The sequence below is a fragment of the Rhizobium sp. BK529 genome (assembly GCF_014194105.1).
Classification (GTDB): Bacteria; Pseudomonadota; Alphaproteobacteria; order Rhizobiales; family Rhizobiaceae; genus Rhizobium.
On record NZ_JACIAU010000003.1, the window covers coordinates 113,645 to 341,298 of the forward strand.

General features: G+C 59.6%; 211 protein-coding genes and 3 pseudogenes (2 of these 214 running past the window's edge). 108 read left to right on the forward strand and 106 right to left on the reverse strand.

The features are described 5' to 3' along the window. From FHX08_RS20505 to FHX08_RS20525, 5 genes are all read right to left on the reverse strand, one after another. Positions 1 to 918 carry the 5' portion of a Coenzyme F420 hydrogenase/dehydrogenase, beta subunit C-terminal domain gene (locus FHX08_RS20505; RefSeq protein ID WP_132656322.1) on the reverse strand. The gene continues 453 nt to the left of window position 1, outside the view, so the window shows 918 of its 1,371 coding nt (coding positions 1-918); the start codon lies at positions 916 to 918; its stop codon lies off the left edge, out of view. Position 919: 1 nt separating this feature from the next. After that, complete coding sequence (locus FHX08_RS20510; RefSeq protein ID WP_165911941.1) at positions 920 to 2,170, reverse strand: polysaccharide pyruvyl transferase family protein; 1,251 nt, start codon at positions 2,168 to 2,170, stop codon at positions 920 to 922. Continuing rightward, positions 2,143 to 2,739: a class I SAM-dependent methyltransferase gene (locus FHX08_RS20515; protein ID WP_132656326.1), complete on the reverse strand. Its 597-nt coding sequence runs from the start codon at positions 2,737 to 2,739 to the stop codon at positions 2,143 to 2,145. Before FHX08_RS20515 ends, FHX08_RS20510 begins: the two co-directional genes overlap by 28 nt. 260 nt (positions 2,740 to 2,999) lie before the next feature. Next, positions 3,000 to 3,998 carry a glycosyltransferase family 2 protein gene (locus tag FHX08_RS20520; RefSeq protein ID WP_165911942.1) on the reverse strand — a complete coding sequence of 333 codons (999 nt, stop codon included), beginning with the start codon at positions 3,996 to 3,998 and terminating at the stop codon, positions 3,000 to 3,002. Between the two features lie 279 nt (positions 3,999 to 4,277). After that, positions 4,278 to 4,658, reverse strand: coding sequence for a hypothetical protein (locus tag FHX08_RS20525; protein WP_245508336.1), 381 nt, complete (start codon positions 4,656 to 4,658; stop codon positions 4,278 to 4,280). A gap of 447 nt (positions 4,659 to 5,105) precedes the next feature. Here FHX08_RS20525 and FHX08_RS20530 point away from each other — a divergent pair, with 447 nt between their 5' ends. After that, the gene (locus FHX08_RS20530; RefSeq protein ID WP_132656329.1) at positions 5,106 to 6,446 is read left to right on the forward strand and encodes an O-antigen ligase family protein; all 1,341 of its coding nucleotides are present in this window, start codon (positions 5,106 to 5,108) and stop codon (positions 6,444 to 6,446) included. 253 nt (positions 6,447 to 6,699) lie between these two features. Here FHX08_RS20530 and FHX08_RS20535 read toward each other — a convergent pair. Beyond that, a pseudogene (locus tag FHX08_RS20535) lies at positions 6,700 to 7,278 on the reverse strand (NAD-dependent epimerase/dehydratase family protein); the annotation flags it as partial. Continuing rightward, entirely contained in the window at positions 7,217 to 7,723 is a 507-nt protein-coding gene (locus FHX08_RS32085; RefSeq protein ID WP_132656830.1) for an NAD-dependent epimerase/dehydratase family protein, read from the reverse strand. The gene FHX08_RS32085 and the pseudogene FHX08_RS20535, both read right to left, overlap by 62 nt. Between FHX08_RS32085 and FHX08_RS20545 the strand changes: the two genes are divergently transcribed. Then, positions 7,722 to 7,943, forward strand: a complete 222-nt coding sequence (locus FHX08_RS20545; protein ID WP_184327610.1) for a hypothetical protein — start codon at positions 7,722 to 7,724, stop codon at positions 7,941 to 7,943. The two genes, FHX08_RS32085 and FHX08_RS20545, sit on opposite strands and share 2 nt — an antisense overlap. Before the next feature lie 210 nt (positions 7,944 to 8,153). Here FHX08_RS20545 and FHX08_RS20550 read toward each other — a convergent pair whose 3' ends face one another. The 9 genes from FHX08_RS20550 to wecB are packed head-to-tail and all read right to left on the reverse strand — an operon-like array spanning position 8,154 to position 18,030. Next, positions 8,154 to 9,437, reverse strand: a complete 1,284-nt coding sequence (locus FHX08_RS20550) for a glycosyltransferase family 4 protein (RefSeq protein WP_132656335.1) — start codon at positions 9,435 to 9,437, stop codon at positions 8,154 to 8,156. Continuing rightward, positions 9,430 to 10,566: a glycosyltransferase gene (locus tag FHX08_RS20555; RefSeq protein ID WP_132656337.1), complete on the reverse strand. Its 1,137-nt coding sequence runs from the start codon at positions 10,564 to 10,566 to the stop codon at positions 9,430 to 9,432. Before FHX08_RS20555 ends, FHX08_RS20550 begins: the two co-directional genes overlap by 8 nt. Next, positions 10,566 to 11,708: an N-acetyl sugar amidotransferase gene (locus tag FHX08_RS20560; RefSeq protein ID WP_246698355.1), complete on the reverse strand. Its 1,143-nt coding sequence runs from the start codon at positions 11,706 to 11,708 to the stop codon at positions 10,566 to 10,568. Before FHX08_RS20560 ends, FHX08_RS20555 begins: the two co-directional genes overlap by 1 nt. Beyond that, complete coding sequence (locus FHX08_RS20565) at positions 11,705 to 12,946, reverse strand: hypothetical protein (RefSeq protein WP_132656339.1); 1,242 nt, start codon at positions 12,944 to 12,946, stop codon at positions 11,705 to 11,707. Before FHX08_RS20565 ends, FHX08_RS20560 begins: the two co-directional genes overlap by 4 nt. A gap of 8 nt (positions 12,947 to 12,954) precedes the next feature. Beyond that, the gene (locus tag FHX08_RS20570) at positions 12,955 to 14,142 is read right to left on the reverse strand and encodes an N-acetyl sugar amidotransferase (RefSeq protein ID WP_245508338.1); all 1,188 of its coding nucleotides are present in this window, start codon (positions 14,140 to 14,142) and stop codon (positions 12,955 to 12,957) included. Next, on the reverse strand, positions 14,133 to 14,888 hold the full coding sequence (locus tag FHX08_RS20575) for an AglZ/HisF2 family acetamidino modification protein (protein WP_132656341.1): 756 nt from the start codon (positions 14,886 to 14,888) through the stop codon (positions 14,133 to 14,135). Before FHX08_RS20575 ends, FHX08_RS20570 begins: the two co-directional genes overlap by 10 nt. After that, complete coding sequence (gene hisH / locus FHX08_RS20580) at positions 14,882 to 15,511, reverse strand: imidazole glycerol phosphate synthase subunit HisH (RefSeq protein ID WP_132656343.1); 630 nt, start codon at positions 15,509 to 15,511, stop codon at positions 14,882 to 14,884. The genes FHX08_RS20575 and hisH overlap by 7 nt, the downstream gene beginning before the upstream one ends. A gap of 15 nt (positions 15,512 to 15,526) precedes the next feature. Then, positions 15,527 to 16,927: a lipopolysaccharide biosynthesis protein gene (locus FHX08_RS20585; RefSeq protein WP_165911943.1), complete on the reverse strand. Its 1,401-nt coding sequence runs from the start codon at positions 16,925 to 16,927 to the stop codon at positions 15,527 to 15,529. A gap of 26 nt (positions 16,928 to 16,953) precedes the next feature. After that, the gene (gene wecB, locus FHX08_RS20590) at positions 16,954 to 18,030 is read right to left on the reverse strand and encodes a non-hydrolyzing UDP-N-acetylglucosamine 2-epimerase (RefSeq protein WP_132656347.1); all 1,077 of its coding nucleotides are present in this window, start codon (positions 18,028 to 18,030) and stop codon (positions 16,954 to 16,956) included. Between the two features lie 194 nt (positions 18,031 to 18,224). On the opposite strand from wecB, the gene FHX08_RS20595 reads away from it, so the two are divergent. Genes FHX08_RS20595 through FHX08_RS20610 form a run of 4 tightly spaced genes read left to right on the forward strand, consistent with a single transcriptional unit; the run spans position 18,225 to position 22,252 of the window. Continuing rightward, positions 18,225 to 19,529 (forward strand): nucleotide sugar dehydrogenase, encoded by a 1,305-nt coding sequence (locus tag FHX08_RS20595; RefSeq protein ID WP_132656349.1) that lies wholly within the window; start codon positions 18,225 to 18,227, stop codon positions 19,527 to 19,529. Position 19,530: 1 nt separating this feature from the next. Beyond that, positions 19,531 to 20,592 (forward strand): Gfo/Idh/MocA family protein, encoded by a 1,062-nt coding sequence (locus tag FHX08_RS20600; RefSeq protein WP_132656351.1) that lies wholly within the window; start codon positions 19,531 to 19,533, stop codon positions 20,590 to 20,592. A gap of 2 nt (positions 20,593 to 20,594) precedes the next feature. Continuing rightward, complete coding sequence (locus tag FHX08_RS20605; protein ID WP_132656353.1) at positions 20,595 to 21,155, forward strand: acyltransferase; 561 nt, start codon at positions 20,595 to 20,597, stop codon at positions 21,153 to 21,155. Next, positions 21,155 to 22,252 carry a DegT/DnrJ/EryC1/StrS aminotransferase family protein gene (locus tag FHX08_RS20610; RefSeq protein ID WP_132656355.1) on the forward strand — a complete coding sequence of 366 codons (1,098 nt, stop codon included), beginning with the start codon at positions 21,155 to 21,157 and terminating at the stop codon, positions 22,250 to 22,252. Before FHX08_RS20605 ends, FHX08_RS20610 begins: the two co-directional genes overlap by 1 nt. 178 nt (positions 22,253 to 22,430) lie before the next feature. Here the strand turns inward: FHX08_RS20610 and FHX08_RS31575 are convergent, their stop codons facing one another. The 4 genes and pseudogenes from FHX08_RS31575 to msrA all read right to left on the reverse strand — a co-directional run bounded on the left by FHX08_RS31575 (position 22,431) and on the right by msrA (position 23,807). Next, positions 22,431 to 22,583: a hypothetical protein gene (locus FHX08_RS31575; RefSeq protein WP_245508339.1), complete on the reverse strand. Its 153-nt coding sequence runs from the start codon at positions 22,581 to 22,583 to the stop codon at positions 22,431 to 22,433. A 69-nt stretch (positions 22,584 to 22,652) separates the two neighbouring features. Further along, positions 22,653 to 22,754: pseudogene (locus FHX08_RS32090) on the reverse strand (transposase); the annotation flags it as partial. Positions 22,755 to 22,791: 37 nt separating this feature from the next. Then, positions 22,792 to 22,995: pseudogene (locus FHX08_RS20625) on the reverse strand (IS5/IS1182 family transposase); the annotation flags it as partial. Positions 22,996 to 23,096: 101 nt separating this feature from the next. Then, positions 23,097 to 23,807 (reverse strand): peptide-methionine (S)-S-oxide reductase MsrA, encoded by a 711-nt coding sequence (gene msrA, locus FHX08_RS20630; protein ID WP_132656357.1) that lies wholly within the window; start codon positions 23,805 to 23,807, stop codon positions 23,097 to 23,099. Between the two features lie 200 nt (positions 23,808 to 24,007). Here msrA and FHX08_RS20635 point away from each other — a divergent pair, with 200 nt between their 5' ends. The 5 genes from FHX08_RS20635 to cueR all read left to right on the forward strand — a co-directional run bounded on the left by FHX08_RS20635 (position 24,008) and on the right by cueR (position 37,279). Then, positions 24,008 to 29,488 (forward strand): alpha-2-macroglobulin family protein, encoded by a 5,481-nt coding sequence (locus tag FHX08_RS20635; protein WP_132656359.1) that lies wholly within the window; start codon positions 24,008 to 24,010, stop codon positions 29,486 to 29,488. Then, complete coding sequence (pbpC, locus tag FHX08_RS20640) at positions 29,485 to 31,566, forward strand: penicillin-binding protein 1C (RefSeq protein ID WP_132656361.1); 2,082 nt, start codon at positions 29,485 to 29,487, stop codon at positions 31,564 to 31,566. The genes FHX08_RS20635 and pbpC overlap by 4 nt, the downstream gene beginning before the upstream one ends. 59 nt (positions 31,567 to 31,625) lie before the next feature. Beyond that, positions 31,626 to 34,235: a malto-oligosyltrehalose synthase gene (treY, locus tag FHX08_RS20645; protein ID WP_132656363.1), complete on the forward strand. Its 2,610-nt coding sequence runs from the start codon at positions 31,626 to 31,628 to the stop codon at positions 34,233 to 34,235. Positions 34,236 to 34,342: 107 nt separating this feature from the next. After that, positions 34,343 to 36,874 carry a heavy metal translocating P-type ATPase gene (locus FHX08_RS20650; protein ID WP_132656365.1) on the forward strand — a complete coding sequence of 844 codons (2,532 nt, stop codon included), beginning with the start codon at positions 34,343 to 34,345 and terminating at the stop codon, positions 36,872 to 36,874. A gap of 12 nt (positions 36,875 to 36,886) precedes the next feature. Next, on the forward strand, positions 36,887 to 37,279 hold the full coding sequence (cueR, locus tag FHX08_RS20655) for a Cu(I)-responsive transcriptional regulator (RefSeq protein ID WP_132656367.1): 393 nt from the start codon (positions 36,887 to 36,889) through the stop codon (positions 37,277 to 37,279). A 61-nt stretch (positions 37,280 to 37,340) separates the two neighbouring features. Here cueR and FHX08_RS20660 read toward each other — a convergent pair whose 3' ends face one another. Beyond that, positions 37,341 to 37,631 (reverse strand): hypothetical protein, encoded by a 291-nt coding sequence (locus tag FHX08_RS20660; RefSeq protein WP_132656369.1) that lies wholly within the window; start codon positions 37,629 to 37,631, stop codon positions 37,341 to 37,343. 478 nt (positions 37,632 to 38,109) lie between these two features. Between FHX08_RS20660 and FHX08_RS20665 the strand changes: the two genes are divergently transcribed. After that, positions 38,110 to 39,000 carry a LysR family transcriptional regulator gene (locus tag FHX08_RS20665; RefSeq protein WP_132656373.1) on the forward strand — a complete coding sequence of 297 codons (891 nt, stop codon included), beginning with the start codon at positions 38,110 to 38,112 and terminating at the stop codon, positions 38,998 to 39,000. A 16-nt stretch (positions 39,001 to 39,016) separates the two neighbouring features. Here FHX08_RS20665 and traA read toward each other — a convergent pair whose 3' ends face one another. Continuing rightward, positions 39,017 to 42,325, reverse strand: coding sequence for a Ti-type conjugative transfer relaxase TraA (gene traA / locus FHX08_RS20670; protein ID WP_132656375.1), 3,309 nt, complete (start codon positions 42,323 to 42,325; stop codon positions 39,017 to 39,019). Between the two features lie 324 nt (positions 42,326 to 42,649). Next, on the reverse strand, positions 42,650 to 43,345 hold the full coding sequence (locus FHX08_RS20675; protein WP_132656377.1) for a dimethylsulfonioproprionate lyase family protein: 696 nt from the start codon (positions 43,343 to 43,345) through the stop codon (positions 42,650 to 42,652). 123 nt (positions 43,346 to 43,468) lie between these two features. Between FHX08_RS20675 and FHX08_RS20680 the strand changes: the two genes are divergently transcribed. The 3 genes from FHX08_RS20680 to FHX08_RS20690 are packed head-to-tail and all read left to right on the forward strand — an operon-like array spanning position 43,469 to position 45,498. Then, positions 43,469 to 44,008: a sigma-70 family RNA polymerase sigma factor gene (locus FHX08_RS20680; protein ID WP_132656379.1), complete on the forward strand. Its 540-nt coding sequence runs from the start codon at positions 43,469 to 43,471 to the stop codon at positions 44,006 to 44,008. Beyond that, on the forward strand, positions 43,995 to 44,762 hold the full coding sequence (locus tag FHX08_RS20685; protein WP_132656381.1) for an anti-sigma factor: 768 nt from the start codon (positions 43,995 to 43,997) through the stop codon (positions 44,760 to 44,762). The genes FHX08_RS20680 and FHX08_RS20685 overlap by 14 nt, the downstream gene beginning before the upstream one ends. A 19-nt stretch (positions 44,763 to 44,781) precedes the next feature. After that, positions 44,782 to 45,498, forward strand: coding sequence for a Bax inhibitor-1/YccA family protein (locus tag FHX08_RS20690; RefSeq protein WP_132656383.1), 717 nt, complete (start codon positions 44,782 to 44,784; stop codon positions 45,496 to 45,498). A gap of 306 nt (positions 45,499 to 45,804) precedes the next feature. Here FHX08_RS20690 and FHX08_RS20695 read toward each other — a convergent pair whose 3' ends face one another. The 7 genes from FHX08_RS20695 to FHX08_RS20725 form a co-directional block, all read right to left on the reverse strand. Then, complete coding sequence (locus FHX08_RS20695; RefSeq protein ID WP_132656385.1) at positions 45,805 to 46,944, reverse strand: CapA family protein; 1,140 nt, start codon at positions 46,942 to 46,944, stop codon at positions 45,805 to 45,807. Between the two features lie 12 nt (positions 46,945 to 46,956). Beyond that, positions 46,957 to 48,852 (reverse strand): CocE/NonD family hydrolase, encoded by a 1,896-nt coding sequence (locus FHX08_RS20700; RefSeq protein WP_245508340.1) that lies wholly within the window; start codon positions 48,850 to 48,852, stop codon positions 46,957 to 46,959. A gap of 132 nt (positions 48,853 to 48,984) precedes the next feature. Next, positions 48,985 to 50,559, reverse strand: coding sequence for an ABC transporter substrate-binding protein (locus FHX08_RS20705; RefSeq protein WP_132656387.1), 1,575 nt, complete (start codon positions 50,557 to 50,559; stop codon positions 48,985 to 48,987). A 16-nt stretch (positions 50,560 to 50,575) separates the two neighbouring features. Continuing rightward, the gene (locus FHX08_RS20710) at positions 50,576 to 51,613 is read right to left on the reverse strand and encodes an ABC transporter ATP-binding protein (RefSeq protein WP_132656389.1); all 1,038 of its coding nucleotides are present in this window, start codon (positions 51,611 to 51,613) and stop codon (positions 50,576 to 50,578) included. Next, on the reverse strand, positions 51,610 to 52,581 hold the full coding sequence (locus tag FHX08_RS20715) for an ABC transporter ATP-binding protein (protein WP_132656391.1): 972 nt from the start codon (positions 52,579 to 52,581) through the stop codon (positions 51,610 to 51,612). The genes FHX08_RS20710 and FHX08_RS20715 overlap by 4 nt, the downstream gene beginning before the upstream one ends. Positions 52,582 to 52,586: 5 nt before the next feature. Further along, positions 52,587 to 53,486: an ABC transporter permease gene (locus FHX08_RS20720; protein WP_132656393.1), complete on the reverse strand. Its 900-nt coding sequence runs from the start codon at positions 53,484 to 53,486 to the stop codon at positions 52,587 to 52,589. Continuing rightward, positions 53,483 to 54,457, reverse strand: a complete 975-nt coding sequence (locus tag FHX08_RS20725) for an ABC transporter permease (protein WP_132656395.1) — start codon at positions 54,455 to 54,457, stop codon at positions 53,483 to 53,485. Before FHX08_RS20725 ends, FHX08_RS20720 begins: the two co-directional genes overlap by 4 nt. A 216-nt stretch (positions 54,458 to 54,673) precedes the next feature. Between FHX08_RS20725 and FHX08_RS20730 the strand changes: the two genes are divergently transcribed. After that, positions 54,674 to 55,594, forward strand: coding sequence for a LysR family transcriptional regulator (locus FHX08_RS20730; RefSeq protein ID WP_132656397.1), 921 nt, complete (start codon positions 54,674 to 54,676; stop codon positions 55,592 to 55,594). Here FHX08_RS20730 and FHX08_RS20735 read toward each other — a convergent pair. The 3 genes from FHX08_RS20735 to repA (FHX08_RS20745) form a co-directional block, all read right to left on the reverse strand. Continuing rightward, positions 55,570 to 56,700 carry an RHE_PE00001 family protein gene (locus FHX08_RS20735; protein ID WP_132656399.1) on the reverse strand — a complete coding sequence of 377 codons (1,131 nt, stop codon included), beginning with the start codon at positions 56,698 to 56,700 and terminating at the stop codon, positions 55,570 to 55,572. The two genes, FHX08_RS20730 and FHX08_RS20735, sit on opposite strands and share 25 nt — an antisense overlap. A 246-nt stretch (positions 56,701 to 56,946) precedes the next feature. After that, a complete protein-coding gene (gene repB / locus FHX08_RS20740; RefSeq protein WP_132656401.1) occupies positions 56,947 to 57,945 on the reverse strand; it encodes a plasmid partitioning protein RepB in 999 nt (332 codons plus the stop codon). Continuing rightward, positions 57,942 to 59,138, reverse strand: a complete 1,197-nt coding sequence (repA, locus tag FHX08_RS20745; RefSeq protein ID WP_132656403.1) for a plasmid partitioning protein RepA — start codon at positions 59,136 to 59,138, stop codon at positions 57,942 to 57,944. The genes repB (FHX08_RS20740) and repA (FHX08_RS20745) overlap by 4 nt, the downstream gene beginning before the upstream one ends. Positions 59,139 to 59,336: 198 nt before the next feature. Between repA (FHX08_RS20745) and cobF the strand changes: the two genes are divergently transcribed. The 5 genes from cobF to FHX08_RS20770 all read left to right on the forward strand — a co-directional run bounded on the left by cobF (position 59,337) and on the right by FHX08_RS20770 (position 63,658). Next, positions 59,337 to 60,101, forward strand: a complete 765-nt coding sequence (gene cobF, locus FHX08_RS20750) for a precorrin-6A synthase (deacetylating) (protein WP_132656405.1) — start codon at positions 59,337 to 59,339, stop codon at positions 60,099 to 60,101. A 77-nt stretch (positions 60,102 to 60,178) separates the two neighbouring features. After that, positions 60,179 to 61,540 carry a precorrin-3B synthase gene (cobG, locus tag FHX08_RS20755; RefSeq protein ID WP_132656407.1) on the forward strand — a complete coding sequence of 454 codons (1,362 nt, stop codon included), beginning with the start codon at positions 60,179 to 60,181 and terminating at the stop codon, positions 61,538 to 61,540. Between the two features lie 2 nt (positions 61,541 to 61,542). Beyond that, on the forward strand, positions 61,543 to 62,175 hold the full coding sequence (locus FHX08_RS20760) for a precorrin-8X methylmutase (RefSeq protein WP_132656409.1): 633 nt from the start codon (positions 61,543 to 61,545) through the stop codon (positions 62,173 to 62,175). Next, on the forward strand, positions 62,172 to 62,897 hold the full coding sequence (locus FHX08_RS20765) for a precorrin-2 C(20)-methyltransferase (RefSeq protein WP_132656411.1): 726 nt from the start codon (positions 62,172 to 62,174) through the stop codon (positions 62,895 to 62,897). The genes FHX08_RS20760 and FHX08_RS20765 overlap by 4 nt, the downstream gene beginning before the upstream one ends. Continuing rightward, positions 62,894 to 63,658 (forward strand): precorrin-3B C(17)-methyltransferase, encoded by a 765-nt coding sequence (locus FHX08_RS20770; RefSeq protein WP_132656413.1) that lies wholly within the window; start codon positions 62,894 to 62,896, stop codon positions 63,656 to 63,658. Before FHX08_RS20765 ends, FHX08_RS20770 begins: the two co-directional genes overlap by 4 nt. Here FHX08_RS20770 and FHX08_RS20775 read toward each other — a convergent pair. After that, a complete protein-coding gene (locus tag FHX08_RS20775; RefSeq protein WP_132656415.1) occupies positions 63,622 to 64,392 on the reverse strand; it encodes a cobalt-precorrin-6A reductase in 771 nt (256 codons plus the stop codon). The genes FHX08_RS20770 and FHX08_RS20775 overlap by 37 nt on opposite strands. Here FHX08_RS20775 and cbiE point away from each other — a divergent pair. Then, on the forward strand, positions 64,391 to 65,620 hold the full coding sequence (gene cbiE / locus FHX08_RS20780) for a precorrin-6y C5,15-methyltransferase (decarboxylating) subunit CbiE (protein ID WP_132656417.1): 1,230 nt from the start codon (positions 64,391 to 64,393) through the stop codon (positions 65,618 to 65,620). The two genes, FHX08_RS20775 and cbiE, sit on opposite strands and share 2 nt — an antisense overlap. Before the next feature lie 3 nt (positions 65,621 to 65,623). Continuing rightward, positions 65,624 to 66,382 carry a precorrin-4 C(11)-methyltransferase gene (gene cobM / locus FHX08_RS20785; protein ID WP_132656419.1) on the forward strand — a complete coding sequence of 253 codons (759 nt, stop codon included), beginning with the start codon at positions 65,624 to 65,626 and terminating at the stop codon, positions 66,380 to 66,382. A 7-nt stretch (positions 66,383 to 66,389) separates the two neighbouring features. On the opposite strand, the gene FHX08_RS20790 is transcribed toward cobM, so the two are convergent. Further along, the gene (locus FHX08_RS20790) at positions 66,390 to 67,202 is read right to left on the reverse strand and encodes a TIM barrel protein (RefSeq protein WP_132656421.1); all 813 of its coding nucleotides are present in this window, start codon (positions 67,200 to 67,202) and stop codon (positions 66,390 to 66,392) included. Between the two features lie 156 nt (positions 67,203 to 67,358). Further along, positions 67,359 to 68,387, reverse strand: a complete 1,029-nt coding sequence (locus FHX08_RS20795) for a LacI family DNA-binding transcriptional regulator (protein ID WP_132656423.1) — start codon at positions 68,385 to 68,387, stop codon at positions 67,359 to 67,361. A gap of 134 nt (positions 68,388 to 68,521) precedes the next feature. Between FHX08_RS20795 and FHX08_RS20800 the strand changes: the two genes are divergently transcribed. The 4 genes from FHX08_RS20800 to FHX08_RS20815 are packed head-to-tail and all read left to right on the forward strand — an operon-like array spanning position 68,522 to position 72,031. Further along, positions 68,522 to 69,610 (forward strand): fatty acid desaturase family protein, encoded by a 1,089-nt coding sequence (locus FHX08_RS20800; protein ID WP_132656425.1) that lies wholly within the window; start codon positions 68,522 to 68,524, stop codon positions 69,608 to 69,610. Between the two features lie 34 nt (positions 69,611 to 69,644). Then, positions 69,645 to 69,959, forward strand: coding sequence for a MocE family 2Fe-2S type ferredoxin (locus tag FHX08_RS20805; protein WP_132656427.1), 315 nt, complete (start codon positions 69,645 to 69,647; stop codon positions 69,957 to 69,959). Between the two features lie 8 nt (positions 69,960 to 69,967). Then, positions 69,968 to 71,194, forward strand: coding sequence for an NAD(P)/FAD-dependent oxidoreductase (locus tag FHX08_RS20810; RefSeq protein ID WP_132656429.1), 1,227 nt, complete (start codon positions 69,968 to 69,970; stop codon positions 71,192 to 71,194). Positions 71,195 to 71,227: 33 nt separating this feature from the next. Then, positions 71,228 to 72,031: a 3-methyl-2-oxobutanoate hydroxymethyltransferase gene (locus tag FHX08_RS20815; RefSeq protein ID WP_132656431.1), complete on the forward strand. Its 804-nt coding sequence runs from the start codon at positions 71,228 to 71,230 to the stop codon at positions 72,029 to 72,031. 170 nt (positions 72,032 to 72,201) lie between these two features. Here the strand turns inward: FHX08_RS20815 and FHX08_RS20820 are convergent, their stop codons facing one another. Both FHX08_RS20820 and FHX08_RS20825 read right to left on the reverse strand, forming a co-directional pair. Beyond that, the gene (locus FHX08_RS20820; RefSeq protein WP_132656433.1) at positions 72,202 to 72,375 is read right to left on the reverse strand and encodes a type II toxin-antitoxin system RelE/ParE family toxin; all 174 of its coding nucleotides are present in this window, start codon (positions 72,373 to 72,375) and stop codon (positions 72,202 to 72,204) included. Then, the gene (locus FHX08_RS20825; protein ID WP_132656435.1) at positions 72,372 to 72,617 is read right to left on the reverse strand and encodes a type II toxin-antitoxin system ParD family antitoxin; all 246 of its coding nucleotides are present in this window, start codon (positions 72,615 to 72,617) and stop codon (positions 72,372 to 72,374) included. Before FHX08_RS20825 ends, FHX08_RS20820 begins: the two co-directional genes overlap by 4 nt. A gap of 157 nt (positions 72,618 to 72,774) precedes the next feature. Here FHX08_RS20825 and FHX08_RS20830 point away from each other — a divergent pair, with 157 nt between their 5' ends. The 4 genes from FHX08_RS20830 to nadC all read left to right on the forward strand — a co-directional run bounded on the left by FHX08_RS20830 (position 72,775) and on the right by nadC (position 77,156). Beyond that, positions 72,775 to 73,671, forward strand: a complete 897-nt coding sequence (locus tag FHX08_RS20830; protein WP_132656437.1) for an NrtR DNA-binding winged helix domain-containing protein — start codon at positions 72,775 to 72,777, stop codon at positions 73,669 to 73,671. A gap of 71 nt (positions 73,672 to 73,742) precedes the next feature. Further along, positions 73,743 to 74,714: a quinolinate synthase NadA gene (nadA, locus tag FHX08_RS20835; RefSeq protein WP_132656439.1), complete on the forward strand. Its 972-nt coding sequence runs from the start codon at positions 73,743 to 73,745 to the stop codon at positions 74,712 to 74,714. Further along, a complete protein-coding gene (locus tag FHX08_RS20840; RefSeq protein WP_132656441.1) occupies positions 74,711 to 76,255 on the forward strand; it encodes an L-aspartate oxidase in 1,545 nt (514 codons plus the stop codon). The genes nadA and FHX08_RS20840 overlap by 4 nt, the downstream gene beginning before the upstream one ends. A gap of 1 nt (position 76,256) precedes the next feature. Then, the gene (nadC, locus tag FHX08_RS20845; RefSeq protein WP_132656443.1) at positions 76,257 to 77,156 is read left to right on the forward strand and encodes a carboxylating nicotinate-nucleotide diphosphorylase; all 900 of its coding nucleotides are present in this window, start codon (positions 76,257 to 76,259) and stop codon (positions 77,154 to 77,156) included. A gap of 20 nt (positions 77,157 to 77,176) precedes the next feature. On the opposite strand, the gene FHX08_RS20850 is transcribed toward nadC, so the two are convergent. The 5 genes from FHX08_RS20850 to FHX08_RS20870 all read right to left on the reverse strand — a co-directional run bounded on the left by FHX08_RS20850 (position 77,177) and on the right by FHX08_RS20870 (position 81,955). Then, on the reverse strand, positions 77,177 to 77,671 hold the full coding sequence (locus FHX08_RS20850; RefSeq protein WP_132656445.1) for a VOC family protein: 495 nt from the start codon (positions 77,669 to 77,671) through the stop codon (positions 77,177 to 77,179). Positions 77,672 to 77,745: 74 nt separating this feature from the next. Further along, on the reverse strand, positions 77,746 to 78,993 hold the full coding sequence (locus tag FHX08_RS20855) for an ABC transporter substrate-binding protein (protein ID WP_132656447.1): 1,248 nt from the start codon (positions 78,991 to 78,993) through the stop codon (positions 77,746 to 77,748). Positions 78,994 to 79,019: 26 nt separating this feature from the next. Next, a complete protein-coding gene (locus FHX08_RS20860) occupies positions 79,020 to 80,120 on the reverse strand; it encodes an ABC transporter ATP-binding protein (RefSeq protein ID WP_132656449.1) in 1,101 nt (366 codons plus the stop codon). A gap of 3 nt (positions 80,121 to 80,123) precedes the next feature. Further along, entirely contained in the window at positions 80,124 to 81,062 is a 939-nt protein-coding gene (locus FHX08_RS20865; protein ID WP_132656451.1) for a carbohydrate ABC transporter permease, read from the reverse strand. Beyond that, positions 81,059 to 81,955 carry a carbohydrate ABC transporter permease gene (locus FHX08_RS20870; RefSeq protein ID WP_132656453.1) on the reverse strand — a complete coding sequence of 299 codons (897 nt, stop codon included), beginning with the start codon at positions 81,953 to 81,955 and terminating at the stop codon, positions 81,059 to 81,061. Before FHX08_RS20870 ends, FHX08_RS20865 begins: the two co-directional genes overlap by 4 nt. 180 nt (positions 81,956 to 82,135) lie before the next feature. Here FHX08_RS20870 and FHX08_RS20875 point away from each other — a divergent pair, with 180 nt between their 5' ends. From FHX08_RS20875 to FHX08_RS20915, 9 genes are all read left to right on the forward strand, one after another. Continuing rightward, complete coding sequence (locus FHX08_RS20875; RefSeq protein WP_132656455.1) at positions 82,136 to 82,948, forward strand: aldo/keto reductase; 813 nt, start codon at positions 82,136 to 82,138, stop codon at positions 82,946 to 82,948. Between the two features lie 132 nt (positions 82,949 to 83,080). Next, entirely contained in the window at positions 83,081 to 83,521 is a 441-nt protein-coding gene (locus FHX08_RS20880) for a VOC family protein (protein WP_132656457.1), read from the forward strand. A gap of 104 nt (positions 83,522 to 83,625) precedes the next feature. Next, positions 83,626 to 84,645, forward strand: coding sequence for a LacI family DNA-binding transcriptional regulator (locus FHX08_RS20885; RefSeq protein WP_132656459.1), 1,020 nt, complete (start codon positions 83,626 to 83,628; stop codon positions 84,643 to 84,645). A 44-nt stretch (positions 84,646 to 84,689) separates the two neighbouring features. Then, on the forward strand, positions 84,690 to 85,448 hold the full coding sequence (locus tag FHX08_RS20890; protein WP_132656461.1) for a sugar phosphate isomerase/epimerase family protein: 759 nt from the start codon (positions 84,690 to 84,692) through the stop codon (positions 85,446 to 85,448). A 319-nt stretch (positions 85,449 to 85,767) separates the two neighbouring features. Continuing rightward, a complete protein-coding gene (locus tag FHX08_RS20895; RefSeq protein WP_132656835.1) occupies positions 85,768 to 87,720 on the forward strand; it encodes a BTAD domain-containing putative transcriptional regulator in 1,953 nt (650 codons plus the stop codon). Positions 87,721 to 87,822: 102 nt separating this feature from the next. Continuing rightward, entirely contained in the window at positions 87,823 to 87,966 is a 144-nt protein-coding gene (locus tag FHX08_RS20900) for a hypothetical protein (RefSeq protein WP_165911944.1), read from the forward strand. 13 nt (positions 87,967 to 87,979) lie between these two features. Then, positions 87,980 to 89,242, forward strand: coding sequence for a YcaO-like family protein (locus FHX08_RS20905; protein WP_132656463.1), 1,263 nt, complete (start codon positions 87,980 to 87,982; stop codon positions 89,240 to 89,242). Next, positions 89,239 to 89,985, forward strand: a complete 747-nt coding sequence (locus FHX08_RS20910; protein ID WP_132656465.1) for a TfuA-like protein — start codon at positions 89,239 to 89,241, stop codon at positions 89,983 to 89,985. The genes FHX08_RS20905 and FHX08_RS20910 overlap by 4 nt, the downstream gene beginning before the upstream one ends. Positions 89,986 to 90,045: 60 nt before the next feature. Then, complete coding sequence (locus FHX08_RS20915; protein WP_132656467.1) at positions 90,046 to 90,312, forward strand: hypothetical protein; 267 nt, start codon at positions 90,046 to 90,048, stop codon at positions 90,310 to 90,312. Positions 90,313 to 90,358: 46 nt separating this feature from the next. Here FHX08_RS20915 and FHX08_RS20920 read toward each other — a convergent pair whose 3' ends face one another. From FHX08_RS20920 to FHX08_RS20930, 3 genes are all read right to left on the reverse strand, one after another. Further along, complete coding sequence (locus FHX08_RS20920) at positions 90,359 to 90,766, reverse strand: helix-turn-helix domain-containing protein (RefSeq protein WP_132656469.1); 408 nt, start codon at positions 90,764 to 90,766, stop codon at positions 90,359 to 90,361. Between the two features lie 230 nt (positions 90,767 to 90,996). Beyond that, on the reverse strand, positions 90,997 to 91,821 hold the full coding sequence (locus FHX08_RS20925; protein ID WP_132656471.1) for an amidohydrolase: 825 nt from the start codon (positions 91,819 to 91,821) through the stop codon (positions 90,997 to 90,999). Positions 91,822 to 91,984: 163 nt separating this feature from the next. Beyond that, the gene (locus FHX08_RS20930) at positions 91,985 to 92,770 is read right to left on the reverse strand and encodes an IclR family transcriptional regulator (protein ID WP_132656473.1); all 786 of its coding nucleotides are present in this window, start codon (positions 92,768 to 92,770) and stop codon (positions 91,985 to 91,987) included. A 365-nt stretch (positions 92,771 to 93,135) separates the two neighbouring features. On the opposite strand from FHX08_RS20930, the gene FHX08_RS20935 reads away from it, so the two are divergent. From FHX08_RS20935 to FHX08_RS20965, 7 genes are all read left to right on the forward strand, one after another. Beyond that, positions 93,136 to 93,870 carry an SDR family oxidoreductase gene (locus tag FHX08_RS20935; RefSeq protein WP_132656475.1) on the forward strand — a complete coding sequence of 245 codons (735 nt, stop codon included), beginning with the start codon at positions 93,136 to 93,138 and terminating at the stop codon, positions 93,868 to 93,870. Positions 93,871 to 93,930: 60 nt separating this feature from the next. Then, a complete protein-coding gene (locus FHX08_RS20940) occupies positions 93,931 to 95,208 on the forward strand; it encodes an L-fuconate dehydratase (RefSeq protein ID WP_184327611.1) in 1,278 nt (425 codons plus the stop codon). A gap of 765 nt (positions 95,209 to 95,973) precedes the next feature. Next, positions 95,974 to 97,194 (forward strand): plasmid partitioning protein RepA, encoded by a 1,221-nt coding sequence (gene repA, locus FHX08_RS20945; RefSeq protein WP_132656479.1) that lies wholly within the window; start codon positions 95,974 to 95,976, stop codon positions 97,192 to 97,194. 190 nt (positions 97,195 to 97,384) lie between these two features. After that, positions 97,385 to 98,377: a plasmid partitioning protein RepB gene (gene repB / locus FHX08_RS20950; RefSeq protein WP_132656481.1), complete on the forward strand. Its 993-nt coding sequence runs from the start codon at positions 97,385 to 97,387 to the stop codon at positions 98,375 to 98,377. A gap of 206 nt (positions 98,378 to 98,583) precedes the next feature. Beyond that, positions 98,584 to 99,789 carry a plasmid replication protein RepC gene (gene repC, locus FHX08_RS20955; RefSeq protein ID WP_132656483.1) on the forward strand — a complete coding sequence of 402 codons (1,206 nt, stop codon included), beginning with the start codon at positions 98,584 to 98,586 and terminating at the stop codon, positions 99,787 to 99,789. Between the two features lie 371 nt (positions 99,790 to 100,160). Then, a complete protein-coding gene (locus FHX08_RS20960) occupies positions 100,161 to 100,721 on the forward strand; it encodes a sugar transferase (protein ID WP_132656485.1) in 561 nt (186 codons plus the stop codon). 172 nt (positions 100,722 to 100,893) lie between these two features. Then, complete coding sequence (locus tag FHX08_RS20965) at positions 100,894 to 102,834, forward strand: nucleoside-diphosphate sugar epimerase/dehydratase (RefSeq protein ID WP_132656836.1); 1,941 nt, start codon at positions 100,894 to 100,896, stop codon at positions 102,832 to 102,834. Between the two features lie 55 nt (positions 102,835 to 102,889). On the opposite strand, the gene FHX08_RS20970 is transcribed toward FHX08_RS20965, so the two are convergent. Further along, on the reverse strand, positions 102,890 to 103,633 hold the full coding sequence (locus FHX08_RS20970; RefSeq protein ID WP_132656487.1) for an SDR family NAD(P)-dependent oxidoreductase: 744 nt from the start codon (positions 103,631 to 103,633) through the stop codon (positions 102,890 to 102,892). 118 nt (positions 103,634 to 103,751) lie between these two features. On the opposite strand from FHX08_RS20970, the gene FHX08_RS20975 reads away from it, so the two are divergent. Further along, the gene (locus tag FHX08_RS20975) at positions 103,752 to 104,369 is read left to right on the forward strand and encodes a TetR/AcrR family transcriptional regulator (protein WP_132656489.1); all 618 of its coding nucleotides are present in this window, start codon (positions 103,752 to 103,754) and stop codon (positions 104,367 to 104,369) included. A gap of 13 nt (positions 104,370 to 104,382) precedes the next feature. Here FHX08_RS20975 and FHX08_RS20980 read toward each other — a convergent pair whose 3' ends face one another. Together FHX08_RS20980 and FHX08_RS20985 are read right to left on the reverse strand one after the other, a co-directional pair. Beyond that, complete coding sequence (locus FHX08_RS20980; protein ID WP_132656491.1) at positions 104,383 to 105,360, reverse strand: L,D-transpeptidase; 978 nt, start codon at positions 105,358 to 105,360, stop codon at positions 104,383 to 104,385. 246 nt (positions 105,361 to 105,606) lie between these two features. Continuing rightward, complete coding sequence (locus tag FHX08_RS20985; protein WP_132656493.1) at positions 105,607 to 106,686, reverse strand: LacI family DNA-binding transcriptional regulator; 1,080 nt, start codon at positions 106,684 to 106,686, stop codon at positions 105,607 to 105,609. Positions 106,687 to 106,882: 196 nt separating this feature from the next. Here FHX08_RS20985 and FHX08_RS20990 point away from each other — a divergent pair, with 196 nt between their 5' ends. The 8 genes from FHX08_RS20990 (at position 106,883) to FHX08_RS21025 (ending at position 115,171) form a co-directional block, all read left to right on the forward strand. After that, entirely contained in the window at positions 106,883 to 107,908 is a 1,026-nt protein-coding gene (locus tag FHX08_RS20990) for an ABC transporter permease (protein ID WP_132656495.1), read from the forward strand. A 31-nt stretch (positions 107,909 to 107,939) separates the two neighbouring features. Then, complete coding sequence (locus FHX08_RS20995; RefSeq protein ID WP_132656497.1) at positions 107,940 to 108,950, forward strand: substrate-binding domain-containing protein; 1,011 nt, start codon at positions 107,940 to 107,942, stop codon at positions 108,948 to 108,950. A 99-nt stretch (positions 108,951 to 109,049) separates the two neighbouring features. Beyond that, complete coding sequence (locus tag FHX08_RS21000) at positions 109,050 to 110,603, forward strand: sugar ABC transporter ATP-binding protein (protein ID WP_132656499.1); 1,554 nt, start codon at positions 109,050 to 109,052, stop codon at positions 110,601 to 110,603. Next, positions 110,600 to 111,634, forward strand: coding sequence for an ABC transporter permease (locus FHX08_RS21005; protein WP_132656501.1), 1,035 nt, complete (start codon positions 110,600 to 110,602; stop codon positions 111,632 to 111,634). Before FHX08_RS21000 ends, FHX08_RS21005 begins: the two co-directional genes overlap by 4 nt. 22 nt (positions 111,635 to 111,656) lie before the next feature. Next, the gene (locus tag FHX08_RS21010; RefSeq protein WP_132656503.1) at positions 111,657 to 112,658 is read left to right on the forward strand and encodes a dihydroxyacetone kinase subunit DhaK; all 1,002 of its coding nucleotides are present in this window, start codon (positions 111,657 to 111,659) and stop codon (positions 112,656 to 112,658) included. Positions 112,659 to 112,666: 8 nt separating this feature from the next. Further along, entirely contained in the window at positions 112,667 to 113,305 is a 639-nt protein-coding gene (locus FHX08_RS21015; protein WP_132656505.1) for a dihydroxyacetone kinase subunit L, read from the forward strand. Between the two features lie 95 nt (positions 113,306 to 113,400). Beyond that, positions 113,401 to 114,063, forward strand: coding sequence for an aspartate/glutamate racemase family protein (locus FHX08_RS21020; protein WP_132656507.1), 663 nt, complete (start codon positions 113,401 to 113,403; stop codon positions 114,061 to 114,063). Between the two features lie 46 nt (positions 114,064 to 114,109). Beyond that, positions 114,110 to 115,171 (forward strand): aldo/keto reductase, encoded by a 1,062-nt coding sequence (locus FHX08_RS21025; RefSeq protein WP_184327612.1) that lies wholly within the window; start codon positions 114,110 to 114,112, stop codon positions 115,169 to 115,171. A 79-nt stretch (positions 115,172 to 115,250) separates the two neighbouring features. On the opposite strand, the gene FHX08_RS21030 is transcribed toward FHX08_RS21025, so the two are convergent. After that, the gene (locus tag FHX08_RS21030) at positions 115,251 to 115,556 is read right to left on the reverse strand and encodes a hypothetical protein (RefSeq protein WP_132656511.1); all 306 of its coding nucleotides are present in this window, start codon (positions 115,554 to 115,556) and stop codon (positions 115,251 to 115,253) included. 334 nt (positions 115,557 to 115,890) lie between these two features. Here FHX08_RS21030 and FHX08_RS21035 point away from each other — a divergent pair, with 334 nt between their 5' ends. Beyond that, positions 115,891 to 116,808, forward strand: a complete 918-nt coding sequence (locus tag FHX08_RS21035) for a sterol desaturase family protein (protein ID WP_132656837.1) — start codon at positions 115,891 to 115,893, stop codon at positions 116,806 to 116,808. 87 nt (positions 116,809 to 116,895) lie between these two features. After that, positions 116,896 to 117,936: a substrate-binding domain-containing protein gene (locus FHX08_RS21040; protein ID WP_132656513.1), complete on the forward strand. Its 1,041-nt coding sequence runs from the start codon at positions 116,896 to 116,898 to the stop codon at positions 117,934 to 117,936. 22 nt (positions 117,937 to 117,958) lie between these two features. Here the strand turns inward: FHX08_RS21040 and FHX08_RS21045 are convergent, their stop codons facing one another. The 5 genes from FHX08_RS21045 to FHX08_RS21065 are packed head-to-tail and all read right to left on the reverse strand — an operon-like array spanning position 117,959 to position 123,001. Continuing rightward, positions 117,959 to 119,224: an ABC transporter substrate-binding protein gene (locus FHX08_RS21045; RefSeq protein ID WP_132656515.1), complete on the reverse strand. Its 1,266-nt coding sequence runs from the start codon at positions 119,222 to 119,224 to the stop codon at positions 117,959 to 117,961. Between the two features lie 25 nt (positions 119,225 to 119,249). Next, positions 119,250 to 120,089: a carbohydrate ABC transporter permease gene (locus tag FHX08_RS21050; protein WP_132656517.1), complete on the reverse strand. Its 840-nt coding sequence runs from the start codon at positions 120,087 to 120,089 to the stop codon at positions 119,250 to 119,252. Continuing rightward, entirely contained in the window at positions 120,086 to 121,012 is a 927-nt protein-coding gene (locus FHX08_RS21055; RefSeq protein WP_132656519.1) for a carbohydrate ABC transporter permease, read from the reverse strand. Before FHX08_RS21055 ends, FHX08_RS21050 begins: the two co-directional genes overlap by 4 nt. Further along, complete coding sequence (locus FHX08_RS21060; protein WP_132656521.1) at positions 121,005 to 122,168, reverse strand: ABC transporter ATP-binding protein; 1,164 nt, start codon at positions 122,166 to 122,168, stop codon at positions 121,005 to 121,007. The genes FHX08_RS21055 and FHX08_RS21060 overlap by 8 nt, the downstream gene beginning before the upstream one ends. Continuing rightward, positions 122,165 to 123,001, reverse strand: coding sequence for a metallophosphoesterase family protein (locus tag FHX08_RS21065; RefSeq protein WP_132656523.1), 837 nt, complete (start codon positions 122,999 to 123,001; stop codon positions 122,165 to 122,167). The genes FHX08_RS21060 and FHX08_RS21065 overlap by 4 nt, the downstream gene beginning before the upstream one ends. Positions 123,002 to 123,490: 489 nt before the next feature. Between FHX08_RS21065 and FHX08_RS21070 the strand changes: the two genes are divergently transcribed. Beyond that, entirely contained in the window at positions 123,491 to 124,828 is a 1,338-nt protein-coding gene (locus FHX08_RS21070; protein ID WP_132656525.1) for an epoxide hydrolase family protein, read from the forward strand. A gap of 142 nt (positions 124,829 to 124,970) precedes the next feature. Here FHX08_RS21070 and FHX08_RS21075 read toward each other — a convergent pair whose 3' ends face one another. Continuing rightward, positions 124,971 to 125,402 (reverse strand): PIN domain-containing protein, encoded by a 432-nt coding sequence (locus FHX08_RS21075; RefSeq protein ID WP_132656527.1) that lies wholly within the window; start codon positions 125,400 to 125,402, stop codon positions 124,971 to 124,973. After that, positions 125,399 to 125,701: a hypothetical protein gene (locus FHX08_RS21080; protein ID WP_132656529.1), complete on the reverse strand. Its 303-nt coding sequence runs from the start codon at positions 125,699 to 125,701 to the stop codon at positions 125,399 to 125,401. Before FHX08_RS21080 ends, FHX08_RS21075 begins: the two co-directional genes overlap by 4 nt. Before the next feature lie 239 nt (positions 125,702 to 125,940). On the opposite strand from FHX08_RS21080, the gene FHX08_RS21085 reads away from it, so the two are divergent. After that, positions 125,941 to 126,675 (forward strand): hypothetical protein, encoded by a 735-nt coding sequence (locus FHX08_RS21085; protein WP_132656530.1) that lies wholly within the window; start codon positions 125,941 to 125,943, stop codon positions 126,673 to 126,675. A gap of 199 nt (positions 126,676 to 126,874) precedes the next feature. On the opposite strand, the gene FHX08_RS21090 is transcribed toward FHX08_RS21085, so the two are convergent. Continuing rightward, positions 126,875 to 129,181 carry a bifunctional diguanylate cyclase/phosphodiesterase gene (locus FHX08_RS21090; protein WP_132656531.1) on the reverse strand — a complete coding sequence of 769 codons (2,307 nt, stop codon included), beginning with the start codon at positions 129,179 to 129,181 and terminating at the stop codon, positions 126,875 to 126,877. A gap of 179 nt (positions 129,182 to 129,360) precedes the next feature. Here FHX08_RS21090 and FHX08_RS21095 point away from each other — a divergent pair, with 179 nt between their 5' ends. Further along, positions 129,361 to 130,167, forward strand: a complete 807-nt coding sequence (locus FHX08_RS21095; RefSeq protein WP_132656532.1) for a transporter substrate-binding domain-containing protein — start codon at positions 129,361 to 129,363, stop codon at positions 130,165 to 130,167. 11 nt (positions 130,168 to 130,178) lie between these two features. Here FHX08_RS21095 and FHX08_RS21100 read toward each other — a convergent pair whose 3' ends face one another. Beyond that, positions 130,179 to 131,720 (reverse strand): cation:proton antiporter, encoded by a 1,542-nt coding sequence (locus FHX08_RS21100; protein ID WP_132656533.1) that lies wholly within the window; start codon positions 131,718 to 131,720, stop codon positions 130,179 to 130,181. 81 nt (positions 131,721 to 131,801) lie between these two features. On the opposite strand from FHX08_RS21100, the gene FHX08_RS21105 reads away from it, so the two are divergent. After that, complete coding sequence (locus FHX08_RS21105) at positions 131,802 to 133,046, forward strand: NAD(P)/FAD-dependent oxidoreductase (RefSeq protein ID WP_132656534.1); 1,245 nt, start codon at positions 131,802 to 131,804, stop codon at positions 133,044 to 133,046. A gap of 53 nt (positions 133,047 to 133,099) precedes the next feature. On the opposite strand, the gene ftsZ is transcribed toward FHX08_RS21105, so the two are convergent. After that, positions 133,100 to 134,122, reverse strand: a complete 1,023-nt coding sequence (gene ftsZ, locus FHX08_RS21110; RefSeq protein WP_132656535.1) for a cell division protein FtsZ — start codon at positions 134,120 to 134,122, stop codon at positions 133,100 to 133,102. 246 nt (positions 134,123 to 134,368) lie between these two features. Between ftsZ and FHX08_RS21115 the strand changes: the two genes are divergently transcribed. The 9 genes from FHX08_RS21115 to glpK all read left to right on the forward strand — a co-directional run bounded on the left by FHX08_RS21115 (position 134,369) and on the right by glpK (position 144,402). Then, positions 134,369 to 135,142 (forward strand): DeoR/GlpR family DNA-binding transcription regulator, encoded by a 774-nt coding sequence (locus FHX08_RS21115; protein ID WP_132656536.1) that lies wholly within the window; start codon positions 134,369 to 134,371, stop codon positions 135,140 to 135,142. A gap of 110 nt (positions 135,143 to 135,252) precedes the next feature. After that, positions 135,253 to 136,782 carry a glycerol-3-phosphate dehydrogenase gene (glpD, locus tag FHX08_RS21120; protein ID WP_132656537.1) on the forward strand — a complete coding sequence of 510 codons (1,530 nt, stop codon included), beginning with the start codon at positions 135,253 to 135,255 and terminating at the stop codon, positions 136,780 to 136,782. Between the two features lie 42 nt (positions 136,783 to 136,824). Continuing rightward, positions 136,825 to 137,901: an ABC transporter ATP-binding protein gene (locus tag FHX08_RS21125; protein ID WP_132656538.1), complete on the forward strand. Its 1,077-nt coding sequence runs from the start codon at positions 136,825 to 136,827 to the stop codon at positions 137,899 to 137,901. A 9-nt stretch (positions 137,902 to 137,910) separates the two neighbouring features. Next, the gene (locus FHX08_RS21130; protein ID WP_132656539.1) at positions 137,911 to 138,981 is read left to right on the forward strand and encodes an ABC transporter ATP-binding protein; all 1,071 of its coding nucleotides are present in this window, start codon (positions 137,911 to 137,913) and stop codon (positions 138,979 to 138,981) included. A gap of 2 nt (positions 138,982 to 138,983) precedes the next feature. Continuing rightward, entirely contained in the window at positions 138,984 to 139,850 is an 867-nt protein-coding gene (locus FHX08_RS21135; protein ID WP_132656540.1) for a carbohydrate ABC transporter permease, read from the forward strand. Between the two features lie 14 nt (positions 139,851 to 139,864). Next, the gene (locus tag FHX08_RS21140; RefSeq protein ID WP_132656541.1) at positions 139,865 to 140,686 is read left to right on the forward strand and encodes a carbohydrate ABC transporter permease; all 822 of its coding nucleotides are present in this window, start codon (positions 139,865 to 139,867) and stop codon (positions 140,684 to 140,686) included. Positions 140,687 to 140,698: 12 nt separating this feature from the next. Next, the gene (locus FHX08_RS21145; protein WP_132656542.1) at positions 140,699 to 140,980 is read left to right on the forward strand and encodes a DUF2160 domain-containing protein; all 282 of its coding nucleotides are present in this window, start codon (positions 140,699 to 140,701) and stop codon (positions 140,978 to 140,980) included. 79 nt (positions 140,981 to 141,059) lie between these two features. After that, complete coding sequence (locus FHX08_RS21150) at positions 141,060 to 142,790, forward strand: ABC transporter substrate-binding protein (protein ID WP_132656543.1); 1,731 nt, start codon at positions 141,060 to 141,062, stop codon at positions 142,788 to 142,790. Between the two features lie 115 nt (positions 142,791 to 142,905). Further along, on the forward strand, positions 142,906 to 144,402 hold the full coding sequence (glpK, locus tag FHX08_RS21155) for a glycerol kinase GlpK (RefSeq protein WP_132656544.1): 1,497 nt from the start codon (positions 142,906 to 142,908) through the stop codon (positions 144,400 to 144,402). 101 nt (positions 144,403 to 144,503) lie between these two features. On the opposite strand, the gene FHX08_RS21160 is transcribed toward glpK, so the two are convergent. From FHX08_RS21160 to FHX08_RS21170, 3 genes are all read right to left on the reverse strand, one after another. Then, complete coding sequence (locus FHX08_RS21160; protein WP_132656545.1) at positions 144,504 to 145,244, reverse strand: SDR family NAD(P)-dependent oxidoreductase; 741 nt, start codon at positions 145,242 to 145,244, stop codon at positions 144,504 to 144,506. A gap of 236 nt (positions 145,245 to 145,480) precedes the next feature. Continuing rightward, a complete protein-coding gene (locus FHX08_RS21165; protein ID WP_312862169.1) occupies positions 145,481 to 145,969 on the reverse strand; it encodes a hypothetical protein in 489 nt (162 codons plus the stop codon). Between the two features lie 423 nt (positions 145,970 to 146,392). Then, positions 146,393 to 146,902, reverse strand: coding sequence for an Hsp20/alpha crystallin family protein (locus FHX08_RS21170; protein WP_132656548.1), 510 nt, complete (start codon positions 146,900 to 146,902; stop codon positions 146,393 to 146,395). Positions 146,903 to 147,120: 218 nt separating this feature from the next. Between FHX08_RS21170 and FHX08_RS21175 the strand changes: the two genes are divergently transcribed. Further along, a complete protein-coding gene (locus FHX08_RS21175; RefSeq protein ID WP_132656549.1) occupies positions 147,121 to 147,342 on the forward strand; it encodes a hypothetical protein in 222 nt (73 codons plus the stop codon). Between the two features lie 39 nt (positions 147,343 to 147,381). Here FHX08_RS21175 and FHX08_RS21180 read toward each other — a convergent pair whose 3' ends face one another. From FHX08_RS21180 to FHX08_RS21205, 6 genes are all read right to left on the reverse strand, one after another. Next, positions 147,382 to 149,586 carry an amylo-alpha-1,6-glucosidase gene (locus tag FHX08_RS21180; RefSeq protein ID WP_245508341.1) on the reverse strand — a complete coding sequence of 735 codons (2,205 nt, stop codon included), beginning with the start codon at positions 149,584 to 149,586 and terminating at the stop codon, positions 147,382 to 147,384. Between the two features lie 19 nt (positions 149,587 to 149,605). Next, complete coding sequence (locus tag FHX08_RS21185) at positions 149,606 to 150,697, reverse strand: glycosyltransferase family 4 protein (protein WP_132656551.1); 1,092 nt, start codon at positions 150,695 to 150,697, stop codon at positions 149,606 to 149,608. An 84-nt stretch (positions 150,698 to 150,781) separates the two neighbouring features. Next, the gene (locus FHX08_RS21190) at positions 150,782 to 151,207 is read right to left on the reverse strand and encodes a hypothetical protein (protein ID WP_132656552.1); all 426 of its coding nucleotides are present in this window, start codon (positions 151,205 to 151,207) and stop codon (positions 150,782 to 150,784) included. Between the two features lie 98 nt (positions 151,208 to 151,305). Beyond that, on the reverse strand, positions 151,306 to 152,934 hold the full coding sequence (gene groL / locus FHX08_RS21195) for a chaperonin GroEL (protein WP_132656553.1): 1,629 nt from the start codon (positions 152,932 to 152,934) through the stop codon (positions 151,306 to 151,308). Between the two features lie 52 nt (positions 152,935 to 152,986). After that, positions 152,987 to 153,301 carry a co-chaperone GroES gene (gene groES / locus FHX08_RS21200; protein WP_132656554.1) on the reverse strand — a complete coding sequence of 105 codons (315 nt, stop codon included), beginning with the start codon at positions 153,299 to 153,301 and terminating at the stop codon, positions 152,987 to 152,989. A 381-nt stretch (positions 153,302 to 153,682) separates the two neighbouring features. Then, positions 153,683 to 154,315, reverse strand: a complete 633-nt coding sequence (locus tag FHX08_RS21205) for a pyridoxamine 5'-phosphate oxidase family protein (protein WP_132656555.1) — start codon at positions 154,313 to 154,315, stop codon at positions 153,683 to 153,685. Positions 154,316 to 154,516: 201 nt separating this feature from the next. Between FHX08_RS21205 and FHX08_RS21210 the strand changes: the two genes are divergently transcribed. The 7 genes from FHX08_RS21210 (at position 154,517) to FHX08_RS21240 (ending at position 161,413) form a co-directional block, all read left to right on the forward strand. After that, on the forward strand, positions 154,517 to 155,443 hold the full coding sequence (locus FHX08_RS21210) for a LysR substrate-binding domain-containing protein (RefSeq protein WP_132656556.1): 927 nt from the start codon (positions 154,517 to 154,519) through the stop codon (positions 155,441 to 155,443). 113 nt (positions 155,444 to 155,556) lie between these two features. After that, positions 155,557 to 156,033 (forward strand): MarR family winged helix-turn-helix transcriptional regulator, encoded by a 477-nt coding sequence (locus tag FHX08_RS21215; RefSeq protein ID WP_132656557.1) that lies wholly within the window; start codon positions 155,557 to 155,559, stop codon positions 156,031 to 156,033. Further along, positions 156,030 to 158,099, forward strand: coding sequence for an FUSC family protein (locus FHX08_RS21220; RefSeq protein WP_132656558.1), 2,070 nt, complete (start codon positions 156,030 to 156,032; stop codon positions 158,097 to 158,099). Before FHX08_RS21215 ends, FHX08_RS21220 begins: the two co-directional genes overlap by 4 nt. 5 nt (positions 158,100 to 158,104) lie before the next feature. Further along, positions 158,105 to 158,314 carry a DUF1656 domain-containing protein gene (locus tag FHX08_RS21225; protein WP_132656559.1) on the forward strand — a complete coding sequence of 70 codons (210 nt, stop codon included), beginning with the start codon at positions 158,105 to 158,107 and terminating at the stop codon, positions 158,312 to 158,314. Continuing rightward, positions 158,311 to 159,174, forward strand: a complete 864-nt coding sequence (locus tag FHX08_RS21230; RefSeq protein WP_132656560.1) for an HlyD family secretion protein — start codon at positions 158,311 to 158,313, stop codon at positions 159,172 to 159,174. The genes FHX08_RS21225 and FHX08_RS21230 overlap by 4 nt, the downstream gene beginning before the upstream one ends. A gap of 432 nt (positions 159,175 to 159,606) precedes the next feature. Then, on the forward strand, positions 159,607 to 160,311 hold the full coding sequence (locus tag FHX08_RS21235) for a GntR family transcriptional regulator (RefSeq protein WP_132656561.1): 705 nt from the start codon (positions 159,607 to 159,609) through the stop codon (positions 160,309 to 160,311). Positions 160,312 to 160,471: 160 nt separating this feature from the next. Beyond that, positions 160,472 to 161,413: a dihydrodipicolinate synthase family protein gene (locus FHX08_RS21240; protein ID WP_132656562.1), complete on the forward strand. Its 942-nt coding sequence runs from the start codon at positions 160,472 to 160,474 to the stop codon at positions 161,411 to 161,413. Between the two features lie 107 nt (positions 161,414 to 161,520). On the opposite strand, the gene FHX08_RS21245 is transcribed toward FHX08_RS21240, so the two are convergent. Further along, positions 161,521 to 161,874 carry a helix-turn-helix domain-containing protein gene (locus tag FHX08_RS21245; RefSeq protein WP_132656563.1) on the reverse strand — a complete coding sequence of 118 codons (354 nt, stop codon included), beginning with the start codon at positions 161,872 to 161,874 and terminating at the stop codon, positions 161,521 to 161,523. A 50-nt stretch (positions 161,875 to 161,924) separates the two neighbouring features. Further along, positions 161,925 to 162,125, reverse strand: a complete 201-nt coding sequence (locus FHX08_RS21250; RefSeq protein ID WP_132656564.1) for a hypothetical protein — start codon at positions 162,123 to 162,125, stop codon at positions 161,925 to 161,927. Positions 162,126 to 162,211: 86 nt separating this feature from the next. Between FHX08_RS21250 and FHX08_RS21255 the strand changes: the two genes are divergently transcribed. Together FHX08_RS21255 and FHX08_RS21260 are read left to right on the forward strand one after the other, a co-directional pair. Next, positions 162,212 to 162,763, forward strand: coding sequence for a hypothetical protein (locus tag FHX08_RS21255; RefSeq protein ID WP_246698356.1), 552 nt, complete (start codon positions 162,212 to 162,214; stop codon positions 162,761 to 162,763). Positions 162,764 to 162,765: 2 nt separating this feature from the next. After that, positions 162,766 to 162,987 (forward strand): hypothetical protein, encoded by a 222-nt coding sequence (locus tag FHX08_RS21260; protein ID WP_245508343.1) that lies wholly within the window; start codon positions 162,766 to 162,768, stop codon positions 162,985 to 162,987. A gap of 218 nt (positions 162,988 to 163,205) precedes the next feature. Here FHX08_RS21260 and solA read toward each other — a convergent pair whose 3' ends face one another. From solA to FHX08_RS21290, 6 genes are all read right to left on the reverse strand, one after another. Continuing rightward, positions 163,206 to 164,336: an N-methyl-L-tryptophan oxidase gene (gene solA, locus FHX08_RS21265; RefSeq protein WP_132656566.1), complete on the reverse strand. Its 1,131-nt coding sequence runs from the start codon at positions 164,334 to 164,336 to the stop codon at positions 163,206 to 163,208. Positions 164,337 to 164,346: 10 nt separating this feature from the next. Beyond that, positions 164,347 to 165,840 carry a histidine ammonia-lyase gene (gene hutH / locus FHX08_RS21270; RefSeq protein WP_132656567.1) on the reverse strand — a complete coding sequence of 498 codons (1,494 nt, stop codon included), beginning with the start codon at positions 165,838 to 165,840 and terminating at the stop codon, positions 164,347 to 164,349. Then, positions 165,837 to 166,613 (reverse strand): ABC transporter ATP-binding protein, encoded by a 777-nt coding sequence (locus FHX08_RS21275; RefSeq protein WP_132656568.1) that lies wholly within the window; start codon positions 166,611 to 166,613, stop codon positions 165,837 to 165,839. The genes hutH (FHX08_RS21270) and FHX08_RS21275 overlap by 4 nt, the downstream gene beginning before the upstream one ends. A 27-nt stretch (positions 166,614 to 166,640) precedes the next feature. Further along, positions 166,641 to 167,345, reverse strand: a complete 705-nt coding sequence (locus FHX08_RS21280) for an ABC transporter permease (protein WP_132656569.1) — start codon at positions 167,343 to 167,345, stop codon at positions 166,641 to 166,643. An 11-nt stretch (positions 167,346 to 167,356) separates the two neighbouring features. Beyond that, a complete protein-coding gene (locus tag FHX08_RS21285; protein ID WP_132656570.1) occupies positions 167,357 to 168,082 on the reverse strand; it encodes an ABC transporter permease in 726 nt (241 codons plus the stop codon). A gap of 104 nt (positions 168,083 to 168,186) precedes the next feature. Continuing rightward, positions 168,187 to 169,029: a transporter substrate-binding domain-containing protein gene (locus tag FHX08_RS21290; protein WP_132656571.1), complete on the reverse strand. Its 843-nt coding sequence runs from the start codon at positions 169,027 to 169,029 to the stop codon at positions 168,187 to 168,189. 190 nt (positions 169,030 to 169,219) lie between these two features. On the opposite strand from FHX08_RS21290, the gene hutC (FHX08_RS21295) reads away from it, so the two are divergent. Continuing rightward, positions 169,220 to 169,975 (forward strand): histidine utilization repressor, encoded by a 756-nt coding sequence (gene hutC / locus FHX08_RS21295; RefSeq protein WP_132656572.1) that lies wholly within the window; start codon positions 169,220 to 169,222, stop codon positions 169,973 to 169,975. A gap of 25 nt (positions 169,976 to 170,000) precedes the next feature. Here the strand turns inward: hutC (FHX08_RS21295) and FHX08_RS21300 are convergent, their stop codons facing one another. The 8 genes from FHX08_RS21300 to hutI form a co-directional block, all read right to left on the reverse strand. Next, positions 170,001 to 170,786 carry an ABC transporter ATP-binding protein gene (locus tag FHX08_RS21300; RefSeq protein WP_132656573.1) on the reverse strand — a complete coding sequence of 262 codons (786 nt, stop codon included), beginning with the start codon at positions 170,784 to 170,786 and terminating at the stop codon, positions 170,001 to 170,003. Beyond that, on the reverse strand, positions 170,783 to 171,556 hold the full coding sequence (locus tag FHX08_RS21305) for an ABC transporter permease (RefSeq protein ID WP_132656574.1): 774 nt from the start codon (positions 171,554 to 171,556) through the stop codon (positions 170,783 to 170,785). Before FHX08_RS21305 ends, FHX08_RS21300 begins: the two co-directional genes overlap by 4 nt. 59 nt (positions 171,557 to 171,615) lie before the next feature. Continuing rightward, the gene (locus FHX08_RS21310) at positions 171,616 to 172,563 is read right to left on the reverse strand and encodes an ABC transporter substrate-binding protein (protein WP_132656575.1); all 948 of its coding nucleotides are present in this window, start codon (positions 172,561 to 172,563) and stop codon (positions 171,616 to 171,618) included. Positions 172,564 to 172,684: 121 nt separating this feature from the next. Next, the gene (locus FHX08_RS21315; RefSeq protein ID WP_132656576.1) at positions 172,685 to 173,260 is read right to left on the reverse strand and encodes a HutD family protein; all 576 of its coding nucleotides are present in this window, start codon (positions 173,258 to 173,260) and stop codon (positions 172,685 to 172,687) included. Between the two features lie 3 nt (positions 173,261 to 173,263). Then, complete coding sequence (gene hutU, locus FHX08_RS21320; protein WP_132656577.1) at positions 173,264 to 174,952, reverse strand: urocanate hydratase; 1,689 nt, start codon at positions 174,950 to 174,952, stop codon at positions 173,264 to 173,266. A 16-nt stretch (positions 174,953 to 174,968) separates the two neighbouring features. Beyond that, complete coding sequence (gene hutG, locus FHX08_RS21325) at positions 174,969 to 175,769, reverse strand: N-formylglutamate deformylase (RefSeq protein WP_132656578.1); 801 nt, start codon at positions 175,767 to 175,769, stop codon at positions 174,969 to 174,971. 1 nt (position 175,770) lies between these two features. After that, a complete protein-coding gene (gene hutH / locus FHX08_RS21330; RefSeq protein ID WP_132656579.1) occupies positions 175,771 to 177,306 on the reverse strand; it encodes a histidine ammonia-lyase in 1,536 nt (511 codons plus the stop codon). Further along, on the reverse strand, positions 177,303 to 178,562 hold the full coding sequence (gene hutI, locus FHX08_RS21335; RefSeq protein ID WP_132656580.1) for an imidazolonepropionase: 1,260 nt from the start codon (positions 178,560 to 178,562) through the stop codon (positions 177,303 to 177,305). Before hutI ends, hutH (FHX08_RS21330) begins: the two co-directional genes overlap by 4 nt. 124 nt (positions 178,563 to 178,686) lie before the next feature. On the opposite strand from hutI, the gene FHX08_RS21340 reads away from it, so the two are divergent. Further along, positions 178,687 to 180,033, forward strand: coding sequence for a formimidoylglutamate deiminase (locus FHX08_RS21340; RefSeq protein WP_132656581.1), 1,347 nt, complete (start codon positions 178,687 to 178,689; stop codon positions 180,031 to 180,033). Positions 180,034 to 180,090: 57 nt separating this feature from the next. After that, positions 180,091 to 180,816 carry a histidine utilization repressor gene (gene hutC / locus FHX08_RS21345; RefSeq protein WP_132656582.1) on the forward strand — a complete coding sequence of 242 codons (726 nt, stop codon included), beginning with the start codon at positions 180,091 to 180,093 and terminating at the stop codon, positions 180,814 to 180,816. Positions 180,817 to 180,983: 167 nt separating this feature from the next. On the opposite strand, the gene FHX08_RS21350 is transcribed toward hutC (FHX08_RS21345), so the two are convergent. Then, positions 180,984 to 181,694: an NAD(P)-dependent oxidoreductase gene (locus tag FHX08_RS21350; RefSeq protein WP_132656583.1), complete on the reverse strand. Its 711-nt coding sequence runs from the start codon at positions 181,692 to 181,694 to the stop codon at positions 180,984 to 180,986. Between the two features lie 102 nt (positions 181,695 to 181,796). Further along, positions 181,797 to 182,822, reverse strand: coding sequence for a substrate-binding domain-containing protein (locus FHX08_RS21355; protein ID WP_132656584.1), 1,026 nt, complete (start codon positions 182,820 to 182,822; stop codon positions 181,797 to 181,799). Between the two features lie 274 nt (positions 182,823 to 183,096). Between FHX08_RS21355 and FHX08_RS21360 the strand changes: the two genes are divergently transcribed. The 5 genes from FHX08_RS21360 to FHX08_RS21380 all read left to right on the forward strand — a co-directional run bounded on the left by FHX08_RS21360 (position 183,097) and on the right by FHX08_RS21380 (position 188,841). Further along, on the forward strand, positions 183,097 to 184,143 hold the full coding sequence (locus tag FHX08_RS21360) for a sugar ABC transporter substrate-binding protein (protein ID WP_132656585.1): 1,047 nt from the start codon (positions 183,097 to 183,099) through the stop codon (positions 184,141 to 184,143). A 68-nt stretch (positions 184,144 to 184,211) separates the two neighbouring features. After that, on the forward strand, positions 184,212 to 185,033 hold the full coding sequence (locus tag FHX08_RS21365; protein WP_207896886.1) for an ATP-binding cassette domain-containing protein: 822 nt from the start codon (positions 184,212 to 184,214) through the stop codon (positions 185,031 to 185,033). After that, positions 185,030 to 186,289: a sugar ABC transporter permease gene (locus FHX08_RS21370; RefSeq protein WP_132656586.1), complete on the forward strand. Its 1,260-nt coding sequence runs from the start codon at positions 185,030 to 185,032 to the stop codon at positions 186,287 to 186,289. The genes FHX08_RS21365 and FHX08_RS21370 overlap by 4 nt, the downstream gene beginning before the upstream one ends. A 25-nt stretch (positions 186,290 to 186,314) precedes the next feature. Next, positions 186,315 to 187,043 (forward strand): SDR family oxidoreductase, encoded by a 729-nt coding sequence (locus FHX08_RS21375; protein WP_132656587.1) that lies wholly within the window; start codon positions 186,315 to 186,317, stop codon positions 187,041 to 187,043. 163 nt (positions 187,044 to 187,206) lie between these two features. After that, positions 187,207 to 188,841 carry an FGGY-family carbohydrate kinase gene (locus FHX08_RS21380; protein ID WP_132656588.1) on the forward strand — a complete coding sequence of 545 codons (1,635 nt, stop codon included), beginning with the start codon at positions 187,207 to 187,209 and terminating at the stop codon, positions 188,839 to 188,841. A gap of 21 nt (positions 188,842 to 188,862) precedes the next feature. On the opposite strand, the gene FHX08_RS21385 is transcribed toward FHX08_RS21380, so the two are convergent. Further along, positions 188,863 to 189,759 (reverse strand): helix-turn-helix domain-containing protein, encoded by an 897-nt coding sequence (locus FHX08_RS21385; protein WP_132656589.1) that lies wholly within the window; start codon positions 189,757 to 189,759, stop codon positions 188,863 to 188,865. Positions 189,760 to 190,052: 293 nt separating this feature from the next. Between FHX08_RS21385 and FHX08_RS21390 the strand changes: the two genes are divergently transcribed. After that, complete coding sequence (locus FHX08_RS21390) at positions 190,053 to 191,504, forward strand: aldehyde dehydrogenase (protein WP_184327613.1); 1,452 nt, start codon at positions 190,053 to 190,055, stop codon at positions 191,502 to 191,504. Between the two features lie 48 nt (positions 191,505 to 191,552). Here FHX08_RS21390 and FHX08_RS21395 read toward each other — a convergent pair whose 3' ends face one another. The 5 genes from FHX08_RS21395 to FHX08_RS21415 form a co-directional block, all read right to left on the reverse strand. Further along, complete coding sequence (locus FHX08_RS21395; RefSeq protein ID WP_132656591.1) at positions 191,553 to 191,789, reverse strand: hypothetical protein; 237 nt, start codon at positions 191,787 to 191,789, stop codon at positions 191,553 to 191,555. A gap of 66 nt (positions 191,790 to 191,855) precedes the next feature. Beyond that, on the reverse strand, positions 191,856 to 192,098 hold the full coding sequence (locus FHX08_RS21400) for a DUF982 domain-containing protein (protein ID WP_132656840.1): 243 nt from the start codon (positions 192,096 to 192,098) through the stop codon (positions 191,856 to 191,858). Between the two features lie 231 nt (positions 192,099 to 192,329). After that, positions 192,330 to 193,151 (reverse strand): 3-methyl-2-oxobutanoate hydroxymethyltransferase, encoded by an 822-nt coding sequence (gene panB / locus FHX08_RS21405; RefSeq protein WP_132656592.1) that lies wholly within the window; start codon positions 193,149 to 193,151, stop codon positions 192,330 to 192,332. Continuing rightward, positions 193,148 to 194,023 (reverse strand): pantoate--beta-alanine ligase, encoded by an 876-nt coding sequence (gene panC / locus FHX08_RS21410; RefSeq protein ID WP_132656593.1) that lies wholly within the window; start codon positions 194,021 to 194,023, stop codon positions 193,148 to 193,150. The genes panB and panC overlap by 4 nt, the downstream gene beginning before the upstream one ends. A gap of 112 nt (positions 194,024 to 194,135) precedes the next feature. Then, entirely contained in the window at positions 194,136 to 195,164 is a 1,029-nt protein-coding gene (locus FHX08_RS21415; protein ID WP_132656594.1) for a zinc transporter ZntB, read from the reverse strand. 453 nt (positions 195,165 to 195,617) lie between these two features. On the opposite strand from FHX08_RS21415, the gene FHX08_RS21420 reads away from it, so the two are divergent. From FHX08_RS21420 to FHX08_RS21450, 7 genes are all read left to right on the forward strand, one after another. Continuing rightward, complete coding sequence (locus FHX08_RS21420; RefSeq protein WP_245508344.1) at positions 195,618 to 196,007, forward strand: cytochrome c family protein; 390 nt, start codon at positions 195,618 to 195,620, stop codon at positions 196,005 to 196,007. A 140-nt stretch (positions 196,008 to 196,147) separates the two neighbouring features. Further along, on the forward strand, positions 196,148 to 196,966 hold the full coding sequence (locus FHX08_RS21425) for a cytochrome c oxidase subunit II (RefSeq protein WP_132656596.1): 819 nt from the start codon (positions 196,148 to 196,150) through the stop codon (positions 196,964 to 196,966). A gap of 40 nt (positions 196,967 to 197,006) precedes the next feature. After that, complete coding sequence (gene ctaD, locus FHX08_RS21430; protein WP_132656597.1) at positions 197,007 to 198,785, forward strand: cytochrome c oxidase subunit I; 1,779 nt, start codon at positions 197,007 to 197,009, stop codon at positions 198,783 to 198,785. Next, positions 198,782 to 199,495: a cytochrome c oxidase subunit 3 gene (locus FHX08_RS21435; RefSeq protein ID WP_132656598.1), complete on the forward strand. Its 714-nt coding sequence runs from the start codon at positions 198,782 to 198,784 to the stop codon at positions 199,493 to 199,495. The genes ctaD and FHX08_RS21435 overlap by 4 nt, the downstream gene beginning before the upstream one ends. 35 nt (positions 199,496 to 199,530) lie before the next feature. Beyond that, entirely contained in the window at positions 199,531 to 200,247 is a 717-nt protein-coding gene (locus FHX08_RS21440) for a heme-copper oxidase subunit III family protein (RefSeq protein WP_184327614.1), read from the forward strand. A 7-nt stretch (positions 200,248 to 200,254) separates the two neighbouring features. Continuing rightward, entirely contained in the window at positions 200,255 to 200,620 is a 366-nt protein-coding gene (locus FHX08_RS21445; RefSeq protein ID WP_132656600.1) for a cytochrome C oxidase subunit IV family protein, read from the forward strand. A 27-nt stretch (positions 200,621 to 200,647) separates the two neighbouring features. Then, positions 200,648 to 201,238, forward strand: coding sequence for a dienelactone hydrolase family protein (locus tag FHX08_RS21450; RefSeq protein ID WP_132656601.1), 591 nt, complete (start codon positions 200,648 to 200,650; stop codon positions 201,236 to 201,238). Between the two features lie 22 nt (positions 201,239 to 201,260). Here the strand turns inward: FHX08_RS21450 and FHX08_RS21455 are convergent, their stop codons facing one another. Then, entirely contained in the window at positions 201,261 to 202,079 is an 819-nt protein-coding gene (locus tag FHX08_RS21455) for a DUF2189 domain-containing protein (protein ID WP_132656841.1), read from the reverse strand. A 569-nt stretch (positions 202,080 to 202,648) separates the two neighbouring features. Between FHX08_RS21455 and FHX08_RS21460 the strand changes: the two genes are divergently transcribed. From FHX08_RS21460 to FHX08_RS21500, 9 genes are all read left to right on the forward strand, one after another. Continuing rightward, entirely contained in the window at positions 202,649 to 204,169 is a 1,521-nt protein-coding gene (locus tag FHX08_RS21460) for an alpha-N-arabinofuranosidase (RefSeq protein ID WP_132656602.1), read from the forward strand. A 62-nt stretch (positions 204,170 to 204,231) separates the two neighbouring features. Further along, on the forward strand, positions 204,232 to 205,317 hold the full coding sequence (locus FHX08_RS21465) for an ABC transporter ATP-binding protein (protein WP_132656603.1): 1,086 nt from the start codon (positions 204,232 to 204,234) through the stop codon (positions 205,315 to 205,317). Between the two features lie 138 nt (positions 205,318 to 205,455). Beyond that, positions 205,456 to 206,724, forward strand: a complete 1,269-nt coding sequence (locus FHX08_RS21470; protein WP_132656604.1) for an ABC transporter substrate-binding protein — start codon at positions 205,456 to 205,458, stop codon at positions 206,722 to 206,724. A 100-nt stretch (positions 206,725 to 206,824) separates the two neighbouring features. Continuing rightward, positions 206,825 to 207,658: a carbohydrate ABC transporter permease gene (locus FHX08_RS21475; protein WP_132656842.1), complete on the forward strand. Its 834-nt coding sequence runs from the start codon at positions 206,825 to 206,827 to the stop codon at positions 207,656 to 207,658. Between the two features lies 1 nt (position 207,659). Further along, positions 207,660 to 208,484, forward strand: a complete 825-nt coding sequence (locus tag FHX08_RS21480) for a carbohydrate ABC transporter permease (RefSeq protein WP_132656605.1) — start codon at positions 207,660 to 207,662, stop codon at positions 208,482 to 208,484. Between the two features lie 165 nt (positions 208,485 to 208,649). Beyond that, positions 208,650 to 209,573, forward strand: coding sequence for a transcriptional regulator (locus tag FHX08_RS21485; protein WP_132656606.1), 924 nt, complete (start codon positions 208,650 to 208,652; stop codon positions 209,571 to 209,573). Positions 209,574 to 209,793: 220 nt separating this feature from the next. Next, entirely contained in the window at positions 209,794 to 210,261 is a 468-nt protein-coding gene (locus FHX08_RS21490) for an MEKHLA domain-containing protein (RefSeq protein WP_132656607.1), read from the forward strand. A gap of 234 nt (positions 210,262 to 210,495) precedes the next feature. After that, a complete protein-coding gene (locus FHX08_RS21495; RefSeq protein WP_132656608.1) occupies positions 210,496 to 212,457 on the forward strand; it encodes an elongation factor G in 1,962 nt (653 codons plus the stop codon). A gap of 176 nt (positions 212,458 to 212,633) precedes the next feature. After that, entirely contained in the window at positions 212,634 to 212,726 is a 93-nt protein-coding gene (locus FHX08_RS21500) for a nuclear transport factor 2 family protein (RefSeq protein ID WP_245508351.1), read from the forward strand. Between the two features lie 30 nt (positions 212,727 to 212,756). Here FHX08_RS21500 and FHX08_RS21505 read toward each other — a convergent pair whose 3' ends face one another. The 5 genes from FHX08_RS21505 to FHX08_RS21525 all read right to left on the reverse strand — a co-directional run bounded on the left by FHX08_RS21505 (position 212,757) and on the right by FHX08_RS21525 (position 216,332). Then, a complete protein-coding gene (locus FHX08_RS21505; RefSeq protein ID WP_132656609.1) occupies positions 212,757 to 213,461 on the reverse strand; it encodes a DUF899 family protein in 705 nt (234 codons plus the stop codon). A gap of 252 nt (positions 213,462 to 213,713) precedes the next feature. Then, entirely contained in the window at positions 213,714 to 214,355 is a 642-nt protein-coding gene (locus FHX08_RS21510; RefSeq protein ID WP_132656610.1) for a CDP-alcohol phosphatidyltransferase family protein, read from the reverse strand. Further along, positions 214,352 to 214,744 (reverse strand): hypothetical protein, encoded by a 393-nt coding sequence (locus tag FHX08_RS21515; protein WP_184327615.1) that lies wholly within the window; start codon positions 214,742 to 214,744, stop codon positions 214,352 to 214,354. The genes FHX08_RS21510 and FHX08_RS21515 overlap by 4 nt, the downstream gene beginning before the upstream one ends. After that, positions 214,744 to 215,691 (reverse strand): phosphatidate cytidylyltransferase, encoded by a 948-nt coding sequence (locus FHX08_RS21520; protein WP_132656612.1) that lies wholly within the window; start codon positions 215,689 to 215,691, stop codon positions 214,744 to 214,746. The genes FHX08_RS21515 and FHX08_RS21520 overlap by 1 nt, the downstream gene beginning before the upstream one ends. Next, the gene (locus tag FHX08_RS21525; RefSeq protein ID WP_132656613.1) at positions 215,688 to 216,332 is read right to left on the reverse strand and encodes a lysophospholipid acyltransferase family protein; all 645 of its coding nucleotides are present in this window, start codon (positions 216,330 to 216,332) and stop codon (positions 215,688 to 215,690) included. Before FHX08_RS21525 ends, FHX08_RS21520 begins: the two co-directional genes overlap by 4 nt. A gap of 521 nt (positions 216,333 to 216,853) precedes the next feature. Between FHX08_RS21525 and FHX08_RS21530 the strand changes: the two genes are divergently transcribed. Beyond that, a complete protein-coding gene (locus tag FHX08_RS21530; RefSeq protein WP_132656614.1) occupies positions 216,854 to 217,357 on the forward strand; it encodes a cupin domain-containing protein in 504 nt (167 codons plus the stop codon). A gap of 69 nt (positions 217,358 to 217,426) precedes the next feature. After that, a complete protein-coding gene (locus tag FHX08_RS21535; protein WP_184327616.1) occupies positions 217,427 to 217,612 on the forward strand; it encodes a hypothetical protein in 186 nt (61 codons plus the stop codon). 517 nt (positions 217,613 to 218,129) lie between these two features. On the opposite strand, the gene FHX08_RS21540 is transcribed toward FHX08_RS21535, so the two are convergent. The 7 genes from FHX08_RS21540 to FHX08_RS21570 form a co-directional block, all read right to left on the reverse strand. Beyond that, a complete protein-coding gene (locus tag FHX08_RS21540) occupies positions 218,130 to 220,394 on the reverse strand; it encodes a glycosyl hydrolase family 95 catalytic domain-containing protein (protein WP_184327617.1) in 2,265 nt (754 codons plus the stop codon). Positions 220,395 to 220,396: 2 nt separating this feature from the next. Beyond that, positions 220,397 to 221,494 carry an ABC transporter ATP-binding protein gene (locus FHX08_RS21545; RefSeq protein WP_184327618.1) on the reverse strand — a complete coding sequence of 366 codons (1,098 nt, stop codon included), beginning with the start codon at positions 221,492 to 221,494 and terminating at the stop codon, positions 220,397 to 220,399. Between the two features lie 37 nt (positions 221,495 to 221,531). Further along, positions 221,532 to 222,566, reverse strand: coding sequence for a LacI family DNA-binding transcriptional regulator (locus FHX08_RS21550; RefSeq protein ID WP_184327619.1), 1,035 nt, complete (start codon positions 222,564 to 222,566; stop codon positions 221,532 to 221,534). A gap of 140 nt (positions 222,567 to 222,706) precedes the next feature. Then, positions 222,707 to 224,758 carry an alpha-amylase family protein gene (locus FHX08_RS21555; protein ID WP_132656620.1) on the reverse strand — a complete coding sequence of 684 codons (2,052 nt, stop codon included), beginning with the start codon at positions 224,756 to 224,758 and terminating at the stop codon, positions 222,707 to 222,709. A 4-nt stretch (positions 224,759 to 224,762) separates the two neighbouring features. Then, on the reverse strand, positions 224,763 to 225,584 hold the full coding sequence (locus FHX08_RS21560) for a carbohydrate ABC transporter permease (RefSeq protein ID WP_184327620.1): 822 nt from the start codon (positions 225,582 to 225,584) through the stop codon (positions 224,763 to 224,765). Continuing rightward, the gene (locus tag FHX08_RS21565) at positions 225,581 to 226,540 is read right to left on the reverse strand and encodes a carbohydrate ABC transporter permease (protein WP_184327621.1); all 960 of its coding nucleotides are present in this window, start codon (positions 226,538 to 226,540) and stop codon (positions 225,581 to 225,583) included. The genes FHX08_RS21560 and FHX08_RS21565 overlap by 4 nt, the downstream gene beginning before the upstream one ends. Further along, on the reverse strand, positions 226,540 to 227,654 hold the 3' portion of the coding sequence (locus FHX08_RS21570; protein WP_184327622.1) for an ABC transporter substrate-binding protein. 193 nt of this gene lie beyond the right edge of the window; 1,115 of the gene's 1,308 nt are visible here — the last part of the coding sequence; the start codon falls outside the window, past its right edge; its stop codon occupies positions 226,540 to 226,542. Before FHX08_RS21570 ends, FHX08_RS21565 begins: the two co-directional genes overlap by 1 nt.

A 227,654-nucleotide genomic window follows, 5' to 3' on the forward strand; every position in this document is an offset into this window, starting at 1 on the left:
CGCAAAATCCGCAATTTGATCAGGACATATCCTGCAGCGAGGCAACATCCAATAGCCCTGGAATGAAATGACGTAGCGAAGGATATTCCACCGTGAGTTATTCATGATCCGCGGAATGATCTTGGGGGCCGCCCCATCCGTAGTCGTTAAACGGATCTGGCCTGGCCAAGCACCGTCGCGGTAATCGATGTCATCCACAGCCTTCGGATCGGTCCCAAAGTTCTCGATATACTTCCCGATTCCAGAAAACCTGTTGATGCCTCCACAGAAGAGCCCGATCAACGCAACACAACGGTCGCGTACGTCCGGCCTCGCCATCATCACTTCGCGCATCGCTGCGATTTCACAAGGCAGACCGACAAATGCAAACCGATCCGAAGAGTCTACCAGTGCCGGAAGCTGTGACCCGTAATTGATGGGGTGATAATGGGAGCCCATGGCTTGTCGAATCTCATCGCTAGATCGCGCCAAGACCGCCTTTCCATGCTTAGGATCTCTGCCTGCGCTGCAATAGGCAACGTCGATCTCCCCGCGGGCGAATAGGTGATCGAGCAATGCTGTCGTGACACCTCCCGAGGCAGCTGCCTGCCGTACCGAAGGGTCGTGGGCATAGCCGGCGGCGATAAGCAAGCTTTCGCCGACAAGTGCGTCGTCGGGCTGCCTGTTGAACACCGCTTGAGCTACTCCTTGCATGTCCATTTTCGCGCCAGGGCAGACACGTAATCCCGCCGCAGCCTCATTGATCAGGCCATTTAACGACGGAGTCCAAATCTCTTCTTCTGTCGAGAAGGTCATATCGATCCGCGCGGTGGTTTCGCTACGAGCGACATCGATTTGACAGAAACCGCACCCAATGCACTGCCCGTTTTTGACAACGGAAGGAATTTGATCGGTCGAGATCGTTCCCAGTGCACTCATATTAAGCGCCCCCGACTACGAGTTTGATCCCGTCGGTTGCCTTGGCGCTCACGTCGGCTGACACGAGTTTCATCTGATCATGCAATTTGTCGCGCCGGATTAGCATTTCAGAAAGCATCGATATCAACCGCTCGGATGTCAGCTGAGAGTAATCCATTGTGAATTCGCTCATTCCGAACGGCTCGGCGGCTTCAGCATATTTGTGGCTCCAACCAACGGTTACGACCGGAATTGATTGGCTAAGAGCAGCAATCATTGAATGGAACCGTGAAGCTATAAAAACAGCCGACTGGCCGACAAGAGCTCGGGCAAGACGCGGATTGCCTGAAGGGTCAAGGATTGGCACCGAGTACCCGCGTTCGCGTAGGCTTTGCTGTATGCGTCTTGCTACCGAATGGTCATCGTTCTTACGGATCCCGCTGTCGATGGAGTGCGGCAGCATAGCAACGCGGTTGCCACTGGCGATCAGTGACGCGAAGGTATCGGTAAGGACCGACACCATATCGACGCCCGCGTCCTTGCAGTGAGCCAAGACAACCGCACTGGGCGAGCAAACGATGAGTGGACCGTCATTCGTGAAGCCGCTCTGTGACTTTATGTGATCCTGGGCCGCTCGCTTGACACTTTCGTCGATTTGCAACGCAAAGCTTGTATCGGGGCAGAACTGAGCGTTGGCAATGCCGAGTTGCTTCAGGTGCATGAGTGACATGTTTCCGCGAGCTGCGACCGTGGCACAACGCCGCAATGTCCACTTCGCCGCGAAAGCATTCAAGCGGCCACGAAACGGTCCCATCGCCTGAGAAAGTTTGTAGACCGGGGTTCCGAAGAAGAATGCCGGGAGAGCGACAGCGACGTTGTAATACAGTAGTGGGATACCCCGCCCATCGACGAACGCGATGCCGGACAGGTCGGCAACTGCGTCGGCTGCGGCAATATCTTTCAGCAGCGGCAGTTGGGCCAACGTGTTGCGTACCGGCCGGATCTTTCTCAATGGCCAGAACAAAATGCATAGTGGTACGGCTAGCAAAAGCAGATACCGGTAACCGGACGACACTAGTCGGGTCGTATCCGGCCCAACTTGCTTCCGATCCTTTTCGGGCAGGATGCTGGCAAGTGCGATATCGTCAAAGTAGGGACGAAGGACGTCTTCAACGGCGCAAAGCATTGCTGTCCCGCCAAGGTTTCCTGTGCGCGTTACGCCGGTAATTACAAGTCTCATTGCACTCAAACCGTTCTTCTGAAGGTTACGCACGCTATATCCCTGGTGTTCAGGGAAACTGGAAAGGCAGGAACCGCCTTCCCCAAGAACTCGGCAAACGAAAACAGTCCGACGCTGCGGAATGCCTTTGAGCAAAGGAAATTGGCCGCAACTTTTTTGCTGGGAAGCTCGAAGCCTACCAGCTCGAACCCCTCCTTGCGTCCCAGCACCTCAAGCGACCTTCTGCTAAAATATTGAAGATTTACGGGTGGTATCATAAGGGGCCAGAAGCGCTTCAAAGCCTGGGCGACAAAGCTATCCACCATTGGGACCGTCACAATGAGAGTTCCATCGGCCTTGAGCATGTCGCGGCACTTCGCCAGGACTCGCCGCGGATCCCTAAAGCCAGCGAGTACGTCCCACAACGTGATGACGTCGAAGGTGGTTTGATCATCCTCTTTGGCAAGAAAGTCACCACTTTGGATGGGAATGCCCCTCGAACGCGCTTCTGCCGCAGCTTCCTCAGACAACTCGACGCCTTCGGCCGAAAACGCGGCCTGAGCTGCCTCAACGAAAGCCCCTTTGCCGGCGCCAATATCCAACAAACGACCAGACAGGCCCATGGAGGTTAGCCACTGTACCCTCTGCCGGGCATTGACGTAAATGGGGGCGCTCAAGTCATTCGTGTCTTGTTGAGTCGAGTGATGGAAGCCGTCGGAATATATTTCGGCCAAATACTGATCGTCTTGCCTCCCTACAGCCACACCATGACCGCAATTCGAACAGGTGTAGATCCGGTAATTTTCATCTCTCGCTAAGTAAGGGGTGTTCAGAGAGGTGAAAAAACGAGTACTTGATGACCCGCAAATGGGGCAGTTCGTCACTATTTCGCCCCCTTATGCACGAATAGCCATTCGTTATCGCGGTAGTCCATCTCGAATGATTGAAGCAAAAGCTGGATAGAGACCATGCCGCTCATGCCCCATAAAATCGTCGCAGTCTGCGGAATGATGCCAGTGAATGCCGTTTTAAGCAGTATATAAATCAACAGTGCCACGTTACAGATAAAGCCAACGAAACACACTGCATAAAAGATGATGATGGGGTGGCCGTTCGCCACCATATACTTTTGAAACATCCGGCTTAAAAACAGACGTAGCAAAAGCCGCAACAGTGGCCACGCGATCAGATGCGGGCGCATATGCGAACTCCATTCCGGGCCGTATACGGCTCTGATAGGCACATCCGCAACACGCATGTTGGCGATGTTCAGCCTAACCAGATAGTCGTTCGGACAGCCGTATCTGGGATAACACTTCGACCAATCAACCGCCAAAAGCGCACGTCGATTGATTGCTGTGTACCCGCTCTGACTGTCGCTTATGTGCCAATAACCAGAGGCGATCTTCGTGAAGACCGAGAGCATAAGATTTCCGAACAAACGGTGCTTCGGGATCTCGGATATTTGACCCCGGTGACCAATAAATCGGTTCCCTTTCGCGTAATCACAGATATCGCTCGCAACTGGCTCAACAACATTATCGAAATCCGCAGGGTCCATTTGGCCGTCGCCTGCCATTACTACGGCAATATCTTCTCCACTGGCGATGACCCGCTCGTAGCCCGCGACTATCGCACCTCCTACGCCCACGTTCTTCTTCAAGTCGACGAGGACAACGCGGTGATCGCGCTGAGCGTATTCTTGGACAACTGTGGCCGTTCCGTCCGTGCTCGCATCGTTAACGACATAAATCCTTGTCGCTCGCTCCGGGACAGCCGCGATTGTGCGACCAATCTTCTTCTCTTCGTTGTAAGCGGGGATCACTACCGCGATGGATGGACTTTTGACCAACGAAGGCCCCAATATTTGATCTGCCTGCAATTGTTCCCCCATAAGCCCACGCGAAATAGCTTGAACAACATACTTCGTTAGGGGCGATACCGAGTCGCGTTCAAGCTGTCCATGAAGTTTTTGAATGTGACCCGGTTTTTAACATCCTTCATTCGATCGACCGATGCCGCGCGGAAGAAAGGGATTCGAGATACAAACACCCCATCTGATGCGGGAAATTCCGCAGGAGCTTGGTGTGGATTGCGATTTATGGCGCTATTGCTTCTATATTAAACATCCCTTACCATCCACCGAACGAGCATGCCGTCCTTACCCGCCGTTTTGGACCGAGGACAGCCTCTCCCGCTCCGTGCGATCTCTGAGGTCGAGTAGGATATCTCTTATGCCATAGACCGAGCCCTGCGCGGTCTTCATTTCATCGATCTGCCGCTGCTGGTCTACAAAGCGCTTGTCGTAGCTACCGAACACGCTATTCAGCTCCTCCCGCGGCACCTGGGCATTGCGAAGTTCCTTCACGCTCGCATCTGTTCGTGCTCGGTCTTCGGCTCCTCGCGCCGTTCGCCACTTCATCTCTTTCTGCGTCACCATCTTGTCGGCAAGGATGCCCACAGACTGCTTCAAGTCGCTGGCTGCTTCGCGGATCGGGAGATAGGCCAAGCCGCCGAGCATAGCGGCGAAAGTGAGCGCCACGCCAGCGCCTACCATTGTGGCTTATTGCACTCAGCCAGATTCGTCGACAGTGCGACGATCGAGGCTCGCGGTTTCGTTCGCAAGCGAAGTGACGGCAGTGTCGATGTTCTTGAAGCCAGATCGCACCTCGGTTCCAAGATCCGTCTGCCGGCGGCCGAGGTTAGTAACCCGCTCGCGGAGCATGGTTTGTCATGATTAGGCGCACGGCTGTTGGACATTCACCGTCATCCCCTGCGCTAAGTCCAAGGCAAACATTAGTCCGGAAGCTGTTGCCCGCGCCAAGAGCCTTTACGGTTAGGAACAATCTGATAGAGCTAGGGCCGAACAGTCACGAACGGCGATCGCGACGAAGCTCGACTACCGGCGGCAGAAATTCAAGGGACTGCGCCGCTCCGTCACGCATCTGCTTCGCGCCGCTGATTATGCTAGAAGGGTACAGTATTCTCTATGGTAGCGAGCGAAGAGCCGATTGCCACGCCCCCGCGCCTCAAGCCCGTCCTTGTCATCCTGTGGCTGCTGTTGATATCGGCTCCCATTGTGGAAAGCGATACCTATCGCTATGCCGCATTGCTGCTGATCGGCACGACTTTCGCGTTTTTCAAGCCGAATTATCAGCTGCTGAAGCGTAACTGGCTGGCGAACGCCTGCGTTGCATGGGGCACTTATGCGCTGCTGCGCTTCCTTTTTGGCCTGATCGTCTACGGCGAGAAGGGCGCATCCGACTGGCTCTACGCCTTTCCGCTGTTCTTCCCAGCTGTCGGCATCGCGCTTTATTGCAGCCGGAAGCATGTCGAAACTGTCTTTGCGATCTATTTCCCTGTGGCACTTGCCGCCTTGCTGATCTCCACCGACTACCGGCTGATCCTTGCAGGCAACGACCGTATTTCGCCGCTTTACCACAACAACCTGATCCATGGCGCGATTGGTTGCGGCTTCCTGACGATCGGTGCCTTTTACTGGCTGCTGCACGCTTGGGAGACTGGCAAGCTCGCGCGCCGTTCCGGCAGCTGGATCTTTGTCGTTGCGACGCTCGTCATCGCGCTCTGCCTTTTCAACATATATGGCTCCAAGGCGAAAGGCGTCTGGCTGAGCCTCGTCCTCGTCGGGCCTCTCATGCTCGCCTCGCTGCTGCTTTATGCAGACAGACGCCGGGCTGCTATTGCGGGTCTGGTCATTTTGATCCTTGTCTCCCTTGGGATCTGGGGCGGCTGGAACAGTATCTGGACATTTGCTGGTCCGACCTTTGAGGCTGCTGCAAGGATCCCTGCTGAGATTTCAGCACGCGGCGGACTGTGGAACGCTGTTGCAGCAGCTATTGCTTCGAGCGATACGCCGAACGCAATGAGTGAGCGGCTGCAGCTCTGGGCGAATGCTTCGGAAGTGATTGCCCAGGCACCTCTCTTTGGGGCCGGCAATCACTGGCTTACGATCTGGGGCTCGACCACCTATGCCAGCGTGCCCTATACGCTGCTTCACAACGGCTACTTCGAAATGCTTGTCCGCCACGGGCTCTTTGGCATCATCGTTTTCACCGTTCTGGCGGTCGCCATGTATAGACGGGTGCTGGCCGCCAGGAGGGAAAAGCTGATCAGCCTCAGCGCATTGCTGGCCTACACCATGGTCACGCTGTTTTTCCTCGGAACGATCCTGTCCAACTCTAACAACCGGTTGGCGATCGGCGAATCGTTCTTCTTCGTGTTCTCCGCTGTCGCATTTGCCTGCGGGATCATGTTGAAGAAGAATCTCCCGAAAGAACAGCATCCAGAAAACCACCATCATGAAGCGTAATTCGTCGGCCGTATCGTATGCAGATCGTACCACCTTCGTGGTCAGCGGGGGCCGTCCACCACATTAGGTCAACAGCTGGCCTAAGATCGGAAGCAAGGAATAGGAGTATCGATGGACGAACGGGGAAGCATAAGAGCGGTTTTGATCGCAATCTTTCTGGTCGCTGCTTTCATCATGGCTATCTACATCGCGCAGAACACGGGTCTCCTGGCAATAGAATAGAGCGCTATGAAACTCACTCGAAGTTCTGCCGTTAAGCCACAACGTTTTCTTTGATCGCCTTTCTGGTCGAGAGCACATCGACACCGAGCCGCGTTCGCATCATCGAGCTGTCGATTTGAAAAGAGCCGTAGAGCTTTTCGATTTCCCTTCGTTTACCAAAAACTGATGCCACAAAAAACAAGAGCACTTTCGGAACGTAAAACAAGCGTACACGCACGCCCGCAGCTTCAGCAAGCGCCATTGCTATCTCGGATATCGTCAGGTCTTCGCCGTCAGACACCAAGAAAGTAAGTCCGGCGACGTCAGGGGCAACGGAAGCAAGATGAATTATCTTTGCAAGGTGAGAAACATGAAGAAGGCTTCGTTTGTTGCGAATGCCAGCGAACGGAAGCGGCAAATGACTCTGAACAAGCTTGTCCAGCCGCTCGAGATTTCCAGGATTGCCTGGTCCATAGACCAGAGTGGGTCGCAAAATGACAAGTTCCATTCCATGAGCGGCGCAAATGGAGGCTAATTCTAACTCAGCCTTATATTTGCTTTTGGCATATTCACTCGAGGGCCGCGGAGCATCGATTTCGGTGAACGGCGCCGACGACGTCTCGCCCATTACACCGGCAGAACTTTATAAAGACGAAACGCTTGATTCCCATCGCCGCTGCGTTCTTCGCCAGCTTAACACTCGCGTGAACATTGATCTCTTCAAACTCAGATACTGAATCGCTGGATCCCTCTTTGGTCTTGTGCGCCCTCGCTGCAAGGTGAACAATGACCTCGCAGCCGTCCAGGTAAGAACTCCAGTCGGAAATCTGAACAATGTCGCCGACGACCTTATACTCAACCCGCTCGCGCTTCGAGAACCTTGCGTCAGGCGCTACACGCACCGCTGCCCGTACACAGAACCGCTGTTTCAAAAAATAGTTAACCGCCGAGCGACCGACAAATCCCTGCGCGCCAGTGATAAAGACCCGGTTTGCCCCCCACAGAACCCTCCTTCTTAAAACGCGGCAAGAAAATCGGCTTTGGCTAGTGAGCCTTTTTCTACGAGATGGAGGAATGGCTGATTGTCAGACGAAATCGCATCGCTTTCTCGTCAGTCATAACTCATCTTTCATCCCGCGCAGCAGCCATAAGCAGATAAAAGAAGCAGAAGAAGCTGAGAATATAATCGAAGCTGATAGCAACCAATATGACGAGTGCCGGGATGACAACCCCAACACTCGTGTCACTGATAAAACAAAAAACGCCATAGAGAATTGCGAGCAAACAAGCGGCTAAAAACCTTCGAAAAACCTTAATCAGGCAAGTCCTCCACCTGGTAATCAAATCTTCAATGGCATGATAACTGACGCTTCCGCAGTTACCCACAGCACCCGCGAACGATCCTTAGACTTTTCGCTTCTGCGCAATCATCCTGGAAATGGGCAGCCGCTTCTGTGCACTTAACCGTTTTCAACCATATCTGCATCAACGAATTAGGAAATCTGATCAACTGCCGCACGACGCCCGCGGAGGATCCGGTGACGGCCCGTGCGGATTCAGAAGTTCCCTGTAAGCTGCCGCCAATTGATCATAGCCATGCCTACGCTCGACATAAGCCTTACCATTCTGCCCCAATGCGGCCAGATCGATGTCTTGAAGGGATGAGAGTTCTCGCAGCGCAGCCGCTATGGCCGGAACGTCGCCAGGATCTACTGATATTCCGCATCCAGCCTCAGCAACAGGATCATTTCCGGCACGAACAGCGAAGATTACCGGAAGCGCCGCGAGCATGTAATCAAACAGCTTATTTGGGCTGACCCCAAATCGGAGAATCGGTTCGGGACGCAGTGATATGTACCCAATGCTTGCATCCGCGAGTAGCGATTGTACGTCGACCTTGGGGACCTGCCCAAACAGCGCAACAGTTTCTTCCAGAGCATTGGAAGTGATCAACGACTTCAGCTCGTCTTTCTCTTCACCTCGACCGACGATTATTGCTCGAACTTTGTCGTAACCTTTTGAACGTAGCTCGATGATAGCTCTAATGAGTGTTGTCACGTGATTCGGTCGGCCTAGGGCGCCAGCATAAACAACAACGCAATAGCCTTGCGTGCGCCAGAATCTCGCCAGAGTCACGCACTCCGGTTCCTCCGTCCAGCTACGCGGCATATTGCTCAGATCAACGCCGTTTGGAATGTAACGAAATCGCTCGGGTTCTAGACCCCGAGCAATCATATGTGGCGCGGCCGCCGGCAAAAGCGAAACGACTGCGTCTGACCGACGATACGCAAAACGCTCAAGCCGGCCTGTGAGCAAAACCATTGGATGCCATGCGCTGACACCCCCAAGCTCCACCATGCTCAGTGGCCAAATATCACGAACCTCGAAAACGCACTTTGCCTTGTACTTTCGTGCGAGCCACCAGGCCGAAAGGAAAGTGTAAGGATGCGGGGAGGACGCAATGATCACTGATGGCCGCCCATGCCGATGAGCGATCTGGTGGTGACGGGTCAAGATTTTCCACCCCAGCGCAAACATGTTGAGAATCCGATGAAGACCATTCCCCCGATACGCTGGCGTATCCATGAACTCGTAGATGGCTCCATCGACCTCCTTCGTTCCTGCGGCTTGAGGCTGGTCAAGGAGATGATGGTTACAGGCTGCGATTACGACACTGCTCACGCCAATCTTGCGCCATTCACGTGACAAATGATAGGGACGATCGTAGCGGCCAATGCCAGGGCCGCCGGCATAGGGGTGGATATACCAGATGCAGGGATTTTCAGGCACGGGACGTCGCTTTGTAGGCCTCAACTAGTTTTTTCTTTTCGCTCTCCCATGAAAGGGACCGATTGGCCTGCGCAACTCCGCGCCCGCAACGTTCAATCGCCTGGCGGTCGATGGACGCAATCAGATCAATAAACTCAGCCTCAGCCTTTGGTGCAACCCAGCCGCAAGAATTTTCCTCGACGAGACGGCGTTGCTCTTTCAGAGGGTTGACGATGATTGGCAACCCAGCATGTAGATATTCAAAGATCTTATTTGGCAACGAATAATAATGTGACAGGCAGGAATTGTCCGTAAGACAGATCCCGACATCGGCGGCCTTCGTATAATTAAGGACCTCGGATGGTTTGACCGAGGGTATGAGGTAAATGTTTCGGTATCGTGAAGCGGCATCAGCGACCAAATCCTTCAGAGGCCCACTCCCCATGCACACAAGATTGGCTTCAGGCAGTTTCGCAAATACTGCGAGTAACCTCTCAATACCGCGACCTGCGATGAAGCCTCCCTGGTAGATAAATAGGACCTTGTTCTTATCCAGGTTCAGGCGCTCAATCGAGACTGGTCTCTCTGCCGAGTCGTCGACCTTAAACTGCGGTATATTGCGGACTATGGTAGGACGAGTGAGATTATATTCCAACGCATACCAATCGGCAATCGAGTCACTGACGACGAAGATCATATCGCAGCGGCGAATGAAAATTCGCTCAATCAGCTTCCCAAATTTTTGGCGGAAACCCTTGTAGCCCGATGTTTCCGTTTCTAGCTCGTGTGTGTCGTAGATGAGTTTGGCACCGGTGATGGCACTTACCACGGCACAGAGAGGAAGTACCGCCAAGCTGTGCGCATTCACTGCGGCGACCTCCCTCCCTTTCACATATGAAAGTACCCTTAAAGACCACTCGATATTTTTGCTCAACTTGGCAACAAAGCCGTCGCGATTTGAAAGGAGCTTTCTGGACAAACGGACTAGCGAACGCTTCGCGTCCACCTCCTCGCGAGCCGGCAGTCCCTCTGCCGCGACACCAAGCACTTCAATACTATCGAATATACCAGCCTCCGCGAGCGCGTCTGTAATGCGTAATATCCGGCTCTCATGCGTAAGTGGCGATGGGTATATATGGATATTGAGCATCAGACGGATTTAGCCCGGTTCCTCAGGTAGCTACGCAGCCCAGACAGTCCCTCAATGAAATTATTCCTGTTCGAGTAATCCGTGTGCTTCTTGTTCGGCTTGTCGATTAGGTGCTGAAGCTGGCCCCGATCAAGGCCAAATTTTTTCACTACAAAATCCATGTCTTGATCGAGATCGTTGTCGGCATAAGGGTTTTTCACCAATTCAACGATGCCCTGCTCGCGGCTGAGCTGTCCAGCACAGACGAGCGCGGATAGATGCGCACGCCGCTTGTCAAAACCGAATTTCGTGGGCAGATAGTAACCCTGATACCAGCGCGTATAGATAGACTCGTAGTGTTTTCCGCCGTAGTACTGCCAATTAAGCTCTCGTTTCATAGTCTGGACAGCTTTGGCCTTATCGTACTCAACGTAGTTGAGCAGATTTACCATTTTATAGCTTCCCGAAAGAATCCTGGCAGAGAACGATGCCAGTGATACCTGAGGGAATGTTTTCAAAGGAACACGACCAAACTGCCGGTGGATCGCGCGAATATGATGCAAGTCGTGGCTGTAGTAAACCCATGAGATGGGCAGTATCCCTTCCGTTACCACATTGCTACCGTTGACAACATAGCGAACGCGGTTGCGGCGCGCTGTCTTCACTAATGTAGCAGTAATGGCGTGATCGGTTGGGATTTCGCAGTTGGGCACGGATGCTTTCAAGAACGAAAGTTGAAGATCACGGAATTCCTCCCAGTCGACAACATCAGTATGGAGATCGATTTGCAACCGATCAAGCGCATTTTTGATATTCGCGACGGCTAACTCCGAATTCCAGCCGTTGTCAAAATGCACTGCCAACGGACGAAGGCCCAATTGTTTGAGCTTATAAATCACAAAGGTGCTGTCCACTCCGCCGCTTACGCCGGCAATACAGTCATAGTCCTTTCCTTTGCCCTCTTTGACAATGCGTTCAACCAATGCCTCGAGAGCGAGCTCCGCTTCCGGGCCACGCCGAACCTCTTCGTCGACGCGAACGAAGTAACGATTGCAGTGATTGCAGTTCCCGTGCTCATCAAAGGCGATCTCGGGATCGGAGGTGTCCATCAGGCACCTGTTGCAGATCTGGTAGCGGCGGCTGCTGGAAAACTGGAGCATCATACCCTTAGAAGCCTAAAGAAGAGGATAAAGACGGTCGTGAAAACGATCCATCCTGATCCGGAGTTTATCGCGGTGAAGAAATTGGTCTCCATCATCGCGATGATGGCGGAGAGATTAAAGGGCACCGCCAACGGATGGCCGCGATAGATCAGAGAGACAATGGCATAGAATATGCCGCTCAAGATACCCGCGAGCACAAAGCCGGCGGCGCCAAAGTTTGCATATTCGGTCATGAACGACGCCGCGTTAAGGCTACCCTTCATACCTTGAGCGACGTTCTCAGGGTAGTACCTTCCATATAACTTTTCGGGAATATGGACATAATCGCACCCCAGGATCTTGGCACCCGGCCGATAGCCACAGCCCTTCTCCCGGCTCGAGACATCTCGATAGGCAGAAAACCATTGATCCATAACGCGAGCTGGGACAATCGCGACACGATCAAATAACGCATAACTCGCGGATGTGGATCTCCAGCCAGTCAACTCGGGCTGTAGCAGACTTTTATCGAGATCTAATGCACCTTCCTCAGCTGGAAATATATCGCCGAGGAATGCAAGATTTTGGCGAATAGACGGCGCTGAGACCGCGGTCAGAAGCCCCATTAGTAGAACTAAAATGCCTGTGTTAACAGCGACGGAACGCCACGCTTTCAAGTATATTGCCAGAAAGATCACAGGAAAAAGAAAGTATATGGGCAAGACTCGAACAAAGAGGGCGACGCAATAAAACGAGCCGACCGCGAGAATGGCCCAAAATATTTTTGAGCGATAGTAAAATGCAATTGCCAGGAGTGCGGGGCCGAGCGCCTTAACACTGTAGTCGCTAGCGTAGCGCATCCAGGGCGGCAGTGAAAAATATGCAGATTGGCGTATGATCGAAATCTTGATGTCGTCTTGCTGCCTGAACGCCTCAAGCACGGGAACGTATCCGAGTGTCCAAATATGGCCCACCACCTCGGCAGCGTATGCCAAAGTCAATATAATCAACAGCCAGAAACCCGCTTTAGTGTATTTAGCCGGATTGGCTTCCGCCGAATAAACTGGCAGTCTTACACGAAACAACCATCGCAGAGCCAGATATACAATCGCCGCGGTGAACCAAACCGCGAGTATTCCGAGAGGAAGACTTTTGCTGCCACCTTCGGACAGTTGGAATGCGGCGCTTATCGCCGCAAGCCAGAACATGGAAACGCTATAGAGTACGAAAACCGGGTTGCGTGAACGAACCGAAACCATGCCCTGTCCTACAGACGAGTGAACATGCGCTTCACCTTCAAGCCCATGTCAAACAAAGCTGCGTTCGATGCGTAATCAGAATATAGTCTGCTGGGCTGCGCGAAGATTGCATCAAGTTCCAGTTCTGAAACGCCTAACTTTTTGGCAACGAATGCTTTGTCTTGCTGCTGCAGATCACTGTCGTACGTTGGCCGGCCGAGTTCTTCCAATGCAGCCTCCCGTGACGCTTGACCTGAATTAATCAGAGACGATAGGTGCGCTCGCCGCTTGTCATAACCGAATTTTACAGGAAGATAGTACCCCTGAAAAAAGCGCGTGAATACTGACTCGTAGTGCTTGCCACCATAGTCGCGCCAATCCAATTCTTTGATAATAGTCTTTTTCGCGCTGAATTTGTTATATGGGAGATAGTTTAGAATCTTAACGGTCTTGATCCGCCGAACGTAGGGATACCAGATATATTGGCTAAAAAAGCCCATTGTCGGGTAGTCCCGAAGTGGAGCCCTACCGAACTTGCGGTGGATATCTTTCAGGTGCCTTAGGTCGCCTGACTGATGTCCCCATGCCGATGGCAATATGAATTCGGTTGCGTAGTTACTACCGGACAGGATGTACTTGATCTTATGCCGAGCAGCCTCACGATAGAGAATCGCTGGAAATGCATGGTCGGTGGGAATATCGCAGTTCGCGACCGATGCTTTGAAAAAGGCGAGCTGCAAATCGCGCATCTCGTCCCAGTTTACGACATGGGTAAAAAGGTCGATGTTGAGCTTCTTGACGATATTTTCAATGTTGTTTACTGCAAGCTCTGAGTTCCAGCCGCTGTCAAAATGAACAGCCAGCGGACGCAATCCGTGCTTCTTGGCCATGAAGGCGACGTAGGAACTATCGACCCCTCCGCTAAGCCCCATAATGCAGTCATACTCTTGATTGCGGCCATCATGCTTGATACGGTCCAGAATGACACCAAGCTCGCCTTCGCGCTCACCGCGATCGGCCTTATCGATGATGTTTCTGACCATGCGATCATAGCGCAAGCAGTGGCTGCAGAGCCCCTGGTCGTCGAAAGAAATTTCCGGATCGGATGTATCCATGACGCAACGGATACAAATCTTATAGGCTCGGTCACTGCCAGTGAGTGCATTTTCTGAAGTAGGCAAAGCAGCAGCATCGGCATTTTTCATTTCTAAAGCCATTCCAGCTCCGACTGGTCGGGGTAATTGATCAACACAGCTTTGTGTTTGCCGTGGAATACAAACATGCTGCCCGCAGCCGCAGCGGAAACATGAGCCTCCCCAATCGCCCGTTGCATGTGTTCCAGGCTACCAGCTCCGCCGCAAGCGATGACAGGGGTGTTAACGGAGCCTGTAATCTTTTTCAACAGGTCAATGTCGTAACCAGACATGGTCCCATCGCGGTCTATTGAATTGACGAGGATTTCTCCAACACCGAGATCGGCTAGGGCCGCCGCATAGCGGACCGGATCTTCTTTGGTGTTAGTCTTGCCGCAATTAATCCAGACCTCATAGCGACCCAGCAGCGTTCTTTTTACGTCAATGGCCGCAATGATGCTCGAACTTCCAAACGTGTCGCAGCTTTGTTTCACGAGCGTCCGATCGATAAAAGCCGCAGTATTTAAGCAAATTTTCTCAATCCCAATCCGATGCAGGCGGCGAACCTGCTCGATCGACGTGACAGCGCCTCCATAGGAGAGAGGCATGAAGCATTCGCTGGCAATATCCCCGATCAATTCGTAGTTCGGCTCTCGTTTTTCGGGCGTCGCGGTGATATCAAGCAGGATCAGCTCATCAACTTCCTTTTCATTAAATATCTTGACCGCATTAATGGGATCACCAACGTACTTAGGGTTCGCGAACCTGACGGTCTTGTAAAGTCCGCCGCCCCGGAGGAGGAGGCTCGGGATTATTCGTGCCTTCAGCATGTCGTAAATCTCTCTACAAAATTGCGGTAGACCTGAAGACCATACTTGTGACTTTTCTCAGGATGGAACTGAAGAGATACGACATTCTTTGACGCCAATGCGCTTGCAAACCTGTAGCCGTGCACGGTGGATCCGATCTCTATTCCGGGCTCCTCCGCAATCATGTGATAGGAATGGACGAAGTAGAACCGCATCGGCTGCGCAACGCCGTCAAAAATACCGCCGCCTTCGCCTTCTGGCGTCACCGAATTCCATCCCATATGTGGAACACGAATTTTCCGACCTTCTTCGGTATGTTTGAATCGGACTAGGTGAGCGTTGAGCCATCCGAAGCCGGGAAGCACGCCCTCTTCACTTCTTTTCGTCATCAACTGCGCACCAAGACATACGCCCAGGATGGGCTTGCGCTTTTCAATAACTTCTTCGTTGAGGACGTCATAAAGACCATAATCATGAAGGGTGCGCATGGCTTCGTCGAACGCACCAACCCCTGGCAGCACCAGCTTATCTGCCTTGCGCAGCGCTTCCGGGTCCCGTGAAACATCACACTTCGCGCCGACTTTTTTCAGCATATTGAGGACCGAGCCGACTGTCCCCGTGTTGTAATCCACAACAATGATCACGCCAATTTTCCTAGATTAGGTAAATGCTATCACGTCTTTTCGGCAGTTCCACGCAATCGCGAGAGCAGCTACCGCTGCTATAACAATCGCTGAGATTCCTGATACCAATGATGCTCCGCTTACCGCCTTCAGAGCCATGAACACAAGGTAAAACAGCGCAAATGCAAGCATACTTCCAATAATTGTGCTTTTAAGCTTTCCGAGGGGAAACTTCGCTATCCGAAAAATAGAGATGAGGTATGCGAATTGATAGATCGTATTGCTAACCGCGTAAGCGACGACGCCCCAAAATGGTGACGATGTGGAAGTTAGGACAGCAGCCAAAGCTACGATCATCGACGTATCTGCAATGATTTGGACCGCGAAGGATACGCCCTGGCGACCGTGTACTTCAAACAGGCGCTCAGGCCAACCTGTTTGTGTGGACACCCATGCCGCGGGCGCGAGCACCATCGCAAAAGCGCCGGCTTCACGCCAAGTGGAGCCAAAGACAACGCCGAAAAAATCATCTCCCCACGCGGCACAGAAAGCAAAGGGAGCCGCTGTCACAAGAAGTCCGGTTCTGATCAGCGTGACTGTCATATCGTGGAGCCGCACGGTTCCCTTCAGCGCCACAGCTTCACGATAGAACACCTGGCTCAGTGCATTCGAAATCAGTAATGTCGGCGCGAGCACGATCGTCCGCGCCATGCCATAAAGGCCGGCCGCAGACACCGCAGCCGTCGCGGAGAAGATCAATATCGGAGCTTCTCGCGAGAGGCTTCCTATGAGGCTATATGGTGTGTTGAAGACCAAGAACTGCCAATACCTCCTCACTGCACCGAGCATTTTGGAAGGCTCAAAGTGACGAAGGACTGAAAAAAAATCGCGCCCATGCTCTCGCAGCAGTCCAATCGTACCCGCCGCTTGACCAATCAACTTTGATATTGATAGTCCCAGCGTCCAGCCTGAGGCAATAGCGCCGAGAGCTAGCGCCGATAGAATGTAACTCACTTGATTTATAACGTTGCCGGTTGCGACAGTACGAAAACGTTTCGCCCGCGACGCGAACGCAGAGAGGATTTGGAATCCAACAACGCTGATCGTCAACAGCGGGAGGATCCATATCCACAACGCATCTCCAGGGTGACCGAAGGCTGAGGCAATACCCTCACCCCAGCCCAGAGCAACGAGACAGAATATGGCGGCCATGAGCGTCGTTAGGGCAAGGATGACGGCCGCAATGTCCTTAGCCTCGTCGTCATCCGGTGAAAGCACCATTGCCAGATCGAGCCGCAACGTGGCGGGCACGACGCATATAGTTGTTATTCCCATCACCAGTGTCTGCAGCCCGAATGCGTCGGGCGAGTAGAGCCTTGCCAAGGCAGGAGACAGAATAAGCGGTATCGCCTGAGCAAAGACAGTGCCTGTCAGCATAGCCAACGCGTTTGATCGGAAGCTCATCAGGAGCCTACAATTTCCGCAACAATCCTCTTGCTTGCTGCGCCATCACCATATGGTGCTGCGGATTGACGGCGTATCGGCGCGTTATCCCAAACGGCGTTTACGATCCTGTCGCGGGATGCGCCCGTGATCGTATTCCACCCAAGCTCCACGGTTTCAACCCATTCAGTTTCGTCCCGCATCGTGATGCAAGGCACATTATAGAAAAACGCCTCCTTCTGCACACCACCGGAATCGGTAAGAATGACTTTCGCCGACCGTTCCAAAGCGACCATGTCCAAGAAGGGCAATGGATCAGTAACCAGAACATCTTTCATATACTCTGACAGACCATACTGGTCCAAGAGCTTCCGCGTGCGAGGATGCAATGGAAATACGACCTTGATTTGCTGTGCGAGCTCTTCAAGGGCACGGATAATTTCGGTCAGACGCGCGCTGTCGTCGGTATTTTCAGCCCTATGACAGGTCACGAGGATAAAGTTCCCCGGCGACAAGTGATATGCGTCCAGCACCCTGGAATGCTGCGCCTTTTCTCCAAAAAACAGCGCTTGGTCGTACATAACGTCACCCACATTAAAGACGTTATCTGTCATCCCCTCTGTTTTGAGATTTTCAACAGCAGTATCAGTCGGGCAGAAAAGCAGTTTCGAGATCCGGTCTGTAACGACACGGTTTACTTCCTCCGGCATCCTCATGTTGAAGGATCTTAGCCCTGCTTCCACGTGCGCAACAGGAACGTGAATTTTTGCCGCAGCAAGAGCTCCTGCTATCGTCGAATTGGTGTCACCATAAACGAGAAGCCAGTCTGGCTTCTCGTCGAGAAGGACCTTCTCGATACCTGCCAGCATTCGGCCAGTCATCTCGCCATGCGTGCCGCCAGCCACGCCCAGATTATATCTTGGTTCTGGGATTTCGAGTTCATCGAAAAAAACCCGGGACATCTTCTCGTCGTAGTGCTGACCAGTGTGAATCATGACTTCCCTGACACCTTGATCAGCAAGATCCTGGATAACGCGTGATATTGCTGCTGCTTTGATAAACTGCGGACGCGCGCCCACTACCGTCAAAATTTTCATATAGAATTGCCTCGGGGATCTGGGTTGGCGTCTCTATACAGGCAAGGAAATTTGTTGACAACTCTGCCCTACAGGGGATCGCATCCGCTTTCGAAAGACGGCGAATGCGCCAACTGCTTAAACTTGCAATTTCGTCTGAACCATGATTGTTGACTGCTCCCAGAATACAGTAGTGACGGGTAAGGATTTTAACGTTGAACGTTGAGCTTGTTCAAAAGCTGAAGGCCAAAAAGGCAACGATTGGCATTGTTGGGCTAGGTTATGTCGGTCTACCACTGATGCTTCGATACTCCGAAGTTGGCTATAAGGTCGTCGGGTTTGACATCGATCCGGTAAAAGTGAACACCCTGCATGCGGGCCACAGCTATATCGAACACATTGCAGAATCCTCTATCGCCGGCGCGCTTGCGAAGGGGTTTCAGGCCACAACTGATTTCTCGCGTGCAGGCGAAGTTGATGCCCTCATCATCTGCGTGCCAACACCGCTTAATAAATATCGAGAGCCAGATCTCAGCTTCGTCATTGGTACGGTGGACACCCTCGTGCCACATCTGCGTCGGGGTCAGATCGTCTCCTTGGAAAGCACGACGTATCCCGGAACGACTGACGAAGAATTGCGACCAAGGATCGAGAAGGCTGGCCTAAAGGTCGGTGAGGACATTTTCCTCGTATTTTCGCCCGAGCGTGAGGATCCCGGAAACGCCAGCTTCACGACAAAGACCATTCCGAAGATCTGCGGGGGCGATACGGCGGCGTGCCTTGAGACGGGCCTGGCACTCTACGGGCACGTTATTGACCGCGTCGTGCCTGTGAGTTCAACGCGTTCTGCCGAGCTCACGAAGCTCTTGGAGAACATCCACCGCGCTGTAAACATCGGCCTTGTCAACGAGATGAAAGTCGTAGCCGACAAAATGGGTATCGACATACACGAAGTGATTCGTGCCGCAGCAACAAAGCCATTTGGCTTTGTTCCCTATTACCCAGGACCAGGACTTGGGGGACACTGCATTCCGATCGACCCTTTCTATCTGACGTGGAAGGCGCGCGAATTTGGCGTTCATACTCGCTTTATCGAGCTGGCGGGCGAAATAAACTCCTCCATGCCGGACTACGTGATTGCAAAGATTAATGCCGCCCTCAACAAGGTCGGTCGATCCGTGAGCGGTAGCCGTGTCCTAGTACTGGGCATAGCTTACAAGAAAAACGTCGATGACATGCGGGAATCTCCGTCGGTGACCATCATGGAGAAGCTTCGTGATCTTGGAGCAGAAATCTCTTACAGCGACCCTCATATTCCGACTTTTCCGAAGATGCGCGAGCATCATTTCGATCTTTCAAGCGTGCAGCTGACGCGCGAAAATGTTGCCGCGTTCGACTGCGTCGTGCTGGCAACTGACCATGATCGGTTCGATTATGCGCTGATTGCAGAGAGTGCAAAACTAATCGTTGATTCTCGCGGCCGCTATCTTGAACCGAGCCAGAAAATTACAAAGGCCTAACATGCGACGTTATTCTCCTGGGATACTTGACCGGAAAGTCCGTTTCGCTCTCGTGGGATGCGGTCGCATTGCGGCCAATCATTTCGGCGCGCTGGAGAAACACGCCGATCGCGCCGAACTCGTCGCTATTTGCGATATCGATCCGGCGGCACTTGAAGCTGCCGCCAAGCGCACGGGTGCACGCCCCTATTCCAGCCTTGATGATATGCTGGACCACACCAACGCGGATATCGTCATACTGACGACGCCAAGTGGTTTGCATGCTGAACAGACAATCAAGATTGCAGCAAGCGGCAAGCACGTCATGACAGAAAAGCCGATGGCTACCCGCTGGAAAGATGGCCTTAGTATGATTAAGGTTTGTGATGATGCAAACGTGCGTCTCTTTGTCGTCAAGCAAAATCGCCGGAATGCCACGCTCCAGCTGGTGAAGCAGGCCATCGAGCAAAATCGTTTTGGCCGCATTTATATGGTCAACATCAACGTATTCTGGACCCGTCCACAGGAATATTACGATAGTGCGGCGTGGCGAGGCACGTGGGAGTTTGACGGCGGCGCCTTGATGAACCAGGCAAGCCACTACGTCGATCTTCTTGACTGGCTCATTGGCCCGATCGAAAGCTTGCAGGCCTACACCGGTACATTGGCGAGAAATATTGAAGTTGAGGATTCAGCCGTCGTCAGCGTCAGATGGCGTTCCGGCGCATTGGGTTCTATGAACGTCACAATGCTGACCTTTCCCCGAAATCTAGAAGGCAGTATCACAATCCTCGGGGAGAAGGGGACCGTTCGATTGGGTGGCGTGGCCGTAAACGAAATTCAGCATTGGGAATTTGATACCCCCCACGAGAGTGATGCCAAGGTTCAGGAAGCAAGTTACGAGACGACCTCGGTTTACGGTTTTGGTCACCCTCTGTACTACGACAATGTCATCAATGTCTTGAGGGGCGAGGCAGAACCTGAAACAGATGGGAGAGAAGGCCTTAAGTCGCTGGAAGTTCTGATCGCAGCTTATCTTTCGTCACGCGACGGAAAGCGTGTCGCGCTTCCTCTGGATTACTGATAATGGCGCCGCAAATACATCCAACAGCGATTGTCGATGAGGGAGCACGTATCGGTGACGAAACGCGTGTTTGGCATTGGGTTCACGTGTGCGGAGGTGCCCGGATCGGGGAAAAGTGCTCTTTAGGGCAAAATGTCTTCGTTGGAAACGACGTTGTCATTGGCAATAACGTCAAGATACAGAATAACGTATCGGTTTACGACGCTGTAAGTTTGGAGGACGATGTATTCTGCGGCCCGAGCATGGTCTTCACAAATGTCTACAATCCACGTGCCTCGGTCAGTCGCAAGAACGAATATCGAAAGACGACAGTTCGCAAAGGAGCCACACTCGGCGCCAATTCGACGATCATCTGCGGAACAACGATCGGCGAACACGCCTTTGTCGCTGCCGGTGCCGTCATCAATCGCGACGTCCCAGCCTACGCCCTGATGATGGGCGTCCCAGCTCGCCGTCGAGGCTGGATGTGCAGTTGCGGGCTGACCTTACAAGGAACGGAGGATGTGAGCTGCGAATGTGGCTTGCGCTATCGTATAAATGAAACAACGTGTAGGCCACTCTGATGTCCAAAATCGAATTCATTGACCTCAAAGCGCAATACCGCGACCTCAAAGGCATCGTTGACCGCCGTATTCAAGCTGTTTTGGATCATGGCCAGTTCATCATGGGTCCAGAAGTGCGAGAGCTCGAACAGCGACTGGAAAGCTTCACCGGCTCGAAACATTGTATTACTGTTTCATCTGGCACTGAAGCCTTGCTAATTTCTCTTATGGCATTGGATGTAAAGCCCGGAGACGAAGTCATTACATCGCCGTTCACTTTTATTGCTACAGCCGAAGTTATTGCTTTGCTCGGCGCGGTACCAGTGCTTGTTGATGTCGATCCGGATACCCTCAACCTGAATGCCGGGGAAGTTGAAGCAGCCATAACTGCCCGAACGAAGGCGATCATGCCGGTCTCCCTTTACGGCCAAGTGGCCGATATGGATGAGATCAACGAGATTGCCGGACGAAACGGCAATATCCCGGTTATCGAGGACGCAGCTCAAAGTTTTGGCGCCACATATAAGGGCCGAAAGTCTTGCAACGTGTCGACAATCGGATGCACAAGCTTTTTTCCAAGTAAACCTCTCGGGTGCTATGGTGACGGTGGCGCCATTTTCACCAACGATGACCGCCTTGCTAAAGTGATGCGCGAGATTCGCGTTCACGGTCAGGAGCGCAGATATTACCACACGCGTATCGGCGTTGGTGGACGCATGGATACTCTGCAATGTGCTGTCGTGCTGGCGAAGCTTGAGCGATTCGATTGGGAGATCGAACAGCGTATACTGGCCGGAGAGCGATACCTCTCGCTTCTTGCCCGACGCAGCAATGCCAAAGCACCGACTGTTGGAGCAGATAGATCATGTGTGTGGGCACAGTTCACCGTCCAGGTCGAGAATCGTAGCGAAGTTATTGCAAAGCTCTCGGCAGCTGGCATACCGACAGCTGTCCACTATCCTATTCCGCTCCATAAGCAGCCGGCGTACGAAAGCATATGCCGCGTTCATGGAAGCGTCGCGCGTTCGGAATACGCAGGTGCGACTGTTCTTAGCCTGCCTATGCATCCCTATATCGAAATCGAGACACAGCGCGTGATCATCGAGGCTTTAGGATAGGGCCGTGCACGTCTTTACTATATCGTTCGCGATTCACTTTCGCGCTAGCAGCCGACGACATCCTCGTCGGCTGAAGTTCCTCGCATAAACACCATCATCTGCGGCGGCACTGTTGCCAACGGGCCTGCGCGCCTAGGCTGTAACATATTTCAAAAGCTGTTCCACCACGCCGAGATAATCATTTTTTGCATAGCGCCAAGCGCCCTCGCACACCATCGGCGATAAACTCGGGATTGGCCGTCATGAAGACGACGGAAATGCCATGGTCTTCGGCGAGCTGCAGGGCGCAGCCCGAGGGCGGCTTCGCAACCTGACGCAAGGTCTGGGACATGCACCCCCATATTCTCGATTGTCATTTCGAGATCGAGGGCGATCAATAGATCGTCTTCGACGATCAGGTGAGGCCTCGGAAGCGAGCGTAGCGATGGCCGTGAAGCTGCTTGGCGTCGGCGAAGGAGCGCTCGACCGTCTCCTTGCGCCGCTTATAGATCGCCTTGCCCCAAGGGTGAGCCGGTTGGTGTCGGTGCGCTCGCGGGCGTACCGATGAACAGAGCCTTGAACATCAGCGTCGGATCGAGCGCCGGCCGGCCGTTGTCGGCACAGTAAAGCCCCGCCACACGCTCATGGATGAAGGTGAAGTCGATCACCGCGTCGACCTTGCGAAGCAGGTGATCCTTCGGCACCAGGCCGTCGAGCGTCACCATCTCGAGCGCCGTCTGTTCGGGAGCGGGTTTCTTCAACATATCCCAATGAATCACAAACCCCTCGACGAGGCCAGGGGTTTGTCAGCAGTCTGAAGGGCCGGTTTTCCGGCCGCCTTCAGAGTCCAGGTTCCGGAGAGTTCTCAGCCCTTAGCCTTCAACACCAAAACCGGATCCTTGCTGTAATCGGTCGGGAAGATTTCTCTCAAATTCTCGATCTTCGGCAGATCGTTGTAAGCGATATAGGGATAGGTCGGGTTCAGCGTCAGGAAATCCTGGTGATACTGCTCGGCCGGGTAGAAGCCGGTATAGTCGGTGACCTTGGTGACGATCGGCTGTTTGAAGACGTGCGCCTTGTCGAGCTGGGCGATATAGGCTTCGGCGACCTTGCGCTGCTCGGGATCCGCGATGAAGAGTGCCGAGCGATATTGTGTACCCTCGTCCGGTCCCTGGAAATTGAGCTGCGTCGGATTGTGGGCGACCGAGAAGAAAATCTGCAGGAGCTTGCCGTAGCTCACCTGTTTCGGATCGAAGGTAACCTGCACAGATTCGGCATGACCGGTCGTGCCCGTGCTGACGGTCTCGTACTGGGCAGTCGACGCTTCGCCGCCGGCATAACCGGAAACGGCACTCCTGACACCTTTCACATGCTGGAAGATGCCCTGGACACCCCAGAAGCAGCCACCGGCGAAAACGGCGGTTTCCATGCCGGACTTGCCGGCCTCGTCAACGACCGGCGCCGGTATGACGACGGCATCTTCGGCTGCGCGGCTGGCGATCGTACCAAATCCGAGCGACAGAGCCGCGGTTGCGACGAGCGCGGCAAAGATCTTTCCTGGCGTGCGAATGGACATGGGACTACCTCCGGAGACAGTGTGGGAAAATCCTTGCCGATCGGCAAGAAAGCCGCAAATCACAAGCCGTTCACTCACGCCGATGTGACGATTGCACGAAAGCGAATGTGCGGAACTGAGACAGACCGCGAGGTGAGTTGACAATTTCTCGAGGAGTGAGGAGAGTGCCGCCGGTTCAGAGCCAGCATCCGGGGGGACCAATGTCTGTGCGCTCGTTCTTCGCTTTTTCCGCCATCGCCGTATCTATGATTTTTTCAGGCCCGCCGGCTTTTGCCGCCGAGGCCAAGCGCGATATCGTGACCGTCAAGGATGCCGATTATTTCGGCTTCGACCTGCGCACCGAGCAAAACCTCTCGCTCGATCAGTGCAAGGCCGCCTGCATCGGCGACAAGAGCTGCAAGGCCTTCACCTATAATCCCAAGGTGAAGTGGTGCTTCCTCAAATCCGACTTCAAGACGATGAATGCCTTCCCCGGTGCGATCGCAGGCCGAATCGTCGAAACGACTGCTGCCGCCACGCCGCAAGAGCCGGACATCGGTGCTGCCCCCCGCCTGTCCTTCCTCTCCAACGATCTCGTCCAGCAGGCGCGCGATTTTCGCAACGACCTGGCACTGACCGACGACCAGCAGGGCCAGGGCGTCGATAGCCTGACGGCGAGTGCGCGGCTTGATCTGACCGGCGGCAATCTTGCCGATGCGCTGAAGGCCTTCCACGGTGCTCTGTCGATCACCCCTGACGACAGCGATCTCTGGGTCGAGACGGCGCGCGCCGCCACCTCGCTCGGCGCGCCTGATAGCGGCATTTTCGGCCAGGCGGTCATCGATGCGCTGAACGGTTACCAGCTGACGCGCACCACCAATAAGCGGGCCGATGCGCTGGCTGTGCTTGCCAAGGCGCTCGAAAAGAATGCCAATTATCGCGATGCGCTCAATGCCTACAAGGCGAGCCTAGCTCTTGTCGGTGCAAAGGACGTGCAAGCGGACTACCTGCAGCTCAAGGAGACACAAGGTTTCCGCATCACCGAACATACCGTCGATGCCGATAGCGCCACACCGCGTGCCTGCGTCACCTTCTCGGAGGCGCTCGTCAAGACGGTCGATTACACGCCATTCGTGACGCTGAACGGCGAGGCGCCGAAAGCACTCGAAGCCAAGGACAAGCAAATCTGCGTCGAAGGCCTCACGCACGGCGAGACCTATAAGATAGGCTTCCGTACCGGCCTGCCCTCCTCGGTCGACGAGGTTTTGGAAGCCCCTGTTACGATCGATGTCTATATTAAGGACCGCAGCCAGATGGTCCGCTTTACCGGCGACAGCTTCGTGCTGCCGTCGACGGCGCGCCGCGGCATCCCGATCGTCACTGTCAATATGGCGTCCGCCAACCTGAAGCTCTACCGCATCGGCGATCGCGGCATCGCGCCCCTCCTGACCGGTTCGCAGTTCCTGACGCAGCTTGACGGTTACAGCGCCCAAAACATCCAGGACCAGAGTGGCGAACTCGTCTGGCAGGGTTCGATCGAGGTCGCCAACGAGCTCAACAAAGACGTCGTCACTAGTTTTCCGGTCGACGAGGCGCTGCCCGAGCGCAAGCCCGGCATCTATGTGATGGTCGCAACCCCGCCGACCGGCCCGGTGCAGGAGTGGGATTCGCAGGCCACACAATGGTTCCTCGTTTCCGATATCGGTATTTCCACCTATGCCGGCACCGACGGGCTGAACGTCTTTGCCCGGTCGCTCGCTTCCGCCAAGCCCATGGCGGGCGTCGAGCTGCAGCTCCTCGCAAAGAACAATGAAGTCCTTGGCACGGCAACAACCGATCAGAACGGCCGCGCCACGTTTACGGCCGGGCTGATCCGCGGCACGGCAGCACTCACCCCCGCCGTCATCACCGCCAAGAACGGCACGTCGGATTATGTCTTCCTCGACATGACGCGCGCCGGTTTCGATCTTTCCGACCGCGGCGTCACCGGCCGCGCCGCGCCCGGTGCCATCGATGTCCTGCCCTGGACCGAGCGCGGCATCTACCGCGCCGGCGAGACCGTGCATGCCGCCGCCCTTGCCCGCGATACCGATGGCAAGGCGATCGAGAACCTGCCGCTCACCTTCATCTTCTCGCGCCCTGATGGCGTCGAAGACCGGCGGATCGTCAGCCAGACGAGCAATCTCGGCGGCTATCAGGTGGAGCTGCAGACGCAGGAAGCCGCCATGCGCGGCACCTGGACGATGAACGTCTATACCGATCCGAAAGGCTCGCCGATCGCCACCAAGACTTTCCTCATCGACGATTTCGTGCCCGATCGCACCGACATGGAGATCAAGACCGATTCCAAGGAAATCGGCACGGATACGGCCGCCACGATCACCATCTCGGGCAAGTATCTTTATGGCGCGCCGGCGGCCGGTCTCACCATAGAAGGTGATGTCGTCGTCAAGCCGACGCGGACCAACGCATCCTACCCCGGCTATCAGTTTGGCCTTGCCGACGAGGAGGCGAGCGAGGATTCGCGCCAGCCAATCGACGGATTGCCGGAGCTCGACGAGAACGGCGAGGCTTCGACCGATCTGACGATCGGCGAACTGCCGGCAACGACCCAGCTTTTGAATGCGACCGTCTATCTGCGCATGCAGGAGCCGGGCGGGCGCGCCATCGAACGCTCGCTGGAGATTCCGGTCAAGACGGATGAGGCCGCGATCGGCATCAAGCTGGAATTCGATGGCGATCTGCCGGAGAATGCGCTCGCGAATTTCACGGTCATCGGTCTCGACACCCAGGGTCGAAAGCAGGAGATGAAGGGCCTGCGCTGGAAGTTCTACAAGCTGCGCCGTGACTATCAGTGGTATCGCGAGGGAACGGCCTGGAAATACGAGCCGACCTATACGCCCGTAGAGGTCGCTTCCGGCTCGGTGGATGCGACGGCTGCCAATGGCGGCAAGATCCAGGCACCGGTCGAGTGGGGCCGCTACAGGCTCGAGGTGGAAAGTCCTGATGCCGATGGCCCGACCTCCAGCGTCGAATTTGATGCCGGCTGGTTCGTCGCCTCGACTTCGACCGAGACACCCGATGGTCTCGAAATCGCGCTCGACAAGGACAGCTATAAGGTCGGCGAGACGGCCAAGCTCAAGGTCACGTCTCGCTATGGCGGCGAGCTGATGATCACGGCAGGCACGGAAAACCTGATTGCCGTGCAAAACGCCACGATGGGCGAGACCGGCGGCGAAGTGAATATTCCCATCACCGCCGACTGGGGTGCTGGCGCTTATGTGACTGCCACCCTCTTCCGCCCGGGCGATTCACTTGACACACATATGCCGGCGCGCTCGATCGGCATCAAATGGCTGAAGGTCGATCCGGCCGAGCGGGCGCTGCAGGTCAAGATCGATACGCCGGAAAAGATGCTCCCGCGCGGCCCCCTCGATATCGGCGTGCAGGTGGCCGGAGCCGGTGTGAATGAGGAGGCCTATGTCACGGTTGCCGCCGTCGATGTCGGCATTCTCAACTTAACGCGCTACGAACCGCCGAACCCGGAGGACTGGTATTTCGGCCAGCGCCAGCTCGGTCTTGAAATCCGTGACCTTTACGGCCGGCTGATCGACGGGTCGCTGGGGGCGACCGGCAAGCTGCGCACCGGCGGTGACGGCGGCGCAATCGCGCTGCAGGCAAGTCCGCCAACACAAAAACTCGTCGCCTTCTTCTCCGGTCCGGTCAGGCTCGATGCCGAAGGGAAGGCAAAGGTCAGCTTCGATGTCCCACAGTTCAACGGTACGGCTCGCGTGATGGCGCTCGCCTGGACGAAGACCGGCGTCGGTCACAGCGCCAGGGACGTCATTATCCGCGATCCTGTCGTCGTCACCGCGAGCCTGCCGAAATTCCTAGCCCCTGGGGACAAAGCCAATCTCAGGCTCGACATCGCCAATACCGATGCACCGGCAGGCGACTACAAGCTGACGCTGAAGGGCAACAGCGCGCTTACCATCGATGGGCCTGCCGAACAGACGCTGAAGCTTGAAGCCGGCGCCAAATCCGACCTGACGCTGACGCTCGTCGGCGGCGAGCCGGGCGATGGCAGCGTGGCGATCAACCTGTCCAATGCTTCCGGCCTGTCGCTGGATCAGGTGGTAGATGTGCCGGTTCGGCCGTCGTCGCTGCCGGTGACCGAACGCCGCGTCATTGCGCTCGCACCGGGCAAGAGCCTGACCGTCGACAAGAACCTGCTTGCCGACAGCGTGCTTCCCGGGGCTTCGATTGCCGTCAACGTCACACGCTCCGCCGCCTTTGATATTCCGGCTCTGCTGATGACGCTTGATCGCTACCCCTTCGGTTGCGCCGAGCAGACGACGAGCCGTGCGCTGCCACTGCTCTACCTTGCCGAAGTCGCCAAGCAGGCCGGCATGGATGAGACCGATGACGATGTCCACAAGCGCGTGCAGGATGCGATCTATCGCGTCCTGTCCTACCAGGCCTATGCTGGAAGCTTCGGTCTTTGGGGGCCGGATTCCGGCGATCTCTGGCTCGATTCTTACGTCACCGACTTCCTGACGCGGGCGCGCGAGCAGAAATATGACGTGCCGGACCGTGCGCTGGTGCAGGCGCTGGAAAACCTCCAGAATTCGCTCTCCTACACGACGGACGTGAAGGGCAAGGGCGATGAGATCGCCTATGCCCTCTACGTGCTTGCCCGCAACAAGAAGGCTGCCGTCAGCGACCTGCGCTATTATGCCGATACGATGATCAACGACTTTCCGACGCCGCTCGCCAAGGCCCATATCGCCGCGGCACTGGCGCTCTATGGTGACGCGATCCGTTCGAAGAACATCTTCGTGGATGCCCTGCAGATGTCGAAACAGGCGATGGTTACCCGCGTCAACTTCTCGCGCACCGACTATGGCTCGGTGTTGCGCGATGGCGCGGCGATTCTGGCGCTTGCCGCCGAAAGCCGGCCTGTTCCGCCTGTCATTCCAGACCTGGCCAAGGCGGTGGCACGCGAATGGAACCGCAGCAAATATACGAGCACCCAGGAACAGGCCTGGATGCTGCTGGCGGCGCGTGCACTGCAGAGTGGTGACGACGACCTAAAGATCAACGTCAACGGCGCTCAGCGGACCGGTGCCTATATGGCGAAGATGACCGGCGACGCTCTGATCGACCATCCGCTGACGCTGACGAGCGCCACGAGCGACACGGTCTCCGCCGTCGTCACCACGGTCGCCGCTCCCGTCAAGCCGCTGCCGGCTGGCGGCAACGGCTTTGCCATCGAGCGGACTTACTACACGCTCGACGGCGAGGAGGCGAATGTCAGCGAAGCGCAGCAAAATGAACGTTATGTCGTCGTGCTGCATGTGACCGAGCAGAATGACTGGGCGTCACGCATCGTCATCACCGACCTGCTACCCGCAGGCTTCGAGATCGACAATCCGAGCCTGGTCGACAGCGCCCAGATGACGAATTTCGACTGGATCGGCGAAATGTCGGCGGCCCATACCGAATTCCGCTACGACCGCTTCGTCGCCGCCTTCAATCGCGATGAAAATTCGGCGCGTGATTTTAACGTCGCCTATGTGGTGCGTGCCGTCACTCCCGGCGTCTACGATCATCCGGCAGCGACGGTCGAAGACATGTATCGTCCCGACCTCTCCGCCCGGACAGCAACCGGCAAGATGGAGGTCGTTGCGGCTCAACAATGAGGCGGTGGCAGAAGTTCGCGATCGGGGCTGCGGCCGGCATCGTCCTTGCCGGCGCTGGCCTGCTTGCGCTCGATGCCGCCGACCGGGCATTTCCGCCGCCGCTTCAGCACGCAGAATCCGTTTCGCCCGAAGTGCTCGATGCAGACGGGCAATTACTGCGCGCCTTTGCAACGCCTGAAGGGCGCTGGCGGCTGAAGACCGGCGTTTCCGATGTCGACCCGCAATTCATTCGCATGCTGGTCGCCTATGAGGATCAGCGTTTTTATGATCATCACGGCATCGATGTTTGGGCCCTCGGGCGCGCGGCACTGCAATTCTTGACCAACGGCCGAATCGTTTCCGGCGCCTCCACGCTGTCCATGCAGGTGGCAAGGCTGATCGAGCCGCGCGAGAGCCGGTCCTTTTCGGCGAAGCTCCTGCAAATCGCCCGCGCCATGCAGATCGAGCGACGGCTCTCGAAAGAGGAGGTCCTCGATCTTTATCTCACCCATGCACCCTATGGCGGTAATCTCGAGGGGGTGCGGGCCGCAAGCCTTGCCTATTTCGGCAAGGAGCCGAAGCGGCTGACGGTGGCCGAAGCCGCCCTCCTGGTCGCGTTGCCGCAATTGCCCGAAAAGCGCCGGCCGGACCGGAATGTGAAAGCCGCCGAAGCGGCGCGCAAGCGCGTGCTCGACCGTATCGCGGTGGCCGAGGTCGTCGGCGATGGGGAGGCCGAACGCGCCGAGGGTGTCGCCATTCCCGCCCGCCGTCTGCAGCTTCCGGCCCTTGCCGCCCATGTTGCGGAAGCTGCACTGCGCAAGGACCCGAAGGCCATCCGGCACCAGACGACGCTGAAGAGGCAGGTCCAGACCGGCCTTGAGTCGGTCGCGCGAGCCGCAACGATGAAGCTCGGGCCGAAGCTTTCGCTCGCTATGGTGATGGCGGACGCTCAGACCGGCGAGATCGTCGGCGAAGTCGGATCGGCCGATTATTTCGATGCCAGCCGCTCCGGCTGGATCGACATGACCCGCATGAGTCGATCGCCCGGCTCTACCTTGAAACCCTTTATCTATGGGCTGGCCTTCGAGCAGGGGCTTGTCAGCCAGGAAACGATCATCGAGGACCGACCGGCCGACTTCTTCGGCTATCGGCCGCGCAATTTCGATATGAGCTACCAGGGCGATGTCACCGTGCGCGAGGCCTTACAGCTTTCCCTCAACGTGCCGGCCGTCAAATTGCTAGACGCGGTTGGCCCCTCACGGCTCATGGTTCGTTTCCGTCGCGCCGATGTTCGACCCACCTTGCCTGCAAATGAGACACCGGGCCTGGCGATCGGGCTTGGCGGCGTCGGTATTACCCTGAAGGATCTCGTTCAGCTCTATACCGCACTTGCCAATCGCGGGCAGCCAGTCCGGATTGGCGATGGTGTCACGGGTGAGCCGGGCAAGATCGATGGCGAACCTCTGCTTGAGCCGGTCGCGGTCTGGAATGTCGCCGACATCCTCTCGGGCGTCATACCGCCAGCCGGCGCCCCTCAGCGCGGCATCGCCTACAAGACCGGCACCAGTTACGGCTATCGTGACGCCTGGTCGGTCGGTTATGACGGACGTTATGTGCTTGGTGTGTGGATTGGACGGCCTGACAATAGCGCCGTACCAGGATTGACTGGCTATGTGACGGCTGCCCCAATCCTTTTCGAGGCCTTGGCAAAATCCGGCATTGCCACGACACCCCTGCCCCGTCCGCCGGCGGGCGCTGTGCGCATTGCCCAGACGGAACTGCCGATCAGCCAGCGGCGTTTTGCGCTAACTGCCAGCGGGTTGCTTGCCACTTCCGGCCGAGAGGCGGCACCGCAGATCGTCTATCCGCCCGAGGGCGCTCATGTCGATCTCGGTGCCAAAGAGGGCGATCTTTCGCCGCTGATGCTGAAGCTACAGGGCGGCCGCGCCCCCTTCCGCTGGCTTGCCAATGGCAAGCCATTGCCCGACCTTTCACGCCGACGCACGCAAACCTGGATGCCCGACGGTGGCGGGTATTCCAAGCTGACGGTGATCGATTCGATGGGGCGTGCTGCAAGCGTGGGCGTCTTCATCGACTGAAGGAACAAAAGTCTTTTGCAACCGTTTGAAGGTGACCCTCCAAACGGCAAAACGACCCGATGACGCTGCCCTCCGCGACCTACCGGATTCAGTTCCGCAACGGCATGACCTTCGACAGTGCCTGCGAGCTCGTTCCCTATCTGAAATCGCTCGGCATCAGCCATCTCTACGCCTCGCCGATCTTTTCGGCGACCACCGGCTCGACGCACGGTTACGACATGACCGATGCCAATGAGATCGATCCGGTGCTTGGCGGCAGGGCAGGCTTCGATCGTCTGACGGCGGCACTTTCGAAAGTCGGAATGGAAGTGATCCTCGACATCGTACCGAACCACATGGCGGCGTCGCTGGAAAATGCCTGGTGGCGAAGTGTTCTCGAATTCGGAAGGCAAAGCCCTTTCGCAGACCATTTCGATATCGACTGGAGTGAACGGCTGACCCTGCCGCAGCTCGGTAAAAGCTTCGATGAGTGCCTTACCGAGGACGAACTGACGATTGTCGTCGATGAGGCGCGGGGCAATCTCGCCATCGCCTACTACGACACGCTTCTGCCGTTGAGCAGGCGAAGCTACGCCATGTTGGTGCAAAAGCTGGATGATCCGATCCTGACCGGGATGACGGAACTTGCGGGTTCTTCAGACGGTGACGCTTTGCATCGCGGCTTGCGCGATCTGATCTTCGAGGCTGGTGATTTCGCTCGCCTGAAGGAGGGACTGGCGGTACTTTCGCAGGACCAGCAGTTCATGCGAGAACTGCACAAAGCGCAGCATTGGCAGTTGCAGCCCTGGCAGGAGGCCTCCCGACATCTGAGCTACCGCCGTTTCTTCGAGGTGACGGGGCTGGTCGGCCTCAGGGTCGAGGATCCCAAGGTTTTCGAGGCAAGCCACCGGCTCGTGCTCGAACTGGTGCGGCAGGGCCAGGTGCAAGGCCTGCGCCTCGATCATATCGACGGGCTCGCGGAACCGACAGCCTATCTGCAGCGGCTGCGGCAAGCCGTCGGTACCGACACCTATATCGTCGTCGAAAAAATCCTTGGTGCGGGTGAGGAATTGCCCACTAGCTGGCCGGTGGAGGGAACGACGGGATACGAATTCATTGCTACCCTGAGCGAGCTTTTCGTCGAAAGCGGCGGCTTGCAGACACTGAATACGGCCTACCGTCGTCTGGCCGCCGGAAACGGAGATTTCGAGGAAGGGCGGCGCGCGGCGAAGACATTGATGGTCGAGCGCAATTTTGCCGGCGAGACGGGGCGCCTAACGCAGATTGCGCACGGCATCTTCCCCGAACTTGCCGAGGAGACGATCGCGCAAGCGATCCGAGAATTGCTGATCGCTTTTCCGGTCTACCGCACCTACGGGGCGGACGGGCCGCTTGATGCACGGGATGCTGCATTTCTGCAAACGGCAGTCGCATCAGCCGGCGGACATGTGCATGACTCCGAGACGCTCGAACGCATCGCGGCCATTCTGGAAGGCCCGGTTGACGATAACTCGGCGCGCGAATTCCGGATGCGCTTTCAGCAACTCTCCGGCCCGATCATGGCAAAGGCAATGGAGGACACTCTCTTCTACCGCTACAACCGGCTCCTGGCGATGAACGAGGTTGGTGGGGAGCCGGACCATGCGCCGGGTGGGGTCGACGCGTTTCATCTGATGATGAAAGACCGTCAACAATCCCAGCCGTTCGGTGTTTCGACAACATCGACCCACGATACGAAGCGCGGAGAAGATGCGCGTGCAAGGCTTTATATCTTGAGCGAGGGCGCCGATGTCTTTGCCAACGCAATCGAGCATTGGTGCAGGCTGAATGCGAGCCACCGCAAGGAATTGCCGGACGGGGCGGCACCTGAACCCAATATTGAGTGGATGCTCTATCAGGCGCTCGCCGGTGCCTGGCCGAAGGATTTCGATCGCCGCCATGCAGACGGCTTGCGCGAGCGTTTTAGCGACTACGTGGAAAAGGCTATCCGTGAGGCGAAACTGCGCACCGATTGGACAGCATCCAATAGCGATTATGAAGAGGCCGTCCGCTCCTATGCCGCCGCGCTCCTATCGCCAGAAAACGACGCCTTCTTGGAAGATTTCGCCCGAGTGATGCAGCCCTTTATCGAAGCCGGCTATATCAACAGCCTCTCGCAGACACTGATCAAGCTGACGGCGCCCGGCATCCCCGACATCTATCAGGGGGCGGAAGGCTTCGATTTCAGTTTCGTCGATCCTGATAATCGCCGCCCGCCGGATTTCGACAGGCTGGCCAACTGGCTTGCCGAGGGCGCTCCGATCGCAAGGCTGCAAGCCGAGGCGCTGAAGCAACGTGTCATCCAAATCGGCCTGAAGCTTCGGCTGCAGCACGAGGCACTGTTCACGCGCGGGGAATATCTGCCGCTTCTCGTCAACGGGACGAGGCGTGACCATGTTGTCGCCTTTGCCCGTCTGCTTGACGATGATTTTGCGATCACCGTCGTGCCACGGCTGATGTTCGGCTGGCTCGATCCCGGCGTGCTCTTTGCCGGTCCGGAATTCTGGGAGGATACGGCGATATCAGTGCCCTCGCCTCTCCATCGTCTCAAGGCCGATCTCCTGACCGGCAAGATGCTGGAGCCGGGAAGTGAGATATCACTCGCCGCCCTTCTCGGGGACCAGCCAGCGGCACTGATCGGGCCAGCCTGACATCAAAAACCTAGAAACTAAGCCAGTAAAAATCTTGTTGACCTTCCAGTTGCTGGAAGGTTCATAAAGCTGTCCGGATGCCAGAAAGGCATGAAAGGCACAGTATTATGGATAACAAGCACGACCATCATCACGGCCACGGCCACCACCACCGCGCAGACGGCGGACAATGCGGATGCAGCCACGATGAAAAACACCCAGATATGGTCGCGCGCGATCCCGTCTGCGGCATGGTGGTCGATCCCGATGCCGGCAAGCCTGCTATCGACTATGAAGGTCGCAGCTATCATTTCTGCAGCGATGGCTGCCGGAAGAAATTCGAGGCGGCACCGCAGGATTACCTGACTGCCAAGGACCCGGTCTGCGGCATGAATGTCGAGCGCGCCAGCGCCAAACATTTCCTGAAACACGACGGCGAGAAGTTCTACTTCTGCTCAGCTGGTTGCAAGGCGAAGTTTGAAGCCAACCCCGAGACCTATCTTCATGGAAAGAAGCATGCAGCAGCAGCCATGCCGAAAGGCACGCTCTATACCTGCCCCATGCATCCCGAGGTCATCAGCGACCACCCCGGCGACTGCCCGAAATGCGGCATGGCGCTGGAGCCGATGGGCATCCCACCCGAGGATGAAGGTCCGAACCCGGAGCTCGTCGATTTCACGCGCCGCCTGTGGATCAGCGCCATCCTGGCCGTCCCGCTCCTCGTCCTCACCATGGGACCGATGATCGGACTTGCCTTCCCGCGCGAGGCGCTTGGCGAACCCGTGGCGAGTTATGTCGAATTGCTGCTCGCAACGCCGGTGGTCCTCTGGGCAGCCCTTCCCTTCTTCCGCCGGGCTTGGGCATCGCTCGTCAACCGCAGCCCAAACATGTGGACGCTGATCGGTCTCGGCGTCGGCACGGCGTATCTCTATAGTGTCGTGGCGACCCTGGCGCCCGCTCTCTTCCCGCACAGTTTCCGCGGCCATGGCGGCTCCGTCCCTGTTTATTTCGAGGCGGCGGCCGTTATCGTGGCGCTCGTCTTCGTGGGGCAAGTGCTGGAATTGAAGGCGCGCGAGCGCACTGGCTCAGCGATCCGCGCACTACTCGATCTTGCGCCGAAAACCGCACGCCGCATTAATGCCGACGGCAGCGAGAACGACGTACCTATCGATGACGTTGAGGCCGGCGACCGCTTGCGCGTGCGCCCCGGCGAACGTGTGCCCGTTGACGGCTCAGTCATCGAGGGGCAATCCACGATAGACGAATCGATGATCACGGGTGAACCTTTGCCGGTCGAGAAGGTCAAGGGCGACGCACTGACCGGCGGCACGATGAACAAGAATGGTGCGCTGGTCATGACCGCCGAAAAGGTCGGCGCCGAGACAACGCTCTCACGTATCGTCGACATGGTAGCAAAGGCGCAGCGTTCGCGCGCGCCGATCCAGGGTGCCGTCGATCGCGTCTCGGCGGTCTTCGTACCGGCCGTTGTCGCAGCCGCCATTGCCGCCTTCCTCATCTGGTCCTTCGTCGGGCCGGAGCCGCGGCTTGCCAATGCACTGCTTGCCGCTGTCGCCGTGCTGATCATCGCCTGCCCCTGCGCGCTCGGCCTCGCGACACCGATGTCGATCATGATCGCCACGGGGCGTGGCGCACAGGAAGGTGTCCTGATCAAGGATGCCGAAGCGCTGGAGCGTTTTTCCAAGGTCGACACGTTGATTGTCGACAAGACCGGCACGCTGACTGAAGGCAAACCCAAGCTGACGGATGTGGCTGTATCATCGGGTGTTGACGAGGCGGATCTGCTGGCGCTTGCCGCAAGCCTCGAGCGTGGCTCCGAACACCCTCTGGCAGAGGCAATCGTCTCGGGTGCGGAAGAACACGGCCTCACTTTCAACGATGTCACTGGCTTCGAGGCAAAGACCGGTAAGGGCGTGTTGGGCAGGGTCGGTGGTATGTCCGTCGCGCTCGGCAATGCCGCGATGCTCGCCGAACTCGGCATCGATCCCTCGCCGCTATCCGAAAAGACCGAGGCGCTGCGCGGGGAAGGCAAGACCGTCATGTTCGTCGTGCTCGATGGCGGGCTCGCCGGTCTCCTCGCCGTTGCCGACCGCATCAAGCCGACGACGGCAGCGGCCATCAAGGCGCTGCATGACAGCGGACTGAAGATCATCATGGCGACCGGCGATAACGAACGCACGGCGCGCGCGGTGGCAAAAAGTCTCGGCATCGATGAAGTCCGTGCCGACGTCCTGCCCGAAGAGAAGAAATCGCTTGTCGATGAACTTCGCGCAAAGGGCGCCGTCATTGCCATGGCGGGTGACGGGGTCAATGATGCGCCGGCACTCGCGGCAGCCGATGTCGGCATCGCCATGGGCACGGGTGCCGATGTTGCGATGGAAAGCGCCGGCATTACATTGGTGAAGGGTGATCTTAACGGAATCGTGCGCGCAAGGCGGCTGGCTGAGGCGACGATGCGCAACATCCGCGAGAACCTCGGCTTTGCTTTCGGCTACAATGCCCTCGGCGTTCCCGTGGCAGCCGGTGTGCTCTATCCGATCTTCGGCCTCTTACTCTCGCCGATGATTGCCGCTGCCGCCATGAGCCTCTCCTCGGTTTCGGTCATCGGCAATGCGCTGAGGCTCAGGGTGGAAAAACTCTAAAGGAACCAGGTGATGAATATCGGCGAAGCTTCAGAACGGTCCGGCCTGCCTTCAAAGACTATCCGTTATTACGAGGATATCGGCCTCATCCGCCCCGATCGGGGCGGAAACGGCTACCGCGATTACGCGGCCTCCGATGTGCACAAGCTACGCTTCCTGCAGCGCTCGCGCGGCCTTGGCTTTTCGGTGGAGGAGTGTCGCCAGCTTCTGGCGCTCTACGAAGACAAGAGCCGGGCGAGCGCCGACGTCAAGGGAATCGCCGAGGCGAAGCTCTCGGAAATCGATCGCAAGATCCGCGAACTGACGGAGTTGCGGCATACGCTCGAACATCTCGTTCATGCCTGCCACGGCAATGATCGTCCCGACTGCCCGATCCTCGAAGAACTTTCGGACAGCGCAGGCTGACGGTGCGGCCTCCTCTTGAAAGCGCGGGGCATCCTGTCGCTATATATCCGCAAAATGGCGGCTAGCCCTGGCTGGCGGCCTCGGAAGGCTTCTCATCTTCGGCCTCCTCGTTCTGTTCGTCCTCGACCATGGCTCCGTCAAGTCGATGCTTGATCGCTAGCGCATAGATGACATCGAGAATATTGCGGTCTCTCAGGTGGGGATCGGTCAACGCCAGCAGCGAAGCGCGAACGATCTTCTTGCTGGACGCCTTCGGACAACGCTTGCGGACGAAATCATAAAGCGCATCACCCACAAGTCCTTCCATGGCGCCGTCCACGAGAGCCTCGTAGACCCGCTTCTTCTCTTTCATTTTCTATGTTCCCCACACATTAGCGGGGCATACTCTGTCATGTAACTGTCACAAACAACAGCAGACCGTGATATGTCGACAATTGCTCAGCGGTGCAATCTAGGAAAGCGTCTCATTTTGCTTCCGAATTCGTCTTCAACCTTACACCCATGCCACCTGGAACCATCTCTCCCTCCCCTTGAAAAATGATTCCCGCAGACTCGAACGTTAACTTGATAAGCCGGAGATTGCTTTCCCGCATCTCGCCGCCTTTTTCGAAGGCTCGAATAGAGACCGAGCTGATGGCTGTGCGCTCGGCAAGATCATTCTGGGTCCAGTTAAGTAGCGCTCTTGCAGCGCGACACTGAGGAGGCTTGATCATAAAAACTTTCTTTTTCCGAAAGTTGAGTATTGAAAACAAAAGTCTTCCGTGCTATGAGCCTCCAACTTATCTTTTGCGAGGCGCGGTTGCAATCAATGCACGCGTCAGGGGCAATCTATGGAACTACGCCAGCTATCCTACTTCGTTGCGGTGGCCGAGGAGCTGCATTTCGGCAGAGCCGCAGCCAAGGTGCATATCGCCCAGCCGGCTCTGTCGAACCAGGTCATGGCATTGGAGAAGGAACTCGGCGTACAGCTCTTCATCCGCTCGACCCGGCGGGTGGAGCTGACGCGGGCAGGGGCGGCGTTCTACGAGCGGTCAGTGCGGATCCTGAGTGAGATCGACCTGTCGAGGGAGATTGCCCGGTCAGTTGCCGGCAAGACGGCGAGGAGGATTGCCATTGGTACCGTCTATCCCGCTACCATCGGCGTGCTGCCATCCTTCCTGTCGCGCATCGGCCGCAAATATCCCGATATCCGCATGCATATCGAAAGCGGCACCACCGATGACATCATCCGCCATATCGAGGCAGGCCGCATCAACCTCGGCTTCATCCGGCCGGTGGAGAATATCGGCTCGTTGCGTTTCTTCTCGATCGCCCATGAGCGCTACCTGCTGGCCGTGGCCAAAGAGAGCCCGCTGTCATTGAAGAGCGAGATCGATCTTGAGGATCTGCGCTCCGAAAAGATCATCTCGTTTTCCCGTCAGAACCTCTCCTACAGCGAGCGCTATTTTGCCGAAAAGTTCGAGGAGCACGATCTGACCGACAATGTCGCTTACACCTGTGACGACACCTTCTCGCTGGTGTCGCTGGTCTCGGCCGGTCTTGGCATCGGCTTCGTGCCGGAATGGACGCAGGATCTGCCGAACCGCGGCTTTGAGCTGAAGAAGGTGAGGGGGATCGATTTCAAGATAGGGCTCGGTGTCGCCTGGAACCGGGAAGACCCGACTGCCGGCCGTGACGACATCATCGATATTGCGCGGTCATTGGCGCGGCCGGGACGATAAATTTTGATCATATATGCTATTTCAGGGCTAGTCCCTGAGTCTTCGTTGTTTGCATTATCTCCGCTTGCTTAAGTGCTATGACAGAACGCTCAAACGCAGAAATTTGCTGGACAGTCCGCATCGAGGTCCAGGCGGCCTCGATCTCAAGCCTTTGCGCGGAGGTCATGCCGGCGGTAAGAACACTGAACGCTTCTCCCGTAGCGTCCTTTGCCGTTATTCCTAGAAAAGCGCGCTCCCCGAACCGTTGAGAAACGGCGCGCGCAAATCCTTCGAGCTCGGCCTTTACCTTTGCGTCGGCGAGCACAAGTTCCAGGCCAGCCGAGCGATCGTTTCGATTGATCGCTTCGCGAACACGCTCGAGAACAGCTTTGGCGCCCTGTGACAGATCTGGGATTTCTACCGATAATTTCTCGCGTCGAGTCACTTCTTCTATTTCAGCCCTGCGGGCGATCTGAACTCGCATCTTCAAGAAACGCTCCAGAGAGCGAGCCAGGGCTGGAACATTTACGGACGCAATTTCCCGCTCGCGCGTGTCGCTCTTTCCGGCCAAGAAGCCTGTCTTTCCTTTGAGAGCGCCATATAATTCCGGCGTGTTCGCGATCTTCGAAATTGTATCCTCAGCCACCTTTGCATCGTTGATCATCGCGTCGACGTTGACCGCTTTGAATGCGGCCTCTGGGTGAGCATAGACAAGACGAAACCGAAGCGAGAGATCCTCCCACCCTTTCTTTAGGCTTGGATCCGCGCCGAGCCGGACCTCTATGGCCTGTGCCATCGACTGAGGGAAGGTCGTGATACCGGATACCATCGGCTTCGCTGTCTTGCCTCCACTCACAAGGTCCGCCGTCGAGCCGATCCTCGCGAAACCGAGCCTTTTGCCGACGGCGGCCAGACGGGTAGCGAGACGGAAAAGCATCCCTTTTTGCATGACTACCCAATCGAGCCGATCTTGAAGGATCGATCGTGCAACCCGAACGATGTGCATACCGCGGCGTTCGGCATAAAGCAGAGCCTCCCGATAAAAGCGTTCGCCTCCGTAGTCGAGAGTCGTCTCCTTGGCGTTCCTTCGTGACAGCGTGGCCGCGAGCCCTCCTGCCTTTTCGAACGACCGGCGGCCGTAATAGATGGCAAGATCTTCGCGATGCCGCGTCATCGCCACATATGTCAGGTGCCGCTCCAAGGAGAGCGAGGCGAGCAGCTTGACCTGATCGACGGTGGCGCCTTGGCTCTTGTGAATCGTCGTTGCATAACCGTGATCGACATGGTGATAGAAACGCTGCTCCACGACGACCTGCCGGAGATCGGCGCCCGTACCAACCTCGGCTACGATACGATTAGACGAAGCATCGATCACCCTGCCGAGCAGGCCATTCTTGACGCCGAGCGCACTATCGTTCTTCAGAAAGACGATTTGGTCTCCGCGGGCGAAATTTCGTTTGCCGTCTGCCGTCTCGAAGGTGAAGCCATCGGCGACGATGTTGCGCTCGATTAACATGGCGCGTGCCTTCTCGTTCAGGGCGCGCACGTCGCGGCGCAGATGCGCCAGGATGAGTGATGTCTTGTTCGGATCGTAGTCTCGCGACCAATCCGATATCAGAGCGGCGACGGCTTGCGCCTTCAACTCCGAACCCATTATCCTATCGTTGGCGCGATAGGCATCAATTGCCCTATCGATATTGCCGCGGGCAAGTTCAAGCGACGCCTCGCGCATCCACTCGGCTTCCTGGCGGTAGATCGTATCGAGTTCGGCATAGCCGATGCGATCGGCAATCGCCCGAAAGGCGGCACCGGCCTCGATCGGCTGCAGTTGTTCCGGATCGCCGACGAGGACGAGCTTGGCACCGGTTCTGGTTACTGCCTCAACAAAATACGCCATCTGCCTTGACGACACCATGCCGGCCTCGTCGAGCACAAAGACAGTCTTACCATCGATATGATCGCGGCCTTGGCTCCAACGCAGTTCCCAGGATGAGAGTGTGCGCGAGGCGATGCCGGCCTCCTTCTCCAGGCCCTCCGCTGCCTTGCCGGCAAGTGCACCGCCAATGACACGGTAACCCGCCGACTCCCAGGCCTCGCGGGCAGCGTTCATCATCGTGGTCTTGCCGGCACCGGCACGTCCGACGACTGCGACCATCCGCCCGTCGCCAGTAACATGTTCGAGGGCTGCCTTCTGCTCATCGGACAGCAGCGCGTGCCGCAAAAACATTGCCTGCAGGACGTTGCCCTTGATGCCATGCGACGAACGCTGTGATAGCCAGTTTGCTCGTTTTGCCATTTCGGATTCCAAGAGGATCATTTCGCGCGTGGTATATCGTGCTGGCGAGCGTTGACCGGTCGCAAGATCGATGCGCTCGCCTTCGAGCCTGACAGCGCGTGGACTCTTCAGGATCCGTGCCATCAGGATCCGGAATCGCTCTTCCCCGTCGATATACCGATGCAAGACTCTAGCCACATCGCGTTCGTCGAAGACGCTTTTTTCCCGCGTGATCAGGTCGAGCACCAGGTTGGGATTGCGCGAGATACGCGTCGCGTTCTCAGTGCGCCGTTCTTCTTGCAACTCGAGCCGATCAAGCGAGACGGGCTGACCTGATCTGGCGGCTTTTCGCTCAATCGCTTTAGTGCGAACGCCGAGATGGACGGTTGGCACCAACTCGATCCCCTGCTTTTCGTAGGAGCGGCCATCAACCCTTATATCGTGACCGGCAAGAGCTAAGTGGCGATTTAGTTCGGCAAACCAACCGTCGCGGAGCGTATTAAACTCCTCGATACTACCTAACCAGCGCTTGTAGACGATTTTGCCCGCACCAGTGCGGATCGGGCGGCCTTGATCTCCCAGCAGCGGAACGATACTTGGACCAAAGCCAGTTTCAGTCAGCGGGCGAACTGTGATCATCAGATGCACATGTGGATTGCCGGGCGCGTTATGATACACCCAATCGGCCACCATGCCCTTGGATGTGACGTAAACCTCCACAAAGTCGCGCATCAACGCGATGTTCTGCTTCGATGACAGCTCGATTGGCAAACCCAATATGATCTCCTTGGCGAGCTGAGCATTTAAACGCTTTGAAGTAGTTTCAACCTTGTTCCAGAGGGCTTCGGACGCACCCGAGACCGACCGTGCGGCGGTCATCGACCGCAGCCATTCAGGCGCATCAGAGGGGATAGCCAGTTCCTCATGGAGAAGACCCCTCTTGCGGGAATAGTCGACAGTCTGCGCTTCTCGCTCAATTTTCATCCGCGCACAATGGCTGTAGGCGGCAAGTTGCACTGCGCTCCGGCCCGAACCTCGTGCCACGATTCTAACCGAGAAATGCGATGCCACAGCGTAAGCTCCTTGCAGGCGAAACGTGGTTTCGTCGAAGGCGGAAGCACTACGGCAGCTTAGGAAGGGGGTTCTTATAGCCGGATGCGCCGCCCGTTAAGACGACCCGGATCATGCGCAGAGGCATTGACTGCGCCAACTCGCATTTGTGTTAGTAGACCGGTGGCTAATGCGTGCCTAATCGATGCAATCGGAGAAACACTTTAGCACCGCCGAGCCGGACCAGTTATAGCATCGCCAACTGGCCGACAGGCGCGAGCAAGCGATCCTCACACCGGCGAGCATCAAGCCGCTCGCCTCCGCGAATTGCGGGGCTTGCGAGGACTATCTTCTCGATTTCCCGATCTCTTCGACGTGACACCAGACCGTAAGTAGTGAAGTCGCGGTGCAACGCATGGCAAAGGACTGTCCCGCTTCGGCAGCGAAGACGCCGCCTGTTCCGCTCGAAAACCAACTCTCTCCGGCAATCGACAGTTCGCACGGAGAGAGCAACAGGAACGCCCGAGAAAATCGCTGAACATGATCGGGGAAACGGCTGTAAGGCTCCATGTAGGTGAGGCCAATGCGAATATCCGTCCGGTCTTCAAGTCCGCCGGGCCCGACGATTACGCTATGGGCATGAGCTGTCTCGAAGTTCAGGCTGGCAAATGGCCCGCTTCTGCCTCGGATCCACACAAGCGAGTGAGCTAGCCGCCGAACGCAGTGCGCTATCTCCGCGCAAACCTTTCCAGTCGCGATTGCATTCTTGAGAGTAGACTCAAGGCCCGAAGGGATTCCGGTGTCCTGGAGCTGCCTCTGATTCAGCGTCCCCGTGCGTTCAAGTTTTTGGAAAACCTTGCCTGCAACAAAACTCGCCATCGTCGAGGCCGACGGGTCCAGCATCGCGCGGGCCAGCGAGTTCAAGAAGTTTTCGAGCTCTGCCGGACGCTCCGCGGCGCCCCGCTCGCGAAGCCTGCGTTTTACCGGTTCTTTCTCGTCGGTGATGAGGAGATCTGCTTCTCGTTTGGTGGTCCTGCTCATTACCTTCTCCGTGCGGCCCCTTCCCTACAGTGCCTGGTCCGGTTTCGGCAAGGTTTCCGATCGATGCGAAAAAAATCTGCATCGCTGCGGAATAAAATCTCAAATGCATTCGTATACTCAATCATGGAACGGAAAGAACGCCCCTTCGATGTCATCGGTCAGCTCGCAGCGCTTCGCCGCTATGCGCGCTCCCTGGTGCGCAATTCGGACGAGGCGGAGGATCTGGTGCACGACGCGCTGGTCCGGGCCTTCGAGAAGCGCAAGAGCTTCCGCAGCAGCGGAAACCTGCGCACTTGGCTGCTTTCCATCCTGCACAATGCGCATATCGACCGCGTTCGCCAAAACCGTTCGCTGACGCGCCGCCATGACGAGGCGGCAGTCGATGCGGAACAGGCGCTGCCGGCCGGACAGGAACATGCGGTGCGCCTGCAGCAGGTGCGCAACGCCTTCTTCAGCCTGCCGGAGGAACAGCGTGAGGCGCTGCATCTCGTGGCGATCGAAGACCTGTCCTACCAGGAAGCCGCCAATGCGCTCGGCATTCCCGTCGGAACGCTGATGTCGCGCATTTCCCGCGCCCGCGCCCAGTTGCGCGAGTTCGAGGAAAAGACGCCGCGCATCGCGCATCTGAGATTAATTGGAGGGAACGGCAATGAAAGCGATTGATCCGATCATCGATGCCGATCTCGACGCCTATGTGGACGGCGAGCTCGATGTCGCGCGGCGCATTCAGGTAGAATCCTATCTTTCCGAGAATCCGGCGACCGCCGCAAAGGTCATGGCCGATCTCAGCATGAAGGGCGAATTGCGCCTGGCTCTGGCAGGCGCAAGCGCCTTCGGTCGTCCTGAGACGCGCGATGCCGCCCGCAGGCTGGAACGCGGCCTGTCCTACGGTCGTATCCTGCATTCGATGCAGCGCATCGCCGCAGTCGGCGTTCTACTGGCCGCAGGCTGGGTGGCCCATAATTCCTTCGGTGCCTTTACGGCAACGGAAGTCGCCGCCTCGGTTCCGGCCCCTGCCTATGTCGAGGATGCAGTGCGCGCCTATCGTACGGCAGCCCTTCGCGAAACCATTCCGTCGCAGAAAACCCAGGTCTATAGCGCCGAGGATATCCGTGCTGCGACCGCAATCGTAATGCCGGAATTGCCCAATGACTGGAAGGTTGCCGATGTGCAGATCTTCCCGTCGGAATTTGGACCGAGTGTCGAAATGGCAATCGAGGAGACCGACGGCAAACGCCTGTCGCTCTTTGCGGTGCGCCCGGGCGCTTTCGAGGTGAAACCGGTCAGCCATATCGCTCTTGAAAAAACAGAAGCCGCCTACTGGCAGATCGGCGACGTCGCTTACGCGCTGATCGCCGATAACAGCGGCACCAATCTCGATCAGGCAGCCGAACGGCTTGCCCAGTCGCTCTACTAGTTCAACCGAGGAGATCAGTATGAACCCGATCAATCCCCGTTATGGTTACGGCTCCGGCGCCCAGACACAGGTCCTTTTCGACGAAGGTCTGCGCCAGCACATGCTGCGCGTCTACAATTACATGGCGCTCGGCCTCGTGATCACCGGCATCGTCGCCTTCATCGTCGGCTCGACGCCGGCGCTCTACGTGCCGATCTTCCAGACGCCGCTCAAGTGGGTGGTGATGCTGGCGCCGCTCGCCTTCGTCTTCTTCTTCTCGTTCCGCATCCAGTCGATGTCGTCGAGCATCGCACAGATGACCTTCTGGGCTTTCTGCGCCGTGATGGGCCTGTCGCTTGCTTCCGTCTTCCTGGTCTTCACCAAGACGAGCATCGCACAGACCTTCTTCATCACCGCCGCCATGTTCGGTGCGATCAGCCTCTACGGCTACACGACCAAGCGTGACCTCTCGAAGATGGGTTCCTTCCTGATGATGGGCCTGTTCGGCATCATCATCGCCGGTATCGTCAACATCTTCCTGGGTTCGAGCGCCCTGCAGTTTGCGATCTCGGTCATCGGTATCGTGGTCTTCGTTGGCCTGACTGCCTACGACACGCAGAACATCAAGGAACAGTATTCGGAAAACTACGATCAGGAATCGAATCAGAAGCTCGCCGTCTTCGGCGCTCTGTCGCTCTACCTGAACTTCGTCAACATCTTCCAGCTTCTGCTCAACTTCACGGGCGAGCGGGAATAAGGACCGCGCTTCTGGGGGCAATGGAAGCGCAAGAGCGCCCGGTTCGAAATCTGTGACAGGATGGCGGATCGGGTGCTCACCCTAAAGAACGGCCGGGTTAGATGCCCGGCCGTTTTCGTTGGTCACCGACTGTGGTGCGCCGTTAAGCTTCTGCCGTTGCCAATTATCCAAGAGTGGCGGTCCTCGAAGCGGTCGCAAAATCCGGCACTGGTTTCTCGCTTCAGCATCCGGCGATGGAAACTCGGCATCGATCTCGTATTCATAGGTGCTCGGCAGTCTGACCCCACGCGGCCGATCGATGCTCGCTTATTGGGTGTCGCTGTGAGTTCGAGACAGAGCCCGCACACGAACTGCTTCTGCGTCATTCTCCGTGAGGGGAACTGGTGCAGGTGAGATCCCTGCCGATGGTCGCCCGACCGCAACCGGCAGGATGTCGAGGCCTGTGCAAACACCGTCGTAGCCAAGCGTCAACCGCAAGGCGGCACTTCTCCACACGTCGACACCCTTCTCGTCGTAGGTGGACGCGCGGTTCGTGTGGAAGACGAAATTGCCAAGACCAGGGATTATCGCCTTGCCCCGGTGGAAAAATATCGGCTGCATGACCGGCGAACCGGTTCCAAGGATGATGTCTGCCCCATCATCTATCAGATCGCGGCAGAGATCGAGCATCCATTCAGGTGTCTCCGACCAATTCGCATCCCAGTGATGCGTGTGAACCGCTATCGCCACCAAATGGCCCGCTGCTTTCGCAGCGCCAATGCCAGCCATAAGCCGACCCCAATCCCTTTCGTCCGCCAAGAAGGAAACACCGATCGCGTCGCCGGGAACGACCGGCGTGCCGAAAACCTGGAGGGTGGTCTCCTCTGCTATATCGTAGCCGACGGCGGTTCGCGCGATAGAGCGCTTGTCGTCGCCGAGAGCGCCGGTCAACCGCTGCAGCATTGCGAACTCGTCAGGCGGCACACTTACCGTCCGCTTCATCCGCAGTGGCGCTGTTCCGGCGCGATCGGAAGAGGCATAAGTAATATCAGGCTGCGGGCCGAGATCGACCGAGAAGATCGCCAGGGTATTATTCATATTCCCAAGGACGGCAGGCCTCGCCGCCTCCTCGATACTCATCCCGCTGCCAGTAAGCTTCAGCCCTGCCCTTTCGGCCGCGGCCCTGGTGGACGCAATGCCCGGCGGCCCAAGATCGAAGGCATGATTGTTAGCGTGGGTGAGCGCGTGGAAGCCGAGCTTGCGCACGGAGACGAGCGCCTCTGGCGAGGCCAGATGCAGCGTCTTGGTCTTGGTCGGCCACGCACCCTCCGTCGTAACCGTCGCCTCGAGATTTGCAAAGGCGACGTCCGCCGCCAAGAAATCCATGACCTGCCGCTGTCCTTCACCGGAAATATCGAGCGGGCCGTGGATGAGGATTTGGCCGGTGACGGCGACGGTGAGCGACATGCTCCGATCCTTCTATCTGGTGAAAGGCTTCAGCGCCACCATCGCTTCGTTGCCGACGATCGGCAGGCGGATCGCCGAGGGATGCGCGGCATCGCAAAACACTCTGTTGCGGGCGATCTCGGTCGTCCGGCCCCGGCCTTCCGGCGCATAGGTGTTCGGGTTGACGTCGTATTTCGGGAAATTCGACGAGGAAATGTCCAGGCGGATGCGATGGCCCTTGGCGAAGAGGTTGGCGGTGGCGAAGGGCTCGATCGTCACCTTGAAGATCTCGCCGGGAACGATCGGTTCCGGCTTTTCGAAGGAATTCCGGTAGCGGCAACGGATGATGCCGTCGGTGATGTTGAGCGCATAGCCGGTCGGGTAGTCTTCGCTTGGCGGATAGACGTCGATCAGTTTGGCGGTGAAGTCAGTGTCCGGTGCATCCGACGAGACGTAGAGTTCGATGGTGACCGGGCCGACGACCGCGACGTCTTCGACCAATGCCTCGGTCTCGAAGGACAGCACATCGGCGCGGGCCGAGAGCGGCAGGCCAGGGTATTTCGAGCCGTAGAACTTTTCACCCTCGCGCTGGTCGAAGCCGCCTCCTTCGAAGATCGGCTGGCCGCTCGTCAGTGACCCGCCGATGGTGGGAACAGGGTTCTTCGGATCGAAATCGTACACGAAGGGCGCGGCATCGACCTTCGGTCTTTCGGTCGAGAGCAGGCCATTTTCGTGGATGTGGAAATCGCGGTATTCTGTGCCCGGCAGCGGCCAGTCAGCAGCCTCGATCCAGCGGCCACCGTGATCGAGCAGCCCCTCGTCATTGCGCCTGCCCGAACCGCCACCCATGACGAAGGCGCGCACGGTCGGTTCGTCCTGCACCCCGTTTTCCTTGCCTTTCAGCCAGCGGTCAAACCAGTTGCGGCGGAAGGCCATCCAGCTTTCCACGACATTGCCGCCGAGCGGTGCGGCCGCCCCGAAAGACGTGTCGCCGGCGAGCGTGGTGTTGCGGTTGCCGTGCAGCCAGGGCCCCATGATCAATTGCAGTTTGCGACCCGAAAGACCTCGATAATTGTCGAGCGTCGACTTTACATAGGCATCGTACCAGCTGGACATCAGCACGCAGGGCACCTGCGGGAAGGTTTCGTAGTATCCTTCCATGTAGAGGCCGACGCGACGCCAGCTGTCGTCGAACGTGCCACTGCGCCATTGTTCCAGAAGGTAACTTTCGTATTCCGGCATCCAGCGTACCGGCGATACGCCCTCGCGCCACGGCATGACGGAGAACCAGGCTCGCAGATCCTCGGCCTCCATGGCAGCGCGGGCGAATTCGTCACCCTCGCCGATCGCCTGGTTATACGCCCATGTCGCCTGTTTCAGCTCAAAGGCGCCGCCTTGACGGATGCCGCACTGGAAGGCATTCGAAAAACCGCCGGAATCCATGATCATGCAGGAAAGGCCAGGCGGATTGAGACAGGCGAGCGCCGCCTGCGTATGTGCCGCATAGGACAGGCCCATCGTACCGAACTTGCCGTTGGACCAGGGCTGTTCCAGCAACCAGCCGGCGGTGTCGTAACCGTCGGCGGCTTCGGAAACGTATTTGCTGAATTCGCCTTCGGAATTGTATCGGCCGCGGCAGTCCTGATAGATCACCACATATCCGGCACGGACGAAGAAGCTTGCCACTTCATGGCGGTTCATCGGCGTCGTCATACCGATCTCGATCTCGGAGCGTGAGCGTTCGGCCTTGCCGTAGGGCGTGCGTTCCATTATCGCCGGCAACCGGTCTTCGATCGCCTTGCCGTCCTTGACGGGTCGATAAACGTCTGTCGCGAGCCGAATACCGTCGCGCATCGTCACCATCACATCGCGCTCGGCGAGTACGTCGTCGGCAATCATTTCAACGCGCGAAGGCGCCAGGCTATCCATGTCGGTATCCTCAAAATCAATGCGAAGGCCCGGACCGGACCGCCGCATTCTGCGACCGGCCCGGGAGTGGCCCCGCGCCGGAACACGCGGCGCAGCGGCATATCGCTGGGTTGGTTGCGTGTGCCGCAACCGCTACTCCGCAAGCCCGGCAAGAACCGGCGTTGTATCTTCCGTCATGTTGGCGACATAGGAGAGGTTCGCCTTGCCGGCCCAGTGGACTTTCTGCCAGTAGAGCGGAATGACCGGCACGTCGGCGAAGACCAGCTTTGTCGCGTTCTGCAGCATTTCGATACGCTTCTTGGCGTCGAATTCGGAAGTCGCGGCCAGCATCGCCTGATCGAAGGCCGGGTTCGAATATTTGGTGCGGTTGAACGAACCGGTGCCGGCCTCCTTGTTGGCGGTCATCAACAGGTTGCGCAGACCGGTTGCCGAGGTCGGCGTGGAATTGCCGAGCGAGAAGATGAAGGCCGAGAACTCGCCATTCGACGCGCCCTTGGTATAAACGTTGTACGGCTGAGCGACGACGCCATTGACCTTCAGTCCACCGCGGGCAAACATCTGGCCGACTGCCTGGGCAACTTCCGCATCTCCGGGGAACCGATCGTTGGAAGTGTGAATGGTGATGCCGAAGCCGTCCTTGTAACCGGCATCGGCAAGCAGCTTCTTCGCATCGTTCGCGTCGAAGGCCGGAACCTTGATCGACGGATCGCTGCCGGCGACGCCGTTCGGCACCAGCTGGCCGGCCGCTTCCGCCGATCCGTCAAGGATGCGGTCGATGATCAGCTGGCGGTTGACGAGTTCGGACAGCGCCTGGCGGACCTTGACGTCCTTCAGCGGGTTCTTGTCCAGCGGCTTGCCATCCTTGTCGGTAACGAACGGACTCTTGTCGCGGACGCTATCAAGCGCGAGGTAGATCAGACGGGAGGAGGCGATCGAGAAGACCTTGAGGCCGGAAACGCCCTGGATGGTCTTGACGTCCCCCGGCGGCACCGCGTCGATCAGGTCAACGGCGCCGGAACGCAATGCCGCGACGCGCGAAGCGTCGTTGGAGATGAACTTGACCGTGACCTTGTCGAAATCCTGCTTCTTGCCCCAGTAGGCATCGTTCTTGGTCATCACCAGGTTATCGCCGGGCGTCCAGGAGGTGAACTTGTAGGCGCCGGTGCCGATAGCGGCCTTGCCGCTGTTGTAGTCCTCGATCGTGGCATTTTCGGCAACCTTTTTCTCAAGGATATAAACGAAGCCAATCTGTTCGATGAAATCGGGCGTCGGTGCCTTGGTCTTGAATTCGATCGTCAGATCGTCGATCGCCTTCATGCTGGCGATGGTCGCGACGTTGCCGGAGAAGGGCGCCGGGCTGTTCGGCACGTTCTTGGCACGGTTCAGCGAGAAGATGACATCGTCGGCCGTCAGCGGGTTGCCATCATGGAACTTCACGCCGTCACGCAGCTTCACCTGCCAGGTCAGCGGATCGACATTTGTCCAGGAAACGGCAAGTGCCGGCTCCATATTGATCGTGGCATCCGTGCTGACCAGGCGGTCGAACATCGACTGTGCGATATTTTGGTTGTTACCGGTGCGCGAGAAAAGCGGATCGATGGCGGACGGCTCTGTGGCGCTGCCGATAATGAGGTCGGCGGCATGGACGGAGCCCAGCGAAAGCACCGTGGCGGCAACGCCGGCCAGGAGCAGTTTCATCGGTTTCATATTTTCATTCCCCTCTTCAGATGGCCGTTTCGGCCGTTGCATTCGTGGTTTCGGTCACCGGCTGATCGTTCAGATGGCACGCACTGACGTGACCGGCGGCATTTTTCTTGAGGACCGGCCGCTCCACACGGCAGCGGTCGAAAGCCTTCGGACAGCGGGGATGGAAATGGCATCCCGCCGGCGGGTGAAGCGGTGATGGGATCTCCCCTTTGATCGGCGTAAAGCTGCGCCGGCGGTCGGAGACATCGGGCAGTTCGCGGATCAGCGCCTGCGTATAGGGGTGTTTTGGATTGTTGAAGACTTCGTCCGGCGTGGCGCTTTCCACCACGCGGCCAAGGTACATGACGACGACTCGGTCGCAGATATGTTTCACCACCCCGAGATCGTGACTGATGAAGAGATAGGTGAGGCCGAATTCTCGCTTCAGGTCCATGAAGAGATTGAGGATCTGCGCCTGGATCGAGACGTCGAGGGCGGCGACCGACTCATCGCAGACCAGCAACTTCGGCTTCACGGCCAGTGCGCGGGCAATTCCGATGCGCTGGCGCTGCCCTCCGGAGAACTGGTGAGGATAGCGGTCGAGATAGGTGGCATCGAGGCCAACGCGTTCTGCAAGCGTAGCCACATACTCGCGCATCTCGCGGGCCTTGACGATGCCATGCACTTTGGGCGCCTCGCCGATCAGGTCGATCACCTTCTTGCGCGGGTTGAGCGTCGACATTGGATCCTGGAAGATCATCTGGGCACCAAGGCGCATGGCGCGCTTTTCCTCGCCTTCCAGCGCCGTCAGCGCCGTGCCTTGCCAGCGCACTTCGCCGTCGCTTGCCGGTATGATACCGGCCATGACGCGGCCGAGCGTCGACTTTCCGCAACCGGATTCGCCGACCAGGCCGACCACCTCACCCGGATAGACGGCGAGATCGACATGATCGACCGCGTGGACGGTCTTTTCCTCAAGGCCGGCACCAAACAGGTTGGCGATCTTTTCCGCATAGTCGAGTTTTCGTGAAAAGCGGCGGCTGACATCGGCTGCTTCGATAAGTGACGTCGTCATGCGGCTCTCCCGACATGTGGATGGAAGCAGCGAAATTCACGTCCGGCCGCGATTTCCGTCACGGGGTCGGTGGCGCAGATTTCGGTCGCGCGGGCACAGCGATCACGGAAGGCGCAGCCCGAGGGACGTGACAGAGGCGACGGCGCAAAACCCGGAATGGGACGCAACGGCTCGCCGCGCGGTACGGCGGCGGGAACGGCACACAGGAGGCCTGACGTGTAGGGATGGCGCGGCTCGGTCAGAACGCCGTCCACCTGCCCCGCCTCGACGATCTTGCCGGCATACATGACCATGACGCGGTCTGCGAGTGCGGCGACGACGCCGAGATCGTGGCTGATCCAGATCAGCGCCATGGCAAACTCAGCGGCGAGCCGCTTGATCTCGTAAAGGATCTGCGACTGGATCGTTACGTCGAGCGCGGTCGTCGGTTCATCGGCGATGATCAGGTCCGGCCGGTGCAGGAGGGCAATCGCGATCGCCACACGCTGACGCATGCCGCCTGAAAACTGGTGCGGATAAGAGTCCAACCGCTCGTCCGGCGACGGGATGCCGACAAGACCGAGCGCATCGCGCGAACGGGCGCGCGCCTCGGCGCGAGAAACCCTATCATGCGCCTGTACGGTTTCGATCATCTGGGTGCCGACAGACAGAACCGGGTTCAGCGTCATCATCGGATCCTGGAAGATCATCGCGATGCGTTTCCCCCTGATCGCTCGCATGGCGGTCGGCGGCATCTTCAAGAGATCCTCGCCGTTGAAAAGAACCTGGCCGGAGACGACACGACCTGGCGGATCGACGAGGCCGAGGATTGAGAAGCCGGTGATCGACTTGCCGGACCCAGATTCCCCGACTAGGCCGACGATTTCCCGCTGGCCGACCGTGAAGCTGACATCATCGACGGCTTTCAGTACGCCGCGTCGCGTCATGAAATGAGTGGAAAGGTTTTTGACTTGGAGAACCGGGGTCATCTTTCTCACCTCTCGCCCAGACGAGGGTTCAGCACTTCGCGGAGGCGATCGCCGACGATGTTGATCGAAAAGACGAGGATGAGCAGCAGCACGCCCGGATAGACGCTGATCCAGTATTCGCCGGACATTAGCAGCTGGTAACCGTTGGCGATGAGGAGGCCGAGGGAGGGCTCGGTGATCGGCAGGCCGATGCCGAGGAAGGAGAGCGTCGCTTCCGCCGAAATCGCGTTTGCCATCTGCAGCATACCGATGACGATCAGCGGCGGCAGGCAGTTGGGCAGGAGATGACCGAGGAGGATGCGCGGTGTCGAAAGGCCGAGCGTTCGTGCCGCCTCGACATAGTCCTTGTTCTTTTCGACGAGGGCTGCGCTGCGCACGGCCCGGGCGAAAGTTGCCCATTGCACGAGAACCAGCGCGAATATGACCTTCCAAAGCCCCTGTCCCAGCAGCGCCAGCAGCATCAGCGCGACGAGGATGGTCGGGAAGCCGAGCATCAGGTCGACGACACGCATGATCAACGCCTCGATTCGGCCGCCGAAATATGCAGCGATCAGGCCGAGCACGGTGCCGACGATGAGTGCGACGAGGCCAGAGAAGACGCCGACGCCGAGGCTGGTGCGCAGGCCATAGATCATCGCTGAGAACATATCGCGACCTTGCCCATCCGTACCGAGAAGATAGGTAAGCCCATCCAAGCTTTGAGAGCCGGGCGGCAACTTGGCGTCGAGAATGTCGAGGACGGCGAGATCAAAGGGATCTTGCGGCGTCAGGTAAGGGCCGACAATGGCGGCAAACAGCAGGACCACGCAAACGATGGCAGCGATCACCGCCTTCGGACTGCGGCCGATACCGACCACCAGACGGCCAAGCAGCATATCCTCGTTGAAAAGGGCGGCGACGCTCATGATGCATTTCCGAGGCGAACACGCGGATCGACCAGTGAATAGAGCACGTCGACCACGAAATTGATGAGGATGAAGAGACTGACGATGACCAGCAGATAAGCGACGACGACAGGGCGATCGAGTCGCATGATGCTGTCGATCAGCAGCTTGCCGATGCCTGGCCATGCAAAGATCGTCTCGGTAACAACGGCAAACGCGAGCATGCTTCCGAGCTCGAGCCCGATCACCGTGATCAACGGGATCAAAATGTTCTTGAAGACATGCACGAAGACGATGCGCTTTCCGGAGAGACCTTTGGCGCGGGCGAACTTGACGAAATCGAGCGGCATGGTTTCGCGAACGCCGGTGCGCGTCAGGCGGATCACCAAAGACAGCTTGAAGAGTGACAGATTGATCGCCGGCAAAATGAGGTGTTTCAGGCCGTCCAACGTGAAGAGACTGGAATGGATTCCGAGAAATTCGCCTGTTTGTCCGCGGCCCGTCGATGGCAGCCAGCCGAGCCAGACCGAGAAGATCATGATCAGCATCATGCCCTGCCAGAAGCTCGGCAGCGAAAAGCCGAAGATCGATCCCGTCATTATGACTTCGTCCGTCGCCGAATTCGGCTTCAGGCCGGACAGCAGACCCAGCGGAATCCCGATGATGAGCGCAAAGGCGAGACCGACCAGCGTCAGTTCCAGCGTCGCTGGCAGGCGTTCGAAAATCAGGCTGATCGAGGGGCGGTTGAAAACGAAAGAGCGCCCAAGGTCGCCGTGCAGGGCGTTCCAGCCGAAGGTGAAGAACTGTTCCCAAAGCGGCTTGTCGAGGCCCAGCGAGGCTACGACCTGAGCGCGCTCGGCGGGGCTCGCATCCGGGGCGATCAGCATTTCGGCCGGATCACCGATCGCGTAGATGCCGATGAAGACGATGACCGCGGTCACCAGAAGCACGGCGATGCTCTGAAGGAAGCGGCGAATAACGAACACCGTCATACCGTTCGCTCCGGCTTACATTTCGCCCGCCAAGGACAGATCCATTTCATGAACCGACGTTCCCTTTTTCTGTTTGTTGATGACGACGATAACGAGACCGAAAAGATGTGCAATATTATGAGCGGAACGCATTGACCTATGCGTTTCGCGCGCGCGCAAAAGCTGGCTGCCTGTCTGGCCTTGTGCTTTGCATGAACTTACCCATAGGATCGCGCCATGAATTTCCGGCAGCTCGAAATCTTCAAGACGATCATGGACACCGGCTCCACCATGGCGGCAGCCGCACAGCTCGGCCTGTCGCAATCGGCGATCAGCCGACAACTTGCATCGTTGGAGGAAGAGGTCGGCCGCGAGCTTTTCCTTCGGGACAAGGGTCGCCTGATACCCCGGCCTGAAGCACATCTGCTCGTCGACGAAGTCGATGAGATCGCCCAAAGCGTGTCGCGCCTTCGCGTCAAGATCGGCGATGTGAGATCCGGAGTCTTCGGAGAGGCCTTGGTTCGCGTGGCCTTTCCCCACAGCCTTTCGACCACGATGCTGCCGCCGCTTATTGCGCAGTTCAAGGCGGATCATCCACGGGTGACGGTCGAAATTCTGAGTGGTCCCTATGACGCGATCGAACGGCTGGTGCATAATCGCGTGGCCGATCTCGGTTTCGTGCGGCTGCCTGCAGAAAGCCATTCCTTCGATACGCGCCCGCTTTTCGTAAGCGGCACGACCTGTGTCATGCCGGCGAACCATCCACTCACGGGTAAGGCGGCGATCGATGTAAACGACCTTGCGCGCAATGATCTCATTCTGCTTGGCCGGCAACGGATCAACCGCAACGAACTCGAGCACGAATTGCGACGAATGGTGCCGTCCTATCGCTGCAGCCTCGAAGTTCATTCCGTGGAAACAGCATGCGCCTGCGCGGCTCAAGGGCTTGGAATCGCCATCGTCCCGTCGTTGATCGCCGAGTTTTTCCGAAACGAGGCGATCGCCATGCGTCCTTTCCTGCCGGACAAGGTCTCCGAATATGGCATCATCTCTCTACTCGGCGCCCCGCTCTCCTGGCCGGCGGAGGCATTTATAAACATCTTGAAGAACGGCGGCGGCAGGATAACGCCAAGTCAGATGATACCCCAGGCTCGGTAGCGGCCGCGGCCAGTGATTTCCCTGATACCGATCTCGTTGATCAGATTGAGCGCACCGCGCTGTGTCACGCCGAGCTGCCTGGCGACCATGGCCGCCGACACCATGGGACGCGCCAGGACGAAATCGGCAAGCTGCGGCAGGCTGCTGGTGGACCGGCGGCCGCGAAAGCGCAGCTCCATCTGCGCACGCGCCAGCGTCAGGCGGTCGATTTCCTTGAGACCCGTTGCTGCACTCTCGCGCATCGCATCGAGAAAGGCCCGGAGACGTGTGACCCGATCGCGCGCGCGACGGCGCTCGTGGCGGATCTGTTTCAGCCCGGCATGAAAGGAGAAGAGATGCGAGGCAAGCTTGCCTCTCGCGCGCAGGCTGCTGGCGATGAGGAGGCCGCCAAGCCAATGCTGGCGGCGCAGCGGCTCGATCCTCTCCCAGGCATCGAAGAGAAGGGCGGCAGCGAGGCTTGGCGGCAGCTCCTCGGCGAGCGGGATCAGTCCGCGCCATTCCTGAAGCCGTTCCTCCTCGTTCCATTCGTCGTCATCGAAGAGGCCGAGCGGATCATCATCGCGCCTCGCAGCGGCTTCCGTGAACGGCCCGTCTGAAACGGCCCTTCCGGCATGGCGATCGAGAAGCCTCTGCGAGCGGGCAAGCAGCGCATCGAGCTCGGCGATTTCGGCGGCGAGCGGGGCGTCGTCATCCTGATCGTCAAGTCTGCTCTCGGCAGGCGCAGGGTCATTCGCCTCCTGCTCCCTCCCTTTCTCTTCCAGCGCGTTCGCGGTGAGTACGCCAAGCCCGACGGGGCTCAAGGCCCAGGCCGGGTCAGCCGTCTCGATCCGCCGCCGGGTCCTGAGAACCGAGTGGGCGATCGTCAGCTCGTGGCTCGGCGCACGGCTATCCATATGGGCGTCGTGCAGGACGAGATCCTCGACATGAACAAGCTCGCCCGCCACCCACAAAGCACCAACCGCGTCAAAGAAATGGCTGCGTTCGGCAAAGCCCTGCCCGACCGGCGAGCGCGCCACACGCTCATCGAGCCGGGCCAAGGCATCCTCCGCCCCGGCAATGGTTGGAAGCAGCGTCTGGAGCGTTGCGGCATCAATATCGTAGCGCATTGTTAGGCTTAATGGAATCCTTCAAAGGGAAGCGAAACCCTCATTTGCTTCCGCCAGTTATCGCATGGCCGAAATGGACCGACAATGCCGTGCTCGAGACGACGATGGTTTTCACCTGGTTTTTCGGATTAGCGATGATTGTTCACTTGGTCACACCGGTGGACAGCCATTCAGCCATCCACTCCCACCCGCAAGGCGGGATCACGCCAGCGATCCCAGCCACGCTTGGCCGTTCGCCTTTGGAATCTATTTTCCAGTTTGCAGCTTGCTCGCTTTAAAGTCTTCATAGAGTTCGTCAAGGCGGCCTGAAAGATAGGCGCCAAAGTCCGGCGCATCACCGGTCCTCAAAGCAATCGTAAACGATGTGCCGGAGCTTTTGATGCGGCCGGCAATCTTGCCGCCGCTGGCCGGCTTCCAGTCATATTCCACGCTCTCAGGCTTGGCTTCTTCTTTCTTGGCAAGCTCGGCGATCACGAGTTCGAAACGACGGTCGCTCTCCACCGCGTTGAAGGTGGAGGATTGAATGAGCTTGCTCAAACGTGCGGCAGCGGCATCGGTCCAGTCCTGAGCCAGCGCCATCCATCGTCTGCGGCCGATGCCCGGAGCTGCACCGACAGCCTGAATGATATCGGCAGGGATCGCCTTCGCCACGGAGATCAGCTTCGACAGTTCCGTCTTGTCGGTCGAGAGCGCCTTCATGATGACGGGACGATCGAATTTCTTCAGTTCGAGATTGAGCGCGAAGACGGCCCGCTCGATATAGGAGAGATTGCGCCGCGCCGAGTTCTCGATACCCTGCGCGATCACGAGGTCCGTATCGTCCAGCTTGCGGATAACCGCCTGCACCTTGCGGCCGAGCAGTTTGACCGCCTGCAGGCGGCGATGACCGTAAGCGATCTGATAGCGTCCGTCATGATGCGGATTGCGCCGCACCAGGATCGGCACTTCCTGGCCGTTCTCGGCAATCGATTGCACGAGCTCGTCTTCCATATCGAGCGGCTCGTCGGCAATACGATCGCGAACGAAGGAGGAGTCGATCAACTCGGGATCGAGCTCGACAATATGTTCGCCGGACAGCAGGGCTTCTTCCATCGCCCTGCTCTCTTCCTCCATGCGGCCGAGCGTCAACGCCATAGTGCGCACCGGACCGGCAGCGCCACGCGCATTCGTCTCCTCAAAGTTGGCCGCGGCCAACTCCTGTGCCGTGTCGGTGAACAATCCTTTCAGTCGATCTCGTCTGCTCATGTGCGGCCCCATGCTTTATGGATGCTGGCAAGAATCTCGCCATTGGCGGCGTTAACCGATTCCAGTGCCCGGTCATAGGTGGAGCGGCGAACCTGCCCCTTCTCGATTTCATAGAGGGTCTGCTTGGTCAGGCCCGCATCGGCAATCGCTGTCGACTTCAAAATGGTCGCTGTCAGCACGTCATCCCCAAAGAGGCTGCGCAGGAGCGCAACGATCTGCGACTGTGGTGCATCGAAGGGCTCATGGCGAGTCACGACATATTTGATGAAATCATGCTGCAGATCGCCGCCCGCCTTGCGCACGACAGAAAGGAGATCGGAGGTCATCAACAGGAATTGCGACATGGAGGCGACATCGACCATCTGCGGATGAATGGTGATCAGCAGCGACGTCGCAGCGCAGACCGCACCCAGTGTCAGATAGCCGAGCTGCGGCGGACAGTCGATGACGACGATATCGTAATTAGCCTCGACCTCGGCAATAGCATTGCCGACGCGGCGGAAGAACAGTTCTTCCGGCTTCAGCCGTTCGTTGAGAGCGCGCGGTGTTTCATGCTCGAACTCCATCAGTTCGAGATTGCCGGGAACCAGATCCAGACCGTCGAAATAGGTCTTGCGCACGATATCCTTCAGCGGGCGCCGCTGCGCATCGTAGCGGATGGCGCCGTAAAGCGTGTCACCGTCCAAAAGGTCGAATTCCGGCTGGACGCCAAGCAACGAAGAGAGCGAGGCCTGCGGATCGAGATCGATCGCCAGCACACGGTATCCCTCTAGCGCCAGATGCTGCGCCAAATAAAGGGTGGTCGTAGTCTTGGCCGAACCGCCCTTGAAATTGGTGATGGCGATTGTCTGCAGCTTTTCTCCATCCCGCCGGCAGGGCAAATAGGAGAGCGCGTCCTTCGGTTTGATCTTCGCCATGTGCTGGCGCAGTTCGTTGATCTGGCGGAGCGTGTAGGAGCGGCGCCCATTGTGCGAGACATCTGGCTGCGGGCCCTTGCCATCGAGCGAAAGCTGGCGAAGATAACCGTCGGACACACCGATCATCTGCGCGGCTTCGCCTGACGTGAACGTCCTGAGCGTCTTCTGGGAAAGCGGCGGAAAGAGTTTTTCGCGCAGCAGCTTCAGCTGGCGAGAGAGCTGGGTGGCGTGCCGTTCGATGCGGACGTCTGTCGTCGATACGCTAATGTTGTCCAAAACACTTGCCCCTTCTTAAAGCGCTTTTCCGTCAACATAGCGTCAAAAAGCGTATCCTAGATGACATGATTCGGAACTCTCAACAATAAACGCTTCGCTACCACACAGAAAGAAAGTTGGCCGCGGCCAACTCGCCGCCCCACTTGCGAAAAACCCGCTTTAGCGGCACAACCCGCTGGAAATCATAGGACTGAGAACGTGAGGCACATCCATATCATTGGCATCGGCACGGGAAATCCCGAGCATCTGACCGTACAGGCGATCAACGCCATGAATGCGTCAGACGTTATTTTCATCCCGACCAAGGGAGCCGCGAAGGCCGATCTCGCCGAAGTCCGCCGAGAGATCTGCGACCGATATCTGACCCGCGAAGACATTCACATTGTCGAATTCGAGATGCCGAAACGGGCGACTAAGGATCGAAGCTATGGTGGGAGCGTGGACGACTGGCACGCGGCAATCGCCCGGATCTACGGAGGCCTGATCGCCGATCTGCCGGAGGCTGGAGCCGGAGCTTTTCTCGTCTGGGGCGACCCGAGCCTCTATGATAGCACGATCCGCATCGTGGAGCGGGTCCGCGCGGCCGGCGCCATCCCGTTCGACTACAGCGTCGTGCCCGGCATCACCAGCATCCAGGCGCTGGCTGCAAGCCATCGCATTCCCGTCAATCTCGTCGGCAAGCCGGTCGAGATTACCACCGGGCGAAGAGTGATTGGGGAAGGGCTGACGCATGAGAGCACGATCGTGATGCTTGATGGCGAGCAGGCCTTCTCGAAGATCGATGATCCCGATGCTGAAATCTTCTGGGGCGCTTATCTCGGCACGAAGGACGAGATCATCCGCTCTGGCCGCCTCGGCGATGTGGCCGAGGAGATAGTCCAGCTCCGTGCAGAAGAACGCGCGCGGCATGGCTGGATCATGGACATCTATCTCCTGCGCAAGGGACGGGATTTCGAAGACTGAATGTCCCGCTCACGGAGCCGATCTCGCTTTGCTGCATCCGGCGCGATCCTATAAAACATGAGCTCAAGGATGGATGAATGCGCAGCGCTCACGGCAAAATTTCGAACGCAGAGAAAGCCTATATAGCAGGCATGCAGCGTGGTGCCTGCCCGACGCTTGCCGCACCCATGCAGACCGGCGACGGCCTGCTCGTGCGTCTGCGCCCGGCTGGGGGTGCGCTCACGATCGCCCAGTTACGGGAACTGGCCTCGGCGGCTGCGCGACACGGAAACGGCATTCTGGAAATCACCGCCCGCGGCAATCTGCAGATCCGCGGTCTTAGCACCGATACCGTCAGGCCGCTGGCAGCAGAGATCGATGCTGCCGGCATCGTCGTGCCTGATGGGGTGACGATCGAGATCTCGCCGCTGCATGGCATCGATGGCGATGCGATCGGCGATGCGGCAGTCATGGAAGCGGCTGTGCGCAGCAAGCTCGGCGTCCTTCTCAACTCCCCGCATCTTGCCCCGAAACTCTCCATCTTGGTCGACGGCGGCGGACGATTTTCGCTTTCTGCCCTCATTGCCGATATCCGCATCGTCGCGCAGCAACCGGGACAATGGCTCCTGTCCATAGCCGGCGATGAAGAGACTGCGACACCGCTCGCGATCGGTGGGCCCGAGGCCGTGGCAGCTGCCGCAGGTGACCTGCTTGAGTTGCTGACAGCGCGCGGCAGGCAAACACGCCCCCGCGACATCGCCGCAACAACGTTGTATGCACATTTTCCGCAGATCGATAGCATTCGATCCATTCCGCCGGCGCCCAGCAGATCGTCCTATGTCGGCGTGACAAGACTGAGGACCGGCATCGCCGTGCTTGGCGTGCGGCTGAAATTCGGGCAGGCCCGGGCTGCCGATCTGATCTCTTTCCTGGCGTCAGCCGAAAGTGCAGGCGCGCGCGAGATCCGATTGGCTCCTGATCGCGGCTTCTTCCTGATCGGACTGCCCGAGAGCGAAATGCCGGCTATGCAACAAGCAGCCGTCGATCACGGCTTCAGCGTCACGGCTAAGGAGCCGGCCGAGCAGATTGCCGCCTGCGCCGGGGCAGGGGCCTGTGCCTCCGCCTTCTATGATACCAGAGCACTTGCCAGTCAATTGATCGACCGGGTTCCCGATCTCTTCGACGGGTCGTTGAAGCTCCATCTCTCCGGCTGCGCCAAGGGCTGTGCGCATCGGCGTGCCGATCTCGTGATTGCCGGCTCGACTGAGGGCTACGGTTTTGTCCTTGATGGGCTCGCCGCCAACAGCCCGGCAGCAAGGATTGCTGGCGGACGGATCGATTTCGCTATAGAGAAGCTCGCCCGTCTGATCGAAGACAAAAGAGGTGCGGGCGAGTCGAGTGCCGATTGCCTGAAGAGGCTCGGGCCTATCGGCCTCGCCGAAGCGCTGCAACAGGAATAAAAATGCCAGACTACGACTATATCCGCAGCGGAGACGCGATCTATGAGCGCTCCTTCGCGATCATTCGCAGCGAAGCCGACCTCTCGCATTTCTCGCCCGAGGAGGCCGAAATCGCTGTTCGCATGATCCACGCCTGCGGCCTGGTCGAAGCAGCACAGAATTTCGTCTTCTCGCCCGGCTTCGTGCACGCCGCGCGGGTCGCTCTCCAGGATGGTGCGCCGATCTTCTGCGATGCGGAGATGGTGGCCCATGGCGTGACACGCGCCCGCCTGCCGGCGAAGAACGAGGTGATCTGCACGCTGCATGATCCCCGCACGCACGAACTTGCCCACGAGAGCGGCAATACCCGCTCTGCTGCCGCCATTAACCTCTGGCTCGACCGGCTCGGCGGCAGCATCGTTGCGATCGGCAATGCGCCGACCGCGCTCTTTCATCTTCTTGAACTCCTGCGCGATGGCGCACCGAAACCGGCAGCAATCATCGGCATGCCGGTTGGCTTTGTCGGGGCCGCCGAATCCAAGGATGCGCTTGCCGAGCAATCCTACGGCGTTCCCTTTGCCATTGTGCGCGGACGTCTCGGCGGTAGCGCCATGACGGCGGCGGCCATCAATGCGCTTTCGAGGCCCGGCCTATGAGCGGTTCTCTGATCGGCGTCGGCACCGGACCCGGCGATCCCGAACTTCTAACCCTCAAGGCCGTGCGCGCCATCGAGAGCGCCGATGTCATCGCCTATTTCGCCAAGCGGGGAAGGGGCGGGAACGGCAAGGCGATCGTTGAAAATCTGCTGAAGCCTGGCGTCGAGCTGCTGCCGCTCTATTATCCGGTCACCACCGAGATCGACAAGAACGACCCGCTCTACCAGCGCCGGATCACCGACTTCTACAACGCTTCCGCCGAAGCCGTCGCCCGTCATCTCGATGCCGGCCGGAGGGTCGCGGTGCTCAGCGAAGGCGATCCACTCTTCTACGGCTCCTACATGCATCTGCATGTGCGCCTGTCGCAGCGCTATCCGACCCAAGTGATCCCCGGCATCAGCGCCATGTCCGGCTGCTGGTCATCGGCGGGCATGCCGATCGTGCAGGGCGATGACGTGCTCTCAGTACTGCCAGGAACGATGGCGGAACAGGAGCTGACCCGCCGGCTGACGGACACCGAGGCTGCCGTCATCATGAAGGTCGGCCGCAACCTGCCGAAGATCCGCCGCGCGCTGCAGGCTGCCGGCCGCCTTGACGACGCCCTCTATGTCGAGCGCGGCACGATGGCCAATGCCGCCATGGTTAAGCTGTCCGAACGCGACGAGACCGAAGCGCCCTATTTCTCGCTCGTGCTGGTGCCCGGCTGGGAGGCCCGCCGATGAGCGGCCGGCTTTTCGTGATCGGCACCGGTCCCGGCAATCCGGAGCAGATGACGCCGGAAGCCAGTGCAGCCGTCGAGGCCGCGAGCGACTTCTTCGGCTATGGCCCCTATCTCGATCGGTTGAAGTTGCGCGCCGGCCAGACGCGGCATGTCTCCGACAATCGCGAGGAGCTGGACAGGGCAGGGGCCGCATTGACGATGGCCGCCAAGGGTGCGGATGTCTGCGTCGTCTCTGGCGGCGATCCCGGTGTTTTCGCCATGGCCGCTGCCGTCTGCGAGGCGATCGACAAGGGACCGGCCGAATGGCGGGGCGTCGATCTCGTGATCCTGCCCGGCATCACCGCCATGCTGGCGGTCGCAGCCCGCGTCGGGGCCCCGCTCGGTCACGATTTCTGCGCCATATCGCTCTCGGACAATTTGAAGCCCTGGCCCGTCATCGAGAACCGCCTGGAACTTGCGGCACGCGCCGGCTTCGTCATCGCCCTTTATAATCCGATCAGCAAGGCGCGGCCCTGGCAGCTCGGCAAGGCCTTCGAGCTTCTGCGCCAGCATCTGCCGGCAACGACACCAGTTGTCTTCGGACGGGCGGCCGGGCGGCCCGACGAGCGGATCATCGTGCAGTTGCTTGAGAAAGCCGATGCCAGCGTCGCCGACATGGCGACCTGTGTCATCATCGGATCGCCCGAGACGCGGGTGATAAGCCGCGAAGGGAAAGAGGATCTCATCTATACGCCGCGCTTCATGGGCGAGGACAAAAGATGATCGATCGCTTCGAGCGCCGCTTCGACCGTTTCCACCGAAGTCATGGCGACCGCCGGCGCGCGGGCAATCACGATGAGCTTGGCGCCGAGGAGACGGGCGGCCTCAATCTTGGCATAGGCGGCCGAACCGCCGCTATTCTTGGTGACGACAGCATCGATGCGATGTTTCCGCATGAGTTCGATCTCGCCCTCAAGCGTGAAGGGGCCGCGGTCGAGCACATATGCGACGTCCGTCAGAAGGAGCGGCGGTTCGACGGGATCGACACTGCGCACCAGATAAAAATGCTGCGGGGCGACCTCGGCATGATGAGCGCCCTGGCGTCCGGTCGCAAGAAAGACGCGGCGAGGGGCGGGGCCAAGTGCTGCGATTGCAGCAGGGATGTCAGACACGATATGCCAATGGTCGCCGGGTTCCGGGACCCATTCGGGACGGACCAGGACGATCGCGGCAACGCCGCTGCGTGCGGCTGCAGCTGCAGCATTGGCCGAAATGCGTTCGGCGAAGGGATGGGTAGCATCGATCAAAAGGTCGTAGCGTTCGGCCGTCAGAAAATCGGCAAGGCCTTGCGCACCGCCGAAGCCGCCGATACGGACGGGAACGGGCTGTCGGACAGGAGTTTCCGTTCGACCGGCCAGCGACAGAAGGATATCGAGATCGTCTCGCTTGGCGAGTTCGGCGGCAAGCCTGCGCGCTTCCCTCGTGCCGCCGAGGATGAGAATGCGGGTCTTGTCCATGTCTGATTTGTCTCCCACCGGCCCGCGCTGGCTCACTCTTATCGGCATCGGCGAGAATGGTCCAGAAGGCCTTGGCGATGAAGCAAAGGGCCTGATCGCAGCCGCCACCGTTGTGTTCGGCGGGACACGTCACCATGACCTGGTCAAAACACTGATTTCCGGAGAGCGATTGACCTGGCAGAGCCCTTTCGAAAAATCGGTTGAAGAAATCCTGGCGCGGCGTGGAACGCCTGTCGTCGTCCTGGCTTCGGGCGATCCGTTCCTCTATGGCGTCGGCGCGACGCTTTCGCGGCATGTTGCGGCAGAGGAAATCCGCACCATTCCCGCGCCCTCCGCTTTCAGCCTTGCCGCCTCGCGCCTCGGCTGGCCGCTGCAGGAGACGGCCTGTGTTTCACTGCATGGACGGCCGCTCGATCTCATCCGCCCGCATCTGCATGCCGACAGGCGCATTCTGGCACTGACATCAGACGAAAACGGACCACGGGCGCTTGCCGCGCTACTTGCTGCCAACGGCTTTGCCGACACGCGGCTGACGATTCTGGAAGCGCTCGGCGGCAGGCGGGAGAGAATCCGGAGCACGACGGCAGGTCATTTCGACCTTGCCGATATCGACCCCTTGAATGTCTGTGCGCTCGATGTCGTCGGGGGGCCGGGAGCTCGTATCCTGCCTTATATTAGCGGCCTCGAAGACGAACTCTTCGAACATGACGGACAGATCACCAAGCGGGAAATCCGCGCCGTCACCCTATCGGCGCTTGCGCCGCGTCATGGCGAGCTGCTCTGGGACATCGGCGCCGGCTCGGGATCTGTTGGTATCGAGTGGATGCTTGCCGATCCGTCGCTGAGGGCAATCGCTGTCGAGCAGTCGCCGGAGCGGGCAGCCCGCATTGCCCGCAATGCGGCTGCGTTCGGCGTGCCCCAGCTTGCCCTCGTCGAGGGCATCGCCCCTGCGGCCCTGATGGGACTGCCGGCACCGGATACGATCTTCATTGGCGGCGGCGGCAGCGAGGCTGGCGTGATGGATGCGGCAATCGCAGCGCTAAAGCCGGGCGGACGTCTCGTCGCCAACGCCGTGACGCTTGAAATGGAAGCGGTACTGCTGGCTCAATATGCGGCACGCGGCGGCTCACTTACCAAAATCGAAATATCACGCGCAGCATCCGTCGGCGGCATGAGCGGCTGGCGGCCGGCCTTGCCGGTGACGCAATGGCGTTGGATCAAGGAATAGAAAATGACGGTTCATTTCATCGGCGCCGGGCCAGGCGCTGCCGATCTCATCACAGTGCGTGGGCGTGATCTGATCGGCAAATGCCCGGTCTGCCTCTATGCCGGATCGATCGTCTCGCCTGAACTGCTGCAATATTGCCCACCGGGCGCGCGCATCATCGATACGGCGCCAATGTCGCTCGATGAGATCGAAGCGGAATATCTGCGCGCCGCAGCGGCCAGCGAAGATGTGGCGCGGCTGCATTCGGGCGATCTCTCGGTCTGGAGCGCGGTCGCCGAGCAGATCCGACGGCTGGAAAAGCATGGGCTCGACTACACGATGACGCCGGGCGTTCCCGCCTTCGCGGCAGCCGCCTCCGCACTCGGCCGCGAGCTGACGATCCCGGCGGTGGCGCAGAGCCTCGTGCTGACGCGTGTATCCGGCCGCGCCTCGCCGATGCCAAATGAGGAGACGCTAGCGAAATTCGGCGCGACTGGCGCGACGCTGGCGATTCATCTCGCCATTCACGCGCTGCCCCACGTCGTCGCGGAGCTGACGCCGCTTTATGGCGCAGCCTGCCCCGTGGCCGTCGTGGTGAAAGCCAGCTGGCCGGACGAGCGCATCCTGCGCGGCACGCTCGCCGATATCGAGGGGAAGGTGGCGGCCGAGCCAGTCGAACGCACAGCGATCATCTTCGTCGGTCGCTCACTTGCGGCTGAGGATTTCCGCGAGAGCTCGCTTTATGACCCTGCCTATCAGCGCCGTTTCCGCGGCCGCGAATAAGCTTGGCTCAGACCTGGGATGACAGGTAATCCATGCTGGCCTTCAGCGCGGAAGCGGGATCCTTCAGCGCATGGACTTCGGCTGCGAAAGGCTCGAAGGAGAATGGGCCTTTGTAGCTTGCCTGCAGCAGCGCGCGGATCTGGGCAGCATTGCCGAGCCGGTCGTCGGCAGCCACGAGTACGCGATGCGGGTCACGCATGTCGGAGACGGAAACGGCGGGATCGCTGGCACCGGAAATATGCACGAGCCCCGTCAGATGCGGGAACATCAGCGCCTCACCGGCAAGATGGTGGTGGAACGTGTCATGCACCAGCCGGAAGGTCGGCTGCGCGCCCAATGTCTCGATCACATCGGCCGCTTCCGCCTTGGAGCGCAACGAGCAGATCTCGAAGCCGAGCGGCTCGACAAGGCCAACGATGCCGGCGGCATCGAGCATCGGCCGAAGAGCTTCGAGCGACTGGCGCAGATTGGCCTGACGTTCACCATCGGCGCGGCCCGTGCCATCATTCTTCGGAACGAGAACCAAAGCCTGCGAGCCAACGGCCTTGGCATAGTCGATCAGCTCGCGGGCTTCCCTCTCGCGGGTGGCGTTCCATTCGTTGAAGCGCTGCAGCGCATTGATAGAGATGATGCCGACGCCGTGGCGGGCCGCGGCCTGCCTGATCACCTCCGGCCGCGTACCATCGAGGATGGCATTGCCGGCGAGGTCGTTGCGGATCTCCACGGCGTCAATGCCGAGCGAAACGGCAAGCGCGAAGAAATCTTCGATCGAAAGCGCGGGCGCCGCCATGTGGTTCAGCGCGAAACGAATGGATGCCATGCGAAGTCTCCTCCTCGATTCCCCGCTTTTGGACGAGGACATTTTGAATGGTCGAGGAATGTCTACTGCAATTTGGCCAATCGTCCATCGGCGACGAGATTGAAAGCCTATCATTGCTGATAGAATTTCAGTTGATATGATGGGATTCCATCATTTCTAGATATTTTCAGGCAGGAAGACCTCGAAGGGCAGGAAAGACTGGCCGGGAACGGCTATCTCGCCGTTCTCCAGTGCGCCCGTCATCAGGGAGACCACCTCCTTGCAGAGCGCCGGCAGCGGCGTGCCGATCGCCATGGTGACGATACCGTCGGCAAGACCCGCCTTGCTGTCTGATGTCAGTTCGTTGACGATGAGCACAATGCCGCCGCCGATTCCTTCCTCGCGAAATGCCGAGATCGCCCCCTCCATGCCGCCGCCGCAGACATAGAGGCCGACGAGATCGGGATGTTTCTGCAAAAGCGTCAGCGTCGCCTCATGGGTGATCTCAGGCGTTTCCAGATTGATCAGCGTTTCGACCACCTCGAAGTCGGGGGCCTCTTCGCGGAAATAGGAGCGGAAGCCCATCTCGCGCAGCTCATGACCGTGGAATCGATGACTACCGACGAAACAGGCGACCTTCCCGGGTCGGCGCGATGTCTTTGCGATCATCCAGGCGGCGGTACGGCCGACCTTGCGGTTGTTGACCCCAACATAGGCATCGCGCACACCGGTCGCGAGATCCGAAAGCAGCGAGAAAACCGGAATGCCGCGCTCCTTCAACTCCTCGACTGCTGCCGTTACCGCCGGATAATCCGGCCCGACGAGGGCAACGGCCTGGTTTCTCGTGCCAAGCAGCCTGATCTTCTCGACGATTGCCGCTGGCGTTGCGGTCGCCGGATATTCCACCTGTGTCTGGATACGCGCGGTCGTGACGTTGCGGGCAGCCGTTTCGATCTCGCGGGCGAAGGCCTGGTAGAATGGCTGCGTCGGCTTCTGCAGCAGGAAGGCCAGACGATATTGCGGCAGATCCTCGAAGACGCGTTGGCGGATCAATCCCACCGCATGATAGCCGATCGATTGGGCCGCATCATAGACGCGTCGAGCCGTTTCCTCGCGCACCCGATGGCGGCCGTTCAGCACACGATCGACGGTCGCGACACTGACACCGGAGGCCTGGGCGAGATCGGAAATGGTCGGACGGCGCATAGTCTTTCCTGATAGTTTTCAATCACAGATGAAAGCCAATCTTGATGGCTTCTGATAGAATATATCAAGCCTGCATTGAGCGCATTCGGAAGTCAACTTATTCTCCTGGCATGGAGCTTGGCAGGGAGGAAGGCATGGCTGGCGAGGCAAGAAGGCGCGATTACAGCCTTTTGGGCGAGAGCGGACGCACGGCGGTCGAAACCGGACTGGCGGCTGCCGAATGGTACCACACCGACATCCCTCGCAAGGAGATGAAGGCGCTGATGCAGCGTTCGGACGCGCCGGCTATCCGCGATACGGCGCTGTGGTTCGGCGCAATGGCGGTTTTCGCCGGATTCGGAATCTATTTCTGGGGCTCCTGGATCGTCCTACCTTTCTTCATGGCTTACGGCGTGCTCTACGGCTCGGCCTCCGACAGCCGCTGGCATGAATGCGGCCACGGCACGGCCTTCAAGACGCGCTGGATGAACGATGCCGTCTACCAGATCGCCTGCTTCATGATCATGCGCAATCCGGTGACCTGGCGGTGGAGCCATACGCGCCACCATACCGACACCGTCATCGTCGGCCGTGATCCGGAAATCGCCGTCATGCGACCGCCGGACCTGCTGCGGCTGATCCTGAACTTTTTCGGCATCCACGACGTCTGGCACGCGATGGTCGACATGCTGCGCAATGCAGCCGGTATTATCAGCGCCGAGGAGAAGACCTTCATTCCGGAAATGGAGCAGCCGAAGGCGATCCGCATCGCCCGCATTTGGCTTGCGATCTACGTCGTCACAATAGCGCTCGCCATCTACACGGGCTCGATCCTGCCGCTGATGCTGATCGGCCTGCCGCGCCTCTACGGCGCCTGGCATCACGTTCTGACCGGCCTTTTGCAGCATGGAGGGCTTGCCGACAACGTCATCGACCACCGGCTGAACAGCCGCACCGTCTACATGAACCCGATCAGCCGCTTCATCTACTGGAATATGAACTATCACGTCGAGCATCACATGTTTCCGATGGTGCCGTACCACGCGCTGCCGAAGCTACATGCGATGATCAAACACGACCTGCCGGCGGCCAACCAGTCGATCTGGTCCGGCTACAAGGAGATGATTCCGGCCTTCCTGCGTCAGCTTCGCAACGAGGACTATTTCCTGAAGCGGGAACTGCCGCCGACAGCGCGCCCCTATCGCGAGGAATTCCACGCCGAACTTGCGGCCGCAGCCCAATAAACAGTTCAAGAACAGGATCAAGGGAGGAAACGAGATGAGCGGAAACTGGATCGAGGTTTGCGGTAAGGACGAGATCGACGAGGAGGACGTCATCCGTTTCGATCATGGCGGCCGCACGTTCGCGGTCTATCGCAGCCCGGATGATGAATTCTTTGCCACCGACGGGCTCTGCACCCATGAGCAGATCCATCTCGCCGACGGGCTTGTCATGGACGATATCATCGAGTGTCCCAAGCACAATGGCCGCTTCAACTACAGGACTGGCGAAGCCAAGGGGGCGCCGGTCTGCGTCAATCTGAAGACCTATCCCGTCAAGGTCAAAGACGGCGCCATCTTCATTGCGATCTGAGGTGCGCCATGGCCCATTTCGTCATCATAGGGGCGGGAGAATGCGGTGCACGCGCCGCCTTCGCGCTCCGGGAAAAGGGGTTTGACGGCAAGATCACGCTCGTCGGCTCGGAACCGCACCCGCCCTATGAGCGACCGCCGCTTTCCAAGGCCGGTTTGTCGGGCAGCGTCGATCCAAAATTCATCGCGACGCACGAAACCTATGCCGCGGGCAACATCCGGCTGCTGACCGACGTAACGGCAACGGGTCTCGATGCCGAGGCCCACACCGTCACCCTGTCGGATGGCGGTCATCTTGCTTATGATCGGCTGCTACTTGCGACGGGCGCCAGCGCCCGCAATTTCCCGAATGCTCCGGCAAACAGCAGCCATATCCGCTCGCTGCGCACCCATCATGATGCGATCACCTTGCGTGCAATACTGCAGCCAGGTAGGCGGCTTGCCGTCATCGGCGGCGGTTTCATCGGTCTGGAGGTTGCGGCTACCGCCCGCCAGCTCGGCGCGGATGTGGTTCTCATCGAAGGGCTGGAGCGGGTGCTGAAGCGGGGCGTTCCCGAAGATATCGCGCATCTGATCAGCGAACGCCATCGTGCCGAAGGCGTCGATCTGCGTTGCAGCGCTTCCATCGAGACGCTCTCGGAACGGGAAGGCAAGGCCGTTATCCGACTTTCGTCCGGCGAGACGATCGAGGCGGATCTCGCGCTGATCGGCATCGGCGCGCGGCCGAATATCGAACTCGCGGAAGCTGCAGGGCTTGAGATCGACAACGGGATTGCCGTCGATGACCGGCTGCGTACGTCGGCGCTTGATATCTTTGCCGCCGGTGACTGCTGCTCCTTTCCGCTTGATATCTATGGCGGTCGGCGGGTGCGGCTGGAATCCTGGCGCAACGCGCAGGAGCAGGGCACCCTTGCTGCCGCCAACATGCTTGGCGCCGACATGCCGATCTCCGCGGTGCCGTGGTTCTGGTCGGATCAATATGACATGACGCTGCAGATCGCGGGACTTGCCGATGGCGCGGTCACGCATCTGCGCCGCGATCTCGGCGAGGGCGCCTTCATTCTCTTCCATCTCAATGCCGAAGGCCGGCTCCTTGCCGCAAGCGGCATTGGGCCGGGCAATGCGGTAGCGCGCGACATCCGGCTGGCCGAAATGCTGATATCAGCACGCGCCTATCCCGATCCTGCCGCGCTCACCGCCAGCAACGTCAAGCTGAAGACGCTGCTCGCCGCCTGAGAATTCCCCATATCGGCCCAAAAGGACATTGCGATGAAGAAACATAATCGCGCGACGGTCGCAGATCTGCTTGCACTCAAGGGAAAGCGCCAGCTGACCATGCTGCGCATTACCTCGCTCGAGGAGGCAGAGGCCGCCGAAAAGGCCGGCATCGATATGGTCTCGGTGCCGCCTGCCCTGCTTGGTCCGGCTTTTCGCGAGGCAGCACCGTCGCCTTTTGCCATTCCCGGCCTTGAATATGGCGACCATGTCTCCGCTGAAGACTACATGCGCGAGGCTTTCAAGGCATTGAAGACGGGCGGCGATGCCGTCTATTGCGCCGCGAGCCTGCAGACCATCCGCCGCATGCGCGACGAGGGCATTCCCGTCTGCGGCCATGTCGGCCTCATTCCATCGAAAGCCACCTGGACCGGCGGTTTCCGTGCCGTCGGCAAGACGGCGGCGAGCGCCTTCGAAGTCTGGCGCCAAACGAAGGCATTGGAAGAGGCAGGCGCTTTCGCAGCCGAGATCGAAGTGGTTCCCGGCGATGTCGCCGAGGCGATTTCCGACAACACGTCGATGCTGATGATATCGATGGGTGCAGGCCGTGGCTGCGATGCGCAATATCTCTTTGCCGACGACGTGCTCGGCTCCAACCGCGACCACACTCCGCGCCATGCGAAGATCTATCGTAACTTTGCGGCCGAATATGACCGGCTGCAGCGCGAACGCGTCGCCGCCTTCAGTGAACTCGCCGAAGATATCCGCTCCGGCGCCTATCCGGAAAAACGCCACCTCGTCGGCATCGACGAGGCCGAGTTGCGCAATTTCCTGCATCGGCTGGAAGGGGAACCGTGAGGCCCGCCTGGCCGGTTCTTCGGCGAGACGCACTCAGTGCAGAGGCGTTTCGCCGAGCCGTGCCTCCACATTCATTCGCTTATGCAGGATAGGAACGATTTCGGTCCGGCCATTTTCAATCGCGCGATAAAATAGGAATGTGAGTTCACATTGAGCTTAAATAGGCCCGGCTAAATATCGTCAATCGGCCGTCCTGTCCGGGCACCCGCACTCAAGTCTTCGCAAGCCTTTCGGATATCGTTGACATAGCGATCCGCCTGCTCTTCGCCCCAATTCTCAAAAGTATAATCCCAGATATTGTCGAGATCGGCGACGGCGGCCCTTGAAAGGATGTAGCCTTTCATCTTGCTCGCTTCCGACGCTTTCGGTCGAGGAATGTGTCGAAATCGAAATCCTCGGCACCGCCGCTATCGATGCCGATACCGATTGCATCGCGTAGCGCCTTCACCTTGGCCTCATGCTCCTCCAGAAGCCGCAGACCGGCCCTGATGACTTCGCTCGCCGAGCCATAGCGGCCTTCAATGATTTGTCGTTCGACGAAACCTGCAAAATGATCGCCCAACGCAATCGATGTATTTTTCGACATGAGAGCCTCCTGAATGTTACCAATATATACCAATTTTTGGTAACCCTACCCTCAATTCGGCGCCGCTTCTTTACCGGGGAGCAGGCGAGCCCTCATTGGCATTGATACGGCCCTATGTCAGAGAATAGATCCATCAGGAACAGATTCTCAGGCGCCGATGACGATAGGCTTTGCACATGCGGAACTGATTGCGGTTCTCGTCGCTGTGACGGGCGACGAGCCGCGCGTCATGACGATCCGCAATGGCGATGCGCTTCCATCAGGCCCTTTCGAAATGGGCCATCGCACGCTGCAGTCGGGCCTTCGCGAATGGATCCAGGAACAGACTGCCCATCCGGTCGGCTTTCTGGAGCAGCTCTACACCTTTGCCGACCGCGACCGGAATAATGATATCCAGGGCGGTCGCACCATCTCGATCAGCTATCTCGGCCTCGTCAACGAACAGTCGGGAGCCGGGCGGCCGGGCTGGCACGGCTGGTATGAATATTTCCCCTGGGAGGATCATCGCGACGGGCGTCCGGAAATTCTCGATGAACTCATCGCGCGGCTGCGGGGCTGGGCCGATGCCGAGCCTGCCAAGCGCGAATACAGGCATCGCCGCGCCGATTTCACCTTCGGGCTCGATGGCGCCAGATGGAATGAGGATTTGACGCTGCAGCGCTATGAGCTGCTCTACGAGGCAGGTCTTGTTGCCGAGGCCGGTTGCGGCAAGGACGACAATCTCGGCCGGCCGATGTTTGCCGATCACCGACGGATTCTGGCAACCGGCATCGCCAGGCTTCGCGCCAAGATCAAATATCGCCCGGTCGTTTTCGAGCTCATGCCCGAAAGCTTCACCCTGCTGCAATTGCAGCGCGCCGTCGAGGCTCTGGCCGGCCTGACGCTGCACAAGCAAAACTTCCGCCGCCTGATCGAACAGCAGGAACTGGTGGAGGAGACCGGCGAGGCAACAAGCGAAACCGGCGGCCGGCCGGCGAAGCTCTTCCGCTTCCGCCAGACCATTCTCGAAGAGCGCGCGCTCGCCGGAACGAAATTACCGCTCTCCCGCAATTGACATATGCTCATAGTGAGAATATCTCTTTGCTCAGGATATACTCAGATCGAGCATAATTGATGGAGCCGGCAATGAACCACCTCGTATCCGCGTCTTCCCTCTATGACCGCGTCAGCCGCGTCATTCCCAAAGCCGAATGGCTGACGTTTCAGGACGATGTCGAAGCGATCCTCGAGCTGAAGCGCAAACGCAATGCGGTCATCCTCGCGCACAACTATCAGACGCCGGAAATCTTCCATGGCGTCGCCGATATCGTCGGCGATAGCCTGGCTTTGGCGCGCAAGGCGATCGAGGTCGATGCCGACGTGATCGTGCTGGCCGGCGTGCATTTCATGGCCGAGACGGCAAAGCTCCTGAACCCGGAAAAGACGGTGCTGATCCCTGATCTCGGCGCCGGCTGTTCGCTCGCCGAATCCATCACGCCCGAGGATGTCGCGTTGCTGCGCCAGGCCCATCCGGGCGTGCCTGTCATCACCTATGTCAACACCTCGGCTGCCGTCAAAGCTGCCTCGGATATCTGCTGCACCTCAGGCAATGCCAGGAAGGCGGTCGAATCTCTCGGCGTGCCGCGCGTGCTGATGATTCCGGACGAATATCTCGCGCGCAATGTCGCCAAGGAAACCGATGTGGAGATCATCGCCTGGCACGGACATTGCGAGGTGCATGAACTCTTTACCGCCGATGATGTGCGGCAGTTGCGCGAAAACCATCCGGGCGTGACGGTGCTTGCCCATCCCGAATGCCCGCCCGACGTCGTCGCCGAGGCGGATTTCGCCGGCTCCACCGCCGTCATGTCCGATTATGTCGGGCAGAAGAAGCCGGCCCGCGTCGTGCTGCTCACCGAATGCTCGATGAGCGACAATGTCGCCGTGCATCACCCTGATGTCGAATTCATCCGCCCCTGCAATCTCTGCCCGCATATGAAGCGCATCACGCTTTCCAACATTCGCACGGCGCTCGAGGAAAACCGCCACGAAGTGACCGTCGACCCCTCGATCGCCGCAGCGGCTCGGCGGGCTGTCGAGAGGATGCTTGCGATATGAGCGCCATATTGGAGCAATTTGCCGGCCGCACTGTCATCGTCGGCAGCGGTCTTGCGGGATTGATGGCGGCGTTGACCCTGGCGCCCGAACCCGTTGTCATCGTCACCCGCGCCGGCCTAGGTGCAGAGACGTCGAGCGCATGGGCGCAGGGCGGCATCGCCGCCGCTTTGGGCGCCGATGACAGCGCCGAACTGCATCTTGCAGACACACTTGCTGCCGGCGATGGGCTTTGCGATCCGGCGATCGCTGCCGGCATCGTCACCGAGGCGCCGGCCGCCATTGCCGCGCTCGAACGTGCCGGTGTCCAGTTCGACCGGACAGCTGACGGTACTCTGTCGCTGGGCCTGGAAGCGGCCCATAGCCGCCATCGCATCGTGCATGCGCAAGGTGATGGATCGGGTGCGGAGATTATACGTGCGCTCGTTTCTGCCGTTGTCGCGACGCCCTCCGTCACTGTGCTCGAAGGACTGGAAGCCCGTCGCATCCTGACGGACGAAGCGGGTGTCACCGGCCTTGCCTGCGCCGGTAATCACGGTGCGGTCATCCTGCCGACGCGGCGGATCGTGCTTGCAACCGGCGGCATCGGCGGGCTCTATGAAGCGACCACCAATCCGACCGGCAATTTCGGGCAAGGGATCATGCTTGCGGCCCGCGCCGGAGCCGAGCTCGCCGATTTGGAATTCGTGCAGTTTCACCCGACCGCGCTCGACTCCCGCCGCCGGCCCCTGGCGCTCGTCAGCGAGGCGGTGCGTGGTGAAGGCGCCGTTCTCGTCAATGAGAGCGGTGATCGTTTCATGGCTAGCGTGGCAGGCGCAGAACTTGCCCCGCGCGATGTGGTGGCGCGCGCCATAAGCGCCGAACTGGCGCGTGGCGGCAGGGTCTTCCTGGACGCCCGAGAGGCACTTGGCGATCGTTTTGCCGCTCGCTTCCCCGTCATCGATGCGCTCTGCCGGGAAGCGGGCATCGATGCCAGCCGCCAGCTCATCCCAGTGCGCCCCGCCGTCCACTATCATATGGGCGGGGTCGCAACCGATGCGCATGGCCGCAGCTCCGTTGCCGGGCTATGGGTTGCCGGCGAAGCAGCCTCCACCGGCCTGCATGGCGCAAACCGGCTTGCCAGCAATTCGCTCCTGGAGGCAGCCGTCATGGGCGTGCGCGCCGCGCGCGATATTCTTTCGCGACCGACTGCAAAACCGCCGACGCCTGGGGCAAACTTTACGCTGCCGGTGGCGGCCGATCCTTCGTCCATCCGGCCGATCGTCTCGCGTCATCTGGGTGTGTTGCGCAATGCAGGCGCCATCCATGGCGCCGTGGCAAGCCTGCTGCCGCTCGCAGAAGGCAACAGTCCTGCTTCCGATCCCGCCATCGTGGCGCTGCTGATTGCAGTTTTCGCAAGCCTGCGAGCGGAATCGCGCGGCGCCCATGCCCGCACTGATTTCCCGTTGAAACGGGCCGAAGCCGCCCGACGGAAAATGACGCTGGCCGAGGCGCTGGAGATCGCCCGCGTCACCGCTTCCCATCCCCTTGCAAGGAGTGCCTGAGATGAGCCTCGCTTCCCTTCCGCGCGTCATTGTCGAACCGCTCGTGCGCGCGGCCCTTGCCGAGGATCTTGGCCTTGCCGGCGATATCACCTCCGCCGCCGTCATCCCAGGGGAACATCGATCGACGGTCGTCATGGCCGCCCGCCAGCCGGGTGTGGTGGCCGGTCTCGATGCGGCCGAGCTTGCCTTTCAGCTCGTCGATCCCGCTATCACCTTGAAACGGCATCTGCCCGATGGTGCCGCTGTTCAGCCGGGCGCTGTCATCGCCACCATTGAAGGCCCCTCACGCGGGTTGCTGACGGCTGAGCGCACCGCGCTGAATTTCCTCGGCCATCTCTCGGGCATCGCCACGGTGACCTCAGGCATCGTCGAGGCGATCCGCAACACCAAAGCTTCCGTCGTCTGCACCCGCAAGACAACGCCTGGCCTCCGGGCGCTCGAAAAATACGCCGTGCGCGCCGGCGGCGGCATGAACCACCGCTTCGCGCTCAACGACGCCGTACTGATCAAGGATAATCACGTCGCCATTGCCGGCGGCGTGGCGGAAGCGATCCGCCGCGCAAAGGCCGGCGTCGGCCATATGGTCAAGATCGAGGTCGAGGTCGACACGCTCGACCAGCTGCACGAGGCGATGGGCGAGGGGGTCGATGCCGTCCTCCTCGACAACATGACGCCCGACCAGCTGCGCGAGGCCGTCGGTATCGTCGCCGGGCGCGCGATCACCGAGGCTTCGGGCCGCGTGACGCCGGCAACGGCCCCTGCCATTGCCGCCTCGGGCGTCGACCTGATCTCCGTCGGCTGGCTGACGCATAGCGCCCCGGTGCTCGATATCGGCCTCGACTTCGTCGAAGCCGCAGAGGGCGCGGCAACACCTTTGCGCCGGCTTGCTCAGGCCTTCTGACCAAGCCGGCCGGCAAAGGTTCAAGCCGGCTGGTGCTGGGGTTGAGGCTCCATGTCCGAGTTGAATTCCAGAAGCTCGATCATGACGCCAAGATCCTTCACGGTGTCGTAATAGGCGTAGCGTCCGTGGCTGCCGTCGAATTCGCCCCGCTGCAGCAGGCGGTGCCCCTTGTCTTCGAGGTAGCGATTGCGGTTGGTCAGGTTCTTCGTCTTGAAGGCGATGTGGTGGCAGCCGGGGCCTTTCTCTTCCAGAAGGTCGCGCCAGGCACTCTTTTCCGGACCCGGCTGCAGGAATTCCACATCGATATTGCCGAACTTGAACATGATGATGCGGCAGCCAACCTCGGCAGGCTTGCCATTATAGATTGCCTTGGCCTCCTCGGGATCGGCAGCCTTGCCCTCGGGGGGAACGGGCTTGCCCGTCAGGTCGGAAAACCAGCGGGCTGATTTTTCCACATCGTCGGTGACAAAGCAGATCTGCATCACGGCGTCTTCATCAAGCAAACGCTTGTCCATCAAACTCTCCATTTTGGGCAACGGGAGGACGGCCCGCCAATCTGAAACGGACCGCCCTCCGGGAGGAAGGGCTTTCAACCAAGGATGGTTTGGTAATTTTCCTTGATCTTGGATATCGCGTCTTCGACGCTCATGTTGGGATCGCTCCAGAAATTGAACACGACGTCCCAGATCGAATTTTCCCAGTCGGCATCGCTGATCGCATGCGGGTTCTGCACCTGATGCTTCGGATCGGCGACGATCTTCAGCACCTCCTTCGAGCAGGCATCGAGGCTATCCTGCGGCGCGTCGAGGCGCACAGGCGTGGAGCCCTTCGCCTTGGCAAATTCAGCCTGCACGCTGGGATCGACGACGATGGAGGCAAAGTCGAGTTCGGCCTTGTCCTTGTCCGCTGGCTGGCCGCCGAGCAGACCCCAGCTGTCGACGGTCGCAACCACGGCCTTGGCGCCAGGGATCTGGATGCAGCCGAAATCCTTTCCGGCCGTCTTGCCGGCTGCCAGCCACTCGCCCTTCATCCAGTCGCCATGGATCTGCATCAGCGCCTTGCCGGTGATGACGAGATTGGTCGTCAGGTTCCATTCGCGGTTGGCCGAACCACTATCGGCTGCCTGCTGGAACTTGCGCAGATATTCGAAGATCTGCTTGAATTCCGGCGTGTCGAAAACGGCCGGATCGGGCTTCTCGCCATAGATCCTGTTGAAGAATTCCGGTCCGCCGATCGTCGCCGCCAGTGCGTGGGTGAGGTAGCCAACCTGCCACTGCTGGCCGCCGACGGCGAGCGGAATGATGCCGGCGGCTTTGATCTTGTCGAAGTCGGCAAACATCTGATCGAGCGACGTCCAGGCGGCCGGGTCGACGCCGACTTTCTTGGCGACGTCCATATTGTAATAGACCATGCCGTCAATGTGCAGCGCGGTCGGCACTTTCATGACTTGGTCATCGACGACCATCGAATGGGCAACCGCGTCAGGATATTTGTTAGGATAGCCATGGTCCTTGAAGAAATCGGTGAGCGGCCTTCCGAAACCCTGTTTCGTGAGATCCCGATAGACGCCGGGATTGGATTCCATGAAGAGGTTCGGCGGATTGCCGCCGGCAACGAGGTTCATCAGGTTGACGTTTGAGCCGGTGTCGTGCGGGATGGCGATATCGGTCCATGTGTGGCCCTTAGCCTCGAGATTCTTCTTCAGGACATTCAGCGCCGCCACTTCCGGAGGCGCGGACCAGGTATGGTAGATTACTAGTTCCGTCGCGTGCGCGGCCACGGGAGCGGCGCCTGCAAGCAATGCGGCTGTGATGCCGGCAATAATCCTGTTCATCATTTCCATTCCTCCCATCGGTTCTTCATTCACATCCGCTGCCCGGTCTGGGCATTAAAGACATTCGCCTTGCCGCGCGGAAATTCGGCCCGCACGGTCTGGCCGGACGCAAAACCGGCGGCGCGATCCGGATCGACGCGCAGTGCCAGAAGCTGTTCTCCGAAACCGAGATAGGCCGTCGCATCCGAGCCGGTGCGTTCGGCCTGACGCAAAGGCAGTTCGAAACGTGCCGCCGCATTGGCAATCGGCTGTTCGGCGACGACGAAATGTTCGGGCCGCAAGCCGACGATGACTTCTGCACCGCTTTCCGGCCTCTTCGAAAAGGCATAATCGCCGAGATCGATGGCATCGCCGGTGTCGAATGCGGCCCTGATGCTGCTGCCGTTCACCGTCAGCCGTGCCTTGCGTAGGTTCATGGCCGGTGCGCCGATAAAGCCTGCGACGAAGAGATTGGCCGGCCGGCCGTAGATTTCGTCGGGCGTGCCGAACTGCTGGATGACGCCGCCATCCATGACGGCGATCCGGGTTGCCATCGTCATCGCTTCGATCTGGTCGTGGGTCACATAGACGACGGTCGGCTTCAGCGTGTCGTGCAGCTTCTTGATCTCGAGGCGCATTTCGGTACGCAGCTTGGCATCGAGGTTCGACAATGGCTCGTCGAAGAGGATGACGCCCGCCTGCTTGACCAGCGCACGGCCGATCGCAACGCGCTGGCGCTGGCCGCCGGAAAGCTGGCCGGGTTTGCGCTTGAGCAGCGGCTCGATCTGCAGCAGTTTGGCGGCGACAGTGATGCGGCGCTCGATCTCGGCCCGGTCGAGCTTGCTTGCGGCGAGCCCGAATTTCAGATTCCCGTAGACGGTCTTGGTCGGATAGAGCGCATAGGATTGAAAGACCATGGCAAGCCCGCGGTCGCGCGGATCGAGGTCGGTCACGTCGCGTTCGCCGATCATGATGCGGCCGTCACTGACTTCCAGAAGCCCGGCAAGCAGGTTCAGCAGCGTGGTCTTGCCGCAGCCGGACGGCCCGAGCAGCACGAGGAAATCGCCGTCATCGACCGAAAGATTGAGGTCGTTCAGGATCGTCACGGCGCCGAAGGACTTGACGATGTGTTCGAAGGAGACGCGCGGCATGGCTCAACCCTTGATCGCGCCGGCTGTAATTCCCTGAACGAAGAATTTGCCGACGAGGAAATAGATGACGAGGGGCGGAATGGCGGTCAGAAGTGCAGCCGCCATATTGTCGTTATAGGCAACGACGCCGGTCGAGACGGTGATGAGATTGGCGAGTATGACCGTCATCGGCTGCGTGCCGAGACCGCCGAAGGTGACACCGATCAGATAGTCGTTCCAGATCGAGGTGATCTGCAGGATCAGAACGACGATCAGGATATTGCCGGACATCGGCAGGATGATCTCGAAGAAGATCCGCCAGAAGGAGCCGGAATCGATGATCGCCGCCCGCATGATCTCTTGGGGAATATCCTTGTAATAATTGCGGAAGATCAGCGTCAGCACCGGCATGGCAAGGACCGCATGGACGGCCGCGATCCCCCAGAGCGTGCCATAGATGCCGATCGTCGCGGTAATCCGGATCAACGGATACATGATCACCTGGAAAGGCACGAAGGCGCAGATGAATAGCAGGAACAGGAAGGCGTTGGCCCAGCGCACGTTCCAGAGCGCCAGCGCATAACCGGTCACGATCGACAGCGCGATGGAGAGGGCAAGCGAGGGAAAGAGGATCAGCACCGAATTCCAGAAGCCGACCTTCAGTCCGTTGCAGTTGATGCCCGAGCAGGCCTTGTTCCAGGCGTGATCCCAGGCCTCCAGCGTCCAGACCTGCGGCAGCGAGAAGATTGCGCCTTCGCGGATCTGGTCCATGGTCTTGAAGGAAGTGACGACGACGACATAAAGCGGCACGCAGAAAAACAGCGCGCAGATCGTCAGAAACATGAGAATGGCGATTGAACGTCCGGGGATGCGCTTCTTCTTGCGCGGAAAGAAGGGGCCGGCAGGCTGCGGCGAGGCATTGACGGCGTCTTCGAGCGCGGCCGCCTGGGTGAGCATATTCATCGTCCGCCTCCGTTCGCCCGGCGCTGCTGCCAGGCGGTGATCAGCACTAGCGGCAGGAAGATCGCCGCGGTGATGACGAGCATGGTGATGGCCGCTGCCGAGGCGTAGCCGATATTGCTTTTGGCCGAGAGCGCGTTGATGGTGAAATAGGCCGGCACCCAGGTGGAATTGCCTGGCCCCCCATTGGTCATGGCGACAACAACGTCATACGCCTTGATGACGCCGAGCGAGAGCAGGATGGCGCAGGTGATGAAGGTGAATTTCATCATCGGAATGATGATTTCGAGGTAGAGCCGCCAGAAGCTGACACCATCGAGACGCGCCGCACTCCAGATCTCGGTATTGATGGATTTCAGGCCCGACAGCATCAGAGCCATGTAGAAACCGGAGCTCTGCCAGATCGTGGCAAGGATGATGGCGTACATCGCCGTATCCGGACTTGCCAGCCAGTTGAAGCTGACCGAAGTGAAGCCCAGCCCATGCAGGAAGTTCTCGAGCCCGAGCTGCGGATTGAAGATCCACCGCCAGGCAGCGCCGGTGACGATCAGCGACACTGCCAGAGGATAGAGGAACACGGTGCGAAAGAAGCTCTCGCCGCGCCATTCGCGGTCGATCATCGCCGCCAGAACGAAGCCGAAGACGATGGCGAGCGCGCTGCCGAGACCGAGGATGACGAGGTTCTGCAGCGAAATCGTCCAGCCGGCGTCGTTGAAGAGCCGCTCGTACTGCCGGGTCCATTCGCTCCAGTCGATCTCATATTCCGGAAGACGCCGGCTTCGCGTCAGCGACAACCAGCCGGTCCAGCCTATGGCACCGACAAATGCGACAAGGGTGACGGCAACAGCCGGCGCGAGAGCCAGCTGGGGCGCCATTCGGCTCCAGCGTAACTGCATCACTTCCTCCCGAGACCGACGCTCCCACACCGGCCACCACCCGAAATCGGGCTTGTATTATCGTTAAACTATGATCAAAATTTACGTGAGGTCAACAGGCGTTTTCGCTGGACACAGCCCCAAGCTGTTGCAAAGCTCTGGAAATACCTGGTGGAATGAGGCGAAAGGGAGGAAATAGACTTGGAAAAACAGGATGTTATTCCGCGTATGGGATTTGGGACGTTCGGACGCAACGGCAAGGAGGGCATCGATGCGATCCTATGCGCGCTGGAGACCGGCTACCGGCATCTCGATACGGCGCAAACCTATGACACCGAATTCGAAGTCGGCGAGGCACTTCGCCGCTCCGGTCTGAAACGCGACGAGGTCTTTCTGACGACGAAGATCTCGACCGATAATTTCGGCCCTGGCGCGCTCGTTCCTTCACTGGAAAAAAGCCTGGAAGCGCTGAGGATCGACCAGGTGGACCTGACGCTGATCCATTGGCCGGCGCCTTACGGGCGCATTCCGCTGGAGGTCTATATGACCCAGATCGCCGAGGCGCAGGCCCGCGGCCTGACCAGGCTGATCGGCGTGTCGAACTTCACGATTGCCCTTCTGGAACAGACGGAAGCACTGCTTGGCAAAGGCAAGATCGCCAACAACCAGTTCGAGCTGAACCCGATCCTGCAGAACAAGAAACTCGCAAACTATTGCCAGGAAAAGGAAATTCTCGTCACATGCTATCTGCCGATTGCCCGCGGTATGCTTTCCGACGAGCCGGTGCTGCGCTCGATCGGTGAAAAACACGGCGAGACGCCGGAGCAGGTGGCAATCGCCTTCGAGCTTGCCAAGGGCTATTGCACCATCCCGACATCGGGCCGGCCGGAGCGCATCCGCTCGAACTTCAAGGCAAGTTCGATCACGCTTTCGCCTGACGAGATTGCTGCAATCGAAACCATCGACCGCGATCACCGGGTCGTCGATCCCGACTGGGGGCCGAAGTGGGACTGAGCCAATGCGGGCAGTTGACAATCGGCCGCATTCAGATCAATTGTGATCGTGTATTATCGTTAAACTAAATCCGGGTTACCGGTATGGAATAATTGAACGGCGGTTCCCTCGGAGCCGACGAGAGGAGGAAGCATGCTTGGAATTACCGGCTACGGCCATGTCGCGATCAAAGTGAGGGATCTCGACGCATCGCTCGAGTTCTACCGTGAACGGCTTGGCTTTCCGGAAATGCTGCGCCTGAAGAACGACGACGGCTCCACATGGCTCGTATATCTGCGTATCACCGATGACCATTATCTCGAAATCTTCCCCGGGGCCGAAAATGACCGGGCGCCGGGCTGGAATGCCAATGGCGTCAACCACATGTGCTTCACCATTGACGATCTCGATGCGACAGCCGAGCGCATCAAGGCAGCCGGCATCAAGCTGACAGCCGAGATCAAGCAGGGCCTTGACGGCAACCGCCAGGCCTGGATCGAGGATCCCGATGGCAACCGCATCGAACTCATGGAAATGCATCCGGACTGCCTGCAATATCAGGGCATCAAGCGGCTGCATGCCGAGGGAAAATGATGAGGCCGGGCAGCCGTCTTCTACGACGCGGCTGCCCTTTCGCTTTCCGCAGCCCGGCGTTATGGAAACGAAGATAAGCACTACGGAATATAGCACTGACGACCATGAGCAGATCGAGCGTTCGCCTCAAAGACATTGCCGACAAGACCGGATTTTCGGTCAATACAGTGTCGCTGGCACTGCGCGACAGCCCGCGTATTCCCGACGAGACGCGCCAACTCATCCGCCGGACGGCCGATGCACTGAACTACCTGCCGAACCATATCGCCAAGTCGCTCGTCAGCCGCGAGACGAAGACGATCGGACTCATCCTCACCGACATCACCAACCCGACGCTGACGCGCACGGCGCAGGCGATCGAGCTGGCGCTGGCCGAGCGCGGCTACGGCACGCTTTTTGCCACCTCCAATAATGATCCCGAGGAGGAAATCAAGGCGCTCGAAATGTTCCGCTCGCGCCAGGTGGATGGCATGCTCATCTACCCGCGCAGCCACCGGCGCCTCGACCACATCCGGAAAATCCGGCAATCGAACTATCCGATCGTGCTTCTGGTCGGCGATCCCGATGCCGGTATCGACGCCGTCTGTGTCGATGAACGGCGCGGCGCCTACAAGGCGACACGCCATCTGATCGATACCGGGCACAAGCGCATCGGCATCATCGACAGCGCCAATCCGCTCGGCAATGTCGAAAAGAGCGATGGTTATAGGCAGGCCCTTGCCGATGCCGGCATCGCTTTCGATCCCAAACTGGCCGCCGACCCGCATGGCCATTCGGTGATCAAGGGCTATTGGGCGATGGACGCACTGATGAACGTACCGAACCGGCCGACGGGGGTTTTCACCGCCAATGATTCGCTTGCCATCGGCGCGCTTCGCTGGTGCCAGAAGAATGACGTGCAGGTGCCGAAGGATGTCGCCATCATCGGCTTCGACAATATCGAATTTGCCGAACATGCGGCAACGCCCATCTCCAGCGTCAACTATGCCGTCGACATGGTGACCGAGCTTGCCGTCGAGCGGCTCATGAAGCTGGTCGCGGCCAAGGACGGGCTGCCGGAGCCGCGCATCACACAGATCGAACCGGATCTGGTGATCCGGGAAAGCACCATCGGCCGCAGCTAGAACCGGCAAGCCGGGCTCAGTGGCCAGGCAAAAAGGGAGGAAGAATGGCCTATCCGATTTCCTATCAGCTCTATTCGTCGCGCAATTTTCCGCCCCTCCTTGCCCAGTTCCCGGAACTGAAGGCCTTCGGTTATGATGCGATCGAACCCTGGCTTCCGGCCTATGAGGCCGATGCCAAGGCCTTTCGCAAGGCGCTCGACGATGCGGGGCTCAAATGCCATTGCTTCCACATGCCGCTGAAGGGGCTGATCGAAGAGCCGCAGCGTTTCGTTGACATCGCGCTGACCATGGGTGCGACGGTAATGATCCCGCCTTATGTAACGCCGGAAGAGCGCGGCACGAGGGATGATGACTGGAAGGACCTTGGGAAGAAGCTCGCCGAAGGCGCCGATCGTGTCGCATCCGACGGGCTCAAGGTCGCCTGGCACAACCACGATTTCGAGTTCTGGCCGCTGGCGAGTGGTTTGCGTCCCATTGACCTGATTTTCGAGGGTGCGGGTGCCGACGTCTGGTTCGAGATCGATTGTGGCTGGATCACCCGGGCCGGGGCCGATCCGGCGGCCGAACTTCAAAAATTCGAAGATCGCATCATCGCCATTCAGATGAAGGACATGGCCCCTGAGGGCACGAAGGAAGATGATGGCTGGGCGGCGACCGGCGACGGCATCATCGGCTGGGCAAAGCTCGTACCACTCTTCCGGATGACGAAGGCCGAACACATCGTCACCGAACACGATAACCCGTCCGACTGGCGGCGTTTCGCCAAACGCTCGATCGAGCATATCAAGGCGCTCGGGCTCTGATTGTACCCCTTACCCCCTCGTCTAAATCGCCTCGTAATTTACGGCCGTAACGCGCATGATAGTTGTCTTTCAGCCCGTAAGCTGCGGCTGCGCCCGGTCCGTATTACGGGATGATGTTCCGGAATAAGGCGGCGTCTCGCGCCTACATGCAGTATTTGTAAATTATACTGGTAGCAAATACCGCCCAAGACCGTAAATAATCGATGAAAATCTCAATCCAGACAGGTAAAAGTGCTTCCCGTTGCATGCTAATCGATCTAACATTGTGCAACCAGTCGGTTCGTCCCAAGCGTTCCGGCTTTTGAAGGTGAGAACCGTGATGGACGGGTCAACCGGGGAAGTAAAAGCGAACAGACTATGTCTGCTCGGCAGGCCGCGATTATTGGCCGCCGGGACCGAACTCCCCTTGCCCGAAAAATCCTATTTCCTGCTGGCGTTGCTGGCGCTATCCCAGGAACCGCTGGTCGACCGCGAAACCATCCGGTGCCAGCTCTGGCAATCCGAACTTCCTGAAAAACGTGCCGGCAGCCTGCGTCAGCTCCTGTCTCGCATAGAACAGAGCATTCCCGAGGGCTTGCCGCCCTTGCTCATTGCCACGCGCACCCATCTCGGCCTCGCACCCGGCTGGGAGATCGACCTCAAGATCCTCAAGCGGAAGGAGATGCTGAGGCGAGAAGAAAGCGACATCCTGCTTGGCGAACTGCTCGAAAGCGTCAAGTCTCCCACACAGGGTGCGGAAGACTGGCTGACCTTCGAGCGCCAGCGGATCGACGAATTGCGCTCGGCCCATCTTGTCCGCCTGCTGGAAAACGAAAACGAGCGCACGGACGAGGAACAGATCGGCTTTGCCAAGCGCCTGATCGAGCTCGATCCCGCCAATGAAATCGCCTGCCGGGCGCTGATGCGCGCCCTTGCCCGCATGAACGACCTGCCGGCAGCGCGTCAGGCCTATCTGAAGTGCCGCACGCAACTCAGGGACGATTTCGACGTCGAGCCGGACGAGGCGACGACGGCGCTTGCCCGCGAGCTCGGCATATTGGCGGCCGCACAGCCGGCGACAGACCGTCCCCGTCCCACCTCCGATCTTTTGATCGATCCGGCGGGCCAGCCACGCATCGTCATCCTGCCGCCCGAAAGCATCTTCACCGATCCTCTGATGGACCGGGTCGGCCGCGCACTGCTCGAAGACGTCACGATCGGCCTCAGCCAGCAGCGCGGCTTCAAGGTGATCGCCGCCCATACGAGCCTGGAAATGCTGAGCCGCGCGCTCGATCCGACACGCCAAACAGTCGGCCCAATCGACCTTTCGTTCGACTATGCGGTCTATGTGACGATCCAGGGCCGGGACGAGGATGTCTATGCCACCTGCCGGCTGACGCGCACAGCCACGTCCGAAGTACTGTGGGCGGTCGAAATTCCCTTCGCGATGCAGAGAATCAGCGAAGCCTTCAGCCAGCTCACCCGACGCATCGTCATGACGCTTGCCGATACGATCGAACGCTACGAACTGGCAATGCCGCTCGGTGACGTGCCGGCTTCGGCCTATCGCCTCTATCTCGAAGGAAAGCGGCTGATTTCCCAGACCGACCTGCAGCATCTGCGCCAGGCGCGCAAATGGTTCAAATCGTCGCTCAGCCGTTATGAACATTTCTCGCCTGCCCATGCAGGCCTGTCGCGCGCGCTCGGCATGGAATGGCTGATCCGCGGCATGCACGACCGTGACCTGCTGGATGAAGCCTACGCCTCCGCAAGGATGGCACGGCAGACAGACCCGAACAGCGGCCGGGCCTATCGCGAGCTTGGCTTCGTGGCACTGTATCGTCGCCGCTTCGAGGAAAGCCTCGAAATGTTCGAGCAGGCGCGTGAGCTCAATCCCAACGATGCCGACATCCTTGCCGATTATGCCGACGCGCTGCTGCACAATGCCGAATTCGACAAGGCACTGGAATTGAGCAAGGCAGCCTTCAAGCTCAATCCGCTGCCGCCGGATTATTATTACTGGAACCTCGGGGGCATTCATTTCGACCGCGAAGAATATGAGGAAGCGATCGAGGCACTGGAGCCGGTGAAGACCAAGCAGGCCACGGCCCGGCTGCTCGCCGCCTCGCATGCCATGGCCGGCGACCTCAAGAAGGCGCAGAAATATGCGCAAGTCGTGCTCGAGAATTTTCCGGATTTCCGCAGCGAGGACATCCGACACTTTATCCCTGACCGCGAGCAGGTTCACACGAACAGGCTGATTCATGCTCTTCAGCTGGCTGGATTGCCCTGATAGCTCGCATTTTAACAATGCCTGTAACGCTTGAATGACGCAGGCAATGCTCTCTTCCAATGGTTAACGGCGGCCCAGCCGCCTACCTTCTGGAGAGAGATCATGAAGACCATTGAAACCAACGCCGCAATCCAGACCCCAACGCTCCGTTTCTCCGCTGCCGCCAAGGCTGCCATGAAGCAGGACGAACTCAGCGTTTCGCCGAACGGCCTTGAAAACCTGACGCACGCCCTGAAATTCCGGTAAGGAATAGCAGCTGATGTCAGCATTCACCGAACTTGCTTTGCTTGCCGAAGACCTTCAGCGGTCATCGGCAGGCGTCAACAGCTACCACGACCGGTCGATGACCCCGGCGCAGACCTTTGCGGCGATCAAACCGCACCTGCGCGATTTTGGGATTACCCGCGTCGGGCTGCTGACCGGGCTCGACGTGCTGAACATTCCGGTTGCCTTTGCTACCCGGCCGAACAGTCACACGCTGTCGGTCTTCCAGGGAAAGGGCATCGACAAGGAAGCGGCGATGACCTCGGCCGCCATGGAGGCGATCGAGACCCGAATTGCCGAGATTGCGCCTGCCGACCTGACGCTCGCCAGCCTTGAGGCCATGAGGGCTGAACGGGCGGCGATGATCGACCTCGACAGCGTGGCACGCTGCGCGCCCGACGAGATCGGCAATGGCCTTATCCCCTGGTGTTCCGGCTTCGACCTTCTTTCTAACAGTACGGCCTTCGTGCCCTGGTGGCTGGTCGGCCTCGACCATCGCGGCGAACGCCCGCCGGGCTTCGAACAATCGAGCGATGGCCTTGCATCGGGCAATACGCCGGCCGAAGCCGTCTTGCACGGGCTTTGCGAACTGGTTGAGCGCGATGCCTTTGCGCTCACCCAGCTCAAATCCCCAGAACAGCTCAAGCAGGCAAGGGTCGATCCACTCGCCTTCGGCGATGCCGTTATTGACATCATGGTCGATCGCATCCGCCAGGCCGGTATGCGCCTGCTGCTGATCGACATGACCACCGATATCGGTGTCCCGGCCTTTCTCGCCGTCATCATTCCCGGCAATCTCTCTGACCGCGTCGATGCCCGTTGGGCCCAGGTCTGCGGCGGTTGCGGCTGCCATCCCGATCCGGTGCGCGCAGCACTTCGCGCCATTACCGAGGCTGCCCAGAGCCGATTGACGGCGATTGCCGGCAGCAGAGACGATTTTTCGCCGAAGATCTACCAACGCATCGATCGCAGCGCCGGCATGCGCCAGGTCGTCGATCTCTGCAACAACGATGCGGCGCTGAAGCCATTTCCCATGCGACAGCATCGTCCAGCGACGATCCAGGATACGATCCGTCATATTTCCGGCCGGCTGAGGGCTGCCGGCATCGGACAGATCATCGCCGTCCCTCTGTCGCATCCCACCCTTCCGGTTTCCGTCATCCGCGTGATCGTGCCCGGCCTCGAGGTCGATATCAGCGGCCAATACATCCAGCTCGGCCTGCGCGCCGTCAATGTGATCCGGGAGGCCGCGGCATGAAGGTCCTGTTCGTCGGCCCGAGCCTTGCAAGCGGCATAACGGAGGCGCGCAAGCAGCATCCCAACATCGATTTCCGTGCGCCTGCCGCCTGCGGCGACATTCTGAAGGCCGTGCATGAAGGGGCAACCGCGATCGGCCTGATCGACGGTTATTTCGGCGATCTGCCCTCGGTCTGGCACAAGGAGATCCTCTTTGCGCTGGAACGGGGCGTTGCCGTTGCCGGCGGCTCCAGCATGGGTGCGCTGCGGGCCGCCGAATGTTCGGCCTTCGGCATGATCGGAATCGGCTCGATCTACCAGGACTACGAATCCGGCGAGCTGCTGGACGACGAGGCGGTGGCGTTGGTCCATGCGCCGCAGGAACTCGGCTGGCTGCCGCTTTCCGTTCCCTGGGTCGATTTCGAGCCGACGATCGAGGGGCTTCATGCCAGGGGCGAGATTACCGTCAGCGAGCGCAAGAAGCTGCTTTTGGCCGGACGCTTCCTGCACTTTTCCGAGCGGACCTACGCCAAGGTCGTCGAAGAGGCTCACTTCGCCCGCAAGCCTCGACGTGAGCAGATCCTGGCAGTGATCCGTGCCAATCGCGTCGAGCGCAAGCGCGCCGACGCGATCAAAGTGCTGGAATGGCTGGAAAAGGGAGAATTTGCGTCAGCAAAGCGTGACTGGAGCTTTGCCGCAACCTCGCATTTTGAACTGCTGCAGGCCGAAGTCACGCAGAAGAGCGGGCCTGTAACGCTCGAATAACGGTCAGGGTCGAATATAGCCGTCGTGGGGATTTGACGTTCACCGTCGAGGGCGGAAACAATGTTTGAGAATAGGGATGAAGGTGAAGGCAGAGAATACGCAAGACTCTTCCGGCTGCTGTCGGCAGCCAAGGACGAGGCTGAAAAACTTCAGCTGCGCAATCTCATGCACCTGACAAACATGGCGCTGCTGCAGGTCGTCATCGATTGGGACGGCATCGATCCGGACAGGGAACTCGATGCGAACCTCGAAAAACTGGTCGGCAGCAAAGCCAAGATCGCAATGAAGGACGCTGGCGAAAATCTGATCGTGATTGACCGCCATTAATCCCGCTGCGGGGTGCGACTGACCGCAATAGAATCAGGCCGACGTGCTATTCCGCAGCGTCGGCTTCCATCTGCTCGGTGCTGGCGATTGCCTGGACGAGCTTGAGGATTTTCTTGCGAACCTGCTCGTTCTTGATCGAGAAGAAGGCAGCATTGAGCTGGACGCCTTCACGCGAAATGACAAATTCTTCGCTCGGAGCGGGATTATCGTTTGCGTTGGCGGCCGGAGCCGTCAGATCGTCGAAGAAGGTTCTGACATCGACGTTGAGCGCGCCGGCAATTTCAACGAGCATGCTGGCGGAGACGCGGTTGGAGCCTTTTTCGTATTTCTGGATCTGCTGGAAGGTCACGCCAACACGATCGCCCAGTTCCGTCTGAGAAACCTTTCTCAGCAGTCGCTGTATGCGGATCGTCTTGCCGACGTGAACGTCAACGGAATGCGGTTCTTCTTTCATCTGATATTCCCTCCTGCGAAAACCGGGCCAACAACTTACATGGCCGGTAATAACAACTTTTAGCCGAGTTAGCTCAACCTAGCAATTGCTTGGATGTAGTTTGCCTGAGCCAAAACATCACGCCATCCGAGAGCCCCTACGGATTGCACGTCGGAACAGATCACTTCAGTCAAAAATTCGGCGGAGTTAAACTTTGAAAGAGCGAACCTGTGTCGCCCGAGGGAGGCAACTCAGAGGTTCCAGAGGCGCTGCGCATTGCCGTAAAGCAGCTGCGAACGCTCCGATTGCGCAGTGCCCGACAATACGGCCTGGGTGGCCGCGACCCAGGTGGAAAGCCCGTTCGCCAGCGTGCAGACCGGCCAGTCGCTGCCCCAGACCACACGACCCCAGCCGAAGCTCGAGATAACATGCTCGATATAGGGACGCAGGTTTTCCGCCGTCCAGCTGGCCGGATCGGCGTTGGTGACAATGCCGGAAATCTTGGCGACAACATTCGGCCGGCGAGCGATTTCGGTTATGCCGCGGCTCCACGGCTCGAAGGCGTTCGTTTTAATATCCGGATTGCCGCAATGATCGAGTACGAACTGCACGTCGGGCGCGGCATCGGCAAGCGCCACGACCTTGCTCACCTGATGCGGCAGCGTGCAGAGGTCGAAGGTCAGGCCGGTGCCGGAAAGCCTTCTGACATTCTCGCGAAAGAGCTCACCTTCCGAGACATCGTCGGGCACGACATGCAGCACGCGCCGAAAACCCTTGACGAAGGGATCGGCCATCTGGCGATCCAGATAGGCGGCAAAGCCATCCTCTTCCGGCCGACAGGAAACGATCGCACCGGCAACCAGATCGCCGAGGCGGCTGACATAATCAGTCTCGGCCTGCATGATGACCGGATCGACATCCACCTCCATATGCAGCACTTTTGTGATGCCGCAGCGTTTGGCCTCGCGCGCATAGGTCTCGTAGAGAAAATCGCGGTCGAGTGCTGGCACATTGGCAAGCCAAGGATAACTCAGGGCCGACCGGTCGATGACGTGCAGATGGGTATCGATGAACACGCTCTTTTCCTCCAAAGAGTGGCTGGCAGCAACCTATCTTTGGTGAATGGATTGTTCAAATAGAAATTCTGCAGCAGCACGGTCGGAAAATCGGAATCGATTTTGGAAAGCCCTGATGCGTCGGTTCAAGGAGTTGGAGCGTCCTTTGGGAGCCTGCGCAATCCTAATCCGGCGCGGCGAGTGTCGCTCCGGCGAGCGCGGAAAGCTCGGCCGCCGTCTTCTGCACCATGCCGATTGCCTGGGTGATATCGGGCGCCGCCGGCGCATTGACGAGCGCTATGTAAGGGCAGGTCAACGCAGCAATGCCGCGCCCGTCCGGCCCGAGCACCGGTGCCGAGAGATTGTAGACACCTGCCGTCTGGGCGCTTGCCATCATCTCGTAGCCGCGCTCGCGGATCTGGTTCAGCCGGTGGTAGAAGTCCTGGCCGAGATTGACCTCCTCGCGGCTGCGTACATGCTCTGAGATCATCATCTCGCGTTCCTCGTCACTGCGGAAGGCAAGCAGGACATGGCCGGAGCCGGTATCGAAAAGGCTGATATGGGAACCGACGCGGATCGACAGCCCCCAATAGTCAGGCGCCTCCTGCTGGGCAATGACGACGGCTGCTCCCCGGTCGAAGACGGCCAGATGATTTGCCTGGCGGGAGCGCTGTGCGAGATCGCGCATCAGCGGCGTCGCATAGGAGGCGAGGCGACGCACCGGCGGATGCAGCTGCGCCAGGCCGAAAAGCTTCAGGGTGAGCGAATAACGGTCGCCATCGATCCGCGTCACGTAACCGCGCTTCACGAGACGGTCGAGCATGCGGTAGAATTCGTTCGGGCTGCGCTCCAGCCGCTTGGCGATTTCCGCCTGCGTCAGGCCGCTATCGACAGCGGCCAGAAGTTCGAGAATGTCTAGTCCCTTGTCGAGCGCTGGAGCGCGATAGCGTTCTGACTCTTCGGTCTCCATTCTTCCCCTCCTGTGAATATCATTCTGCATATACGCAGACAGGCAGGCGGAAAAGAAAAAGTTCGCGCTTGACCAGGGAGCTATCGTCTGTTTGTCTATAAACAGACAAATCAAATCTGAGGACATTGTCCGGCATGGTTCTCAGCAGGGACGACCGAAATTCCCGGAAAGGCTCGCCAAGGCGAGAAAAAGCAAGATAACGGGAGAGGGAGGAAAGCCGGCAGCGCAAATATCGTGATCACCTTTATAAAAAGGGCATAGATCTGCGGGGAAGATGGCCGACGAGGCCTTCATCCCGACCGATCCTTTTGAAATAGATTTCAGCACCACCGCCAGCGCGCGAAAATCTCCTGGGAGGCCATGACATGACAAGCAATCTTTCCGGCAAAACCGTTCTCATCACTGCAGCCGGTCAGGGCATCGGCCGCGCGACCGCGCTCGCCTTCGCCGCTACCGGCGCCAAGGTGCACGCCACCGACATCAACACCGACGCACTGGCGAGCCTGGCAGCAGAAGCCGAGGTTTCCACCCATAAGCTGAACGTGCTCGAAGATGAGGCGGTCAAGGCTTTAGTCGCCGAGATCGGCGCGGTCGACGTGCTTTTCAACTGCGCCGGCATCGTTCATAACGGCTCGGTGCTGGATATGAAGGATACCGATCTGGAGTTTGCCTTCGATCTCAACGTCAAGGCGATGATCCGCACCATCCGCGCCGTGTTGCCGGGCATGCTGGAGCGCAAGGACGGCTCGATCATCAACATGTCCTCGGTCGCATCCAGCATCAAGGGCGTGCCGAACCGCTTTGCCTATGGCGTGACCAAGGCAGCCGTGATCGGCCTCACCAAATCCGTAGCCGCCGATTACGTGACGCAGGGCATCCGCTGCAACTGCATCTGCCCGGGCACGGTGGAAAGCCCCTCACTGCAGGACCGTATGCGCGCCCAGGGCGATTATAATACGGCGCGCGCCGCCTTCATCGCCCGCCAGCCGATGGGCCGCCTCGGTACGCCGGAGGAGATCGCCGATCTCGCCGTCTACCTCGCCGGCGCTACCTATACCTCCGGCCAGGCCTACGCCATCGACGGCGGCTGGACGATCTGACCTTTCGCACGGTCGGCGCACTCGACGACAAGGTGCCGGCCCACCCAACGGGAAGAAGCCATGACCCGCATCACCGATATCCGCGTCTACGATCTTCGCTTTCCGACCTCGCAGAACCTCGACGGTTCCGATGCAATGAACCCCGACCCGGATTATTCCGCCGCCTATGTGATCCTCGAAACCGACAGCGACGGCCTTTCCGGCCACGGCCTGACCTTCACCATCGGCCGCGGCAACGATATCTGCTGCGCCGCGATCGAGGCGATGCGGCATCTGGTCGTCGGCACCGAGCTTTCCGAGGTGAAGGCCAGCCCTGGCAAATACTGGAGACATCTGACAAGCGACAGCCAGCTGCGATGGATCGGTCCTGAAAAGGGGGCGATCCACCTTGCGACCGGTGCCATCGTCAATGCCGTCTGGGATCTCATAGCCAAGGAGGCCGGCAAGCCGGTCTGGCGCCTCGTTGCGGAGATGCCGGCCGAGAAGATCGCCGATATCGTCGATTACCGTTATCTCACCGATGTGCTGACGCGCGATGAGGCAATCGCCATCCTGAAAAAGGCGGAAGCTGGCAAGGCCGAGCGCATCGCCACGCTCGAGAGGGAAGGTTACGCCTGCTACACGACCTCGGCCGGCTGGCTCGGCTACGAGGACGAAAAACTGCGCCGCCTCTGCCAGGAGGCGATCGATGCCGGTTTCAACCATATCAAGATGAAGGTCGGACGCGACCTTGCGGACGATATTCGCCGCTTGAGGATCGCCCGTGAGGTGATCGGCCCCGACCGCTATCTGATGATCGACGCCAACCAGGTTTGGGAAGTCGGGCAGGCGATTGACTGGGTCAAGCAGCTTTCCTTCGCAAAACCCTTCTTCATCGAGGAGCCGACCAGCCCCGACGATGTCGCCGGTCACCGCAAGATTCGGCAGGCCATTTCCCCAGTGAAGGTCGCGACCGGCGAGATGTGCCAGAACCGTATCATGTTTAAGCAGTTCATCGCCGAAGGCGCGATCGATATCGTACAGATCGATTCCTGCCGCATGGGCGGACTGAACGAGGTTCTCGCCGTGCTCCTGGTCGCCACCAAATTCGGCCTGCCGGTCTGGCCGCATGCCGGTGGCGTCGGACTCTGCGAATATGTACAGCACCTGTCGATGATCGATTATGTGGCAGTGTCAGGCACCAAGGATGGCCGCGTCATCGAATATGTCGACCACCTGCACGAACACTTTCTCGATCCCTGCATCATCAAGGACGCCGCCTATATGCCGCCGGCCCGGCCGGGTTTCTCGATCGAGATGAAGCCGGCCTCGATTGCCGGTTACACATTCCGGGGTTAGGACTCAGCCTTGCGAGACGGACGGCTATTCCCGAGCTGTGCCTGCTCGCGATAGAAGCATGCCGGTCATTGCGAAAAGATCCGGGATATTCTATAAGAATAAGCCTTGGACGCGGGCTCGAAAGAGCCGTTTCAATAAGCCTTGAATGGCTGGCTTGGCGTATTGCTAATGCGCTGTTTTTTCTTAGCTCTTTGAGCGAAACGGAATCGATCCGGCGGATTGATTCCGTCACATCGGCGCCCGATTTTTTGGCGATGTCCATCACGTTTGGCGGGCTGACGCTTTCGGCGCAAGGTAGCCGATCTTCAGGTCAGGCGGATTTCCATTTTATCCCCAGTTCGAAGAACGGCGATAACTGTGGATCTCGGCAACAACCTCCAGCCTCGCAACAGGTTGCAGCAGTCCGCCTCATCTCACATCCGAGTCGCCCCGCGGTCCTTTGCCGGCAAAGTTTAGGAATCGTTAATAACTGATTCTTCTCAATGGAATGCGCCCGACCACCTCTGAGCGATCAAAACGACGGCGTCGCCCAACAGCTACGGAAAAATTAGATGAGGCTGGCCCGGCTTTGCAGACTTGCGCGAAATTCTGTTAACCGGCGGAGATGACAGGCGAAATTGTAATCGTGCTGTCGTAAACTCATGATCTTGACCGATGCCGCTAAGGCCTTGTTTCATAGGAATACCTTGCCAGAATCGCTGCGATCGGTAATCGTCACGGATAAACAGCCGTTTCCGGCGTTTTTCCGTGATGAAAGATTAGACCGTGAGCAAGCCACAAAGGACTTCTCGGACCCTTCAGCGTAGCGTCGACGAGACGATCGGCGCCCATGCGTCGACGATCAGTTCGCAGTTGCAGGCAATCAGCGAAGCCCTTTTCCCGCCGACCGCGAGCAAGACGCTGCGCCGCTTCACGTCGGGCGAGGCCGCCAAACTGATCGGCGTATCGGATTCGACCCTGCGAAAGATGACGCTCGCCGGCGAAGGCCCGCAGCCCGATGTCGGCACCAACGGCCGGCGGCTCTATTCACTGCGCCAGCTCAACGAATTGCGCGCCTTGCTTGCCGCTTCTGCCAGGGGTCGCGAGGCGCATGACTTCCTGCCGCGGCGGCGGGAGAACGAACATCTTCAGGTCATTGCCGTCACCAACTTCAAGGGCGGGTCGGGCAAGACCACGACATCAGTCCATCTTGCGCAATATCTTGCCCTGCAAGGCTACCGCGTGCTTGCGCTCGATCTCGATCCGCAGGCCAGCATGTCGGCCATGCTGGGCGTCATGCCGGAAACCGACGTCCGCTCCAATGAAACGCTCTACGCGGCTATCCGCTACGACGATGAGCGCCGTCCGCTTTCCGAAGTCGTGCGCAAGACTTATTTCGACGGCCTGGATCTCATCCCCGGCAATCTCGAACTCATGGAGTTCGAGCATACGACGCCACGCGCCCTGATGCGGGGCTCCCGGGACGGCGAGGGCGTGTTCTTCATGCGAGTCGCCAAGTCGCTCGACGACGTCGCCGAGAACTACGACGTTGTCGTTCTCGACTGCCCGCCGCAGCTCGGATACCTGACGCTGAGCGGCCTTTGTGCCGCAACCTCGATGATCGTCACCGTCCATCCGCAAATGCTGGACGTGGCCTCCATGAGCCAGTTCCTGCTGATGACGCATGATCTCCTTTCCGTCGTTCGCGAAGCGGGCGGCGAACTTAATTACGATTTCATTCGCTATCTGCTCACCCGCTACGAGCCGCAGGATGCGCCGCAGACGAAGGTCGCGGCGCTTTTGCGCAATCTGTTCGACGATCACGTGATGATCAATGCGATGGTGAAATCGGCGGCGGTCTCCGATGCCGGCCTCACCAAGCAGACACTCTACGAGATTGGCCGCGAGAACCTGACCCGCTCGACCTATGACCGGGCGATGGAAGCGCTCGATGCCGTCAACGGAGAGATCGAGACGCTGATCCGGCAGTCATGGGGGCGCACATGACGTTCCCGCTGATCAAGACCGATTTGTCTGGCTTCAGCCGGCTGGCCGATCTGTTGGGAGCTCCCAACAAAGGTCGTCTTCTCAGCTGCGGGCGAAAATTCGTCCGTCTATCCGCAGATCCTGAGCGTGTTGGGAGCTCCCAACTGCGCTCTTTTCGCTTGCCCATATCTGGCTGGAAAGGAGAGAATTGATGAGCAGACGCGATACTGTCAATTCGATCTTCATGCGCAAGGCAGAAACGCCGGCGCCTCCCGCCGGTGTAGAGAAGAACCCCGACCGTGTACGCACCGGTGCGGTCTCGGCAATGGGCGCATCTCTGCAGGAGATGACGGAAGCAGCGCGTGCGGCTGGCAGGCTGCAGGCGCAGATTTCCTCTGGCTTTTCCGTTCTGGAAATCGACCCCTCGGATATCTCCAATTCCTCCATCAGCGATCGTATCCCAGTCGCGCGCGATGCCGAGTTCGACGCGCTGGTGGCAAGCATCGCCGAGCATGGCCAAAAGGTGCCGATCCTGGTGCGTCCTGCCCCTGAACGAGAAGGGCAGTACCAGATCGCCTATGGCCGTCGCCGCCTGCGGGCTGCGGCAAAGCTCGGGCTCAAGGTCAAGGCAATCGTCCAGAACCTTGATGACAACGAGCTGGTGATCGCCCAGGGCAAGGAAAATCTCGATCGCCAAGACCTTTCCTTCATCGAGAAAGCACTCTTTGCCTATCGTCTGGAAGAGGCCGATTATCCGCGTGATGTCATCATGGCAGCACTTTCGACCGATAAGGCCGATCTCAGCCGCTATATTTCCGTCGCCCGTGGCGTTCCGCAGACGGTGATCATGGCGATCGGTCCAGCCCCGAAAGCAGGACGCACACGATGGCTGGCACTCGTCGATGCCGTCTCTTCTTCGCCGAAGAAGGTGGAGGCGATCATCGAGGATGATGCCTTTACCGACCTCGACAGCGATCAGCGCCTGCAATGCATATTGTCAAAAATGGCGTTACGCGACGCAAGGAAGGTAACAGGAACAACCTGGAGAACACGACAGGGTCAGAAGGCGGCTCAGATCGAGCACGCCGGCAACAAGACGCGCATCACCTTCGATGAGCGTTTCGTGCCTGAATTTGCCGATTATCTCACGACCCGGCTGGATGAGCTCTTCGACGAGTTCGACGCCGTCAGGTCACAACGATAACTGTTGGCGCGTTAGCCGTCGACGAGGATTTGACCGTTAGGAAAAGGAGCCAATAGGCAAAGAAAAAGGCCCCCGAACAAAACATCCGGAAGCCCTCTTCTCTCGTTTAGCACCCAGAGAATCGCACTTCCCGGAATCACTGTCAAGGTTTTTGAACGCCGTTTTGGCGGGCGCTGATGATTTGCCTTTGTATAAGGTGAACCACAATGGATACGGGACTCGTAACGACGCCTTTCGGGCGCCGGCCGATGTCGCTTGCCTTGATGAGAGGTCAGCTTCAGGCCGAATCAGTTAAGCCAGACAAGTCAGTCGACAAATGGAAGGTGTTTCGCGATGTCTGCGAAGCACGTCCGCTGCTCGACATCTCCGACCGCACACTTGCGGTGTTGAATGCCCTTCTCTCCTTCTATCCCGAGAACCATCTCTCCAGTCAGGCGAACATGGTTGTCTTTCCGTCCAACCGGCAGCTCATGGTGCGGGCGCACGGTATCGCAGTCACCACGCTGCGCCGGCATCTGGCGGCTCTGGTGGAGGTCGGACTGATCATCCGCAAGGACAGCGCCAACGGCAAACGCTTTGCCCGCCGCAAGACTTCCGGCGAACTGGAGGACGCCTATGGCTTCAGCCTGGTACCACTTCTTGCCCGCAGCGAGGAGCTGGCCGCCATGGCGCAAAAGATCGAAGCCGATAGGTTAGCACTTCGGCGTGCCCGTGAGCGTCTGACGATCTGCCGCCGCGATGTGCGCAAGCTGATCGATGCCGCCATCGACGAAGGCGTTCCCGGCAACTGGGACGATATCGAGGCTGCCTATATGCATCATCTCGCAGGCCTGCCGCGCAATCCCGAGGCTCGCGATCTGGACGGCGTGCGTCTGAAGCTCGAACACCTCCGCGCTGATATCGTTAATCTGTTGACCAGCTTCGATAATTTAAGAAAAACGAGCGCCAGTGTGGTTCAAAATGAACCGCACATACAGAATTCAGATACAGATTATCTTGAATTAGAATCTTCAGCGACAGCGGAAGCGTCTTCGACGACTGACGAAGCAAGCCGGACTAACGGCGCCAACAAAATCTTCCCGCTCGCCCTGATCCTCCAGGCTTGCCCTCAAATTGCCGACTATGCTCAGGGAGGATCAGTGAAGGGATGGCGAGATCTCCTGGCCGCAGCCGTCACCGTACGTTCCATGCTTGGTATTACACCTGAGACTTATCAGGCTGCTTGCGACATTCTCGGCCGGGAACATGCCGCGGTCGTCATCGCCTGCATGCTGGAGCGGGCAACGCATATTAACTCACCGGGCGGCTATCTGCGTCACCTGACCCACAAGGGGGCGCATGGAGAGTTTTCGCTGGGGCCGATGCTGATGGCACTCGTAAGGCAAAACAGTCCGGTCGCGCGCAGGGTCTGAAAACGCTCAGGCGAGGTCGATAATCGGTACGATGAGCCTTCATCTGAGCGAAGATGAGCGGTTGCTGACTATAAGCAACGTTTTTCATCGCCTAATTAAGTGAATAGGAAGACCCGCCTTCTTGCCGAGGAGGACTGCTGTCGGAAACGAAATGGCTATTAGTTTCCGTAATGACATAGAAGCCGATTTAATTCAATGGTTTGATTGACGCATCGTTTCAAAAGGTGGTGGCTGAATTGCCGCAAATCCCTGAGAAACAAGGCATAAAGCGACCGGAAGCGGGAAAGGGTCATTGACGTGAATTGGCCGGAGACGATAGGGCAAGGCAGGCTTAGACGGCCGGGAAGTGTGGGCGAAAGGCGAGGACGGACGTGAAGCGGGCAGTGGATATTTTCCTGGCTCTGGTGGCATCCCTGATACTGATCATACCGATCGCAATCGTGGCTCTCTGTGTGCGCCTGACGTCACCTGGCCCCGCGCTCTATTGGTCGAACCGTGTGGGGCGGCGCAACGCGATCTTCCGGATGCCGAAATTCCGCAGCATGCGCATCGACACACCGACGGTCGCCACACATCTGCTCGACGAGCCCTCCCGTTACCTGACGCCGATCGGTGGCTTCCTGCGCAAGTCGAGCCTCGATGAACTGCCGCAGCTCTGGTGCATCCTGAAGGGCGAGATGAGCTTCGTCGGTCCGCGCCCGGCCCTCTATAATCAGGACGACCTGATCGCTCTACGCACGGCCGAAGGCGTCGACGCGCTGCTGCCGGGGTTGACGGGCTGGGCGCAGATCAACGGTCGCGACGAGCTGCCGATCCCGGAGAAGGTGAAGTTCGACGTTGAATATCTCAAGCGCCGCTCTTTTTTCATGGATATGCGCATTCTGGCAATGACCGTCGGCAAGGTATTGGGCAGCAAGGGCATCACCCATTGAGGCTACCACCCAAGGTTATGAACAGATTGCTGACGCGACCGCCGATTATTTCGGTTGCACTTGAGATCGAAAAGGACAAGAAGAAGTCAGGCTGGAATGATGGGTGGACACTATAAAAATGCATGATGATCCCTCCAGTGACGGATCAAAGGCCAGCCGGTCCTGGATGTCGATGCAGGCATGGGTCGGACCGCTTTTGGCGATGCCGCGTCCGGCCAAACGTATTCTTGCGCTGATCGTCGATTCGAGCTTCTGTGTCCTTACCATCTGGCTTGCCTATTGTTTCCGTCTCAATGAATGGACTGTGCTGACGGGCGTGCAGTGGCTTGCCGTTCTGGTGTCGTTGTGTCTGGCGCTGCCGATCTTCATCGTCATGGGCATGTACCGGGCGATCTTCCGCTATGCCGGCATTGCCGCCTTCCTCGCGGTGCTGAAGGCGATTGCGATCTACGGCGTTGCCTTCGCCACGATCTTCACAGCGCTCAGCGTTCCCGGTATCCCGCGCACGGTCGGCATCCTGCAGCCCTTCCTTCTGTTGATCGCGATCGGTCTTTCACGCCTCGGCATCCGTTACTGGCTGGGTGACACCTATCAGCGCATCCTCCATAAGGGGACGCTGGCAAAGGTGTTGATCTATGGCGCAGGTAGTTCCGGCCGGCAGCTTGCCGCCGCGCTAACAAACAGCGCTGAACTCAACGTCGTCGGTTATCTCGATGACGATCCGAAGCTCAAGGGCGGCATCATGGGCGGCCTGCCGATCTATGATCCTTCCGATCTGACGATGCTCGTACAGACGCTTGATGTCCATCACGTGCTTCTTGCCCTGCCATCGGCATCGCGCCAGCGTCGCAACGAGATCCTAGAACAGATCCGCAAGTCCAGGGTCAATGTCCGCACGCTGCCGGATATGACGGCGCTCGCGCAGGGTCGCATCGCCGTTTCCGATATCCGCGAACTCGAAATCGAAGACCTGCTCGGCCGCGAGGCCGTGGCGCCGCGCCAGGAGTTGCTCGATAAGGCGACGCTTGGCAAGGTGGTGATGGTGACAGGTGCGGGTGGCTCGATCGGCAGCGAGCTCTGCCGCCAGATCCTGCGCAGCGGCCCGACGCATCTCATCCTCGTCGAGCAGAACGAATACGCCCTTTATGCGATCCATGGCGAGCTGCTGAAGCTGTCGGAACTTTATGAACAGCCGACCGTGCAGATCGTGCCGATCCTCTGTTCGGTGCGCGACCGCGACCGCATGGAACATATCATCAAGAGCTGGCGGCCGCAGGCGCTTTACCATGCTGCGGCCTACAAGCATGTGCCACTCGTCGAGCAGAATGCCGTCGAAGGCATCAAGAACAATGTGATGGGCACGCTGATCACAGCGCAGGCGGCCGAAAAATACGGCGTATCGAATTTCGTGCTGATCAGCACCGACAAGGCTGTCCGTCCGACCAATGTCATGGGCGCCAGCAAGCGGCTTGCCGAAATGGTGCTGCAGGCGCTCGCTTCGGAACGTACGGCCGGCCGCGCGCACACCAATTTCTCCATGGTCCGCTTCGGCAATGTGCTCGGATCCTCCGGATCAGTCGTGCCGCTGTTTCGCCAGCAGATCAAGGATGGCGGCCCGGTGACGCTGACTCATCCCGATATCACCCGCTATTTCATGACGATCTCCGAGGCCTCGCAGCTCGTCATCCAAGCTGGTGCCATGGCCGACGGCGGCGATGTCTTCCTGCTCGATATGGGCGAGCCGGTGCGTATTGCCGATCTGGCCCGCCGGATGATCGATCTTTCCGGTCTGACGCTGCGCAGCGACGACAACCCCGAGGGCGATATCGAGCTTTCGGTCACGGGCCTCCGCCCCGGTGAAAAGCTCTACGAAGAGCTGTTGATCGGCGACAATCCCGAGACGACGCAGCATCCGCGCATCATGAAGGCGCGCGAGGATTTCCTCTTTTGGCCGGAGCTCTCCAAGCGCCTGAAGGTTCTCGATGCCGCGCTCGACCGCAACGACATACCGGCCGCCCGCCTGTTGCTCGCCGAACTCGTCTCCGGCTATGCCTCGACCGGCGAGGTGACCGATCTGGCGCTGAGCGCTGCCGAGGCCAATACGGCCGCCTGATCAAAGCCCGGTTTTGCGCCGGGCTTTTCTCTTTGTGTTTCGGACATTTGCCCCTTCAGGCATTGGCGCCATTGTCGACCGTCCAGGCCGCACCGGTGACCGAGCGCGCAGCCGGCGAGGCGAGATAGGCGACGACATCGGCAATCTCGCCGGGATCCGCAAAACCTGCCGGATTGGACATGCGCCCCTTCTGTTCACCCGCATGCGGGCCATCTGCCGGGTTCATGTCGGTATCGGTCGAGCCGGGATGCACTGTATTGACCGTGATGCGGCGCGGGCCGAGCTCGCGGGCGAGCGCCTGCGACAGGCCGGCAATCGCCGCCTTGCTCGCCGTATAGAGGCTGAGGCCGGGGGAGGTGGCGCGCACGGCGAGATTGCTGCCGATCGAAATGATGCGCCCGCCATCCGGCATGAAGGCCAAGGCGGCTTTCGACGCTACGAAGGCCGAGCGGACATTGATCGAGAAGGTCGCATCGAAATCGTCAAGCGACAGGGTCTCGATCGGTGCTGCCTGAAAGATCCCGGCATTGTTGACGAGGATATCGATGCGGCCGAAGGTCTCGGCCGCGGTCGCAACAGCCGCCTCGACATCGACAGCGTCAGATGCGTCGGCCCTGACGGCAAGCGCCATCCCGCCTGCAGCCTCGATCGCTCTGACCACGCCGGCGGCCGCTTCTACCCCATTCACATAAGTCAGCACGACCCTCGCGCCATCGGCTGCGAGCCTCTTGGCGATCGCCGCACCAATGCCGCGGCTACCGCCGGTCACGAAAGCCACTTTTCCATTGAGAACAGACATGACATTCCTTTCTGTAGCGATTGATATAGAATTCATGCTGCGATTGAAATGAACCGTCAAGCGATTTATGTATTGACCGATACAGAATTTAGATCCGACCGCAAAAGGAAGGCCCCAGATGAGCGAACGCGGACGCCCGAGAAGCTTCGACCGGCAGCAGGCGCTGTCGCGCGCCATGCATCTCTTCTGGCAAAAGGGTTTCGAAGAGACCTCGATGAGCGATCTGACGCAGGCCATGGGCATCGCGCCGCCCAGCCTCTATGCCGCCTTCGGCTCCAAGGAGGCGCTCTTTACCGAAGCACTCGACCTCTATCAGGCGACGGTCAACAACGAGATCTGGGCCGCGCTCGATGAGGGTGAGACGATTGCCGCAGCGATCGAAGGCTTCCTCCTCAATACCGCCCGCGCCTATAGCCGTCCGGATCAGCCGGCTGGCTGCATGATCGTGCTCGGCTCCAATCCGGCCGCCAGCGAAATCGAAGCAATCGGCGAGGATCTGCGCCTTCGCCGGGCCGAGAATATCAGCCAGCTTAAGAAAAGATTCGAGCGGGCCGTCAGCGAAGGCGAGCTCGCTGCCGCCTTCGACTGCGAGGCCGCTGCCGTCTTCTTCGCCACACTGCAGAACGGCATGTCGCTGCTTGCCCGCGACGGCGGCGGAGAAGCGGCTCTGATGGCAGTTGCCCGTGCAGGAGGCCCTGCCCTTGAAGGCATGATCGGCAGCCATCGCCGCGGTTGAACTGTAGCATCGGTTAGTCGACGAAATCGACGATAACGCCGGGCTTCACCATGCCGGCAAGTTCCTCGACATCCCAATTGGTCAGCCGTACGCAGCCATGGGAACCAGCCTTGTCGATCAGCGAAGGTTCCGGTGTTCCGTGGATACCGTAGGTGGGCTCTGAGAGATCTATCCAGACGGTGCCAACGGGGTTGTTGGGGCCGCTCGGCAGCTTCAGTAGCTTTTTGTTATGGCCCTGCTGAAAATTGATCCTGGGGTTGTAGATGTATTTGGGATTACGTGCGACGCCGTTGACCTTGTGCTGACCTGTCGGCGAAGGGTTGTCCTCGCTGCCGATGGTCGCCGGATAGACTGCGCGAACAGATCCGTCGTCAGCAAAGGCCAGGACCTGACCGGTCTTCCGGCGGGCCTCGATGCGCTTGACCGTCCCCGTTTGTGGCGCGCCAACGACCGCAACCGCAATCGTTTCGCCGGGAGAGAACCGGGCACGTGGGTTCAATGTCTTCAAAAGGTCTATGTCCATATGAAAGCGCTCAGCCACCCGCTCGGCAACGCTCGTGTAGCCAAGATGTTTCATCTTAGCTTGCTTGGCATAATCTCTTGGAATGCTCTCGACGAGATCGGAGGTATCGTTCGGCGTAATGACATAGGCACCGATCACCTGTTTGTCGTCCTGCAGCAGAGACAGCATCTGCGGATCGACTTTGCCGTCGACCGGGAGACCCCGCATGATCTCGAAGCCAGCGATCGCCTTGAGGACATTGTCACCGTAAATGCCGTCGATCACGCCGGGTGACGAGCCGGCGCGATCAAGCAGAACCTGAAGATGGATGATTGCCGGATCAGGCGTCGCCGATTTTCCTGTAGAGGGGACCGGAGAGATGTCGCCGATCGAAGCGTTGTTAATAGTCTCGGCCGCAAGTTGCTGGGCGTTCCCGGCACCGTAGATTGCGAGCCATATGAAGCCGCTGACGAGCATGGATTTGATCATGCTGATTAAATAACGGCAGACAAAAAAGTTCCTCCGGCGCCTTTTGTAACGCGCCGATATGGTCCGGCGCGAGTCACGTCAACAGCGTGACGCTCGGCCAGCCGCCGAATCCCGGCGATCATGTATTTCGTGATCTGGCTACGGCCTCGGCACGCATTGTGCGCCTGCTGTTAGGCAAGAGTGGAGCGGCGGCGGCCGTCAATTCTGGAATATCGCGTCATTCGCGGAGATCGGCCTGCCTCGAGGCTAGACTGCAGGCACTTTGATTTTCGATTTCGAACCGGTTTTGGCTGAAGGAACGGGAGGCGGTACGTCGCTCGCGCGCACGATCAGTTCCGCGCCGACCAGGACTTTGACCGGAGGTTGGCGGTCAGAGGATTTGACTATGTCGTCGAGGACAGTAACCGCCAGATTGCCGATCTTGCGCTTGGAAACCTCTATCGTCGTCAGCGACGGTTCCATGGTCGCGCTCTGCGGCAGGTTGTCGAAACCGATGACTGAAACCTCCTGCGGGATGCGAACATTAAATTCTCTCAGCGCACGGATCACGCCATAAGCTATGACGTCATTCGTGCAGAAATAGCACGGCGCCAGATCGATTCCTGAGCGCAGCAGTTCCACCATATCGCTGTAAGCGCCTTCGTAGGTCGATTCGATCGACAACACGTCTTCGTCACGTGGCGTTAAACCGAGGCGCGCCATATTCTTGAAATAGGCATCGCGGCGCAGCTTGAAGTTCGTCGTTTCGACATAGCTGGCAACAAAGCCGATGCGTTCGAATCCCGACTGCTTGAAGCGGGACAAGACCTTGAAGACCGCATCCTCGTTGTTCATGTCGACGAAATTGGCGTCTATTACGTCGTAATAGGTGTCGATGAAGACCGTCGGCAGACCGACCGCCTGGATCAGGCGAATGTCCTGCTCGGACAGTTCCGTCCCGAGCGCGATGACCCCGCTTACAGCAGAGCCGGTCAGGCTTTCGGCGATCTGGCTGATGGGTTGGCCCTCGAAGCTCACCACCTCGAGCTTGTACTTGCGCCTGCTCGCCTCCAAGGACATTCCGTCGATATAATCGGAAATGAACACGCTATGATCGCGGTTAACGGTATGTCCGTGCTTGGCGATCTTGAGGAAGCGCAGGGTCTCAGTGTCATCCGTGGCGGTCTTCGCCGCACGGGGCGTGTATTCCAGGCGGGCGACCGCTTCTAGAACCCGTGTCCTCGTCTCGCTGGTAATCTCGCCCTTGCCGTTTAACACCAGCGAGACGGTCGCCGGCGAGACACCCGCCTGGGCGGCAATATCCCGGATGGTGAGCTTCTTCTTCATGGCTGCAGATAGCTTTCAAAAGGGGCGTCAGCAAAAGCGTTTAGTAAACGTCGGACTTTGATCTTCAACGCCTATGCCAAAAATCTCGTGTCCGCAACGATAAAATTACCGCGATTACGCCCTTGACACGGGAAAAGCTTCGTTCAATCATTTAGTGAATAGGCGTTATGTTTACTAAACGTGGTAGGAGGAGACCATGCGGAGGACTGGAGCCCAGCTGACGATGCTGCTCGTTATCAACGCGGCACTGCTCATTGCTGGCGCGGTGATCTCGGGGGGCTCTTTCCTCTCGCTGTTCAACATTCAATCGATGGCGAGCCAGTTGCCGGAGATCGGTCTCCTGGCGATCGGCGTCATGCTGGCGATGTGCGCCGGCAACGGTGGCATCGACCTCTCCGGCATTGCGCTCGCCAACCTCTCGGGCGTTGTTTCGGCGGTGATCGTCTCATCGGTGATTTCAAGCACGGACAATCAGGCAGCTTACAGCCTCGCCTTCATCCTGGTCGCGCTACTTGCCGGCCTTGCCGGCGGCCTCGTCAACGGGCTCTTCATATCAAAGCTCAACATCACGCCCATCCTGTGCACGCTTGGCACGCAGATGGCGTTTACCGGTCTTGCCGTCGTGGTGTCGGGCGGCAAGGCTGTGACCGTCGGCAGTCCGGACCTCCTGTCGAGCCTCGGCAACGATATGATCGCGGGTGTTCCGATCAGCTTCGTGATCTTCATTCTCGTGGCCGGGCTCATTGCAGCCGCCCTGAAATTCACGCCTTATGGACTTTGGCTGATGTTGCTCGGCACCAACCAAAAGGCTGCCGTTTACGCGGGTTTTCCGAAGACCGGCGTGTTGATCGCCACTTATGCAGTGAGCGGCACATTGTCAGGTCTTGCGGGCGTCATCATTGCCGCGCGCAACGTCAATGTGAAGTTCGACTATGGAAGCTCCTATCTGCTGATCGCCATCCTGATTGCGGTGATGGCCGGCGTGCGGCCGGAAGGCGGTTATGGGCGCGTCGTCTGCGTCGTCCTCAGCGCCATTGCGCTGCAGTTGATGTCGAGCCTGCTGAACTTCGGTGGCCTGTCCAACTTCGTGCGTGACCTCGCCTGGGGCGCGCTGCTCTTGGCCTTTCTTGCCGTCGGTCGCTACGACCTGACAGGCTTCATCGCCCCCAGGCGGCGGGCGTCCAGCAATTCGGGTGCCACTCCCTCGAGCACCGGAAGATGAGGATTGAGGGAATAATACTGAGGAGGAAAACATGACAAACAACGTGAAGAAGCTTCTTGCCGGTTCGGCGATTGCAGCATCCCTGGTGGGCGTTTTCGCCGGCACGTTGGCGGCGCAAGACAAGCCGGTCATCGCGACCGTCGTCAAGATCAGCGGCATCCCGTGGTTCGATCGCATGAACACCGGTGTCGAAGCGTTCCAGAAGGCGAATGCCGATGTGGTCGCGACCCAGAGCGGTCCGGCAACGGCCGATGCTGCTCAGCAGCTCCAGATCATCCAGGACCTTATCGCGAAGGGCGTCAATGCACTCGCCGTCGTGCCGATGGACCCTGCCGTGCTTGAAGGAACATTAAAGCGCGCGATCGATCGCGGTATCGTCGTGGTCACCCACGAAGCCGATAACCAGTCGAATACCAATGTCGATGTCGAAGCCTTCGACAATGCCGATTACGGCAAAGCTCTCAACGCGCGCCTGGCACAATGCATGGGCAACAAGGGCAAATGGACGACTTTCGTCGGCTCGCTCGGCAGCCGCACGCATATGCAATGGGTCGGTGCCGGCGAAGAAAACGCCAAGCAATATCCTGAGATGCAGCTCGTCGATCCGAACAACGAGTCTTTCGACGATGCGAATGCCACATATGAGAAGGCCAAGGAAATCCTGCGCAAGCACCCCGACATCAAGGGCTTCCAGACCTCTGCCGGCAACGACGTGCTCGGTGTCGGTCGCGCAATCGACGAAGCGGGCCTCAGCGGCAAGGTGTGCCTTGTCGGCACCGGTCTGCCGAACCCGTCTGCCGATCTCCTGGAATCCGGCGCCATTACGGCAATCGGCTTCTGGGATCCGCAGAAGGCCGGCATGGCGATGAACGCGATCGCCAAGCTGCTTCTTGAAAAGAAGGAAGTCACCGACGGCATGGATCTTGGCGTCGAGGGCTATTCCAAGGTGTCGGTCAAGAAGGGTCCGGGAACAGGACTACTCGTGGTCGGTAACGGCATGGTTCTGGCTGACAAGGCCAACTACAAGGAACACCTCTTCTAGACATTCTCCCAGGACCGGCCGGAACAGCACCGCGTGGGGCTGTTCCGGCCGCGACTGCCGTGCGTTTGCGCACGATGATGTTGGAAGGATGCAGACGAGATGACGGACGAATTGACTACTGGCGGCGCCGGCCGCCGATTTCTGGAGCTGCGCAACATCCATAAGCGGTTTGGTGGCGTGCACGCGCTTCGTGGCATCGACCTGGCGCTTGATTTGGGTGAGGCCTATCATCTGCTCGGCGAGAATGGTTGCGGCAAGAGTACCGTGATCAAGATCATGTCCGGGGCACATCCGCCAAGTGAGGGCGAGATCGTGCTCGACGGCAAGATCCTTACGTCGCTCTCACCAATCCAGTCGCTCGCTGCCGGCATCGAGACGGTCTATCAGGACCTGTCGCTGATTCCGAACCTCACGGTGGCCGAGAACGTTGCGCTGAACGAGCAGCTTGTCAGTGCTTGCGGCAGGCTTGCCAGACTGTTCGACAGAACCCGGCTGCGTGAGACAGCCGAAAAGGCGCTGGCGACCGTCGGTCTTCCGACCGACCGCGCCTTCCTGAACACCATCGTGTCCGATCTGCCGCTCGCCGCTCGCCAGCTCGTGGCAATCGCGCGCGCCATCGCAACGCGCGCCAAGCTCGTCATCATGGACGAACCGACGACCTCGCTGACCCGGCGCGAAGTCGACAATCTGATCCGCGTTGTCGAACGGCTGCGCTCGGAGAATGTCGCCGTGCTCTTCGTCACCCACAAGCTCGACGAATGTTACCGCATCGGCGGCCAGGCGATCGTCTTTCGCGACGGCCAATGCGTCGCTCAGGGCCCGATTGCGACATATAGCAAGAAGCAACTCGCCGAACTGATGACCGGCCGCTCGATCGACGCGCAGCGCTATCGCACGGCAAATCCGGTAGAAGATGAACTCTTCAAGCTCGATCGTCTTGCGGCCCCCGGTCTTCATGGCGTCAGCCTTACGCTTCGCAGGGGCGAGATCCTCGGCATTACGGGTCTTGCCGATTCTGGCCGTAACCAACTCGCCATGGCCATCACAGGCGTGCAGCCGGCGACCTCCGGCACAATGACGCTTGCCGGCAAGCAATTGACGGTCCGCCGTCCGGCCGATGCGATCGCACAGGGGATCGGCTACGTCCCTGAAGACCGGCTGGCCGAAGGCCTCTTCCTCAACAAGTCGATCCTGGAAAACGAGATCGCCCTGGTTGTTGCCAAGCTCAGCAACGCTTTCGGCATTGTCGACAAGCACGAAGGTCGCCGCCTGGCCGCGAAACTGTCTGACGACATGCGCCTTAATACGAGGGATCTCGACCTCCCGGTCGGGGCGTTATCGGGCGGCAACCAGCAGCGCGTGCTGATCGGCCGCTGGCTTTCCATTGCCCCGAAGCTTCTGGTGCTGCACGGCCCGACCGTGGGTGTCGATGTCGGCTCTAAGGACACGATCTACCGCGCCATTCAGCAATTGGCTGAAGCCGGCATGGGGCTGATCATCGTCAGCGACGATCTGCCGGAACTCCTGCAGAATGCCGACCGCATCCAGGTGATGAACGGCGGCCGCATCGTGGCCACCTTCGACGCCGCATCCGCGAGCGAAGACGACCTCTACAGGGCCATGCTGGCATCCAATCCGGAGACCGTTCAATGACTGCATCACGCACCGAAGCACTGCAGGAGAGCCCGGCGCATAGCCGCTCCCTCGGCCTTGGCGGATTGATCCGGCGACGGCCGGAAACCATCACCTTCATATTGCTGGTGGCAATCTGCATCACTGTCGCAGTGATCAATCCCGCCTTCTTGCAGCCATCGACGCTGATCGACATCGGCCGTGCAAGTGTCGTCATGGGTCTTTTTGCACTCGGCGTCTTCATCATCCTGGCTGCCGGCGGCATCGATGTGTCCTTCACCGCCATTGCCGCCTTCACGATGTATTCGATGACGGTTCTCGTCCAAAGCCATCTGCCGGGCATCCCGATCGCGCTCGTGCTCTTGATGTCGATCGCAGGTGGAGCACTGCTCGGAATCGTCAACGGTCTGCTCGTCCATCACCTTGCCGTGCCGTCGCTGATCGTGACGATCGGCACGCAATATCTCTTCCGCGGTATCCTGCTCTCCTTCATCGGCACGGTCTGGATCATGTCGCTGCCGCCGCAGATGGGAGCCTTCGGGCGACTGCCACTTTTCCAGTTCGAGGCAGCCAATGGTGCGACGATCACCTTGCCGGCCTACTTCCTGGTCCTGCCCGTCGCCGCCATCCTGACCTGGTTCATTCTGAACCGGACGTTGATGGGGCGCGCCATTTTCGCCGTCGGCGGTAACGCCGATATCGCCAGCCGCCTCGGCTATGATCTCAAGACGATCCACATCTTCCTGTTCGGCTATGCCGGTGCGCTCGCAGGCCTTGCCGGCATCATCCATGTTTGCGCCAATCGCCAGGCCAATCCCTTCGATCTCGTCGGCACCGAGATCAACGTCATCGCGGCCGTCGTGCTCGGCGGCGCGAAGATCACCGGCGGAACCGGCACAGTGCTTGGCACCATTCTCGGTGTTCTGCTCGTCGTCGTCATCAACAGCGTGCTGGTCATGGTCGGCATTCCGAGCACATGGCAGCGCCTCGTCGTCGGCGTCTTCATCCTGCTTGCTGCCGCCTTCTTCGTAACCCGACAGAAAAACCGATAGAACCAGATCCCGAGAGGAACCCATGAAAAAATTCCTGAACGAGCCAGTCACTTTCGTCGATGAGATGCTGGAAGGGATCTATGCAGCCCATCCGCAGGTCACCTATGTCGCAGACGACAAGAGATGTCTCGTTACATCAAGACTAAAGCCGGGCAAGGTCGGTATCGCCACCGGCGGCGGATCCGGCCACCTTCCGCTGTTTCTCGGCTATGTCGGCGACGGCATGCTGGACGGGGCTGCCGTCGGCGGTGTCTTCCAGTCACCGAGCGCCGAGCAGATGCTGCAGGTCACCAAGGCGATCGACCAGGGTGCGGGCGTTCTCTACATCTACGGCAACTACAGCGGTGATATCATCAATTTCGACATGGCTGCCGAACTCGCCGATCTCGAGGATATCAAGGTCCGCCAGGTCGTCGGCAATGACGACGTGGCTTCGTCTATCGTGGGCGAGGAGCAAAAGCGGCGCGGTGTCGCCGGCATCTTCTTCATCTACAAGGCCGCCGGTGCTGCGGCTGCCAAGGGCCTGTCCCTCGACGAAGTGTCGCGGATCGCCGACAAGGCGCGGCTTCACACCCGGACCATGGGTGTCGCGCTTTCGAGCTGCGTGGTGCCCGAGATCGGCCATGCGACCTTCTCGATCGGCGAGGACGAGATGGAAATCGGCATGGGCATCCATGGCGAGCCGGGCATCAGCCGCAAAAAGCTCGCCTCGGCCGATGCCGTGATCGATGAAATGATGGAGCGCATCTTCGCCGAGCAGGACTATAAGAGAGGCGACAAAGTCGCTGTCCTGGTCAACGGCCTCGGCGGCACGCCGATGGAGGAACTCTATATCCTCTTCCGCCGGGTCTCCCAGCTTCTTGGCGAACGCGGCGTTACCGCCAAACATGTATTCGTCGGCGAATTCGCGACCTCGATGGAAATGGCAGGCGCGTCCGTCTCGATCCTTCATCTCGATGACGAACTCGACCCTCTGATCGGCGCGCCGGCCAATACGCCCTTCTTCAAGCACTATTCCGCATGAGGTGCACCATGGATGCCATCAAGCCCGCCGACCTGATCCGCCTGTTCGAGACGTGGAAGGGTCTCTTTGTAGAGCAGCGTGACTATCTCATTTCGCTCGACGGCAAAGTCGGCGACAGCGATCTCGGGATCACCATGAGCAAGGCCTTCAGCGCTGCTGCCGATACTGTCGCATCCGAGGGCGAGGCGGCCGGCATCGCCAAGCTCTTGCGCAGTGCCGGCGCGATCATGGCAAGGACCGCCCCGTCGACAATGGGGACGCTGACCGCGACGGGTTTCCTGCGGGGAGCCAAGGCGGTTGAGGCGGCCGACAGGTTGGGAACAGTCGAGCTTGCAGCCTTCTGGCGTGCGTTTCGCGATGGCGTGGCGGAGCGGGGTAAGGCGAAGGTGGGTGACAAGACGATTCTCGATGTCCTCGATCCGATCGCGACCACGCTTGAGGCAGAAGCAGCAGCAGGGACATCGCTGAACCAGGCGCTGACATCCGCAAAGGCTGCAGCCGAGGCCGCCCTCGAAGGCACTAAGGCGATGGTTGCTCAGCATGGCAAGGCAGCAGCTTTCCAGCAAAAGACGGTCGGGCTGCAGGACGCGGGTGCCACGGTCGGCTTCTTGCTGATCGAATCGATGGCTGAATTCGCCTCGGCCTAAACCGGCTTGCTGCAGGAGCCGCTCGGGATCCGGGTGGCTCGTCATCCGAAGTTGCCGGTCATCGGCAAGCATGTACAACTATCGTGGAGAAAGTGATGCCGGCCCTGGCGCTGATACATACGGTCGTTTCGCTGCCGGCTGTTTTTCAGCCGCTCGTGGCCGCCGCCCTTCCCACGTGGTCGTCATTCAACATCGTCGACGAAAGCCTGTTGCAGAACACGCTGCGAGAAGGCGCATTGTCACAGCAGACCAGGCAGCGCCTGGCGAATTACATTTTCTCGGCGGCCGCAGCCGGCGCGGATGCCGTTGTCGTGACCTGTTCGACGCTCGGTAATGCGGTCGACGATATCGTGAGCCTGTCATCTGTTCCGCTGTTTCGCATCGATCAGGGCATGGCCAACGAGGCGGTGACGATCGCCAACCGGATTGGCGTCCTTGCGACATTGCCGACGACCCTCGAGCCGACCGGAACGGCAATCCGGAATGCTGCGGCTGCGGCCGGCAGGGATTGCACGCTCACCGAAGTCCTTTGCGACGGCGCCTTCGCGCGGCTTTCAAGCGGCGATCGTGCCGCCCACGATCGCATGGTGGTGGAAGGCTTCAACCAGCTTGCACGCGAGGTTGATATCATCGTCCTTGCGCAGGCATCGATGACCCAGTCGCTGGTCTCGCTTGCCTCCCCGCCAGTGCCCTTTCTGACCAGCCCGCAGCTCGGCATCGCCCATGTGGCACGGGAACTCGCATCTCATTCCAGCTGACCGGCAGACGAGCGACAATCGCGCAAAGGACTTTCGGAGGATCGTTATGCAGTACAGGACACTTGGCCATTCGGGATTGAAGGTCTCGGCGATCAGCATGGGCACCTTCTCGTTCGGCGGCGAAGGTGATTTCGCCATGGTCGCCCGACAGGGTGTGAAGGAAGCGCAGCATCTCGTCGATGCCTGTATCGATGGCGGCGTCAATCTCTTCGACACGTCCAACATGTATTCGCTTGGGCGATCGGAAGAGATCCTCGGCGAAGTCCTGGATGGGCGACGCGACAAGGTGCTGATTTCGTCCAAAGCGCGCATGCGCATCGGCGACGGACCGAATGATGAGGGCGTGTCACGCTATCACCTGATCCGCGAATGCGAACGCAGCCTCAAGAGACTGCGCACCGATCACATCGATATTTATTTCATGCATGAATGGGATGGGCTGACGCCCGTCGAAGAGATGCTGTCGGCCCTCGATACGCTCGTGCGCCAGGGCAAGGTCCGCTATATCGGCTGCTCGAACTATTCGGGCTGGCACATCATGAAGGCTCTGCATGTCGCGGAGATCAAGAATTATCCGCGGTTCGTCACCCAGCAGATCCATTATACGCTGGAGGCCCGCGAGGCCGAATACGAGCTTTTACCGATCTCCGTCGACCAGGGATTGGGGGTGATGGTCTGGAGCCCGCTCGCCGCCGGCCTTCTTTCCGGGGCCTTCGGTCGAGACAGGTCGCCCGAAACCTCCCGCCAGTCGGCCGGTTGGAGCGAGCCGCCAATCCGCGACCAAGAGCGGCTCTGGAACATCATCGATGTGTTGGACGCGATCGCAAGCGAGCGCGGGATCACGGCGGCGCAGGTCGCCTTAGCGTGGACGCTTTCGCGTCCGGCTATCGCCTCCCTCGTTGTCGGCGGACTTTCCGAAAAGCATTTCAAGGACAATATCGCAGCCGCCGAGGTGAGCCTGGAGGAAAACGAGCTCAAGCGGCTCAATGAGGTCAGCCGTCTGCCTTATGTCTATCCCTATTGGCACCAGCACAATTTCGCCAAAGAGCGGTTCTGCCAGGCCGATTGGGCCCTGCATGCCGACTACGAAGATCTTGGCAAGGTATAGTCAAGTCAAGATCATCTTATCCGCGGACGCCTTGTCTGTCAGCCGCACTAGGATCGGCGTTATACGAGGGAGCGGGTACTCAAATCCCTGACCCGTCGAGCTGCTGATCGTCGTCGCCTTCCCAGGGCGAGGGCATCGAGGCGCGATTGAGATTGGCCGAGGGCATCGGCATCCAGCACTTCAGTTCCGGCTCGGCATATTCGATGATGTGCCCGGGCGAGGAATCGGAGGCACGCCAGCCTTCTCCACCGAACTGATCGCCATTCGACCAATATGCGAGGTCGACTTCTGCCGGCCCCTGTTCGGACGCGCGAATCGTCACCAGGATCCGGCTGCCGTCTTTCGGTGCGCTGGCCATGTGGCGCCAGCCGTCTCGCTCGTCCATCGTTTTCCTCCTGCCCTGCCGCAGATTGCAACTGTCGCCTCACCATCGAAAGCGGTCAACTCAAACTTTGCAGAGCCATCCTCGATCAGGGCTTTACGGCACGAACCGAAATCGACAACTGCACGCAATGCCCTTGCAATCCTCCATCCACAGCCTAGCCACATCGTTCCGCGACGCAAGCGATTGCCGACCGTCCTGATCAATGGCATGACTGGCGCAAACACCGGGCCGAAGGCATCACCGGATCGTTCCGCGCGCGACGGCTAGGGGGCGATTCGGCAAGAATGGGCGATTGGCTTGAAGCCCGGAGAGCTCCTGAGGGGACATGACATTGATGCCGAAAGCCGCCGCAGCCAATAAACGTGCTCTTGCGTACCTGTCTTGGCCATTGGTGTTTTTCTTCGGCTTGGCAGGCGCCCATTTCGCCTTCTCCGGCCATTATCCGTTGGTCGCATTCGGCGCCGTCTATGTGGGCGCGGTGGCTCTGCTCTTTCTGCTCGAGCGCATCATTCCCTATGAAGAGCGCTGGCTCGAGCCGGATGGCGAGACGGCGAATGATATTGCCCATACGGTTTTGACCAAGGGGCTGGTCGAGCTTGCAGCGCTCGCGGGCGTCATGTTTCCAATGGTCGCCGCCCGCCTGCTGCAGCCGATCGCGGCGATGCAGTTCAGCCTCTGGCCGTCACATTGGCCGATGTTTTTCCAGGCTTCTCTCGCTGTCATCATAGCCGAGTTCGGCCTCTACTGGGCACATCGCATCGCCCATGAGCGCTTGTATTTCTGGCGCTTTCATGCCCTGCATCACAGCGTCACCCGCCTCTGGGTCATCAATACAGGGCGCTTCCATGTCATCGATTCCCTCTTCAAGGTGGCGCTGAGCCAGATCCCGCTCTATCTGCTCGGCGCGCCGCTGCAGGCCTTCTGGTGGCTCGGTGCGGTCACGGCCTTCATCGGCATCCTGACCCATTGCAATGTCGATATGCGCACGGGCCTTTTCGACCTCGTCTTCTCGACGCCCAGGCTTCACCGCTGGCACCATTCGAAGGATCTCCGCGAGGGCAACACGAATTACGGCGAGAACATCGTGCTCTTCGACCAGCTGTTCGGCACCTATTTCAATCCGGACCGGCCGTCGTCGACGGATATCGGCATCAAGGGCCAGATCGCTCCCGGCTTTCTCAGCCAATTGACGCAACCCTTCACGAAGGACGGCGTGCGTCAGATTCTCGGCCGTCAGGCCAAGCGCAGCTGACACTAGAACCCGTTCCCGGCCGTCATCTTTCTATGACACGCCGGCTGTAATAGCCTGCGAACTTCGACGGAAACGGACAGGACGCCGATGACGACGTTGAAACAGGTCGCGCTGAGAGCCGGATGTTCGATGGCAACGGCAAGCCGGGTGCTGAACCTCAGCGGTCCGGTCAGCCAGGCTGCCGCCCTTCGCGTGCGCCGTGCTGCGGCCGAGGTCGGCTATCGTGCGGCGGTGCCGTCGACGCGCAGCGGCCGCCGGCCGGTCATCGGTGTGCTGGTGCCGAGCGTTACCAATCCGGTCTTTGCCTCGTCGCTGTCGGGTATCCAGAACCGAATGCTGGTTGCCGGCCATAGCGTTCTGATCGCCCAGTCCAATTACGATCCAGACCAGGAAGCAGACGCCGTGGCCGGGCTTTTGAGCGAGCGGCCGACGGGACTGATCCTCACCGTCTGCGATGCCCTCACCAGCCCGGTTTTGGCACAGGAACTGCCGCCCACCGTGCTGCTCGGCAATCCGCCGTCTCCGCGGTTCCCGGCTGCCGTTACCGTCAACAACTACGCGGCAGGCTGCCATCTCACCGAATATCTCTTGTCGATGGGGCACCGGCGCATCCTTTACGTCTCCGGCAGCTTCAAGGCCTCGGATCGTGCGCTTCTGCGCTACCGCGGCTATCTGCAGACCATGGAGGCGGCCGGTGTCGCGCCGCTCGAAGCCGTAGAGGTCTCCTTCGTCAGCGGCTACGACCAGATGGATCTCGGCGAGGCGCTGCGCGCCTTTGCGCCGACCGCAATCATCGGCTCGAACGATCTGATCGCGCTCGGCGTCATTGGCGCTATCCACCGCGAGGGCCTGCGTGTGCCCGACGATGTCTCCGTTGCCGGTTTCGACGGCATCGCCATCGGCAAGCTCATCAATCCGACGCTGACATCGATCGAAATGCCCGACCTCAGCATGGGCGCGACAGCCGCTTCGCTGCTGCTGGATATCGTCGAAAACGACGCGCCGCTGCGGCATCTGGAATTGTCCCACGCGCTGCATGCGGGCGGCACGGTCCGCAACCTCGGAAAAGACGAAACCGCCGCACCCGAGGGATGCGGCGGTTCCGGATCGACGCCGCGGGCGGCCTAGCCTGCGACGTCAGTTTCTGCAATTAGCTGCGCGGCAGCATGCCTTCGACGTCGGAGGCTGCGTCGTCGAGGGCTTCCTTCGGCTCGGCCGAACCGTCGACGATGCGCGACAGGTTGTCGACGATCGTCTGGGTGACCTTGACGCCGTTGGTGCCCGGGAAGGCATACCACGGGATCATGCGCGGCATCTGGCTGAGGCCCGCCTGGAAGAGTGGGTTCTTCTTATAGAAGTCGCCGAGATATTCGGCCGACTTGGCGGCAAGTTCGTTGTTCGGAACGTAGCCGGTGCCGGGAACGACGACCGAGGCGCCATAGGGGCCGGCCGCGAACTTGGCGAACTTCCAGGCGGCTGCCTGCTTGTCTGCATCCTTGGTGAGGATGACGACGGCATTGCCGCCGGTCGGCAGATGGCCTTTGTCGGGATCGATCAGCGGGATTTGGGCGGTGCGCAGATCGAACTTGGTGCCGACATTCTTGATCGTGTTGACGAGTGCGCCGGTGGTCTGGAATTCGAAGCCGACTTTGCCGGCCGCGAAGGCCTGTTCACCGGCTGCCTTGGTGAAGACCGGCATGCCGCCTTCCTTGACGAAGCGGCTGATCAGTTCGACGGCTTTCTGGCCTTCAGGACCGTTGAAGGCGACCTTCTGCTCGTCGTCGCTCAGCATCTTCCCGCCGGCGCCGAAGAGGAGGGCGGAGAACATCCAGTCGTCACCCTGCCAGCGGAAGTCCATGCCGTCGACGCCGTTGCCGAGTGCCTTGATCTTGCCGGCGAGCGCGATCACTTGATCCCAGGTCTTCGGCGGGCTATCCGGATTGCCGCCGGCTGCCTTCACGAGATCGGCATTGTAGTACATGATCGGGTTGGAGGTCGCGAAAGCCAGGCCAACCTGCTTGCCGTTGACCTGCGCGAGCTTCAGGATCGTATCCGAGAAGCCCTGCTCGGCCATATTGCCTTCTTTCTGGACGAGCGGCGTCATGTCGATGGCGACATTGCGCTCGTTCAGCATGCGCAGGCGGTTCAGGCCGATGAAGGTGATGTCGGGCATTTCGGACGTGCCGGCCTGACGCAGGATCAGCTGGATGCCGTCTTCATAGGTTGCCGAGGGGGCGGCGAACTGGATCTTGATATCAGGGTTTTCTTCCATGAACTTCTTCGAGATCGTGTCCATCACGTCCTTGAAGAAACCCGGCATCGGGTAGTGGATCGTCAGCGTCGTTTCGGCATGGGCCGGCATTGCTGCCGCCACGGACAGAGCCGCTGCTGCGAGGAACTGGGTGAAATGCTTCATCGCTCGTTCTCCTGGGTTTAACCGGTCAGCCTTTGAGACCGGTCATGGTGATGCCCTCGACGAAGCGTTTCTGTGCGAGCAGGAAGGCCGCAACGAGGGGAATGGTAATGATGATGGTGGCGGCCATCAGCGCGCCGTAATCGTCGCCGGCTTCCGCGGCGCGGAAGTTCATGAGGCCGAGCGGCGGAGTGGCATAGCCTGGCTTCGAGATGACGATCAGCGGCCAATAGAGGTCGTTCCAGTGGGCGACGACCGAAAAGATCGCGAAGGCCGTTACTGCCGGCCAGGCATTCGGCACGATGACGCGCGAGACGATGCCGAGCTCCGACATGCCGTCGAGACGGGCGGCATGGATTAGATCGTCAGGCATGGCGCGGAAGAACTGCAGGAACAGGAAGATCGCGAATACCGAAATGGTGAAGGGGGCGACCAGCGCCGTATAGCCGTTGAGCAGCGACAGGCTGTCGAAGGCAACATAGAGCGGCAGCGCCGTCGCATGGATCGGCACCAGCAGGCAGAGCAGGACCAAAACCATCATCAGCCGGGCGGCGCGGAATCTCAGCTTCGCCATGGCGTAGGCGCAGGGGATTGCGACCAGCACCTGGAAGACGAAGATCAGCGTGCAGACCACAAGACCGTTCCAGAGCAATGTGCCCATCGCCACCTTGTCGAGCGCCTTGGCAAAATTCTGCACGTAGAAGAAATGCGTCGGGATCAGCGACAGCGCCGCCGTGAAGATATCGTCCTGCGACTTGCCCGCTGCCGAGATCATGAAAATGTAGGGCGCGAGGAAAATGACGGCGCCGACGATGAGCAGCGCCAGGCGGATAAGCCGGCCGAGGGTGAAGCGGGGGCTCGTCTTCATGAATAGTGCACCCGCCGGTCGAGGAAGCGGTATTGCAGGAACATCATGACGACGAGAATGGCGAGGAAGACCACCGTCATGGCGGAGGCATAGCCGACCTTCATGTAGACGAAACCCTCCTGATAGATGGTGAAGAGCAGGATTTCGGAGGCGTGATTAGGACCGCCATCGGTTAGCGTCTTCACAGTTTCGAAGGTCTTCACCGCATTGATGATGCTGATCGTGGTGACGAAGAGCGCCGTCGGCCCGAGCATCGGCCAGGTGACGAGGAAGAAGCGGTCGAGCGAGGATTTGGCACCGTCGATCTCGGCGGCGGCATAAAGCTCGCGCGGGATCGCCGTCAGGCCGGCGAGAAACAAGACCATGTTGAATCCCACCGTCTGCCACACGCCGATGATCGACAGGCTGTAAAGCGCAGCCGCCGAAGAGCCGAGCCAGTTTGGTTTCGGCAGGCCTGCGAGACCGAGCAGCGCATTGAGCGGGCCGATGGTCGGGTGAAAGAGATATTGCCAGACGGTCGCCATGGCGACGATCAACGAGACGGCGGGCAGGAAGTAGGCGGTGCGAAAGAAGCTCTTTCCCCAGCCCTCGCTCTCGATCAGCATGGCGACGCCGAGGCCGAGCAGGATCGAGACGGGTGCGACAATCGCCGTATAGACCGTCGTGTTCCATAGGGATTTGCGGAAGGTGCGGTCGGTGAAGAGCTCGACGTAGTTCTCGAAGCCGACGAAGCGGATCTTGCCGACGCCGAGTTCGAAATCGGTAAAGCCGAGAACGAGAACTGCGACGATCGGCAAGAGCACGAAGAGGATGATCAGGACGATCGCTGGCAGGGCCAGCAACCAAGCAGTTCGCGCCTCGCGGTGCTCATGCCGGACGGAGGAAGCGACCGGCCGAATCTCGCCTGCGGCGATACTAGCCATGGGCCTTCTCCCTGCTGGCGTTGGCCGCAACGGCTGCGGCAGGAAGCCGGCGTCCGTCCGCCGCAAAGACCATGGCCTTATCAGGGGCGAAGGAAAGCCCGACGGCCGTGCCGGCGGCAAGGCCCGCAGCTTCGGTTGGCGCGAGCTTGGCAAGCACGATCTCGCCAATTGCATTCAGCCGGCAGAACAGGATCACCTCGAAGCCGAGGAATTCCATGCGCTCGATACGGGCGGGCAGCGAGATCTCGCCGTCTGCGGCAAGCCGCATGAATTCCGGACGGATACCGATCGTCACGTCGGGGCCGGATGACGCCGGTTCGTCCAGTGCCAGCCTGATATTGCCAAAAGCGACCGCTCCATTCTCGACGCGTGCCGGCAGCAGATTGATGCGTGGCTGGCCGACGAAGCGGGCGACCTCGACATGGGCGGGATCGTCATAGATGACCTGGGGTGCTGCAAGCTGCAGCAGCTGGCCGCCGATCATCACGGCGACACGATCGGCCATGGAGAGCGCTTCGGCCTGATCGTGGGTGACGTAAACCGTCGGGACACCGGCGCGGCGATGTAATTCGACGATCTCGCCGCGGGCATGAACGCGCAGATTGGCGTCGAGGTTCGACAGCGGCTCGTCCATCAGGAAGACGCTCGGATGGCGCACCATGGCGCGGGCAAGTGCGACGCGCTGCCGCTGGCCGCCAGACATCTGGCCAGGCTTGCGATCCAAGAGATGGTCGATCTTCAGCGCCTTGGCCATTTCCTGCACATCGCGCGAAATCCCTGTCCGAATGGCGCGGTAGCCGGGCATGATCGGACCGAGGAAGGGCAGGCGCTGCGCACGGCTCAAGCGCCGCATGGCGAGCGGCACGGCGATATTCTGCCCTGCGGTCAGATGCGGATAGAGCGCGTAGGACTGGAAGACCATGGCGATGTTGCGGTCGGCGGCGGCCACATCGGACATTTCCCGTCCGCCAATGACGATCTCGCCGCTATCGGCATGGTCGAGGCCGGCAAGGATCCGCAAGAGCGTGCTCTTGCCACACCCCGAGGGACCGACCAGCGCGATGAATTCGCCCGGCTGAACGTCGAGGCTAATATTCTTGAGGATGGCACTGTCGCCATAGGATTTGCTGATGGCCGAAAGCGACAGCGCGCTCATTGCGCCGGCTCCTTCTGCACCTTGTGAGCCTCGTGCGGATAGACTTCGGCCACGACGTCATCGAGCACATGGGCCGTCATGCCGGGAACGACCACGATCTCGCTCGCAGCCTCGTCGCCGAGGTCGTGAAGCACAGCGCCGATCAGCTTTTCGCCCGACATTTCGCGCTCCATCGTACCGATGATGAAGGAAGCGGCCGGACCCCAGACGAGCGACGTGTCGTTGTAGCGTCCCTTCCAGGCCCAATGCAGGTGGCCGCTGGCATAAAGCGCGACATCATGGACGGCGATCAGATCGTAGAGGCGCCGGCGCTGGGCCGGGCGAATGCTCCAATAGCCGGTATCGCCTTCATCTGGCGTGTCGACGAAGAGCGGCTTGTGGGCAAACATTGCGACGCGCCGGCCGGCGCGCGTGACAAGCGCCTTTTCCAGCCAGTCGAATTGCTCTTCCTGCTCGTCGTTCTCCATGCCCATCAGCAGGCTGTCGAGGCCGATGAGGCGCCAGTTACCGGCATCTTCCAGCCAGTAGTCGGGCCCAACGATGCTGCGCCAGCGATTGAGCCTTGTTGCATCGACCGGCTGAAGCGAACCCGGCAGATGGCCGACATCGTGGTTGCCGGGAACGATCAGCATGGGGATCGAAACCTGTCGCATCAGCTCAATGCAGAAGGTCAGGTCTTCATCCTTGTCGGCACCATCGACGGCGAGATCGCCGGTATGGATGACGAGATCGGCGCCGGTGCCGTTGATCCATTCGGCGAGTGGCTGCCAATTGCCATTGAAATGCGGGATCGACGGGCTGAAATGCGTGTCGGTGATCTGGACGATTTTCATGCCGGCGCTCCACGGTAAGGCCCGCAGCACGTTTCCGCCGGCAGGCATTGTTCATGACGCGTCTTTAGAGCGCCCCGGTGTCAGGCCGGTTACAAGCCTTTCCATCCTTGTTCCAATTGTGTCGTGGAATTGTCATGGAGGGTCGTGGTCATGCCCGGCGGCTGACCGTCCGAGAAGGTCCGGTCGAAGCATGTCGGGAAGAGTTGGCCGCGGCCAATTCCTCCTGACCACCCGAGTCCTGTTTGCTCGACGATCGTGGAGGCATTTCAGCTTGCGGAAAAGAAAGTCTTCGCACAGCGGTTAGCATCGACAAGCAAGTTCTCGGAAGTGTGCTCGCGTTCTCGAACTTTCTGCGAGCTGCCGCCGGAATTCTTTCTACACTTTCATACAATTTCCCGCTGTTTTCGAAACATGCCGGATACGTGGATCCCTCAGTTTCCTCCCCGTCAACTCATGTCGCGGAAAGCGACGGAACAGAGGAAATGTCCCATGTCGAAGATCGAAAAGGCTCCTGCTCGTCGCGTTCTTGCCGAGCGAATGATCGCATTGGCGGTCGGCTCGATGATGCTTGCCCCGGCCATATACGTGCTGCCGGCCCATGCCGCCGATACCGGGGCCGGCCTTGCTTCGACCGGCACGAATACAGATGAAAGCATCCGTCCCTTCAATTTCCATGTGCCGCAGGAACAGCTCGACGATCTGCGCCGGCGCATTGCCGAGACGCGCTGGCCGGACAAGGAGACGGTCGACGACGATAGCCAGGGTATCCAGCTGTCGCGGGTTCAGGAGCTCGTTCGCTATTGGGGCACCGACTACGACTGGCGAAAGGCCGAAGCGCAGCTTAATGCGCTGCCGCAGTTCATCACCAAGATCGACGGGGTCGACATCGAGTTCATCCACGTCAAGTCCAAGAACCCCAATGCGTTGCCCTTGCTTCTGACCCACGGCTGGCCGGGATCGATGTTCGAGTTCGTCAAGGCGATCGGTCCTCTCACCGATCCGGTGTCCTATGGAGGTCGTCCGGAAGACGCTTTCGACGTCATCATTCCGTCGATTCCCGGCTACGGCTTCTCGGGAAAGCCCACGGAAAGAGGCTGGGGACCGGATCGGACGGCGCGCGCCTGGGACGTGCTGGTAAAGCGGCTCGGCTATACGCATTACGTTTCTCAGGGCGGTGATCATGGTTCGGTCATATCCGACGCGCTCGCCCGCCAGGCGCCGAAGGGCCTGCTTGCCATCCATCTCAACATGCCGGCGACCATCCCGGGCAATCTCGTCAAGGCGATCAACAGCGGCGATCCCGCTCCGGCGGAGCTTTCGGCGCCTGAGCGGGAGGCGTTCCAGTCGCTCAGCACCTTCTTCGGCCGCAATGCCGCCTATGGAGCTATGATGGTGACGCGGCCACAGACGATCGGTTTCCCGCTCTCCGATTCTCCATCGGGCCTCGCGGCATGGATCTACGAGAAGTTTGCACAGTGGAGCGACAGCGACGGCGTACCGGAACGTGTTCTTTCGAGGGACGAGATGCTGAACGACATCACGTTGTACTGGTTGACGAATACCGGCGCCTCGGCGTCCCGTTTCTATTGGGAAAACAACAACAATAATTTCAGCGCCGAGGCCCAGAAGACGCAGGACATCAAGATCCCCGTCGGCATCTCCGTCTTCCCGAAGGAAATATACAAGGCGCCCGAAAGCTGGAGCAGGCAGGCCTATCCGACCCTCTACTACTATCATCAGGTGGCAAAAGGCGGTCATTTCGCGGCCTGGGAACAGCCCCAGCTCTTCGCCGAGGAACTGCGGGCAGCGTTCAAATCCGTCCGCTGATGCGATCCAACAAGCGAGATGCGGCCTTACCTCGAGGGCCGCATCGTATCCCTGAGTTTAGGCTCATAGCCTGAGATGCGCAGTTAATGGAGCTTACGTGACGGGCAACTTCAGGATGGATGACCGCCGCGATATCGGCGGATCACCTCGAAATACCCACCGGATTGATGAAGTCGATACCAGCGAAATCCCGCTCATTATCAGTCACGACGATGCAGTCATTTGCGCCCGCCACTGCGGCGATGATCATGTCGAGGCCGCTGCGGGGCTTGCCGGCAGCCTTGCCTTCGGCCATCAGCCGCGCCCAAATCAAGCCCGCTTTGTCGTCGAAGGGCAAGATGCGGCCCGCAAAAAGCGCCGGTGGTCCCTCGGCGCCGGAGAACCAGGCATCAAGGGCGTCCCGCTTCTTGCCGCGAGGACTTTCCAGGATGCCGCGGCGGATCTCCGCAACCGTCAGCGAGGCGATGAACAAATCATCGTCACGCTGGGCTGTCCACCATGCCAGCAGCGATTCCGATGGTCGCAGTTTGATGACGTTGCTGATTATATTTGTGTCGAGAAGGTATCGGGTCACAGATCGACCTTGCGCCCTTCCTCACGCGGTCGTGACAGATCGAGATCGGCTCCGACAAGCGGCGATCGGCGCAAGGCAGACAGAATTCCACCCGATTTGGGGGGGGCGGCGCCGACCAGTGCCTTCAGGGCCGTACGCGCTTCCTCCGCCTCCGGCCCGTCTTCCGCCAGATGGCGGGCGAGGGAGCGGATCAACTCTCTGTCGGACTCCAAGGCAATCACCTCGAACCGCTTGAAGCCGCGTTGAGTGAGGCGTTTACGGTATTTGTCGATGGCTTTCTTCTGAGCGGCATTGGCCATGGCGTTCTCCATGCCTATATCTGGATATATAGCCAATCTCGATTGTTCGGACAAGAAGCCGCTGGCCTGATGGCCTCGTTCGCTGCCAGACGTCTCCCTCGGCAGGCGATCGCTGCGGTCGTGACGTGTCCGTCCACCAGCAGTCGTCACCGGCGCCACTCGGCCGGCCATATTTTACCGATTTAGTTCTCGCGTCCTTAAGAGCCATCTGGCAAGCTTCTCCCGACGATGGAGAAACCATGACGCGCAGACAGTTCGCAACATATAGCAGCGTGTTCACCGCCCTGTTGATCGCTTTCATAGGCGGTTTTCCGTTTCTCCTTTATGCCGGTTTGAAAACGACGGCCTGCGCGGCCGATACGTGTGGTGCGGCAGCGCTGGTGTTCGCCCTGTTTGGCCGCATCATCCTGGTGTTCGTCTATGCTATTGCGATGCTGACACTTGTCGCCAGGCGATGTGCGCGTGCGGGATTGGGCGTCTTGTGGACGCTTGCCTCTCTGCTGTGGCTGCTTGTAGCCCGTGATGTGCTTCTCGCAGGGTTCAATTTCTGGGCTGCCGGTTTTTCCCTTGGCATATTGTCCTTCAGGTTTCCCGTGACGCTGGTTTTCCTCTTCGCCTTCGTCATCTTCCTTTCCTTCTGGAAAGGAGAGGATGAGAACCGTGCCAGCGCGCTCACGCTCCCCTGGCGGATTGCCGGCATCAGCGCGTTTGTCTCGGCGATCATTTCCGCGGTCGTGTCCATCCCGCTGATCGCGTCGTTCGGCTGGATCGTGGGCCTGCCCTCGGGATCCGGCGTTGAACTGATGTTTTTGATGGATCGCGTTCTGAGCCTTAGGGTCGGCCAGCATTGGATCACATATACGAGCGAGCTATGGGTGCTTCTGGTCGTCTTCATCTGCGCGCTGGCATATCTGATCTTCGACCAGAGACGCGCAGACCGACGATCGATGCCGTCGCATCCGAAACCCGCATGACGGTGGGATGAGGCCTGAGTTCAGCCCGACGATTGCGTTTCGCGGCTTTTATCACCTGACGATGTGAGCTGCTCGCGATGCCGGGCAATGAAGGTGCGGGACGCCGGCGAGCCTTCGCCCTTGCGATAGACCATCGCCACATCCAAGCCGGCGCCTTATCTCGTGTGGCTGATCGGCAGGCGGCAGTGAGGGCAGATCGTCAGCCGCGGGCCTGGCTCACGGCTTCCGCCAAGCGCAACGACGACAGGAAGTCGGCAAGTGGCATGGGGCGGGAGAAGAGGAAACCCTGGAGGTCGTTGCAGCCAGCGGCGACGAGAAAATCTCTCTGCCCTTCGGTCTCGACGCCCTCGGCCGTCGTCGCCTTGCCGAGCGTGCGGCTGAGCCCCAATATGGCAGAGACGATTGCTGCGCCCTCGGCTTGCGTTCCAAGCAAGCGGACGAAGGACCGATCGATCTTGATCCGGTCGATATTGAGCTGAATGAGGTGGCTGAGTGACGAGAAGCCGGTGCCGAAATCATCGAGCGCGATCCGGATCCCCTGTGATCGAAGCTTGCCGAGTGTGGCCTGTGCGTTCTCATCGATGTCGAAGAGCGCAGCTTCCGTCAGCTCCAATTCCAGCCGCGATGGTTGCAGGCCGGTTTCCGCCAGAATGGAGAGCACATGCCGGTCGAAATCCCGATGCTTGATCTGCGAGGGCGAAACATTGACTGCGACCGACATGTGGGCCGGCCAGCGCACAGCTGCCCGCGCGGCGCTCCTGAGCACCCATTCGCCCAACTGGTCGATCATGCCGGCCTCCTCGGCAATCGGAATGAATTTGTTCGGCGATAGCAGTCCCCGGGTGGGGTGGCGCCATCGGACGAGGGCCTCGGCGCCAGAGAGGCCACCGCGCGCCTCGGCGCGATGGACGCCCTGAAAAAAGACCTCCAGATGGCCGAGATCATCCGGGCGCAAATTGCCTGCGGGGGCCGGAAGGCTTTCCGGGTCTTCCAGCACCAGGCGTAGATCGTTCTTGAGGCTTTCACGTGCCTCGACCCTGTGATCCATGGAAGGATCATAGGCGATCACGCGCCCGCGCCCGCTGGTCTTGGCTTCGTAGAGCGCGACGTCTGCGCGCCGCAAAATCTCGCTGATCGCCTGGGTCGCATCCTGAAAGACAGCAATGCCTATCGAACAGCCTATGCGGACGACAATGTCGCCTCCGCGAAGCTGGAATGGCCGGCTCAGGGCTTCGATAATTTCGTTGCATAGCGCGACGTGGCCGTCGTCACCCTTCCGGATATCCGGAAGGAGCAGGGCAAACTCATCGCCGCCGACGCGGGCAAGCGTGTCACCTGATTTGATCAGGGCATTCATTCTATCGACGACGCAGCGCAGAAGTTCGTCGCCGGCGGGATGCCCGTGGATGTCGTTCACCTCCTTGAACCTGTCGAGATCGACAAGCGCGAGGACTGCGCGTCTGTCAGCGGCTTTCATTGCCGCAAGACATTGTTCGAAACGCGCGGCAAAGAGCGCTCGGTTCGGAAGGCCCGTCAACACGTCATGAAGCGACAGATGGCGCGCGTGGTGTTCGCTGGCACTGAGGTCTCGAAGGCTGGCGCGCAAACGGCCCATCAAGGCGAAGAAGAGACCGGCGATGACGAGGCCGGCGATGGAAAGCACCGGAACAAGTCGGCCGATGACGCGTGAACCTGGCAGATCCGGCGTCCAGATGATGAAGCCGATGGGCTCGCCGGTTGCGGTCGCCGCTATCTGAAACGCTACCTCATTTTTCTCCTGGTCTGCAGTGCGGGCATAGCGAGCACCAGCCAGACCCTGTTCACGGCTCAACGTATCGAGCGTAACACCGTCGAGGAACCGCAAGGCCACGAGGTAGAGCCTGCCACCAGGATTGCCTTGCTGGGCGTCCCCGCCCGAAGAACCGGTAACTGAAACGACGCCGGCGACCGACGGGCGACCTTCAAGCCGCATCAGTTCCACCCGGCTGGGCTCCGGATCGGAACTCGGACCCTGCGGTGCACCATGCTGCTTTGCTTCCAGCTCCTGGATCATCGGCTGAAGCAGCGGCCGCACCCATTTGAAGCGACGCTTTGTTTCAGAATCGGACTGCAGGGCAAGTTCGCCCTCCGGCGTCACGAGGAAGGCTGCGTTGTAGCCGAACACGGTCGTGGCGATTTTTCCGAAAGTCGCAGCGGATCTTGCGCCTGCGCGTTCGCTCCTGCCGCCGGCCGCTGCCGAATCCCCCACGAGAAGGGAGGCATAGCCGGCACCCATCAACTGCATGTCCTGCGAGACACGCTCGAGCTGGTCGTGGAGACGGCCGTCAACGAGTTGCCGCTGGCGATCGAGGGCAGCCGCGTCGCTTTCCTCTCCGGCCCAGATGGCCGCCAAGAACACCAGCCCAAGAATTGCAAGGCCGCTGATGGCAAGCAGCACCAATATCGACCCGGACGAAGTCCAGGTCGCTCTATGAGCGGATAATCTAACAGACGGATCAGCAGGCACGCAGTCTTCTCCTGAGCACGCCGATACTGCTCCTGATTGTTTACAAAAAGCTTTTCAAGCAACCTCAAAATTGAGCCCGCGAAATCATCAGCTTTTTAATCGTTGTGTGATTGACTGCTCATCGTGCAACGCTTGCCAATGCAAGCTTGGCAATCGAGCTCTAGGTTAAGGTGACTGATATGTTGCGACTGAGATCCGTCTGCCGATCGAAATTCCTGGCATTTGCCTGCGCCGCATTTGTCTCGGCAAGTATTTTCCAACCCGCTATCGTCTCGGCTGGCGAAAATGACAGCATCCGTATTGCGGTCGAGGGTGCATTTCCGCCGTTCAATTATCTTGATTCCAACAACCAGCTTCAGGGCTTCGACGTGGATATCGCCAAGGCCCTTTGCGAGACGGCAAAACTGAAATGCGAATTCGTCATCCAGGAATGGACGGCGATGATCCCGAACTTGCTGGACAACAAGTATGACGCGATCATCTCATCGATGTCGATGAGTGCGGAGCGGCGGCAAAAGGTTGCCTTCACCCAGAAATATTATGACAGCCCTACGGTTTTCATCGCGCCCAAGAAATCAGACATTGCCGGTACGTCACCCGATGATCTGAAGAAGCTGCGGCTCGGCGTGACGGCGGCGACCTCCCAGGAAGCCTACGCCAGGAAGTTCTACAGTGGTGTCGCAACGACCGTCTTTCAGGCATCTCCGGATCTCTACAAGGGTCTGGCCGATGGCAAGGTCGATATCATTCTGGAAGACAAGCTGGCAGTCTATGACTGGCTCGCAAACACCAGGGCCGGCAGCTGCTGCGCGTTCAAAGGCGACGATATCAAGAATACCGAATATTTCGGAGACGGAGCCGGTATCGCCGTGCGCCCTTCTGACAAGGCATTGCTGGACAAGCTGAATGCTGCGCTGGAAGAGATCCAGGCCGATGACACCTACGATACCATCAACGCGAAATATTTCCCGTTCAGCATTCGCTGATCTCGCTGTGATCAGCTCTCGGTGATGCGCCGATCCTCGTCGGAGCCGACCGAGAGCTGCTTCCAGTCGAGATCTTCCTGCAGTTCGAGATATTGCGTCGCGCCGATTTTATCCTTGTCGCGCAATTCCTCGAGACGCTGGCGCTGGGCGATCACGGCGGCGATCGTGAGCTCGCGGCGTCGCGTGAGTGGCGAGGTCTCGCCGGCGTCCGCCGGCACAGTCCAGTGATCCCTGCAGATCGTCCGGATCTCCTCGGCCGCCGCGCCATCCTCCTTTTCCAGTCGCTGGAACGCCGCTTCCGCAAGCGAGCGCCTTGCGGCCTCCAGTTCCTCATGGACCTCTGCCTGGCGCCCGAGCTTCAGGAAATGGATCATCGGGGCAAGTGTCGCCCCCTGGATGACGAGCGTTGCGAGCACTACTGCAAAGGCAGTCAGTACGACGAGGTCGCGTTCCGGAAAATCGGCAGGCAGGGCAAAAGCAGTGGCGAGCGTCACCAGGCCGCGCATGCCCGACCAACCGACGAGAAAAGTCTCGCCATGCCTGAAGGGCGCCAAGCCATTGCCGCGCCGGTGGCGTGAGATGACGTATGCATGCAGCAGGAAGGCCATCGCCAGACGCGTCAGGATCACACCGACCACCACGATGGCGGCAAAACCGAGTGCTCGCTCAAAATCGCCAGCGGACATGGATTCGAGGATGCTGCGGGCCTGCAGACCCATGAGCAGGAAGGCAACGACATTCAGCAGGAAAACGACGGTCGTCCAGACGGCGAAGGAATGCACCCGCATGCGTGGGGAATCATCGACCGTCGACAGCATGGCGATCGTCATGGCGCTCGCAACCGTTGCCAGCACGGCCGAGAGGTGCAAATGTTCGGCGATCAGCCAGGTCGAGAAGGCATAGACGAATTGCAGCAGCGTGCCGCCGACGGTGTTTTCGGTAATCGGCCGAAGCCGCGAGACGAAGAAGCCGAAAACGATGCCGAAGAGAATGCCGCCCGGTGCGGCAAATCCGATCTGAAGGGCGGTTGCGCCATCGAGCCCGCCGCGTGCCTGGACCGTCAGTGCCGCTCCGAACAGCAACAGGGCCGTTGCATCGTTGAACAGGCTCTCGCCCTTCAAGAGCGCATCGACACGGCGATCGACCGGCAGATTGGAAAGCACCGCAGTCGCTGCCGCTGCATCGGGCGGCGCGACGATTGCGCCAAGCGTAACGGCTACCGCGACCGGCAGTCCGACGGTCAGCATGCTGATCGATACGACGACGCCTGTCGTCACCAAAACGGCGATGACGGCGTAGAAGACCAGCGGCAGCAGCATGCGCCGCGCAGCCACCATCGGGAAGTCATAGGCCGAATCGACGAGCACGGGCGCGATGAACAGCGCAAGCGCCGTCGGCGGATCGATCGGGATCGTCGGCGCACCCGGGAGCATTGCAACGCCGACACCCGCGGCAGCCAGAATGCCCGGATAGGGCAGGTGCATGCGCCGGGTGATCTGCAGGAGCAGGATGGCGACGGCGAGCAGGGCGACGAGCGTTTCGAAGAAGGTCATATCGGTATAGTATCAGGCTTTCGGGCGCATTGAAGCGGGTGGAGCTCCCATGTAAAGTTTAAGCCTATCAGGGTGATGACGATGTGGGGTGAAGCGGTGGCGGTCGATTACGATGTGGCAGTTATCGGCGCCGGTGCCGCAGGTATTGCCGCGGCACGAAAACTGGCTGACGCTGGGCGCTCGGTCGTTATTGTCGAAGCCAGCAACCGCGTCGGCGGCCGGGCCTGGACGATCGAACTGTCAGGCATGCCGCTCGATATGGGTTGCGGCTGGCTGCATTCTGCCGAGCGCAATCCGCTCGTTGCCATCGGCCGGGAGGCCGGCTTCACGATCGAGCGCGGACCGACGGCCTGGCAGAGCCAGTGGCGCGATCTAGGTTTTTCACCGGACGAGCGAATGGCTGCTGCATCCGCCTGGGAGGCGTTCGAAGAGCGTCTGCGGGCCAATCCGCCGGCAAGCGACCGCGCCTCGGATGCACTGGAACCCAATGGCGAATGGAACGCCTATTGCCAGTCGCTGAGCGGCTATCTGAACGGCGCGCCGCTGGAACGGCTGTCGGTCGCCGATTTTCTTGCCTATGACAATGCCGCAACCGACGCCAACTGGCGAGTGCATGAAGGCTATGGAAGCCTGATCGGCGCCGCCGTTCCCGACGTGACGCTGCGGCTTTCGACGCCGGTGCGCCGGGTCGCGCTGACCGGCGAGGGCGTAAGGTTGGAAACCGACCGCGGCCCGGTGACTGCGAGAGCTGCGATCGTCACGGTCTCGACCAATGTTCTTTCCCGTGGCACGATCGCCTTTGATCCTGATGTCGACGATCATCTGCATGCCGCCGGTCAGTTGCCGCTCGGCCTTGCCGACAAGCTGTTCATGGAGCTCAGCGGCAATCATGGGCTGGAATCGGAAACCCATCTGCTTGGCGATATCAGGAATGAAGAGACCGGCAGCTATTACATAAGGCCGCTCGGCCGCCCTGTTATCGAGGGGTTCTTCGGCGGAAAGGGCGCCGTCGTCATCGAACAGGCGGGTCTTCTCGACGCCTTCGCTTTCGCGCTCGACCAGCTGTCGTCACTTCTTGGTAACAATATCCGCCGCCACCTGCGGCCCTTCGCAGCGTCTTTCTGGTGTCACACGGATTGGGTTCGCGGCTCCTACAGCCACGCGCTTCCCGGCCATTCCGGCGCGCGGCTCGTGCTCGCGCGCCCGGTCGGCGACCGGCTGTTCTTTGCAGGCGAAGCGACCCATCAATCCGACTTCTCGACCGCGCATGGGGCCTGGGAAAGCGGAACAAGGGCCGCCGACGAGGTGATCGAAATGTTCGTCTAGATCTGCGTCACACACATCTAGACGATCTTCCAACCCTCGCCCGAGCCGGCGCCTTACTGCAGCGTGCGGGTTTGCACCTGTCCCGGCGCATAGCCCGGCACTGCGGCCGCCTGGCCGGCGCCGTCAAGGCCGGTTGCGACGACCGAGACGCGGAACCTGCCGTCCAGGCTGCGATCGAAAATCGCACCGACGACGATTTCGGCGTCGTCCTGGACTTCGTCGCGAATGCGGCTTGCGGCCTCGTCGACTTCGAACAGGGTCATGTCCGAGCCGCCGGAGATCGAGATCAGCACGCCCTTGGCGCCCTTCATCGAGATATCGTCGAGCAGCGGGTTGGCGATGGCAGCTTCGGCCGCCTTCATCGCCCGGGCTTCGCCGGCCGCTTCGCCGGTGCCCATCATCGCCCGGCCCATGCCGCGCATGACGGATTTCACGTCGGCGAAGTCGAGATTGATCAGACCTTCCTTGACGATGAGGTCGGTGATGCAGCCGACACCGGAATAGAGCACCCGGTCCGCCGTCATGAAGGCATCGGCGAAGGTGGTCTTGGCATCCGCAATGCGGAAGAGATTCTGATTGGGAATGACGATGACGGTATCGGCTGCCTCGCGCAGTGCCTCGATACCGGCTTCCGCCATTTTCATGCGGCGGTTGCCTTCGAAAGTGAACGGTTTGGTGACGACGCCGACCGTCAGGATGCCGGCCGAACGAGCCGCATGCGCGATGACGGGTGCCGCACCCGTGCCCGTGCCGCCGCCCATGCCGGCGGTGACGAAGCACATGTGCGAGCCGCTCAGATGATCCATGATCTCGTCGAGCGATTCTTCCGCCGCAGCACGGCCGACTTCCGGCAGGGAGCCGGCGCCGAGACCTTCGGTGACATGTGCGCCAAGCTGGATGCGGCGTGTCGCCTTGGAGGTCGCCAGCACCTGGGCATCCGTATTGGCGGCGATGAAATCGACCCCCGCCAGTTTCTCGGCGATCATGTTGTTGATCGCGTTTCCGCCACCCCCGCCGACGCCAATCACCGTAATCTGCGGCCGCAATCCCGTAATGCCGCTCTTGGCGTCTGTCATCGAACTCTCCTTTTGTCCCTCATGCGTGCTCCGCCCGTCGCGGACAGCGAATCGCAGCATCATACGCTAAGGGCGCAACAAGGCAGAGACGGGGCGAGCTTTGCAATATCCAAGGGGATTTCAGCACGCGATCATATTCCAATGGATCGCACGGCGAGATTGCCCTCGGGATCGCACCAGCAGCGATTGCTTTGCCTCACACCGAAGTTTCGCTAAAGATGAAAACGAAACGAAGGGAGGGCGCGCATGTTTTTGTCGGATCGCCAGGGGAAAATCGTTGCGCTTGCGAAAACGTCGGGCCGGGTGCTGGTCGACGATCTGGCAGCGCAGTTTGCCGTGACACCGCAAACGATCCGCAAGGATCTGAACGATCTTTGCGATGCGCAGCTCCTGACGCGCATTCACGGCGGCGCAACCTTCCCGCGCGGTACGGAGAACGTCCGCTACGATGCGAGGCGCCAGATCGCCGCGAGCGAAAAACAGGCAATCGGCATTGCGGCCGCTGATCTCATTCCCAACAACAGTTCCCTCTTCATCAATATCGGCACGACGACGGAAGCTGTAGGCGAAGCGCTCACCGATCATCACGAACTGATGGTGATCACGAATAATATCAATGTTGCCAATAGATTACGACTGATCGACCATATTGAGGTGGTGATTGCCGGCGGTGTGGTGCGCCAGTCCGATGGCGGCATTGTCGGCGAGGCAGCCGTCGATTTCATCCGGCAGTTCAAGGTCGATTATGCCGTGATCGGCGCCTCGGCGATCGATCCGGACGGCGCGCTTCTGGATTATGATTTTCGCGAGGTGAAGGTGGCGCAAGCCATCATCGCCAATGCGAGGCACGTCATCCTGGTTGCTGACTCGACCAAGTTCGAGCGTACCGCGCCTGTTCGTATCGGTCAGATTTCGCAGGTCCATACGTTCATCACGGACCAATGCGATTCGCCGTCCATCCGCAATATCTGTCAGCAGAGCGGCGTCGTGCTGATCGAAGCGACGAAAGCAAACCGCTGATTTTCGCAGCGGATAACATTCGTTTGACATTCGGAAAATTTTCGATTTAATCATCCCTGCTTTCGGTTTTGGGGGAACCGTTGCGCTATCCTGGTGCAACGAGAGGGAACATGGGTCGTATCCACGATATTTTCGTCATCGGCGGCGGGATCAACGGCTGCGGCATTGCGCGCGATGCGGTTGGCCGTGGCTATACGGTGGTCCTAGCCGAGATGAACGATTTCGCTTCCGGCACCTCGTCGGGCGCCACCAAGCTCATCCATGGCGGCCTGCGCTATCTCGAGCATTACGAGTTTCGCCTGGTGCGCGAATCGCTGATGGAACGCGAAATCCTCTGGGCCATGGCCCCGCACATCATCTGGCCGCTGCGCTTCGTCTTGCCCTACCACAAGGGCGGCATTCGTCCCGCCTGGCTGATCCGGCTTGGCCTCTTCCTCTACGACCATTTGGGCGGCCGCAAGCTGCTGCCGCCGACTTCGGTGCTTGATATGCGCGCCGATCCGGCCGCCAAGCCGCTGAAGGCGCTGTTCACCAAGGCCTTCGAGTATTCCGACGGCTGGGTCGACGATGCCCGCATGGTGGTGCTCAATGCCCGCGATGCCGCCGACAAGGGGGCGCTGGTCATGCCGCGCACCAAGGTCGTGTCGGCGAGACAGGAGAAGGATGCGCAGGGAAATAACCTCTGGCAGATCGAAACGGTCAACACGGTCACCGGCAAGAGCGAGCGCCATCAGGCCCGCATGCTGGTCAATGCTGCCGGTCCCTGGGTCGACCACGTGATCCGCTCCGCCTTCGGTCATAACGAGGCCCGCCATGTGCGCCTCGTCCAGGGCAGCCACATCGTCGTCAAGAAGAAGTTCGAAGGCCCGCGCGCCTATTTCTTCCAGAATCCCGACAACCGCATCATCTTCGCCATTCCTTATGAGACCGACTTTACGCTGATCGGCACCACCGACCGCGATTACACCGCCGATCCGAAAGATGTGAAGATTTCCGAGGAAGAGACGCTCTATCTCTGCAATGCCGCCTCGGAATATTTCAAGGAACCGGTCAGACCCGACGATATCGTCTGGACCTATTCGGCGGTTCGCCCGCTCTTCGACGACGGGGCCTCGAAGGCGCAGGAGGCAACGCGTGATTACGTGCTGAAGGTCGAGGGCAAGGCGGGCGAGGCACCATTGCTCAATGTCTTCGGCGGCAAGCTCACCACCTACCGGCGGCTGTCGGAACATGCGCTGGAAAAGATCGGCGAGGCGATCGGCGTCAAAGGCAGGCCGTGGACGGCGGGCAGCCATCTGCCGGGCGGCGATTTCCCGGTGCAGGGCTATGAGGCGGAAGTGGCCAAGCTCAAGGCTCGCTATCCGTTCCTGAGCGAAGCCCATGCCCGCAGGCTGACGCGGCGCTATGGCACCCGGGCGACGGTGCTGCTCGGCAGCGCCCGGAAGGCAGAGGATCTCGGCCGGCTGTTCGGATCCGATCTCTACGAGGCCGAGGTGCGCTATCTCATCGACAATGAATGGGCCAGACACGCAGAGGACGTGCTCTGGCGAAGAACAAAGGATGGCCTGCGTCTTTCGAAGGATGAGGCCAGATCACTGGAGGAGTACATGGCTGCCATGCCGGCGACGATGGCCGGATAAGGTGGCGTGTGGTCCCCGTTGCGAGGAGGCACGGGAATCGGAATGCTGGAGTTGCGGAACGCCGCCAAGATGGTGGGCGCGGACTATCATATTTATCCGACCGATCTGGTTCTCGAGCGGGGCACGCTGAATGTCCTGCTGGGGCCGACCTTGTCGGGCAAGACGTCGCTGATGCGTCTGATGGCGGGGCTTGACCGGCCGACCGAAGGTTCCGTCCGTTTCGACGGCGCCGATGTCACCGGCATGCCGGTGCAGAAGCGTAACGTCGCCATGGTCTACCAGCAGTTCATCAACTATCCGGCCTTGAGCGTCTATGAGAACATCGCCTCTCCGATGCGAATTTCCGGCAAGGACGGCGCCACGATCGACCGCGAGGTCCGCAAGGCCGCCGAACTTCTGAAACTGACGCCCTATCTCGATCGCACGCCGCTCAACCTGTCTGGCGGCCAGCAGCAGCGCACCGCGCTCGCCCGCGCCCTCGTCAAGAATGCCAGCCTCGTGCTGATGGACGAGCCGCTCGCCAATCTCGACTACAAGCTTCGCGAGGAATTGCGCGAGGAACTGCCGAAGATCTTTGCCCAATCGGGCGCAATCTTCGTCTACGCGACCACCGAGCCTTCCGAGGCACTGTTGCTCGGCGGCAATACCGCGACGCTGAACGCCGGCCGCGTAACACAGTTCGGCCCGACGATCGACGTCTATCGCCGGCCAATCGATCTTGCGACCGCCGGCATCTTTGCCGATCCGCCGCTGAACGCCATCGAGGTTATCAAGTCGGGCGATGTCTTCGCGCGGCCGAGCGGGGGCACGCTTCCGGTTCCCTCGCATCTCGCCGTGGTGCCGGACGGGCCTGTCACCATCGCCTTTCATCCGCACCATCTCGGCCTTGCGCCGCAAACCGGCGATGCGGCCCGCCTGCAGGCGCGCACGCTGGTCTCCGAAATCACCGGCTCGGAGAGCTTCGTTCATCTGGATTACGACGGCGTGCGCTGGGTGATGTTGGCGCACGGCATTCACGACATCGATCCGGACATGGACATCGAGGCTTTTCTCGACATGCGCCACCTTATGGCCTTCGGCGCCCACGGGCATGCCATCACCACGGTCGCAAAGGCATAGGAGAGCACAATGGCACGCATCACGCTCGACCATATCCGCCACGCCTACGGCCCCAATCCGAAGACGGAAAAGGATTATTCGCTGAAGGAAGTCAACCACGAGTGGAACGATGGCGGCGCCTATGCGCTTCTCGGTCCCTCCGGTTGCGGCAAGACCACGCTGCTCAACATCATCTCCGGTCTCCTGCAGCCCTCGCACGGTCGCATCCTGTTCGACGGCCGCGACGTCACCGACCTTTCGACCCAAAGCCGCAACATTGCGCAGGTCTTCCAGTTTCCGGTCATCTACGACACGATGACGGTTTACGACAATCTCGCCTTTCCGCTGCGCAATCGCGGCGTGGCCGAGGCGGATGTCGACCGGCGTGTGCGCGACATTCTCGAGATGATCGACCTTGGCGGCTGGGCAAAACGCAAGGCGCAAGGCCTGACGGCCGACCAGAAGCAGAAGATCTCCCTCGGACGCGGGCTGGTACGCAACGACGTCAACGCCATTCTTTTCGACGAGCCGCTCACCGTCATCGATCCGCATATGAAATGGGTGCTGCGTTCGCAGCTGAAGCGGCTGCACAAGCAGTTCGGCTTCACCATGGTCTACGTCACCCACGATCAGACCGAGGCGCTGACGTTCGCCGAAAAGGTCGTCGTCATGTATGACGGCCAGATCGTCCAGATCGGCACGCCGGCCGAACTCTTCGAGCGGCCGAGCCATACCTTCGTCGGTTATTTCATCGGTTCGCCCGGCATGAACGTCATGCCGGCAAGGATCGACGGCAGCACTGTCAGGGTGGGGGACGAGACGTTGACGCTCGGTTACGCGCCGAAAACCGAGAACGCTGCAAAGACCGAGCTCGGCATCCGTCCCGAATTCATTCGTCTTGGACGGGAAGGCATGCCGATCTCCATCAGCAAGGTCGAGGATATCGGCCGGCAGAAGATCGTGCGCGCCCGCTTCGCCGGCCAGCCGATTGCGATCGTCGTGCCCGAGGATGACGAAATCCCTAATGACGCACGCGTCAGCTTCGATCCCTCGGCCATCAGCATTTACGCCGATAGCTGGCGTGTCGGCAGGGAGGCCTGACCATGCAGAAAACGTGGAACAACAAAGCCTGGTTTCTGGTCCTGCCGGTGCTGCTGCTCGTCGCCTTTTCGGCGGTCATCCCCCTGATGACGGTCGTCAACTATTCGGTGCAGGATACGTTCGGCAATAACGAGTTCTTCTGGGCCGGCACCGACTGGTTCATCCAGACCCTGCATTCCGACCGCTTCTGGGCCGCATTGCAGCGCAACCTGCTCTTCTCCCTCATCGTCCTGGTGCTGCAAATTCCGCTCGGTATCTTCATCGCGCTCAACATGCCGAAATCGGGGCCGGGTGTGCCCGTCTGCCTCGTGCTGATGGCGCTGCCGCTGCTCATCCCGTGGAATGTCGTCGGCACGATCTGGCAGGTCTTCGGACGTGTCGACATCGGCCTGCTCGGCCATACGCTGGAAGCGATTGGCCTCGACTATAATTATGTGCGCGACCCGGTCGATGCCTGGGTGACCGTCATCATCATGGACGTCTGGCACTGGACGAGCCTCGTGGTGTTGCTCTGCTATGCCGGCCTCGTTTCGATCCCGGATGCCTATTATCAGGCAGCCAAGATCGACGGCGCCTCGCGCTGGTCCGTCTTCCGATACATCCAGCTGCCGAAGATGAAGCGCGTGCTTTTGATCGCCGTGCTCTTACGCTTCATGGACAGTTTCATGATCTATACGGAACCCTTCGTCGTCACCGGCGGCGGCCCCGGCAACTCGACGACCTTCCTCTCCATCGATCTGGTGAAGATGGCGGTCGGCCAGTTCGATCTCGGCCCGGCGGCGGCAATGTCGATCATCTACTTCCTCATCATCCTGCTGCTCTCCTGGGTGTTCTACACCGTGATGACCAGCGGCGACGCGAACGGCTGAAGGAGGGCGCAGACATGACCAGCAAATACAAACCTGCAGGCAGCCTTTCCTGGCTCGTTCCGACTGTTTACATCATCTTCCTGATCCTGCCGATCTACTGGCTCGTCAACATGAGCTTCAAGGAGAATGCCGATATCACCGGCGCCTTCTCGCTGTGGCCTACGAACCCGACGCTGCGCAATTATGCGGTCATCTTCACCGACCCGTCCTGGTACAATGGCTACATCAACTCCATCATCTATGTGGTGATGAACACGGTGATCTCGGTTGCCGCGGCGCTGCCGGCTGCCTATGCCTTCTCGCGCTATCGGTTTCTGGGCGATAAGCACCTGTTCTTCTGGCTGCTGACCAACCGCATGGCGCCACCGGCAGTCTTCGCGCTGCCCTTCTTCCAGCTCTATTCGGCCTTCGGCCTGATCGATACGCATATTGCGGTGGCGCTCGCCCACTGCCTCTTCAACGTGCCGCTGGCGGTCTGGATCCTTGAAGGTTTCATGTCCGGCGTGCCGAAGGAGATCGACGAGACGGCCTATATCGATGGCTACTCCTTCCCGCGCTTCTTCGTGAAGATCTTTATGCCTCTGATTGCAAGCGGCGTTGGTGTCGCCGCCTTCTTCTGCTTCATGTTCTCGTGGGTCGAGCTGCTGCTTGCCCGCACGCTGACGACGACGGCCGCAAAACCGATCTCGGCGATCATGACGCGCACGGTTTCGGCAGCCGGCATGGACTGGGGTGTGCTCGCGGCAGCCGGCGTGCTCACCATCATTCCGGGCGCGCTCGTCATCTATTTCGTTCGCAATTACATCGCCAAGGGCTTTGCCCTGGGCCGCGTCTGAGGAGGACCGGACATGAGCTTTTCCTGGATGGCCTGGACGCTGCCGACGGCGCTCTTCTTCCTGACGATCTTTCTGCTGCTCGTCGGCATGAGCGTCTGGGAATATTTTTCGCCGGGGGGATCGCCGCGCGTTGGCTTACTCCGGTTCGAGACGACGCGCGGCGACAGGCTCTTTGTTTCGCTGCTGGGGGCAGCGTTCATTCATCTCGCATGGCTGGGTCTTGTCGGACCCAACCTGTGGTGGGCTCTTGGCATCTCCGTGATCTACGCCATCGGCGTATTCCGTTACGTGTGATTCCAAGGTGATACGGATGGCCGGGGGTACTGGCCGCCTGAGACGTAAGGACTGCAATCGCTAACCCTGGGAGGATATTATGCGAAGGCATCTATTAACGACGACAGCAGGCATTTTGCTGGCACTGGCGGGCTCCGCCTATGCCGGTATGGATGAGGCGAAATCCTTCCTGGACAAAGAGGTCGGTGATCTCTCGACGCTCTCGCGCGCCGACCAGGAAAAGGAAATGCAATGGTTCGTCGATGCTGCGAAGCCTTTCGCCGGCATGGACATCAAGGTCGTTTCCGAAACGCTGACGACACATGAATACGAATCGAAGGTGCTGGCGCCTGCCTTTACCGCGATCACCGGCATCAAGGTGACCCACGACCTGATCGGCGAAGGCGATGTGGTCGAAAAGCTGCAGACGCAGATGCAATCCGGCGAGAACATCTACGACGCCTATATCAACGACTCGGATCTGATCGGCACGCATTGGCGCTATCAACAGGCCCGTTCGCTGACGGACTGGATGGCCAATGAAGGCAAGGAGGTCACCAATCCGGGCCTTGACGTCGACGACTTCATCGGCAAGTCCTTCACCACCGCTCCAGACGGCAAGCTCTACCAGCTTCCCGACCAGCAGTTCGCGAACCTCTACTGGTTCCGCTACGACTGGTTCAACGACGAGAAGAACAAGGCCGACTTCAAGGCGAAATATGGCTACGATCTCGGCGTTCCCGTCAATTGGTCGGCCTATGAGGATATTGCCGAGTTCTTCACCGGTCGTGACGTGAACGGCAAGAAGGTCTTCGGCCATATGGACTACGGCAAGAAGGATCCGTCGCTCGGCTGGCGCTTCACCGATGCCTGGCTCTCCATGGCAGGTAACGGCGACAAAGGCATTCCGAACGGCAAGCCGGTCGATGAATGGGGCATTAAGGTCGACGAGAACTCGCGGCCGGTTGGCTCGTGCGTTGCACGCGGCGGTGATACCAACGGTCCGGCAGCGGTTTATTCGATCCAGAAGTATCTGGATTGGCTGAAGGCCTATGCGCCGGCGGCGGCTCAGGGCATGACCTTCTCCGAGGCCGGCCCTGTTCCATCCCAGGGTGAGGTCGCGCAGCAGATCTTTACTTACACGGCCTTCACCGCCGACTTCGTCAAAAAGGGCCTGCCGGTGGTCAACGAGGATGGCACGCCGAAATGGCGGTTTGCGCCGTCCCCGCACGGCGTCTACTGGAAGGACGGCATGAAGCTCGGCTATCAGGACGCTGGTTCCTGGACGTTGATGAAGTCGACGCCGGTCGACCGCGCTAAGGCAGCATGGCTCTATGCGCAGTTCGTCACGTCGAAAACGGTCGATGTGAAAAAGAGCCACGTCGGTCTGACGTTCATCCGCGAATCCACCATTCGCGACAAGAGCTTCACCGAACGCGCTCCAAAACTCGGTGGTCTGATCGAGTTCTACCGTTCTCCGGCGCGCGTCCAGTGGACACCAACCGGTACCAACGTTCCTGACTATCCGAAGCTTGCACAGCTATGGTGGCAGGCAGTTGGTGACGCGTCCTCCGGTGCAAAGACCGCTCAGGAAGCCATGGATTCGCTCTGCGCCGAACAGGAGAAGGTGCTGCAGCGCCTGGAACGCGCGAAGGTGCAGGGCGATATCGGCCCGAAACTCGCCGAGGAGCATGATCTCGCTTACTGGAACGCCGATGCGGTCAAGAAGGGCAACCTCGCGCCGCAGCTGAAGATCGAGAACGAGAAGGAAAAGCCCATCACCGTCAACTATGACGAGCTCGTCAAGAGCTGGGCGGACGCGAAGAAATAAGCGTCAGATCGGCCGGGCGCGACGGTGCCCGGCCGCCTTCCATTTTCCGGAAATCAAACGAGGACAAGTCGCCGTTCCCCACGGAACGATGGCTGTTGCGCAGGAAAAAGATGTCATGAGCGGCCATATCCTTGCCATCGACCAGGGCACGACATCGTCACGAGCCATCCTCTTCGATGCGAAGATGCGGATCGTATCGTCGGCTCAGACGGAGATTACCCAGCATTTTCCGCAGACTGGCTGGGTGGAGCATGATGCGGCCGAAATCTGGGATACGGTGCTTTCGACGACGCGCGATGCCGTGGCAAGAAGCGGTTTGGCACCCGGTGCGATTGCCGCTGTCGGCATCACAAATCAGCGCGAAACAACCGTCGTCTGGGACAGAGCCACCGGCCAGCCGCTCCATCGGGCGATCGTCTGGCAGGACAGGCGGACGGCCGAAATGTGCGACCGTCTGAAAGTCGATGGCTACGAAAAGCTCTTCACGGCCAAGACCGGCCTGTTGCTCGATCCCTATTTCTCGGGCACGAAGCTGCGCTGGTTGCTCGACAATGTCGAGGGCTTGCGTGTTCGCGCCGAGGCCGGCGAGGTTTGTTTTGGAACGATCGACAGCTGGCTTATCTATAAGCTCACCGGCGGGCGCAAGCACGTCACCGATGCGACCAACGCGTCGCGAACCTTGCTCTACAATATCGCCGAGAACCGCTGGGACGACGAACTGCTCGAGATTCTGCACATTCCTCCGGCACTTCTACCTGAGGTCAAGGACAGCGCCGATGATTTCGGCACGGTAGAGGCGAGCGTTTTCGGGGCTGCCGTTCCGATCCTCGGTGTGGCCGGCGACCAGCAGGCGGCAACGATTGGCAATGCTTGCTTTCAGCCGGGCATGGTGAAATCGACCTATGGCACCGGCTGCTTCGCGCTTTTGAACACCGGCGACGACCGCGTGCGCTCCAAGAACCGCCTGCTGACGACCATTGCCTATCGCCTGAAGGGCAGGACGACCTATGCACTGGAAGGATCGATTTTCATCGCCGGGGCAGCGGTCCAGTGGCTGCGCGATGGTCTCGGGATAATTGAAAAAGCTTCCGAAACCGGAGTGCTGGCCGACAAAGCCGATCCGCAGCAGCGGGTCTATGTCGTGCCTGCCTTCACCGGCCTCGGCGCTCCCTATTGGGATCCGGAGGCGCGGGGCGCGATCTTCGGCCTGACACGCAACAGCGGCCCGGCAGAACTCGCGCGCGCCGTCCTGGAATCGGTCGCCTACCAGACGCTCGATTTACTCGTTGCCATGAAAAGCGACTGGGGCGATCACCCGATCGAAACGGTCTTGCGCGTCGATGGCGGCATGTCGGCCTCCGAATGGACCATGCAGCATCTCGCCAATATTCTCTCGAGCCCCGTCGATCGGGCCGCGACGCTTGAGACGACGGCCTTGGGCGCGGCCTGGCTTGCCGGATCGCAGGCAGGTGTCTGGCCGGATCAGAGCGAGTTTGCCAGCGCCTGGGCGCGCGACCGCAGCTTTCAGCCTGACATGACGGAGATCGATCGGCAGGCAAGGATCGTCGGCTGGCGCAATGCGATCGCGCGAACACTCAGCACGATGACCTGAGCTGGGCGGACCAGCACGGTGAAAAAGAGCCGGGCGGTGTCAGGCCACCCGGCTTGTCTGTTTGCCGGAATGTCGTCTGCCAGCCTCACGCAAACCGACGATCAGTGACAGCATTCCTGTGTCATTTCGGCCGCCGGCGGAACGTAGGCGGAAAATTCCTGCTCGAGCGTCTTGATGACGCCGGTGCGCCAGCCATCGGCAATACGTTCGGAATAAGGATCGGGAAAGATATCCTCTTCGCCTCTTTCGAAGCCGTCGAATATTCCGGTTGCCACGAGAGCGGGCGGCGACTTCGGCACCTCGAAGCCACGCGTCATGTCGGTATCGACAGGCCCGGTGAAGCAGCTGTGCACGGCGATGCCACGGCCTGCCAAAAGCGCCCGGAAGGCCTGCATGAGGTTGTGTGCTGCCGCCTTCGAAATCGAATAGGCCGGCGTGGAGGCGACCGGCACGAGCGCCGAGAGGGACAGGTTGTTGATGATGGCGCCCTTCGATCGCGTCAATGCTGGCAGGAAAGCCCGGGTCACCCGCAGCGGGCCGAAGAAATTGACCGCCATATGGCGGTTGATGATGTCGGCATCGCCGAGATCGTCGGGCATGAAGATGCCGGCATTGTTGACGAGGATATCGAGGTTTCCGACGGTCGCGACCGCTTCCCGGACGTCACGCTCGTCGGTGATGTCGAGTTTGACGAAGGTGACGCGATCATCGTCATGATGCTGCTCGCTGCGCGATGCCGCGTAGATGCGCTTTGCGCCACGCCGTAGCGCTTCGTCCGTGAGAGCCTTGCCGATGCCGCGATTGGCGCCGGTGATCAGAATCGTTTTGTTTTCGATGCTCAAGACATGCTCCTGTAAATGACCATGCCATCAGGAGGGGTTTCCTGATGGTCATGAGGGAGCCTAGGCCCGTTCGGTCAATGAACGGGAGTAACATGTCTGGCGGGATCTGGAGGCATGCGCCGGCGACGAGCATTATCAGTCCCTTTGCAGCCACCTTGCACAGATGCATTCCACCGCCTCGAGCAATCGCCAACCGAACCGACCCTTCAGCAGTGCCAGCGCAATCCATCTTCCGATCAGTTTTCGATCTGCTGCTCCGAGACGACGCTGACGATGACTTCGTCGTGTCCGTTCGGATAGAGAGGCAAATCGACGGTGATCGCTTTCCTGCGCTCGGAGGACGACGCCTCGAGGAATTTCCTGACGCGCCCCTGACCATTCTTCGCGCCTGATGCCTGCGCGTGTGTCTCATCGACGAGACGACGTTCAAAGGCCGCAGCGTCGATTTCTGCAAAGGCCATGGTGCAGCTTTCCACTTGGCTGTCGCCCACTGAGGCCCGCGCGACTACCAGCGCCTCGAATGAACCGTCCCCTTCCGCGGTCAGATTCCAGCCTTCCAGCGCCACCGGATCTTCTACGGGCGCGAGGCTTGTGGCCATATCAGTCGCAAGCGCAGGCCAATCCCTGTCCTTCGCCGCAGTGACCGTCCGCTGGAAATCCGGTCCTCGAACGAGACAGCGTTCGTTGAATTGACCAAACGGATCCGGTTGGTCGGCGCCTGCCACGCCCGCAAAGCCGGTGAGAAGGATCGCCGTCGAGAGGCAATATGTGATCCTGCACTTGCTTGTCATATGTCAGGCTCGAGCCTCCTTGGATATTCGCGCCAGGCGTTGCCTTACCATTGCGATGAAAAGGGAGAAATGATGGTCGATATGATCCGCCTTCAAAACACTTGGTCATTGACCATTCCCGGCCTTCGCCCTGGCAAAGGGACTATGACCCGAGACGCTGCGGCGATGATCGTTCACGGCAATGTATGGGTTGATGTCGAGATCTATGGCAGCAAGGGGACCAGACGCTGGATCGATGTGACGGTTTCCGACTGAGAGGCAATCGTCCAGCGAAACGAAAATGCTAAGGGCGAAAGGCACGGTCCCATCTGGTAGCCAAAGACGCGGCCGCCAGATGGCCGCCGCGTCTTCGTTCGATTAGCTTTGGATGGCGATGCGTTTGACCTGCGACTGTGCCTTCTCGGTTTTCGGCAAGGTCACGGTCAGGATGCCGTTCTTGAAGCGGGCCTCGACCTGTGCCTCCATAACCTCGGTGCCGAGCGGGATGCGTCGTTCGAAGCGTCCGTAATACCGCTCCGAAAACTGGCGGTCCTTGTCCTCAGTCTCAGAACGCTTCTCGCCTTTCAGTGTCAGCACACCATCATTCAGCAGGACTTCGATGTCTTTCTCCTCGAGGCCGGGTACCTCGGCGGTCACCTTGATCTCTTTGTCGGTGTCGGACACCTCGATGTTCGGCCAGCCGGCGCTGAAAGCGGTACGGCTGCCGAAGGAGGGAACGCCGGAGCTGAAACCGCGGAACACATCGTCGAACAAGCGGTTCACCTCACGATGCAACGACAGGAAAGGATCACGGTCGTCATCGCGCAAGAGATTTGGAACGTGGTTGCCGGTGTCACGGCCCCACGGGATCAGATCACGAACACTCATGGTTTTCTCCTTTCTGTTGGTTCGGTTGGTAAGCCCCATTTGGGTTCCGAGCGCCAGGAGAAGCCGACGCCTCCCCACAGTATGGGCTCATCAAACATGCTATATTATTGATATAATTCAGTGCCTTGCGGATTCAAGGGGTAAGTTTTCCGATAGGAAAATTGATCTTTCTAGCAGCGTTACTAGGTTCACGCGGAGGTAAAGAGAGGAGGAATGATATGACAATGACTTCCGACGATGTCATCGCCATCCTTGGGCCTGTCGATGATACACTTGTAGCCGAGGTCATCGCGACCGGTGCAACGCAGGCCGAGCTCGCAGAAGCATTTGCGTGGGCCAACAATGACGAGGCCTTGATTGGCGAGGGGCGACGCCTGGCGACGGGCAGGGTTGCTGTGCTCGTCGATCTGCTGACTTCGGACGATGAGGAGCCGCAATAGGAATGGTGTATAACCCGGCTCCCGGAGATTGTGGTTCATCTATAGCATTGTGAGCACTCGAACGTCGCCTCTGCGTTCGACGACATCGACCATGACATGGCGCCCGGAGCGGCGGACGGCGACATCGGCCGAGCCATTACCGATGGATAGATCTCGCAAGAGCACTTCATCCAGGAAGGAGGGCAGCCGCGGCTCGTTGAAGCTGATCCGCAAGGCGTCCGGATCGAAATCCAATCCCAAGCAGGATTGCAACAGCGAGAGGGGAGCGGCTGCCGCCCAAGCCTGCGGCGCGCAGGCAACAGGATAGAAGGTCGGCCCTTGCGCGCGCTGACGCGCAAACCCGCAGAAAAGTTCGGGAAGCCGCTGCAGGTCGATGTAGGTGGAGGCGGCAAACAATCCTTCGAAGATCCGTGCAGCATCGGATCGATAGCCATATCGCGCCAGGCCTTTGGCAATCATCGCGTTGTCGTGCGGCCAGACCGAACCGTTGTGATAACTCATCGGATTGTAACGCGCCTCCGTGGAGGCGATGGTGCGGATACCCCAGCCGCAGAAGGATGGAGCGCTCATCAGCGTGCGGGCGACCTGCTTGGCCCGCTCGGGAAAGGCGATGCCGGCGAAGAGCGCGTGGCCGGCGTTGGAGGAGCGGGTTCGGCACGGCCGCTTGTTTCCGTCAAGTGCCAGCACGTATGTGCCGAGTTCCTCGTCGAAAAAGGCGGCGTCAAAGGCACGACGCAAACCTTCAGCTCTGACGAGGAGGCTTGCGCTGCGTTCAGCCCGATTGAGACGGCGGAAGATATCTGCCGCCGCCTGCCAGGCGCCGTAAACGTAGGCCTGCACCTCGGCAATGGCAATCGGCCCTTTGGCCAATGCGCCGTCCGCATGAAAGATGGAATCGTGACTGTCCTTCCAAGCCTGGTTCACCAGGCCCTCTTCGGTCAAGCGTCCATATTCGACGAAGCCGTCGCCATCCCGGTCGCCATATTCGTCGATCCAGGTGAGAGCCGCCTCGATATGCGGGAGAAGACGCTCGATAGTTGCAAGGTCGCCGGTTCGATGGAGATATTCGCCGGCGAGCATCACGAACAGAGGCGTGGAATCGATGCTGCCGTAGTAGCGCCGGAAAGGAACTTCGCCGAGTTCAGCCATTTCTCCGGCGCGTACTTCATGCAGGATTTTGCCCGGCTCGGAGTCCGAGGATGGATCGACATCCGTCGCCTGGTTGATCGCGAGATGCCCAAGAACACCGCGGGCGATCTCCGGATCCAGCCAAAGCGTTTCAAGAGCGGTAATGATGGCATCGCGCCCAAAAACCGTGCTGAACCAGGGAATGCCGGCATAGGGATAGGGGCCTTCGGGCTTTTCCGTCATCAGCATATAGAGATCGGCAATGCTGCGCCGCGCGGCTTCGTTGAAGATCCCGTTTGATGTTGCAATCGAAGCCGCGCGTGAGGATAAGGCCCGCAACGCCCGGCGGGCATCCCGCAGGCCAATGAAAAAGGAACGATAGCCTGGGCGCTGGGTCACCGTCTGGTCGCAACCGATCTCGATGAACAGCGGCCGGGTTTCCTGTGGCGCCAGGTGGAGGTCATAGACGACATGATCGCTGCCAAGTTGATCCGGCTGCGGATCGAAGGACAGCCGCGTCGATCGTTTCCGCTTGTCCAAGCCTATATAGGAGAGCAGGACCGCATCCTGCTCCACGACGGCCGGAAGATGCCGTCCTCTCCTGGCCCTCACCGTTCCCCGCACCTCGAACAGATCGGCGAAATCAGCTCCAAATCCAATCTCGATGCGGACATGCTGCGGTCGATCGTCATAGTTGCTGACGGTCAGCCGCTCGTAGCATCGCGCATTCCAGAGGAAGCGTGACCTTCGCAGATGGATCAGGTCGTGGCCAAGGGTGAGTTTGCCCTTGTCGTCAAAGTGATCGGGATTGGTCAGGTCGCACCTTAGGGTGGCGTTGTCGTCGCGCAATGTGGACGACAGCAGCATTGGCCGCTTTCCATTGATCGTCAGATAAAGGTGGGAAAGATATCGCGTATCGAGATGAAAGAGGCCTTCCGGACTGCCAGGCCCGGAAAGCACATCCCCATTGTGATCGAAGACGGCAAAGGTGTCGCCGTGCTTCAGGGTGCGGGGCCGCCTCTCTTGCAGAGATGCTGCAGCCGGAATGAAGAACTGTGCTATCGGCGCTGCGGGGCTCGCCAATGCAGTGGCCGGATTACTGCCTGTTGAAACCATCGACAGGGCTCCCGTGCGATTAGGCGACGACTTTCAGGTCGAGCGATTGACCGTTCACCCGGCGAACAGCGGTTCTTGGGCGAACGCCCGGCAGATTGCGATAGATGCCGAGATAGTCCCGCGCCATCCGTTCTGCTGTGAAACGATCCTCGAAAGCACGCCGGACCTTGCGACGATCAAGCCGCAGCAGCCATTCGATATTTTCTGCGGCCTCCTGAACACTGTCGACCAACACACCGGAGACGCCCTCATCGATCACTTCAGGAACAGAGCCGCAGCGGAAAGCGATAACAGGTGTACCGCAGGCCATAGCTTCGATCATGACAATCCCGAAGGGCTCCGGCCAATCGATCGGGAAAAGCAGCGCACCGGCATTGCCGAGGAAACTCGCCTTCCGATGCTCGTCGATCTCGCCGACGAACTCGACATTCGAATGGCTTTTTACCATCGGCTCGATCACCGTTTCCCAATAGGCTCTGTCCACATCATCGATTTTGGCTGCCATTTTCAGCGGCATGCCGACCTTTGCGGCGATCTGGATGGCGCGGTCTGGCCGCTTTTCGGGTGATATGCGACCGAGGAAGGCAAGATAATTTCCCTTCGGCCGTTCCGTGAAGGGTAGCAGATCTCGGGGCAGGCCATGATAAACCGTTCCCGACCAGTTGACCGGCGGCATCGGGCGGCGCTGATCATTGGAGATCGAAACGAGGGGAATATCGGCAAACGCCTTGTAGAAGGGCTTGAGATCAGGCAGGTCGAGACGCCCATGCAGCGTCGTGACCGTGCGGTCGGCGAAATCTCGGATCAGCGGGAAATGCAGGAGATCGATATGGAAATGCAGCACGTCGAACTCATGCGCGCGCTGGCGGATCTCCTCCAGCATCATGATCTGGTGCGGCAGTTGGTCCTTGACCGCCGGGTTGAGCCGCAGCGCAATGTCCGAGCACGGCACCAGTACAGCACTGGTGGCGGAATCGCCGCTGGCAAAGAGCGTGACGTCATGGCCTTGGGCAACGAGTTCTTCAGTGAGATAGGAGACAATGCGCTCGGTTCCCCCGTAAAGCTTGGGCGGAACGCTTTCAGCGAGCGGTGCGATCTGAGCGATCTTCATCGGCAAACCTCCTCAATTGAGCAAAGAATCCTCAGGAAAGAACCACCTGCGTCCTCGAAGGCACGCAGCGGCCAGATAGGATGTCTAGATCTCGAATGACTGTCGGCGACATCCTCCTTTCCGGTAGCTGCACAGGCCAATGCTCCCTAACCGGCGAACTCGCTGCGGGTTCCGTCGAGGGGGTCTTTGGATGTCGAAGAAATGAGATGAAATTATCCCTTGAGATCGTCGATCGTTCTTTTCCAACGTCTTGAGCGCCTCGATCGCCTCGTCACGGGAGACGGCCTTATCCGTTTCTGAAAAAAGTCGAAGAGCCGGTATGGGTTCGATCGCAGACAACTCGGATGCCTCTGAAGCGGGTATGACCGGCTTCGCGTCCTTGCCGACGTCTTCGGCTGAAAGCACCTCGCGGGAGATCTCGAAATTGATGGCCGGATGAAGCAGATGCGCGGCGCTAATCACTGCTGTGGTTTCCCGCGCTGCGGATCTGTTGATGTTTTCCTTTCTCATAACTTGGCTCCATTGATCGTGACCGATGGAACTTGATTGGTTTCCATAAAGCATCTGAAGGTCCGCGCCGACAGACGGCGCGGACCTTCGCAATCGCTTTAGAAGTCCATGCCGGCACCGGCAGGCATTGCCGGGGCGGTGTCCTTCTTGGGCTTTTCGGCGATCATGGCTTCCGTCGTGACCAGCAGGCCGGCAACCGAAGCGGCATCCTGAAGCGCGGTACGCACGACCTTGGCCGGATCGATGACGCCTTGCGCGTAGAGATCGCCATATTCGCCGGTCTGGGCGTTCCACCCGTAGGAGAAGTCGCTCTTCTCGCGCAGCTTGCCGACGACCACCGAACCCTCAGCGCCGGCGTTTTCGGCGATCTGGCGGGCCGGCGATTCTATCGCGCGGCGGACGATGTCGATGCCCACGCGCTGATCATCGTTGTCAGTCGGCAGACCGTCGAGGGCCTTGACGGCACGCAGCAGTGCAACGCCGCCACCGGGCAGGATGCCCTCCTCGACGGCGGCACGGGTCGCATGCAGAGCGTCGTCGACACGATCCTTCTTTTCCTTCACTTCGATTTCCGTCGAACCGCCGACGCGGATGACGGCAACGCCGCCAGCGAGCTTGGCAAGACGTTCCTGCAGCTTTTCGCGGTCATAGTCGGAGGTGGTCTCTTCGATCTGGGCCTTGATCTGAGCAACACGACCGTCGATCTCCGACTTCGAACCGACGCCGTCGATAATGGTCGTGTTCTCCTTCTCGATCGCCACCTTTTTGGCGCGGCCGAGCATATTGAGCGCGACGTTTTCGAGCTTGATGCCGAGGTCTTCGGAGATGACCGTGCCGCCCGTCAGGATGGCGATGTCTTCGAGCATTGCCTTGCGGCGGTCGCCGAAGCCTGGAGCCTTGACGGCAGCAATCTTGAGGCCGCCACGCAGCTTGTTGACGACGAGGGTCGCAAGAGCTTCGCCTTCGACGTCTTCAGCGATGATCAGGAGCGGCTTGCCCGATTGGACGACGGCCTCAAGGATCGGGAGCATGGACTGCAGGTTCGAGAGCTTCTTCTCGTGAATGAGGATGTAGGGATCCTCGAATTCGACGCGCATCTTGTCCTGGTTGGTGACGAAGTAGGGGCTCAGGTAGCCGCGGTCGAACTGCATGCCTTCGACGACTTCGAGTTCGGTTTCGGCGGTCTTGGCTTCTTCGACAGTGATGACGCCCTCGTTGCCGACCTTTTCCATGGCTTCAGCGAGAAAACGGCCGATCTCGGCATCGCCATTAGCGGAGATCGTACCGACTTGGGCGATCTCGGAATTGCTCGTGATTTTACGGGCGTTGGTCTTCAGTTCCTTGACCACCGCATCGACGGCAAGATCGATACCGCGCTTCAGGTCCATCGGGTTCATGCCGGAGGCGACGGCCTTGGCGCCCTCCTTGACGATTGCTTGGGCGAGCACTGTGGCGGTCGTTGTGCCGTCGCCCGCAAGATCGTTGGTTTTGGAGGCGACTTCGCGCAGCATCTGGGCGCCCATGTTTTCGAACTTATCTTCGAGTTCGATTTCCTTGGCGACCGAAACACCGTCCTTGGTAATGCGCGGAGCGCCGAAGGACTTGTCGATGACGACGTTGCGGCCTTTCGGACCGAGCGTCACCTTTACCGCATTGGCAAGCACATCGACCCCTCGCAGCATGCGTTCACGGGCGTCGGTGTGGAATTTGACGTCTTTCGCAGCCATTTTTTTCACTCCTTCAATAGGCAGCTAATTTGACTGATGATTGGAAGGCCCCTCAGGCGGCTTTTTTCTGCTCGGCCTGAGCCTCGACGATGCCCATGACATCGCTTTCCTTCATGATCAGGAGATCCTCGCCATTCAGCTTGATTTCGGTGCCGGACCATTTGCCGAACAGAATGCGATCGCCAACTTTGACGTCGAGCGCCTGGATCTGTCCGGCATCGTTGCGCGCGCCGGGGCCGACGGCGATAACTTCGCCCTCCTGCGGTTTTTCCTTTGCGGTATCGGGAATGATGATGCCGCCCTTGGTCTTTTCTTCCGAATCGACGCGGCGGACGAGAATGCGATCATGAAGTGGTCGGAACGACATGTTTTCCTCCGATGGACAAACAATGATGATGTTGTTCCCCTAGCCGGACCGGATGACCAGTCCGGGCGGGTGCAAAGACCTCGGTCGAGCGTCTTGCGCGAAATGATCTGGTTTTGCGATTTTTTGATTTCAAGAGGGACGAAACAAAAAATTAGCACTCACCTAAGAGCGCTGCTAATGCGATGGAAAAGAACGGGAAATCGCAATTTGGACGCGTCGGAACAGGAATTCGCGGAAGCTATGTTGCTCCGGTCGCTGATAATTGGAAGTGCTATCGGAGAGGCCCAGATGCCGGGTGACGCCAGGCGGTCGGCGGGTCGGTCGCTCAGGCGCTTGGCAACGGGCGTCGATCCTGCGGCGATAATGCTGATAGATAGGAGTTTAGCCGGCACCTCCACCGCGCGCGAGTTGTGCCCGCAGGGTGGCGTTCTCCGCTTCCAGCTCCGCCAGGCGCTGGTGAAGCGGCTGGAGGCCAACGGCGATTTCTGCTTCGCTATAACGCGGCGTGATATGCTGCGGGCAGTTCCAGTCGAAGGCTTCGAGGCGCAGACGGAAGATGCGTTCAGGTTTTGCCCGATAGGAAGATGTCGCGAGCATCTGCGTGAGCGCGGGATCGGCGTCGAGCGTCAGCTTTTCGGCATGCGCATAGATCTTCAGCCGTGCCCGGCGAGCATAATCCATCAGGAATAGGCAGACCTTATCATTGGCGGCAAGATTGCCGGTACTGATGTACTGGCGGTTGCCGCGATAGTCAGCAAAGGCGAGCGTGCGGTCGTCTATCACCTTGAGAAAGCCCTGCGGGCCGCCCCGGTGCTGAACATAAGGCCAGCCGGTCTCGGAAACGGTGGCCATGTAGAAACTGTCGCGGGACGCGATGAAGGCGCGCTCATTTTCAGTGAAGCGATCGAAACTGCGGTCCGTCGGCAGGCCGGTCCAGAAGTCCTGAACGCCCATTTCTGCCTGCACGGCGCGCACGCTCGGCGTCGAGGCAATGTCAAGAAACCCGTAGGACATGATCCATTTCTCCAAGGTTTGGAGGGGAGCGGCGCGAGGCCGCGCTCTTCCATCAAGATGTAATCAGGCGCCGGCCTGGTTGCTCCGCTACGTCGGAAAACGGCCGCTGTGATTGGCTTCGCGAACTCAACATGTCGATTTTCGCCTGCAAAGAGAATATGCTCCAATCGAAAGTGATTTTACCAGAAATTGGAAGAATGAATGGATCGGCTCGAAGCCATGTCTATGCTGCTGGAGGTGGTGGACAAGGGAAACCTCTCTGCGGCCGGCCGGTCTCTGAAAATTCCCCTGCCGACGCTGAGCCGCAAGATCACCGAGCTGGAGACACTGCTCGGAACGAAGCTCTTGACCCGCACCACCCGGAAGATCGCCCTGACCGATGCGGGCGCCACCTATGTGGAGGCGGCAAGGCGTATCCTCGAGCAGGTGGAAGAGGCCGAGCGCCAGGCATCGGGCGAATTCGCGATGCCGAAGGGGGAACTGGTGATAACAGCGCCGATGCAGTTCGGCCGCCTTCACGTGCTGCCTGTCGTGGCAGACTTTCTTGCCGCCTTTCCAGCGATCAACGTGCGGCTGATGCTGACGGACAGGAACATCGATCTCGTCGACGAACATGTCGATATGGCGGTGCGCATCGGCAATCTGCCTGACAGCGCCATGGTTGCCACGCGCATCGGTTCGGTGCGCCGTGTGGTCTGCGGCAGTCCCGCTCTCTTTGCCAGCCGAGGCGTGCCGAAGGAACCGGCCGATCTCCTCAATCTACCCTGTATTGGCGTCGAACTTCTGACCTCATCCAGCGGCTGGCAGTTTCGCAGGGCAGGCGTGGCGAAACCGGTCGAGGTGGCGATCAGCCCGCGTCTTTCAGTCACCACGACCGAAGCAGCAGGAGAGGCGGCAATCCGCGGTGTCGGTGTCACCCGATTGCTTCATTACCAGGTCGCACAGTCCGTCGCCGCCGGCGCACTCGAGCTCGTGCTCGAGGAATTCGAACCCGAGCCCGCACCCATTCATCTGGTCCACCTCGCCCGCGGTCAGATGCCGCTCAAGATGCGTCACTTTCTCGATTTTGCAGCGCCCCGCCTGCGGGCCAGTGTCGCCCCGCTGCAGTCCATCTCGATGCGGGGATGACGCACCCCACATCCGTCGTGATTGCATCGCGCGCCAGGCATCCACCAGCGTAAATTTGACGCGCGCTAAATAATCATTTGAATCCTAACTATTTTGATGCTATTAAAATCGCCATGCAATCATCTCCTGTCCTTCATCGCGTCTTTACCGCAAACCTTCTGTCGACCGGTCGCCAGTGGCGCCGGGCTGTCGATATTGCCCTCAGTTCCCACGGCATTTCGGAAGCCTGTGCGGCACCGCTGCTCTGGATCGGCCGGCTGGGCGGTGGTGTGCGGCAGATCGTACTTGCCAATCACGTCGGCATTGAAGGGCCGTCGCTGGTCAGGCTGCTCGATCAGCTGGAAGCGCTTGGCCTCGTCATCCGCAAGGATGATCCGATCGACAGACGGGCAAAGGGTCTCTGGTTGACGGAGGAGGGCGAGAGCCTCGCCATTCGGATGGAAGCCGTTCTCGATGAACTGCGCGGCAGGATACTCGCCGATGTCAGCGAAGCCGATCTCGAAGCGGCGATCCGCGTTCTCAAGGCCTTCGAAGAGATCAGCCCGTCGCAAGTCGTGGCGGCAACACAGCAGCTCGAGGAAACATCGTGACTCTTCCCTCCTGGCGGGACTGGCTCTTCTCGGCCAAGGCCTTCCTTGCCTCCATGCTGGCCCTTTTCATTGCCCTGTCCCTCGACCTGCCGCGGCCCTACTGGGCGATGGCGGCGGTTTACGTCGTTGCCAATCCGCTGGCTGGAGCAACAAGTTCGAAGGGCCTCTATCGCGCGCTCGGCACGCTGCTCGGCGCCGGTGCTGCCGTCTTCTTCGTGCCGCTCTTCGTCAACGCGCCGGAGCTTTTGAGCATCGTCATCGCGCTCTGGACGGGCACGCTGCTTTTCATCTCGATGCTGGACCGCTCGTCGCGCAGTTATGTCTTCATGCTGGCAGGCTATTCGCTGCCACTGATCGCCCTGCCGTCAGTCGGCTCGCCGGATACCATCTTCGACACAGCCCTTGCCCGCTCGGAAGAGATCATCATCGGCATTGTCTGTGCCAGTCTCGTCAGCGCCGTCGTCTTCCCGACCAGCGTGCGCAGCGTGCTCGGCCAGCGTATCGCCACCTGGCTTGACGATGCCGGTAGCTGGGCAAACGATATTTTGCGCGGCGAGGGTGCTATTCCGGCAACGCCCTTGAAGCGACAGAAGCTTGCTGCCGACGTGACCGGCCTCGACCTCATCATCAGCCAGCTCGGCTACGATGCAGGCAGCCGCGATATCGTGCGCCATTCGCGCGAGTTGCGCGGTCGTCTCCTGATGCTGCTGCCGCTTTTCTCCTCGCTCGCCGACCGGCTTCACGCGCTGAAGGCCGAGCGTGGGACACTGCCAGAAGATCTGGTCTGCCTGCTGAACGAGGTCGCCGACTGGTTGAGCCTCGGTGCAAAATCTCAGGCCGACGACACCGCTGAAAAGCTGACGCAGCGAATTCAAAACCTCCGCCAGGCCGACCCGGATCGCCGCTGGGGCGAATTACTGTTCGCGAGTGCGCTGGCGCGCCTGAAGGAGATCGTCGATCTCTGGCAAGATTGCCTGACTCTGCGCGACGAAATCATCAGCGGCGGACATTCCGGCCCGTGGCAGCCGGTCTTTCGTCATCGCCAGATCGTCGGTCGCAACGGCCATTTCGACTATGCGCTGCTTGCCTTCCAGGCCGGCGCCGTCGTTGCCGGCATTCTCGTTGCCTGTGCCTTCTGGATCTATAGTGGCTGGCAGAATGGCGCGGGCTTCGTCACCATGGCAGCCGTCGCCTGTTCCTTCTTCGCAGCACTCGACCGGCCGGCCCCGTTCATCACCTCGATGTTCATCTGGTGCGGCGTCAGTCTCGTCATCTCGTTCGTCTACATTTTTGGCATCCTGCCGATGGTCAACAGCTACGAATTGCTGGTTCTGGTCTTCGCGCCGCCCTTCCTGCTCTTGGGGCTGATGATCCCCAAGCCGAAGTTTAACATGCTGGCGATGCTCCTGACCGTAAACAGCGCTTCCTTCATCGCGCTGCAGGACCGCTATACGTCCGATTTCACCACCTTCGCCAATGAGGCGATCGCCGCGCTCGCGGGCATCGGCTTCGCCCTGGTCTGGACGCTGGTTGCGCGCCCCTTCGGCGCTGAGCTCGCCGCCTGGCGGCTGGTGCGTGCGGGCTGGACCGATCTTGCCGAGACGGCAGCCGGCGAGCGCCATGCCGATCATGAGCGGCTCTCCGGCCGCATTCTCGATCGCCTGGGCCAGCTCGTTCCGCGCCTTGCGGTCGTTGAAGATCGCGAATTGAAGAAAGTGGATGGCTTCGCTGAGGTCCGGATTGGCTTCAACGTACTGATGCTGCAGGGCGAGCGCAGGAAGTTGCGCGGCGCCAGTGCCGCATCGCTCGGCGCCGTCCTGTCTGGCATTGCCGATTTTTATCATGGCCGAATCGATGCGGGCCAGCCGCTCGAGCCACCGGATGACCTGCGCCAATCGATTGACGACAGTCTGAAGACCATCGCACTCGAAGACGACAGGCGTGGCGCCGACTGTATCGACGCTCTCGTCGGCCTGCGACGTGCACTCTTTCCTGACGCAGCCCCGCCGGCAAGCTGGCAGGCGGCCGAGGCTGCGCCGCAACTCCTCCCGCTTGCCGCTGAGTAATTGTCATGCCCGCAGAATTTGATGTTTACGGCGTCTATGTCCCACGCCTCCTTGTTCTCATGGTGCTGAGCTTCCTGCTGATCATCGTCGTCAGGCGGATCCTCGCCTGGCTCGGCGCCTATTCCCTCGTCTGGCACCGAGGTCTCTTCGACCTTGCCCTTTACGTGCTCGTCCTCGGAGCCGTCTCCTCTTTCACACGCTGGTACTTCGTATGAACTCCCTGAAATTCATTGGCCGCCTCATCGTCACCCTTGCCGTCGTCATCGCTGCGGTCTTCGCCGGCCGCGGGCTTTGGGGCCATTACATGGAAGAACCCTGGACGCGCGATGCGCGCCTGCGCGCCGATGTCGTCGGCATGGCGCCTGACGTTTCCGGTCTTGTGAGCGAGGTGCTCGTCACCGACAACCAGGCGGTCAAGAAAGGCGACGTCCTTTTCCGCGTCGACCGCGAGCGTTTCTCGATCGCGCTTGCCCAATCGGAAGCAGCCCTCGAGGGCAGCAAGGCCGCCCTCGACCAGGCACATCGCGAACGCGAGCGGCAGGAGCGGCTCGGCGAAGCCGCGTCCCTGCAACAGAAGGAACAGGCCCAGACAGCCGAGGAACAGGCCGAGGCCGCCTTCCGCCAGGCAACCGCCAACCGCGATCTCGCTGCGCTCAATCTGCAGCGCTCGGAAGTCAAGGCGACGGTCAACGGAACGGTTTCCAACCTCAGCCTGCGCCCGGGAGATTACGTCAGCGCCGGGACCGCCAAGATCGCGTTGATCGACACCGATTCGCTGCGTGTTGAAGGTTATTTCGAGGAAACCAAGCTGCCGCGCATCCATCCTGGCGACAGGGTTTCCATCCATCTGATGGGCCAGTCGCAAAGCCTTCAGGGCCATGTCGAAAGCATCGCAACCGGCATCGAGGATCGCGAACGCACTGCAGGCACCGGCCTTCTCGCCAACATCAATCCCACTTTCAGTTGGGTGCGCCTGGCCCAGCGCGTGCCGGTGCGCATCAGCATCGACAGGGTCCCCGATGATGTCCGCTTGATCGCAGGTCTGACCGCAACCGTCGAGGTGGGCAAGAGCTGATTGGGGTCTGCGGGTTCTGGGGTTTGGATTCTGTGCAGGGGTCTGCACAAGGGTCGATCCGGGCGAGCCTCAAAGGCTTCGCCAGCCCAATCTTATGACTGTGGCGAAGACGAACAACGACAATACCGGCGCTGTCTTCAATGGTGTAGACGATCAGATCCAAGTCCTCGTCGACAAATCGTGCATGGCGCGATCTTGTCATTTTGCTGCTGATCCCCCTGGATCAGGCATCGATATAGTCATCCTCGCCATATCGGATCTCCATGCCAAACATCCGATGGTTAAGAAGTGCGCCAGAGTGGATTGCGTTTACGTGGAGAGGAACATTTAAAATTCCATCTGCCGACAGAAAGTATATTCAAATTGAAGTACCTGCGTGGATTCGCTAGTAGAGTCGCACTGAACTCAGCTGCTTGAAAGGACGATGGACGCGTGGAGGAGACCGAAAGACAGCAACTGCACCGGCGCGGCTCCGGAGTATCGACGGTCTATGAGACGCTTCGAAACGAGATCATCGAATTGAAACTGCCGCCGGGCAGCCCGATCGACGAGCAGCATCTGTCCGATCGTTTTGCCCTGTCGCGAACACCGATCCGCGAGGCGCTCGTGCGGCTTGCCGCCGAGGGGCTGATCACGACGCTCACCAATCGCGCGACGATCGTCTCGAATATCGATTTCCTTGGCCTGCCGGAGTTTTTCGATGCGCTGACGCTGATGTACCGTGTGACGACACGGCTTGCCGCCAGCAATCATGCCGAAGGCGACATTGTCGCCATCCGCGTTCAGCAGAAGGCCTTCGAGGTTGCCGTTGCCAATCGTGACGTGCTCGGCATGATCGCGACCAATCGCGACTTTCACATCGCCGTCGCTCAGGCCGGCCGGAACCGATATTATGTCGAACTCTTCACCCGGCTATTGGACGAGGGACGCCGCATCCTCAGGCTCTATTATTCCTCCTTCAACGATGTCCTGCCGCGCCAATATGTCGGCGAGCATGAGGAAATGATCCAGGCGATCATCAATCGCGACGTGAGCCTTGCCGACAGCTTGGCATCGGCGCATGCAGACCAGATCGTCCGGCAGATCCGCTCCTACATCACCGCCGATTCCCGCCAGAATGCCGGGCTCGCACTGTAGTCGCTGCGAGATTCCCGCGACCGCGTTAGGAACGCGCTTCTATGAGCGCTGACGTAAAATTATACTTTGTATTTTTCTTGTCGACAAAAAGTCGGCAGAATGCTAGATGCCTTTTCAACCCCGCCGTTCCGGGGAGTTTCCAGATAACGAGAGATTGGCGATGACTGGTTCCGTATTCCAAGGCTGCATCCCGGCGCTCATGACGCCCTGCAAGGATGACCGTACCCCTGATTTCGACGCACTTGCCCGCAAGGGCAAGGAACTCATCGACGCCGGCATGTCCGCCGTCGTCTATTGCGGCTCGATGGGCGACTGGCCGCTGTTGACGGACGAACAGCGTCAGGAAGGCGTCAAGCGCCTCGTCGAGGCGGGTGTTCCCGTCATCGTCGGCACCGGTGCGGTTAATACCAAGTCGGCCGTGGCCCATGCCGCGCATGCGGCCGCCGTCGGCGCAAAGGGACTGATGGTCATCCCGCGCGTGCTGTCGCGCGGCTCGTCCGTTTCGGCCCAGCGTGACCATTTTTCGGCAATCCTGGAGGCTGCGAAAGGCTTGCCGGCAGTCATCTACAACAGCCCCTACTACGGCTTTGCGACGCGCGCCGATCTGTTCTTCGATCTGCGTTCGCGCTTCCCGAACCTCGTCGGCTTCAAGGAATTCGGCGGCAAGAGCGACATGACCTATGCGGCTGAAAACATTACTTCCGGCGATGACGCGCTGACGCTGATGGTCGGCGTCGACACCGGCGTCTATCACGGCTTCGTCAATTGCGGCGCCGGCGGCGCCATCACCGGCATCGGCAATGCGCTGCCAAAGGAAGTCCTGCATCTCGTCTCGCTCTGCGAAAAGGCCGCCAAGGGCGATGCCGCTGCCCGCAGCGCCGCCCGCGAGCTCGAAGAGGCGCTGATGGTTCTGTCGACCTATGACGAAGGTCCGGACCTCGTTCTGCACTACAAGTATCTGATGGTGCTGAACGGCGAGAGGGAATACACGCTGCATTTCAATGAGACCGACAAGCTCAGCGACTCGCAGCGCCGTCATCTGGAAAACCAGTATCGCCTATTTAAAACCTGGTACGCCGCGCGTTATCCGAAGGCAGCTTGAGGCTGAAAACCGGTTCGGCCCCGCAGTTTCCCTGCGAGGCCGCTCAATGCAGACGCCGCCTCATAAGGTCAGGGGGCGCCCGATTTCCGTCGCTGCGCGACACGGGGTCAGTTCGCGACATCCGCGGCGGTCAGAGAATGGATCAGCATCGTCAGACTGCGCCGGATCGTCTCATCGGAGATCCGACCGATTTCCTGCGCAAGATAGGCCGCCTCATCCTCGACACCAGCCCCCGCCTCGGTTTCGATGCCGCTGACGAACCAGCCGGCATTCACCTTCATGAAATCGCATAGACGGAGCATGACCGCGATCGACAGGCGGTTTGTGCCATTCTCGTATTTCTGAATCTGCTGAAACGCAACGCCGATATGTGCAGCCAGTTCGTTCTGTGTGATGCCACGCGCGGTGCGCACGGAGCGCAGTCTCTGGCCGATTGCCAAATTCAGTTCCTGATCTTTCATGCCTCTCCTTGAGGATTTTTGTGTAGACCGCAAAATTTTGCGAGCTGTCTTTACATGGTCGGCTTTTGAGACCCGCCCCCATCGGTCAAAAGCGTCAGTTGCTCTTTGAGTTGTCGCCGCTCCGTCTGAGACAGGCGGGCAATCTCGTTTTCCACGAAATTCGCAATAGCCCGCGGGTCGTCACCGAACCGGCGCGCCCCTTCTGCGCAGAGAGCCACGAAGGTCGTCATCGGATCAACAGGGTCTGTCATTTTTGAAATCCCCCCTGAAATCTTCGTCCTTCGCGTTGAAGGCGATCTGGGGTTGAAATGGGTTATAAAGACAAAGAGGCCGACCGATGGTGAACAAATATCCCAATCTCCGATGCCAAGTCGCAACGACTCCGGACCACGTTCGCGATGCGATGATCCTCAGAAGTATCTGCTTTGTCCATGAGCACGGTATCTCGCCCTCCTTCATCTTCGATGGCAATGATCATCAAGCCACGCATTTCGTGTTTTATGATGCCGAAGAGCCCATCGGTTCCCTTCGCATTCGCTGGTTCGCCGATTTTGCAAAGTATGAACGAACCTGTTTCCGAGAAAAGTACCGACACCCTTTTACGGTTAAGCGTTGCATTCAGATGACTTTCGATCATGTGGGGCGCAAGGGTTATAGGAAGGTTCTGATCCAGGCCGAGCAACGCCTTGCGCGGCTGTGGACCATTCTCTTCGATCTGGAGATCGTCGACAGTCCCCCGGTGGAGATTGCCGGCCATCCGGAGCCTTATCTGACCATTGTCGGCACGATTCCCGCCTCGTCTGACCCGATTACGATGGAGAGCTGCAGTGCGTTGCTGTTGCGCGTTGAAGGTCAGCGGGACGCACCGAGTTCGTTTGAGACAGTATGATCATGGCAGGTTTTGACAGGGCGGGCGACAAGTCCGCAACGGCGGCGCTGCAGGAGGAAATTCTGACCCGCACGAAGCTGCACACCGAACTGGTACGGCGTCTCGTTAATGATCCGACAGTTCAGCCGATCGAGCTTGCCGGCTTCCTCGAGGATGTCGCCAATGCTTGCCTTTCGATCTCGGAAGAGCTCAGCGAGATTGTGAAGAAGGCGCAGGAGCGATAGTTTCCAGCATCTTGCGCAGGCTCTCTTCCTGCTCGTGTCGGCCGGAGGGGAAGGTCAATCCCGTCCCAAACGATGGATTGGTCCTGAAAATATCGACGATCCAGTCGTAGACGGCGGCAACCGCCCATCAGACGCAAATCCATGCCATTCCGAACTGACTTATGATGACAGCCTACGCGTGACCTCGTCGGAGCCCCTGGTTCGGCAAGAGGGTTAATTCAGATCTTGGCAAAGGAAAAGGCGTCGATGGGCAGTCGGGTCTGCCCATGAAGTGCGAGGTCCGCCAGGATTTCACCGACGACGCTGGTAAATTTGAAACCGTGGCCTGAGCAGGGGGAGGCAACGACGACGTTCTTTTCGCCCGGCATATGGTCGAGAAGGAAATCCTCGCTCGGCAGCATCGTATAACGACAGGTCGTCGCCTTCGTGCGAAGACCTGCAGCACCCGGAACGCGTTTCTTGACGAAGCCGTCGAGCAGGGCGTTATCGGCATCATTGACGGGTGGGTTCGGTTTGTTGGGATCGATCGGTTCGCGGAAATGTGCGTGCTTGCCGATCTTAACGCCATCGACGCCGATGGCCGGGAAGCCGAAATAGGAGCCCCCCGCACCCTCGTCCCGCAGGAAACATGGCATTCGCTGCGGCTGCGTCGCAAAGCCATCCTGCGGCTGATACCAGGCAACCACCTGGCGGATCGGCACCGCGGCCTTTTTGAGCTGCGGCACGAGTTCGGCAATCCAGGATCCGGTCGCCACCACGATTTTTCCCGCGCGATATCGTCCGGTTTCGGACGTAATCGTCACTCCGGCATCATCGGGCTCGATCGCCGTCACCTTCTCGCCGAAATGCAGGGCTGCGCCATCCTCGACAGCCAATCTCAGATAGCCCATGACAGCCGCTTCCGGACGGAGATAGCCGCCCTGCGGGTCAAGCAGGCCGATCTCGTGCTCATCGAGCTGGAAAGCCGGAAAGCGGCGCGCCATCTCCGCCTTGTCGAGCACCTCATGGGCCAGTCCGTGCAGCTCGCAGGAGGAGCGCGTGCCGGAGACGACCTTGCCGTCGGGCGCGCCGATCTGCAGCACGCCTGTTATCGTCAGGATGTCAGTGCGCAATCGCGCCTCCAGCGATCGCCAGTTCTGATAGGCGCGCTTGAGCAGCGGCACATAGGACGGATCCTCGAAATAGCCGAGCCGGATGAGGCGGCTGTCGCCGTGCGAGGAACTCAGCGCATGGGCCGGAAAATAAGCGTCGAAACCGATCGCCTTGACACCGCGGGCGGCGAGAAAGGCGAGCGCGGCGCTTCCCATGGCGCCGAGGCCGATAACGGCGACGTCGAATCGAGCAGTCATGGAAATCTCCTCAGGGAATTGCCGGCGCCGCACTCTTGCGGAGCAATCCGCGGAGAGCCTCAATGTCGCGCGACAGCGGCCTGTCATCGGAATAGGGAGATACGACGGCGCGCACCGCCCGATAGATCATGTCCGTCCCGGCCGCCCTCTGGGCGGTACCAACCAGGAACTCATGGGCCTGTGCCGCCGCCATCAGTTCGATCGCCATGATATACTCGGCATTGTCGATCAGCGCGAGCAGCTTGTTGGCAGCCGCAGTCGGATGCGCCAGGAAATCCTCCTGCAGACCGGATGTTATGCCGCCATCGGTCGAAGCGGGTGCTGCAAGCCGCCGGTTTTCATTGGCAAGGGCTGCGGCTGTATATTGTGCGATCATGAAGCCGGAGTTGCTGCCCGCGTCACTTGCCAGGAACGGCGGCAGGCCGCTGACGAGCGGATTGACGAGACGGTCCGTTCGCCGTTCGCTCATCGCAGAGATCTGCGCAAGCGCCGTCGCAAGACTGTCGGCAGCCTGCGCAAGGGCAGGCGCGACCGCATGGGCTTCGGAGGAGACGATCGGCTCTTCCGGCGTGCCAGACACGGCGGGATTGTCGGTGACGGAGGCAAGTTCCTGATCGACGATCAGAGCCGAGACATCAAAGACATCGCGCGCAGCACCATGCGCATGCGGTATCGAGCGCAGGCTCAGCGCATCCTGTGTCCGTTTGCCGAGCGCGGCTGCGATCAATCCGCTGCCGGCAAGTCGGGCGCGCAGTGACGCACCGACACGGGCGATGCCCTCGGAGGGCCGCAATGCCAGAACCGCAGCGTCGAAGGCCGCCATCTGGCAGCCGGCCGCCTCAAGCGTGAGGCTTGCGATCGCATCGGCCCAGTCGAGCAACCGCTCAGCGCGGGCAAGCGCCACACTTGCAAGCCCAGTCGCACAGGCTGTGCCGTTGACGAGACTGAGACCCTCCTTGGCGCCAAGCACTAACGGTTCGAGGCCGATCGCGGCAAGTGCATCGCGGCCGCTCATGCGGCTGCCGTTGACGCTGGCGCTGCCTTCGCCGATCAGCACCAACGCATTGTGGGCATTGTGGGTGAGGTAACCTGCCGAACCCTTGGAGGGGACGTCGGGAATGCAGTTCTTTTCGAGAAAGGCGGCGAGATAGCGGACGATTTCGGGGCGCACGCCGGAATGGCCATGGGCAAAATTGGCGATTTGTGCGGCGATGATCGCACGCACCTCGCGCGGCGCCAGCAATTCACCGACGCCAACGGCATGACTGAGGATGATGTTGCGGGACAGTCTGCTTTGGGAGGCTCTGTCGACCACCGTATCCGAGAGCGCGCCGACGCCCGTATTGATGCCATAGGCCCTGACACCGGTCTCGACGATCCGCTCGACGATGCGGCTTGCCTTGATAATGCGGTCCCAGGCCGCCTGCGACAGGTCAAGCGTTTCGCCCGCGGCCACATCAGCAATATCGCGCCAGCCGGCAACCCGATCGATGGTGATGGTCATTGGCCGCTTCCGAAATGGCCGATGAACTGCCGGAAGGCCGGGGATGCACCGCCGCCGAACATTTCGTCCGGCGTGCCGCTGCTTTCGACCAGCCCTTCCCGCATGAAGACGACGCGGTTGGAGACATTGCGGGCAAAGCTCATTTCATGGGTGACGACCAGCATGGTCATGCCCTCTTCTGCGAGCGCGCGCATGACGCGCAGCACTTCGCCGACCAGTTCCGGATCGAGCGCCGAGGTTGGCTCGTCGAAGAGCATGACCTTCGGTTTCATGGCGAGCGAGCGGGCAATCGCTGCACGCTGCTGCTGGCCGCCGGAAAGATGCGCTGGATAGGCGTGACGCTTGTCGGCGATGCCGACCTTTTCCAGCAGCGCTTCCGCTTCGGCAATGCACTCGGCCCGTGGCCGCTTCAGCACATGGACCGGTCCTTCGATGACATTCTGCAGGATCGTCATATGGGACCAGAGATTGAAGGACTGAAAGACCATGCCGAGTTCGGAGCGGATGTGATCGACCTGCTTCTGGCTCGCCGGCTTCGTCTTGCCGTTCTTGTGGATCATCTGTATGTGTTCGCCATCGACCCAGATCTCGCCATCGCTTGCGATCTCCAGCAGGTTGATACAGCGCAGGAAGGTTGACTTGCCCGAGCCCGAGGCGCCGAGCAGCGAGATCACGTCGCCATCCTCGGCATCAAGCGATATGCCGCGCAGCACCTCATGGGTGCCGAAGCTCTTTCTGATATTGCGGACCGAAAGTCGGGTTACGCCGGGCATGGAAGCTCCAATCACGTTCAGTCGAGTTCAAGCCTTCAGCGCCGGCGGAATGGCGCGGCGATGTCGGGACAGCCAATATTCCAGGAGGGACATGGCCTGCAGGATGATGAAATTCAAAACGAGGTAGATGATGGCGGCGCAGAGGAAGACTTCCATCGTGCGGTAGGTCTGTGAGATCAGCCGCTGCGCGACGCCGGTCACTTCCCAGACCGTTACGAGGCTCGCAAGCGCGGTCGATTTCATCATCAGCACGATCTCGGTCGAGTAGGCGGGCAGCGCATGCCGGAAGGCGATCGGCGCCAGGATGCGGCGCACCATCAGGAAGCCCGACATGCCGATCGCGCGGGCTGCTTCGATCTCCTTCGGAGAGACGGCGCGGATGCCGCCACGGAAGATTTCCGCCGAGTAACCGGCGGTGCAGAGGGCCAGTGAAAGAATGGCGCAGACCATCGGCTCGCGCAGGAAAGGCCAGAGAAAGGAATAGCGGATGAAGCCGAACTGACCGAGGCCATAGAAGACCAGGAACATCTGGATCAGAAGCGGAGAGCCGCGAAAGACGAAGATGTAGCCCTTGGCGAAACCGGAGAGGATGGGATTGCCGCTGACACGCATTGTGACGATGACGAGCGCCAGCAGCCCACCGAAGAAGATCGACAGGAAGAACAGGATCAGCGTTGTCGGCACGGCTTTTAAAAGCGTGACCATGGTGCTGGCGAGGAAGGCGATATCCATGTGATCCCTCCCTATGCCTGACCCATGGCCGAGGCCGGCATGCTGCGATTGGCCTTGCGCTCGGCGCCGTTGAAGACGCGATCCGACAGGCTGGTCAGGATCAGATAGAGCGCGCCGCCGACGATGAAGAAGAGGAAATATTGCCGGGTCGAACCGGCGGCGACCTGGCTCGAGCGCATCAGCTCGGCAAGTCCGGTAACCGAAATCAGCGCCGAATCTTTCAGGCTCAACTGCCAGACGTTGCCGAGACCGGGAATGGCAAGGCGCAGCACCTGCGGAATGATAATGCGGCGGAATCTGAGGCCGCGATGCATGCCAATTGCCGACGCGGCCTCAAGCTCGCCTTTGGAAATGGCAAGATAGGCGCCACGATAGACTTCGGCCTGATAGGCACCGGAGATGATGCCGACGGCAAGCGCACCAGCGGCAAAGGACGGCAAGCCGAGGAAACCCTCATAGCCCATCGACTGGCCGATCGCGGTTACCGCCGAAGAGCCGCCGAAATAGATGAGGTAGATGATGAGCAGTTCCGGCACGCCGCGAAAGACCGTGGTGTAGACATGGCCGATCGTGGTGAGCATGACATTGCCGGAGAGTTTCGCGGCCGCGATGATCGCGCCGAGTACGGCCCCGATCGCCAGGGCCGTGGCGGTGACGCAGAGCGTCAGCAGGGCACCGAGGAGGAGGAACGCCCCCCATCCGGTTGAACCGAAACCAATGAGTTCGAGTGTCGCCATGGGCCTTCCCAGCGCTGTCTTCGTCGTGATGAGGGGCAGTCAGAATAGCACGTGGTCTCCGATCGGAAAGCGGAGACCACGGAACGCGGCTTTATGTCGAAAGCTTAGTTCTGCGGGCTGACGTCGACCTTAAACCACTTCATGGACAGGTTCTTGACCGTGCCGTCGGCAAGTGCGGACTTGATCGCCTCACTGAACTTGTCGCGCAGGTCCGTATCGGCCTTGCGGATGCCGAGACCCTCGCCTTCGCCCCAGATCGAGCCGACGATCTCCGGACCGGTGAAGGCGAGCGTGTCGTTGGCAGATGCAAAGGCGTTGGCGAAGTAGACGGCGTCGTCGAAGCCGAGGTCGATACGGCCGTTCTGCAGATCGAGGTCGCGGTCGGCCCCCGTCTTGTATTCGCGGATTTCGGCGATGCTGCCGAAATTGTCATAGACGAACTTGGCATAGACGGTAGCCGCCTGGATGCCGATCGTCTTGCCTTTGAAGGCTTCCTTCAGAGCTTCGATTTCCTTCACGCCGGTCTGGCCCGGCGTCATCTTGATCGTCGCGCCGGTACCGGCCGCGTTAGCGAGCGGGCTGTCTTTGGCGGTGGCGAAGGCTGCCGGTGTCGCGGCATAGGGGACTGTGAAGTCGATGACCTGCTTGCGCTCATCGGTGATCGACAGCGCGTCCATGATGACGTCGAACTTGCCGGCGTTCAGCGCCGGGATCATGCCGTCCCAGTCGGATGCGACGAGCGTGCATTCGATTTTGGCGCGTTCGCACAGAACCTTGGCGAGTTCCGGTTCGAAGCCGCCGAGCGTGCCGTCGGCATTGGTGAGGTTCCAGGGAGCGTAGGCGCCTTCGAGCGTGATGGTCGCCTTCGTCCAGTCCTTGGCGGCAGCCGGGCCTGCAAAGGCGGCTGCCGTCAGCGCGCAGGAAAGAATAGCAGTGCTGAGCTTCATTAATGTGATCTCCTCTGAGATTGGACAGACCTTGCGGCATGAATGCCGATCTTCGCCGGCTTGCCCACCTTGATCCGCTATTCAATTTCAGATCGGCAGGTTGTATAGGGTACCATATGAAAAATTTTGTGATATGCAAGAGGAAAGTCGGATTAAAGGGCAGATTCCATTCTTGCAAAGGGAATAGGCAATGAAGCGTCCCAACGAGATGAAACGTGAGCTGGCGGAAAACGATAGTGCGCCCCTCTATGCCGGCGTCAAGCAGGTTATTCTCGACCGGATCCGCAGCGGTGAATGGCCCCCACGCTATCGCGTGCCCTCTGAAAACGAGCTGGTGGTGGAGCTCGGTGTCTCCAAGATGACCGCCAACCGGGCGCTGCGCGAGCTGGCGAATGAAGGCGAGCTCGTGCGCATCCAAGGAGTCGGATCCTTCGTTGCCGAACGCAAGGGTCATTCGGCACTTTTCGAGGTGCGCAACATCGCCGACGAGATTGCCGAGCGCGGCCATATGCATGAGGCCGATGTCATCGTTCTGGCCGAGGAAGCGGCATCTCCCGACATTGCTGATGCACTCGAGCTTGCCATCGGTGCGCCGGTTTTCCACTCGCTGATCGTTCACAGCGAGAATGGTGTTCCTGTCCAGATCGAGGACCGCTTCGTCAATCCGGGCGCCGCACCTGACTACCTGATGCAGGATTTTTCGACACTGACGCCGAATGCCTATTTGACGGCGGCCGCTCCCTTGAGCGGCTCGGAACATATCGTCGAAGCGGTGACGCCGCGGGCCTGGGAATGCAAGTTCCTGACCATCCTGCAGAACGAGCCCTGCCTTGCGATCCGCCGCCGGACCTGGTCGGCCCGCCAGGTCGTCTCCATGGCGCGCCTCGTCTATCCAGGAAACCGCTACCGGCTGGAAACGCGCAGCGGCAAGATCTTCGAGGAGTAGGCTGGTTGTATATACTAGCTAACGGTTATCCGTGTTCGGCGGCGGCAATCGCTTCGCTGCGAATATCTTCCGTCAGCTTGAGGCGCAATTCCGAAAATTCGGGGCTTGCCTTGATCGTGTAATGGCGCGGATGCGGAAGGTTGACCGGCGTGATCGATTTGATCTTTCCGGGACGCGCCGTCATCGTGACGACGCGTGATGCCATGAAGACGGCCTCCTCGATGTCGTGCGTGACGAAGATCACGGTCTTCTGCTCCCGTTCCCAGATGCCGAGCAGCAATTCCTGCATCAAGCCGCGCGTCTGATTGTCGAGCGCGCCGAAGGGTTCGTCGAGCAACAGGATCTTCGGATTGTTGGCGAGCGCCCGGGCAATCGCGGTTCTTTGCTGCATGCCGCCGGACAGTTGCTTGGGCCAATGATTTTCGAAGCCGCGCAAGCCGACCTTGGCGACGTAGCTTGCGACGATCTCGTTCTTGTCTTTCTCCGCCATACCCTTTTCGCGCAGGCCGAAGGCAATGTTGTCGCGCACCGTCAGCCAGGGAAAAAGCGTATAGGATTGGAAGACCATACCGCGATCGGCGCCCGGTCCCTTCACCTCGCGCCCTTCCAGTGTGACCGTGCCTGTCGAGGGGAAGTCGAGGCCGGCGATAATGCGCAGCAGCGTCGATTTTCCGCAGCCGGAGGGGCCAAGCACCGTCACAAAATCGTTTTTGGCGATGGCGAGATCGGTCGGCTGCAAGGCGAGCGTTGGTAAGCCGCCGCGTACGCCGGGAAAAGTGCGGCTCACGCCCTTGATGACGAGTTCGCTCATGCGAGCCTCCACGCAAAGAGCCATCGGTTCAGCCATTTGAAGGCAAAGTCGGAAATGAGGCCGATCAGCCCGATGACGATGATGCCGAAAATGATCTGGCCGGTGGCAAGCAGCGCCTGGCTGTTGATGATCATGTAGCCGATGCCGGACGAAGCCCCGATCAGTTCGGCGACGATGACATAGGTCCAGGCCCAGCCGAGTACGAGGCGCAGGATTTCGGCAATATCGGGTGCGTTTGCCGGAATGAGTACGCGGCGCACGACGCCGTTATCGCCGGCTCCGAGCGTATAGGCGGCCTCGACGAGATCGCGCCGGGTGCCGGACACGGCAACCGCGACCATGAGAACGATCTGGAAAACGGCGCCGATGAAGATGACGAGCAGTTTCTGCGTCTCGCCGATGCCGGCCCACAGAATGAGCAGTGGCACGAAGGCCGATGCCGGCAGATAGCGTGCGAAGGAGACAAAGGGTTCGAGCAATGCTTCGATCGGCTTATAAGCACCCATCAGGATGCCGAGCGGCACGGCGACCAGCGCCGAGAGGATGAAACCGCCAACGACACGCCAGACCGTCATGCCGATATCGAAGAGGAAACCTTGGTTGACGAGCAGGTCATAGCCGTCCTGCACCATGGTGATCGGATCGGCAAGAAAGGTCTTCGACACATAGCCGCCAAGCGTTGCATAGCCCCACGCGGCGAAGAAGACAACGAAGAACAACAGGCCGAAGAGCAGCCGGCTGCCCGAGCCAATAGGTTGAAGTGGACGCATGCAGTGCCTTGCCGGAAAACAGGGAGCGCTCACTTGGGCGCTCCCTGCATTTGTGCCTGTTATTGAATGAAGGAGGGGTCGGCGAGCGTCGAAAGGTCCGGTTTTGCCTTGATGACGCCAGCCTGCAGCAGAAGATCTGCTGCCTCCTCATTGAAGCTCTTGAAGGTGGTCTTGAAGAAGTTCTGGGCCGCGGCCTTGTCCTGCCATTCGAGATAGGCGGCCGATTCGCCGAATTCCTTGCCGGACTGCTTCACATCCTTGCCCATGATCTCAAAGGACTTATCCTTGTCGGTCTTGATCATTTCAAGCGCGTCGTAATAGCTCGCAGCGAGCGCCTTGGCGGCCTCCGGATTGTTCTTCAGGAAAGCGGTGGTGCAGCCGAACGTGTCCATGACGGCGGGATAGTCGAGGGTCGTGGCAATGATCTTGCCCTTGTCCGGCGCATTTCGAATGCTGGAAAGATAGGGCTCATAGGTGACAGCAGCATCGTTCTGGCCGGCAAGCAGCGCCTGGGCTGCCGGACCCGGCTCCATGTTGACGACCTTCACATCCTTCACGCTGAGGCCGTTCTTGGCGAGAATGAAGGCGAGCAGGAAATAGGGGGACGTGCCAGGCGCGGAGGCAGCGACCGATTTGCCCTTGAGATCTGATATCTTTTCGATACCGGGCTTTGCTGCAATGCCATCTGCGCCATGCGAAACATCGAGCTGGAAGATCTGCGTGGTTGCAACGCCGGCTGCGTTCCAGACGATCCAGGTTTCCACCGTGGTTGCGGCGCACTGGATGTCGCCGGAGGCGAGCGCCAGATGCCGGCTCGCCTGAGGCACTTTGGTAATGGTGACATCGAGCCCATGCTTCTTGAAGATGCCGGCTTCCTTGGCGAGCGTCAGCGGCGCGAAGCCGGTCCAGCCGGAAATGCCGATCGCAACCTTCGTATCTGTGGCGTGGGCGGCTGTTGCGGCGAGGACCGCAGCAAAGGCAGCGGCAAAAATCCCTGTTTTTTTCATGATCCGAAGTTCCCTGCTCTTATTTTAGGCGCCCTTGCTGGGTGCCCATTAAATGTATTTAACGCATGCCCGCCTTGTTTTGTCTAGACATTATAATGCCGCTGCGGCGGGATAGACGTCGTCAGATCGCTGCGATGGTGATCGCGTAGAGCAGGCCATCGCCGCGCAGTTGCAGGGATTCACCACCAGCCTCTTCGAGCAGCAGCGCATCGCCGGCGGCGAGAGCGATCTTGTCATTCGCAAGATCAATGTCCATTTGCCCGCGATGGCAAAGGAGAAGCGACTCTCCGCCTGTCAAAGACAGTCCTTGCCGCCCGTCGACGACGAGGCGCAGCACGGTATGCCGGAGCTTGTCCCGTCTGGTCATCACATTGAGATCGGTGATTCCGCCATCGGTCAGTTCGGCGGTAATGGGTACATCTGCCGGAAAGATAAGCGGATCGCTTTCCTGCGTCAGGAGCACCGGTGAACGCCCTTCGATAAAGAGCCGCATGCCATTGCCCTCCAGGATCGACAGCGTGCGGTCGATGCCTGGAAAGACGGAGAAGGGCCCATTGGTGGCAACTGTCGCCATGCTGACTCGCCAGTCAAAGTCGGCGAGCCTTGCGCCCGGTGGCGAAATCGCGATTTCCACCGTTTCGCCACCACCGTTCTTCCACTCCATGCGCTTGTGATCGGCGGCGCGCAGGACCCTCATGGCTCAGTTTCCAAGGATGCCGGGCAGGCGAAGGCCCTTTTCTTTGGCGCAGTCGATGGCGATGTCATAGCCGGCATCGGCGTGGCGCATGACGCCGGTTGCCGGATCATTCCAGAGAACGCGTTCGAGACGGCGAGCCGCATCGTCAGTGCCGTCGGCGCAGATGACCATGCCGGAATGCTGCGAGAAGCCCATGCCGACGCCGCCGCCGTGGTGCAGTGATACCCAGGTGGCGCCCGATGCGGTGTTGAGCAGCGCGTTCAGGAGCGGCCAGTCGGACACCGCATCAGAGCCGTCCTTCATCGCTTCCGTTTCGCGGTTCGGCGAGGCGACGGAACCGGAATCCAGATGGTCGCGGCCGATGACGACAGGCGCCTTGAGTTCGCCGTTCCTGACCATCTCGTTGAAGGCAAGGCCGAGTTTGTGGCGGTCGCCCAGACCGACCCAGCAGATGCGCGCCGGCAGTCCCTGGAAGGCGATGCGCTCCTTCGCCATGTCGAGCCAGTTGTGCAGGTGCTTATTGTCCGGCAACAGCTCCTTCACCTTGGCATCGGTCTTGTAAATATCTTCCGGATCGCCAGACAGGGCCGCCCAGCGGAACGGACCGATGCCACGGCAGAAGAGCGGGCGGATATAGGCCGGTACGAAGCCGGGGAAGGCGAAGGCGTTTTCCAGGCCTTCGTCCTTGGCGACCTGGCGGATGTTATTGCCATAATCGAGCGTCGGCACACCGGCGTCCCAGAAGGCGACCATGGCTTCGACATGCGCCTTCATCGAGGCGCGGGCTGCCGCTTCCACGGCCTTCGGATCGGTTTCGCGCTTCGCCTTGGCTTCCGCAACCGTCCAGCCGACCGGCAGGTAGCCGTTGCGCGGATCATGCGCCGAAGTCTGGTCGGTGACGATATCCGGACGCGGGCCGCCAGCCTTCATGCGGGCCACCAGTTCCGGGAAGATTTCAGCGGCATTGCCGACGAGGCCGACCGACTTTGCTTCGCCGGCCTTGGTCCAGCGCTCGATCTTCTCCAGCGCCTCGTCCAGCGTATGAGCCTTTTCGTCGACATAGCGGGTGCGCAGGCGGAAATCGATGCGGGTTTCGTCGCATTCGACGGCAAGGCAGCAGGCGCCGGCCATGACGGCGGCAAGCGGCTGGGCGCCGCCCATACCGCCGAGCCCGCCGGTCAGGATCCATTTACCCTTGAGATCGCCATTATAGTGCTGGCGCCCGGCCTCGACGAAGGTCTCATAAGTGCCCTGCACGATGCCCTGCGTGCCGATATAGATCCATGAGCCGGCCGTCATCTGGCCGTACATGGCAAGCCCCTTCTTGTCGAGTTCGTTGAAATGATCCCAGGTCGCCCAGTGCGGCACGAGATTGGAATTGGCGATCAGCACGCGCGGCGCATCCTTGTGGGTGCGGAACACGCCGACTGGCTTGCCGGACTGCACGAGCAGCGTCTCGTCCTCGTTCAGCGTCTTCAGGGTGGCAGCGATGCGGTCGAAATCGTCCCAGGTGCGCGCGGCACGGCCGATACCGCCATAGACGACGAGCTCATGCGGGTTTTCGGCAACGTCAGGGTCGAGATTGTTCATGAGCATACGCAGCGGCGCTTCAGTCATCCAGCTCTTGGCGTTGAGCTCTGGCCCGCGGGGGGCGCGGATCTCGCGGATATTGTGGCGCGGGTTTACGGTCATGATGATGTTCCCTTGTTTAGCGTTTCAGACCGAGCGCGATCTCTTCGATCCGCGTCAGAATGGATTTGAGATGGATGCGCAGATTGTCGGCTTTTTCGGTGTCATAGGCGAAGGGCGGCGCTTCGCTTGCAAGATGCGTGGATTGGGCGAGCTCCATCTGGATGGCATGGACGCCGGCTTCCGGCCTGCCGTAATGGCGCGTTGTCCAGCCACCCTTGAAGCGGCCGTTCAGGATGCTGTCGTAGCCTGCTGCCGCCGATGCGATGGCGATGGTCGCCTCTTCGATCATCCGATCACAGGTCTTGCCCATATCCGTGCCGATATTGAAATCCGGCAGCTTGCCCTCGAAGAGGAAGGGAATATGGGAGCGGATCGAGTGGCAATCATAGAGAACGGCGATGCCGTGAATGGATTTCACCCGCTCGATCTCGGCCGCCAGGGCGGCATGGTAGGGCGCATGGAAATCGCGCAGCCGCTTGGCGATATCGTCCTCGGTCGGAGCCGCGCCATCCTTCCAGATCGTCTTGCCGTCGAAATCCGTCTCCGGGATCAGCCCGGTCGTGTTCTGGCCGGGATAGAGGCTCGTACCGGACGGATCTCTGTTCGCATCGATCACGTACCGATGGAACGTGGCGCGCACGGTGGTCGGCTTGTCGAGCAGCCCGTCATAAAGCTGGTGGATGTGCCAGTCGGTATCGGCAAGCAGCCGACCATTTTCGTTCAGGCGCTCCCAGATATCAGGCGGGACCTCGGTGCCGGTATGGGGAAAGCCGAGGATGACGGGTGAGGTGCCTTGCTTGACCTCGAAAACGGACATGTCAGACCTCCAGAGCGGGCAGGATGCCGCTTGAAACGGACGCGTTGAGACCGCCACCTGCAATGAGCATGGCAGCCGCCTTCAGATCATTCGCCATATAGCGATCCTCCTCCAGCGGCGGCACGACGACACGGATAGCGGCAATCGCTTTCTCGAGCTCCGGGCTGGTTGCAAGCGGCGCGCGAAGCTCAACCCCTTGCGCGGCGCTCAGTGCCTCGATGCCGATGATCGCGAAGAGATTTTCGCTCATCGGCAGGAGCCGGCGCGCACCGTGGCAGGCCATGGAGACATGGTCCTCCTGATTGGCCGATGTGGGCGTCGAGTCGACAGATGCCGGATGCGACATCTGCTTGTTTTCGCTCATCAGTGCTGCCGACGTGACCTCTGCGATCATAAGGCCGGAATTCAGGCCCGGCTTCTTGGCGAGAAAGGCAGGCAGGCCATAGGAGAGAGCGGGATCGACGAGCAGGGCGATACGACGCTGCGCAATCGCGCCGATCTCGCAGATCGCAAGCGCAATCTGGTCGGCCGCGAAGGCAACGGGTTCGGCATGGAAATTGCCGCCGGAGACGACGGAATTGTCAGAGAGCACCAGGGGATTGTCGGTCACCGCATTGGCTTCGATTTCCAAGGTGCGGGCAACCGAGCGCAATAGATCGAGGCAGGCGCCGTCGACCTGCGGCTGGCAGCGGATGCAATAGGGATCCTGAACGCGCTCGTCGCCCTCGATATGGCTCTGGCGGATTGGCGAGTCCTCAAGGAGAGCGCGCAGGGCGGCTGCCGTATCGATCTGGCCGCGATGGCCGCGCAGCGTATGGATATCCGGATGGAAAGGGGCAGACGAGCCCATGGCCGCATCTGTCGACATGGCGCCAGTTATGAGCGCCGATTGCGCCGCCCGGTGAGCGCGAAACAGACCGGCGAGCGCCAGAGCCGTCGAGGTCTGCGTACCGTTGATGAGCGCCAGACCTTCCTTGGCGGCGAGTACGACGGGCTGCAAGCCGGCCTTCAGAAGGGCGGTTGCGCCATGAAGCCTTTCGCCGTTGAAGAAAGCTTCGCCGTGGCCCATCATCACGGCCGTCATATGGGCAAGCGGAGCAAGATCGCCGGAAGCGCCAACCGACCCCTTTTCCGGAATGACCGGGATGACGCCGCGTGCCATCATCGCCTCGATCAGCCGCACGAGTTCCAGCCGCACGCCGGAGGCGCCGCGACCGAGCGAAACCAGCTTCAACGCCATGATGAGGCGCACGACATTTTCCGGCAGAGGCTCGCCGACGCCGCAGCAATGGGAGAGAATGAGGTTGCGCTGGAGCGTCGCCACATCGGCGCTGTCGATCTTGATCGAGGCAAGCTTACCAAAGCCGGTATTGATGCCGTAAACAGGCGCATTGCCGGCGGCGATCTCGGCGATGCGGCTGGCAGCTTTGACGATACCGGCGTCGAAGGACGGATCGAGCTTAGCCGGAACGCCGGTCCAGTAGATGGTCGCGAGGTCCCGAAGCGAAACGGAGCCGGGATGCAGGGTGATGGTCATCGGTCGATCCTCTGGCCCTTGAAGATATGTGCGTGAAGCGGGTTGAAGCCGATGCGGTAGACGAGCTCGGCAGGGCTCTCGATATTCCAGATTGCCAGATCGGCAGACTTGCCGGCTTCGATCGTACCGGTTTCGTCAAGCAGCCCGAGCGCGCGGGCGCCCTCGCGCGTCGCCCCGGCAATACATTCTTCCACGGTCAGCCTGAACAGTGTCGCCGACATGTTCATGGTGAGCAGCAGAGAGGTGAGGGGCGAAGTGCCGGGGTTGCTGTCGGTAGCGATCGCGATATGCGCGCCAGCCTGCCGCAGCGCCTGAACCGGCGGCTTCTGCTTTTCGTTGATCGCATAGAAGGCGCCCGGAAGCAGGACGGCAACGGTGCCGGCCGCCGCCATTGCCCGCGCGCCATCTTCATCCAGATATTCCAGATGATCGGCCGAAAGCGCACCATAGGAGGCCGCGAGTTTCGCGCCGCCGAGATTGGAGAGCTGCTCGGCATGAAGCTTGACGGGAATCCCGAGCGAACGAGCCTTGTCGAAGACGCGCCTTATCTCGTCGACCGAAAAGGCGATGCCTTCGCAGAAGCCGTCGACGGCATCGACCAGGCCTTCCGCGCGTGCGCGCTCCAGTCCCGGCAGGACGACGTCGGAAATGTAATCCTGGTTCCGTCCCGTGTATTCGATGGGCGTCGCATGGGCTCCGAGATAGGAAGTGACGACGCGCACGGGACGCAGCTTTTCGAGCGCGCGGGCAGCGCGCAGCATCTTCAGCTCCGCATCGATATTCAGTCCGTAACCAGATTTGACCTCGATCGTGGTGACACCTTCGGAAATCAGCGTGTCGAGCCGCGGCAGCGCCGCCTCGACAAGGCCTTCGACGGAGAGCACATTGGTCGCCTTCACGGAGGAGACGATGCCGCCGCCGGCGCGCGCAATCTCTTCATAGGTCGCGCCTACGAGCCGCATCTCGAATTCGCGGGCGCGATTGCCGCCATAGACGATATGCGTGTGGCAATCGACGAGGCCGGGCGTGACCCAGCGACCTTCGAGATCGGTAATCTCGGCTGCCTCGATCAGCCAGGATGGCAGTTCGCCTTCCGGTCCGGCAAAAAGGATGCGCCCGCCATCGCAAACGACGGCGCCTTTTTCGATAATGCCAAGACCCTGCAGATCCGCCCGCAGCGTCGCCAGGCGCGCATTGCGCCAAAGCAAGCGGGTACTGGAACTGTGGCCCGACCCGGAAAATTTGTTCCCACTCATCAGCTTTACGCCTTTCCTTATGGCCGAATATGTATATACATAATCGAAAGGGTGACAAGTAGAAATTTATGGCCTTTCGCATAAAGACAAGCGGACGGGCCAAACAGAAAACGGGAGAGCGATCATGACGAGACTTTACGCGGCGACGGCTTTGCTGGCCGAAGGCTGGCGCAAGAACGTGCGCCTGACGCTCGCTGACGGCCGGATAGCCGCGATCGAGGCGGATGTCGCGCCGGATGCCGATGACGAGCGCCATGGCGTGTTGTTGCCGGCGATGCCGAACCTTCATAGTCATGCCTTTCAGCGCGCGATGGCGGGGCTAGCCGAAGTCCGCGGCCCGGCCAATGACAGCTTCTGGAGCTGGCGTACCGTCATGTACAAGTTTGCCCTGTCGATGACGCCCGATCACGTCGAGGCTGTGGCCGCCAAGCTCTATATGGAAATGCTGGAAGCCGGCTTCTGCCGCGTCGGTGAGTTCCACTACCTGCATCACGACAAGGACGGCGGCTCCTATGCCAATATCGCTGAAATGGCGGAGCGCATCGGTGCGGCAAGTGCGCAGACCGGCATCGGATTGACGCTGTTGCCGGTGCTCTACGCCCATTCCGGTTTCGGCGGAGCCGCGCCTATCGAGGGACAGCGCCGCTTCATCAATTCTGCCGATGAATTTGCGAAGCTGATGGATGGCTGCCGGCAGGTCACGAGCCGGCTTGATGGCGCAGAGATCGGTGTCGCGCCCCACAGCCTGCGTGCGGTCACACCGGACGAACTCTCCGTTGCCGTTGGGCTCGCCGGTGACGGCCCCATCCACATTCACGTCGCCGAACAAGTCAAGGAGGTCGAGGATTGCCTCGCCTGGTCCGGCGCAAGACCTGTCCAATGGCTGCTCGACCACGCACCAGTCGATCAGCGCTGGTGCCTCATTCACGCAACCCACATGACCGATGAGGAAACGCGCCGGATGGCGAAAAGCGGCGCCATTGCCGGCCTTTGCCCTATTACCGAAGCCAATCTCGGCGATGGCACATTTTCCGCCCCACTTTTCCTGTCGGAAAGCGGGCGCTTCGGCATCGGTTCGGATTCCAATATCCTGATTTCGATTGCCGAGGAACTTCGTCAGCTCGAATATTCGGAGCGTCTGGCATTGCGTGCCCGCAATATCATCGCCGCAACCGGCGGCTCCACAGGCCTGGCCCTTTTCGAACACGCGCTTGTCGGCGGCGGTGTGGCGCTGAAGGCGCCAGCTGGCCTGACCGCCGGCAACTATGCCGATATCGTATCGCTCGACAACAGCGCCGTTTCCTATCTTTCCGAGGACCGGCTTCTCGACCACTGGATCTTTGCCGGCGGTGTGGCGGTCGACGGCGTCTGGGCGCGGGGCCGTAAGCAGGTCGAAAATGGCCGTCATCTGCGGCGCGACCTGATTGACCGCCGTTACACTGCCGCCATGAAGGAGCTGCTGGCGGCATGACGATCTTTCCTCGGCGCCTCCCAGGCGTTACAGCGGGAGAGGAGCCGGAGCGTGACGATGAACGAACCCAAGGAAACGACCTTACACCAGCGCATCCTCAGCGATATCGAGGGTCGTATCGTCTCGGGCGAATGGCCGCCGGGCTACCGCATTCCGTTCGAGGTGGAGCTGACGAAGCAGTACGACTGCTCCCGCATGACGGTGAACAAGGCGCTGACCCAGCTGGTGAAGGCCGGTCTCATCGAGCGGCGCAAGAAGTCCGGCAGCTTCGTCATTCAGCCGCAGGCACAATCCGCGGTGCTCGAAATCCACGATATCAAGGCGGAAGTCCAGTCCCTCAATCTCGCCTATTCCTACAAGGTCGCAAAGCGTGTTCGCAGGAAGGCGCAGGCGCAGGATCGGCAGATGCTGGACCTGCAGCAGAATTCGAGTCTAATCGAGATCATCTGCACCCACTATGCCGGAGCACAGCCCTTCTGCCTGGAAAAGAGATTGATCAATCTTCAGACGGTGCCGGAGGCAGCCGGTGAAGCGTTCGACGAGACTGCGCCCGGCCCCTGGCTCCTGAGCCAGGTTCCCTGGAGCGCGGCCGAACACAAGATCTTTGCGATCGGCGTCGATGAAGAGGAAGGCGCCATGCTTTCCATCCCCGAGGCGACCGCGTGCCTCGTCGTCGAACGCCGTACGTGGAACAAATCAGGCCCGGTCACGCACGTGCGCTTCGTCTATCCCGGCAATCGCCACGCACTCTATGCCCGCTTCGCGCCGGAAGCGGTGAAATAGGCTTGATTTCTCAATGAAAAAGCGCCCGGTCACCTCGTATGGCCGGACGCCTGTTATTGCCGCCGCAATGGGTCGACAACTTCCCAATAGAAAGCGAATTTCCTGACGTCAACATCCCCAAAGCGGCGTATTGCGAAAGTCCACGCCTACGATCAAACGGTAGAGAATTACCCGTTGTCGGTTCGGCTCTTCGGAAACCAACCCAATACCGATCCTGCCTTGGCATTGGATACCGGCCCGCCATCATCGACGATATTGAAGGCACCGGTTGGGGCTCTCTGAACGGCGAGCAGGGCAGCACGGGCAGCATCTTCAACATGCAAGCTAATGGGCCCATTGGGTGCATCGGAGCCGGTTCCCGGCCCATAGAGCAGGCCGTATCGTAGCACCGTGCCTGCAATGCCAGGCGTTGTAAGCGTCAATGTCTCCAGCGTCCGGATCGCGACCGCGCTCTCCTGTAGCGGCGTCTCCTCGGTAAGCGGTGCTGCCCCCTGCTGGTAGACCCAGGCTATGCTCTGCGAAATCAGCCGCTCCGCCCGGGCTGCAACGGCGGCGTCGACAAGGTTTTTCGTCCCTACTTCGCGCAGCCGGGCATTTCGGACGCGCCCTTCTTCCATCAGCGCCGGGTCCAGGCCATGGGGAAGATCGGTCAGCTGATGGATAACGATACCAGGTTTTGTCTGACGCACAGCCTCGATCAGCGCTGCCGCATCGAAGACATCGACGACGACTGGTGTAGCGCCAGCTTGGCGGATGTCGTCCTGACGCTCCGGCTTGCGGGTCGTGCCATAGACGACAAAACCGGCGTCCACCAGCATGGGCAGAAGCTTGTATCCGATTACGCCGGTCGCTCCGGCGAGAAAAATAGTTCCAGCCATTGGAATTCCTCGAAAATCTATCACAGTTGAAAAAGGCGGTATCCCATACGATCATCGAAGAAGAACCGGGAAACGACAATTCGATTCTACGGGAAAAGACGCTTACGCTTCTTGCGCTTCCGGGATGAGCGGCGGCACCTGGATGACGACTGGTTTGTTCGCTCCGGATTCGATGAGCTCGAATACTTTCGTCAGCATGCCCGGCACATCCTGGCGCACCATCTCGATGCCGTTGCCGAGCAGGGTGACGAACGGGTCCCAGTCGAAGCAGCCGAGCACCAGGCTGCGGTCGTCGAGATGGCCGGAGCGGCGGATCCAGCGCATGACACCTTCGAGCGAGATCGTCGAATTGACGAACATGCCTTTGGGCAGGGCATTGCCGCCAAGGGCGCGTTCGTCCAGCGCCTTTTCGGCCTTTTCCGGCGCGTAGCCGCAGGCGAGGATGTTCTCTTCGTGCACGGCGACGTCAAGGTCGGCATGGGCTTTACGAAAACCGCGGATACGCTCGGCCGTGTTGTGGTCGCTGCCGCGGCCGCCGATGAAGAGCAGCGGCTCCATCTTGCCGAGCCTCTGCTCGCTATTCTTCAATATGCGGCGCGTCAGCTCGCGCGCGCCGGCGAAATTGTCCGAGATGACCGACGGGGCAAGGGCTCCGGGCAGATCGAGATTGAGGCTGCGCACCCCTGCGGCCGCGCACATTTCAGTGATCCGGTCGGGATCGGTCGCGCCAGTCGCGATCAGGCATTCCACCTGATAGGAGAGCATGGTGCGCGCCGCCTCGACCTCCAGCTGGGGGTCACGCCGCGTGCAGGTGATGATTGGGAAGAGGCCGCGCGCACGCGCCATGTCTTCGAAGGTTTCGACGATCGAGCCGAAATAGCGGTTATCGTATTTGGGCACGATCATGCCGATAATGTGGGACTTTTCGCGCCTGAGCAGGCTTGCCTGCATGTTCAGTGCATAACCCTGCTCCTCGGCGATCCGCATGATCTTTTCGGCAAGCTGAACACTGATCCTGCGCTTCTTCCAGTTGCCGTTGAGCACGGCGCTGACGGCGCTGGCAGACGTGCCGGCAAGCTCCGCCAGATCGTAAATCGTCGTCCTCTTCGCCTGCTTTACCTGATTCAAAATATCCTTCTCCGTTTGGCGATAACTTGACATCAATCGGCAGAAGTGGCAATTCTTGCTTCATCGATTGAGCAAGCTTGCGCAATCGATGATACAAGCCAACCGGAAAAGTTGGCACAGGGAGGTATTTCTAAGAAGCTGCGGAGAGATTGTGCTTTTGCAGGGGCGCTTTGCTCGTCGTTTTCATGGCGGCGAAGGCGGCGGCGAGCGGGCGAACCGTGGCGACTTCCAGCAATGCCTGGACCTGTCTTTCGATCACACCAAGGAGGAGAAAATGAATTATCGCAATTTGCTTATGGCGTCGGCGACCGTTTTCATGGGTCTTGCCGGTGCCGCCTCGGCTCAGGAAGCCGCGACAGTCGCTTTCCTGATGCCCGATCAGGCATCCACCCGCTATGAGCAGCACGATTTCCCGGGCTTCAAGGCCGAGATGGAAAAGCTTTGCCCGAAGTGCACGGTGATCTATCAGAACGCGAACGCCGATGCCTCGCTGCAGCAGCAGCAGTTCAACTCGGTGATCGCTCAGGGCGCCAAGGTGGTTGTTCTCGATCCGGTTGATTCCGCCGCGGCCGCGGGCCTCGTCGAGATTGCTCAGTCGCAGGACGTCAAGGTCATCGCCTATGACCGCCCGATCCCGGACAAGCCCGCTGACTACTATGTTTCCTTCGACAATGAAGGCATCGGCTATGCGATTGCCAAGTCGCTCGTCGAGCATCTGAAGGCTGCAGGCGTTGCCGATGGTGCGGGTGTCCTCGAAATCAACGGCTCGCCGACCGATGCGGCCGCCGGCCTGATCCGCGACGGCATCCATCGCGGCCTGAAGGAATCGGCCTACAAGACACTTGCCGAATATGACACGCCGGAATGGGCGCCGCCGAAGGCACAGGAATGGGCAGCCGGCCAGATCACCCGCTTCGGCGCCGACATCAAGGGCGTTGTCGCCGCCAACGACGGCACGGCCGGTGGTGCGATTGCCGCCTTCAAGGCCGCCGGCGTGAAGCCGGTCCCGCCGGTCACCGGCAATGACGCCACGATCGCAGCCCTTCAGCTCATCATTTCCGGCGACCAGTACAACACGATTTCCAAGCCGTCGGAAATCGTCGCAGCAGCTGCTGCCAACGTGGCGGTCAAGATGATCAAGGGCGAAAAGCCCGAGGCCAAGACGACCCTCTACAACACGCCATCGGAACTGTTCATTCCCGCCGTCGTTACGGCCGAGAACATCAAGGCTGAAATCTTCGACAAGAAGATCCAGACGCCCGAGCAGATCTGCACTGGCGAATATGCCGAAGGCTGCAAGAAGCTTGGCATCACCAACTAAACGCGCTTGAGTGAGATCCGGCCGCGCTTGCCGCGGCCGGATGACCCATGGCAGGAAAGGCAGCACCCATGAGCAGGGTCGTGAAGGATATGCCGGAGAAGGGTCAGACGATCCTCCGGTTGAGCAACATTTCCAAGCATTTCGGCGCGGTTTCGGCGCTGACCGATATCGAGCTGGAGGTAAAGGCCGGAGAGGTCGTGGCGCTGGTCGGCGATAACGGTGCCGGCAAGTCGACGCTCATCAAGGTTCTGGCGGGTGTGCATCAGCCCTCGTCCGGAACGATCGAATTCTGTGGCCAGAACGTTACGCTCGATAGTCCCGGCAAGGCTCTGGAACTCGGCATTGCCACCGTCTTCCAGGATTTGGCACTCTGCGAAAACCTCGACGTTGTGGCCAATCTCTTCCTCGGGCACGAACTTTCTCCCTGGGGCCTCGACGAGGTGGCGATGGAAGTGCGCGCCTGGACGCTGCTGAGGGAACTTGCCGCCCGCATTCCCTCCGTGCGCGAACCGATCGCTTCACTCTCCGGTGGCCAGCGCCAGACGGTTGCCATCGCCCGCTCGCTGCTGCTCGATCCGAAGATCATCATGCTCGACGAGCCGACCGCTGCACTCGGCGTTGCCCAGACCGCGGAAGTGCTGAACCTTATCGAGCGTGTGCGCGAACGCGGCCTCGGCGTCATTATCATCAGCCACAACATGGAAGATGTGCGCGCGGTTGCCGACCGCATCGTCGTGCTGCGCCTCGGTCGCAACAACGGTGTCTTCACGCCCGACTCTTCCAATCAGGATCTCGTCGCTGCGATTACCGGCGCCACTGAAAACGCTGTGTCCCGCCGGCTCGACCGCAAGACGGGCGCCACTCATGAAACCAGCGGGAGGCCCGCATGAGCCAGAAGATGTCAGAGACTATCAGCCAGCCGGCTGCCCTCGACCGCAGCGACGAACGCGTGCGCCACGACGATAATATCACCGGGATGGTCAAGGCCTTCTTCGACCGCGTGCGCTCAGGCGACCTTGGCATGCTGCCGGTATTTGTCGGTCTGATCGTCATTTCGACGGTCTTTTCGCTGCTCAATCCGGTCTTTCTCGCGCCGAACAATCTCGTCAACCTGCTCTTTGACTGCGCCACCGTCGGGGTGATCTCGCTCGGCATCGTCTGCGTCCTGATGCTCGGAGAAATCGACCTGTCTGTAGGCTCGATGAGTGGGCTTTCTTCCGCCATCCTCGGTGTGCTCTGGGTCAATATGGGCTGGCCGATTCCGCTTGCGATCCTGGTTGCGATCGTCGCCGGCATCGTCGTGGGCTCGCTCTATGCGGTGCTCTACAACAGGCTCGGCATGCCGAGCTTCGTGGCCACGCTTGCCGGCCTGCTCGCGCTGCTCGGCATGCAGCTTTATATCCTCGGGCCGACAGGCAGCATCAATCTGCCCTATGTCTCGCCGCTCGTCCGCTTCGGCCAGATTCTCGTCATGCCCGACTGGCTTTCCTATCTGCTGGCCTTGCTGCCGGGTGTCACCCTTGTCGTCAATGAAATGCGCAAGCGCCGACAACGTCAGGCATCGAACCTGTCCTCACCGCCGATCGGCGCGCTGGCGATCAAGGCGATCGTGCTGACGGCGGCTCTCGAATTTGCAGTCTACTATCTCAATCTCGGCCGTGGCGTGCCGTGGATGTTCGGTCTCTTCGTCGCCATCGCCGTAGTTCTCAATTATGCACTGACGCGAACCAAATGGGGACGCTCCATGTTTGCCGTCGGCGGCAATCGCGAAGCGGCGCGCCGCGCCGGCATCAATGTGCGCCGCATCTACTTGAGCGCCTTCGTGCTCTGCTCGACGCTTGCCACGATCGGCGGCATTCTTTCCGCTTCGCGGCTTGCCTCCTCCAGCCAGCAGGCCGGCACGGGGGACGTGAACCTCAACGCGATCGCGGCTGCGGTCATCGGCGGCACCAGCCTGTTCGGCGGCCGCGGCAGCGCTTATTCAGCCCTGCTCGGCATCATCGTCATCCAGGCGATCTCCAATGGGCTGACGCTTCTCAATCTCAGCTCGTCGCTTCGCTACATGATCACAGGTGCCGTTCTCGCGATCGCCGTCATCGTCGATTCGCTTGCCCGCCGGTCCCGTGTCAGCCACGGCCGCGCCTGATTACGCATTCTCAAGGAGTATTCGCATGACTGATCTCATGAAGGGCAAGGTTGCCGCCATTACCGGTGCAGCATCGGGTATCGGCCTGGAGTGCGCCCGTACGCTCCATGCCGAAGGCGCAACCGTCGTGCTCATCGACCGTGCCAAGGACAAGCTCGAAGCGCTCTGCAAGGAGATCGGCGCGGGCGCCCTGCCACTCGTCGTCGATCTTCTCGATGGTCCGCAGGTTTCCGGCATGCTGCCGCGCATTCTGGAATTGGCCGGCCGGCTCGACATCTTCCACGCCAATGCCGGCGCCTATATCGGCGGCCAGGTCGCCGAAGGCGATCCGGATGCCTGGGATCGAATGCTCAACCTCAACATCAATGCAGCCTTCCGCTCTGTTCACGCGGTACTGCCGCACATGATCGCCCAGAAGTCCGGCGACATTCTTTTCACGAGCTCGATTGCCGGCGTGGTGCCCGTTGTCTGGGAGCCGATCTATACGGCCTCGAAATTCGCCGTTCAGGCCTTTGTCCACTCGACCCGCCGTCAGGTTGCCCAACATGGCGTGCGCGTCGGCGCCGTGCTCCCGGGACCGGTGGTCACCGCTCTGCTCGACGACTGGCCGAAGGCCAAGATGGAAGAGGCGCTTGCCAATGGCAGCCTGATGCAGCCGAAGGAAGTGGCCGATGCCGTGCTCTTCATGCTGTCACGGCCGCGCAACGTGACGGTCCGAGATCTGGTCATCCTGCCGAACAGCGTCGACCTCTGAGGTAGAAAATCCGACCTCGGATTGTTCTAGAGCAATTCCAGCAAAAGCGTGTAGCGGTTTTGCGTCCGGAATTGCATGAAAACAAAGAGATAGAGCGTGCCTGTCATTCTAAAAAAACGGGCATGCTCTAGAACCTGAAACTGCCGATTTGAATCGAGAGATCATGAGCGACACTTCACACACGCCATTAGCGGGTGCCAAACATGTCATCGGTGTCGATGTCGGCACCGGCAGCGCCCGCGCGGGCCTGTTCGACCTTGAGGGCCGGATGCTTGCATCCGCCAAACGGGATATCACCCTGTTTTACGAAACCGGCTCGATCGTCGAGCAGTCGAGCACCGAGATCTGGACAGCGGTATGCGCTGCCGTCCGCGAGGTCGTCGCCGCAAGCGGCATCGATCCGGCCTCCGTGGCGGGTCTCGGTTTCGACGCAACCTGCTCACTCGTCGTGCTTGGCGATGGAGGCAAGCCGCTTCCCGTCGGCCCGTCCGAAGATCCGGACCGCAATATCATCGTCTGGATGGACCATCGCGCCGTCCCCCAGGCCGAGCGCATCAATACGCTTGGTCACGACGTGCTGCGTTATGTCGGGGGCCGTATCTCTCCCGAGATGGAAACGCCGAAGATCCTCTGGCTGAAGGAAAACCGCCCGCAGGTCTTTGATGCTGCCTGGCAATTTTTCGATCTCGCGGATTTCCTGACCTGGCGGGCGACCGGCGATCTGTCACGCTCCACCTGCACAGTCACCTGCAAATGGACCTATCTTGCCCACGAGAAGCGGTGGGATGCGTCCTACTTCCACCAGATCGGTCTCGGCGCACTCGCCGATGAAGGTTTTGCTCGTATTGGCCAGGCGATCGTCGAACCGGGTTCGGCGCTCGGCCAGGGCCTGACGGCGGCTGCGGCCGGGGAACTGGGCCTTGTCGAGGGAACGGCGGTTGCTGCCGGCCTGATCGATGCCCATGCGGGCGGGATCGGCACCGTCGGTATCGGGGCAGGTCCGCAGGCCAACCTCGGCTATGTCTTCGGCACTTCATCCTGCACCATGACCTCGACGTCAGAACCGGCCTTCGTGCCCGGCGTCTGGGGTCCCTATTATTCAGCGATGGTGCCGGGCATGTGGCTGAACGAGGGCGGCCAGAGCGCAGCGGGTGCCGCGATCGACCACCTGCTTTCCTTCCATCCGGCTGCAGCCGAGGCGAGGGAGCTATCGAAGCGCAATGGTATGCCGCTGCCGGTCCTGCTCGCCGACATGGCGGCCCGGAAGGCGGGCCACTCTTCTGACGCCGTCAAGCTCGCGACCGGTCTGCATGTGGTTCCGGAATTCCTTGGCAATCGCGCCCCCTTTGCTGATCCGCATGCCCGTGCCGTCGTCGCCGGGCTCGATATGGAAAGAGATCTCGACAGCCTGGTTTCGCTTTATGTTGCCGGGCTCTGCGGCATCGGTTATGGCCTCAGGCAGATCATCGACACGCAGGCCGATGCCGGGGTCACTGTCGATAATGTCGTCATCAGTGGCGGCGCCGGCCAGCATGATTTCGTGCGCCAGTTGCTTGCCGATGCGAGCGGCAAGCCGGTGGTCGCGACGAAGGCCGAAGAGCCCGTCCTACTTGGCGCGGCCATCCTCGGCGCGGTTGCCGGCGGACTGTTTGCGGACATGCGTGCGGCAATGACGAAACTCTCCACCGCTGACGAGACCTATCAACCGGCAGAAGGCGCAATCGCCGATCTCCATGCGAAGCGCTACGAGGGTTTCAGGCAACTCCAGGCGCTGACGCGGACGTTGCGGCAGTTCTGATAGCCGCGTCGTCCGGGTGGCTTACGGCCAGGCGGCAAAGGACGGGGCGATGCCTTTCTCCGATTGCGCGGCAATCCGGCGCCGGTAGGCGCCGGGCGGTTCGCCGACACGGCTCTTAAAAAAACGGCTGAAATAGGCGGGATCGCGAAAGCCGAGCCCGAAGCCGATTTGTTCGACGGATTGCTCCGATTGCCCGAGGCGGAGCTTTGCCTCGGCGATCTGCCGTTCATGGATCAGTTCCATCGGTCTTCGGCCGGTGCCGGCAATGCAGACCCGGTGCAGATGGTCATAGGTAATCCCCATGGCGCGCGCGATTTCGGCAATCGCCGGCTGCTCGCGGTAGCGCAGTTCGACGATCTGCCGGAAGCGCTGCAGCGTCGTTGCGCCGGTGCCCGACGTTTTGGTCGGGACCGAAGCACCGGAGGCTCGCCATATCAAAAGCAGCAGTACCGAAAAATAGGCGCCGACTATCGCGGCCCCTCCCGGAAGGTGGTCCTGCGTCTCCTGTGTCATCACCTCGAAGCCACGCCCGATATCGCCTGCATGTGTCCGGAGATTGTCGCCTCGTGCGACGGCGATGCGCTCGATCATGTCATGCAGTTGCGCGGCAGCCGGACTGTCATCGACCGTTCTCCAGACAAAGTCTTCGGCAGCCGAAAGCATTGCCCCCTCGCTGCCGGCAGCAAGAACGAATGTTCCCGATACCCGTCGCGGCAACCAGAGCGCGGCAGGTGCGGGAAGCTCAAGCTCCTCCTGGCCTTCGATGCACAATGTCGCCCGGCCGCGCGAGACGAAGAAGGCTTGATAGAAGGGGCGGTTGCCACGGGCGCCGAGGCTCCAGGTCTGGCTGCCGAGGCCGGCGGCAATCGTCGAAGCGGTGACCGACAGAGCCGGCATATCGAGCAATTTTTCAGCCATGAAGAGCCTCAGAGTTATATCCGGTCGCAGCGATATCCTTAGCCGGAAAATCATAGAAAAGTGCAACGAAATGCCAGAAAAATCCATTCAATTTCCCGGCCGATTGGTTCCTACTAAATGCTGAGGAGAGCCTGAAATTCAGGTGATAGGGGCGAGGAACTTCCATGAAAAAGATCGATCTCTTGGCGTGAGCGCCGGATTCGAATGAGTCCCGGCTATGCCGGAAACCAGCAGACATCATCGCGCCGATCCCTCTGCGAGGCAAACCGGACGCATATCTGAAAGGGAACGATATGGTTGACCTGATGCTTCTCATTGGCGGCCGCGCCCTGCCGGCTTCGAACGGCGCGACTTTCGAACGGTTGAACCCGATTACCGGGCAACCGGCAACCACGGCCGCAGCGGCAACGCTGGAAGATGCACATGCAGTTGCTGCGGTTGCAGCCGCAGCCTTTCCGGCCTGGTCGGCGCTTGCACCGACCGAACGCCGCAAGCGCCTTTCGAAAGCCGCAGATATCATGGATTCCCGCACCGGCGAATTCATCGCCGCCATGGCGGAGGAAACGGGGGCCACTGCCGGCTGGGCAGGCTTCAACGTTTACCTCGCCGCCAATATGCTGCGTGAAGCCGCCGCCATGTGCACCCAGATCACCGGCGAGGTCATTCCCTCCGACAAGCCTGGCCTGTTGGCGATGGGCGTGCGGCAGCCGGCTGGCGTCGTTCTCGGCATCGCGCCCTGGAATGCCCCTGTCATTCTCGGCGTGCGCGCTATCGCCCTGCCGCTCGCCTGCGGCAACACCGTCATCCTCAAGGCCTCGGAGCTTTGCCCGAAGACGCATCACCTGATCGGTGAGACATTACAGGAGGCGGGTCTTGGCGAGGGTGTCATCAACGTGCTCACCAATGCACCTGCCGATGCCGCGACGATCGTCGAAAAGATAATCGCCCATCCGGCGGTGCGCCGCATCAATTTCACCGGTTCAACCCGCGTCGGACGGATTATCGCCGAGGTCTGCGCCAGCCACCTGAAGCCCGTCTTGCTCGAGCTCGGGGGCAAGGCGCCTTTCGTCGTTCTCGATGACGCCGATATAGGCGAAGCTGTGAAAGCTGCCGCCTTCGGCGCATTCATGAACCAGGGTCAGATCTGCATGTCGACCGAAAGGATCGTAGTCGACGAGGCGGTGGCCGACAGCTTTGCCGATCAGTTTGCCAGCAAGGCCTCGACGCTCGTTGCCGGTGATCCGCGCCAGAGTAATTCACCGCTCGGCTCGATGATCGGCATTGAAGCGGTCAATCGAGTCAATGGCCTGATCGAGGATGCTGTCTCGAAGGGTGCCCGCCTGCTTGCCGGCGGGCGCGCGGTCGGGACGCTCATGGATGCGACTGTGCTCGACCATGTCACGCCGGCAATGCGGATCTACAGCGAGGAAAGCTTCGGCCCGGTTGCCTGCATGGTGCGGGTGCGCGGCCTTGATGAGGCGGTCCGTGTCGCCAACGATACCGAGTATGGCCTGTCCGCGGCCGTCTTTGGCCGGGACGCCGCCCGCGCGATGGAGGTCGCCCGGCGGATCGAAAGCGGCATCTGCCATGTCAACGGCCCCACGGTGCACGATGAGGCGCAGATGCCCTTTGGCGGCGTCAAGGCGTCTGGCTATGGCCGCTTCGGCGGGAAGGCCGGCATCAACGAATTTACCGATTTGCGATGGATCACGGTGGCGTCGCAGCCAGGACATTATCCGATCTGAGGATCGGATTTCGGGGGGCGGGTGAAGGGATGGCACTCGGGTTCCGCCTCACAGGCGGTGGCATACTGTCACGACCTCGGTACGCGGTATGTAACGGTATTCGACGATCATATCGCTGCAATCGAGACGGCGGCGCTCGACATAGTGCGTGCGAACGACGGGCCTGGAACGATGCTTCACGATAGGCGGCCGCTCATACCCTTGGATCATATCGGCAGACATGGCCGGAACCGTCGCACTCGTTATCGTGGCCAAAGATAAGAGCGATATCAGCAAGACGCGCATGCTGCCTCCCCCTGTCAAGAAAGTGCGGACGCAGCCTGTGCGTCCGCCCGAAAGTTTCAGCAAGGTTCAGTGCTTGGTGAGCTTCGCCTCTTCCGCAGCGGCGAGAAAATCCGCCCTTGCCGTTTCCATACTGACACGTCCTTCGACGGCGCCTTTGCAGGCATTGCTTGCCTTGACGAATTTTGCTCCCGTTCGCTGCGGCCACATGTCTTGAAGACAAATGAGCGCGTCGAACGGACCTCTGACAATTTGCGATCCCGCGTGACCGAACTTGATTTCGATTGGTTCACTCCATTGTGCGTTGGGCATTTTTCTCCTCCTGTCCCGGGCGCCACAACGTCGCAGACGAGATATTTGTTCCCGCTCTATCGAGCAGTTGGTTAACGGCGGCTTTTGTCGACCGGATGCCAAGCTGCAGTGCTTCAAAATGCCATCAGATATTTTCGTTTCGTGATGACCTAAGCAATCGATTTCGTTGCTTCGGAGCTGGGCGGCTTCCCAGCTAATCAGGGGAAAACTTTTCCTAAGAACTTTCCGCAATCAGGATCGTCTCTTGAAAGTATGTTCAGCCGCCGGAAACCGGCGGGCGCGCACATCGGCAGCGTAGTCTGCCGCCGCTGCAGAGACGCGTTTTCCGAGTTCGTCGTAACGTTTGACGAAACGTGGCGTAAAATCATTGAAGAGCCCGAGGATATCGTCGGAAACCAGGATCTGTCCGTCGCAGGCCGATGAGGCGCCGATGCCGATCGTCGGCACGGGCGTGGCGGCAGTCACTTCGCGCGCCAGGGACTCGACGGTCCCTTCGATCACGAAGGCGAATGCCCCGGATCCGCCGATGGCATGGGAGTCGCGCCGGATTTTCGCAGCCTCGTGTTCGCTGTGTCCGACCGAGCGGTAGCCGCCTGCGGTATGGACCAGCTGTGGCATCAGGCCGATATGGCCAAGGACGGGAATACCACGTGCCGTCAGAAAGCCGATGGTCGCAACCATTTCTTCGCCGCCCTCGAGCTTAACGGCATCGCAGCCCGTTTCCTGCAAGATGCGAACCGCGTTGCGAAATGCGACTTCCTTCGATTCCTGATAGGTCCCGAAAGGCATGTCGACGACGACGCAGGCACGGCTGACGCCGCGCATGACCGCCTTGCCGTGAGCGATCATCATGTCGAGCGTGACGCCGATCGTGGACTCCATGCCGTAGAGCACCATGCCCAAGGAGTCGCCGACCAGCAGAAGATCGCAATGTTCGTCGAGAAGGCGGGCGACAGGCGTCGTATAGGCCGTCAGGCAAACGATCGGCGCCGTTCCCTTCATGGCGGTGATGCTCGATGGCGTAAGACGTTTCTGAAATCCGGGTGTGCTCATCGCTCCGCTCCAATTCTTGCGCTGTCGCGGCCGCCGATCACTCTGTTGTCCAGAAGCCGCGTCGTACCGATCCGCACGAAGAGTGCAACGACCACAGGGTCCTTGATGGCGGCAACAGGATGCAGGGTCGACGCATCCCTGACGGCGACAATCTCCGGGTTGGCCAAGGGTTCCTGACCGAGGAACGCCTTCAGACAGTCTTCGAGTTCCCTGGGATCGCTGATGCCATCGGCAACCAGCCGTTCGGCCTCATCAAGCGTTTTTGGGACGATGACTGCCGCCTTTCGCTCTGCCTTGCTGAGATAGACATTGCGCGACGACAAGGCGAGACCATCCTCATCCCTGATTGTCGGAACCGCGATGATCTCCACCGGTATGGCCAGGTCGGCGACCATGCGCCTGATGACAACGACCTGCTGATAATCCTTTTCGCCGAAATAGGCTTTTTGAGGCTGTACGATGTTGAACAGCTTGCAGACGACGGTCGCCACGCCGGCAAAATGCCCTGGGCGCACCGCCCCTTCCAGCTCGTTGCCGATCTCCGGCACATCGACTGTCGTCAGCATCGGCTCTGGATACATGTCGTTGACAGCAGGCGCGAAAAGCATATTGACGCCTGCCTGCTTCAGCATCTGAGCGTCCCGTTCGAGATCGCGCGGATATTTGGCGAGATCTTCCGACGGCCCGAATTGAAGCGGGTTGACGAAAATCGAGGCCACCAGAATATCGTTTTGACACCGAGCGCGCGAGACCAGTTCCATGTGACCGGCATGCAGGTAGCCCATGGTCGGCACAAAGCCCACCGTCCGGTCGTGTCGCCTCAACGCATCGAGCGCCGAGCGCAACTCGCCAATTTTGGAAAATATTCGCACTGCTTCCTCCACTTCGCGGTCATGCAGATTGCTATTATCGTCTTTGGGTCAACGGTGCGTCAGGAATAATATCGATTAGCTATCCCGCAGATGATGCTTTCCCTTCAGTCGCTCAAAGCCACTTGATCCGCCTGAGGATCATCAGCGTCGCAATCGATGTGATCGCGACGAAGGCAACGATGATAATGAAAGCCCAGGTATCGTTGACACCGGGGATTCCGCCGACATTCATGCCGAACAGGCCGGCCACCACGCTCGGCGGCAACAGCAGCGCTGCGAGCGCCGCGAGGCGGTTGGAATTGCGGGCGATCCGCTCGCTGATGACAGTGGACAGGTCGTCATGAAGAATGCTGGTGCGGTCGCGGATGGCGTCGAGATATTCGATGAACCGCATCAGCTTGTCGATCACCTCACGGAAGCGCAGCTTGTCGCGCTCCTTCAGCCAGGGGGCGTCGTCATGTTCGATGCGGTTCAAGGCGTCGCGCTGGGGAGCCAGATAGCGGCGAAGCTGCACGGAGCGGCGGCGTAGCTGCTTCAGTCGCTCGCGCACTTCGCTGGCTTCGCCATGAAAGATCAGCTCGTCGAGCTCGTCGACCTCTTCGTCCATCGTGTCGAGCACCGGCTCGAGGTCGCGTACCAGTTTTTCGCTGACAAGGGCGAGAAGTTCACCTGTTTGTCTCGGGCCTTTGCCTTTGTCCAGGGCGAGGCGGATATCGCGCAAGGCGGTTATGTAATGGCCGCTGTCGCGCAGGGTCACCAGCCTGCGTTCGTCGGCCCATATATGAAGGGGGACGAGGTCAATTTCCTCCGATCCGGCTTTTGCCTCTTCCGGCGGTGCGGCGCAGACACTGCGAAGAATGATAAGCAGCCCGTCATCGATGTTCTCGACACGCGGGCGCGATTCCTCCTGCAGCAAAGCGTCGGCGACCAGCGGGTCGAAGCCGCCTCTGGTTGTCACCCATTCCGCCGCGGCCGGATGATCGCGCTCCAAATGCAGCCAGATGATACCGTCTTCAGGAGTCCACCGACGTGCCGTTTCCATATCAAGTGTCCGACAGCCGCCGCTTCCGTCCAGAAGTACGGCAAAACGCAGGCCCGGCTCCAAGCCGTAATTTGCAACAGTCGTGACCTGTTCGCCCATCAAAAACCTCCACCCGACAAAGTCCACCTCCCGCATGCCCATATCAAGAGCTTAGCGAGTCGCCGCCGGGCGGCAAGACGATCAATCATCGGTGCCGTGGGACCAAAATTGAAAGCACATTAAAATCTGGGGATGGTCTGATCGGTATGCTCTCTCGACAATCCGAAATGGCGGTCAGCGCGTTTGATGGACCTCTTCAGGGCGGGCTTCCTGCCAACCCATGGCGCCGCATGCTGCTCGAGGGGCGATCTCCATCAATTTCTCGCCGAGAGCGGCGTGGCGGAGCCGGCAGGCCGTTCTTGGCGCGAGCCCCCACCGCCTGCGTCATATTGTGCGACCGATTGACTTGCACCCGCGAAAGACTAAGCTTTAATCATCGCTAACATACCCCGCGCGGCAATAGCAGTGGGGGGTATGAGTGGCTGGGCGACCTTGAGGAGGATGAGGTTTGCCGTGAACTACCGTGCTGTACTGCTGATCGGCGCCTTCATCATCACCCTTTCTCCCGGCAACGTCGGGGCGCAGGAGGGTGACCCCACTGCGGGCGCCACCGTTTTCAAGAAATGTGCGACCTGTCATGTCGCCGAATCCGATACGAACAAGGTCGGACCGTCACTGAACAAGCTGTTCGGCCGGAAGGCCGGGACGCATCCAGATTTTGCCTATTCGCCTGCGATGAAGGCGGCCGGTGACGGCGGTCTTGTCTGGGATGAGGCAACGCTGCGCGACTATCTGCACAATCCGAAAGTGAAGGTGAAGGGCACGAAGATGACCTTTGTCGGTCTGAAGGACGATCAGGAAATCACAGATCTCATCGCCTATCTCAAGCAATATTCCAAATGACGGCACTACCCCAAACGGCGGACCGCGGCGGCGGTCCATGCCTAAACTGCGGTAATTGCCGGTATTTTCTATCTGTGCGATAATAAATACGGACTTTTGCGGAATACGGTTTCACGGTCAACTGCTCGGGAGGAGCGGACATGGCTGTCGTGCTGATCCTTGTCCTGATAATCGTCGGCTCGGTGCTGTTTCACGTGCTGAGTCCATGGTGGTGGACGCCGATCGCGTCCAACTGGACCTATATAGACAGCACGCTCGTCATCACCTTCTGGATCACCGGCATCGTCTTCGTTGCAGTGATTTCCTTCATGGCATACTGCGTCTTTCGCTTTCGGCACAGGCCGGGGAACCGGGCGCATTACGAGCCCGAGAACCGAAGGCTGGAAGTGCTGCTTGCCTCCGGAACGGCCGTCGGCGTCGCGGCGATGCTGGCGCCCGGTCTCATCGTTTGGAAACAGTTCATCACCGTGCCTGCCGATGCCGCATCGGTGGAGGTCGTCAGCCAGCAATGGCAGTGGAGCTTCCGTCTGCCGGGTGCTGACGGAAAGCTTGGTCGCGCCGAGACGCGCGACGTAACTCCCGAAAATCCGCTTGGCCTCGACAAGAACGACGCAAACGGCCTGGACGACGTCATCATCGAGGGCGGCGAGCTGCATCTGCCGGTCGGCAAGCCGGTGCACATATTGCTGCGCTCCGTCGATGTGCTTCATGATTTCTACGTGCCGGAATTCCGCGCCAAGATGGACATGATTCCCGGGATGGTTACCTATTTCTGGCTGACACCGACACGGACGGGGACGTTCGAGATTCTCTGTGCAGAGCTCTGCGGTCTCGGCCATCCGCAAATGCGCGGCACCGTCGTGGTCGACAACGACGCGGACTATCAGACCTGGCTCGGGCAGCAGCAGACATTCACCCAGCTTACAGCGTCATCGGCAGCGGCGCCGCAGGCGAACTAAAAGAGGGCGGAACGCCGCGTCGAGAAAGGGAGGAGATATCATGGTCGAGATTCCATCCGATAGCGGGGCCGTCATCCCGGCCGCCGAGGTCGAGGATGTCGAGCTTTATCATCCGAAAAGCTGGTGGACGAAATATGTGTTCAGCCAGGACGCCAAGGTCATCGCCGTGCAATATGCGCTCACTGCCATCTCTATCGGGCTGGTGGCGCTGGTGCTCTCCTGGCTGATGCGGCTGCAGCTTGCCTTTCCCGGCTATTTCGCCTTCATCGATGCCGATCACTACTATCAGTTCATCACCATGCACGGCATGATCATGGTGATCTATCTGCTGACCGCGCTGTTCCTCGGCGGCTTCGGCAACTACCTTATTCCGCTGATGGTCGGCGCGCGCGACATGGTGTTCCCCTACGCGAACATGTTGAGCTACTGGATCTATCTGCTTGCGGTGCTGATCCTGGTCGCCGGCTTTTTTGCCCCCGGCGGCCCGACGGGCGCCGGCTGGACGCTTTATCCGCCACAGGCCGTTCTCTCCGGTACACCCGGCGGCAAGGACTGGGGCATCCTGCTGATGCTCACCTCGCTGATCGTCTTCATCATCGGTTTCACCATGGGCGGTCTGAACTATGTCGTGACTGTGCTGCAGGGACGGGCGCGCGGCATGACGTTGATGCGCATGCCGCTGACCGTCTGGGGCATCTTCACCGCGACAGTGATGGCGCTGCTTGCCTTTCCCGCTCTTTTCGTCGCCTGCGTGATGATGTTGTTCGACCGCGTGCTCGGCACCAGCTTCTTCATGCCCGCCATCGTCGAAATGGGTGAGCAGCTGCAACATGGTGGCGGCAGCCCGATCATGTTCCAGCACCTGTTCTGGTTCTTCGGGCATCCGGAGGTCTATATCGTTGCACTTCCGGCCTTCGGCATCGTTTCGGACCTGATCAGCACGCATGCGCGCAAGAATATCTTCGGCTACCGCATGATGGTCTGGGCGATCGTCATCATCGGCGCACTGAGCTTCGTCGTCTGGGCCCACCACATGTATGTCAGCGGCATGAATCCGGCCTTCGGCTTCTTCTTTGCCACCACGACGCTCATCATTGCCATTCCAACGGCGATCAAGGTCTACAACTGGGTGCTGACGCTCTGGCGCGGCGACATCCACCTGACGCTGCCCATGCTCTTCGCACTCGCCTTCATCGTCACCTTCGTCAATGGCGGCCTGACCGGTCTCTTCCTCGGCAATGTCGTCGTCGACGTGCCGCTGTCGGATACGATGTTCGTCGTGGCGCATTTCCACATGGTCATGGGCGTAGCACCGATTCTCGTCATCTTCGGTGCGATCTACCATTGGTATCCGAAGGTGACTGGCCGCATGCTGGACGAGACGCTTGGCCGGATCCACTTCTGGATCACCTTCCTCGGCACCTATGCGATCTTCTTTCCGATGCACTATCTCGGCCTGCTCGGGGTGCCGCGTCGTTATTACGAACTCGGAGAGACGGCGTTCGTTCCGCCTTCGGCCCATACGCTGAACATCTTCATAACAGTCATGGCGCTGATCGTCGGGGCCGCACAAATGGTCTTCCTCTTCAATCTCGCCTGGAGCCTTCGGCGGGGCAGGGAAGCAGGCGGCAATCCATGGCGCGCAACGACGCTCGAATGGCAGACGCCGCAGACGCCGCCCGCGCACGGCAATTGGGGCAAGGACCTGCCCGTTGTCTACCGTTGGGCCTATGACTACAGCGTGCCAGGCGCGGCCGAGGATTTCATTCCGCAGACGGTGCCGGCAAACGACGGCGTCACACGGGAGGTTGTCTCATGAACGTGATGCTGATCTTCCTTGCTGCTATCGGCGCCATCATCATTTGGTATCTGGCTGGACAGCGGCTGACTTCGAAGCCCTGGCTCGAAACCGGGTCGGTGATGCTGCCGGCTCACGAGGGCACCGATCGAGAGCCAGTACCGGCGGTGAAAATCGGGCTCTTCATATTTCTGGGTGTCGTCGGCGCGCTGTTCAGCCTTGCCATCAGCGCCTATTTCATGCGCATGGCGTCGGCCGACTGGTGGGGAATGCCAGTTCCCCGACTGCTCTGGATAAACACTGCAGTACTTGCCCTGAGCAGCGCTGCGCTGCAATGGGCGAAAGATGAAGCACGGCATGGTCGCATGGATGCCCTGCGGCCGGCGCTTGTTAGTGCATTTGCCCTTGCCATGTTTTTTCTCGTCGGACAGATCCAGGCATGGCGGGAGCTGACGGCGGCGGGCTACGTGCTTGCCGACAATCCCGCCAACAGTTTCTTCTATATGCTGACCGGTCTGCACGGGCTGCATATTCTCGGCGGGCTTGCCGTCCTCGCGCACACGACGGTCCGGGCATTCGCGGCCGAAATCGCGCCGGAGAGGCTGCGGCTCAGCGTCGAGCTTTCCGCCATCTATTCGCATTTCATGCTCGTCGTCTGGCTTGTGCTCTTTGCGCTCTTTGCCGGTTGGGCGAATGATTTCGTCGATCTCTGCCGCACTTTGCTGAACTAAGGGGCTAACCAGGGGACTGAATTAGGAGATTGTAGATGACGCGGATCATGCAGACACATGGCGAGACCGACCTCAAGCCGGGCCTGCGCGGTGTTGCCGCCGATTTCAGCTCGGATCAGCGCGCCTTCAAGTCAGCCTCCTGGGGCAAGGCGATGATGTGGATCTTTCTTTTGAGCGACACCTTCGTCTTCGGCTGCTTCCTGATCGCCTACATGACTGCCCGCATGTCGACCCCCGTCCTATGGCCCAATCCGAGCGAGGTCTTCGCGCTGCACATCGGTGGCCAGGACATTCCGCTGATCCTGATCGCGATCATGACCTTCGTGCTGATCTCCAGCAGCGGCACCATGGCGATGGCGGTCAATTTCGGCTATCGCCGCGAGCGCTACAAGACCGCGACGCTGATGCTGCTGACAGCGCTTCTGGGTGCAACCTTCGTCAGCATGCAGGCCTTTGAATGGACGAAGCTGATCACCGAAGGCGTACGCCCCTGGGAGAATCCGTGGGGGGCGGCACAATTCGGTTCGTCCTTCTTCATGATTACCGGCTTTCACGGCACTCATGTCACCATCGGCGTCATCTTTCTCCTGATCATCGCCCGTAAGGTCTGGCGGGGCGATTTCGACGAGGGACGGCGCGGCTTCTTCACCAGTCGCAGAGGCCGCTATGAGGCTGTCGAGATCATGGGGCTTTACTGGCACTTCGTCGATCTAGTCTGGGTCTTCATCTTCGCATTTTTCTATTTGTGGTGAGGTGGTCATGAGCGAGACAACGGCGCACGCACAAACCCAAACGGCGCATGCCCAGGCGCATCCCGGACAGCAGCACCCGATCCGGCTCTATCTCCTCGTCTGGGGCCTGCTCTTCGTGCTCAGTACCGCGTCCTACATGGTCGACTATCTCGGCATCCAGGGCTATCTCCGATGGGCGCTGATCATTGTGTTCATGATGCTGAAGGCCGGGCTGATCGTCGCCGTCTTCATGCACATGGCCTGGGAGCGGCTGGCACTGGTCTACGCCATCCTGCTGCCACCGCTGCTGGTGCTGGTTTTCGTCGCGCTGATGGTATCGGAATCGCACTATACGATCTTCACCAGGCTCGCCTTCTTTGGTGCAACGCAGTAGAGATACTGGTCGTTGGGGAAGGATCGTATGGCTGAGGTTTTGTTGTTCCATCACGCGCAGGGGCTGACGCGAGGTCTGCGCGCGTTCGCCGATGACCTGCGTGCAAAGAACCACATCGTTCATACGCCTGATCTCTTCGAGGGGCGCACGTTCTCAAGCATTGACGAGGGGCTCGCCTACATTGGTGAGATCGGATTTGACGCGATGAGGGAGCGTGGCGTCCGCATCGCCGACGAACTGCCGCCCGAGCTTGTCTACGCCGGGTTCTCATTCGGAGTGTTGCCGGCGCAAGAGCTGGCGCAGACGCGATCTGGAGCGCGCGGGGCTTTGCTCTTCTACTCCTGCCTGCCGATCAGTGGCGAGTGGGCCTTCGGACCCTGGCCGGACGACGTTCCGGTTCAGATTCATGGTATGGACAACGACCCGATCTTCGTCGGCGAGGGTGATATCGAGGCCGCTCGTGAGATCGTGGAGAAGGTCAGGGATGCGGAGCTTTTCCTGTATCCCGGCGATCAGCATTACTTCGCAGACAGCTCGCTGCCGTCCTATGACGCGGATGCGGCTGGGTTGCTGACCACTCGCGTGCTTGATTTCTTGGATCGCACGACATCTCCCTGATAAGGAATGCTCCCCGGGCAATTCATAGAGCGTTGGCCGCTGCCGGCTCAGGTTCCACGACCTTGCGATAGAGATGCCAGGTGGCATGTCCAAGCACAGGGATGACGATAGCCAGACCGGCGAAGAACAGGGCAAAGCCGGCGACGAGGAGCGCCGTCACGATCAGGCCCCAGAGCACCATTTCGACAGGATTGCAGACCACGGCCCTCATCGACGTAAATATCGCCGCCGCTGCGCCCGCATCGCGATCGAGAAGAAGGGGAAAGGCGATGACCGTGGTGCACAACACGACGAGAGCAAAGATGAAACCGACGGCATTGCCATAGAGGATTAATCGCCAACCTCGATCGGTGGTGAAGACCTCATTGAAGAAGCTTAGCAACGATTCCGGCCGCTCGGGCCCGAACAGGCTTAAATAGAGTTCCCTTGCCGAGAAAAGCCACCCCACGAAAATCGCGACCAGCATGATGCTGATAACAAGAATGGCCGGCATCGCCGGGGAACGCCAGACCGCAAGCGCATGCAGCCAGGACGTGTCAAGACCGAGTTCCCGCCTGCGGCTGATTTCATAGAGACCGAGTGCGGCGACCGGACCGAGGAGGGCAAAGCCCGACATCAGGGGAAAAAGCAGCGGCAGCATGTTGGCGCCGGATGTCCACCGCGCGATCAGGAGTCCCGCAACTGGATAGATCAGGCAAAGAAAGACATAGTGCGACGGCTTGTCCCAAAAATCAGCCAGCCCCTGCTGCAGGGCCGCGACGACATCGGCCGCGCCGATGCGCCGCACGTTCGGATAGGCCGCGTTAGCGTCAGCACCCGTAATCACATGAAAATGGGCCATAAAATGTGTCATGACAGTTCCCCCGATCTCGCCGCCGACAGCAACGATCAGAATGGACGCCGGCGAACAACCGGGCCATGGGACCAAGAGCTGCACGCAAAATAAGTATACGCTTACCAGTGAAGCCTGACCAGCGGCCCGCTGGCAGCCGGTGGACGGAAATGCTCGCTCGCAGGATGCCTGCGTCTCTTGACGTCAAACACTGTCTGCCGATTTGCGCCAGGTCGAAGTGCGACGCACTCTAGACGAAATCATCGAGTGAAATCGTAATCGGTCAGACAAGCATCGCGTCCAACGCAGCAGAATCTCTTACTGCCGTTTCTCACTTATCCGTCGGTTTTGAATCCACTCGAAAGCTCGGGTTTGGCATTTGCGAATTCTCCCATCTATTTTTAGGGCATTTTGCTTCCCACGCCGCGCATATGGCTGGTTTTCCCTGATTTTCAATGGCTTAGGCATTCTGTTTCATAAACTAAATCTGATTTTTTGATACAAAACAAAATACTTGATTAAAAAAATTTCCCAGAATAGCTTCTCGAAAAATCAAATTCAATAAACGAGGAACATCCATGCGAGCTAAGGCGACCCTGAACAGGGAATTCACTATCTCGAACGTCGATAAGCGTGTCTATGGCTCCTTCCTGGAGCATATGGGCCGTGCCGTTTACACCGGTATTTATGAGCCGGGTCACGAAAAAGCTGATAAGGACGGTTTCCGTACCGATGTTCTTGATATGGTGCGCGATCTCGATATGCCGATCGTACGCTATCCGGGCGGCAACTTCGTCTCGGCCTATCATTGGGAAGATGGCATCGGTCCGCGCGACCAGCGCCCGACGCGCCTTGATCTTGCCTGGCGGACCCGCGAGACCAACCAGATGGGCGTCAACGAATTTGCCGACTGGTCGAAGCTCGCCAAGACCGAAATGATGCTCGCCATGAACCTCGGTTCGCGCGGCTTGAACGATGCCCGTAATTTCCTCGAATATTGCAATCATCCGGGCGGCACCTATTGGAGCGACCTGCGCGCCAAGCACGGATACAAGGACCCGCACAACGTCCGCATCTGGTGCCTTGGCAATGAGATGGACGGCCCCTGGCAGGTCGGTCACAAGACAGCGACGGAATACGGTCTGCTGGCCAATGAAGTCAGCAAGGCCTTCAAATATTTCGACAAAACGCTCGAAACCGTGGTCTGCGGCTCGTCGAACGACAAGATGAAGACCTATCCCGAATGGGAAGCGCAGGTTCTCGATGCGAGCTACGACAGCGTCGACTATATCTCGCTGCACAAATATTTCGGCAACGAGGAAAACGATACGCTGAACTACTATGCCAAGGCGATCGAGCTCGACCGCTACATCGTCACGATCGGCGGCGTCATCGACTACATCAAGGCGAAGAAACGCTCCAAGCGCGACGTGAAGATCTGTTTCGACGAATGGAACGTCTGGTATCACGACCGCAAGGAAGACGATCAGCGCTACAAGAACTGGGATTGGCCGGAAGCACCGCCGCTGCTCGAAGAGCTCTACAATCTCGAGGACGCGATCTTTGTCGCCTCGCTGCTCAATGTCTTCATCCGCCGCTCCGACCGTGTGAAGATCGCCTGCATGGCGCAGCTCGTCAACGTCATCGCGCCGATCCTGACCAAGGCGGGCGGTCCAGCCTGGCGCCAGTCGATCTACTACCCGCTGCAGTTCGCGTCGAAATACGGCCGTGGCACGGCACTGACAGTATCCTCGTCAGGCCCGACCTATGATTGCGAAGTGGCGCAGGATGTTCCCTACCTCGATCTTTCGGCCGTGCTGCACGAAGACGGCAAGAGCATTGCGCTCTTTGCGATCAACCGCAGCCTCGATGAAGCGCTCGATCTCGACGTCGATCTGCAGGGCTTCAAGGGCGTCAAGGTCGTTCAGCATCATACGATGGTCGGCGAGGACCTGAAGGCGCGTAACTCCGTTGAGGATCAGAACCGTATCGTGCCGAAGGCAGGATCCAGCCTGCAGGTCACCGACGAAGGCAGGCTGACCGGATCGCTGCCGGCGAAATCCTACCATTTCATCCTGCTGTCAGTCGCTTCGGCGTGAGTTGATTGCCATCGGGGCAGCGGAGGAGGCTGCCCCGTTTGGAGTGCCAATCGGGAGGATATATGTCTGGGATAAAACTGACTGATGTCAGGAAGTCGTTCGGCTCCTTTGCCGTCATTCACGGCGTCGATATCGAGATCGAACAGGGCGAATTCGCGGTTTTCGTCGGCCCCTCCGGCTGCGGAAAGTCGACGCTGCTGCGAATGATTGCCGGGCTTGAGGAAACGAGCGGCGGCCAGATCAGGATTGAGAATGAAGACGTGACCCACAGGGAAGCGTCGAAGCGTGGCGTTGCCATGGTCTTCCAATCCTATGCGCTTTATCCGCATCTTTCGGTTTTCGAAAACATGGCCTTTAGCCTGTCGATCGCCAAACGGCCGAAGGCGGAGATTCAGGAGAAAGTGAAGGCGGCTGCCGATATTCTTCGCCTGACAGATTATCTCCAGCACAAGCCGAGCCAGCTCTCGGGCGGCCAGCGCCAGCGTGTGGCGATCGGCCGTGCTATCGTGCGCGAACCGCGGGTTTTCCTGTTCGATGAGCCGCTCTCCAACCTCGACGCCGAATTGCGCGTGAAGATGCGCATGGAAATCGCCCGGTTGCATCGGCAGATCGGCGCCACCATGGTCTATGTCACCCATGATCAGGTCGAGGCGATGACGCTCGCTGACAAGATCGTCGTCTTGAAGGAGGGCGTTGTCCAGCAGGTCGGCGCACCCTTGGAACTTTACCGCAATCCGCAGAACATGTTCGTCGCCGGCTTTATCGGTTCGCCGGGCATGAATTTTCTGAAGGGCAAGGTCGTGGCCACCGGTCAAGCATCGGCGCGTGTCGAGCTCGATGACGCGCCGGGGCAGACCTTCGACCTGCCGACACGCAGTCCGGTCGCAGAAGGTTCAGCCATCAATGTCGGCGTGCGGCCCGAGCATATCGGCCTCGGCGCCTCAAATGGCGGCCTGACGCTGCCCGTCACGGCCGAATTCACCGAGGAGCTTGGCGGTACCGGATATCTTCATGTGCTGACCGAAACCAATGCGGAGATGACGGTCGAGTGCCGCGAAAGCAGGCCTCAACCGAAGGAGAAGATCAGCCTCTCACTGAGAGTGCCTGAAATGCTGGCTTTCGACGCCGAAGGCAGAAGGCTCAGCTGATTGAACGGAAGTCGGATCGGATCCGGAGACTGGAAAGGAATGCAGGAGATCTGACGCGCACCTTTGGAGGAGGTTCGCGACAAGAGAGGCCCCGTACCGCGGGGTGACCGTAACCCATGATTTAGAGGAGGAACAAACGTGAGAAAGCTTCTAAAACTCGCCGTCTCGGCAGCCATCGCATTGCTGCCCTCGGCGGCCGCATTCGCGCAGACGGACATTACTTGGTGGGACTTCTTGAGCGGTGGCGACGGCGTTCGCATGAAGGCGCTGATCAAGGAATTCAACGACACGCATCCCGACATCAAGATCAATGCCACGACGCTGGAATGGGGCGTGCCCTTCTATACCAAGGTGCAGACGTCAGCCGCCGTCGGCCAGCAGCCAGACATCATGACCTATCACATGTCGCGCTATCCGCTGGCCGTGCCGACCGGCATCCTGCGCCCCTTTACCGATGAAGAGCTGGCATCGGCCGGCATCAAGAAGGAAAATTATGTCGATGCCGCCTGGAAGCAGGCGACGTTCGACAACAAAGTCTATGGCATTCCCTTCGACGTGCATTCGATCGTTCTCTATTACAACAAGAACATCCTGAAGGAAGCCGGCCTGCTCGGTGATGATGGCCTGCCGAAAGGCCTCGACGGTCTCGACAATTTCAACGCCGCGCTCGACAAGATCAAGGCGACGGGCAAGGTCGAATATCCGCTGTCACTGCATACGGATGAAGGCGGTTCCATGTGGCGCGTCTTCTATACGCTGCTCTCCCAGCAAGGCGCCAAGTTCATCGACGGCGACCAAATCCTGCCGGGCGATGCCGGGGTCAAGGCGCTGAAGACGATGGCGAACTGGGTCTCCGGAGGGTATTCGCCGAAGCTGATTTCCTATGAAGCTTCGATTGCGCTCTTCACCTCCGGCAAGGCAGCGTTCCACATCAACGGGGTCTGGGAAGTACCGACGATGACCGACCTCGCCAAGAAGGGCGAACTCGGCTTCGAATGGGGCGCCATCGAAATCCCGAACCTGATGGGCACGCAGGCCACCTGGGCGGACTCGCATTCCTTCGCCGTTCCGAACAGCGAGAGCAAGCCGATTACGCCCGAAAAGCTGAAAGCCGTGCTGCAGATCATCGCGTGGATGAACGAGCACTCGATCTCCTGGGCAAGCGCCGGCCATATCCCTGCTTTCAAGCCGGTGACGGAGAGCAAGGAATTCAAGGAAATGCAGCCGAACGCCACTTATGCAAAGCTTGCCAATACCGCCGTCTTCGATCCGGTTTCCAAGCTCGCAGGTGTTGCCGGCCCGATCTACGAAGCAACCCAGAACTTCGTGGTTCCGGCACTCAACGGTCAGCTCGATCCGGAAGATGCGATCGACCAGATGCGCGAAGAGCTGGAAAGCCAGAAGTAAGGAGACCCTGGCCGGAGCCCGCCTCCGGCCAGTCTTTCGTCCAGGGAGATGATCTGTGGTCAACACTGAAAAGCGACGCAAGACGCTGACGGCGATCGTCATGATCGCGCCGTTCCTGATCGCCTATGCGATCGTCTTTGCCTATCCGGTCTACAAGATGTTCGCCTTGAGCTTTACCGACGCGCCGCTCGTCGGCGAAGGCCAGTGGGTGGGCTTCGACAATTACGTGAAGCTCTTCCACCAGAAGCTCTTTTATACCTCGGTCTGGAACACCGGCTATTTTGTCGTGCTGACGGTCATCCCGAATACGCTGATCGGCCTCGGACTGGCGCTGATGGTTGTTCGCTTGAAAGGCTGGGTGCAGAGCGTTGTACTCGTGCTCTTCTTCATCCCTTATATTCTTCCTGTTTCGGTCGTCACCCAGATCTGGAAATGGGTCCTCGACCAGCAATTCGGCATTGCGCAATTCGTCATCGAAGCCTTCACAGGCGCGCGCATCAGTGTCTTCCGCGACCCGATCTGGGCCATGCCGATGGTGGCGCTCGTGACCGTCTGGTGGACCAACGGCTTCAACCTGCTGCTCTTCATCGCGGGTCTGCGCAACATTCCCAACGACTATTACGAGGCGGCCATGCTCGATGGCGCGACCCGCTGGCAGTGCTTCAAGCGCATTACCTGGCCGCTGATCTGGCCAGTGACCGCGCTGGTGCTGACATTGCAGTTGATCCTGCAGCTCAAGATCTTCGACCAGGTCTATCTGCTAACCGAGGGCGGGCCGTTCAACTCCACCTACGTGCTCTTGCAGCTGGTCTATCGCGAAGCTTTCCGGTCGAACCATGGCGGGCTCGGCTCCGCGGTCGCGGTGATCCTGTTTCTGATCATCGTCGTTGTCTCGGTGCTGCAATATCAGCTTTTGCGTGTGAGGGAGCGCTGAGATGCCCGGCAAGACAATCGGCAATGCGCTGCTGCTCATCCTTACGCTGGTGATCGCCTGCACCTGGGCCTTCCCGATCTATTGGGCGATCGTCACATCCATCAAGCCGGAACAGGATGTCGTCAATAAGACTACCCTCGTTCCCGACGTCCTGAACTTTTCGGGCTATTATTATGCGCTGTTCGAGACGAAGCTTTCGACGTGGTATCTAAATTCCATCGTCACATCGGTGACGGTGACGGTGGTCGTCATCCTGATCAGCGTCATGTGCGCTTACGCGCTGTCGCAGATCGTCTTTCCCGGCCGCAGGCTTCTCTACGGCATCATCCTGGCTAGCTTCATGGTGCCTTCACAGGCACTGGTGATTTCGCAATTCGTGCTGATGCACAAGCTGAACCTGATCAACACCTGGGGCGGCATTATCCTGCCGCAGCTGATCGTTCCCGTTGTCGTCATCGTCTATAAGCAGTTCTTCGATTCCGTACCGAAAGAGCTGCGCGAAGCGGCCAAGCTCGATGGCTGCGGCGAGTTCCAGATCCTGTTCAAGCTTTATCTGCCGCTGAATTGGGGGATTACCACGGCACTCGCTATCATCACCTACATCATGGCCTGGAACGCCTTCCTGTGGCCGTTCCTCGTCACCAGTTCCGACGACATGATGACGATTACCGTCGGCATTACCCAGACGAGAGATGCGTTCGGCGTCAAATATGCGCGCGATATGGCCGTCGCCATCCTCGCCGCTATGCCGGTCGCTCTTGCCTATTTGCTGTTCCAGAAGCGTGTGACGCAGGCCCTGATGCTGTCATCGGGCATCAAGGGATAAATGCATGGGAAACTGCTTCCGGGCCGAGGTGAGAAGGCCCAGCCGGTCCGCGACAGCTCTCCCGAGGCGCGGACCGGCGCTCATGAAAAAGAGCGGCGACATGGGACATGACGCCGTGATATCAGCTGAAACCGACCAGAAAGACTGGAGAACCAGTATCAAGGCATGGAGACGAAACTTCTAACCGTCGATCCGATGCGGGACGTTGACGTCGTCCAGGCTCTCGGCTCCCCGACGCGTATCGAAATCCTCAACCTGCTGCGCCAGAAGGGGCCGCTGAATGTCAATGACATCGCGGCGCAGATGCGCTTGCCGCAATCGACGACGGCAACCAATCTGAAGTCGCTCGAGCAGGCGGGCCTCATCCAGACCCAGACGATGAAGGCGACGAAGGGAAATCAGAAGGTCTGCTCCAGCATCTATGACGAAATCCTGATCCGCTTCGATGCCAACGGTACCAAAGCGAGCGAGGATGTGGTTACCGTCAGCATGCCGATCGGTCTCTTTACGGAATTCGACGTTGGCGCCCCTTGCGGTCTCTGTTCGGTCAACAATGTCATCGGCATGCTCGATGTGCAGGAGGTTTTCCTCGATCCGCAGCGCATGCAGGCGGCGTTGCTCTGGTTCACCCGCGGTTATGTCGAATACAAGTTCCCGAACAATGCCAAGGTCTCCGGCAAGAAGATTCGCAAGGTGGAATTCTCGGCAGAGCTGAGCTCGGAAACCCCAGCCACGAACGCTAACTGGCCGTCCGACATTTCCATCTGGGTCAACGGCATCAAGGCAGGACACTGGACTTCGCCTGGTGATTACGGCGATCGCCGCGGCATGTATTCCCCTGCCTGGTGGAAGCTGTCGGGCTCCCAATATGGCAAGCTCAAGACCTGGACGATCGACGAGACGGGCACCTGGATCGACGGCGCCATGGTCTCGACCCAGACCATCGCCTCACTCGGCATAGCCGACCATCACTCGATCCGCTTCCGGATCGGCATCGACGAAAAGGCCGACAATCCCGGCGGCATGAACCTCTTCGGCAAGGGTTTTGGTGATTTCGACCAGGATCTGGTCATGTCGATCTATTTCTGACAAACGGGCATGCATGGTGGTCACAGCAAGGGTTTGCGGCGCGCGTGGACAGCCGCATCCACCGTCCTGCCGGGCCTTTAACTTCATCCAAATCTACAAGAATTACTTTGTGCCGAATTGACGCCCGCTTGCATTGATACGGCTCGCCGCACCGGTGCCACATCCCATGACTAAATCGGAGCAGGGCTCGTATAGCGGTCGCACCGGAAAAGGAAACGAGATGCAGTTGAACGGCGAACTGAATCCGAACGACCCAGAATTCTTTGAACTCCTCACAGGCAGCTTCCGCCGTCTTGTCGGCAGAGATCTTCTCCCCAGGGATCGCGGACCTGAATGGCTCTATGGCGATGCCCCGTTCGTCGTCCTTGCACATAATACCGCGCCGGATCCCGTCTTTGTTTACGCCAATGGCGCAGCACAAAGGCGGTTCGGATATAGCTGGAGCGAGTTTGTAAAGCTGCAATCGCGGCTCTCGGCGGGCCCGAGCGAAAGGACGGAGCGCCAGTCGTTGTTGGATGCGGTAACGCAAAACGGATTTATGACGGGCTACCGCGGTTTGCGGGTCACAAAGTCCGGAAGCCGCTTCTGGATGGAAGACGGAATAGTCTGGCAACTCCGGAGCCCGGAAGGTCAGGATTTTGGCCAGGCCGCGACATTCTCGCAGTGGGTCGAGGTGCCGACCCTCTAAACCGGTGGGCACGCCGCCGGCACGATTGAGATCGGGAACTCTTCGCTCCGGTTTTCTCTTCGCGAGCGCGTTTCTCGGTCATCTCCGTTATTGCGTGCAGGATGAGAACTTTTTTCAGAAAATGCGTTCCGGCTCGACTGTGAGCGTTGTGAAACTGACCTCTGGCGCCTTGCAGCGGTTCAGGGCATCCTATGATGGCTGAAAATTGTGTTCATGGCAGTTGGAGGAATGCCGATGCGCTGCTTTACCGTGCTTGGACCCTCGCAGACCGGAAAATCGACAGTGGTGGAAAAGCTCGGCTCGCTGGAGGGGGCGCCGAGGAAATCCAGCTCCCCTTATGGATTGAACCTCACAGAATTCACCTTCAGAAACGAGGCGTGGTGTGCGCTGGATGCGCCAGGGCCTAACGAAGCGTTGGCGCATGTACAGCATGCGCTTCTTGCCAGCGACGCGTGCATCCTATGTGTTTCACCGGCTCCTGAGGAGGCTGTGCTCGCCGCGCCCCATCTGCGCATAATCGAGGCCTCGGAGACGCCATGTATCCTCTTCGTCAATCAGATGGACGAACCGAGAGGGCGGCTAAGGGATCTGATTGCAGCCCTTCAAGACTACGCCAGCCACACCCTTCTGCTTCGCCAGATTCCGATTCGAGAGGGAGACAGGATCGTAGGCAGCTGCGATCTGATTTCGGAACGGGCGTGGCGCTATCGGGAAGGCCAGACTTCGGCGCTGATCGCAATCCCCGAAAGCGCCGCCGAGCGCGAGCAGGAAGCGCGCAGCGAGCTCCTGGAACACCTGTCCGAATTCGATGACTGGCTTCTCGAGGAACTGATCGAAGATCGGAAACCGCCGAGCGACGCGCTCTATGCCATTTCATCGCGGATTCTCAGGGAAAACAGGATTATCCCAGTCCTGATCGGTGCCGCAAGTCATGGCAACGGCATCATGAGGCTAATGAAGGCACTGCGCCACGAGGCGCCGTCGGTAGGGGTCCTTCGACAACGCCTGGCTCATGCGCGCAATGTCGATGAAAACAAGCTGACCGCCGTGAGCTTCCATGCCTTTCATCGTCAGAATATCGGCAAGACGGTGCTGGTGCGTGCGTTTGGTGAGGGACTGCGTCAAGGCGCATTACTGGGCGGCTCCAGCCTCGGCGCCGTGCAGGATCCCGTAAACGGACGGTCGAACTCCGCGATCGTGCCTGCATCCGGGAATGTCTTCGCGACGGTCAAGTCCGACCACTTGCCCGTCCCGTCGCTGTTGACATCAGACGCAGTGGTTGCCCCGCCTGAATGGACGGAGCCACCGACGCCAATGCTTGAGAGGATCCTGGTCCCGGGCAGTGAACGCGATGAAAACAAGCTCTCTGAAACACTGGCAAAACTTTCCGCGACGGATCGCGGTCTTGTCGTTTTGCAGGAGGAAGGCACCGGCGCCCAGCTCATCTGCGTCCAGGGCCCGGTACATCTGCGCGATCTCTGCCGGACGCTGTCCGACGTCTTCCACATCGACGTGACCGATCGAACGCCCAGCCCGATCTACCGCGAGACAATCGCGAAGCCGTCCGAGGTTCACTACCGGCATCGCAAACAGACCGGCGGTGCTGGGCAATTCGCGGATGTTAAGCTGAGCATTCGCCCTAACGAGCGCGGCCGGGGCTTCACCTTTAACGAAACAGTCAAGGGTGGCGTCGTTCCGCGCAACTACATCCCTGCCGTCGAAGCAGGCGCGCGCGAAGCGATGGAGAAAGGGCCGCTCGGCTTCCAGGTCATCGATGTCGGCGTAACGCTGTTCGATGGTCAGCACCATGCCGTCGACAGTTCGGAACACGCCTTCAGGACTGCGTCGAAAATGGGAGTGCGACAGGCGCTTTCCGAAGGGGCGGCGGTTTTAATGCAACCGGTCTTCCGCAGCGAAATTCACATTCCGTCGATCTATTCCGGCAGCCTCGTTCAGATCGTCTCCGCTCTCAAGGGGCAGGTTCTCGGCTTCGATAGGGATGAAACCGCTAAGGGATGGGATATCTTCCGGGCACTTATTCCCGGCGGCGCCCTTGACGATCTGGCGCGGGCGCTGCGTTCGGCGACGCAGGGTATCGGTTACTTTACCAAGACCTTCGATCACTTTGAGGAGCTATACGGCAAGGAAGCGGACGCCATCGTGAGGGCACACGAGGAACGAAGCGTCGCACACTGAAACGTTCGCGCCACTTCATGCTCGTTCGCAGAATGGGGCTCATGTCGTTTGACGGTGAAGCAGGTCCTTTCTCACTTTGTGTGAAGCGGTGGTAGCATTCGTGCCCTCAGTAGTTCCGGACCTGTCCGACATACATGGCGCACGTTCAATCGGGTGAAGTCGTCGCCGAGGTCCCGATGGCGCTCCGCGTGACGGAGGTCTTCCGACGTGAAGACGGCGAATGGAAGCTCGTCCATCGGCACGCCGACACGTCAAAATCCGACTCATAGCCTCGCGACCGACGACTGCAGTGATCGTGCTCAGTAATTGAGCTTCGGGTACCAGTCGGTACCGCGGCCGGCCGGCGTCATGTCCAGGATGTTCCAGAGCGGTGCGATATCGACCGCCCCTCTTGGATCCTGGCCGGGGTCCGCAGCTTCGGCTGGCATCTCGCCATTGTAGAAGACGCGGACATCTTTCCCGTCCTTCTGGTAGACCGTGAACCCCGGATTTTCAGATCCGTTGTCGTTGAGCAAACCCAGGTCCCGGGCATAGTCATCGCCGACGGTCTGGACGAAGTCCAGGTCGCGCCAGCCGCGTTCGATGGCGAAGGCGCGTTGGCGTGCCACCGGGCTGCGACCGATGATCTTGAAGGCAACCCGTTGCTTGACGTCGGCACCGTTGCCGTTCGCTCCGCCAAGGAAGTTCGTGCACATGGGGCAGGGCCGTTCGCGCTGCGGGCCGAACATCCAGAAGTACGTCACAAGCGTATCGTGATGCCCGAATAGGTCTGCCAGGCCGACTTCGTTGCCGTTTTCGTCCCTGAAGCGATAGTCCTTTTGGACCACCGGGCCTGGAGGCAGACGGCGGCGCTGCTCCGCAAGCCTCGTGAGATGTCGCCGGACTTCGATTTCCTCCGCCAGCAGGGCCGTCCTCGCCTCGGCGTATTCCGGACTTTCGTTCGTGAACCTGCTCGCGCGTTTTTCCGCCAGTTCCTTCGCGGGTCTCAATTCGCTCGTATCCATGTGCTTGCTCCTTTGATCCATTCTGGCCGTCTCGCGATCCGATCAGCCTTTCGGCTATTTCGCGTCTGCTGTCTGAAATGGGCGAATGCGCATGCTGGTTTCACGCGCTTTCCTCTAATAGACGCACGAGGAGTTTCGTTCTCGACAAGGACAAATGCTTTTTTTGGCGAGGAGATCTTTCCACCTAGACCGTCCACGCTTACTCAATCCGACCTTTGAATTTTGCTCGCTTCGCTGCCCGATGGGAGTAGGTCAGCGAGCCTTCAGGTTGGTCACCAATGTCTTCGAGCGACGGATCGTGGTCAGAGCCGCTCCCAGCGTGATGATGGAGAGACCGACTGTCAGGATCTCGTTCTCCCCGCCCCACAGGGGCTCAAGAAGAGACGCCAGTCCCGCCACTGTGATCACCGCCATTCGATGCTGCTTTGCCATCGGGCCTGAAAAGTCGCCCGGGCTACCCGTGGCGCGGCCGAGCTCTCGGACGTAGGCCGTCAAGACGGCGAAGGCTCCCGCTGCCCAGCCAAGCCCCGGCATGTCGATGCCATATCCAACTCCCGAAAATATCATCAGGTCCGCGATGCGATCTGGAAATTCGTTCCAGAAGGGACCGTCGGCCTCTGCCTTTTTGCCTTCGACTGCGACCATGCCGTCGAATAGATTGCAAAGGAGGCGTGCCTGGCAGAATAAGACGGCCAGCAGCAGGGACCCGATACGTAGTGTTCCAGTTGTCTGTCCCGCCACATAGAAAGCGCCGCCTGCGATTGCCGCCACCAGCATGCTGGCTTGGGAGATCTGGTTCGGCGTGATCGCACGCGCGGCCAGCCATCGGGCAATTGCGCCTGCCCAGCGGGTATTGCGGCTTGCCAGAGGTCTCCTGTCACCTGACTCCATCATGTGTCGAAACCTCGCCTAGCGGAAGTCGAACAATTGTAGATCGTTGCATAAGCCGTAGACACGAGCAGCGGCAACGCGATCGTCCTGACTATTTCCGGAGTGCCGCTCGCCGCATGAATCGCCACCAGAATACTGGCGGAGCCAAGGCACGCCACCAGGGGCGGTGCCCAATACCTTGTTGAACCGCTGAAGCGGCTGGAAAGCCAGTCGATGACCGATTTCAGAAAGAGCGTCAGGCAGGCCGATATCGTCCCCTGCACAAGGCCGGCATGGAGCGGTGCCGGCATTGTATGGCTGCGATTGGCAAAGGCTGCCCAGCCCCCCATTGCCAGGAAGGCGAACAGGACATGCGCTGCTGAATTATGCAAGAGGCGCTGCAGGACAGACATCACAGAGACCACCAATAGCGCGTGAGGTGAAAGAAAATGGGCGCCGAAAAGACGACAGAATCCAGTCTGTCGATCAACCCACCATGGCCCTCGATGAGATTGCCCCAATCCTTGACGCCACGGTCGCGTTTGATCGCAGACATGACCAGCCCCCCGAAGAAACCCATCAGCGTAATGACGAAAGCCAGAATGCCCGCTTGAAGTGGCGTGAAGGGTGTAATCCACCAGAGGCCCGCTCCGATCAGTGTCGCGCTGATAACGCCGCCGCCGAAACCCTCGACGGTTTTGGATGGCGACAGTCTTGGAGCGATCTTCGTGCGTCCGAACAATTTGCCCCAGACATACTGCAAGACGTCACTCAGCTGGACCACGATCACCAGAAAGGCGATCAACAGCACGTTGCGGCCCTCGTATCCAGGGATATTCAGCGTCAGGAGCGCCGGCACATGGGAGGCGCAGAAGACACAGATCATCAACGCCCACTGTACTTCCGCGATACGAACAAGGAAGCGTTCCGTATCACCCCGAAGTACCGAGATGATCGGCATCAGCAGGAAGGCATAGACGGGAATGAAGATCGAAAAGATACCGTATTGTTCAGCCCAGAGCAGACAATACTGGATTGGAACGACGAGGAAGAAAGCTGCTGCAAGCGCCCAATGATCCGCCTTTCGAGTGTTGATGAGGGTAACGAATTCGCGAAGTGCTGCGAATGAGCAAAAGCTGAATAAGATCAAGACGCCGATACGGCCCGCTGTGAAGGCTATGCCGATCAAAATGACCATGACCCACCAGGCCTTGATCCGTGCATTGAGGTTTTCGACAGCCGAATTCGAACCGTTCGGCGAAAGGCGTTGCTGCAATATATAACCGACGACCGACGCGAAGATGAGCACGCAGAAAATGCCAGCTACGAGCGTCATCAGATCGGAATTCGCGTCACTCATTCCCGACCGCCTATCGTGTTCGGAGAAAGAGCCAGAAGGGCGGCCTGCATCCGTTTAAGAAAGACGTCCTTGTCCTCGACCGGCATGATCCGTAAAGCGCTGCCGAAGGTAACCGTGCAGATCAGCGGTATCGGAACGATCTCTCCCTTTGGCATGACGCGGTTCAGATTGCTGATCCAGACCGGCACGAGATTGATGTCGGGGCGCGCCGCCGCCAGATGGAAAATGCCGCTTTTGAACGGAAGGAGCAGTGCATCGGACTGGTTTCGTGTACCCTCCGGAAAGAGAATCAGGGAGTAACCGGCATCGATTGCCGAGACCATCTGCGTGACCGGATCTTCCGTCCGCCTGTCCCGATCCCTCGCAATCAGCACCGCCTTAAAGACATCACTACCGATGAATCGATTGAGCCGGGACTTCAGCCAATATTCTGCCCCTGCGACCGGCCGGCTCCGACGTCGCAGCCTTGGCGGCAATACCGTCCAGACCAGAACGAAATCGCCGTGGCTGGAGTGGTTGGCATAATAAACGCAGGGGCCTGAAGGCAGGCCTTCGTCGGGCCATGCGGCGCGGACGGCCGTAACTGCGCGCGCGAATAAGACGATAACCGTCGCCACGGCCTTTGTAAGCAATGCCTTCATTCATCACTCTGTTAACGGTATCCGCGCCACGAATGGAAACTCTAGCATTGTCATTGGTGGAGAAAAGGTGCTTTGGCGGAGTTCAACCGAAAGGCGTATGCCACCAAGCAGGTCGAACCTTCACAAGTGAGCGGGTCGCAGAAGCGGGCAGGACTTCAAGGAGTGGAACCACACCGTTGACATGAAGGGTTGGTGCAGACGAAGGCGGACAAGTCAAACATTGCGGCGGACAAATAACGCCGCCTGCCGAGGCTAAGAGGAACAAATGAGAGCTGGTGGGGTTGAGGCCCCACACAGCAAAGGAAGGATCTCATGGACCATAGCAATCATGTTCGGCTGGCACCGGATGAACCGATCCCGGCAAACCGTCGTCATAGACGTCGGCGGCTTCCTCGGCTGGACAAAAGGCCAGCTCAAAGACATGCCCGAGCATCGGGATTGAAGCGAAGCCCGTTCTAAGTGTCGGGTTTTCCGCTCCGCCGGGTTACTGTTTCGCGTGTGTTTGTTATGATGAGGATGACATGGAAGCGCAAAAGATCTTTTTTGAGAAAAGCGACTGGGTGCCGAACAACCAGACGCTTCCGGTTATCGTCTATCGTGAAATCTTCATCTGCGATGACGGGTGTGAGGAATTCGCGCGCCTGTTCACCTCGCACGGATGGGAAGGGGTATGGCGCGATGGCGTTTTCGATTATCAACACTATCACGCGGGCGCCCACGAAGTGCTTGGTGTCGGAAAAGGAACGGCGAAGCTGCTGATCGGCGGCCCTACCGGTAAAGTGTTGGAGTTGCACCCGGGAGATTGTATCGTCCTTCCTGCGGGGACGGGACATCAAAATCTGGGCGCGAGCAGCGACTTTCAAGTGGTCGGTGCCTACCCGCCAGGCCAACACGCCGATATTCAGACAAGCGCTGCGACCGCAGAACTCCTCAAGACGATCGCCAAGGTCGCGTTGCCCGAAACAGACCCGGTGCAAGGCGCCTCCGGCCCGTTGTTCGAGGCTTGGCATCTCGGCGATAAGTAAGGCAACCGGTTCGGGACTATCGGCTTATTGTCAGCAAGCAGTATTTTTCATCACAGGTGCGGAGACCAGGTGACCTTGGCCGGCAACAGTCATCTGCGTGTGAGTAATAACAAATTCGCAGGAATTGCTGATCGCATGATTAGCGTACTGCCATTTCACCTGCGTAAGCGGCATTCATCAGGGCGCGTAGGCGTCATAGCAGGTTTGATGATCCAGATAGATCGCTTTGATATCGATCCTGCGACGCAGGAGTGAAATTGGCCCTCGTCATTTGCCACAGGCATCTGATGCTATGAGACGGCAACTGCTGGATCACCAAATGGATGGGATTTCGCGATCAACATGATCAGTCAGTGCAGGCCTTGCAGCCTGTTGCGCCGCTCACTCAGCAACTCGTGTTGGACCAGATTTCTCGCCTCATCCGATAGACCGTTCGACCCGAACAAACCGAGTTCGGACAAGCGCGCTTCAATGTCCTTGGGAACACTGTCTGCGTCGTGCTGGCAAAGCCGCACGAGCCACTTCCATTCGTCGCTGGTGAGATCCCTTCGTGCGACCATAGGTGCTTGCCTCCAAAAACATAGGTATCTACAGATAAGTACCACAATTCACGCGGTAAAGCAGGCCGTTTCATTGCGTCGAGCGACGGTCCATGAACCGGGCATTCCTCCAGAGTCGCTCTTGCCGTCGTAACCTCGATGTAGGCTTCGACCGCTGGAGAAGTCCTTATCGACGGGAGGAGCATGGAACGGCAATTTCGCCATCTTTTGCGTCACCCTGCCGTAAGGCCTTCAGACGAAAATATGCTTCCGTTGTTGGTAAAGACCTCTCCGGTGGCAAGATCGATTTCGTGCCTCTCGTTGCGAAAGCGAAGAACCGTGCTTGCATCGCGCGACGCGGTGAGGCTGATCTTCACCGGTCTGCCGTTCTCCCAGTCCAGGTCGAGAATCATGGCGCCTCGCACACGCAGACCGCGGAGTTTGCCTTGCGGCCATGCTCCGGGCAGGGCAGGGAGCAGGTGAATTTCACCGGGGCGCGATTGCGCGAGCATTTCAAGGATGCCCGCAGCGCCGCCGAAATTTCCGTCGATCTGGAAGGGCGGATGGGCGTCGAAAAGATTGCCATAGGTGCGCTCCGGACTGATGAGCCGCTTGACGACGTCAAGCGCGTGATCGCCATCGCGAAGCCGCGCCCATAGATTGATGCGCCAGCCAATGCCCCATCCCGTCGCGTCATCGCCGCGGATTTCGAGAGAGCGGCGGGCGGCCGCGGCAAGTGCCGGTGTCTTGTCCATGTCGATCTGCCAGCTCGGATAGAGGCCGTAGAGATGCGAGACATGGCGGTGATGGATCTCCGGCGCCTGCAGGTCCCAGTCATCAAGCCATTCCTGCAATTGGTCGGCAGCGCCGATCCTGTCGGGCGGCAGGCGAGGCAGGACACGGTCGATCTCGGCGACCAGCGTATCCTCCCCGCCGATCGAGACTGCGAGCGGGCGCAGGAGTGCGAGGAAATCCCGGATGATCTGGTTGTCCATTGCCGGGCCTGCACAAATCGAGGCGCCAAACGGATGGACATTTTCAGGCGAAAGCGAGGGATTGGTCACCAGATAATCGGTGCCGGGGAAGGGAACCAGCATATCGAAGACAAATTCTGCTGCCGCCTTGGCAACCGGGAAAAGCCGCCGACGCAAGACATCGGCGTCATCGAGATAATCGCTGACATCGAGCAGCTGCGCCATAAGCCACGCACCACCTGTCGGCCAGAGGCCCCATTTGGCACCGTCGATTGGCCCGGTCGCGCGCCAGAGATCGGTATTGTGATGCATGACCCAGCCGCGGGCGCGGTAGTGCACCGCAGCCATCTCGTGGCCGGTTTCGGCAAGCTCCTCAGCCATCTCGACGAGTGGTTCGATGCATTCAGGCAGGTTGGCCGGAACCGGCAGCCAGTAATTCATCTGCAGATTAATATTGGCGGTGTATTTGCTGCCCCAGGGTGGATCGGTCTCATCGTTCCAGATGCCCTGCAGATTTGCGGGCTGCGTACCCGGTCGGGATGAAGCGATCATCAGGTACCGGCCGAACTGGACGTAGAGCGCTGCCAGTGCGGGATCATCACCTTCGGCAAAGCCCGCAATGCGGCGGTCGGTCGGTTGCGACGCTGCCCGTGTCGTACCAAGATCGACAGCGAAAGTGCGAAACAGTCTTTGATGTTCGGCAATATGCTCACGGCGCATGACCTCGATGCTGCGACCGGCGGCCTTCGAAAGGCGCCCGGCAATTGCCCCCTCCGGATCGCCCGAGACATCATCATAACGCCGGAAGTTGGTGGCGGCATCGAGCAGGATCAGAAGCTCGTCAGAGCCATTGACGGAGACCATACCGTGGGAGCAATTCAGGCTTCCCCCTCTCGCGATCACCCTGATGCCGAAGGCGAAGCGCAAGGCGGCGGGAATCCCCCATTCCGCCTTGCCGGTGCCGGAGAAGGTCAGTCCTGTGACGTCATGATCGACGCATTGCCCCTGTTGCGGGCTGTCAAGCGATATTCGGCACCCGATGGCTCCAGGCCGGTCAGCAGACAGGCGCACAACCAGTACGCCATCAACCGCGGACACAAAGGCTTCTCGAAAGAAGGTGATGCCGTCGGCGATATAGGATGTAGTGGTGATCGCGGTATCGAGATCGAGCGTGCGACGATAGCTGCCGACGGTTTGCGAATGGAGCAGATCTATATGAAGATCGCCGACCGGCTGATAGGACATCTGCTTTGGCGGCCGCGCCATCAGATGTTCTTCAGCCAACGCTTCCGCGTCCGCATAACGGCCGGCGAAGATTAACTCTCGCACCGTCTCCAGATGGCCGTAGGCATCGGGATTGACCGGCTGGTAAGGTCCACCGGCCCAGAACGTAGCTTCGTTGATCTGCAGCCGCTCGGAAACGGGATCGCCGAAGACCATCGCGCCGAGCCGGCCGTTGCCAAGCGGCAGTGCGTCCGTCCAGAGCCGGGCAGGTTTGTCGTACCAGAGAAGGTTGTCCGCCATGGTCATTCCGCCGGAATGCTGTTTGCCGGTCTGACATCGCGAATGCGCAGGCCGCCGACGCTGAAGAGCAGCGCCTTCCGGCTTGGAAAGCCGACGTTTACGTTTTGGCCCGGGCGCAGGGCCTTCTCCGAGCGGTCCTCGACAACAACGGACTGGCCTGACGCGAGGCTTCCGTAGATGAAACGGGTTCCGCCGAGGTTTTCCACGACATCGACCGTGATTTCGATCATGCCGCCGTCCACGCCCTGTCCCGTGAAATGTTCCGGACGGATACCGACCTTGACCGGCATGTCCTTGCCCGGGCCGATCATCCCGGTCTTGAATACCGTGCCGCAATCGAGCTTGACCATTCCATCCGCACCAAGCTTGCCATCGAGGAAATTCATCCGCGGCGAACCAATGAAGCCGGCGACGAAGAAATTGTCGGGATCGGCATAGAGCGCATCCGGCGTCCCGGCCTGCTCGATCTTCCCGGCGCGCATAACGACGATCTTGTCGGCGAGCGTCATCGCTTCCGTCTGGTCATGGGTGACATAGATCATTGTAGCGCCGAGACGCCGGTGCAGCTTGGCGATTTCGACGCGCATGGAGACGCGAAGTTCCGCGTCAAGATTCGACAGCGGCTCGTCGAACAGGAAGACCGCCGGGTTGCGCACGATCGCCCGGCCGATCGCGACGCGCTGGCGCTGGCCGCCCGATAGTTGCGCCGGCTTGCGCTTTAACAGCGGCTCGATCTGCAGGGTCGCAGCAGCTGCGGCGACGCTTCGGTCGATATCTGCCTTGCCCATACCGGCCATACGCAACGAGAAGCCGATATTCTGCTCCACTGTCATATGCGGGTAGAGCGCATAATTCTGGAAAACCATGGCCACGCCGCGTTCGATCGGATCCGCCTCGTTCACGCGCCGTCCGCCGATTGTGAGATCTCCGCCGGTGATCTTTTCAAGGCCGGCGATCATCCGCAGCAACGTCGATTTTCCGCAACCCGAAGGGCCGACGAAGACCGTGAAGGAGCCGTCCTCGACGCTCAGGTTCAGGCCCTCGATTGCCCGGAAGCTGCCGTAGGACTTGTCGATATCTTGCAATTCTACGCTGGCCAAAGCTTCCTCCCTTTAACCGCCTGGCGGGCAGAACGCGTCACGTGATCCGCCGCGTCGAACCTCGCAAAATGATGTCACATTCAAGAACGACGCTGCGCGTCGCCCCTCCCGACGGTTCCGTCAGTCGTTCCACGAGAATGTCGGTTATGGTTTCTGCGATGCTTGCGACCGGCTGAGCGACGGCAGTAATGCCGGCCTCATAGAGCCGGAAGACTGCGACATCATCGAAGCTCGCAAGCGAGATATCCTCGGGCACATGCCGGCCGTTTTCCTTCAACCAACTCAGTGCCCCGACGGCCATGCCATAGTTTGCCGAGAAGATCGCTGTCGGCGGGCGTTCCAGCGACATCAGCCGCTTGGTCGCCTCGTAGCCGCCATCCATGCGCCAGTTGCCGCGCGCTGCAAGGGTCGGATCGATTGCTATGCCCCGATCGCGAAGTGCCTGCTCGTAGCCGCCAAGCCGCTCGATACCCGAGGAATTGCGTGGATCTCCGGTCAAGATGCCGATGCGCGTGTGGCCGAGGTCTATCAGATGATTGACGATGCGATGGCTGGCGCGATGGTTTTCTACCATGACGCGGTCGGCTGCCAGTCCGCGCACGTCGTTATTGTAGAAGATGATCGGAATGTCGTGATGGATCAGATCATCGACCCGATCATAGACTTCGGCCGTGCCATCCATGACGAGTGCGTCGACGCGCTGCGCGGCAAAGAAATCCAGCGCCTCGGCCACCACGCGCGGATCGCCGCCATGACAATAGGTCAGGAGCGCCCGGCCGGTCCGGCGCACCGAGTGGGCGAGATGTTCCAGCATCCGGGCATGGAATTCGTCAAAGGTCGGCACCAGGAAGCCGATCATATGGGTAAGGTCTGTGCGGATCGAGGCGGCCGCGGCATTGCGCCTGTAACCGAGATCCTGGATCGCTCGCTCTATCTGCTCCCGGTTCGACCGGCGGATCGTCTGGCCATTGAGATAGCGGGATACGGTGCCGACAGCGACGTTTGCCACTCTGGCAACATCGATGATTGTGGCTCCGCGCCGCCTTCCGGCCGTCTGGTCCGTTTGTCGCATATCGAGCGGGCTCCTGCACGCATTCCTGGGAAATGGCGCCGGATCCGGCGCCTTTCCGTCGTATAGCCCAGCACTCCGCCGCTCACCAGTATTGTAGCCGGCAAGAGCAAAGTCCGACCGTTGCCTGACCCCAATCTGCATTACGCGCCTTCGAACACCACAGCGCTATGGATGCGCAAGCGTGGAACCGTGATGCTGATGGCGCCATCATCGTCGGCATTCCAGGCAATATCCTCGCCCGTCATGGCGTCGAAAACACGCTTCGGTTTTGCGGGCAGCCGCACAGTCGCGTTGACCGGGCCGATCGCGGGAATGTCCTCGATCATCTCCATCACGCGGGACGAGCCGTCGTCGCCGCGCACGTCCTTGCCCCGGATCTGCGGTGGGCCGTAGAGCAGATGCAGGATATGGCGGTTATGCTCGATCTGGCGTGTCAGTGTTGCCCGGCCCGATGAGGGCAGGTCGGTGACCATGGCTGGATTGGGAACAAGGCGGTTGAGAAGGCCGCGAACGACATATTTATAGAGTGGCTGGCCCATCGCCCGGTATAGGCGGAAGATTGGATAGGCAATGTAGGCCGCCCCCTTGTGTTCGGAGACGGCCGCGCCCAGCATATCGGCATTCGGGTCGTCGGGCGCGTGCTGATGCGAACAGAAGTGCTTGTAGGAACGGTTGAAATAAGAGGGATAGATACCTGCCAGTACCATCGCACCGACTGAGCGGACGGTTTCTGCATCGTCGTAGAGCACAAAGGCCGTTTCCGGCATGGACGGATCAAGATCCTTGCCGGCCTTGATATAGCTCGGCTTGAAGGCGATCGGGGCGGCCTCCCGTTCGAGACCGAAATCCACGGCAAATTTGCGGTCCGCGCCAAGGCCCGAATGCCAGGATGCCAGAAGCTTTCCGCCGCCGGCGAGATAGGATTTCAGCCTTGCTGCGAGCGCGGCATCGACAGGGATTTCATCTGGCAGGATCAGAAGCCGGTATTGTTCGAAGCGGCCGGAAAGATCGACGACGTCGAAGGGACGCTTCAATTCCTGCAGCATTTGGGCGGCGCCATCATCGCTCGGATGGTTGCGGGCGCCTTTCGGATTCATGTGTTCGGCCGAAAGGATAGCGATTTCGGAAATCTGCTTTGCGCCCTCCAGGAAAGGTTCCATCTTCTCGACCCGATGGTAGGCCGGTGCGATCGAGGCATAGGTGTCAGGGTTGATCGCGCCATTCGGATGCAGCTGGTCGCCGACAAGGCATTTGGAGCCAAGAGCGATCATCTGGGCGCATTCGTATTCCAGCGCATCGGGATGTTTGAACCCTCCGAATTCGCCCCAGGACGTGTGGAACTTGCCGGTATGGGCGAGAAAATCCATGCCGAGCGTGGCTGCATAACGCGCGCTCGAAGGGAAGTGATCGTATCCCCAGCCGCCGGTCGGCAGGCTTTCGAGCTCGAGATGCGAATAGGTCGAGAAGCGGTCCGGTCCCTGCTTGTGAATATGGCCGCAATTATAGAAGACGCGCAGGTTCGGAAATTCCGCAAACAGCGCTTCACTGGTTTCGCGGCGAAACTGCTCGTTGACGGCCTCGTCGTTCTTCAGCCGGTCCGCGGGATTTTCGGGGTCGAGCCCTTCGCACAGCATGCGTTCGACGCAGGCCGGGCAGACGCAATCCGGCGTCAGGATGATGTCGAAGAAGAGACCCTGCGTCGGATAGTTCCGCGCCACTTCGCGTGCCTGTTCGAGGATGTAGTGCCTGAGACCCGCGTGGTTCAGGCAGAGCGTGTGCCAGGCGGGGCTGAGCTGCTTGCCGGCGGAAGGATCGGCCGGCCGGTCATGATGGTAGCGGTTCGAGGCGCTCATGGCGCGCCATTCCGGATGTTCTCGCGCCGTCAGTTCATCCCACTGCACCGAGATGTAGATCGGGCTTTCGATATCGGCGGCGGCCAGCGCCTTCACCATGTCGCCGAGCAGGTCCGGGCGGGCAAGCTGCGGATGCGGCTTGCCGACTTTGGTCGGATAGTAGGACCAGCCGTGATGGCACTTGGCGAAGATAGTGATGGAATCGACATGGGCTGCCTTCAGCGTCGAAACGAAGGCCTCCGGATCGAAATCGGCGCCGATGCCGGGAATATGTTCCGACGTATGGAAATCAAGATGGATCTGGCGGTAGCGCAGCGGCTTGTTCGTGGTCTTGGGCATGATCCTATTCCTTTGCGCCGGTGCGCGTCTGCGAGCCGGCGGCGAACTGACGTTGGAAAACGAGGAAGACGAGCAGGGGAACGATGGTGGTGATGATGGCGGCCACCGACCTCAGATCCCAGTTGATCTCGTAGCTGCCGGAAATGCGGGCAAGCAGCACCGGAAGGGGCACATCGCTGCGCAGGAAGAGCATGGGCAGCAACAGTGCATTCCATGTCCACAGGAACTGCAGGATGCCGACAGCGAAGATCGGTGGCAGGCTGTTTGGCAGCACCACATGGCGGAAGGTCGCGAGCGGACCGCAGCCGTCGATCTTGGCGGCCTCCACCAATTCTCTAGGGAAATCCTCGAAGAAATTTTTGACGAGGAAGATCGACCAGGCGAACGAGAGACCGACATAGGGAATGAGCACCGAGAGGATGTTGTCGATCAGTCCCATGTCGCGCCAGAGCGTGAAGAGCGGAATGATGACGACCTGCTGCGGCAGCACGAATGCGTTGATGATAATGATCAAGAGCACTCGCCGGAAGGGGAATGCCAGGAAATGGAAGGCGTAAGCCGCGGCCGGGGTCAGCAGCATGGTGAGCGCTGTCGCAATACCCGCCGTCTTCATCGTCACCCACATGGATTCCGCGAGCGGGTATTTGTCCCAGACGCGGCGCCACGCATCGAGCGTGAAATCGAAATGGTCGAAGCGCCACCAGCCGAGCGAGACGCCTTCGGGCGGGCGCAGCGACGTGACGATAATACCGATGATCGGGATGACCCAGATGAAGGCGACGATACCGACGACGACGATGATCCAGCGGGGGGCCTTGCCGATCATTTCGCACCTGCCGTTCGCTGGATGATTGCCGGGATCGAGATGATGAGCACGGCGAGCAGCAGGATGACGGTCGCAGCCGCACCATAGCCCAGTTTGAACTGGGTCATGGATTCCCGGTACACGAAATAGCCGACGGTCTCCGTCGAGCGCACCGGTCCGCCGCCCGTCAGAATATAGATGATGTCGAAGGCACGCAGAGCCGTCAGAAGGTTGATGAAGACGGCGACGCGTACGCCTGGCATCGACAGCGGCATCATGATATGCCGCATGGTCGAGACCGGTTTTGCGCCATCCATATAAGCAGCTTCGAGCACGGATTTCGGGATCGCCTGGATGGCGGCAAAGATCAGCATCAGAGGCAGGCCGACGCCGCTCCAGGAAGCCGCAACGATCAGCGCCCAGAGAGCCGTGTTTGCATCACCCAGCCAGGCATGGGCGAAATCTGGAAAGCCCAGAAGCTGGATGAGCGAATTGAGCAACCCGCCGGCATCCGACCGGTAGATGCCGATCCACATATAACCTGATACCGCTTCCGAAATGCCGAAGGCTGCAAAGATCATCACGCGAAAGGGCAGCGTCTGCTGTGGCGCGAAGGCGCACAGCATCGCCAGAGCCCAGCCGATCGCAACCGAGATCACAGTCGTGCCGATGGTGAAGATCAGAGTCGTCAGCAGCGTGTTGCGGAAGGCTGCATCGGCAAAGAGCCGCGCATAATTGCCGAAGCCGATGAAAGCCGGTTTTCTGAGCCCCTGGATGTCCCAGAAGCTCAGCCGGATCGTCTCGGCCAGCGGATAGATGACGGCGATCGCAAACAACACGATAACCGGCGCAATCAGGATCAGTGCGGCGGGCGTGTCCCTAAGCAGACGCCGGCGGCCTTTGATGCCAGCCGCCAGCGGAGAACCCTGCACCACGCCCGCCGCTTCCCGCACCGGGGAAGCGGAAGTGTCAGCCATCAGTAGGAACCCTTGGCCTTGGTCTCGATGGCTGAAAGAACCGTGTCGATATTGGCATCCGACGGATCCTGCAGGAATTTCTGTAGCTGGACGCGATATTCGTCGACGAGGTCCCCTGGCAGGAGGTCGCCGAGCACAAATTGCAGCTTGGAGCTTGCAACCGCCTGCGTCGCCACCTTCTGTGCTTCGCCGTAGAGCGAGGCGTCGACATTGCTGCTTGGCGAAGCATAACCGGCCTTGGCGAGAATGTTGGCGGCATCCGCGCTCGTCCAGAAATCGAGGAAGGCGTCGGCTGCCTTTGGATTGGGACCGTTCGTCGTGACAAGCAGTTCCTTGGCATCGACGCTAGACGTATCATCATGGCCCATGCCGAGCGACGGAAACTGGAAGAGGCCGTAGTCCTTGCCCTCCCTCAGCTTATAATCGTTCTTGGCGCGGTTGTTCATCCACATGCCGATCAACAGGTAGTTCTTGGTATTGGCCTGGAAGATCTGGTCGGCCTCGCCGTCCCAGTCGTTGGCAAGCATCGTATTCGGTGCGCCGCAGCAGCCGGATGTCACCATCTGGGCGTATTTGGTGAGCGCCGTCTTCACGGCCGGATCGGTCCAGGGGATCTCGTGGGCGGCGAGCTTCGTCGCCGTTTCGACACCTGCCGTTCGCAGCAGCAAGGTTTCGAACCATTCGGCATGCGCCCAGTATTTGCCGGGAATGGCAACGGGCGCCGCATAACCGGCCTGGGTCAATTTTGCAAAGGACGCGACGAATTCATCCCAGGTTTTCGGCGGCTCGGTGATGCCGGCCTTCTCGAGATGCTCCTTCTTGTACCAGATGCCGGATCGGTCGCCGAACGTGTAAGTCAGACCGTAAGTCTTGCCGTCGATGGCGCCGAGATCCTTCCAGGACTGGCTGATCAGCTTGTCCCAGCCGAAAGCCTTCCATTGATCGTCGACCGACCGCAGCATGCCGGCATCGGCCAGTTCTTTGCGGAAGGCCGGCCAGGTATTGATCAGCACGTCGACGACTTCGCCGCCCATCAGTGCGGTGCGGATGCCGCCACGCATGTCGCCCTGACCCGTGACCACGACTTCGCGGATCGTCACATCAGGATATTTCG

What these genes read in the sequence shown, in the direction of transcription:
- FHX08_RS20515 (WP_132656326.1), bottom strand. Translation starts at nt 2,739, where the DNA reads ATGGGCCTGTCTGGTCGTTTGTTGGATATTGGCGCCGGCAAAGGGGCT.
- FHX08_RS20530 (WP_132656329.1), top strand. Translation starts at nt 5,106, where the DNA reads ATGGTAGCGAGCGAAGAGCCGATTGCCACGCCCCCGCGCCTCAAGCCC.
- FHX08_RS20545 (WP_184327610.1), top strand. Translation starts at nt 7,722, where the DNA reads ATGGCTGATTGTCAGACGAAATCGCATCGCTTTCTCGTCAGTCATAAC.
- FHX08_RS20555 (WP_132656337.1), bottom strand. Translation starts at nt 10,566, where the DNA reads ATGCTCAATATCCATATATACCCATCGCCACTTACGCATGAGAGCCGG.
- FHX08_RS20560 (WP_246698355.1), bottom strand. Translation starts at nt 11,708, where the DNA reads ATGATGCTCCAGTTTTCCAGCAGCCGCCGCTACCAGATCTGCAACAGG.
- FHX08_RS20565 (WP_132656339.1), bottom strand. Translation starts at nt 12,946, where the DNA reads ATGGTTTCGGTTCGTTCACGCAACCCGGTTTTCGTACTCTATAGCGTT.
- FHX08_RS20570 (WP_245508338.1), bottom strand. Translation starts at nt 14,142, where the DNA reads ATGGCTTTAGAAATGAAAAATGCCGATGCTGCTGCTTTGCCTACTTCA.
- FHX08_RS20575 (WP_132656341.1), bottom strand. Translation starts at nt 14,888, where the DNA reads ATGCTGAAGGCACGAATAATCCCGAGCCTCCTCCTCCGGGGCGGCGGA.
- FHX08_RS20585 (WP_165911943.1), bottom strand. Translation starts at nt 16,927, where the DNA reads ATGCTGACAGGCACTGTCTTTGCTCAGGCGATACCGCTTATTCTGTCT.
- wecB (WP_132656347.1), bottom strand. Translation starts at nt 18,030, where the DNA reads ATGAAAATTTTGACGGTAGTGGGCGCGCGTCCGCAGTTTATCAAAGCA.
- FHX08_RS20600 (WP_132656351.1), top strand. Translation starts at nt 19,531, where the DNA reads ATGCGACGTTATTCTCCTGGGATACTTGACCGGAAAGTCCGTTTCGCT.
- FHX08_RS20605 (WP_132656353.1), top strand. Translation starts at nt 20,595, where the DNA reads ATGGCGCCGCAAATACATCCAACAGCGATTGTCGATGAGGGAGCACGT.
- FHX08_RS20610 (WP_132656355.1), top strand. Translation starts at nt 21,155, where the DNA reads ATGTCCAAAATCGAATTCATTGACCTCAAAGCGCAATACCGCGACCTC.
- FHX08_RS31575 (WP_245508339.1), bottom strand. Translation starts at nt 22,583, where the DNA reads ATGTCCCAGACCTTGCGTCAGGTTGCGAAGCCGCCCTCGGGCTGCGCC.
- msrA (WP_132656357.1), bottom strand. Translation starts at nt 23,807, where the DNA reads ATGTCCATTCGCACGCCAGGAAAGATCTTTGCCGCGCTCGTCGCAACC.
- FHX08_RS20635 (WP_132656359.1), top strand. Translation starts at nt 24,008, where the DNA reads ATGTCTGTGCGCTCGTTCTTCGCTTTTTCCGCCATCGCCGTATCTATG.
- pbpC (WP_132656361.1), top strand. Translation starts at nt 29,485, where the DNA reads ATGAGGCGGTGGCAGAAGTTCGCGATCGGGGCTGCGGCCGGCATCGTC.
- treY (WP_132656363.1), top strand. Translation starts at nt 31,626, where the DNA reads ATGACGCTGCCCTCCGCGACCTACCGGATTCAGTTCCGCAACGGCATG.
- FHX08_RS20650 (WP_132656365.1), top strand. Translation starts at nt 34,343, where the DNA reads ATGGATAACAAGCACGACCATCATCACGGCCACGGCCACCACCACCGC.
- cueR (WP_132656367.1), top strand. Translation starts at nt 36,887, where the DNA reads ATGAATATCGGCGAAGCTTCAGAACGGTCCGGCCTGCCTTCAAAGACT.
- FHX08_RS20660 (WP_132656369.1), bottom strand. Translation starts at nt 37,631, where the DNA reads ATGAAAGAGAAGAAGCGGGTCTACGAGGCTCTCGTGGACGGCGCCATG.
- FHX08_RS20665 (WP_132656373.1), top strand. Translation starts at nt 38,110, where the DNA reads ATGGAACTACGCCAGCTATCCTACTTCGTTGCGGTGGCCGAGGAGCTG.
- FHX08_RS20675 (WP_132656377.1), bottom strand. Translation starts at nt 43,345, where the DNA reads ATGAGCAGGACCACCAAACGAGAAGCAGATCTCCTCATCACCGACGAG.
- FHX08_RS20680 (WP_132656379.1), top strand. Translation starts at nt 43,469, where the DNA reads ATGGAACGGAAAGAACGCCCCTTCGATGTCATCGGTCAGCTCGCAGCG.
- FHX08_RS20685 (WP_132656381.1), top strand. Translation starts at nt 43,995, where the DNA reads ATGAAAGCGATTGATCCGATCATCGATGCCGATCTCGACGCCTATGTG.
- FHX08_RS20690 (WP_132656383.1), top strand. Translation starts at nt 44,782, where the DNA reads ATGAACCCGATCAATCCCCGTTATGGTTACGGCTCCGGCGCCCAGACA.
- FHX08_RS20695 (WP_132656385.1), bottom strand. Translation starts at nt 46,944, where the DNA reads ATGTCGCTCACCGTCGCCGTCACCGGCCAAATCCTCATCCACGGCCCG.
- FHX08_RS20700 (WP_245508340.1), bottom strand. Translation starts at nt 48,852, where the DNA reads ATGGATAGCCTGGCGCCTTCGCGCGTTGAAATGATTGCCGACGACGTA.
- FHX08_RS20705 (WP_132656387.1), bottom strand. Translation starts at nt 50,559, where the DNA reads ATGAAACCGATGAAACTGCTCCTGGCCGGCGTTGCCGCCACGGTGCTT.
- FHX08_RS20710 (WP_132656389.1), bottom strand. Translation starts at nt 51,613, where the DNA reads ATGACGACGTCACTTATCGAAGCAGCCGATGTCAGCCGCCGCTTTTCA.
- FHX08_RS20715 (WP_132656391.1), bottom strand. Translation starts at nt 52,581, where the DNA reads ATGACCCCGGTTCTCCAAGTCAAAAACCTTTCCACTCATTTCATGACG.
- FHX08_RS20720 (WP_132656393.1), bottom strand. Translation starts at nt 53,486, where the DNA reads ATGAGCGTCGCCGCCCTTTTCAACGAGGATATGCTGCTTGGCCGTCTG.
- FHX08_RS20725 (WP_132656395.1), bottom strand. Translation starts at nt 54,457, where the DNA reads ATGACGGTGTTCGTTATTCGCCGCTTCCTTCAGAGCATCGCCGTGCTT.
- FHX08_RS20730 (WP_132656397.1), top strand. Translation starts at nt 54,674, where the DNA reads ATGAATTTCCGGCAGCTCGAAATCTTCAAGACGATCATGGACACCGGC.
- FHX08_RS20735 (WP_132656399.1), bottom strand. Translation starts at nt 56,700, where the DNA reads ATGCGCTACGATATTGATGCCGCAACGCTCCAGACGCTGCTTCCAACC.
- repB (WP_132656401.1), bottom strand. Translation starts at nt 57,945, where the DNA reads ATGAGCAGACGAGATCGACTGAAAGGATTGTTCACCGACACGGCACAG.
- cobG (WP_132656407.1), top strand. Translation starts at nt 60,179, where the DNA reads ATGCGCAGCGCTCACGGCAAAATTTCGAACGCAGAGAAAGCCTATATA.
- FHX08_RS20760 (WP_132656409.1), top strand. Translation starts at nt 61,543, where the DNA reads ATGCCAGACTACGACTATATCCGCAGCGGAGACGCGATCTATGAGCGC.
- FHX08_RS20765 (WP_132656411.1), top strand. Translation starts at nt 62,172, where the DNA reads ATGAGCGGTTCTCTGATCGGCGTCGGCACCGGACCCGGCGATCCCGAA.
- FHX08_RS20770 (WP_132656413.1), top strand. Translation starts at nt 62,894, where the DNA reads ATGAGCGGCCGGCTTTTCGTGATCGGCACCGGTCCCGGCAATCCGGAG.
- cbiE (WP_132656417.1), top strand. Translation starts at nt 64,391, where the DNA reads ATGTCTGATTTGTCTCCCACCGGCCCGCGCTGGCTCACTCTTATCGGC.
- FHX08_RS20775 (WP_132656415.1), bottom strand. Translation starts at nt 64,392, where the DNA reads ATGGACAAGACCCGCATTCTCATCCTCGGCGGCACGAGGGAAGCGCGC.
- cobM (WP_132656419.1), top strand. Translation starts at nt 65,624, where the DNA reads ATGACGGTTCATTTCATCGGCGCCGGGCCAGGCGCTGCCGATCTCATC.
- FHX08_RS20790 (WP_132656421.1), bottom strand. Translation starts at nt 67,202, where the DNA reads ATGGCATCCATTCGTTTCGCGCTGAACCACATGGCGGCGCCCGCGCTT.
- FHX08_RS20795 (WP_132656423.1), bottom strand. Translation starts at nt 68,387, where the DNA reads ATGCGCCGTCCGACCATTTCCGATCTCGCCCAGGCCTCCGGTGTCAGT.
- FHX08_RS20800 (WP_132656425.1), top strand. Translation starts at nt 68,522, where the DNA reads ATGGCTGGCGAGGCAAGAAGGCGCGATTACAGCCTTTTGGGCGAGAGC.
- FHX08_RS20805 (WP_132656427.1), top strand. Translation starts at nt 69,645, where the DNA reads ATGAGCGGAAACTGGATCGAGGTTTGCGGTAAGGACGAGATCGACGAG.
- FHX08_RS20810 (WP_132656429.1), top strand. Translation starts at nt 69,968, where the DNA reads ATGGCCCATTTCGTCATCATAGGGGCGGGAGAATGCGGTGCACGCGCC.
- FHX08_RS20815 (WP_132656431.1), top strand. Translation starts at nt 71,228, where the DNA reads ATGAAGAAACATAATCGCGCGACGGTCGCAGATCTGCTTGCACTCAAG.
- FHX08_RS20820 (WP_132656433.1), bottom strand. Translation starts at nt 72,375, where the DNA reads ATGAAAGGCTACATCCTTTCAAGGGCCGCCGTCGCCGATCTCGACAAT.
- FHX08_RS20825 (WP_132656435.1), bottom strand. Translation starts at nt 72,617, where the DNA reads ATGTCGAAAAATACATCGATTGCGTTGGGCGATCATTTTGCAGGTTTC.
- FHX08_RS20830 (WP_132656437.1), top strand. Translation starts at nt 72,775, where the DNA reads ATGACGATAGGCTTTGCACATGCGGAACTGATTGCGGTTCTCGTCGCT.
- nadA (WP_132656439.1), top strand. Translation starts at nt 73,743, where the DNA reads ATGAACCACCTCGTATCCGCGTCTTCCCTCTATGACCGCGTCAGCCGC.
- FHX08_RS20840 (WP_132656441.1), top strand. Translation starts at nt 74,711, where the DNA reads ATGAGCGCCATATTGGAGCAATTTGCCGGCCGCACTGTCATCGTCGGC.
- nadC (WP_132656443.1), top strand. Translation starts at nt 76,257, where the DNA reads ATGAGCCTCGCTTCCCTTCCGCGCGTCATTGTCGAACCGCTCGTGCGC.
- FHX08_RS20850 (WP_132656445.1), bottom strand. Translation starts at nt 77,671, where the DNA reads ATGGACAAGCGTTTGCTTGATGAAGACGCCGTGATGCAGATCTGCTTT.
- FHX08_RS20855 (WP_132656447.1), bottom strand. Translation starts at nt 78,993, where the DNA reads ATGATGAACAGGATTATTGCCGGCATCACAGCCGCATTGCTTGCAGGC.
- FHX08_RS20860 (WP_132656449.1), bottom strand. Translation starts at nt 80,120, where the DNA reads ATGCCGCGCGTCTCCTTCGAACACATCGTCAAGTCCTTCGGCGCCGTG.
- FHX08_RS20865 (WP_132656451.1), bottom strand. Translation starts at nt 81,062, where the DNA reads ATGAATATGCTCACCCAGGCGGCCGCGCTCGAAGACGCCGTCAATGCC.
- FHX08_RS20870 (WP_132656453.1), bottom strand. Translation starts at nt 81,955, where the DNA reads ATGCAGTTACGCTGGAGCCGAATGGCGCCCCAGCTGGCTCTCGCGCCG.
- FHX08_RS20880 (WP_132656457.1), top strand. Translation starts at nt 83,081, where the DNA reads ATGCTTGGAATTACCGGCTACGGCCATGTCGCGATCAAAGTGAGGGAT.
- FHX08_RS20885 (WP_132656459.1), top strand. Translation starts at nt 83,626, where the DNA reads ATGAGCAGATCGAGCGTTCGCCTCAAAGACATTGCCGACAAGACCGGA.
- FHX08_RS20890 (WP_132656461.1), top strand. Translation starts at nt 84,690, where the DNA reads ATGGCCTATCCGATTTCCTATCAGCTCTATTCGTCGCGCAATTTTCCG.
- FHX08_RS20895 (WP_132656835.1), top strand. Translation starts at nt 85,768, where the DNA reads ATGGACGGGTCAACCGGGGAAGTAAAAGCGAACAGACTATGTCTGCTC.
- FHX08_RS20900 (WP_165911944.1), top strand. Translation starts at nt 87,823, where the DNA reads ATGAAGACCATTGAAACCAACGCCGCAATCCAGACCCCAACGCTCCGT.
- FHX08_RS20905 (WP_132656463.1), top strand. Translation starts at nt 87,980, where the DNA reads ATGTCAGCATTCACCGAACTTGCTTTGCTTGCCGAAGACCTTCAGCGG.
- FHX08_RS20910 (WP_132656465.1), top strand. Translation starts at nt 89,239, where the DNA reads ATGAAGGTCCTGTTCGTCGGCCCGAGCCTTGCAAGCGGCATAACGGAG.
- FHX08_RS20915 (WP_132656467.1), top strand. Translation starts at nt 90,046, where the DNA reads ATGTTTGAGAATAGGGATGAAGGTGAAGGCAGAGAATACGCAAGACTC.
- FHX08_RS20920 (WP_132656469.1), bottom strand. Translation starts at nt 90,766, where the DNA reads ATGAAAGAAGAACCGCATTCCGTTGACGTTCACGTCGGCAAGACGATC.
- FHX08_RS20930 (WP_132656473.1), bottom strand. Translation starts at nt 92,770, where the DNA reads ATGGAGACCGAAGAGTCAGAACGCTATCGCGCTCCAGCGCTCGACAAG.
- FHX08_RS20935 (WP_132656475.1), top strand. Translation starts at nt 93,136, where the DNA reads ATGACAAGCAATCTTTCCGGCAAAACCGTTCTCATCACTGCAGCCGGT.
- FHX08_RS20940 (WP_184327611.1), top strand. Translation starts at nt 93,931, where the DNA reads ATGACCCGCATCACCGATATCCGCGTCTACGATCTTCGCTTTCCGACC.
- repB (WP_132656481.1), top strand. Translation starts at nt 97,385, where the DNA reads ATGAGCAGACGCGATACTGTCAATTCGATCTTCATGCGCAAGGCAGAA.
- repC (WP_132656483.1), top strand. Translation starts at nt 98,584, where the DNA reads ATGGATACGGGACTCGTAACGACGCCTTTCGGGCGCCGGCCGATGTCG.
- FHX08_RS20965 (WP_132656836.1), top strand. Translation starts at nt 100,894, where the DNA reads ATGCAGGCATGGGTCGGACCGCTTTTGGCGATGCCGCGTCCGGCCAAA.
- FHX08_RS20970 (WP_132656487.1), bottom strand. Translation starts at nt 103,633, where the DNA reads ATGTCTGTTCTCAATGGAAAAGTGGCTTTCGTGACCGGCGGTAGCCGC.
- FHX08_RS20975 (WP_132656489.1), top strand. Translation starts at nt 103,752, where the DNA reads ATGAGCGAACGCGGACGCCCGAGAAGCTTCGACCGGCAGCAGGCGCTG.
- FHX08_RS20980 (WP_132656491.1), bottom strand. Translation starts at nt 105,360, where the DNA reads ATGATCAAATCCATGCTCGTCAGCGGCTTCATATGGCTCGCAATCTAC.
- FHX08_RS20985 (WP_132656493.1), bottom strand. Translation starts at nt 106,686, where the DNA reads ATGAAGAAGAAGCTCACCATCCGGGATATTGCCGCCCAGGCGGGTGTC.
- FHX08_RS20990 (WP_132656495.1), top strand. Translation starts at nt 106,883, where the DNA reads ATGCGGAGGACTGGAGCCCAGCTGACGATGCTGCTCGTTATCAACGCG.
- FHX08_RS20995 (WP_132656497.1), top strand. Translation starts at nt 107,940, where the DNA reads ATGACAAACAACGTGAAGAAGCTTCTTGCCGGTTCGGCGATTGCAGCA.
- FHX08_RS21000 (WP_132656499.1), top strand. Translation starts at nt 109,050, where the DNA reads ATGACGGACGAATTGACTACTGGCGGCGCCGGCCGCCGATTTCTGGAG.
- FHX08_RS21005 (WP_132656501.1), top strand. Translation starts at nt 110,600, where the DNA reads ATGACTGCATCACGCACCGAAGCACTGCAGGAGAGCCCGGCGCATAGC.
- FHX08_RS21010 (WP_132656503.1), top strand. Translation starts at nt 111,657, where the DNA reads ATGAAAAAATTCCTGAACGAGCCAGTCACTTTCGTCGATGAGATGCTG.
- FHX08_RS21015 (WP_132656505.1), top strand. Translation starts at nt 112,667, where the DNA reads ATGGATGCCATCAAGCCCGCCGACCTGATCCGCCTGTTCGAGACGTGG.
- FHX08_RS21020 (WP_132656507.1), top strand. Translation starts at nt 113,401, where the DNA reads ATGCCGGCCCTGGCGCTGATACATACGGTCGTTTCGCTGCCGGCTGTT.
- FHX08_RS21025 (WP_184327612.1), top strand. Translation starts at nt 114,110, where the DNA reads ATGCAGTACAGGACACTTGGCCATTCGGGATTGAAGGTCTCGGCGATC.
- FHX08_RS21030 (WP_132656511.1), bottom strand. Translation starts at nt 115,556, where the DNA reads ATGGACGAGCGAGACGGCTGGCGCCACATGGCCAGCGCACCGAAAGAC.
- FHX08_RS21035 (WP_132656837.1), top strand. Translation starts at nt 115,891, where the DNA reads ATGCCGAAAGCCGCCGCAGCCAATAAACGTGCTCTTGCGTACCTGTCT.
- FHX08_RS21040 (WP_132656513.1), top strand. Translation starts at nt 116,896, where the DNA reads ATGACGACGTTGAAACAGGTCGCGCTGAGAGCCGGATGTTCGATGGCA.
- FHX08_RS21045 (WP_132656515.1), bottom strand. Translation starts at nt 119,224, where the DNA reads ATGAAGCATTTCACCCAGTTCCTCGCAGCAGCGGCTCTGTCCGTGGCG.
- FHX08_RS21050 (WP_132656517.1), bottom strand. Translation starts at nt 120,089, where the DNA reads ATGAAGACGAGCCCCCGCTTCACCCTCGGCCGGCTTATCCGCCTGGCG.
- FHX08_RS21055 (WP_132656519.1), bottom strand. Translation starts at nt 121,012, where the DNA reads ATGGCTAGTATCGCCGCAGGCGAGATTCGGCCGGTCGCTTCCTCCGTC.
- FHX08_RS21060 (WP_132656521.1), bottom strand. Translation starts at nt 122,168, where the DNA reads ATGAGCGCGCTGTCGCTTTCGGCCATCAGCAAATCCTATGGCGACAGT.
- FHX08_RS21065 (WP_132656523.1), bottom strand. Translation starts at nt 123,001, where the DNA reads ATGAAAATCGTCCAGATCACCGACACGCATTTCAGCCCGTCGATCCCG.
- FHX08_RS21070 (WP_132656525.1), top strand. Translation starts at nt 123,491, where the DNA reads ATGTCGAAGATCGAAAAGGCTCCTGCTCGTCGCGTTCTTGCCGAGCGA.
- FHX08_RS21080 (WP_132656529.1), bottom strand. Translation starts at nt 125,701, where the DNA reads ATGGCCAATGCCGCTCAGAAGAAAGCCATCGACAAATACCGTAAACGC.
- FHX08_RS21085 (WP_132656530.1), top strand. Translation starts at nt 125,941, where the DNA reads ATGACGCGCAGACAGTTCGCAACATATAGCAGCGTGTTCACCGCCCTG.
- FHX08_RS21095 (WP_132656532.1), top strand. Translation starts at nt 129,361, where the DNA reads ATGTTGCGACTGAGATCCGTCTGCCGATCGAAATTCCTGGCATTTGCC.
- FHX08_RS21100 (WP_132656533.1), bottom strand. Translation starts at nt 131,720, where the DNA reads ATGACCTTCTTCGAAACGCTCGTCGCCCTGCTCGCCGTCGCCATCCTG.
- FHX08_RS21105 (WP_132656534.1), top strand. Translation starts at nt 131,802, where the DNA reads ATGTGGGGTGAAGCGGTGGCGGTCGATTACGATGTGGCAGTTATCGGC.
- ftsZ (WP_132656535.1), bottom strand. Translation starts at nt 134,122, where the DNA reads ATGACAGACGCCAAGAGCGGCATTACGGGATTGCGGCCGCAGATTACG.
- FHX08_RS21115 (WP_132656536.1), top strand. Translation starts at nt 134,369, where the DNA reads ATGTTTTTGTCGGATCGCCAGGGGAAAATCGTTGCGCTTGCGAAAACG.
- glpD (WP_132656537.1), top strand. Translation starts at nt 135,253, where the DNA reads ATGGGTCGTATCCACGATATTTTCGTCATCGGCGGCGGGATCAACGGC.
- FHX08_RS21125 (WP_132656538.1), top strand. Translation starts at nt 136,825, where the DNA reads ATGCTGGAGTTGCGGAACGCCGCCAAGATGGTGGGCGCGGACTATCAT.
- FHX08_RS21130 (WP_132656539.1), top strand. Translation starts at nt 137,911, where the DNA reads ATGGCACGCATCACGCTCGACCATATCCGCCACGCCTACGGCCCCAAT.
- FHX08_RS21135 (WP_132656540.1), top strand. Translation starts at nt 138,984, where the DNA reads ATGCAGAAAACGTGGAACAACAAAGCCTGGTTTCTGGTCCTGCCGGTG.
- FHX08_RS21140 (WP_132656541.1), top strand. Translation starts at nt 139,865, where the DNA reads ATGACCAGCAAATACAAACCTGCAGGCAGCCTTTCCTGGCTCGTTCCG.
- FHX08_RS21145 (WP_132656542.1), top strand. Translation starts at nt 140,699, where the DNA reads ATGAGCTTTTCCTGGATGGCCTGGACGCTGCCGACGGCGCTCTTCTTC.
- FHX08_RS21150 (WP_132656543.1), top strand. Translation starts at nt 141,060, where the DNA reads ATGCGAAGGCATCTATTAACGACGACAGCAGGCATTTTGCTGGCACTG.
- glpK (WP_132656544.1), top strand. Translation starts at nt 142,906, where the DNA reads ATGAGCGGCCATATCCTTGCCATCGACCAGGGCACGACATCGTCACGA.
- FHX08_RS21170 (WP_132656548.1), bottom strand. Translation starts at nt 146,902, where the DNA reads ATGAGTGTTCGTGATCTGATCCCGTGGGGCCGTGACACCGGCAACCAC.
- FHX08_RS21175 (WP_132656549.1), top strand. Translation starts at nt 147,121, where the DNA reads ATGACAATGACTTCCGACGATGTCATCGCCATCCTTGGGCCTGTCGAT.
- FHX08_RS21180 (WP_245508341.1), bottom strand. Translation starts at nt 149,586, where the DNA reads ATGGTTTCAACAGGCAGTAATCCGGCCACTGCATTGGCGAGCCCCGCA.
- FHX08_RS21185 (WP_132656551.1), bottom strand. Translation starts at nt 150,697, where the DNA reads ATGAAGATCGCTCAGATCGCACCGCTCGCTGAAAGCGTTCCGCCCAAG.
- FHX08_RS21190 (WP_132656552.1), bottom strand. Translation starts at nt 151,207, where the DNA reads ATGAGAAAGGAAAACATCAACAGATCCGCAGCGCGGGAAACCACAGCA.
- groL (WP_132656553.1), bottom strand. Translation starts at nt 152,934, where the DNA reads ATGGCTGCGAAAGACGTCAAATTCCACACCGACGCCCGTGAACGCATG.
- groES (WP_132656554.1), bottom strand. Translation starts at nt 153,301, where the DNA reads ATGTCGTTCCGACCACTTCATGATCGCATTCTCGTCCGCCGCGTCGAT.
- FHX08_RS21205 (WP_132656555.1), bottom strand. Translation starts at nt 154,315, where the DNA reads ATGTCCTACGGGTTTCTTGACATTGCCTCGACGCCGAGCGTGCGCGCC.
- FHX08_RS21210 (WP_132656556.1), top strand. Translation starts at nt 154,517, where the DNA reads ATGGATCGGCTCGAAGCCATGTCTATGCTGCTGGAGGTGGTGGACAAG.
- FHX08_RS21215 (WP_132656557.1), top strand. Translation starts at nt 155,557, where the DNA reads ATGCAATCATCTCCTGTCCTTCATCGCGTCTTTACCGCAAACCTTCTG.
- FHX08_RS21225 (WP_132656559.1), top strand. Translation starts at nt 158,105, where the DNA reads ATGCCCGCAGAATTTGATGTTTACGGCGTCTATGTCCCACGCCTCCTT.
- FHX08_RS21230 (WP_132656560.1), top strand. Translation starts at nt 158,311, where the DNA reads ATGAACTCCCTGAAATTCATTGGCCGCCTCATCGTCACCCTTGCCGTC.
- FHX08_RS21240 (WP_132656562.1), top strand. Translation starts at nt 160,472, where the DNA reads ATGACTGGTTCCGTATTCCAAGGCTGCATCCCGGCGCTCATGACGCCC.
- FHX08_RS21245 (WP_132656563.1), bottom strand. Translation starts at nt 161,874, where the DNA reads ATGAAAGATCAGGAACTGAATTTGGCAATCGGCCAGAGACTGCGCTCC.
- FHX08_RS21250 (WP_132656564.1), bottom strand. Translation starts at nt 162,125, where the DNA reads ATGACAGACCCTGTTGATCCGATGACGACCTTCGTGGCTCTCTGCGCA.
- FHX08_RS21255 (WP_246698356.1), top strand. Translation starts at nt 162,212, where the DNA reads ATGGTGAACAAATATCCCAATCTCCGATGCCAAGTCGCAACGACTCCG.
- FHX08_RS21260 (WP_245508343.1), top strand. Translation starts at nt 162,766, where the DNA reads ATGGCAGGTTTTGACAGGGCGGGCGACAAGTCCGCAACGGCGGCGCTG.
- solA (WP_132656566.1), bottom strand. Translation starts at nt 164,336, where the DNA reads ATGACTGCTCGATTCGACGTCGCCGTTATCGGCCTCGGCGCCATGGGA.
- hutH (WP_132656567.1), bottom strand. Translation starts at nt 165,840, where the DNA reads ATGACCATCACCATCGATCGGGTTGCCGGCTGGCGCGATATTGCTGAT.
- FHX08_RS21275 (WP_132656568.1), bottom strand. Translation starts at nt 166,613, where the DNA reads ATGCCCGGCGTAACCCGACTTTCGGTCCGCAATATCAGAAAGAGCTTC.
- FHX08_RS21280 (WP_132656569.1), bottom strand. Translation starts at nt 167,345, where the DNA reads ATGGATATCGCCTTCCTCGCCAGCACCATGGTCACGCTTTTAAAAGCC.
- FHX08_RS21285 (WP_132656570.1), bottom strand. Translation starts at nt 168,082, where the DNA reads ATGGCGACACTCGAACTCATTGGTTTCGGTTCAACCGGATGGGGGGCG.
- FHX08_RS21290 (WP_132656571.1), bottom strand. Translation starts at nt 169,029, where the DNA reads ATGAAGCTCAGCACTGCTATTCTTTCCTGCGCGCTGACGGCAGCCGCC.
- hutC (WP_132656572.1), top strand. Translation starts at nt 169,220, where the DNA reads ATGAAGCGTCCCAACGAGATGAAACGTGAGCTGGCGGAAAACGATAGT.
- FHX08_RS21300 (WP_132656573.1), bottom strand. Translation starts at nt 170,786, where the DNA reads ATGAGCGAACTCGTCATCAAGGGCGTGAGCCGCACTTTTCCCGGCGTA.
- FHX08_RS21305 (WP_132656574.1), bottom strand. Translation starts at nt 171,556, where the DNA reads ATGCGTCCACTTCAACCTATTGGCTCGGGCAGCCGGCTGCTCTTCGGC.
- FHX08_RS21310 (WP_132656575.1), bottom strand. Translation starts at nt 172,563, where the DNA reads ATGAAAAAAACAGGGATTTTTGCCGCTGCCTTTGCTGCGGTCCTCGCC.
- FHX08_RS21315 (WP_132656576.1), bottom strand. Translation starts at nt 173,260, where the DNA reads ATGAGGGTCCTGCGCGCCGCCGATCACAAGCGCATGGAGTGGAAGAAC.
- hutU (WP_132656577.1), bottom strand. Translation starts at nt 174,952, where the DNA reads ATGACCGTAAACCCGCGCCACAATATCCGCGAGATCCGCGCCCCCCGC.
- hutG (WP_132656578.1), bottom strand. Translation starts at nt 175,769, where the DNA reads ATGTCCGTTTTCGAGGTCAAGCAAGGCACCTCACCCGTCATCCTCGGC.
- hutH (WP_132656579.1), bottom strand. Translation starts at nt 177,306, where the DNA reads ATGACCATCACCCTGCATCCCGGCTCCGTTTCGCTTCGGGACCTCGCG.
- hutI (WP_132656580.1), bottom strand. Translation starts at nt 178,562, where the DNA reads ATGAGTGGGAACAAATTTTCCGGGTCGGGCCACAGTTCCAGTACCCGC.
- FHX08_RS21340 (WP_132656581.1), top strand. Translation starts at nt 178,687, where the DNA reads ATGACGAGACTTTACGCGGCGACGGCTTTGCTGGCCGAAGGCTGGCGC.
- hutC (WP_132656582.1), top strand. Translation starts at nt 180,091, where the DNA reads ATGAACGAACCCAAGGAAACGACCTTACACCAGCGCATCCTCAGCGAT.
- FHX08_RS21350 (WP_132656583.1), bottom strand. Translation starts at nt 181,694, where the DNA reads ATGGCTGGAACTATTTTTCTCGCCGGAGCGACCGGCGTAATCGGATAC.
- FHX08_RS21360 (WP_132656585.1), top strand. Translation starts at nt 183,097, where the DNA reads ATGAATTATCGCAATTTGCTTATGGCGTCGGCGACCGTTTTCATGGGT.
- FHX08_RS21365 (WP_207896886.1), top strand. Translation starts at nt 184,212, where the DNA reads ATGAGCAGGGTCGTGAAGGATATGCCGGAGAAGGGTCAGACGATCCTC.
- FHX08_RS21370 (WP_132656586.1), top strand. Translation starts at nt 185,030, where the DNA reads ATGAGCCAGAAGATGTCAGAGACTATCAGCCAGCCGGCTGCCCTCGAC.
- FHX08_RS21375 (WP_132656587.1), top strand. Translation starts at nt 186,315, where the DNA reads ATGACTGATCTCATGAAGGGCAAGGTTGCCGCCATTACCGGTGCAGCA.
- FHX08_RS21380 (WP_132656588.1), top strand. Translation starts at nt 187,207, where the DNA reads ATGAGCGACACTTCACACACGCCATTAGCGGGTGCCAAACATGTCATC.
- FHX08_RS21385 (WP_132656589.1), bottom strand. Translation starts at nt 189,759, where the DNA reads ATGGCTGAAAAATTGCTCGATATGCCGGCTCTGTCGGTCACCGCTTCG.
- FHX08_RS21390 (WP_184327613.1), top strand. Translation starts at nt 190,053, where the DNA reads ATGGTTGACCTGATGCTTCTCATTGGCGGCCGCGCCCTGCCGGCTTCG.
- FHX08_RS21395 (WP_132656591.1), bottom strand. Translation starts at nt 191,789, where the DNA reads ATGCGCGTCTTGCTGATATCGCTCTTATCTTTGGCCACGATAACGAGT.
- FHX08_RS21400 (WP_132656840.1), bottom strand. Translation starts at nt 192,098, where the DNA reads ATGCCCAACGCACAATGGAGTGAACCAATCGAAATCAAGTTCGGTCAC.
- panB (WP_132656592.1), bottom strand. Translation starts at nt 193,151, where the DNA reads ATGAGCACACCCGGATTTCAGAAACGTCTTACGCCATCGAGCATCACC.
- FHX08_RS21415 (WP_132656594.1), bottom strand. Translation starts at nt 195,164, where the DNA reads ATGGGCGAACAGGTCACGACTGTTGCAAATTACGGCTTGGAGCCGGGC.
- FHX08_RS21425 (WP_132656596.1), top strand. Translation starts at nt 196,148, where the DNA reads ATGGCTGTCGTGCTGATCCTTGTCCTGATAATCGTCGGCTCGGTGCTG.
- ctaD (WP_132656597.1), top strand. Translation starts at nt 197,007, where the DNA reads ATGGTCGAGATTCCATCCGATAGCGGGGCCGTCATCCCGGCCGCCGAG.
- FHX08_RS21435 (WP_132656598.1), top strand. Translation starts at nt 198,782, where the DNA reads ATGAACGTGATGCTGATCTTCCTTGCTGCTATCGGCGCCATCATCATT.
- FHX08_RS21440 (WP_184327614.1), top strand. Translation starts at nt 199,531, where the DNA reads ATGACGCGGATCATGCAGACACATGGCGAGACCGACCTCAAGCCGGGC.
- FHX08_RS21445 (WP_132656600.1), top strand. Translation starts at nt 200,255, where the DNA reads ATGAGCGAGACAACGGCGCACGCACAAACCCAAACGGCGCATGCCCAG.
- FHX08_RS21450 (WP_132656601.1), top strand. Translation starts at nt 200,648, where the DNA reads ATGGCTGAGGTTTTGTTGTTCCATCACGCGCAGGGGCTGACGCGAGGT.
- FHX08_RS21455 (WP_132656841.1), bottom strand. Translation starts at nt 202,079, where the DNA reads ATGGCCCATTTTCATGTGATTACGGGTGCTGACGCTAACGCGGCCTAT.
- FHX08_RS21460 (WP_132656602.1), top strand. Translation starts at nt 202,649, where the DNA reads ATGCGAGCTAAGGCGACCCTGAACAGGGAATTCACTATCTCGAACGTC.
- FHX08_RS21465 (WP_132656603.1), top strand. Translation starts at nt 204,232, where the DNA reads ATGTCTGGGATAAAACTGACTGATGTCAGGAAGTCGTTCGGCTCCTTT.
- FHX08_RS21475 (WP_132656842.1), top strand. Translation starts at nt 206,825, where the DNA reads ATGATCGCGCCGTTCCTGATCGCCTATGCGATCGTCTTTGCCTATCCG.
- FHX08_RS21480 (WP_132656605.1), top strand. Translation starts at nt 207,660, where the DNA reads ATGCCCGGCAAGACAATCGGCAATGCGCTGCTGCTCATCCTTACGCTG.
- FHX08_RS21485 (WP_132656606.1), top strand. Translation starts at nt 208,650, where the DNA reads ATGGAGACGAAACTTCTAACCGTCGATCCGATGCGGGACGTTGACGTC.
- FHX08_RS21490 (WP_132656607.1), top strand. Translation starts at nt 209,794, where the DNA reads ATGCAGTTGAACGGCGAACTGAATCCGAACGACCCAGAATTCTTTGAA.
- FHX08_RS21495 (WP_132656608.1), top strand. Translation starts at nt 210,496, where the DNA reads ATGCGCTGCTTTACCGTGCTTGGACCCTCGCAGACCGGAAAATCGACA.
- FHX08_RS21500 (WP_245508351.1), top strand. Translation starts at nt 212,634, where the DNA reads ATGGCGCTCCGCGTGACGGAGGTCTTCCGACGTGAAGACGGCGAATGG.
- FHX08_RS21505 (WP_132656609.1), bottom strand. Translation starts at nt 213,461, where the DNA reads ATGGATACGAGCGAATTGAGACCCGCGAAGGAACTGGCGGAAAAACGC.
- FHX08_RS21510 (WP_132656610.1), bottom strand. Translation starts at nt 214,355, where the DNA reads ATGATGGAGTCAGGTGACAGGAGACCTCTGGCAAGCCGCAATACCCGC.
- FHX08_RS21515 (WP_184327615.1), bottom strand. Translation starts at nt 214,744, where the DNA reads ATGTCTGTCCTGCAGCGCCTCTTGCATAATTCAGCAGCGCATGTCCTG.
- FHX08_RS21520 (WP_132656612.1), bottom strand. Translation starts at nt 215,691, where the DNA reads ATGAGTGACGCGAATTCCGATCTGATGACGCTCGTAGCTGGCATTTTC.
- FHX08_RS21525 (WP_132656613.1), bottom strand. Translation starts at nt 216,332, where the DNA reads ATGAAGGCATTGCTTACAAAGGCCGTGGCGACGGTTATCGTCTTATTC.
- FHX08_RS21530 (WP_132656614.1), top strand. Translation starts at nt 216,854, where the DNA reads ATGGAAGCGCAAAAGATCTTTTTTGAGAAAAGCGACTGGGTGCCGAAC.
- FHX08_RS21540 (WP_184327617.1), bottom strand. Translation starts at nt 220,394, where the DNA reads ATGGCGGACAACCTTCTCTGGTACGACAAACCTGCCCGGCTCTGGACG.
- FHX08_RS21550 (WP_184327619.1), bottom strand. Translation starts at nt 222,566, where the DNA reads ATGCGACAAACGGACCAGACGGCCGGAAGGCGGCGCGGAGCCACAATC.
- FHX08_RS21555 (WP_132656620.1), bottom strand. Translation starts at nt 224,758, where the DNA reads ATGCCCAAGACCACGAACAAGCCGCTGCGCTACCGCCAGATCCATCTT.
- FHX08_RS21560 (WP_184327620.1), bottom strand. Translation starts at nt 225,584, where the DNA reads ATGATCGGCAAGGCCCCCCGCTGGATCATCGTCGTCGTCGGTATCGTC.
- FHX08_RS21565 (WP_184327621.1), bottom strand. Translation starts at nt 226,540, where the DNA reads ATGGCTGACACTTCCGCTTCCCCGGTGCGGGAAGCGGCGGGCGTGGTG.